We start from the raw sequence: 227,937 nt of genomic DNA, 5'->3' as shown, positions 1-227,937 counted from the left end.
GACGACGCCCGGATCCAGCAGCTCCAGCCCGTCGAAGTAGCGCTCCACCTGCGCCGGGGTGCGCTGCGTGAGCTTGGGCGTGCCGTTGGCGTTCCAGAAGGCGACGGCGTCGTCCACGTCCGGCATCGCCGGCGAGGTGATGGTGTGCGAGAGGACGAGGTGGCTGCCGGAGGGCAGGGCCTCCATGAGCCGCCGCACGATGCCGTACGACTCCTCGTCGTCCTCGATGAAGATGACCACGCCGAGCAGGATCAGGCCCACGGGACGGCTGAAGTCGAGGGTCTCGGCGGCCTGTTCGAGGATCGTGCCGACGTCGCGCAGGTCGCAGTCGAGGTAGGCCGTCCGGCCTTCGGGGGTGCTGGTGAGCAGAGCCTGCGCGTGTACGAGCACGATCGGGTCGTTGTCGACATACACGACGCGGCTGTCGGGCGCGATCCGCTGGGCGACCTCGTGCGTGTTGTCGGCGGTCGGCAGGCCCGTGCCGATGTCCAGGAACTGCCTGATCCCGAGCTCGCCCGCCAGATGTGCGACAGCGTGACCGAGGAAACGCCGGTCGGCCCGGGCGTATTCGCCGATGCCCGGGTGGAGCCTGCGGATCTGGTCGCCGGTCTCCCGGTCGACCTCGTAGTGGTCCTTGCCGCCCAGCCAGTAGTTCCACACCCGGGCGGTGTGCGTGATGCTGGTGTCGATCCTGTCCCGTACGTCCTCAGACGTGCGGTGCCCCGGTCCTTCACTGCTCAACTGTGCCCCTCTCGGAAGGACGCCACGAGTGCCACGAGTCGTGCCCCGGAGGGCAGTTGGCTCGTGCCGTCCGCACGGATGGAGCCGAGGTTAGCGCCTCGGCCGGATGTCGGCGTCCCACGCGACGACATCGGTGCGGACAGGACGGACGGACCGGGCGGACCGGTGCGGACCGGACGGCCGACAGCCCGCGCCGGCACTGCCGCCACCGGCCGATTCCCCTTCCCGCAACCCTGTCGTTACCGCAGCACTCCTGACGGACTACGCGCGTTGACCGTAGGCTGCCAGCGCTCGCGCAGTCCAGGAAGGGGAACCTCGAGATGACCGTGAAACCACAACGGCGCAGACGCCTGAGCCGGTTGACCGCCGGCGCGGCCGCACTGGCCGCAGCCGTCGGCGTGCTGTCGGCAGCCTTGCCGGCCGGTGCGGAGACCACCGACGACGCCCGCACCGGGAAGGGCCAGGGGCAGCACGCCCAAGGACGCACGGTCGACGTGCAGTTGCTCTCGTTCAACGACTTCCACGGCAACATCGAACCGCCCCCCGGTTCCTCCGGTGAGGTCTCCCGGCTGAAGCCGGACGGCTCCACGGAGAAGGTGGCAGCGGGCGGTGCCGAGTATCTGGCGACGTCCCTCCGCAAGGAACGCAAGGACAACCCCTACAGCGTCACCGCCGCGGCAGGCGACCTGGTCGGCGCGAGCCCGCTGATCTCCGGACTCTTCCACGACGAGCCCTCCATCGAGGCGTTCAACAAGATGGACCTGGACGTCGCGGGCGTCGGCAATCACGAGTTCGACGAGGGCCGCAAGGAACTCCAGCGCCTCCAGGACGGCGGCTGCCACCCCAAGGACGGCTGCTCCGAGGAGGGCAAGGTCTTCAAGGGCTCCGACTTCCCCTACCTCGCCGCGAACGTGACGGACGAGAAGACCGAGAAGCCGATCCTCAAGCCCTACACGGTGTGGAAGAAGAAGGGCGTGAAGGTCGGCTTCATCGGCGTCACGCTCGAAGGCACGCCGGACATCGTCAGCGAAGAGGGCGTCAAGGGACTGAAGTTCCACGACGAGATCAAGACCGTCAACAAGTACGCGAAGAAGCTGAACAAGATGGGCGTGAAGTCCATCGTCGCGCTCATCCACGAGGGCGGTCTTCCGGAGAAGCCCGAGTACAACTACGACTGCGACAGCCCCGGTCCGGGCGACGGCGTCTCCGGCCCGATCACCGACATCGCCAAGGGCATCACCCCGCAGGTGGACGCGCTGGTCACCGGCCACACCCACGAGGCGTACGCGTGCACGATCCCGGACCCGGCGGGCGACCCGCGCACGGTCACCTCGGCGTCCTCCTTCGGCAAGCTCTACACCGACACCACGCTCACGTACGACCGCCGCAGCGGCGACATCGTGCGTACGGGCGTGAAGAGCGCCAACCACGTGGTGAGCCGGGAGCAGGCCAAGGCCAAGGACATGACCGCGCTCATCAAGCGCTGGGGCAAGCTGGCCGACCCGATCGCGGACAAGCCGATCGGCTACATCTCCGACGACATCGAGGGCCGCGGATCGACGTCGCCCGAGTCCCCGCTCGGCGACCTGATCGGTGACGCGCAGCTGGAGTTCATGGCACCGGAGGACAAGGGCGGTGCACAGCTCGCACTGATGAACCCCGGCGGCATCCGCTCCGACCTCGTGCACAAGGAGTCGGACGGCGAGGGCGACGGCGTCGTGACGTACGGCGAAGGCTTCACGGTGCAGCCGTTCACCAACATGATGACGGCGATCGACCTCACCGGTAAGCAGCTGATCACGGCTCTGCAGCAGCAGGTCAGCGGGGCCAACGAGAAGTCGCCGAAGATCCTCCAGGTCTCCGAGGGCTTCAGCTACACGCTCGACATGACGAAGTCCGGCAAGGACCGGATCGTCACGGACTCCGTGAAGCTGGACGGCAAGGCGCTGGAGGCGGACAAGACCTACCGCGTCGCGATGAACGAGTTCCTCGCGGGCGGCGCCGACGGCTTCCCGGTCTTCAAGGACGGCAAGGACAAGCTCGTCGGCAAGTCCGATCTGGAGGCGCTGGAGGCGTACTTCGGCGAGCACTCCTCGGAGTCGGACCCGCTGAAGCCGCCGAAGGCGGACCGAATCAAGGTCGTGAAGTAGCGCCCGGAGCAACGTGAAGTAGCGCCCGGAGCAAGAAGCGGCAAGGCACGACAGCGCCCTGTCCGGTGGGTCCTCCCCGCCGGGCAGGGCGTTTCCCGTTGCCGGGACCAGCGGCGGCGGGCGGGACGGGGCGGGGGCGGGGGCGGCACCCGTTCGTACGAGGCACGGCGGCGGCCGGGCGCGGGCGCTGCCCCGACGGCTCGGGAGGCGCGGGCCGCGGCGGAGGCGGCTCCGGAGGCCCCCGGGGCGGCCACTCACCTGCCACTCACCCTCGCGGCCCCCGCGCACCCCCCTTACGCCGGGGTTTGAGCACGCCGGGGCGTGCTACCCGCGCCCCATACGCACCACTCGTCCGTGCAAGTCAGTGCCGAGCGATCCGTCCGCTCTGCCACCGACCACCATCCACACCACCCGAGGAGCCATGAGATGGCCGTATGTGAGGTCTGCGGGAACGACTACGAACACACCTTCGAAGTGCGGGCGGCAGGCGCGGTGCACACCTTCGACAGCTTCGAATGCGCCGCGCAGCGGATGGCGCCGATCTGCGAGAACTGCGGGTGCCGCATCCTGGGGCACGGTCTGCAGGCCGAAGGGCGCTTCTTCTGCTGCGCCAGCTGCGCACGCATGCAGGGGCGCATGGAGCTGGCGGACAGCGTCTGATCCGTCCGGCCGCCGCCGCGGAACAGCGGCCGCCGGCACCGAATGAAGGAGTGCGCGGGGCGCCGCCGCCACCAGGCGGCGCCCCGCGCACTGTTGCGCCGTGGCTCGCAGTCCGGCGGCGTCAGCCGACCGGGCTGCCCTTCTTGACGCCCACGATCACCACGGCCTGGTAGTAGGTCCATGCGAGAGCGTCGCAGGACTCCTTCTTCGCACCGTCGTATCCGGCGCATACGCGCTTGAGGTCCTCGTAGAAGGCGTCGTCGACCCGGCCCTTGTTGGCCTCGAAGGTGCCCTGCGCCTTGTAGTTGCGGTAGCCGAAGTCGTGCCGGATGCAGCCGTTCTCGAAGGGGAAACCGAACGGGTTGTCAGGGGACGAGGAGCAGACGTCGGTCGACCAGTCGAAGTTGTAGTCGGCCCATGCGCCCTGGTCGGCGCGGGCGGCCAGGAAGGCGCTCTGGCTTCCGGCGTCGGTCTGGGTCCAGCTCTCGAGGACCTGGGGCTTGTCGGCCGGGTCTGCGACAGCGGTTGTGGCGGTGCCGATGAGGGCGAGGAGGCTTGCGGACGTAACGACGGCGCCCGCGGCGAGTCTTCGACGCATTTCGTACCTCCGTGGGGGGAGAGGCGGTCCAGACATCGGGACTGACAAAGCATGAGCATGACAGAACAACCGCTTGCCATATAGCTGCGTGCGCAGAAGTTTTCCGTTCAACGCAACTCGCCGCTGGCACCCGTGTGGAATGTGGTACGGACGGGGCGAGGACGTACGACCGGTGCGAGCGCCGCGATGGCGAGCGCGGCCAGCGGCAGCAGCCCGAGAGCGGCCGGCAGCCCTGCAAGAGTCGCCAGCCCTCCGACGAGCGGTGAGACGAGCAGCCAGCCGAGGTTGCCCGCGAACCCGATCTGCCCCATCGCCGGCCCCGGACGGGGAAGCGCACCCGCGGCGGTGAAGGCACCGGGAAAGACCGCGCTGATCCCGGCGCCCGCGACGACGAACCCGGCCAGTGCCACCGCCGGCGTTCCGAGGAGCAGCGCAGCCGTGAGCACGGCGGCGCAGCACAGCGTGCCCGCACGGATCAGGCGTACCCAGCCGAGGCGGTTCACCAGCCGGTCGTTGAACAGCCGGGTGACGACGCTTCCGGCGCTGAAGGCCGCGTATCCGGCGGCGGCCGTCGCCGCATCGGCGCCCAGGTGACGCAGGTACACGCCGCTCCAGGACGCGGGAGCGTCCTCCACGAGCGCGGCGAGGAAGGTCATCACCGCGAGGAGGAGCACGGTGGTGGATGTGCGCCGCGCGCCCGCGGGCCTCGCCTGCCCCGGCAGCCGCTCCTCCCCCGGAACGGCCGCGGTCGCCTGCACGCCCGAGCCCGTCCTCCCCGCCTCCGCCGTCCCCGACCCCGTCCCTGCCGTCCCCGCCGTCCCCGCTTCCGGCCCCTCGTGACCCGCAGGGCTCCCGCCGTCCCCCGTGTCCGGAAGGAGCCCGCACGCGGCGACCGCGGAGACCGCGGCCAGCACGGCGGCCATGACGACGAACTGGGCGGTGAGCGAGAGACCGAGGGAGAAGCCGGCGACGCCGGCCAGGCCTCCCGCGACGGCACCGATGCTGCGGATGGCGTGCATGGAGTTGAGCACCGTACGTCCGTACTGCCGCTGCACGACGACGGCTTGGGCGTTCATCGCGACCGACGTGCATCCGTCGGCGGCGCCGAGCAGCACCAGCACCGCCATGAGCGTCCACGCCGAACCGCCCGCCGGTACGAGGGCCAGCGGCACGCACAGCGAGACCGGCGCCGACGCGCTGACCGCCCGGCTGCCCAGCCGGTGCACCGTCAGCCCGCCCGCCTGGCTGCCGGCGAGCGCCCCCAGGCCGGGCCCGGCCATCACCAGGCCCAACATGCCCGCGGAGAGCTGGAGTTCCTCCTGCACGGCGGGGACGCGGGCGGCCCAGGAGGCGAACACCGCACCGTGCACGAAGAACACGGCGGAGACGGCGGCCCGCGCCCGGCGCAGATACGGCGGCGGCGGAGAGCTGGTCGATCGCACAGGGCGGGCTCCGGTCGGACGGCGGTGCCGGCTGGCCTCCCAGTACATCAGGACGGCCCGGGGGAAGCCGGTGCACATTGCTCGACATCGCGCAACGCGCGGGACCACCGCGCACCGCCCAGGCCGCGTGAGGCCGCCCGGAAATGACCGAGGCCCCGGGAGAACCCGGGGCCTCGGTCGCCAACGTGGGGAGCCCACTTGCAGCCTGCACACGTACAACGAAGATGTCCTGCGTTCGTCACGGTTCTGCACGGTTCACCGATTTTCTGGACTTTGCCCGCCGTACGGGATACAGCACGGGACGGGCACCGCGCCCCCGCATCACGCGCGTGCGGCGGACGCGGTTCACGGGTCGCCGGCCACACCCCGAGCGCCCCGCGCCCTGACCCCCTCGCCCCGGTCCGACGGCACCACCGTGTTCACAGGCCGGACACCGGCCGACTCGGCGCCGTACCGAAAAGCACCATTTCCACATGGACCTGCGGACTTGGCTGACTTGGCCTCATGTCGCAGCAGTACATGGACACTTGTGGATTCGGTGTGCGGACTGCGCACCGTCGGCGGAGAAGATTCGCACACGCGCGCCCGGCGCATGTCTCAGCATTTGAACGTGTCATTTCGCCCCTTACCACTCCTAAGGCGCCTGTAATACGGGAGGACTTCGCTGCGGATTTTCTCAGTTACCATGAGTCACGTTGTACGCGGATCCGCTCAACAGAGCCCCCAGGCCCAGGTCAGACCGCGCAGGCGAGAGCAAGTGCAGCTGCCCGAAACTGAATTCAGCGAACCTGCACAACTGGTTCGTACGGGCGGCACATGACCCCACACATGTCCACCGGAGCCGATTGCGCCCGGTGAGGTTGGTGCGGGAATGTCCAATTGCGGTGCGGCCAGGGCCCGATGGGCACCGCCGACGCCGGAGTAACAAGTGAAGGGATCGCCACGAATTCGTGGACGTGACTACACGTGAACGAAGTTCAGCGGCCGTATGGGCGCCGGACCGGCACACGGATGAGTGGCCTGGCAGCGCGTACGCATGCTTTGATCGGGCCCTGACGCGGAAGTTGAACGAATGGTTCCCGTTGTCGGGCATCAGACGACCGCTCTACGGCCGGACGGCTTTCCCCGGGCCGGCCGCTGCTATTGAGAACACAAGAGCAAGCGAAGGGAAGCTCAACTCATGGACTTCATTGAGACCCGCGAGATTTCCGACAACGACCTGGACAACGTTTCGGGTGGTGTCCTCGGCTCGGTCGTCGGCACCGCGGTGAGCACCGCCGACTCCGTCGCCCCGGTTTCCGAGACCACCGACGCTGTGAACGGCGTTGCCTCCGGCCTGACCGGTGTCGACACCTCCCAGGTCACGGGCCTCGCCGGTCTCTGAGGCGTTGCCCGCCACCGGGCGGACGGGCCAGCAGTGCACAGCCCGTCCTGCTCGGTGCATCCGAATCCCAGTGGGGTGAACGTGAGCCCCGGAACCCCCTTGTTCCGGGGCTTACGGATGCGTCCGGGGGAAGTTGTGAAAGCCTTGCAACTTCTGTCCCCGAATTCGCGCCGCCGGCCGCCCCGGCTGTTGGCCGTGCGCACGGCCGCCCCACCGACGAAGCCGATGCCTTGAGGCGTCGCACCGAAGGAAGCGTCATGCCTGAAAGCGACGAACGCAGTTGAGGGAATAGCCCCGTGCAGTTCCGCCAGAAGGCGTTTTCCAAGCTGCAGTCCCCCGAGGAACTCGACCTGCCGGTGCGCTACGCGCGCCCGCAGGGCTGGCTCGTGCTGCTCGTGACCGTTCTCGTCATGGCGGGCGGTGGCTACTGGGCCGTCACAGGCAAGGTCTCGGGGAAGCTCGACGCGCCCGGCATCCTCACCCACGCCCAGGGCAGTTACGTGCTGCAGAGCCCGGTCTCAGGCCAGGTCGTCGAGGTGCTGGCCGAGGAAGGCCGCATGGTTCCCGCCCGTACTCCGGTGCTGAAGGTGCGAACGGACCGCGGATACCAGGCAGTTCGCACGGTGGCGGCCGGCCGCGTGACATCGCTGACGGCGAAGATCGGTTCCGTGATCACCACCGGCAAGGACGTGGCGACCGTCGAGCGCGTCGAACGCCCGGGCGAGCCGCTGATCGCCATGCTGTACGTGCCGGGCAGCAGCGGCTCCACGGTCTCCCCCGGAGCCGCCGTGGACCTCACCGTGCAGTCGGCACCGACGGACGAGTACGGCGTGCTGCGCGGCCGCGTGAAGGCGGTCGGCAGAGCGCAGACCCGTCAGCAGATCTCCAGCTTCCTCGGCAACAGCCAGCTCGGCGCCCAGTTCACCAAGGAAGGGCAGCCCGTCGCGGTCCTGGTGGAGCTGGACAAGTCGGCGACGACGAAGTCCGGTTACAGATGGTCCACCGAAAAGGGCCCGCCGTACCGGCTCGAATCGATGACGGTCACCGACGGCGCGATACACCAGCCCTCGGAGCGTCCCGTCGATTGGCTGCTCCCGTGAGCCCGCGGCAGAAGCAGCAGAAGAAGAAGCCCGCGGACAGGACGGACGACGCCGCCGCGGGCAAGAAGGGCAAGGCCGCCGAGGCGGGCAGGAAAGGCAAGACCGCCAAGGCTGCGGATACTCGGGGTACTCGGACCTCCCGCACCCGGGCTCCGGATACTCGTACTCCGCGCTCCCAGCCCCCGCGCTACCCGGGCCGGAGCGCAGGATCTCCAGGCTCAGGGTCCCCAGGCGCCGGCGCTCCGGACACCGAGGCCCCGGACACCGAGACCACCGGCGAGAACCGGCTGCCGCCCCCGGGCAGGCGCAAGCACCGCCCCGACAGCGGCAAGAGCGGCAAGTCCGGCGCACGGAGCAGCGGCAAGCACCGTACGGGCGCGGCCCGGCGCAGCACGCCGCAGCAGATACCGAAGCCGCACTACAAGGCCGTCCGCACGCCGACCGTGCTGCAGATGGAGGCCGTCGAGTGCGGCGCCGCCGCCCTGTCCATGGTCCTCGGCTACTTCGGCCGGCACGTCCCCCTCGAACAGCTGCGCATCGCCTGCGGCGTCTCCCGAGACGGCTCGCGCGCCAGCAACCTCCTGAAGGCGGCCCGCAGTTACGGCCTGACGGCCAAGGGCATGCAGATGGAACCGGCGGCCCTCGCGGAGGTGCCCGGGCCGGCCGTCCTCTTCTGGGAGTTCAACCACTACGTCGTCTACGAGGGGATGGGGCGCCGCCTCGGCAAGCGCGGGGTGCACATCAACGACCCCGACAAGGGCCGCCGTTTCGTCCCGCTGGAGGACTTCGACACCAGCTTCACGGGCGTCGTCCTCACCTTCGAGCCCGGTGAGGACTTCCGCCGCGGCGGCAAGCGCCCCGGTGCCATGAGCGCCATGCCAGCGAGGCTGCGCCGCACCACCGGGACGATGCTGGCCGCGCTGCTCGCCAGCCTCCTGCTCGTGGGTGTGGGTGCCGCGGTGCCGGCGCTGAGCCGCACGTACATCGACATGTTCCTGGTCGGGGAGCAGACGTCGCTGCTGGGCGTGCTGTTCGCCTCGATGGGCGCGATGGTGGTGCTGACCGGCGCGCTGACCGCGCTGCAGCAGGCGAATCTGCTGCGCGGGCGCATCATCTCCTCGACGCTCAGCAGCGCACGCTTCTTCCGGCATCTGCTGCGGCTGCCCGTCACCTTCTTCGCCCAGCGCAGCCCCGCCGACCTGGTGCAGCGCCTCCAGTCCAACGACACGGTGGCCGAGACGCTCTCCCGCGATCTGGCCGCGGCGGGCGTGGACGCCGTCGTCGTGATCCTCTACGCGGTGCTGCTGTGGACCTACGATCCGCAGCTGACCGTCATCGGTGTGCTGATCGCGCTGCTCAACCTGGTCGCGATGCGTGTGGTGCTCCGGCTGCGGTCCACCGGCACGCAGAAGCTGCGCGCGGACACCGCCCGGCTCACCAACACCTCTTACACCGGCCTGCAGTTGATCGAGACGATGAAGGCCACCGGCGGCGAGAACGGCTACTTCCGCCGCTGGTCGGGGCAGCACGCCACCACCCTTGACGAGCAGCAGAAGCTCGGGGTGCCCACGGCCTGGCTCGCCGTCGTGGCGCCCACGCTCGCGACCCTCAACAGCGCGATGATCCTGTGGATCGGCGGCATGCGCGCGGTGGAGGGGCACATCTCGATCGGTCTGCTGGTGGCCTTCCAGGCCCTCGTGACGCGATTCACCGCTCCCATCACAAGGCTCAACGGCGTCGCCGGACGCATCCAGGACTTCGCCGCCGACGTGGCGAGGCTGAAGGACGTCGAGAACTTCCCCGTGGACTCGCTCTATTCACGGCGCGAGCCGGTCGCTGACACCCGACGCCTCAAGGGCCATGTGTCCCTGGAGAGCATCACGTTCGGCTACAGCCCGCTCGACAAGCCGCTGCTGACGGAGTTCTCGCTGTCGGTCGGCCCCGGCCGGCAGGTCGCGCTCGTCGGGGGCTCCGGCAGCGGCAAGTCCACCGTCTCCAGGCTGATTTCGGGCCTCTACAGCCCGTGGGAGGGCGTGATCCGCATCGACGGGCAGCGCCTGGAGGACATCTCCCGCAGCGCGCTGGCCGCATCGGTCTCCTTCGTCGACCAGGACGTCTTCCTCTTCGAGGGAACCGTGCGCGACAACGTGGCGCTGTGGGACCCCTCGATACCGGACGAGGCCGTCACGACCGCACTGCGGGACGCGGCCGTCCTCGACGACTTCGCTCGGCGGCCCGGCGGCATCCACAGCCGCGTCGAGCAGGACGGCCGCAACCTCTCCGGGGGGCAGCGGCAGCGTCTGGAGATCGCCCGCGCCTTGGTGCGCCGCCCGAGCATCCTCGTACTGGACGAGGTGACCAGCGCGCTGGACGCCCAGACGGAACAGCTCATCATCGACAACCTGCGGCGGCGCGGGTGTGCGTGCGTGGTCATCGCACACCGGCTGAGCACGGTCCGGGACAGCGACGAGATCGTCATGCTGGACCACGGCAGCGTCGTCGAACGCGGGCGCCACGAGGAGCTGGTGGCCCGCGGCGGCCCGTACGCCGAACTGGTCAAGGAGCACTGACGTGGCATCAGGCGACGGCTCCGCAGGGGACCCCCGCGCGGGCGGGCAGGACACCGGCTCGTGGCAGACCGGCGGCGGTCAGTGGGACACGGGGTCGTACGGCACCGTGGGGCCGCGGGACGACTCGTACGACAGCGGCTCGTACCCGACCGTCTCCCACGACAGCGGCTCGTACCCCACCGTCTCTCACGACAGCGGCTCGTACCCCACCGTCCCCCAGGACACCGGCTCGTACCCCACCGTCTCTCACGACAGCGGCTCGTACCCCACCGTCCCCCAGGACACCGGCTCGTACCCCACCGTCCCCCACGACACCGGCCGGCACGCGGCCGTCGCCGCCGCCGCTCCGCCGCAGGACCCGGTGACCGCCGCCTTCGGCATGCTCGGCGAGGACGTCGACTGCGACGGGGTGCGGAGCGTCCCCCTCGAAGGCCCCCATGTGCTCTGGCTGGTGACGGCCGGAGCGATGGATCTCTTCGCCGTCGACGCCGTCCAGCAGGGCCACTGGCACTTCCTCGGCCGGCTCGAACCAGGCACCCTGCTCCTCGGCCCCGTCGAGGGCACTCTGCACACGCTGGTCGGCAGGCCGCTGCGCGAGTGCTCGCTGCGCCGCATCGAACTGCGCGAACTGGCACGGCCCGAGTACAGCAGCGTCTCCGCCCACTTCCAGAGCCACACCGCCTGGAACCAGCACCAGAACCCCCAGCAGCAGGCCCAGGCCCGGAATCAGGCGGACGGCATCGCCGCCCTGCCCCATACGCAGCTCGACTCCGCCTTCGCCCTCGGCATCGGACGCAGCCTCCGCGTGCTCTTCGAGGCGCCGCTCGACGGAGAGGTGACCCCGGACTCCGTCCACCCCGGCACCGGTCAGGGCCGGGACGACGACGAGATCCTGTGGATGCATGTGGACCCGCGGAGCGTCCAGTACGGAGCCGAGTTCAGCCCGGCGGCGGCGTCCCAGCTCCTCATCGACGGCACGATGTGGCAGCGCATGGTCGACCAGCAGTTCCGGCTGCTCTCCGCCCTGGACCGCTGGATCGAACGCCTCGAACGTGCTCACGAGGACCGCACGGCGGCCGGCATCGAGGCCGGCGAGACCGTGCGCGCGCAGGCGGACCAGGCGCTGCTGGCCTCCATCAACACCACCGGCAAGAGCGCCTCCGGCACCTCCTCGGCGAACGACGACGCGACACTCGCCGTGGCCCGCATGGCCGCGGACGCCGCTGGCATCGAGCTCTCACCCCCCGCTCAGGGCCGCGCCGTCAACGACCGTACGAACCCCGTCGAACGCATCGCGCTCAGCTCACGCGTCCGTACCCGCGTGGTGAAGCTGCGGGACCGCTGGTGGCGGGAGAACACCGGCCCGCTCGTGGGTCACAAGGCCGCTTCCGGGGAGCCCGTGGCGCTGCTGTGGCGCCGCGGACGGTACGAGGCGGTGGACGCGGAGGGCGGACGCACCCGGATCCGCAAGTCCCGGGCCGGCGAATTCGAGCCGCGCGCCGTGATGTTCTACCGGCCGCTGCCCGAAGAGCCCTTGAACGCCTGGCAGTTGCTGCGCTTCTGCCTCCGCGGCACCCGCATGGACCTGCGGAACCTGGCACTCGGCGGGCTCGTCGCCGTCGGCCTGGGCGCGCTGGTGCCGATCGCCACCGGTCAGGTGCTCGGTGTGTTCGTGCCGAACGCCGAGACCAGCCTCATCAAGCAGGTCTCGCTGGCGATCGTGCTCAGCAGCATCGTCTCCGCCGTCTTCATGCTGCTGCAGAACATGTCCATCCTGCGCATGGAGGGACGCGTCGAGGCGGCGCTGCAGCCCGCGGTCTGGGACCGGCTGCTGCGCCTGCCGACGAAGTTCTTCGCGGAACGCTCCACCGGCGAACTGGCCAGTGCCGCCATGGGAATCAGCACCATGCGGCGCGTGCTGTCGGGAGTCGGGCCCGTCGCGGTGCAGGCGTGCACGATCGGCGCGATGAATCTGGTGCTGCTGCTCTTCTACAGCGTTCCGCTGGCTCTCATGGCGCTCGGGCTGCTGGTCGTCATCGCCGGTGCGTTCACCGCGATGGGGGTCTGGCAACTGCGCTGGCAGAGCAAGCTGGTGGACCTCAACAACAAGCTCAACAACATGTCCTTCCAGACCCTGCGCGGTCTGCCGAAGCTGCGGGTCGCCGCCGCCGAGAGCTTCGCGTACGCGGCGTGGGCCAGGGAGTTCGCGCGCAGCCGCGAGCTGCAGCAGCGCGTCGGCCGGATCAAGAACCTCACCACGATCCTCAACTCGGTCTATCTGCCGCTCACTTCGCTGATCCTGTTCATGCTGCTGGCCGGGCCGGCCCGCGGCAGCCTGTCCTCCAGCGGCTTCCTCACCTTCAACACGGCCGTGACGATGCTGCTTACGTCGGTGACCCAGCTGACCAACTCGCTGATCTCCGCCGCCGCCGCGCTGCCGATGTTCGAGAAGGTCAAGCCGGTGCTGCACGAGCCCACCGAGGTACGCGGCGGCAGCACCCAGCCCGGTGAACTCTCCGGGTCGGTCGAGGCACGCCAGCTCTCCTTCCGCTACAGCGAGGACGGTCCTCTCACGCTCGACGACGTCTCGCTGCGCGTGGAGCCCGGCGAGTTCGTTGCGGTCGTCGGTCCGAGCGGCTGCGGCAAGTCGACACTGCTGAGGCTGCTCATCGGCTTCGAGAAGCCGGCCTCCGGCAGCGTTCTGTACGACGGCCAGGACCTCTCCGCCCTCGACCAGGCCGCGGTGCGCCGGCAGTGCGGTGTCGTACTGCAGAACGCGCAGCCGTTCGTCGGCTCGATCCTCGACTCCATCTGCGGCGCGGAGATCTACTCGCACGAGGAGGCGTGGGAGGCCGCGGAAATGGCCGGCCTCGCAGAGGACATCAAGCGGATGCCCATGGGGATGCACACCATTCTCTCGGACGGCGGCGCCGCCGTCTCCGGCGGACAGCGGCAGCGCCTGATGATCGCCCAGGCCCTCATCCGGCGACCCCGCATCCTCTACTTCGACGAGGCGACCAGCGCCCTCGACAACGAGACGCAGCGCACCGTCATCGAGAGCACCCGCAAGCTCCAGGCCACGCGGTTCGTGATCGCCCACCGGCTCTCCACCGTCATGGACGCCGACCGGGTGCTCGTGATGTCGCAGGGCCGGATCGTCCAGCAGGGGTCGCCCGCGGAGCTGCTCGCGGACACGTCGGGCGAATTCCACGAACTGGTACGCCGCCAGATCCGCTGAGGAGCACCGGCCCGGTGCAGGGCCCGCCGGCCCGCCCGCCGGCTCAGCGCTCCCGGCTGTACCGCCTCACGAGCACGCCGTTGCCGAACGTACGCACGGACTCCAGCGCGAACCGCTCCAGCCCGAAGCCGGAAGCGAACATCGGCATGCCAGAACCGAGCACCACCGGATAGGTCTTGATGATCAACTCGTCGACCTCGTCGAGCAGTTCACCCGCGAGCACCGAGCCGCCGCACAGATAGACGCCGAGGCCGCCTTCCTCCTCCTTGAGAGCGCGGACCTTCCCCCTCAGATCCTCCGAGATGATCTCCACTGCGGGGTCGGGAGACTTCTCCATGGTCCGCGAGGCGACGTACTGACGCATGTGCGCGTACGGACTCGTGACGCCCCCCTCCAGCGCCAGCTCATAGCTCGCCCGCCCCTGCACGACCGTGTCGAACTGCTTGTTCTCCAGGTCGTCGATGCCCAGCGGCTGCCGCCCGTGGGTCGGCATGGTCTCGGGGAACTCCGCCTTCAGGAACTCGAAGAACTCCTCGTCCACGTATTCGGTGAAGAAACTGCCGTCGCCGTCGGGCCGGCCGATGAACCCGTCGACCGACGCGGCGATGAAGTAGGTCAGCTTGCGCAAGATGCCCCCCTGTCAGGGCGCGGGAGCCGGGCCTGCGGCCGGCTCGGCGCCGTGTGCACGGCCGCAACTGCAGGCCGCTGCCTACAGAATCGGGGACTGCCACCCGTTCTTGACGTTCCGTGACCAAGGCGTGATCGAACGAGGGCTCTCGTGGCAGTGAAGCGACCGCTCGGACGGTGTCCCCGGCTCGGCGTCCCGTGTTGCTCGTGCATGGGAAACACGTCATTCATCGTTCTGAGGACCGCACGGCAGGACGTCCCCGTCCCCGCCGAACCCCGCACGCAGTTCGCTGAACTGACCGGCGCCTACTGGCTGGAGCCGATCTACGCCGGGCTCGCGAACGAATGGAACCGGCAGGGCAGGACCGTCCCCGGCGCACCCCGGGAACACCGGCTGGTGCGGCCGGACGGGTCCTTCGAACCCGAGGGGCCGCACACGAACGCCCAGCAGCAGACGCACGACGAGACGAGCACGCACGACGAAGGGCAGAGCCGCGAGGCGAGCCAGGCGTACGACCGGACAGACAAGGCACAGAGCCGCGACGAGGCCCGGCGGCAGGGCGAGCCGCACACCCCGGCCCTGGACGGCCCTACCGACCGCCCGGCCCTGGACCGCCCCGCCGACCGCCCGGCTCTCCTCGCCGTCGACCTGCCCGAGTGAGCCGGCCCGGTCAGCACGCGGCCGCCTGGCCCGCGGTCCGGCCGTATGCGGCCCGGGGGTAACTCGTCCGGGTCAACCCGCGGCCCCGGGCGCGACGCGCGCCCCCAGAGAAGCGTTGGCGGGCCGAGGGAGCTTGCCGTACGTCCGGCCGCCGGCCCACCGGGCCGCCCGCCGCCCGTGCGCCGTTCCCCTCCCGGTCCGTACGGCGTCCGGCCCCGTCCGCACGCCGTTCCCGGTCCCGTCCTCCTTCCGTTCCGCCCGTACCGGTGTCCAAGGAGTCCCCGATGCTGATCCGCCGCCTCGCCCTCACCGCGACCGCACTCACCTGCGCCCTGACCGTCACCCCGGAGGCGTTCGGCGACGTCCCCCACGGGGAGACGGACCACCTCACCGTCACCGTCGCCGAATCCGGCGACGCCTCCACGGAAGGCACGTTCGAGCTTTACTGCCACCCCGCGGCCGGCGACCACCCGCGTGCCGAGGAGGCCTGCGACGGGCTGGACGAGCTGACCACCTGGGGCAGGGACCCCTTCGCCCCCGTGCCCTCGGGCACCGGATGCACCATGCAGTACGGAGGTCCCGCCAGCGCCCATGTGCGCGGCCGCTGGGCCGGGCGGCCCGTGGACGCCCACTTCAACCGCGAGAACGGCTGCGAGATGAAGCGCTGGGACGCCCTCGTACCGCTGCTGCCCCGCACCGGCATGCGCGCACCTTCGTGACCCGGCCCGGGGCCCGGGGCCGGTGACCAGAGTCCGGCGAACGTCGTGGTCCCGCGGACCGGGTCCCGTCACGGCCCGCGGGCTTAGGTCGTGTCCTACGACGAAAGACCGAACCGGATACCGAAATCCGTTGCGCCGGACGTTCGTTGGAACGTAACGGAAGGTCAGCGATGTCACCGGGGAGCCGTTGCCGCCCCGTCGCGAGCGCATGAGGAGACGCCATGTCCGTCCAGCTCAATCACACGATCGTGCACGCCACCGACAAGAAGGCTTCCGCCGAGTTCCTCGCAGGTCTGCTGGGGCTCGAAGTGCAGCCGCAGTTCGGCCCGTTCCTGCCCGTCGTCGCCGACAACGACGCCACGCTCGACTTCATGGACGCCGGCGACCGCCCGGTCACGCCGCAGCACTACGCGTTCCTCGTCTCCGAGGAGGAGTTCGACGCGATCTTCGGACGCATCAAGGACGCGGGCCTGACCTACTACGCGGACCCCGCCAGGCAGCGCCCGGGCGAGATCAACCACAACGACGGCGGCCGCGGCGTCTACTGGGCCGACCCCGACGGGCACTTCCTGGAGATCCTCACCCGCCCCTACGGCAGCGGCAGTTGACCGGTCCGGTACGGACGGGCCGCTGACGGCCGGTCCGGGGCTGATGCGTCCCGGGTACGTCCGGGGCTCATCCGTCCCGGATGCGTCCGGGGCTCACGCGTCCCTGATGCGACCCGGCCACCGGTGCCCCGGCGGTCACCGCTCCCGGTCGGTCCCCGGCTCGTCAGCCCCCGGCCCGCCGTCCCCCGGCCCGTCCGTCCCCGCCGCCGGGCCGACCGTGCCGCCCAGGCCGCTCGTGTCCGGGCAGGTCGTACCGCGGGGCAGCTTGTAGGGCGCCGCCAGCCGGTACGTGCCGGGGCGAGGCGCCTCCAGCAGTGTCCAGGTGTCCGTCACCGGCTCCTCCTCGCCGGGCGGCGGCGGTCCGCCCACCCGCGGCTCGGCCTTGCGCACACAGCCCTGAAGATTGGGCCTGCCCGGCGCCGGTGCCTCGATGCGGCGGCCCCGCGCGTCGACCAGGCCTAGCCACGGCGACCACGGAATCCGTACGAGCACCGCTCCGCGCTCCCGCACCCGTACCTTCACCTGGCCCGCACCCGCGTGCTCGACGGTCGCGGGCGGGTCGGCCAGCGGCAGCGGGTCGGCGACGCGGAAGAGCCGCCAGTGCACGCCGCTCCAGATCTCCTCCAGATAGGGCTGCCCCGCACGGACGATCTCGGCCTCCTCCTTGCCCGCACCGTCCGGAGGCGAGGACGGCAGCACCACGTAGCGCACCGCCCAGCGCCGCAGCCACTCGTGGTAACTCTTCGCAGTCAGACCGCCGTTCTCGTAGAAGACGGGATTGCGGTCGAGGTCCGCCTGCCTGTTCCAGCCGCGGGCGAGATTGACGTACGGAGCGAGCGCCGACGCCTCACGGTGGCTTCGTACGGGCACGACCTCCACCCGTCCGCGCGCCGCATCGACCCGGTCCAACTGCTCCACCAGCGGGCGCAGTTCGCCTGTCCAGGCGTCGTCCGGGGTCGTCGCGAACACGTCGTAGGAGGGCTTGCCGAGCTGCCAGCCGACGGCCACCGCGAGCGCGACGATCATCGCCACGCCCCGCCGGGACCGCCAGTCGCGCACCACGAGCGGTGCCGCGGCCAGCAGGATCACCACGCCGAACAGCAGGCTGAGACGCTCCACGTTCGATCCGACCTGCGACGGGATCAGCCAGGTCAGCGCCACGCCCGCCGAGTACACCAGCGCCCCGAGCCGCACGGTGCGCCACGTACGCGGCACGAACAGAAAGGCCGACACGGCACCTGCGAGCGGGAAGAGCACCGACCACCACGGGATCGGCTGCACCCCCTGAAAGGGGAAGAAGACCGCGGAGAGGGCGACCACGACGGGCGGCGTGACGGCGAGCGAGTACGCGGCCTGGCGGCGGCGGTCGAGGAACAGCGCGGCGGCGACGACTTCGAGGAAGAGCCCGGCGACGGGGCTGCCCGTCGTCGCGAGCGCCGCGAGCACGGCGGCGGCCGCCCCCCGCGCGTACCGCCACTTGCCCGCGCTGCGCCACCAGCGCTGCGGCCAGGCCCACACCATCGCGACCGCCCCGAGCGCGAAGAGCACACCGAGGGCGAAGGTCACGCGTCCCGAGGCGGCGTTGCACGCGAAGGAGAAGGCGCCCCACAGGGCGGGGGCGAGCGGCTTGTGCAGTACGCGCCGGAGAATCAGCGCCAGCAGACCGGAGGAGAGAATTCCGGCCAGTATCAAGGTGCTGCGGACCCCCAGCCACGCCATGAGGTACGGCGAGATCACGCTGTACGAGAACGGGTGCAGCCCTCCGTACCAGGCCAGGTTGTAGGCGGAGTCCGGGTGCTCCCTGACGAACTCGGCCCACGCGTCCTGCGCCGCCAGGTCGCCGCCGCCGCTGGCGAGCAGCCACAGCCACAGCAGATGCAGGACGGTCGCGAGCAGCACGGGGGCGGCCACGGGGTGACGCAGCGGCTCGGCCGCGAGACGCCGTACCCGGGATCGCGGGCGCGGAGCGGCGGGAGCGGGGGCAGCAGCGGGGGCGGGAGCGGCCGGCGAACCGGAGCCGGCGGCGGTGCCAGGCTGCGGGTCGGGCTGCGGGTCGGGCTGCGGGTCCGGGTGGCCTGGGGGGCGATGGCCGCCGGGCTGGTCGAGGTGGCCGGGGCGGTCCGGACGGTCCGGATGGCCCGGCCGGTCCGGATGGCCGGGACGGCCGGGATGGCCCGGGTACAGCGCTTCGCGCTCGCTCGCGGGCGTGCCCGTACGGGCGTCGGTCCCGGCACGAGTGTGCTGGTCGGCGGCGGTTCGGGGCCGCGCTCCGGGGTGGGCCGTCCCGTTGCGCCCGTCGCCGGGGGCGGTGCGGGACGGGCGCGATGCGGTACGCCCGCGCTCGCGCGTGCCGCCGCGGGTCCGGGCGGCCGCGCCCTCGCGGGTGTCCTTGTCGCCGTCGCCGTCGCCGTCGGCATCGGCTTCGCGCCTCGGCCCGGGTACTGTGCCGCGCTCCGTCCCCGGGACTGACTTGTCCCCGGGCACTATGCCGGCGGCGTCGTCACCTTCCGGCATCTGCGGCTCCTGCGGTCGGCACTGCGCTCTACCCCCGTACGGCTCGCCCGCCTCACCCGCTGTGAGCCGGGCCCCTCTCACCGGGCCATGCCACCCGGATCACAGGATCCTGGTCAACTTGGCTCCGAAGCCCGGTTCGCTCATGTCGTCCTTCAGCGTGAGGGGGACCCTCACCTGGCCGGGCCCGTCGCCGACGGTCAGCGTGCCGGCCCTGTCGCCCGCCTTCCCCTCGTGCGGCAGCGGCTTGCCGCCGTCCGTGAGTCCGAGCTTCACCTTCAGCCCCGACCAACCGACCGCCGAGACGTCCCGGGAGGCGACCACCGGCGTCCTGCCGCCGAGTTGGTCGTCGACGTAACCCACGACCTCGCCCTTCTGCACGACCTTCTGCGCGCGCAGCGCGTCCTGAGCCGTGTCGATGAGCTTCTTGCTCTCGGCGAGCACCGTGTCGAGTATCGACGGCTCGTACTGCCCGAGTACCGCTCCGATGATCAACTGCTCGGTGCCGCCGACCTTCTGCTCCGCGGCGAAGAGCAGGTTGCCGCCGGCCTTCGTCGTCGTACCGGTCTTGATGCCGACGACTCCGTCGAGCGGGACGAGCTTGTTCCAGTTGGCGTGCTGCTCACCCTTGGCGTCCTTGTATCCGGGGAGCCGCACGGTGTCGCGGAAGAGGTCGATCCCCATCGCCTTCTTCGCGAGCTTCACCTGGTCGGTGGCGGTGCTCACCGTGGAGGACGTAAGACCGCTGGGATCGGTGTACTTGGTGTTCTTCATGCCCAGGTCCTCGGCGGCCGCGTTCATCTTCTTCGCGAACGCCTTCTCCGACCCGGCGTCCCAACGGGCGAGCAGACGGGCCACGTTGTTCGCAGAAGCAATCATCACGGCCTTGACGGCCTCCCGTTCGGAGAGCGTGTCGCCTTTCTTCACCTCGACCGTCGACTCGTTCTGCGCGCTCAGGCCGGCCTCGTCCTCCGCCTTCTGGTCGACGGGGATCCTCGCACCGCCCGACCCCTTCTTGACGGGGTGGTCGCGGAGGATGACGTACGCGGTCATCACCTTCGCCACGCTCGCGATCGGCACCGGCTTCTGCTTGCCGTACGAACCGAACGAACCCAGGCCCTGCACGTCGAGCGCGGCCTGCCCTTCGGAGGGCCACGGCACGGAGGGCTTCGGCCCCTGGAAGCTGTAGGTCGGCTGGGCCGACAGCGACAACTCCGGTTCCGGCAGCGGACGTACGGCCTGCGCGATGGCGAAGAGGACCATCAGCACCACCACGAGAGGCGTCCAGATCTTGACCCGGCGCACCGCCGTACGCAGCGGAGTCTCCGGCGGCGGAGGGGTGTTGGTGAGCTGGGCGAGCAGATCGAGCGGTGCCTGGTCGGGCCGCGCCTGCTGCCGCGTCAGCTCGGCCTCGGTGAGCTTCGGCGACTCGGCCTCGGGCGGCAGCTCACCCGCCGTGGGCTTGTCCCCGGGCTTCAGCGGTACGACGGGACCGGGCGGCGGCACATGCTTGGGGCGCGGAGGCGCGTCGGCGGAACGGAGGGGCACGAACTGGCTCGTGCGCTCCGACTCGGACTCCGACTCGGACCCGGACCCGGACCCGGACTCGGACTCCGACTCGGACTCGGGCTTCGATTCGGGCTCGGGCTTCCATTCGGGCTCGGGTTTGCGCTCAGGCTTCGGCTTCGACTCGGGCTCGGCCGCGGGGGACTTGGACTCCGCGGACTTCGACTCGGCGGACTTCGACTCCGCGGACTTCGACTCCGCGGACTTGGACTCGGCGGACTTGGACTCGGCGGATTTGAACTCCGTGCTCTTCGGCTCGGTCCCGGGCCCGGCCTCGTCACCGTCGCCGGTCCCGGGCTTCGCGAAGGCCGCCACCCTTGGGTCGACGGGCTTTGCGGGCTTTGCGTCTGCGTCCTTCTTGCCGGGCGCCTCGTCGCCTTTGCCGGGCCCGACGGTACGGAACGCGGTCGTCGGCTGGTCGACGCGGCCGTTCCCGCTCTTCTCCGGGGGGCTCTTCGGCCCGGCTCCGGAACCGTCCGCCCGAACCGTGCGGAACGCGGCCGTGGGCTCGTCCACCCGGTCGGCGTCCTGCCCGGCCTGCGCGTCCCGCCCGGCCGCCGCTTCGGGGCCCTCCTCGGGCTCCGCCTCGCGCGCAGCGGGCTCCTGCTCGCCAGGGCCCTCGTCCCGGCTCCCCTCCCGGCCCTCGCCGCGGTCCTCGCCGCGGTCCTCGCCGTCAGCTCCGGAGCGGTCCTCCTTCTCGGAGAGTGGCGTGGAATCTTCCGTCTCGTCCGCTTTGTTCGCTTTGCCCGCTTCCTCTTCCGTTGCCGCAGCTTCTTCGGTTCCGGTGGATTTGCCCGACCCGAAGAAGGCCGCCGTCATGCGCTCGGCCCGCCTCGCCGCCTCCTCGCTGTCGATTGCGGCCGCGGAGTCGTCCGAATCGGGCCGTACGGTCCTGAACATCGCCGTGGGGTGGTCGACCTCGCCGCCGGCCTCCGCGGAGCTCTCAGGGGCGCCTGGGACCTCTGAGCTCCCTGGGGCCGCTGAGGCTCGCGAGTCCGCCGCCCGGTCCGGCTCCTCGTCCTCCTCGGACTTCGGACGTACGGGCAGATCGCTCGCCGGGATTTGGCTTGAATCCTTCTCCCCCGCACGGGACTTACCCGCTCCGTCCTTGACGGCATCGCCGTCTTCACCGTTCCCGACGTCTCCGCCGTCTCCGGAACCCTCTGCGCTCCCGGCGTCCGGCCCGGCCTCGTCCGGCTCGTCGTCCGAGCCCGCGACCCACGCGGCGACCGCGGCCTTCAGCCTGTCGTCGCCGCGCCCGTTGCCCTCGCCCCCGCTCCCGGAGTCCACGGCTTCCGAGGCTTCCGCGGAGTCGGAGGCGTCCGCCGGACCGGGTCCGGCGTCGTTGTGGCCGGCGGCGTCCGCGGCTTCCGCTTCGCTGCCTTCACCGCTGTGCGCGGAGGCCTCGGACGGGTCGTCCGAAGCGTCGCCCGGGGCCTCGTTCCGGGCCTCGTCGGGATTCTCCGTGGGGCCGGTACGTGCGGCGTCCGGGCGCGCGCCGGACTTCCGTTCGCGCTTCCCGCCGGACTTCTTCCCAGCGGACTTCCCACGGGACTTCTTCCCGCCCGTGGACGCAACCGCCGCGCCGTCGTCCGTCGTCTCCCCCGACGACTCCCTGCGCTCCACCTTGTCGGGGGACTCGCCCGCCACCGATGCCTCCTGCTGATGAATGCTCGCCGCTCGCGTACCAGTTAACAGTGTCCTGTGCGCCGCGCCTCCCACATCGCGCGGGGGCTCCGGCAAGGTCACGGACAGGTCTCTCCGACCGTGCAGACGAGAACGACATACCTACTGGTTCCCGTCCATAACGCCCAGGCACTCTCGACAGACCATTGTGAGAGGGGTCACCCTGTCAGACATCCACGCGGGGAGGCATGGATGGGCAGGAGCCGCAGAACTATTCCGGAGGAGCTTCTGCTGCTGGCCTTGGACCCGGCCACGGGCACCACGGCACAGCCGCAGTCGCTTGACCTCGGCCTGGCCGGGGCCCAGCTCGTCGAGCTGGCTCTCGCAGGACGTATAGCCCCTGACGGGGACCGTATCGCCGTGGTACTGCCACGGCCGACCGGAGATCCAACTCTGGACTCCGCACTGGAGTTGCTGCGAAGGCGTGGCAGCCCGGTGCGCGCTGTCCACTGGATCGGCGGGCCCCGATTGGGACTTCGCCAAACCTATCTCACACACCTGGAGCGGTGCGGCATGGTGCATGCCGTATCAAGCCAGATGTGCGGGGTGTTGCCGACGACGCGCTACCAGGCGACGGAGACGACGATCAGCCGGGAGATCCGAACCCGGCTGGACGCCGCGATCCGTACCGGCGTGCCGCCGGACCCGCGGACGGCGGCGCTCGCGGCGCTGGCCCACGCGGTCGGTCTCGGCAAGCACCTCTATCCCGGCAACGAGGGGCGCTCGTGCCGCTCCCGGCTCCGGGACCTGATAAGGCACGACCCGATGGGCGGTCTCGTCGCACACGCCGTGATGGATGTGCAGAACGGCGCGGGGGCCCAGCCCCGGCGTGCGGCGGGCAACGGTGCGGCCGGTGCTCCGGCGGCGCCCCCCGCTCAGAACGGTCGTCCCGCGACAGCGGGCGCCGGCGTACCCTCCGGGCACGTCCAGCCCAGGCATGTGCCGGAGAAGGCACGGCCGAGTGTGGGCGGAATGGTCCGCGCCGGCGCACGCTGATCACAGGGTGCGCGCGAGCGCACCGGGCACCACCGGCAGCGCGGTAACGCGCCTGCCGGGCGCCGTGATTGCGCGCGGGGTGGTGGTCCGGCTGTCGAAGGGGACGGCCGGACCACCACCCCGCGCGCACGCGTGCCCATGGACGATCTGGCTGTGTGCGCCGGGCCAAGTGCGCTGGAACGGGGCGTGTTTCCGACGTTCCCCGCCCGTTCCCCGCCTGTTCCCCTCCCGCCTCCCCGCCCTCTCCGCTCGCTGCCGCGAGCCCTCCTCCGAGTCCCTTCTGCCCCGCCGTGGCCGTGGCCGTAACCGGACCGTCTGTGTGCCCGGCTCTGCACCCTCTGTTGCCATTCGCCAGCGAGATCGCTCACGGTGGTGGCAACCTGCTTGAAAGTAGTCGTACTTACGCGGAGGTGCAGCCCCTGTGGCGTCAAACGTCAACCCCACCGTCCGACGCCGCCGTCTGGGCCAGGAACTGCGTCGTCTCCGCGAGTTGAAGAACATGACGGCGGAAGAGGTCGCGGACCGCCTACTGGTCTCCCAGTCGAAGATCAGCCGTCTGGAGAACGGCCGGCGCAGCATCAGCCAGCGTGACGTGAGAGACCTCTGCGGTGTCTACGAGGTCGAGGACAACCGCGTCGTCGAATCGCTCATGCAGATGGCCAAGGAGTCGCGTCAGCAAGGCTGGTGGCACGCCTTCGGGGACATCCCCTACAGCGTCTACATCGGCCTGGAGACGGACGCCGCGTCGCTGCGCGTCTACGAACCCCAGGTCGTGCCCGGCCTGTTGCAGACGCGGGCGTACGCGGAAGCCGTATGCGTGGGCGCGCAGCCCGAGGCGTCGGCGACGGACATCGACAAGCGCGTCCAGGTACGCATGCGCCGTCAGGAGCGGATCAACGACACCCGTCATCCGCTGCGGCTGTGGGCGGTGCTGGACGAGGCGGCGCTGCGGCGCCGGGTCGGCGGCCGGCAGACCATGGTGGAGCAGCTAGAGCGGCTCAACGAGATCTCCCAACTGCCGCATGTGACGGTCCAGGTGATGCCCTTTTCGATGGGCGCGCACCCGGGGGTAAACGGGCAGTACGCGATCCTGGAGTTTCCGGACGCCTCCGACTCCTCGGTGGTCTATCTGGAGGGCGTCACGAGCGACCTCTACCTGGAGAAGTCGCACGACGTACAGAGCTACAGCGTGATGTATGAGCATTTGCGCGCCGAAGCCCTCAACCCGGACCAGACACGCGAGTTCATCGAGAATGTGGCAAAGGACTATGCCCGCGGCTGAGGGCGGGGAGCGTACACCTGCCGAAGAGCGGAGTGAAGAGCCGCTCGGAATATGCCATCCGGTCGAGTGAACGGCCCCTTCGCGTTGGGAAATCGAGGCGTACGGTCGGTCTCTGGAGTCGAACAACCGGAGCAGACATGGCAATTCAGCAGGGAACCACTACGGAATGGACCAAGTCGACATATTCGGCGAACGGTGCGTGCGTCGAAGTGAAGTCCCCGACCCGGCGTGCAGTGGCGGTACGTGACTCGAAGGTCCCGGACGGGCCGTCGCTGAGCTTCCCGCCAGGAACCTGGACCGGCTTCGTGGCCGGTCTGTGCGGCGGCGAGGGCGGCAGAACGGCCTGAAGCCCCCGTCCGCCCTGGAACAGAGCCCTCTCGACCGGTCCGCCGTCCCTGCCGAGGGGGCTCTTCCATACCCGGCCATACCCGGCCATACCAGGAACCGTCTCGCCGGCGTCATCGGTACCGTCCCGCCGGCGTCACGCCCGCGGGTAGCGGTCCAGCCAGGCCTGTGACGCCGCGCCCGGCGCGTGCAGTGCGGGCCCCTGTGTCATCTCCATGGCGAAGTCGTCGGCCAGTTCGAGCACCGTCGAGCGCCCCTCCAGCTCCGCGACCCACGCGGGCGGAAGCGCCGTCTCCCCGTGGATGGTGCCGAGCAGATTGCCGCAGACGGCTCCCGTGGAGTCGCTGTCGCCGCCGTGGTTCACGGCCAGCAGCAGCCCGTGCCGTACGTCCTCGGCCACGAGCGCGCAGTAGACACCGATGGAGAGAGCCTCCTCGGCGTTCCACCCCTCCCCCAGCGACTCCACGCGTTCCGCGGACGGCATGCCCTGCCGCATCGCGCCGAGCGCGCGCTTCAGGGCGTCCGTCGTCTCCTCGTGACCCGGCCGCGTGGCGAGCATGGCCAGTGCCTTCTGCACGGCGTGGTCGAGGCTGTCCTTGCGCGCCAGCGCGTGCACGATCGCGGAGAACGCGCCCGCCGCCAGATATCCCGTCGGATGGCCGTGCGTCTGAGCGGCGCACTCCACGGAGAGCTGGAAGACCAACTGCGGCTCCCAGCCCACCAGCAGCCCGAACGGCGCCGAGCGCATGACGGTGCCGCAGTCCTTCGACTCCGGGTTCTTGGGCATCTCCAAGGTGCCCATGCGGTCGTCGGAGAGCCCGCTGAGACAGGTCTTCCCCGGGGAGCGCTGCGCGTACATCCACTCCTGGCGGGCCAGCCAGCCGTCTTCCTTCTTGCGCTCGTCCGGGCCCCAGTCCCGCTGCGTCGCCCCCCACCTGCGGTAGGCGGCGTGCACATCGGTGGGCGGGTGCCAGGCGCCCGTGTCGCGGCGTACGTGCGCGCGGATGAGGCCGTCGGTGGTGAACAGCGTCAACTGGGTGTCGTCGGTGATGGCTCCGCGCCGCCCGTAGGCCGGCACGTAGTCCGTCACTCCGGCCTCACCGTGGGCCTGCCGGATCGCGCTCAGCGAGTCGAACTCGATGCCCGCCCCGAGCGCGTCGCCGATGGCGCCGCCCAGCAGGCAGCCTCGCACCCTGCTGCGGAAATCCTGCTGCTCGGTGCGGCCCCACATGGCATCACCGCCGGAAGCGGCCACGTCTCTCTCCCACTGGTACGACGGACGGGTAAGGGCAGCAAGGGGTGGTCGGGCCCCTGGGGGGTGTCTCCCTCACGGCACTGGGCAGGTCAGCACTCTAGAACGCCGGTTCAGTTTTCCAACAGCGGAAGGAGCTCCGGAAGGTGTCCGTCGGAACGGTGTGCGGCTTCCAGGCGCTCCGCCGGCACCCGACCGTACAGCGTCGTACGGGCACGGGCGGGACGGCCGGCGGCCTCGGCGATCGCGACGAGATCCTGGATGGAGCGGTACGAGCCGTACGAGGACCCGGCCATCCGGGAGATCGTCTCCTCCATCAGCGTGCCGCCGAGGTCGTTTGCTCCGGAACGGAGCATCTCCGCGGCGCCCTCGGTGCCGAGCTTGACCCAGCTCGTCTGGATGTTGGTGATGTACGGGTGCAGCAGCAGCCGCGCCATCGCGGTCACCGCCCGGTTGTCCCGGGTGGTGGGGCCGGGCCGGGCGATGCCCGCCAGATAGACGGGCGCGTTTGTGTGGATGAAGGGCAGCGTGACGAACTCGGTGAAGCCCTCCACCCCCTTGGCGAGCGCCTTCTGCTGGATCTCCGCGAGCTTGCGCAGATGACCGAGCCAGTGGCGGGGCTGGTCCACGTGTCCGTACATCATCGTGGAGGACGAGCGGATGCCCGACTCGTGTGCGGTCTCGATGACTTCGGCCCAGGTGCCGGCCGGGAGCTTGCCCTTGGTGAGGATCCAGCGGACCTCGTCGTCGAGGATCTCCGCGGCGGTGCCTGGGACCGAGTCGAGTCCCGCCTCGCGCGCCCGCAGCAGCCAGTCGCGGATCGAAAGTCCCGTGCGGCTCGCGCCGTTGACGACCTCCATGGGTGAGAAGGCGTGCACATGCATGTCCGGCACGCGCTCCTTCACCGCGCGTGCGATGTCGAAGTAGGCGGTGCCCGGCAGGTCCGGGTGGATGCCGCCCTGCATGCACACCTCGACCGCGCCCACGTCCCACGCCTGCTGTGCCCGGTCGGCGACCTGGCCGAGGGAGAGGGTGTAGGCGTCGGCGTCGGTGCGGCGCTGCGCGAAGGCGCAGAAACGGCAGCCCGTGTAGCAGACGTTGGTGAAGTTGATGTTGCGGGTGACGATGTACGTCACGTCGTCGCCGACGACGGCGCGGCGCAGCTCGTCGGCGGTCCGGCAGAGCGCGTCCAGGGCGGGGCCGTCGGCGTGCAGCAGCGCCAGCGCCTCGTCGTCGGTGAGGCGCGTCGAGTCGTCCGCGGCGGTGGCGAGGGCGGCGCGTACGTCCGTGTCGATCCGCTCGGGTGCCATGCCCGGCCGTGCGGCCTCGCGCAGGGAGTCCCAGTCGCCGTAGACCTCGTCGAAGTCGTCGCGCCGGTCGGCGGTGCGCCCGTCGGTGTCGATGGTGCGGTGCAGGTCGGTGCGTCCCGAGGGCGCGATGTATCCCTCGTCGGGCTCCTGCCAGGGGCGGCCCTCGACGGGGGCGTCCTCGCGGGCGAGGCCGGTCTCCGGCTCCACGAGCGCGTTCACGTGCGGCAGCAGGCGCGGGTCGAGCCAGGGTTCGCCGCGCTTGATGAACTCCGGGTAGACGGGCAGCCGTTCACGCAGCACGAAGCCGGAGGCGGCGGTGCGTTCGGCCAGGTCGTCGATCTGCGGCCAGGGACGCTCCGGGTTGACGTGGTCCTGCGTCAGCGGGGAGACGCCGCCCCAGTCGTCGATGCCGGCGTCGATGAGCATCGCGAACTCTCCCGCGCCCCCGTCGACGAGGTTCGGCGGCGCCTGGATGCGGGCCGAGGGGCCCATGATGTGCCGGGCGACGGCGATCGTCGCGGCCAGTTCCTCGAGTTCGGCGTCCGGCGCTCCGCGCATCGCCGTGTCCGGCTTGGCGCGGAAGTTCTGCATGATGAGTTCCTGGATGCCGTGGTACGCCCGCTGGACGCGGCGCAGCGCGAAGAGGGACTCGGCCCGCTCCTCGTACGTCTCGCCGATGCCGATCAACAGCCCTGTGGTGAAGGGGACGTTGGAGCGCCCGGCGTCCTCCAGTACGCGCAGCCGCACCGCCGGCTCCTTGTCGGGCGATCCGTGGTGCGGACCGCCTGGCTCGCTCCACAGCCGCTCGGCCGTGGTCTCCAGCATCATGCCCATGGACGGCGATACGGGCTTGAGGCGCTGGAAGTCGGACCAGGAGAGGACGCCCGGGTTGAGGTGCGGCAGCAGGCCCGTCTCCTCCAGGACGCGGACGGCCATGGCCCGTACGTACGACAGCGTGTCGTCGTAGCCGTGCGACTCCAGCCACTCGCGGGCCTCGGGCCACCGCTCCTCGGGCTTGTCACCGAGTGTGAACAGGGCTTCCTTGCAGCCTGTTTCGGCGCCGCGGCGGGCGATGTCCAGCACCTCGTCCGGGGAGAGGAACATCCCGTGGCCGTCGCGCCGCAGCTTGCCGGGGACCGTGACGAACGTGCAGTAGTGGCACTTGTCCCGGCACAGCCGGGTGAGCGGGATGAAGACCCCGCGCGAATAGGTGATCACTCCGGGGCGCCCCGCCGCTTCGAGTCCGCTGTCGCGCACGCGGGCGGCGGAGCGGGCCAGTTCCGCGAGGTCACCGCCGCGCGCCTGGAGCAGGACGGCGGCTTCGGCGGCGTCGAGCGTCACCCCGTCGCGGGCACGGCGCAGTGCGCGCCGCATTGCGTTGGCGGTGGGGGCTGCCTGCGCGTTCGAAGTCATGAACCGAGCATACGAGCGCGATCGGCGGTGCTCCGGAGCGGCCGTTGCGGGCTACGTCACATTGTTCCTCCGAGGATGCCGCCTTCTCTTGGGGCGGGGTGGGAGCGGGTTCCTGCTGGGCAGGGTGGAGGTGGCTGGATCGCGGTCAGGGCAGTCCGGCGTCGACCCGCCGCGGGCGTGAGCGAGCCGGTAACGATCAAGTGCTCTCAATTGTCAGTCCTCCCGGGTAGTTTCAGAATCATGACGACACCGGCGCAGAGGGCGGATGGTTCCGGGCAGGCCCGGTACACCTACCGTGTGCGTATCCCGTCCACCGCGCGGGCCGCGCTGGAAGCGGAGTGGGACCGGTGCCGGTGGGTGTGGAATGAGTGCGTGGCCAAGTCGAAGGCCGTGCGCGCTAGAAGCAGGGCCACCGGCGAGAAGCTGACGTGTGGTCCGGCTCAGCTGGACAAGATGCTGACCGAGGCCCGTGCCCGCATTCCGTGGCTGGCGGAGGGTGCGAGCGTTCCTCAGCAGCAGCTCGTACGCGATTTCGCGAAGTCCCGCGCCAGAGCCTTGAAGGACATCAAAGCCCGGTTGCCGATGCGGCAGCGGGCCGGGATGCCCCGCTGGAAGAAGAAGCGCGAGAGTGATCCGAGCCTGAACTACACCCGGCGGGGATTCCGCCTCAAGGACGGATGTCTGCACTTGGCCGGCGGGATCGTGCTGAGGGTGGTGTGGTCGCGCGATCTGCCTGAGCCGCCGTCCAGCGTGCGCGTGTACCGGGACAGCATCGGTCACTGGTGGGCGTCGTTTGTGGTCGCCGCCCAGACCGAGCATCTGCGGGAGACCGGCGCGGTGATCGGGGTCGACTGGGGCGTGAAGGAGACCGCGACCACCACGAGCGACGACTACGACCTTCCGCACCCGCAGCACGGGAGGACGGCAGCGCAGAAGCTCGCCCGCTACCAGCGGATGGTGGCCCGCAGGAAGCCGATGCGCGGGCAGGCCGCATCGAAGGGCTACCGCGCAGCGAAACTTCAGACCGCGAAGGTGCACAGGAAGGTGGCGCGGCAGCGTGCGGACACGGCCCGCAAGTGGGCCAAGAAGGTCGTACGCGACCACGATGTCCTAGCGGTGGAGGATTTCCGCCCGAAGTTCCTGGCTAAGACGACCATGGCGCGCAAGGCCGCTGATGCGGCGATCGGCGCGACGAAGCAGGCCCTGGTCGAGATGGGCCGCAAGCACGGCCGTGCCGTGCATCTGGTGCATCCCGCGCACACCACCATGGACTGTGCGCAGTGCGGAGCGAGAGCCAAGCACGCGCTACCTCTCTCAGAACGAACGTATGCCTGCACCGTGTGCGGAGCGGTATCCCCCAGGGATAAGAACTCCGCCCGCGTGATGCTGGTCCGGGCTGGTCTCGTACCCGGCTAGTGCTGATCGTGTAAGACCTGCACGCCCGCCGGGCCGCAGGCGACGTGAGCTAGGAATCCCTCTCGTCCGCGAGAGGGAGGAGTCAAATCGTCTACGGTGCTGCGGGACGTGCGGCCGGGGACCGGGGGCCGCACCGCATTCCACAACTACGGGGGAACATATGCGAGTTCGTCTACTCACCACTGCCGCGGTGCTGCTCTTCACGGTGGTGGGCGGGGGCGCCACGACGGCGCAGGCCGTGCCTGGCGGGGCGTCCGGCGGTGCCGTCGCCGCGGAGCGCGCGGGCGGTGGCGACGGCGTCCGTACGCAGGCGGCACCCGGCCGGGTCTCGGGCGGCGTCAGCAGCGGCGGGAGCAGGGGCGGCACGACGACCAGCTCATCGAGTTCGACCACGACCAGCGGCAGCAGCAGCACGAGCAGCACCGGGGGAAGCCTCGGCAGCAGCGGTAGTAGCAGCACGAGCAGCGGCGGCAGCAAGACCAGCAGCTCCGGCAGCACGGGCGGGACCGTCAGCACCAGCGGAGGGGTCAGCAAGACCAGTTCGGGCACCAGCTCGGACACCGGCTCGAAGGGCGGCTCGACCCTCGGCAGGACCACGACGACCGCCACGAGCGGTGCCTCTCACAGCAGCACCGACTCGGACGCCAAGAAGAAGAGCAGCCGCTGGTGGCTCTGGGTCGTCATACCCGTCGTCCTCATCCTGATCGTGGCGGCGGGGCTGATCATCTTCGCCGCGTCCCGGCGCCGCGCCTGACCGGCGCTCCGGAGCAGGGTTTCCGAAGGCCTTCCCGGGCCGGGTCCGCGCGTCCACCGCGGGCACGGTCCGGAGTTTTCCACAGGGGTTTCCCCGCCGTCTCCTCCGCGTACAACAGTGATCGTGGCGTCACGGAGGCGCCTCGGACTTCAGGATGCGGTGCGGGACCCGGTGCGGGCCCGCGCGTCGCGTGGCCGGACGGGACTTTGCGGACACGCCCTAGGGGGAGGCACACATGCCAGGTGTGGAGAGACGCGACATGCTCCGGCTGTCCGCGATGGCCGGCGCCACGGGCGTGCTCACTCTCGGCGGCGTCGGTTTCGCCCGTGCCGCGGACGGCTCGGAGAAGTCCAGGACGGTGAAGGGCCATCTGCCCACGGGCGCCCCCGACTTCGTGTATCTGCCGGTCGAGGTCCCGGCCGGCGTCCGCGAGATCGAGGTGGCGTACACCTACGACAAGCCGTCCGTCCCCGAGGGCACCCAGGGCAACGCCCTGGACATCGGCGTCTTCGACGAGCGGGGCACGGCGCTCGGCGGCCGGGGCTTCCGTGGCTGGTCGGGCGGCGCGCGCGACCGGTTCACGATCAGCGCGGAGGAGGCGACGCCCGGTTATCTGCCCGGTCCGGTCCGTGAGGGGACCTGGCATGTAGTCCTCGGCCCGTACACCGTCGCCCCGCAGGGCATGGAGTACGAGGTCACCGTCACCCTGCGGCACGGGGCGCCCGGCAAGACGCCGCGTCCCGTCCATCCGCCGGAGCGGGCGAGGGGCCGCGGCCGGGCCTGGTACCGGGGCGACTGCCATCTGCACACGGTGCACTCGGACGGCAAACGCACCCCCGCGGAGACCGCCGCGGCCGCCCGCGAGGCGGGGCTCGACTTCATCACCACCACCGAGCACAACACCACGTCGGGTCACGGCGCCTGGGAAGGGCTGTGGGACGAGGAGTTCCTGATCCTCTGCGGCGAGGAGGTCACCACCCGCAACGGCCATGTGCTGGCCCTCGGCACCGACCCGGGCACCTTCGTCGACTGGCGCTACAGGGCGAGGGAGGGCCACTTCGCACGCTTCGCGCGCCGCATCCACCGCGCGGGCGGCCTCGTCGTCCCGGCTCACCCCGACTGCCCGTTCGTGGGCTGCCAGTGGAAGTTCGGCTACGAGGACGCGGACGCGGTGGAGGTGTGGAACGGACCCTGGACGACCGACGACGAACTCGCGGTCGCCACCTGGGACAACATGCTTCTGGCTCCGCCGTCCGGCCGTGGCCCGCTCCCCGCCATGGGCAACAGCGACGCGCACGCCGAGCCGCAGGCGGTCGGCGTGCCGCAGACGGTGGTCCTCGCGGAGGACCTGTCGCGGCAGGCGCTGCTGGAGGGCATACGAGCGGGCCGGAGCTACATCGCGGAGTCGTCGGAGATCTCCGTGAGCCTCACGGCGAGCGGCGGGCACGGCGAACACGCGGACATCGGCGGGCGGTTGACGGTGGACCCGGACGCGGAGGTCGCCGTACGCCTGGAGGTCTCAGGCGCGCCGGCGGGCGCCGCGGCCCGGTTCCTCACCGACCAGGGCGAGATGTTCACGAGCCCGGTCTCGGGGGCACCTCTGGAATGGCGGACGACGGCCTCGCTGGCGGCGTACGTACGGGCGGAGATACGTCACCGTCCGCCCGTGGGGTCGCCCGCCGGCCTGCCGGGCGCCATGGCGGCGATGACCAACCCGGTCTGGCTCGGCGAGGGTGAGGGCTGACTCGCTGCGGCTGAGGCTCTGGGGGCCGACGGGCCGACGGACCGACGGACCGACAGCACCACGCACTGGCGTGCCGGCGTGCCGGCGTGCCGGCTGACGCCACCGTTCCACGAGTTGTCACGAACCGACGACTTGCCACCGCCCGCTGCCTGAACTCTCCCTGTTTGCCCGCGGAATGCGATCAGTCGATGTGTACGGATGTTCCTGTTACGGGTGTGCACACCAAGTGTCTGCGGCAGCATGTGGGGACCGCCGGGCGAGGAGCCGCAGGGGCGGCAGTCAGGGGGAAGGCACGTTTCGCCCCCGCCACTCAACCGAACCACCGTTCACAGCAATCCAGTTGACCAAGGACGCCGATGACCCACACACCGGTGGCGCTGATCGTATTCCTCGCCTTGGGTACCGTCGCCGTCGTTCTGGCTCTGCTCCTCGTCCGCTCACGGCAGGAGTTGAGCAGGGCGCAGCTGCACGCAGAGGCGACCGAGACGGAACTCGAGGGCGCATCACGGTACTCCGCCGACCTCGGGGCGCGACTCCAGGCGGTCGAGGCCGAACTGAGGCATCTCGTGGGCGCCCGCATACCCGAACTGGCCACCTCCCTCGCCCACTCCAACGTGCCCGTGCCGGGTCCGCTGGGGACAGCCACGCTGAGCCCCGACCTCGACCGGTCCCTCGACGCCGTGCTCACTCAGGTCAGGGAGGAGGTCACCAAGGAGCGCAAGCGCGTCGACGCCGCCGCCCAGGCAGCCATGCGCGGCGCGACCACCACCATCCAGGCGCTGCTCTACCAGCTGCAGACCCTTCTCCAGCGGATGCAGGAGAAGTACGAGGACCCGCTCGTCGCCGAGGATTTGCTGGCAGCGGACTTCCTCAATGAACAGGCCCTGCGCCGCATCCAGTCGACAGCGGTGGTGTGCGGTGCCTGGCCGGGGCTGACGCGGGAGAACTCACACCTGGCCGACGTCGTCGTCGGTGCCTCGTCCCGGCTCAGCGGCTACGAACGCGTCCAGGTCACCAACCTGCTCCGCGACCCGGTCGGCGTCGTCGCCCGCGCGGTCGAGCCGGTCGCCGTCACGCTGACGGAGCTGATGGCCAACGCGCTGCACTACTCCCACCCCGAGCTTCCCGTCGTCGTCACGCTCCAGCAGGGGAACACCGGGGTGTCGGTGATCATCGACGACGCGGGCGTCGGCATGACCTCGGAGGAACTCACCCGCGCCAAGCGGCTGATGTCCGGCGACCAGGCGATCCTCATCACGGAGCTCGGCGATCCTCCGCGCAACGGCTTCGCGGCCGTCGGTCAGCTCGTGCGCCAGTACGGCTTCAGCACCCACGCCGAGGCCTCCCCGTACGGAGGCGTGCGTGCGGTCGTGCACATACCCGGCGAGCCCCTGCTCACGCTGCTCGACGAGGCGGAGCACCCGCTGTCGGCGATGGCACCGACGGCCCCGTACGGCACGCCCGTACTGCCGGGGCGTGCCGCCACGGACGCCCGTGCGCCGGACCCGTCGACGGCCGGGGGCACAGGCCCGGCGTCCGGATCCACGGTCACGGCGGGAGCGGAGGAGCTGCCGCGCCGCCGCAGGCGGAGCCGCGCGGACGCGCCGCAGAAGGCCGGCGCCACAGCGGTCGTCGCAAGCGCTGCGGGAGACGGCGGGTCCGGCGCGGAAGCCCTGTCCGTGGATTCCGGTACGGAGGAGGGGACGCGTTCCGCCTCCGGCGTGGCCGCCGCTCCGCCCTCGACGCCCGAGGAGAGCGCGGAGCGCTGGGCCGCGTTCCAGAAGGGCACCGAATCCGGACGCGCCGCCGCCGGAACGGACACGCCGGAGACCACCGCCGGAACGGACGGTTCAGGGGGCACCGGCGACCAGGCCGCACACGCCACCCGGACCGACGGCTCGGCCGGCCCCGCACGCCCCACAGCGACGACCCCGGAAAGCCCCACGACTGCCAACTCCACGAGCAGAACGGGCGAGACCAGCGAGACCAGCGGGACCGGCACGACAAGCGAGACCGGCGAGGCCGGCGAGCCACGCACGACAAGCGAGACCGGCCAGACCGGCGGCGACGCAGGAGACGGAGACGCCGGCCCCGGTGCAGCCGAAGGGAAGCCCGCATGACCACCCCCGCCCGCCGTTCCGTCCGGGAGGACACCTCCTGGGTGCTGGCCCCGCTCCTCGAACTGCCGCATGTCGTCCACGCGGCCGTCATCTCCGGTGACGGTCTCATCGAAGGCCGTTCGCCGAATCTGGAGCGGGACTCCGCGGAGGGCGTCGCCGCGATGCTCTCCGCCCTGCAGGGAGCCGCCCGTACCACCACGGCGGCCTTCGCCGGCGAGTACGACGTCAAGCTGCGGCAGACCGTGATCGAGTCCGATCTGGGCTGGGTGTTCGCGATACCCGCGGGCGAGAACACATGCCTCGCCGTCTTCGCCGGCCCTGAGGTCAACATGGGCGTCGTCACCCACCAGATGCAGGTCCAGGTGGCCACCCTGGGCTCGAAGGCCATGAACAGTCCCACACGGAGCGACAGTCCGGCATGAGTCCGCCGCCGCGTGACCAACGACGTCTCGTGCCCGCGTATCTGGCCACGACCGGACGCGCGCGGCCCAGCCGCAACACGCTCGACCGGCTCACCGTGCTGCACGCCCCCGCCGACCCGTCGGGGGCCGGCCTCCGCCCGGAGCAGCGGCGGCTGCTGGAGCTGCTGCAGCCCGGGCCGCTGTCCCTGGCCGAGGCGGCGGCGCATCTGCGGCTGCCGGTCAGCGTGGTGAAGGTCATGGTGGCCGACCTCGTCGACGCGGGCCGTCTCTCGGCCCGCGCCCCCGTACCCGACGCCGAACTGCCCGAGCGGCAGATTCTGGAGAAAGTTCTCGATGGACTCCGCACTCTCAAGTCCTCGCGATGACGACCCCGCCGACGACCCCGCTGACGACTCCGGTGACGAAGGTGACGTACCGCCGTCCGGCCGCGGCACCGGAGAGAGCACCGGGGCGGCCCTCCCCGCGCCCGAAGTGGTCAGCCACCTCGACGGCGAGCGCACCCAGACCCTGGTGAAGCTGCTGGTGGCGGGCCCTTTCGGCGTCGGCAAGACCACTTTCATCCGTTCGCTGTCGGAGACGGAGCCGCTGCACACGGAGGAGGTGATGACCAGCGGAAGCGCGACGGTCGACGACCTCACGGGAATCCGGGAGAAGTCCACGACGACGGTGGCGATCGACTTCGGGCGTCTGACGCTTCCCGGTGATCTGGTGCTCTACATGTTCGGTACGCCCGGCCAGCGCCGTTTCTCGCCGCTGTGGCAGGACATCTCGCGGGGCGCGCTGGGGGCGCTGGTCCTCGCCGACACCCGTCGTCTGTCCGACAGCTTCGAGGTGATGGACATGATCGAGGACGCGGGACTGCGTTACGCGGTCGCCGTCAACGCCTTCCCCGACTCCCCCTCGCACCAGCCCGCCACGCTCCGCGACCATCTCGACCTGCTGCCCGGCACACCGCTCGTGCTGTGCGACGCGCGCGACCGCGACCAGGCCACTGACGCGCTGATCGGACTCGTGGGCCACGTGCTCGCCCTCACGCCCCAGGAGACAGCTTGACCGCCACGCCCGGACCAGGCACACCCGAACCGACCCCTCCCCAGCGGGTCCCGCCCGGACCGCCTCCTCCGGAAGCAGGCACGCCCGGGCCACCCCCTCCGGAACCAGGCCCGCCCGGACGCCCGCCCGGCGTCATGCCCGCGCCCAGAGCCGAACCGCAGCACGAGGTCGCGCAGTTGTACGGGCCGGAATTCGCCGCGGACCCGCAGGCCGTCTACGCCCGGCTGCGCCGCTACGGCGCGCTCGCACCCGTCGAGATCTCACCGGGCGTCATGGCGATGCTGGTCACCGACTACCGGGCGGCTCTCGATCTCCTGCACGACCCCGTCACCTGGTCCAAGGACTCGCGGATCTGGCAGGAGACCCTCCCCGAGGACTCGCCCATCCTGCCGATGCTCGGCTGGCGCCCCAACGTCATGTTCAACGACGGGGACGAGCACGCGCGTTACCGCCAGGCGATCACCGACGCCTTCGACCGCATCCCGCCGCACGAGTTGCGCGAGATGGTGGTGAGCATCTCCGACTCACTCATAGCGGAGTTCGGCGCGGACGGACAAGCCGATCTGATGGGCCAGTTCGCCCGGCTGCTGCCGCTGAAGCTCTTCAACCGCCTCTTCGGGCTGCCCGACTCCTACAGCGAACAGCTCATCCGCTCCCTGGCCGGAATGATGGAGGGCGACCCCGAGGAGGCGTCGGCGGCGAGCGAGGAGTTCCAGGGCTATATGAACGAGCTGATCACGGCCAAGAAGCAGGTACGCGGCCGGGATCTGACGTCGTGGTTCCTGGACCACCCGGTCGGGCTCAGTGACGACGAAGTCGCCCACCAGATGGTGCTGACCATGGGTGCCGGCCACGAGCCGACGACCAACCTCGTCGGCAACGCCCTGGCGCGGATGCTCACCGACGACCGCTACTACAGCACGCTGTCCGGCGGTGCCCTCACCCCACGCGACGCCATCCAGGACATCCTGCTGAACGAGCCGCCCATCACCAACTACTCGGCCCACTACCCGAAACGGGACGTCTACTTCCACGGCACATGGATCCGTACGGGGCAGCTCGTCATGGTCTCGTACGCGGCGGCCGGCGCGGCCCACGGCCGTACGGACTCGAGCGCGGGTACGGGCACGGGCGCCGGCGGCGCCGGTTCGAGTGGTTCCGGCGGCGGCGCCCATCTGGCGTGGTCGGCGGGCCCGCACTCCTGCCCCGTACCCCGCGCCGCACTGCTGATCGCGACCACCGCGATAGAGCGGCTCTGCGCATGGCTGTCCGACGTCCAGCTGACCGTTCCGCACGACCAACTCACCTACAGACCAGGGCCGTTCCACCGCGCCCTGACACACCTGCCCGCACAGTTCACGCCGATCAGCCCCGACCAGGCAGGAGCCACTCCATGGGACAGCAGGGACAGAGGACAGGACCGGGGCGGCAGGCCCGAGGAGCAGAACAGGCAGATGCCGCACCCCCGGAGCCCGTCCCCATCGACCCCGCCGGAAGGGCCATCCACGCCGAGGCCGACAGCCTCCGCGGATCCGGCCCCGCCGCCCTCGTAGAGCTTCCCGCCGGAATCCACGCCTGGTCCGTCAGCAGCTTCGGCCTTCTCAAGCAGCTGCTGACGGACGACCGCGTCTCCAAGGACCCGCGGCAGCACTGGCCGGCCTGGCAGCGCGGCGAGTTCCACGACACCTGGATACGTTCCTGGGTCGGCGTCACGAACATGTTCAGCTCGTACGGCGCAGAACACCGCCGTCTGCGGAAGCTCGTCGCACCGGCCTTCACCGGCCGCCGTACGGAGGCGATGCTGCCCCGCGTCGAGCGGATCACCGGCGAACTGCTCGACGCCATGGCGGCGTTACCGCAGGGCGAGCCCGCCGACCTGCGCAGTGCCTACGCGCATCCCCTGCCGATGGGAGTGATCTGCGAACTCTTCGGCATCCCCGAAGAGCAGCGCCCTGGCATGGCACGTCTCGTCGAGCAGATCATGGACACCTCCGCGTCGCCCGAGGAGGCGGCCCGCACGGCGGAGGAGGTGCAGAGCACTTTCGGCGCCCTCGTCTCGCTCAAGAGGGAGCAGCCCGGCGAGGACCTGACCAGCGTGCTGGTCTCCGCCCGTGACGACGAGACGGGCTCGAAGCTCTCCGAAGCCGAACTGCTCGACACGCTCCTGCTCGTCATCGGCGCCGGCCACGAGACGACCGTGAACCTGATCGGCAACGCGGTGCACGCCCTGCTCACCCACCCCGCCCAGCTCGAACTCGTCCGCAGCGGCGAGGTCTCGTGGAACGACGTCATCGAGGAGACGCTGCGCTGGGCCCCCAGCATCGCCTCACTGCCGCTGCGCTACGCCGTCGAGGACATCGGTCTCCCCGGAGGCGCGACGATCCGTCAGGGCGACGCGATCCTCGCCACGTACGCCGCCGCCGGCCGCGACCCGGGCCGGCACGGCGCCGACGCGGGGCAGTTCGACGTGCAGCGCACGGATGTGGAGCATCTGTCGTTCGGACACGGCGTGCACTTCTGTCTGGGCGCCCCCCTCGCGCGCATGGAAGCCCGTACAGCGCTCCCAGCGCTCTTCGAGCGCTTCCCGGAGCTGTGTCTCGCCGTCCCACCGGAGGAGTTGGAGCAGGTGGAGTCCTTCATCGCGCACGGCTACCGGACGCTGCCGGTGCTGCTGCACGGCCCCGGCTGACGCCACCACCCGGCTCCGGCCGGCGCCGGGTGGTGGCGCCGGCCGCAGCCGTTCCCGACGCCGTACGCCGACGTGCCTGTAGCACACCAATCGCCCCTGTTCCGTGCAAAGTTCGAAGGACTCGTAGAGGACCCGGGGCCCTGATGACGTATAGCTGACAAGCAAGGCAGACTGACCCCTGCGGAGTGGGATGAAGAGCGCAGGGGGCCATGATGGGGGCCGAGGGGCACATCGGTCGCGGGAGTGAGCAGCCGGAACAGAAGCTGTGCTTCGCCGTGCTCGGACCTGTCTGCGCCCACCGCGCCGAGCAGGAACTCCCCATGGGCTCACCGCAGCAACGCGCGTTGCTCGGCGCCCTACTGCTGCGCGGCGGCCACACCGCAACGGCCGAGGAGCTGATCGACGCCCTGTGGGGCGAGGAGCCCCCGGACCAGGCGAAGGCCACGCTGCGCACGTACGCCTCGCGCATCCGCAAGGCGCTCGGCGAGGACGCGGAGCTGATGGTCAGCGAGTCGGGCGGCTACGCGATCCGTACGGGCCGCGCCTACTCCGACGTCGTCCTGGACCTCGACACCGCCACCGCCCATGTCTCGGACGCGGAGAAGTCCGCGGCGAGCGGCGACCGTTCGGGCGCGCGCGACAGCTACGCCGCCGCGCTCGCACAGTGGAGCGGCGAACCGCTGGCCCATGTGCCGGGCCCCTTCGCCGAGCGGCAGCGCAGCCGCCTGACGGAGTGGCAGCTCTCCCTGCAGGAACACCGCATCGACCTGGACCTCCAACTCGGCGGTCACACCGAGGCGGTGAGCGAACTGACGGCCCTGACCGCGGCGCATCCGCTGCGCGAACGGCTGCGCGAGCTGCTGATGCTGGCGCTCTACCGCAGCGGCCGGCAGGCCGAGGCGCTGGCGGTCTTCGCCGATACGCGGCGACTGCTCGCCGACGAACTCGGCGTCGACCCCTGCGCCGAGCTGATAAGCCTCCACCAGCGCATCCTCGAGGCCGACGACAGCCTGGCCGTCGCTCCCGACGAGCCCTCCGGCCCCGCCACGCCCCAGCCCGCCCAGCCCGCTCAACTGCCCGCCGCCGTCGCTGACTTCACGGGGCGCGACGCGTTCGTGGCGGAGCTGAAGGACCAACTCGCCCAGGCCGAGGGCACGGTGATGGCCGTATCGGCCGTGGCGGGCATCGGCGGCGTCGGAAAGACGACCCTCGCCGTGCACGTCGCGCATGCGGCGGCCGAGTACTTCCCGGACGGCCAGCTCTACGTCGACCTCCAAGGCGCCGGCCCCACGGCCTCGGAACCCGAGACGGTGCTGGGCGCGTTCCTGCGTTCGCTGGGTGTGCAGGACGAGCTGATCCCGGACGGGGTGGCGGAACGCGCCGGGCTCTTCCGCTCACTTCTCTCGGGCCGCCGCGTGCTGACCTTTCTGGACAACGCCCGCGACGCGGCGCAGGTCCGTCCTCTCCTCGCCGGTGCGGCCGGCTGCGCGGCTCTGGTCACCAGCCGGGTCCGCATGGTCGACCTGGCCGGCGCGCACCTCATAGACCTCGACGTGATGAGCCCCGAAGAGGCGATGACGCTCTTCACCCGCATCGTGGGCAAGGAGCGCGTCACCGCGGAACGCCAGGCGGCCATGTCCGTGGTCGGCTCCTGCGGATTCCTGCCGCTGGCCATCCGTATCGCCGCCGCCCGCCTCGCGTCCCGCCGCACCTGGACGGTCGCCACGCTCGCCGAGAAGCTCGCCGACGAACGCCGGCGCCTCGACGAACTCCAGGTCGGCGACCAGGCCGTCAAGGCCACCTTCGAACTCGGCTACGGACAACTCGAAGCCGAACAGGCCCGCGGCTTCCGCCTGCTGGGCCTGGCCGACGGCCCCGACATCTCCGTACCGGCGGCGGCGGCCCTCCTGGACCGGCCCGTGCCCACGACGGAGGCCCTGCTGGAGTCGCTGGTCGACGCGTCCCTTCTGGAGTCGGCCGCGCCGGGCCGCTACCGCTTCCACGACCTCGTGCGGCTCTTCGCCCGCGCCTGCGCCGAGCGCGACGAACAACCTCCGTCCGTACGGGAAGCCGCGTTCTCCCGGCTGCTGGACTTCTACCTCGCCACCGCCTCCAAGGTCTTCGCCCTCGAACGCCCGGGTGAGCGGGCCCTGGACCACCTCATGCAGCCGCTCTCCGACGGCATCTTCTTCGACAACCGGGACGAGGCACTCGGCTGGCTCTTCTCTGAGGCCGACTGCGTGCTCTCCTGCGTGCAGCAGGCCGCGGAGCGCGGAATGCTGCGCCACGCCGCCGACCTGCTGATCGCGACCAAGGACTGCGCCGACTCCGGGGTGCACTCCCTGCGGTACGAGCGGGCCGCAAACGCCGTCCGTGACGCCGCCAGTACCGCGGACGACGCCCTGGCCGGCGCCCGGGTCCAGGCCATGCTCACGCACGCGCACATCGTGGCCGGCCGCTTCGACCAGGCGGACGAGGAAGCGCAGCGAGCCCAGCGGCTCGCCGAGACCGCCGCCGACACTCTGACCAGCTGCTGGTCCCTGAATCACCGGGGCATCATCGCCAATTGCCAGAGCCGCTACACCGACGGAGAGGCGTTCCTGCTGCGCGCGATCGACGCCTTCCGCGCGGACGGCAACCGCCCCAGCGAGGCGAGCGCCTTGAGCAACCTCTCGCACATCAACCTGGCTCTCGGGCGTACGGACCGCGCGGTGGAGCTGGCGTGGCAGGGGCTGGAGATCTACGAGAGCCTCGACCACAGGATGCGAATGGCCAATGGGCGATACGCACTTGGGCGAGCTCTGACGCGCGCCGGCCGCATCCCGGAAGGGCTCGAACAGCTGACCAAGGCCGTGGCGCTCTTCCGTGAGACCCGGCAGCCGTTGTGGGAGGGCGTTTCTCACTTCCGCATGGCGGAGGCCCACTTGGCGGCAGGGCGCCCGGCCGAGGCAGCCGGTCATGCCGAACAGGCCCTGGCGCTGCGGGGAATCGGCGGCGAGTGGATGCGGGGCAGGATGCTCACCGTGCTCGGCCGAGCGCTTGTGGCGCTGGGCCAGCGCGACCGTGGGCGGGTGTGCTGGAAGGACGCGCTGGCCGTCTTCGACGAAATGGGGGCCTCGGACGCCGAAGAGGTCCGCGGGCTGCTGACCCCCGCTCCTGCGGCGTAAACGTCCCTCGACAGGCGCACTTATCCGTCGTTCATCGATCGTTTATCGCGACTCGGCATGGTTCTTACATCGATCCGTCGCGTCGGGGGGCAGGCGGATCTGGGGGAGGCCGCACTCCGGCTATGGTGAGCGGCCCTGCGCCCGCCCGGCGACCCACGGGGGAGTCGCTGGGCGGGCCCGTTCAGAACAATCGGCCACCAATGCACAGGAGTCAGGCCATGAGCGAGACGACACAGTCCACCGTCGAGGAGTTCGAGAAGGAATTCGAGACCGCCGGCACGGACGACGACTACACCTCCACCCGGCCCGGAAAGGGCGACGGCGGCGTAGAGGTGAAGGACGACCACACACCCATCGGCCCCGAGGCCGACGGAGACGGCGGTCTGGTCACGATGGACGACCACACGCCCATCGGTGCCGAGACGGTGAAGGAAGGAAGCCCGGACAAGGACAAGTAGGCCATTGCCACGGGGGATGCAGAGGGCTTGGCGTCAGCGGCGCGGAGGGGGTGCCGCTGCCGCCGAGCCCCCTGCTTTGAGCAACGGCCCAGCGGGAATCCTGAAGTTGCCCGCCGTTCGCCGACCGCACCGACCACGAATCTCCGGAGGAGAGAAATGCCCAAAGTTCTGAGGACGCTCATCATCTGCTCGTTACTCGTAGCCGGAGCATTCTCTCCAGCAGTGGCCGCCGGGCCTTCGCACTCCGACGTGCACAGCGCACACCACGTCGACATCAACGACACCAGGGACGAGCACACACCCTGATCGTCAGGTGCCGGATACGACAGAAGGGGCGGGCCGCTCAACGGCCCGCCCCTTCTGCGTTTCCGTTTCTGCCATCTGCGTCCTGCGCGTCAGACCGACAGCCCGTCAGTCCCGTCAGTCCGTCACTTGACCGATTCGACGAGGCAGTCCGACACGTCGCCGATCCGCTCCGGATGCGCCATGCGTACGTCCACGGCCTCGGTGTCCCTGCTTCCGACCTCGACCTCCGCGAGACCCGAGTCGACGTAAGTCCCGGACTCGTCAAGGAACTTGACCTTCACCCGGTAGGTCTTGCCGTAGCTCTTCGGGTTACGGACCTCCACCACGGCCTTCGCCGCGCTGCCGCTCTGCGCCGCGCACTGCGCGACGGTCCCGGTGGCGGTCCCGTTCCTGGCGGCTCCGTTGTTCGAGCCGGTCGTACCGGTGGTGCTGTGATAGCGCCCCGAGCGCCGGTAGCCGCCGTCGCCCGAGCCGTAGTCGTCCTTGCTGCCGCTGTCATAACTGCTGCTTCCGCCGCCGTAGCTGCTTCCGCTGTCGTAACTGCTGTCGCTGCTGCTGTGGCTGCTGGAGCTCGAACTGCTGCACCCTCCGCCGCCGCTCCGGCCGCCGCCCTTGCGGGCGGGACTGAACCCGCTGATCGCCACGAGTACGACCGCCACGGCGGCGATGAGTTTGAGATGACGCGACATGGTTGAGACCCCCGATCCAGACATGAGCACTGGGGCGAATGCCCCCGTGCGGGGACGCCGCCAGGTGGCCGGGGGGTTCCCCCCGGCGTAACGTTTCGTACGGGATGACGCACCCTGCGGCGTCAGCCTGCTCCCCGACGGGAGAAGCACCCGCCGGAAGGAGCGACCGCGCGGCGCCGGGAAGCGAGGCGAACCCGATGGTCCGGAACCTGCTCGGCACCCTGCTCGCGCTCATCGGCGCGGCCGCGGCCGCGTGGAGCCCCTTCCGCGCGTGGTACGGGGCACGGCTCGGCCGCGACTACCTTGTCCGCGAGCTCTTCTCGTCCGCCGGAATCACCGGAACCCAGGCAAGCCTGTGGACAGGGCTGTTCGTGCCCATGCTCGGCGCCGCAGCGCTCACCCTTCTCGCGGTGCTCATGCGCTCCCGTCTGCTCCTGGCGCTGACGGGTCTGCTCGTACTGGGCTTCACGATCCTGTGGATGGTCCGGCAGGGGCAGGACGCGGGAACCCTCACGGCCGGAGCCGGCGGTCTCGGGGACGGCGTGGGCTACGCGATCGGCGGCGGCGCGCTCCTCCTCCTGGCCGCGCTCGTGATGCGGGGGCGCCGTCCGCGCGGACGGCGCCGCAAGGGCCGCGGCCGGGGCCGCGTGGACGACGGCTACGGCACGGCCGCAGTAGCCTCGGACGCCGGGCCCGAGGACCGGGAGTTCTCCGAAATGCCCCAGCCCTACGGCCCGTTCGGGACGACGCACGGTCCGCACGAGGCCTACCAGGCGGACGACTGGCCACCGTACGAGCGCAGCCACCACCCCTACTACTACGACGACTCGACGCCCCCGGAGGAGTGGGACCCGTGGGCGCCCCGGGACGCCGGGGCCAGGTCGTCGCCCGTCGGCCCGCCTGAGGACCGGACCGGTCAGCCGGACCAGACCGGTCAGCCCGGTCAGCCCGCGGAGCCCGCGGAGCCCGGCGAGCCGGGCGTACCGGGCGGCCAGCCGCCGCAGGGCCCGCAGCAGCAGCCTCCGCCGCCCGCCGGACCGGAGACGGAGGCGGAGACGCGTCCGGAGCAGGACGGCCACGGCCCCCGGAACACGCAGCGCATTCCGCGCCGCCCCGACCACCGCGGCGGCGGCACATCCGAGTGACCGGGTGCGCCGGCGCCGCCTCGCGGCCTCAGTGACCGGGCAGGAACAGGCAGAACGGATGCCCCGCCGGGTCGAACAGAACCCGTACGCCCTCCTCCGGCTGGAACTCCGCCACGGCCGCTCCCCCGGCGACGGCATGAGCCGAGGCGACATCGAGATCGTCGACCTCGATGTCCAGGTGGATCATCATCTGCTGATCGCCGGGGCCCGCCGGCCACACGGGCCTGACGTGCTCCGACTCGGTCTGGAACGAGAGCCCGGGCCCGCCGTCCGGGGCTTCGAGCATCACCCAGTCCGGCTCGTCCCACTTCAGGCGCCAGCCCATCAGGTGGGCGTAGAAGCCGGCCAGCGCACGCGGATCGGGTGCGCCGAGCACGATGCCCGACAGTCTTGTACGCGGTCTTGTACGCGGTCCGCCGCTCACGGCGCCTCCTCGTCCTCCGTCGTCCCAGCTCGGGCGAGCTCACATCCGACGACGAGCCCGCTCAGACCTGACGAGCCTGCCCCGTGCCCTTCGCGGCGTCCAGCGCGTAGACACAGCGGTCCTTGCTGCACGCGTATACGACACCGCGGTCGGCCACCGGCGACCCGGTGATCTCGCCGCCCGTGGCCAGCTTCCAGCGGAGCTGACCGCCCACGGCGTCGACGGTGTACAGGCAGTGGTCGGCAGAACCGAAGTGCACCCGTCCGTCCGCGACGACCGGTGCGCCCACCAGGTCACCGCCGGCGGCGAACCGCCACCGCGGTGCGCCGCTGACCGCGTCGAGCGTGTAGAGCGCGCCGCCGCTGCCCAGGTGGACGAGTCCGTCGGCGACGACGACCGGCTCCGTCGAGTGCCGGGCCTCCGTCGCGATCCGCCATCTGTCCTGGCCGGTCGCGGCGTCGAGGGCGTAGACCGTGCCGAGGTGGTCGGCCAGATACACGCCGCCGCCCGCGACCGCCGGGCCGTGCACGAAGGCAGGCGCGCTGAGGAAGACCGCGGGGGCGTCGAAGCGCCAGCGCTCCGCGCCGCTCGCGCCGTCCAGAGCATGCACGCGCGCACCGGCGCACACGTACACCACGCCGTCCTCCGCCGGGGTCAGCCGCAGCGGGACGCCGCCTGTGACTCCCGCGTCGCCGACCGGGTACGACCAGCGCTCGGCGCCCGTGCGGGCCTCCAGCGCGAACAGCCGGCCCTCGCCCCACGTGTAGACCGTGCCCTCGTGTACGGAGGGACCGCCCTCGCGCGTCTCGAACTCGGTCTGCGCACCGCCGAGTTCCCACAACTTCTCGCCGTTCGCCGCCTCCCACGCCTGTACGCCGCCGCCCCGCGTGCCCGTGACGACGGTGCCGCGGTCGGCCTGGAGCGAGAACACCCAGCCGTCGGTGGCCAGCCGCCACAGCTCGGAGCCGTCGCGGGCGTCCAGCGCGTAGAGGCTCGGACCGTCCGATGCGTGTACGCGTCCGCCCGCGACGGCCATGGACCAGGCCACCTCGCGCGTCCTGAACTGGCGGCGTCCGCTGGCGACATCGAGCGCGTGCACCTCGAAGGAGGTGACGTAGAGCAGATCGTCGGCGACGACCGGCGTGCCCCATACGTCGTTCGACATCCGGAAGCGCCACGGACGCCAGCGCTGCGGCTGCGGCGCGCCCCCGGACTCACCGGTCGCGCCGGGTGCGGAGACCACTCCGGCCGGCCCGGCGAGCGGCGGCGGCGCCTCACCGCTCGCACCGGCACCGGCCGCGGACACCGCCGCTGCGCCGGGCCCGGTCACCGGCGCGGACGCGGGTGCGGGCGCCGGCTGCGCGCCGTTCGGCGGACGCACCCAGCCCGTGGCAGGACCGGCCGCCTCCGCACGTACGTCGTCGGACCGCCGCGGCCCGGGCCCGATGGGCACCTGCGAACCGGGCAGCCGTACGGGAGCACCGTCGGCCACGTCCGCGGACGAAGGGGCGCCGTGGGCGGGCTGAGCCGGCGCCACCGGCTGAGCGGACTGGCCGCCCGGAGCCGCGTGCGCGGGATGCGAGGCGAGCGACCCCACGGCCGAGGGCCCTCCGGGACCGGCCGGGATGGCATGCCGGGGCCCGCCGCGGCGGCCGCCGCCGGCCGCGTGCGCGGGCGGTGCCTGCGTGACGGCGGGCGGCGCGGAAGCGGCAGACGGCGCCGGCTGCGCGGCGGGCCCGTCCGGAGCCCCGTCCGGGGCCGCGTCCGGGGGACCCTCCGGCGGGCCGTCCTGACGGTGCGCGGCCCGTCTGGGCGTGGGACGTGCGCCGCGCTTGCGCTCGATGAGGGCCACCGCCCCGGCGGGCAGCCACGCCGAGGCCGTACCGCTGTCGTCGCCGCCCGCGGAGAAGAGGTGCGGGGCGAGCTGTGCCTGGATGTCGGCCGGGCTGGGGCGCTCCTCGGCGGCCATCCGCATACAGGGGTCGATGAGCGGGCGCAGCTCCTCGTTCATCCCCTCCAGGTCCGGCCCGTCGCGGAGCAGCATGAAGACCGTCTCCACGGGGTTGGCGCCGTGAAAGGGCGCATGCCCGGTGGCGGCGAAGACGAGCGTCGAGGCGAGGGAGAAGATGTCGCTCGCCCCCGTGACGCTGCGCGAATCCCGCGCCTGCTCAGGGGACATGTACGCGGGCGTGCCGACGGCCACGTTCGTCATCGTCAGGCGCGTGTTCGAGACACCGGAGGCGATGCCGAAGTCGATGACGCGCGGCCCGTCCTCGACCACCAGGACGTTGGAAGGCTTGAGGTCGCGGTGCACCAGCCCCGCGCCGTGGATGGACTGGAGCGCCTCGGCGACCCCCGCCGCGAGCCAGCGGACGGCCTGCACCGGCAGGGGCCCGCACTCATTGACTATTTCCTCGAGGGAGGGCGCGGGCACGAACGCCGTCGCGAGCCACGGCACCGCCGCCCTCGGGTCGGCGTCCACGACGGCCGCGGTGTAGAAGCCGCTGACGGCGCGCGCGGCCTCGACCTCGCGCGTGAAGCGCACACGGAACAGCTGATCCTCGGCGAGCTCGGTCCGTACGGTCTTGATCGCCACACGGCGGCCGGAGGCCGAGCGCGCGAGATAGACCAGCCCCATGCCGCCGGCGCCGAGTCGGCCGAGCACCTCGAACTGGCCGATCCGTCGCGGATCGTGCTGCGTCAGCTGCTCCACCACTTACCTGCCACCTCCCCGTCGGGGCTCGATTTCCGCCCCGTGCAGCTTCTCACTGCCCTGCCGGACACGCGGTCCACAGGCTGATTCTTCCTGCCCATGGCGGTGGTTGCGAACCCGGGGGCAGCCCCTTCGGGTCTCCGCAGGCCAAACACCGAAGCGCGAGGCCACATTCCAGTCTTCCTGGTCTCCCCGCACGCCGGTGCGGGGCGTGCCCGGCGTGCGCCGCACTCCTGCCCGCCCCTCACGCCGTACCCACTGCGGGGGGCCCGCAGGTCACCGGCGCGCCCCGGCAGGGCCGCCGCGGTTCGCCACCGGCGGGTGTCTCTGCCCGTACGGCCATGCCCGGTCTGCCTCCCCTGCTTCGCCGCTTCCGGTGCCGCAGCCGATGCCGCTGCCCTTCCCGCTGCCCGTACCGCTGCACGGGCCGCGGGCTCCGCGACCGCCTGTGCACCTGCTTCGCCCCCCGGCGTGTGCGGACGGATCCGTCCGTACGGCACGCTAGCCGCGTTCGGGAGCCCGTGCAGGCCGATGATTCGAACGCGCAGTGTTCTCCCCTCCCCTCGCCTCGCTCCGCCGTCCCCCGGCCTTGCCCCGCCGCCGGCGCATCTGCCCGTGCATCCGGCCGTCCTCTACGTCTGCCCCGCCGGGCGCGTCCGGACCCACCCCGGATCCGGCCGGTGCCACCCCATTTGCATGCGGCCGAATCGCGCGCCCGTTCCCCGTCGATAAGCTGACGGCATGACAGGACAAGTTCGAACCGTCGACGGGCGAGTAGCGGGGCGCCGCGGGCAGGCGACGCGGCAGAAGCTGCTCGACTGCCTCGGCGAGATGCTCAGCTCGTCGCCGTATCGCGATGTCAAGGTCATTGATGTCGCACGGCGGGCGGGCACGTCCCCGGCGACCTTCTACCAGTACTTCCCGGACGTCGAGGGCGCCGTCCTCGAACTGGCCGAGTCCATGGCGAAGGACGGCGCCGCGCTCAGCGATCTGGTGGCCGACCGTTCCTGGGCGGGCAAGTCCGGCTGGCGCACCGCCGAGGAGCTCGTGGACGGGTTCCTCTCCTTCTGGCGCAAGAACGACGCCATCCTGCGGGTCGTCGACCTGGGCGCGGCCGAGGGCGACAAGCGGTTCTACAAGATCCGCATGAAGGTCCTGAACTCCGTCAACCAGCCGCTGACGGACTCCATCAAGGACCTCCAGGCCAAGGGCCGGGTCGACAAGGACGTCAATCCGGCGGCCACGGCCGGCGCGCTCGTGATGATGCTCGCCTCCGTGGCGAGCCATCAGAAGGGCTTCCAGACCTGGGGCGTCAAGCAGGCGGAACTGAAGCCGAATCTGGCTCTGCTGGTCCACCTCGGTGTGACCGGCCGCAAGCCCACAAGATGAACCGTTTCCCCGAGCACTTCGAAAAACGTTTCTCCCCCACCTCGCCGAAATCCCCCTGCCGGCGCCGCGGCCTCCGGGGTCTCCACGTGCGTCCCGCGCTCTCCGGCAACCGCGCACGCCCCGGCCGGCGGCCGCCTCCACGTGCTCTTCCCGTGACTCTTCCGTGACGGGAACACCACGCCACCAGCACTAAACTCTCGGTCATGCCCATGACCGACGACGGAGTTCCCGTTCACATCATCGGCGCCGGTCCCGGCGGGCTGGCCACGGCCGCGGCACTCCACGAACTCGGCATCAGCACCGTCGTACTGGAGAAGTCCCCGTCGGTCGCCGCCTCCTGGCGCGCCCACTACGACCGGCTGCGGCTGCACACCACGCGCCGCTGGTCGGCGCTGCCGGGGCTGCCGATACCCCGCTCGTACGGACGCTGGGTCGCGCGCGACGACTTCGTCCGGTATCTGGAGAGCTACGCCGAGCACCACGGCATCGAGGTGGCCACCGGCGTCGAGGTCGACTCGGTCGCACGCGACGGCGACGACTGGGTGCTGCACGCCAACGGCGGGCGCCGGCTGACCACGCCGGTCGCCGTCGTCGCGACGGGCTACAACCACACCGCGGAGCTGCCGTCCTGGCCCGGCCGGGAGAACTACGCGGGCGAACTGCTGCACGCCTCGCGCTACCGCAACCCGGAACCGTACGCGGGCAAGGACGTGCTCGTCGTCGGCGCCGGCAACACGGGGGCGGAGATAGCCGCGGATCTCGCTCAGGGCGGGGCCGCACGGGTGCGGCTCGCCGTGCGCACCGTCCCGCACATCGTCCGGCGCTCCACCCTGGGCTGGCCCGCTCAGGCCAACGGCATCCTCTGCCGCCGCCTGCCGACGCGGCTCGTGGACGCCCTGGCCGCGCGCATGGCGAAGGTCGCCGTCCCGGACCTGTCTGCCCGGGGGCTCCCGCGCCCCGACACCGGGCTGTACACGCGGGCCTGCCAGGGTGCGATCCCCGTGCAGGACGTGGGGCTGATCTCCGCCGTACGCAAGGGACGCGTGGAGCCCGTCGCGGCCGTGGAGTCCTTCGACGGTGCGAAGATCCAGCTCGCCGACGGCACGTCCGTCGCCCCCGACGCCGTCATAGCCGCGACGGGCTTCCGGCGTGGGCTGGAGGACCTGGTCGGCGGCCTCGGTGTGCTCGACGACGCCGGACGCCCGCTGGTGCACGGCCGCCGCACCCACCCGCAGGCCCCCGGGCTGTACTTCATCGGCTATACGAATCCGCTCAGCGGGATGCTGCGGGAGCTGTCGCTGGACGCGCGCCGAATCGCGAAGGCGGTGAACCGGGCCGCGGCCTGACCGGTCTCAAGCCGTGGCCTGGAGCCCCCGCGTCCAGGGGAGCATCCAGGGGGAGGATCAAGCCGCGACCAAGTTGCTGCCGTCGGCACCGCCGGGGTCGATCACCGGGGTGGCCCGCCGTCGCGGCGGAGTCCCTGCCGCCGTCGCGGCGATCAGCCACGTCGGACAGGGTCCGGCCGAACGGCCGACCGACGAGACCGACACGTGCGTCTTGATCCGCCGGACACCCACTAGCAGGCCGCCCTCGCGGATCGCGGCGCGGGCTCCGCCGCGAAAGCGGAACCGCTCGCGTCCGTTCCGTCGCGCATCTCGTGGACGGCCGGGCCGGTGGCCCCGGGTTCGATCCACGCCCGTAGCGTCAGGGTCCCGTCGTAGTCGCCCCCGTTCTCGCTGCGGAAGGCCAGCGGCCCGGCGTCCGGCAGGCCGCGCAGCCGCTCGCGCAGGGCCCGCACGTACGCCCGGTGTTCCGCGTCGGTGAGGCGGTCCGCGCCGTACACCACGAAGGGGCGGTGGGGCTCCATGCCCGTGTACCAGAAGGTGCCGTGCAACAGCGGCCACAGCACGTCGTTGACGTACCCGTGGATGCCGCGGGGAGCGAAGCCCGACTCCCGGGCACCGACCGAGGTGATCACCAGCGCGCGCCGGCCGGCCAGGCCGCCCTCGCCGTAGCGCAGGGTGCGGCCGTCGGCGCCCTTCAGCCCGAACGCGAAGCCCTGTACGAGTACGCGGTCGAACCAGCCCTTCATGATCGCCGGCGGCCCGAACCACCACATCGGGAAGTGGAAGACGAGGGTGTCGGCCCAGGCGATCTTGCGCTGTTCCTCGCGGATGTCCTCGCTCTGCTCGTCCGCGGTGTACGCGCGCTCCTGCTCCGCGCCGACGGTCAGCCGGTCGGAGTGCGTGCCCGGGGCCGCCGGCGGACGTACGTCGCCGGCGTCCAGGACCGCCTTCCAGCCCATGGCGTACAGGTCGGAGACCCGCGTCTCGTGGCCGGCGGCGGACAGCTCGCGCAGGCCCTCGCGCATGAGCGAGGCGCTGAGGGAGCGCTGTTCGGGGTGGGCGAAAATCCAGAGAACCTTCATGGCTCCGATGCTGCGGCGCCTGCCGTTCCCGTACGAGTGGCCGGATGGACAGCATGTGAAAGAATCTGGCCATGACCGCCGCAGTGAGTCCTTCCCCGTCCGCGCCGGACGCCGCCGGACCGTTCCACGGCGACGGGCGTCACCGCGTAGCCGTACTGGTGCGCCCGGGTGTCATGCCGCTCGAACTGGGGCTGGTGCACCAGATGTTCGGCGCCGCGAGGAGCCCGGGCAGCGGCCCTGCCCTCTACGAGGTGGTCACCTGCGCTCTCACGCCCGGTCCGGTCCGTACGAACGCCGACTTCACCATTCACGTCGCGCACGGCCCGGAGACCCTGGACCGGGCGGAGACGGTGATCTTCCCGGCCACCCATGAGGAGGACGGCCCGGAGGCCACGGGACGCCTCGGCGCCCCGCTCGCCCGTGCCCTCGGACGCATCCACCGCCCCGGCACGCGCATCGCCTCGATCTGCACGGGCGCGTTCGTGCTGGCCGCGGCCGGCTGGCTGGACGGCAGGCGGGCGACGACGCACTGGAAGTCGGCCGAGGACTTCCGCCGTCTCTTCCCACGGGTCGATCTCGACCCGGACGTGCTCTACACGCACGAGGGCGACCTGCTCACGGCGGCCGGCGAGGCCGCAGGCATCGACCTGTGCCTGCACATGATCCGCAGCGACCACGGTGCCGCCGTGGCGGCCGACGTCGCGCGCACCACCGTCGTGCCACCGCACCGGGAGGGCGGCCAGGCCCAGTTCATACCGCGGCCGGTCGCGGAGCCCTCGGTGCGCTCCTCCACGGGCGCCGCGCGCGCCTGGGCGCTGCGCCGTCTCCACCGTCCCCTGTCGCTGCGCGAACTGGCGGAGTGCGAGTCCATGAGCGTACGGACGTTCACGCGGCGCTTCCGCGAGGAGGCCGGGCTCACGCCCGTCCAGTGGCTGACGCGGCAACGCGTCGAGCTGGCCCGGCAGTTGCTGGAGGAGACGGACCTGCCCGTGGACTCCGTCGCAGCACGGTCGGGCTTCGGTACGGGCGCCTCGCTGCGGCAGCACATGCAGGCGGCGCTCGGTGTCTCGCCGCGCGCCTACCGCGCCACCTTCCGCGGTCAGGACGGCTAGGGGGTGTCCGGCGGATCTTCGTGGGTCAGCGAGCGGTGTCCGGTGCATGGGGCCTCCCCGGGCCGCAGGCCCAGGGGACGCATCGCAAGGCGGAGGGTCGTTCTCATACTGGGCGTATTCGGACGAGCCCGACAACGTAGCGAGGTGCGGTGCCGGGCATCGCGAGCCCGCGAGGATCCGCCGGACACCCCCTAGGGGGTGTCCGCCCCGCGCCCGGCCTCCGGCTGCCCCCGTCCCCGTATCACCAGGGCCATCAGCGCCGCCGTGCCGCACAGCGCGCCGGAGGCGATCCAGGCCACGTCGTAGCTGCCGAAGGTGTCCCGCGCCAGGCCCGTCAGGAAGGCGACGACCGAGGCGCCGACCTGGTGCGAGGCGAGGACCCAGCCGAAGACGATCGCGCCGTTCTCGCCGAAGTGCGTACGGCACAGGGCGATGGTGGGCGGGACGGTGGCGACCCAGTCGAGCCCGTAGAAGACGATGAAGAACAGCATCGAAGGCTGCACGCTCTGCGCGAAGAGCATCGGCAGGAAGAGCAGCGAGAGGCCGCGCAGGGCGTAGTAGACGGCCAGCAGCCGGCGCGCGTCGAAGCGGTCGGTGAACCAGCCGGAGGCGACCGTCCCCACCAGGTCGAAGACGCCGATGACTGCGAGCAGCGAGGCGGCGGCGGGCACGGGCATGCCGTGGTCGTGCGCCGCGGGCACGAAGTGCACGCCGACCAGCCCGTTCGTCGAGGCTCCGCACACCGCGAAGGTGCCGGCGAGCAGCCAGAAGACCTTGGTGCGGGCCGCGTCGTACAGGGTCCGCAGCGCACGCTTCGCGGCTCCCGGAGGCGCGGGCGGCGGGGTGACATAGCCGGGGCCCGCTCCGTACGGGAGCAGCCCCGCGTCCTCCGGCCGGTCCCGCAGCACGAGCAGCACCAGCGGCACCACCGCGAGCGCGGCGAGCGCCACGGTCAGCGACGCCGTACGCCAGCCCGGGCCTTCGACCAACAGCGCAACCAGCGGCAGGAAGATCAGCTGCCCGGCGGCGCCGCCGGCCGTGAGGATGCCGCTGACCAGGCCGCGGCGCTCGATGAACCAGCTGTTCGCGACCGTCGCCGCGAAGGCCAGCGCCATGGAGCCGGTGCCGAGGCCGACGAGGAAGCCCCAGCACAGGATGAGCTGCCAGGTGGCGTCCATGAAGACGGTCAGCCCGCTTCCGGCGGCGATCAGCAGCAGCGCGCCGGAGACGATGCGACGGATGCCGTAGCGCTCCATCAGCGCCGCTGAGAAGGGTGAAGTGAGCCCGTAGAGCAGGACGTTGACGGAGACGGCGGCGGAGATGGTGCTGTGTGACCAGCCGAACTCCGCATGCAGAGGATCGATGAACACGCTGGGCGTGGCCCGGAATCCGGCCGCGCCGACGAGCGCGACGAACGACACCGCGGCCACCCACCAGGCGCGGTGCACTCGCGGTGGACGGCGCCTGGGCGGTGGGGTCGCGGGTCCGGATCCGGGTCCGGATCCGGCTGCGGCTTTGGCTGTGGTCAGGGACTCCTTCAAGGGCTCGGTCTCGTGCTTGTGCACGGGCTCGCTCACGGGGTCGCTCAGGGGGTCGGTCGCGCGTTCGGTCACGGAAACAGACTCCGCCGGGGCCCGTCCGACGCACGAGTGGCCCGGAGGCCATGTTGTGCGAGGATCGGGCCATGGATGCGAGCGCCTTCACTGCGAGTGCCACGACCGCGAGTGCCACGAATGCGGCCCCCGCGACCGCGAGCGCCTTCCGCCACCCCGGGCGTCACCGGGTGGCCGTGCTCGTACGGCACGGCCTGCTGCCCATCGAACTCGGCATCCCCCACCGCGTGTTCGGCCGCTCCTGGGACGAGCACGGCGAGCCGCTGTACGAGGTCGTCACGTGCGCGGTGACGCCAGGCTCCGTCCGTACGGACGCGGACTTCACCGTCGCCGTCCAGCACGGCCCCGAGGCGCTGGCCGAGGCGGACACCGTGATCGTGCCCGCGTCGCACGAGCTGGACGAGGCGTACGCCAGCGGCCGTCTGGAACCGCCCCTCGCCGGCGCCCTGGCCCTGATCCGGCCCGGCACGCGCATCGCTTCGATCTGCACGGGAGCCTTCGTGCTGGCCGCGGCCGGACTGCTGGACGGCAGACGCGCGACGACTCACTGGTCCTCCTGCGAGCGCCTGCAGCACCTCCACCCGGACGTCGACGTCGACCCGGACGTGCTCTACGTCGCCGACGGGCACGTGCTGACCTCGGCGGGCGTCGCGTCCGGAATCGATCTGTGTCTGCACATGGTGCGTGAGGACTTCGGCGCGGAGGTCGCCAACTCCGTCGCGCGGCGCACCGTCGTACCGCCCCACCGGGACGGCGGCCAGGCCCAGTTCATCGAGCGGCCCGTGCCGCAGCCCGGTGTCCACACGACGGGCACCGCCCGCGACTGGGCGCTGCGGCACCTGGAGCGGCCGCTCGGTCTGCGTGAGCTGGCGGAGCAGGAAGCCATGAGCGTACGGACGTTCACGCGGCGGTTCCGCGAGGAGGTGGGGATGAGCCCGCAGGTGTGGCTCACGCGGCAGCGCGTCGAACGGGCACGGCATCTGCTGGAGAGCAGCGGCCTGGCCGTCGAGAAGGTCGCGCGGGACGCGGGCTTCGGCTCGGCGTCGTCGCTGAGGCTGCACTTCCAGGCCGCGTTGGGGATCTCACCCAGCGCGTACCGGCGCACCTTCCGCATCCGTGGCGACGCCCTCGACGGCGGCGACGGAAGCGGCGGCAACGCCGACCGGGCGGGCGACCGCGCCGGGGACGCCGCCGCCTGAGCCCCGGCCGTACGGACACACCCGAAGCCGCCCCGTGCCGTGCGGCGCGCGCTTACTCGGGCAGGATGCGCGCCTATCCGGGTAAGACGCCGTCCGGGCCGCCCACCGCGCCTGCCGTCAACTGCCGGGCGGGCAGGCCGGAAAGCGCTGACAGCGAACCCTGGCATCCCTTGCCGGGCCCGGACCTGTCCAGTTCGCACCAGATGCGCTTGCCGAGTCCATCAAGCTGCCAGCCCCAGCGGTCGGCGAGACCCGAAACCAGCTCCAGGCCACGGCCGTTGGTGTCGTCGCCGTCGGTGTGACGCTGCCGGGGCGGGCATGTGCTCATGTCGGCCACCTCCACGCGGACGGCTCCCGGCGCGTGGCGTCCGGGCAGCAGCAGGCGGAGCACCGACGGAGTGCCCGCATGCACAACGGCGTTGGTCACCAGCTCCGAGACCAGCAGGAGCAGCGTCTCCGCCAGCGCCTCGTCACCGCCGACACCCCAGCCGGCCAACCTCGACCTGGCCCATCTGCGTGCGCGCCCCACCTCCGCCGGGTCCGCCCCGATCTCCAACTGCACCTGAAGCACCCGCACTGCTCACACCGTCCGAACTGGCAAGCACATCGCCTCGCGTCCTCGTGAGGTCACGGACCGTGACCCCGTCGGAGAACAGCATGATTGACGCATAGTTGGGGCAACAAGCGCTTCAGGCATATTCCAGCGCAAAGGACCAGCCGTACGGCATACTGCGCGACACTGCTTGGAAGGGCGCCGACACGGGCCGCGCACGCACCGGCGGGGACGGCGGGAGGCGCGCGGCGGACGGCATGAGCACCGGAGAGTGCACGGGGCTCGGGGTACGGAGCGCATGGGCTTCATCGGGCGTCGGGCAACGGACGCTATCGCGGGCCGAGTTGGCGCAACGACGACAGGACGCCCGGACGGCGAGGGCTGATGCGGCAGAGCGTCCGCCGGGTTGAAGGGTTCAGTCCCGCTGAAGGGCCCCGGTGCGGTGGACCAGGAGAGTCAGGCCGAGAGCGGACCGGCGGCCGCCTGCCGGGTGGCGGCGGGCAGATCCGGATAGCAGTCGAAGAGGCGGCGCACGCCGAGCGCGGCCAGCACGCGGTTCACATGTGATCCGTCCTCGGCGCCCTGCGCGGGGAGAATCAGCCGCAACTGCCCGGCACAGGAACGCATCAGCCGTCTCGAAGCGATCAGAACACCCACACCGCTGGAGTCACAGAAGAGCACTTCCGAAAGATCGAGAACGAGACTGCGCCGTCCGTCGGCAACCGCGTCGTGTACGTGCTGCCGCACGGCGGGCGAGGTGACCAGATCCATCTCTCCGGAGACCCGGAGAACGGCCCACTCCCCCCGTTCCTCCTCCAACACCTTCAACGACACGTCCTCGTATCCCCTTCGCTCGACTACGCCTGCCTGGGCCCTGCGCCTAACGGAATGGTCCCTTCCCTGTTCGGCTGCCCGGCCCCCCACGGTCAAAACGAGCCAGTCACCTGAGCCTATGCGCTTGAAAGCCGTCCTCCCCCGGTATCGTCGCAGTCATACCCGCATGACCTCCTGGCAATTTCGGGTGTGATCACGGGCCGACACTTCCTGAGCAATGCCGCAACGTGACGGGATCGACACCATCAGCGATCAGCACTGGAGGCACATTGCCGCAAAGGGGCGTGTGTTGTCAGCCCCTCGCACTACATTCGAGGTGCCGGCTTGCGAGAGGATCACGGCGGGCACGGCAATGGGCACTACCCCCTCGCTCCTCCCCCTCGCTTCGCGGGGAGGTGCCCCCAGGGGGACCCCCACCCAGGCCGAAGGCTCTGGGGGAGGCACGGATTCGGCTGGGAGTCACCATGGCGAACGAGACACCACCGCGCTGGGACCGGAAGATGCAGCAGCGTCTCGCACGTGGAGAAGCCGCAGCGCTGGGCGAGTTGTACGACCGTTTCGCTTCGCTCGTGCACAGCCTGTCCCACCGTGTGCTCGACGACGAGCCGGCTGCCGACCGCGCCACGCGCGACGTGTTCGGTTACATCTGGGAGAACCCGCACGCCTATGACCCGAAGAAGGGCCCGATGCGCTCCTGGATAGCGGGAGTCACACAGGAGATCGCGGCCGGATGGCTGCGCAGACAGCACAGCGGACAAGGGCCGCAGTCGCCGGACTCCCCGGAGCGGCGTGAGCAGATCGAGGAGAAGGTCCGCGCCGCGTCGACGGCGGCACGTGCGGACTACATCGTCACGTCCATGCCCTCTTCCCTGCGCGCCGCCCTTGAACTGACGTACTTCCAGCGCCGCGACTACCGCCAGGCGGCCCGGCAGTTGGACGTCACGGAGGACGAGGCCCGGCGCCGGCTGCGGCTCGGCCTGCAGCTGCTGTCCTCGGCGGCGAGCCACCCGATGCCGGCACACTCGGGCGACCGAAGGCGTCCGCGGTGAACGGCCCGTACGAAGATTTCCCCGGCGGATCCGGCGGCGGCACCGGGGGCGGCGGCAAGGGCGGCAGCGGCAAAGGAGATACGGGGGACGGCGAGGGCGGCGGCGCCCAAGGAGGGGCGCACCGCATACCTCCACCGCGGAGCCCCGCGGAGGACTCGCCGTTCGGGCGGTACGAGCCGCCGGAGGAGGCGGAACCGCGACGGGACGCGGCCGATGCACAGGACGCACCCGAAGTCGCGGATCTGCCATGGCAGTTCGAGCGCCACGAACGCCCTGCACAGCAACCGGGACGGGCCCCGGCGCCGCCCGTACAACCCGGACAGACCGTACCGCCCGGACAGACCCCGCCCGGCGGACACTCGCTTCCCGAGGAGCAGGCCGCGCCCGGAGAGCACGCCGCGGCCGGTGAACAGCCCCTGCCCGAAGGCCAGTCGGCCGGGCATCTCGACCACCGGGTGCTGAAGTCCCTGCTCGGAGCGTGGGCGCTCGCCGCCTGCTCCGCCGAGGAGACGGCCGCCGTCGAAGGGCATCTGAGCGACTGCGGCGCGTGCGCCGAGGAGGCGTTGCGGCTGCGCGACGCCGTCGGGCTGCTGCACCCGGAGGACAGCCTGGATCTGGACCCGATGCTGCGCTCACAGGTGCTGGAGGGCTGCATGGTGCGGCGCGCGCCGCGCGTTCCGGTGCCCGAGTGGGCCGCCCCCTACGACGCGGAGGCCTCCCGTCTCGACGCCCTGCTGCGGGACATGGCGGACGCGGAGTGGTTCGCGCCCGTTCTGCTGCGCTGGTTCGACGGGCGGCAGCGCGCGGAGCGTGAGACGACGGTCGCCGGCGTCATCGCTCATCTGCTCGCCGTCGACGGCCTGGTGGCCACCGCGCTGGGACTGCCCGACCCGCTGGACGCCACCCGCGCCGAGAGCGCCACGCAGGGCGGCGGACCGTCCGGTCCCGCGCTGCGCACCGAGGAGTTCTGGCGCGCCGACTGCGACGTGCTCCGCACGCCGAACGCCCGCGGGCCGTGGCGGGAGCAGGGTCACGCCATGGTGCGTACGGCGTCGTTCGCCGGCAGCGGCGCCGCCGAACTCGACGTCCTCTACGGCGACTTCACCCTCCCCGTCCGTGACGCCCTCCTCGACCGGGCCTTCGAGTGCTGGATGCACGCCGAGGACATCGCGGACGCCATCCACTATCCGTACGCCGCACCGCAGGGCAAGCACATGCACGACATGGTCGACCTCGCGGCCCGGCTGCTGCCCGGGACGATCGCCTGGCGCCGCCGTACGGGCCTGGCAGGAGCACCGCAGCGGCTGACGACCGCGGGAGCCCCGGGCCGCGCGCTGCATCTGGAGGTGGAGGGCGACGGCGGGGGCGACTGGTACATCCCGCTGGACTCGCCCGCGGCGTCCGTGCGCCCGGACGACGCGGTGGCTCATGTGGCCCTGGACCGTTACGAGTTCTGCCAGCTCGTGGCCGGTCATGTGGCGCCGCTGGAGACTGCGGCGGGCCAGGACGGCGACCCGGAGGCCGTACGGGACGTCCTGTTCGCGGCGGCCTCGCTCTCCCGGATGTAGCCGCCTCGCGGCGCGACAGGCGGCTGCCCGGCCGTCAGGCGAAGACGACCGTACGGTGTCCGTTCAGCAGCACCCGGTGCTCGCTGTGCCACTTGACCGCCCGCGCGAGGGCCTGGCATTCGACGTCACGCCCCACGGCGACGAGCTGCTCCGGCGACGCCTCGTGGCCCACCCGCTCGACCTCCTGCTCGATGATCGGCCCCTCGTCGAGCTCCGCGGTCACATAGTGCGCCGTGGCGCCGATCAGCTTGACGCCCCGCGCGTGCGCCTGGTGGTAGGGCCGTGCGCCCTTGAAGCTCGGCAGGAACGAGTGATGGATGTTGATGATCCGGCCGGGGAGCTGCTTGCACAGGTTGTCGGAGAGGACCTGCATGTAGCGGGCCAGCACGACGAGTTCGACGTTCTCCTCCTCGATCAGGCGCAGCAGCCTCGCCTCGCTCTCCTGCTTGCTCTCCTCGCTCCCCTTCGTCACCGGGATGTGGTGGAAGGGGACGCCGTAGGAGCCGGCCAGCCCTTCGAAGTCGGTGTGGTTGGAGACCACGGCGGCGATGTCGACCGGAAGGGCACCGCTGCGGGAGCGGAAGAGCAGGTCGTTGAGGCAGTGCCCGAAGCGGCTGACCATCAGGACGACGCGCATGCGCTCCTCGGCCGGATGCATCTGCCAGTCCATCTGGAAGGAGTCGCCGATCGCCGAGAAACTCGCGCGCAGCTTGTCCACCGTCACGCCGGGGTCCGCGGAGAAGTGGACGCGCATGAAGAACAGGCCCGTGTCGTGGTCCCCGAACTGCTGGCTGTCCTCGATGTTGCAGCCCGTCATGAAGAGATAGCTCGACACGGCGTGCACGATGCCCTGTTTGTCCGGGCAGGAGAGCGTGAGGAGGTACTCCTCGCGGTCTCGGCCGGGGCGGGAGGACGTGTGGTGCGGTGCGGTGTTTCCGGCGGTGGTCCCGGCATCAGCGTGCGGCTGGCTCATGGGCCAAGCCTTGCACAGCCGGAAGGGCCCTCCCGACCGGCGTTCCTCAGACCGAATCCGGCGTTCCTCAGACCGAGTGCAGCATGATCGCCAGCACGTCGAGGGAGCGGGGCGGCTCGTCCGGGTCGTCGCCGTCGTTCGTGGCCAGCCGTACGTGTGCGTCGCGCGCCGCCCGTACCGCTTCGGACCAGCCGTGGTGCTCCATGTACGAGGCGACGGGGGCGTCGGCGCCGACCTGGTGCATTATGCGCAGCACGCGCAGCACCGCGGTGTCGACGAGCGCGGCCTCCTGCGAGTCGCGGAAGATCGTGCCGACATACTTCTCGGCGGACCAGTTGTCCAGCCAGGTGTCCTCGACGAGGCGGTACACGGCGTCGGTGACGTCGCCGTAGCCGGGCCGGCCCGTCGCCCAGCAGTCCTGCTGGAAGGAGGGGTCGGAGAGCATGTGCAGTGCCGAGCGCACGTTGCTGCGCCAGCGCCACCAGGGCATGTCATGGACGGGCATGGGGTCCATGGTGGTGGACCGGGGGGTGCGACGGGAAGCCCTCGCCGAATCTCGCTCGGAGGAGGCCCGGGGCACGGAACTCTGCTGCATGGTCCTCGACCATACGTTCCCCTGCGCGGACCTCTGACCGGGGCCCCGCGTCAGAGTTCGCCGACCTGCCGCTGCTTGAGCCCGTACTTCTGCGCCGTCGGATTCCAGAGCTTGGCCGCCTGCTTCTTTGCGGCCGTCGCCTCGCCGCTGGAGCGCGCGCCCAGGCCCGTGTGCGTGGTCGTACGCGCCTTGCCCTTGCGGCAGCCCTTCTTGCCGCCGGCCTGGTCGGCCCAGGTCGCGTAGTGGCTGTCGGCGGCGGCGGATGCCTTCCAGGCGCGTGTGAGGGAGGACTTCAGCTGGGCGCTGGCGGGGATCTCGCCCGTCTCGACCTTGCCGAGACGGGTCACCAGGCTGTTGCGCTGCCCGGCCGCGGCCCGCAGATCGCCGGCGGCCTGCTCGAGCTTCTTGCAGGACTTGATGTTCTCCACCGAACGGATCACCGAGGCGCGGCTGTTGTTGCTGTCCGCGAGGAGCTTGTCGAGCTCCTTCGCCTGCGCTTCGGCGGGATCGGGCCCCGCGGACTTCTCACTCGCGGGTGCCGCGGAGGACTTGCTCCTGGACTTCTGGTCGTCCTTTTCGCCGCCGCTCAGCGCGGCGCCCGCCACCATGCCCACACCGGCGACGACAGCGACGCCGACCCCGATCAGGATGCCGGGCGACATCCGGGAGAGCGCGCTGCGTTCGGCGTTGCGGCGGGCGGCGCGGCCCTGCGGCTCCCACTGGCCGTTCTGCCCGTTCTGGCCGCCCTGGCCCGGGCCCTGGCCGAAACCTTGGCCCTGACCTTGGCCTTGGCCGTACGGACCGGACGGGCCGCCGGGGCCTGACTGCCCGCCGGACTTGCCGAGTCCGCCGACCCCTCCGCTGCGCTGACGCGCGACCGCCTGGTCGAAGAGGGGAAGGCTCTGTGTCGCGCCCGGCTCACCGGAGCCGCCGGGCGCCGCCCCGGGCTCGGAGCGGAAGAGGCTCTCGAACCCAGCCGGCGGCTGCGGCTGCTGAGCCGGGGCGCCGTGGCCGCCCTGCCCGCCGGCGGGAGCCTCGGGCGGCAGCGGCGAACGGAGCTGTGCCGTCGACTCGGGGTCGGCTGGCGGGGGCGGCGGCCCGCCGACCTGCGGGGGCAGCATCTGCGTGGCCTCGGCGTCGGCCGCGGGCGCGACTTGCCCGGGCTGGTACTGACCGGGCAGCGGCCCTCCGCCGGTGACCGGCGGTATGTACTGCGTGGCGTCGGCCGCCGACGCGTCCGGTGCCGGGGCTCCCGCCGCGAACGGCTGCCCGGCGGGCGGCTGTTGGGGCTGCGGGTGCTGAGGCGGCTGCTGGGCCTGCGCCTGCTGCTGCGGCAACTGGCCGTTCCCGTAGTACGCCTGAGCGCCCTGCGGTTCGGGTGCCTGCGGTATGTGTGGTCCCTGCGGCACGTGGGGCGTGTGCAGCCCCGGCGTGTGCAGCCCCTCCCCGGTCTGCGCGGCAGGAAGGGGAGCGCCGGCGGCGGTCTCCGGCTGTACGGACGCAGGCGGCAGGTCCGGGGAGTGGGGAGCGGGCGGCGGCGTGGGATCGCCGCCGCCGAGTCTTCCGCCCTGCGCGGCGCCCGCCTCCTCCGTGGCCCCCGGCAGCGAGTGCTGCTGAGGCGGCATGGCGGGCGGCTGCGCGGGCATGGCCGGCGGCGCCTGCGGCGGCGGAGGGAGCGGCGGCGACTGCTCCCCGGAGGTCACGGCCGCCTGCGACTCCGGCCCCCAGGGCTCGCCCCACGGCTGTCCCGCGGCCGGCTGCCTGTGCGACTCGTCGACCTGACGCTGCTGTTCCGGGGTCCAGGGGTCGCCGTTCGCCGGCAGCACGACACCCTCGTAGAGGGGCTGGTCGCCCTGTCCACGTCCGCTGTGCGCTGTCACCGGGACTCCTCGATCGATCAACTGACTGCCGGAACCGTCGGGTCACGCTACCGGGTGGCCTGGAGGAGCGACCACGCAGCTGATGGGGCGACACCAACCCTTCACCTCGGATATGGAACAAACCAGAACACAGGCGCACTTAAGCGACCGCCGAGGCCTCCAGCCGCGCTGTGAAGTCCCGCACGACCGGCTCCTTCACAAACGGCACAAGTCGCCGCCGGAAGTCTTCGAGGTACTCGGCACCGCGGCCCGAGCGGAGAGTTTCGAGGAGTTCAATCCCGTTTGCACCGGTATGGCATGCGTGTTCAACCTCACGTTTCTCCAACTGGGCGGACGCCAGCAGGAACGTACCGATGACGCGCCGCCGCACCCGGTTGCCGGGATGACCCGCCAGTGATTCGCCGGCCTGCTCGGCCGCGTCCCGCGGCCGCCGCAGATCACGGTGGCAGTGCGCCAACTCGTCGGCGAGATAGGCCCGTCCGAAATGGGAGATCCACACCGGGTCGTCGGACGGGTCCCCCGCCGCCGCCCGCTCCATCGCCGACTGCGCCCTGCCCGCCGCCTCCAGGGACGCTCGTACGTCCCCCAGCAGCGCGTGCCCCCGCGCCTCGGCCGCACAGAACATCGCCTCGGTCCGCGGCGTGGCGTGGCCCCGTGCCCCCTCCTGCGCCGCGCGCGCCAACTGGGCCGCCTCGCGCGGGTTTCCGAGCGACGCCGTCAGATGGCTCATGCTCGCCGCCAGTACGTATCCGCCGTACGCGCGGTCGCCGGCGGCCTGCGCCAGGCGCAGCGCCTGGATGAAGTGGCGCTGGGCCAGACCGGTCTGCCCTGTGTCGACGGCCATGTAGCCGGCGAGTTCGGTGAGCCGTGCCGCTGCGGCGAACAGCGCTCGGCCCACCCCTTCCTTGTACGAGCCGACGAGCAGCCCGGAGACCACGCTGTTGAGGTAGTGCACGACGACGGGCCGCACGTGCCCGCCGCCGAAGCGGTGGTCGAGCTGGCAGAGCGAGTTGGTGGTCGCACGCACGGCCGCGACGTCGGACATGCCCACGCGTGCCCCGGCGCTCCGCGCGACCTGCCCGTCCGGTGTGGTGATCAGCCAGTCCCGGCTGGGCTCGACGAGCGTGGAGGAGGCGACGGTCGAACCGCCGAAGGAGCCCTGGCGTCCGACGTCGCTGCGCCACAGCTCGCATGCCTGCTCGACGGCTCCGGCGACCGTCGGCGCGAACTGCAGCCCGACGCCCGCGGCCTGGTTCCTGCCGTCGGCCATCCCGATCTCGTCGAGCGTGACCGTGCGCCCCAGTTTCCGGCCGAGCGCCTCGGAGATGACCGCGGGGGCGCGGCCCCGCGGCTGCTGGCCGCGCAGCCAGCGCGCCACGGATGTCTTGTCGTAGCGCAGATCCAGTCCGTGCTCCACTCCGCAGACGTTGACCCGCCGCGCGAGCCCCGCGTTGGAACAGTTGGCTTCCTGGATGAGTGCCTGCAGCTTTTCGTTGGGCTGCCGAGCGACCAGAGGCCGGGCGGTCATGTATCCCCCTCAGGACGACATTGGATGACCACTGCCCAGGACATATGCCCGTGTCTCAGTCGATACACCGTCTTCCGGACAGCGCACCGCAGTGTGGAACTACCCCTTACGCCCGGCCTCTTACGCGTGCGCCCCCCGCAGTGCCCCTGTGCGCCCTGCGGCTACCGGGGCAACGCCGAAGGCCCGCCCCCCCCCCCCGAACGCGTCGGCCTCCGGCGCCGGGCGGCGCCCGAAACCTCAGCCACAGGGCCGTTGCGCCCGATGCCGCCCCGCTGCAACCGGGCCCTTCTCCGGGCCCCCCACGAAGCGTGGGGAAAAGGGGAGGGCGACTACGACGGCGAGGGCCAGCGGCATGAAACGACCGCGACCCGCACGTTCGTCTGCTCCGCCGGGCACGGCTACCCGTCGGCGGGAAGCACCGCCTGGAGAAACGGTTCGACCACACGGCGCCAGTCGGTGGGCTGGTCGAGATGCATGAGGTGACCCGCCTCCGGCACCTCCGCGTAGATGCCGCGCGGCAGCACACGGACCATCTCCTGGGCCTCGGCCCGGCCGAGTTCGCCGTCGATGCCCCGTACGACGAGCGTCGGGCAGACCACGCGCGCCAGCTCGTCCCAGTGCGCGTCGTGCACCCACGTCTCGCGCACCTGGAGCATCTGCCGCCGGGAGAAGACCGGCCACCAGCCGTCGTCCCGCTCCGTCATCACCTCGGTGAAGAAGTCACCCCTCGACGTCTGCGGCCGCTCCAGCGCCGGATCCTCCTCGCCGAACCACCGGCGTACGTCGGCGAGGGTCGCGAACGGCACGGGCCAGGACTTGAACCACTCCTCCCACTCCCGCTGCGACTGCTCCCCGAGCGCCGCCGCCTTCATGTCGCAGATGATCAGGGCGTGTACGAGGTCGGGCCGCTTGGCGGCGAGCTGCCAGGCCGTCAGGGCACCCATGGAGTGGCCGATGAGCGCGACCGGCGCCAGGCCCAGCTGTTCGATCGCGGCCTCGGCGTCCGCGACGAACTCCTCGCGGTCGTACGGGTCCTGGTCGTCGCCGGCGACGGGCTTCTCGCTGCGTCCGTGGCCCCGCTGATCGAGGCCGACGGCCCGGTAGCGGCCCGAGAGCCAGCGCGCGGTGTCGGCCCAGTGCGCCGCACGGCCCATCAGGCCGTGCAGCAGCAGCACGCTCTTCGAACGCGTTAACGGCCTGCTCTCCTGGGCACCTGCGCCAGGCTCCGCTTCCGGGCGGCACTTGGCCACGTCGGAGAACTCCCATGCCGCGAGCCGGACTCCGTCCGAACCAGTCACGTCGAGCCGTCGCACCATCCGCTCCGGCACCCCCATTCCTTCTGACCGCTCCCCCACGCTATCGAACTTCTATTCGAACGCGCCGCAGTCCACTGGAAACCCCTACTTTCGAGTGACTGGGTTCAAGGGTTGATCGCCGGGGTCGTGGAAAGACAGCTACCGGGAGGAGGGCTGACCCTGAGAGCTCGGGGCTCTGGGTCGCCTCAAGGGGAAAAGGGGAGGCGGGGCCCCGGACGCCGAAGGCGCCGGGGCCCTTGTCATGGCCTGTGCCGCGGCGCGCGGCCTGCCGTCCGCCGGGGGGTGCGACGGCTCTGGAACCGTCGGGCCCCGCACCGGACCCGAGTCTGAAAGGCAGGGATCTGCAAGGCGGTTCGGGGGAGGACGGCTCCGGTCTGTGCGGCTTCCCGCCTCCCGCTCCGCCGGCCCGCTCAGCCCGCTCAGCGCGATCCATCGACGGCTCCCCTCCGCCCGTACATGCGTAGCCACAGCGTCGCACGGCGCATGGCCGGGCACTCGGTTTACCGTAACTTTCGTACCGGCAGGCCTCTTTGGGAAGATGTTCCGCTTTCAGTCCGGGAGCACTTGCCCGGCGCAGACTCTCTGACCTGCTGACGGGCCGTCAGGGATTCGGGGAAGGCCGGAAGGCCACAGCCCCGCCTGAGCCGGCCGAACCGGGAACCCGGAAACGGGAAGTGGGAAGCGGAAAGCCGGAACGCCGGGGTCAGCGCCGCGCGACGAACACGTGCGCAGCGATGTCGGAATCCAGCTCGGCCGCCTCGCCGCTGCTGCCGATCTGCACACCGCCGGTCGCACCGGCGTTGACGCTCACGACCGCGCCCGGCTGCACGCCCGCGCGCCGCAGCGTGTACATCAGCTGCGAGTCCATCTGGATCGGCTCGCCGATGCGGCGCACCACGACGGTCTTCGCATCGCCGCCCGCCTCCAGATCCGTGAGGCTGACCATCCCTTCGTCCAGGAACGACTCGGTCTCGGCCTCCTCGCCCAGCTCCTCCAGACCGGGGATGGGATTGCCGTACGGCGACTCCGTCGGGTGCCGGAGCAGCTCGAGGACACGGCGCTCGACCGCCTCGCTCATCACGTGCTCCCAGCGGCACGCCTCCGCGTGCACCTGCTCCCACTCCAGGCCGATCACGTCGACCAGCAGACACTCGGCCAGCCTGTGCTTGCGCATCACGCGGGTGGCGAGCCGGCGGCCCTCCTCGGTCAGCTCCAGATGCCGGTCCCCCGCCACCTTCACCAGGCCGTCCCGCTCCATGCGCGCGACGGTCTGACTCACCGTCGGTCCGCTCTGGTCGAGGCGCTCGGCGATACGGGCACGCATGGGGACGACGCCTTCTTCTTCCAGCTCCAGAATGGTGCGGAGATACATCTCCGTGGTGTCGATCAGTCCGGACATGCGTGCCCCTCGGTCAGTCGTGCATCGTGGCCCTGCTCCAATTCTGACTCATCGGTCGGACAACCGTCCCTCCCTGGACGCATTGCTCTCTTGACAGATCACTGGTCCAGACCTCTAACGTGATCACGCCGCGTCGGGCACGGACGGAACCGGCGACCGGCGGCCGGGGCCCCACCACGGCCCGGCGACGCGCACCACGAGACCCGGGGGGACCTGCGGGATGAGCGACAACACGCTGGCGAGCGACTTCTTCGACGCCGCGATATCCCTGCTCGAGCAGGTCAGGGACGCCGCCGGGGAGGACATCGCCGCCGCCGGGACGCTGCTGGCCCGCACCGTCGAGGAAGGCGGCCGGGTCTTCGCCTTCGGCGCCGGACACTCCTCGCTTCCCGCCCAGGACGTCGTATACCGCGCCGGCGGCCTCGCCGTGATGAATCTGCTGCCGGTTCCAGGCGCAGTCGGGGTCGATGTGCGCCCCGCCACGCTCGGCAGCGCCCTGGAGCGCGTGGACGGGCTCGCCTCCGCCGTGCTCGACACCGGCCCCGCTCACGAAGGCGACCTCCTGTTCGTGATCTCCCTGTCGGGCCGGAACCCGCTGCCGGTGGAGATGGCGTCGCACGCACGCGCCCTCGGGATCAAGGTCGTCGGCGTGACCTCCGTCGCCTACGCACACGGGACGACCTCGCGCCACGCCGGCGGGACCTTCCTCAAGGACCACTGCGACATCGTCCTCGACAGCCGGATACCGGTCGGAGACGCCGAGTTGAGCACCGAGGGCGTCCCGGCGCCCTTCGCTCCGGCGTCGACCGTCGTCACCAGTGCGCTGATGCAGGCCGTGGTCGCCACCGCCGCCGGGGAGCTCGTCTCCCGCGGCATCGAACCCCCGCTGCTGCGCTCGGGGAACGTCGACGGCGGGCTCGCGTGGAACGACACCGTCATGGAGCGCTACGCGGACCGCATCTTCTACCGCTGACGTGTTCCACCGCTGACGTGCTGCCGCCGGGCCTCAGTGCCGGGCGCCGCCCGGCCCGTGCGGCGCCCGGGTCAGCTGTGCCATGTCGACGGCCGCGGCGATGCGTACGGCGATGTCCTCCGCGTACGCGGCGTCCGAACGGTCGAAGGAGCGGCGGCTCGCACCCCGCAGGAAGGTGACCACGCCCAGCGTGCGGCCCCGGCTGCGCAGCACCGTGCACAGTCCGTGGACCGTCCCGTCCGGCCACTTGCGGGCCGCGGCCCAGCCCTCGATCACGGCACCGCCGGCCTGCCCGGCGGCCGCGACTCCGCCGACGCTCGCCCGTACCGAACCGCAGCGCGCGTAGGCCTGATGCGCCGGGTGCCCCTCCGCGTAACTGACGGGAATGCCCCCGAGGGTGCCCTGACCGGCCTGCCCGGCCGCCATGTGCCGCTGGAGCGACGGCACCGGGTCCGGTCCGGAGGCGGGCGTCGCCGCGACCCGTACCAGGCGCGGCTCGCTGGTCTGCCCGTCCGTGTCGAAGGCGTCGAACGCGTCGAGGCCGTGGCCGTCGCCGCTCTCGGCGTCCTCGACGGGAAGGGCGAGGTCCAGCAGGGCGTGATCGGCGAAGCCGGCGAGGGCGAAGTCGAGATGGACGGTCGCCGCCTCCATCGGCTTCTCGCACTCGGCGGCGGCACGCGCGGCACGGTGGAGCTGGTTGTCGCGGAAGCGCAGCCGGTCGGCCTCCTGCTCCATGCGCTTGGAGTCGGTCACGTCCTGGAAGAGCCACGCGACCCCCAGCGGCACCGGCGCCTCCGTCATGGGCGAGGACAGCCGGAGGAAGCCGCTGCGCCAGCACCTGCGCGCCCCGTACGCCTCGCCCTGCCCGGCTGCTCCCTGCGGACCCGCACCGGCCGCCTCCCCGGGCCCGGGCCCGCGACGGCCCGAGCGGAGCGTCACCCAGATCTCGGCCGGAGCGGAGGGCGGCCCTTCGGCCAGCACATGCTGGAGCGCGCCCTCCAGTTCCTCCACGCCCTGGTCGACGAGCTCGCCCAGCGGACGTCCGAGCATCGCGGCACGCGAGACGCGGAAGGCGCTCGCCGCCGACAGGTTCACGACGGCGGGACGCAGATCGGCGTCGACCAGGACCACGCCCCACGTGGCGTCCTCGAAGAGGCATTCGCTCAGCGCGATGGAGCGTTCCAGGTCGATCTGCGCGTGCACCTCGCTGAAGGCGCAGTAGACGCCCATCGGGCTGCCGTCCGCCGCGACGACACCGGACGCCTGGGTTCGCACGAGCAGCCGGCGGCCGTCCTTCGTCAGCAGCGCGAACTCGTGGACCTGCCGCCCCGGGGTGTGCATCGCGGAGAACAGCCGCGCCTGTACCTGCTCCGCGTCCGCCTCGCGCAGCGCCCAGCCCGCCAGGCCCTTCCGGCCGACGGCCTCCTCCGGCGTCCAGCCCAGGAGCCGCTCGGCCTCACGGTTCCAGTGGGTGACCGCGCCGTCGGCGTCGAATGCGCACAGCGCCGCGTCCATGCCGTCCAGCAGCGCGGCGAGCAGCAATTCGTCGTCGGGCCCCTGCCTGTCGTCGCCGTCCGACGACGAAGCAGCGTGGGTCCTGGATCGAGCGGACACCTGAGCACCCCCAGCCGAACGCGCCGAATTGACTGCCACTGCCGCCTGCCGCTGCGCGTACGGATCATTCAACTCGAACGTGACGCAGCGCACACGCAGTTCAGCGAAATCGTTGCCGCCCCGAAATCGCTTGCGAGGGGCTTTCGCGCTGCCTAGCGTGCTGACCACACGAGAAAGGAGGTGATCCGGTAAATGATGCTTACCCGGACGCGTGAGGTGGCTGCGGCCTAGAGCCGACGCCACAGTGTGACGCCGGTATCGCCGGCCAATCTCAATGCAGTCACCCGGCCCGCGGGCTCGTCGGACTCGTCCGACCGGCGCCGTTCGCCCTCGGCGAGCGGAGCAGCCCGCGGGCCGTCTGTGTCCGCGGGCCGTCTGTGTTCCCGGACCGCCGGAACACCCCGCAATGCCCGGAATACCAGGAATGCCAGTAACCGTCCCGGACCTCGGCGATCTCTGAGGCCCCCGGAACAGCCCTCGTTCGCAGGTTCAGGGGCAGAGCCGCTCGACACTCCAGCCCTCCACGGGCTGCCCCGGGTCGGCCGTGCGGACGTAGCGAAGCCGGTCGTGCAGCCGGTTCTCGCGCCCCTGCCAGAACTCGACCGACTCCGCCCGCACCCGGAAACCGCCCCAGCCCGGCGGCGCCGGCACGTCCTCGCCCTCGGGGTAGCGCTCCGCGAGGGCGGCGTAGAGGCGGTCGAGTTCCGCCCTGGACGCCACCGTCGACGACTGCTCGCTGGCCCACGCGCCCAGCTGCGAGCCGTGCGGGCGGGTACGGAAGTAGGCCGCGGTCTCGTCCCGTCCGATCCGCTCGGCGATGCCGGAGACGATGACCTGCCGGGCGATGGGGTGCCAGGGGAAGAGCAGCGACGTCTGCGGGTTCGCCTCCAGCTCGCGGCCCTTGCGGGAGCCGTAGTTGGTGAAGAAGACGAAGCCGCGCTCGTCGTACTGCTTCATCAGGACCGTGCGGGAGCTGGGCAGTCCGTCCGCACCGGCGGTCGAGACGATCATGGCGTTCGGCTCGTGGAGGCCGCTCGCCGCGGCGTCGGCGAACCAGCGCGCGAACTGGCCGTACGGGTCGGGCGCGAGCTCCTGCTCCGTGATGCCCTGGGCGCGGTAGCGGGCGCGCATCGCGGCGGGGTCGAGGACGGTCAGGGGGGCGTGGCGGGCGGCGTCTTCGTCAGCGTCGGGCACGCGTTCATCTTGCAACATCATCCGCCGCCGCGTCCGTGTGCCTGATCTCACCCCGTACACGGATGTCCGGAGCCGCGGGGCAGGCCCCAAAATCGTCAGCCGGGCCACTGCCGCCCGTGCGCAGAGGAGTTGCCGAGCTGCCCGTCACGGCCGTACGGGCCAGGGGTGACCACCCTTCGCACGGGGCAGGCCCCTGAAGGACGACGTCACGGTCCGCCAGCCGGTCACCGGCGGTGGAACCCTCGCGTTCCCGCCAGACCCGACAGCGGCGAACCCGGTCACGCCTCCGGCGTCCGGCGCCGACAACCTCATGAGGAGCCACCTGATGTCCGACTTCGTACCCGGGCTCGAAGGAGTCGTCGCGTTCGAGACGGAGATCGCCGAACCCGACAAGGAGGGCGGCGCGCTGCGATACCGCGGCGTGGACATCGAAGACCTCGTCGGGCACGTGTCGTTCGGGAACGTGTGGGGCCTGCTGGTCGACGGGGGATTCAACCCCGGGCTGCCGCCGGCCGAGCCGTTCCCCATACCCGTGCACTCGGGCGACATACGCGTCGACGTCCAGTCGGCACTGGCGATGCTCGCCCCCGTCTGGGGTCTGAAACCGCTGCTCGACATAGACGAGCGGCAGGCACGGGACGACCTGGCGCGCGCCGCCGTGATGGCGCTGTCGTACGTCGCGCAGTCCGCACGCGGGCCGGGCGTGCCGATGGTGCCGCAGCAGGAGATAGACAAGGCCGAGACGATCGTCGAGCGCTTCATGCGGCGCTGGCGCGGCGACCCCGACCCGAAGCACGTCGCGGCCGTCGACGCCTACTGGACCTCCGCGGCCGAACACGGCATGAACGCCTCCACCTTCACCGCCCGCGTCATCGCCTCCACCGGCGCCGACGTCTCGGCCGCGCTCTCCGGCGCGGTCGGCGCGATGTCCGGGCCGCTGCACGGCGGAGCCCCGTCCCGGGTGCTCGGTATGATCGAGGAGATCGAGCGCACGGGCGACGCCGAGGCCTTCGTGAAGCGTCAACTCGACCGCGGTGAGCGCCTGATGGGCTTCGGGCACCGCGTATACCGTGCGGAGGACCCGCGGGCACGCGTGCTGCGACGTACGGCCAAGGAGCTGGACGCGCCGCGCTACGAGGTTGCGCAGGCCCTGGAGCACGCGGCGCTGAAGGAGCTGCACGAACGCCGTCCCGACCGGGTGCTGGCGACGAACGTGGAGTTCTGGGCGGCCATCGTGCTGGACTTCGCCGAGGTGCCGGCGAGCATGTTCACCTCGATGTTCACGTGTGCGCGCACGGCCGGCTGGGCTGCGCACGTACTGGAGCAGAAGCGCACGGGGCGGCTGGTGCGGCCCTCGGCGCGGTACGTCGGTCCGGGCCCGCGCGATCCGCGCGAGGTCGACGGGTACGGGGAGGCGCTGCACTGACCCGCGCCCGGCCGGCGCCCGGCCCGGGCATTGGCCGGGGGATTCCGTACGGGAGGGGCGGCTAGGGGCCCGGCTGGCGGCGCCCGGTAGGAGGCACCCGGCTGCAGGCGCCCGGCCGCGGGCGCTTGCTCAGCCGGTCCCGTCCTCGGCGGCGGGCCCGGTGACGTAGGCGTGCAGCAGGCCGGATCCTTCCAGCATGGCCAACGCCCGCCTGTCCAGCTCCTCCTGGCGCTGCGCGACCGCCGCGCGCAGCTCGTCCGTACTGCCGGTGCGGCGCAGCCCGTCGAGTACGGCGACGACGCGCGGCAGCGGATACCGGCTCTGCCGCAGCGTGTTGACCAGCCGTGCGTCCCGGACCTCACGCGCGCCGTAGCGGCGGTAGCCGGTCGCGGGGTCGCGCCGCGGAGCCAGCAGGCCGGCGTCCTCCCACACGCGCAGCGCCGACGTCCGTACACCGACGAGGGCGGCGACCTCCCCGATGCGCAGGTCCGGGCGGGGCATCCGGTGTGCGTCCGCCTCCGGGTCCTGTGCGGCGATCGCTTCGAGCGCGCGAGCGGCCTCACGGAGGGAACAGCGCTGCTCGTGCAGCGACGCGTGGCCTTCGCCGGCCAGGGCGAGCGCCTGTGACTCCTCGCCGGCGTGCACGGCCAGCATGATCGCCTGGGCGGTGCCCGGGCCGTAACCCCGTGCCAGGGCGCGGTAGGTGAGCAGCGCGCGGCGGTGCCGCTCCGTGAACTCGCGGTAGCCGGACTCCGTGCGTGAGGCGGGCGGCAGGATGCCGGCCGCCTCGTAGTTGCGGATCTGCTGGGCCGAGACGCCGGCGGCCCGCGCGAGATCGACGGGACGCAGGCGCACCGGCCTCTCGCCCTCGCCGTTCGTCCGCCGCATGCGCCCTGTCCGCCCCATCCGCCACTCCCTCCAGTGCCGGGCACGTACCGGCTCCCAGGCCGGGCACCGGACCGTTTCCCAACCCGCCGCCTTCAGCCGTAATTTGAAGCTTATCCCCGACTGCAGTCATCGATACCGGAGCACTTGGCTCACAAAGTCTCAACAGGAGCTTCAATGAGAAACTTTAAAGCATGGATGCCGTGGAGAAAGCCACCCAGAACCCGTCTCCAGCACAGATCCGCATCGAGGGCGCGCGTCTGCACAACCTCAAGAACGTCTCCCTCGCCGTACCCAAGAACGCACTCGTCGTACTGACCGGCCTGTCCGGCTCCGGCAAGTCCACGCTGGCCTTCGACACGCTGCACAGGGAAGGCCAGCGGCAGTACCTCGAATCGCTGGGCATGGTCACGATGTTCGTGAGCAAGCCCGCCGTCGACTCGATCAGCGGCCTGTCGCCGTCGATCAGCGTCGACCAGCATCTGACGAACCGCAGCCCCCGCTCGACCGTCGGCACCGTCACCGAGGTCTTCACCTGCCTGCGGCTGCTGTGGGCCCGTATCGGCCGGCGCCCGTGCCCGGCGTGCGGCGGCGACGTCCCGCCCTCCTACGACGTGGCGGGCGGCGACGGCCTCGACGAGGAGGACGGGGACCGGGACGGGGACGGGGACGGGGACGGGGACGGGGACGGCGGATACGACGCCGGTCCCGGGTACGACTCCGGCAGCGGAGACGACGACGCCGATGCCCGGCGTAGCGTGCCGTGTCCGCACTGCGGAGCGCCGGTGCCCGAGATGGTGATGGGGAACTTCTCCTTCAACAAGCCCGCCGGCGCCTGCGCCACATGCACCGGACTGGGCACCGTCTTCCAGGCCGATGTGGAGAGCCTCCTCGACGAGGGCCGCAGCGTCGCCGGAGGCGCCGTACACGGCTGGCACCCCACCGTGGCGGAGCGCAACATCGCGGTGCTGCACGCTGCCGCGCGGCACTACGGCTTCACCTTCGAACCGGACGTTCCCGTCAAGGAGTTCGGGGACGTGCAGCGCGACCTGCTCCTGCACGGTGTCGGAAGCGCCGCGTTCCGCGCCCACTTCCCGGGCACCGAACCCCCGCCGACGGTCGCACGCGGACGGTTCGAGGGCGTCGTGACGAACATGCTGCGCCGCTACGCCGAACGCATCGACGACCCCAACTACCGTGAGAAGGCCGAGCGTTCACTCGTCAAGGACGTCTGTCCTGAGTGCGAGGGCACACGGCTGCGGCCGGAGAGCCGGGCCGTGACCGTCGGCGGGCTCACCATCCCGGCCGCCGCCCGCATGCCGCTCACCGCGCTGACGGACTGGGTCGCCGGACTCGCGGACGCCGTCACGGGGAAGGAGCGGCTCGTCACCGAACCCGTCGTGGCCGACCTGCGGGAACGACTGCGCCGGCTCGTAGACGTGGGCGTGGGCTATCTGACGCCGGAGCAGGCCACGCCGAGCCTTTCCGCCGGGGAGGCGCAACGGCTGCGCCTGGCCTCGCTGCTCGGCTCGGGACTCACGGGTGTGCTGTACGTACTGGACGAGCCCACCATCGGACTGCACGCCGCCGACACCGGACGGCTGGTCCAAGTGCTCCGCGGTCTGCGCGACTTGGGCAACACCGTCCTTGTCATCGAGCACGACCTGGAGATGCTGCGGGCAGCGGACCACGTCATCGACGTCGGGCCGGGCGCGGGCCGCGAAGGCGGACGCATCGTCGCCGAGGGAACGGCGCAGGAGGTGGCGTCGGCACCCGGATCGGTCACCGGCGACTGCCTCTCGGGACGGGTCACCATGCCCCGTCCGCCGGCCCCGCGTACCGGGGACGGCACCTCACTCGTCGTGCGCGGCGCGCGTGCCCACAACCTCAAGAACGTCACGGCGCGGCTGCCGCTCGGGAAGTTCATCGCGGTGAGCGGGCCGTCGGGGTCGGGCAAGTCGTCGCTGCTCTTCGACATCCTCGACCGGGCCGCGCGCAGGCGCTTCCACGGTGCGGGCGAACCGCCGGGCCCGTACGGGGAGATCGAGGGCTGGGAACATCTCGACAAGGTCATCACGATCGACCAGCGGCCGATCAGCCGGATGCCCAGGTCGAACCCGGCGACGTACTCCGACGCCTTCACGCCGATACGCGAAGCCTTCGCCGCGACGGCCGCGGCCCGCGAAGCCGGCCTCACGGCCGGGCACTTCTCCCCGAACATGCCGGGCGGGCGATGCGAGCGCTGCACCGGGGCCGGGGTGCTCAGCGTCCAGATGCACTTCCTGCCGGACGTGGAGGTGCGCTGTCCCGGGTGCCGCGGAAGGCGCTTTCGCGGCGAGGTGCTCGCGGCGCGCTACGGGGTGCGAGGGGCGGCGGGGGCGCAGGAGGACCGAGGGACGAGGGCGAGGGCGCAGGGGCAGGGGCACGGGAACCGAGGGAACGGCGGAGGGCACGACATCGCCGAGGTGCTGGAGATGACCGTCGAGGAGGCGCTGGACGTCTTCGCGGACGTCCCCAGGGCGGCGGCGCGGCTGCGGCGGCTGGACGAAGTCGGCCTCGGCTACCTGCGGTTGGGCCAGCCGGCGACCACGCTGTCGGGCGGTGAGGCACAGCGCGTGAAGCTCGCGAAGGAGCTCGGGCAGCGCTCGACCGGGCGGACGCTCTACCTGCTGGACGAGCCGACGACCGGCCTGCATGTGGCGGACACGGCACGGCTCCTCGGGGTGCTGCAGCAACTCGTCGACGCGGGCAACACAGTCGTCACGATCGAGCACGACCTCCACGTCATCGGGGCCGCGGACTGGGTGATCGACCTGGGCCCGGCGGGCGGTGCCGCCGGGGGCGAGATCGTCGCGGAGGGCACACCAGAGCAGGTCGCACGCGTCGCAGCCTCCCGTACGGGACCGTTCCTGCACGGTGAGGGATGAGGGATGAGGGCTGACGGCTGACGGCTGACGGCTGACGGCTGACGGCTGACGGCTGACGGCTGACAGATATCAAATATTGTCAGCCGTCAGCACAACACCCCCCACCCCTACCGAACCGCCGTCGGCTCCTGCGGCTCTCCGCCCTTGTCGGGATCGGCGAGGAACTGCCGTTCCAGCGCGAGCCGTTCCTCCTCCGTCGGATCGCTGTCGAGGGAGTCGACCAGCGCGGAACGGTCCGCGCGCGGCTCGGGCCTCAGCAGGCCGATGCCGACGTACAGCACCAGCGAGGTGAGTACCGGGAAGCCGACGGTGGCGGCCTCCGAGGCGCCCCCCGCACCCCAGTAGAGGTACGCCCACACCGCGAGCCCACCCGCCCACGAGGTGATCGCGGCGAGCGGCCCCGTCTGCTTGAACCAGGGCAGCAGCCCGAGCATCAGCGGAATGGAGATCGGCCCCATGGTCGCCGCCACGATGCTCACCACGACGGTCATGATGAAGCCGTCCGGGTCACTGAAGAGCGCCAGCGCCATGCTCGACGTCACGAAGGCGACGGTGGTGACGCGCGCGAAGAGCAGCTGGCCGCGCTGCGTCATGCGCTTGATCCGCGGTACGAGCACCGGCGCGAGGTCGCGGGTGATGACGGCGGTGATGACGTTGGAGTCGGAGGCGACCATCGCCATGGTGTGCGAGAAGAACCCGGCGAGCAGCAGTCCGATCAGGCCCGTGGGCAGCAGCTCCTGGGCGAGACGGATGTAGGACTCCTCGGGGTTGTCCAGGCCGGGCACGATGAGCGGCGCCGCGACCATCGGCACGAAGAGGACGAACGGCCAGACCAGCCACAGCGCGCTGGACAGCAGCGCGGACTTGCGGGCCCGGGAGCCGCTGGGTGCGGACATGTAGCGCTGCGCCAGGTTCCACATGCCGCCGTTGTATTCGAAGGTCTTCACCAGCAGGAACGCCAGGAGCAGGCCGGTGGTGACGTTGCCCGCCACCGGGTCGCCGTGTCCGTCCGGCAGGTCGTCGTACATCGTCCACAGGGACGAGACGCCGCCGAGGTGTGCCAGTACGGCGAAGAACATCGCGAACCCGGCCACGGCCTGGATGACGAACTGCCCGAAGTCGGTGAGGACATCGGCCCACAGGCCGCCGAAGGTCACGTAGAACATGGTGCAGACGCCGGTCAGTCCGATGCCCCAGGCCAGCGGGATGTCGGCGAAGCCCTGCAACAGCACGGCTATCGCCACCCACTTGGCCGCGATGTCGACGACCTTCAGCGCGGCGCCGCTGTAGGCGAGCACCTGCTGCGTGGGCAGGTTGTAGCGGACGGCGAGATAGGCGAGCGGCGAGTTGACGCCGTGCTTGGCGCGCAGCCGGTTCCAGCGCGGGGCGAAGAGGAACGCCCCGACGCCGATGCCGAGTCCGATCGTCAGGGCCCACCAGAAGTAGACGGTGACGCCGTGGTCGTACGCGACCGCCGCGAAGGTGACGAACATGATCGCGCTGTAGCCCGACATGTGGTGGGAGATGCCGGAGAGCCACCAGGGCACGCGGCCGCGGGCGGTGAAGAAGTCGGCCACGTTCTCGACGCGGGTCTTGGACCACACCCCGATGGCCAGCATCACGAAGAAGTACGCGCCGACCACGGCCCAGTCCAGTCCGGACATCACGACTCCTCGACGTTGGGTATGCGCCGGCAGGTTCTCCGTGCGGTGTTCACCAGTGACGCTGGCTGGCACTGGCGCTGTTCACTGACATGAACGATTGCCAGGTTTATGAATCGAGCGTCACCATAGAAGTGGCCCGGTAAGCCGTCAATACCGCGTACAAGCGCATATCCGCGGTGGCATCGAGCGATCCGGCGGCACAACACCCCTGCGACCCCATCCACGTCGGTGAATGCCGGTCGCAGGGGTGTCGGAGAGAGGGCGGCCCGGAGCAGCGGCCGCTGTCGCGCGAGCGCCTCCCGGACGATCAACTCCCACTGCGCGACCCCCTCCATCCCCGGCGGGGGGCCCAAGTCGCCCGCCCTGGCTGGATTTTCGTCTGCGGCCCTTGAAGCGCCTGGCGCCAGGGGGAAGCACCGAGGGAGACGAGAAGCAGCACCTCAAGGAGTTGGCCCGGGCGCCTTAGAGCCCTTCCCTCTCGTTCACTTGATGAACTGCTCGATCGTTCTGCCTGGACGCTACTCACGAGTTGGCCGGAAGGAGTTCTCCCTGGCGGGCCTTCGGGGGCCGATGTGGCGCTCTAGTGTCCACGGTGACCAGTCGGCGACTCTCGGTGAGTCATCTTCCCTGGCAAAGGAGTAGATGTGGAACGTCGCACCTTCCTGCGCGGAGCTGTCATCGGCACCTCGGCCGCCACCTTCGGCGGCACTCTCATGCGCGGCGCCGCCTACGCGGCCCCGGCCCAGAACGGTCCCGGCCCGTACGGAGCGCTGGGCACGGCCGACGCCAACGGCATCCAGCTGCCCAGCGGCTTCACCAGCCGGGTCGTCGCCCGGTCCTCGCAGGCCGTCTCGGGTACCTCGTACACCTGGCACAACGCCCCCGACGGCGGCGCCTGTTTCGCCGACGGCACCGGCTGGATCTACGTCTCCAACTCGGAGATCAACCCCGGCGGCGGCGCGAGCGCAGTCAAGTTCAACTCCTCGGGCAGCATCACCGGTGCGTACCGCATCCTCTCCAGCACCCGGCAGAACTGCGCGGGCGGCGCCACCCCATGGAACACCTGGCTGTCCTGTGAGGAGGTCAGCCTGGGCTACGTCTACGAGACGGACCCGTGGGGCGTGAACGCGGCCACGCGCAGGGACGCGATGGGCAAGTTCAAGCACGAGGCAGCCGCCGCCGACCCGGTGCGCAAGGTGATCTACCTGACCGAGGACGAGAGCAACGGCTGCCTCTACCGGTTCATCCCGGCGACCTGGGGCAACCTGTCCTCCGGCACCCTCCAGGTCCTGGTCGCCGGCACCGGCACCTCCGGGTCGTTCAGCTGGTCGGACGTGCCCGACCCGGACGGCTCGCCGACCGTGACGCGCGACCAGGTCTCCGGCGCCAAGCGGTTCAACGGCGGCGAGGGCTGCCACTACGCCAACGACACCGTCTGGTTCACCACCAAGGGCGACAACCGCGTATGGCAGCTCAACCTGGCGAACAGCACCTACGAGCTGGCCTACGACGACAGCCTGGTCAACCCCGGCCCCGCCCCGCTCACAGGCGTGGACAACGTCACCGGGTCCTCCTCCGGTGACCTGTTCGTCGCCGAGGACGGCGGAAACATGGAGATCTGCATCATCACCCCGGACGACGTCGTCGCGCCGTTCCTGCGCATCACCGGCCAGTCCGGCTCGGAGATCACCGGCCCCGCCTTCTCCCCCGACGGCACCCGGCTGTACTTCTCCAGCCAGCGCGGGACGAGCGGCAGTTCCTCTGGCGGCATCACCTACGAGGTCACGGGCCCGTTCCGAACCTCCCTGTGATCTCCGGCCCACCCCGTGCCCGGTGGGCGCCGGCATGCCGGCATCCACCGGGCTTGTTCGAGCCCGCCGACGGCGCCGCTATCGCGCGAGCGCCTCCCGGACGATCAACTCCCACTGCGCGACGACACGTTCGCGCCGCGCGCTGTCGTCCGTCAGCAGATTCGCCAGGCCCAGGCCGCGTGCCATGTCGAGCAGACCCTGCACCGTCTCGCGCACACCCGGTACGGACTCGTCCGCGCCGAGCAGCTCCACCGCCATCCGGTGCGTCTCCCGGCCGATACGTGTCTCCAACGCGGTGACGCGCGGGCCCAGTTGGGGCTCGTTGGAGGCCGCAACCCACAGCTGCAGCGCGGCCCGGAAGAGCGGGCCTGTGTAGAGGGACACCAGCATTCCGACGGCCGCCCTCGTATCGGACGGGCGGTCCGGGTCCCGCTCGGGCGACCGCAGCGCCTTGGAGCGCTCCTCGGCCACGTACTCCACGGCGGCCGTGAACAGGTCCTCGCGGGTGGGGAAATGGTGCTGGGCCGCGCCCCGCGAGACACCGGCGTGCTCGGCCACGACCGTGACCGTGCTCCCCGTCCAGCCGTGTTCGGCGAGGCAGGTGACGGCCGACTCCAGCAGCCGCTGCCGCGTCGCGCGGCTGCGGTCCTGCTTCGGTTCGGCACCGCGGGTGTTCACCGCACCCATGCGGGCTCCCGTCGTTCGAGGAAAGCGGTCATGCCCTCGCGGGCCTCGTCGGAGGCGAACAGCCGCGCGGACAGCTCCGCGAGGCTATCGGTGTCCCGGTCGAATGCGCGCAGCACCTCCGCCGTGACCAGCCGCTTCGACTCCGCCAGACCCTGCGGCGAGCCTCGCCGCAGGCCGTCGAGCACGGGCTCCAGCACGGCGTCCACGCCCTTCACGCCGCCCGCGCCGTCGCCCGCGTCCGCGTCCTTGCCCTCGTCAGCGGCCGCGCCCTCGCCCTCGCCCGCCGCCAGCGTCACCAGTCCGATACGGGCCGCCTCGGCGGCGCCGAACCGCTCACCGGTGAGGTAGTAGCGGGCGGCGGCACGGGCGTCGAGGCGCGGCAGAAGCGGCATCGAGATCACCGCCGGAGCCACCCCGATGCGCGCCTCGGTGAAGGCGAAGCTCGACCCCGGCCCGGCGACGGAGATGTCGCAGGCGCCGAGCAGTCCCGTACCACCGGCCCGTACGTGCCCCTCGACGCGTGCGACGACCGGCTTGGGCAGCTCCACGATCGTGCGCAGCAGGGCCGCGAGATCGCCCGGACTGCCGCTGCCCTCACGCAGATCGGCGCCCGCGCAGAAGGTGTTGCCGGTGTGGGTCAGCAGCACCGCCCGTACCCGCGGATCGGCTGCGGCCTCCTCCAGGCCCGCGTAGAGCTGGGAGACGAGGGCCTTGGAGAGCGCGTTGCGGTTGTGCGGGGAGTCGAGGGTGAGAGTGGTGATGCCCCGCTCGTGCGCGCTGCGCACCGACTGCCCCTCGGGGTGTGCCTCTTCCGCGGTTCCGGTCATTCTCGCTCGTCCTCCCGCACTGGTCCGCTGTCATCTGCCGGATATCGGATGCCGGATGTCAGATAACAGATGACAGATTTCACCAACTGTCAGCCGCCACCCGGCGCCTACGCCTTCTCCGCCTCCGCGGCGCGCAGTTCGCGCCGGAGGATCTTGCCGCTGAGGGCACGCGGCACGCCCGCCGTGAACTCCAGCCGCCGCACCTTCTTGTACGGGGAGACCCGCTCGGCCACATACGCCAGCACGTCCTCCTCGGTCAGCCGCGCCCCCGCCTCGTCCTGCTGCCGCACGACGAACGCCTTCGGCACCTCGTTGCCCTCCTCGTCCGTCACGCCGATCACCGCGGCGTCGGCGACGGCCGGGTGGGTGAGGAGCACGGCCTCCAGCTCGGCCGGGGCCACCTGGTAACCCTTGTATTTGATCAGCTCCTTGACCCGGTCGACGATGTACAGCCATCCGTCCGCGTCCACACGTCCGATGTCGCCGGTGCGCAGCCAGCCGTCGGCGTCGATCATCGCGTCGGTCTCGCCCGTACGCCCCAGATACCCCCTCATCACCTGCGGCCCGCGGAAGAGGACTTCGCCCTCCTCGCCGTCGCCGGCGTCGCGGTCGGGGTCGTCGAGGGAGACGACACGCATCTCGGTGGACGGCAGCAGCTTCCCGACCGCACCGGGCGGCGCGGACTCGTAACGGGGCACGACATGCGTGCCGGGCGAGAGTTCGGTCATCCCGTACGCCTGCTTGACCACCGGCACGTTCAGCCGCCGCCCGCAGGCCACGGCCAACTCGGCGTCCAGCGGCGCGGCCGCGCTGAGGACGAACTCCAGCGACGACAGGTCGTACTTGTCGACGTCGGGGTGCTTGGCCAGAGCGAGCACGATGGGCGGCGCGACATACAGGACGTTCACGCGGTGCGTCTCGATCGCCGCGAGGAACTGGCCGAGGTCGAAGCGCGGCAGCACCACGACGGAGGCGCCCTGGCGCAGCGGTGCGTTGATCAGCGCCGTCAGCCCGTAGATGTGGAAGAACGGCAGCACAGCCAGCAGCCGGTCTTCGGGACCGGCCGGCATCAGGGGGTTGAGCTGGGCGAGGTTGGTGGCGATGTTGCGGTGGGTGAGCATCACGCCCTTCGGCAGCGACGTGGTGCCCGAGGAGTACGGCAGGGCGGCCAGGTCCTGCGCCGGGTCGATGTCGACCTGCGGCTCAGGGGCCGTGCTGCCGCGCATGTCGAGCACGCTGCGGTGCCCTTCGGCGTGGTCGCACACGAAGATCTCCACCACGCCGCCCGCCCGCTCCGCGGCCTGCCGTGCCGTCTGCAGCAGCGGCGAGACGGTCACGATCCAGCGCGCGCCGGAGTCGCCGAGCTGCCGCGCCAGCTCCTCGGCCGTGGCCAGCGGGTGGACGGTGCTCACCGCGGCCCCGGCACGGGTCGCCCCGTAGAAGACGGCGGGGAAGGCGAGGGTGTTGGGGCTGTGCAGGGCGAGCACGTCGCCCTTGCGCAGCCCCGCCTCCGCGAGCGCGGCGGCGATGCGGCGGGTGAAGGCGTCGAGCTGTGCGTAGGTGAGCGTGGAGCCGTCGACGCCGTCGACGAGCGCCGTACGGTCGGCGTACGGGCCCGCCGAGTGGCCCAGTACGGCGTCGTGGATCGGTTCGTCCACGAGGGGGACGTCGGGGTACTCGCTGTGGAAAATCATGTGGCCCTCCCGAGCAGGGTGGTCGTCGGCGGCGGAACGGTGGCCTCGGCGGTACGGCGCGGTGCGTGCGGCGCGGTGCGTGCTGCGTGGTGCGGTGCGCGCGACGCCGTGCAGTTTCGCGCGACGTGGTGCGATGCGCGCGACGTGGTGCGATGCGCGCGGTTCGTGCGGTGCGGTCCGTGCTGCCGTCCGTTCCGCCGTCGGCGAAATGACCGGAGATGCCCCACAGTCTCCTTCGTGGCGGCCCTCCTCAGAAGCCCTTGGCGCGGCCGGGCCCGTCGGTGCCGCTCAGTACGACTTCGGCAGGCCGAGCGTCTGATGCGAGACGAAGTTGAGCACCATCTCGCGGCTGACCGGCGCGATCCGCGCCACGCGTGACGCCGTGATCATGGAGGCGATGCCGTACTCGCGGGTGAGCCCGTTGCCGCCGAGGGTCTGCACCGCCTGGTCGACGGCCTTCACACACGCCTCCCCGGCCGCGTACTTCGCCATGTTGGCCGCCTCGCCGGCCCCCATGTCGTCGCCCGCGTCGTAGAGCGCCGCGGCCTTGGCCATCATCAGCCGGGCGAGTTCCAGCTCGATGTGCGCCTGGGCGAGCGGGTGCGCGATGGCCTGGTGACTGCCGATGGGTTCCTTCCACACCTGGCGCGTACGGGCGTAGTCCAGCGCCCGGTCGATGGCGTGGCGTCCCATGCCGATGCCGAAGGCCGCAGTCATGATGCGCTCGGGGTTGAGACCGGCGAAGAGCTGGAGCAGCCCGGCGTCCTCTCCCTCACCTCCGCCGACGAGCGCGTCCGAGGGCAGCCGCACGTCGTCCAGTACGAGCTCGAACTGCTTCTCCGGCGCGGCCAGTTCCATCTCGATGGGGCTGCGCGTGAAGCCGGGAGCGTCGCGCGGGACGATGAACAGGCAGGGCTTGAGCTTGCCCGTACGGGCGTCCTCGGTGCGGCCGACGATGAGCGTGGCGTCCGCGATGTCGACGCCGGAGATGAAGACCTTGCGGCCGGTGAGCAGCCAGTCCCCGCCCTCGCGGCGTGCGGTGGTGGTGATGCGGTGGGAATTGGACCCGGCGTCGGGCTCGGTGATGCCGAACGCCATCTTGCGGCTGCCGTCCGCCAGTCCGGGCAGCCATTCGCGCTTCTGCTCCTCGGTGCCGAAGCGGGCGATGACGGTGCCGCAGATCGCCGGTGAGACGACCAGCATCAGCAGCGGGCAGCCGGCGGCTCCCAATTCCTCGAGAACGATGGCCAGTTCGCTCATGCCGCCGCCTCCGCCGCCGTACTCCTCGGGGAGGTTGACGCCGAGATAGCCGAGCGAGGCCGCTTCGGCCCACAGCTCGTCGGTGTGCTTGCCCTCGGCGACGACGCCGGTGAAGTACTCGCGTCCGAAGCGCTTGCCGAGCGCCGCCACGGCGGCTCGCAGGTCACGCTGTTCCTCGGTCTCCAGCAGGGCATTGGTCATGACGACTCCTTCGGGGCGGCGGACGGTGCTGGTTTCGGACGACGTGCTTCAGCGGGGTCTGTCTCTGCGGGGTCTGGCTCTGCGGAATCTGGCTCTGCGGAATCGGTCTCTGCGGGGACGGCCTGACCGGAGACGGACGGGCCGGATACGGTCCGGCCGGAGTCCGTGCCGTCCGCGCCGTCCTCGGTGACGACGGCGAGCAGTTCGCCCACCTCGACCTGACGGCCCGCCTCCGCGTGCAGAGCGGTGAGCGTGCCGGACACGGGCGCGACGACCTTGTGCTCCATCTTCATCGCCTCCAGCCACAGCAGCGGCTCCCCCGCCTTGACGGAGGTTCCGACGACCAGCCCGGGCACGACGCGCGCCACGGCACCCGGCATCGGCGCCAGCAGCGAACCGGGCTCGGTCGCGGTCTCCGGTTCACGGAGCCGGGGCAGCGCGGTGAAGGCGTGGCTCCCCCTGGGCCGCGAGGCCCAGGGGGAGGACGGCGGCGCGTCCACGTACACCTGCGAGCCGTCGTCCCCGTAGCGCGCCACGGCGAAGTCCCGGCGCACACCGTCGACTTCGAGTGACACGCGGTCCGGTGCCGCGTGCAGCAGGCGCAGCTTCACCCCTGGGAAGTCGCCGTCCGGGAGGAGCAGCCCGTCCCTGGTGAGGCGGTAGCGGACTTCGGTCTCGCCCTGGGAGGACTCGTCCCGGTACGTCTTCGACTGGGGGTGTGCCGGCACGTTGCGCCAGCCGCCGAGCCGCGCGGAGACCGTGCCGCCCGCGGCCCGCGCCCGCTCCGCGTCGGCCAGCGCCGCGGCCAGGGCGGCCAGCCGCCGGCTTCCCGCGAAGGCGCCCGCCCCTGCCCCTGCCCCGGCCCCGGTCCCGGCGGCGTCCGGCCCGGCGCCGTCCAGGTCCTCGGTGAGCGAGTCCAGGTTCCGGTCGTAGAAGCCGGTGTCGAGGCGGGCCTCCACGAAGTCCGGGTGGCGCAGCGACCGTACGAGCAGCTCACGGTTGGTCACCGGCCCGTGCACCTGTGCGCGCTCCAGCGCGGACGCCAGCTTGCGTACGGCCTCCCGCCGCGTGGGCGCCCACGCCACGACCTTGGCCAGCATCGGGTCGTAGTGCACGCCGATCACGTCGCCGTCCGCGACGCCGCTGTCCAGCCGGACGCCGCCTGCCCCGCGCACGCCCGCGCCCGGGACGTGCAGACGGTGCAGCGTGCCGGTCTGCGGCTGCCATCCACGGGCCGGGTCCTCCGCGTAGAGGCGGGCCTCGACGGCGTGTCCGCGGGCGGCCGGCGGACCGCCGGGCTCCAGCGGCTCGCCCTCGGCCACCTGGATCTGCAGCGCGACGAGATCCACACCGTGCACGCACTCCGTGACGGGATGCTCGACCTGGAGCCTGGTGTTCATCTCCAGGAAGTACGCGCGGGAGCCCTCTCCGCCTCCGGTGTCCCCGCTCCCGGTGTCTCCGCTCCCGGTGTCTCCGCCCCCGCCGTCGCTCCTGCCCTCGGTGACCAGGAACTCCACCGTGCCGGCACCCCGGTAGTCCACAGCACGTGCCGCGTCGGCCGCCGACTTGTGCAGCAGGTCGCGCAGTTCACCGCTCAGGCCCGGCGCGGGGGCCTCTTCGACGACCTTCTGGTGGCGCCGCTGAAGCGAGCAGTCGCGCGTGCCCAGAGTCCACACCGCACCGTGCCCGTCGGCGAGGATCTGCACCTCCACGTGGCGTCCGCGCTCGACATACGGCTCGACGAAGACCTCGCCGTCGCCGAACGCCGCTGCCGCCTCCGCACGCGCCGCGGCGATCTCCCCTTCCAGCGCGGCGAGTTCACGCACGACGCGCATGCCGCGTCCGCCGCCGCCCGCCGCGGCCTTCACCAGCAGCGGCAGATCGCTCTCGCGCGCCCCGTCCGTACGTACGGGCTCCAGCAGCGGCACTCCGGCCTCGCCCATCAGCTTCTTCGCACGCGTCTTGGACGCCATCGCCTCGATCGCCTCCGGCGGCGGGCCGATCCACACCAGTCCCGCGTCGCGCACGGCACGCGCGAACTCGGCGTTCTCGGAGAGGAATCCGTAACCCGGGTGCACCGCGTCCGCCCCGGCCGCCAGCGCCGCCGCGACGATCAGGTCGCCGCGCAGATAGGTGTCCGCGGGCGCGTCGCCGGGGAGCCGCACCGCCGCGTCCGCCTCCCGTACGTGCGGTGCACCGGCGTCGGCGTCCGAGTGCACGGCGACCGTGGCGATGCCGAGTTCCGCGCACGTACGGAAGACGCGCCGGGCGATCTCGCCGCGGTTCGCGACCAGCACCGATGTGATCATTCTCTGCTCCACTCCACACCCCTCACAGCCATCACGGCCGTCACAGCCCTCGCACCGTCGCAGCCCTCACATCCGGAAGACGCCGAAGCCGCCGCGCGCTCCCTGCACGGGCGCCGTGTGGATGGCGGACAGACACAGGCCCAGCACCGTGCGGGTGTCGCGCGGATCGATCACACCGTCGTCGTAGAGCCGTCCGGACAGGAACATCGGCAGCGACTCCGCCTCGATCTGCTGCTCGACCATCGCCCGCAGCCCGGCGTCGGCCTCCTCGTCGAACGGCTTGCCCTTCGCCGCCGCCGACTCCCGCATGACGATCGACATCACACCCGCGAGCTGCTGCGGGCCCATGACGGCGGACTTGGCGCTCGGCCAGGCGAACAGGAACCGCGGGTCGTAGGCCCGTCCGCACATGCCGTAGTGGCCGGCTCCGTAACTGGCGCCCATCAGCACCGACAGATGCGGCACCTTGGAATTCGACACGGCGTTGATCATCATCGCGCCGTGCTTGATGATGCCGCCCTGCTCGTACTCCTTGCCGACCATGTAGCCGGTGGTGTTGTGCAGGAACAGCAGCGGGATGTCGCGCTGATTGGCGAGCTGGATGAACTGCGTGGCCTTCTGCGACTCCTCGCTGAAGAGCACGCCGCGCGCGTTGGCGAGGACGCCCAGCGGATAGCCGTGCAGCTCCGCCCAGCCCGTCACGAGGCTCGTGCCGTAGCGGGGCTTGAACTCGTCGAAGTCGGAGCCGTCGACGATACGGGCCACGACCTCGCGCGGGTCGAAGGGCGTCTTCAGGTCGCCGGGGACGATGCCGAGCAGTTCGTCCTCGTCGTACTTCGGTGGCGGAACGGCAAGCGCGCCCGTACTGCCGTGCGCCTTGCGCCAGTTGAGGCGGGCGACGACGCGGCGGGCCTGGCGCAGCGCGTCCGGCTCGTCCAGGGCGAAGTAGTCGCCGAGGCCGGAGACGCGGGTGTGCATGTCTGCGCCGCCGAGCTCCTCGTCGCCGGCCTCCTCGCCCGTCGCCATCTTCACCAGAGGCGGGCCGCCGAGGAACACCTTCGACTGCTCCTTGACCATGATCACGTGGTCCGACATGCCGGGTACGTACGCGCCTCCGGCGGTCGAGTTGCCGAACACGACGGCCAGCGTGGGGATTCCGGCCTCGGAGAGCCGCGTGATGTCGCGGAAGAGCGCCCCGCCGGGGATGAAGATCTCCTTCTGGCTGGGCAGGTCCGCGCCGCCCGACTCGACGAGGCTGATGCACGGCAGTCGGTTGGCGTAGGCGATCTCGTTGGCGCGCAGGGCCTTCTTCAGCGTCCAGGGGTTGCTGGCGCCGCCCCGTACGGTCGGGTCGTTCGCCGTGATCAGGCACTCGACGCCCTCGACGACGCCGATGCCGGTCACCAGCGAGGCCCCGACCGCGTAGTCGCTGCCCCAGCCGGCCAGGGGCGACAGCTCCAGGAAGGGAGTGTCCGGGTCGAGGAGCAGCTCGATGCGTTCGCGGGCGAGCAACTTGCCGCGCCTGCGGTGGCGTTCGGTGTACTTCTCACCGCCGCCGGCGACGGACTTGGCGAGTTCCGCGTCGAGTTCGGCGATCCTCTCCAGCATCTGCTGCCGGTGTCCGGCGTACTCGCTGCCGGACACGTCCAGCGCCGAGGTCAGCGCACTCACGGGAGAATTCCTTCCGGTATGTCGATGTGGCGCGAACGCAGCCATTCGCCCAGCGCCTTGGCCTGCGGGTCGAAGCGCGCCTGCGAGGCGACGCCCTCACCGAGCAGCCCGTCGACGACGAAGTTGAGGGCGCGGAGGTTGGGGAGCACGTGGCGGGTGACGGACAGATGACGGATTTCAGGTATCAGCTGACAGATTTCATCAACTGTCAGCGCATAGACCAACCATCGCCATGCGTCCTCCCCCAGATCCCCGCGCACCCACACGCCCACGTTCGCGCTTCCGCCCTTGTCGCCGCTGCGCGCTCCCGCCACCACACCGAGCGGCACTCTCCGCGTCGGGCCGTACGTATCGGGCAGCGGTTCCGGCAGTGCGGGCTCCTCGACGGGGGCGAGCTCCTGCGTCTTCTCCGGCGCCGGGACGTCCACCTTCCCCCCACCTTCGGCGGGTGGTACCCCCAGCCCGTCCGGCAGCACCGCGACGTGCGGCACGCGGCCCGCGTCCATCCAGGCCGTCTCGAACACCCCGTACGGGGAGCCCTTTCCGGGCGGCGCCGTCACGTGGAAACCGGGGAAGCTCGCCAGCGCCAGTTCGATCGCGGCGCCGCTCACCGCCCGCCCCACGGCCTCCTCGGAGGAGTCCCGCACGGCCAGCCGCAGCATCGCGCTCGCCTCCTCCTGAACGGGCGCGTCGGCGTGGTCGGTACGGGCGAGGCTCCACGTCACCTCCGCCGGGCGCCGCCCGCCGCCCTCCCCGCCGTCCTCCCCGCCGTGCCCTGCCAGCTCCGCCTCCATCTGCCGCCGCACCAGCGCCGCCTTGGCCTCGATGTCGAGGCCGGTCAGCACGAACGTCACCTCGTTGCGCCAGCCGCCCATCCTGGTCAGCCCGACCTTGAGCCGGGGCGGTGGGGCCTCGCCACGTACGCCCTCGATCCGCACCCGGTCCGGCCCCTCCTGCGACAGGCGCACCGAGTCCAGCCGTGCGGTCACGTCCGGCCCGGCGTAGCGTGCGCCCGCCGTCTCGTACAGCAGCTGGGCGGTGACCGTGCCGGTCGTCACCGCGCCGCCGGTGCCGGGGTGCTTGGTGATGACGGCGCTTCCGTCCCGCGCGACCTCGGCGAGCGGGAAGCCGGGGCGCGTAACGTCGAGGTTCTCCTGGGCGAAGAGGGCGTAGTTGCCGCCGGTGGCCTGCGCGCCGCACTCCAGTACGTGGCCCGCGGTCACCGCTCCGGCGAGCGCGTCCCAGTCGTCCTCCGCCCAGCCGAAGTGCGCGGCCGCCGCCCCGCTCACCAGCGCGGCGTCCGTCACCCGGCCGGTCACCACGATGTCGGCGCCGGCCCGCAGGCACTCGGCGATGCCGCCGCCGCCCAGATAGGCGTTGGCCGTCAGCACGCCCTCGCCCCAGCCGCCTTTGCCGGTGCCCGCGGGACCCCGCGCCAGTACGTCGTCGCCCTCGACGTACGCGACGGCGGCCGGCACACCGGTGCGCTCGCTCAACTCCCGTACGGCATCGGCCAGTCCGGCCGGATTGAGGCCGCCCGCGTTGACGACGATCCGCACTCCGCGGTCCTTCGCGAGCCCGAGCCCCGTCTCCAGCTGCCGCAGAAAGGTCTTCGCATAGCCGCGCGAGGGGTCCTTCAGCCGGTCGCGGCCGAGGATCAGCATCGTCAGCTCGGCGAGATAGTCCCCGGTCAGTACGTCGAGTCCGCCGCCCGTGAGCATCTCCTCCATGGCGCGGAAGCGGTCCCCGTAGAAGCCTGAGCAGTTGCCGATGCGCACCACGTCCGCGGCACCGCCCGCCCCGCTCAGCGTCGAACCCGTCACCCCGTTCGCCGTCCCGCCCGTCGTCCCGCTCGCCGTCCCGCTCACCGCTGCGCCTCCTTGCGCTCGCGGCCTTCTCCCGGCGGCCCCGCGAAGGCCTGGGCGATCTCCAGCCACCGCTGTGCGTCCGCGCCTTCGGCCCGCAGACCGGCGTCCTCCCGGTGGATCCGCTGCGTCACGAGCCGGCAGAAGCCGACGGCGTCGCCGGTCACGCGCTGCGCCGCGTCCTCGGGTCCGTGCACCCACAACAGGCCGCCGGGGCCCACCAGTTCCACTCGGAAGGCTTCGGACGGCGGTTCGAGGCCGCGCACGGCGTAGGCGAAGTCCCGTGCCCGCACGCCGATCCGTACGACATGACGCAGCCGCGCCGTCGGCTCACGGGACACACCGAGGGCTTCGGCGACGTCCTCGCCGTGTGCCCAGGTCTCCATGATCCGCGCGGTCGCCATGCCCGCGGCGCTCATCGACGGCCCGTACCAGGCGATCCGGCGGCCCTGCGGCACCCCGCCCAGCACCCGCAGCAGCTCGTACCGTCCGGCGCGCCACCGCTCCAGGAGCCGGGCCGGCGGCTGTGCGGCGCCGGCCTCCGCGCCGTCGTCGACGAAGGTGTACGGCGCCTTGAGCGCGGCCTGCGAGGCCTCACGGAAGGCGGGTTCGTCCGTCGCGGCCAGCAGCGACTGCTCGTCGGTCCAGGCGAGATGGGCGATCTGGTGGGCGACCGTCCAGCGGGGCGCCGGTGTCGGCAGGGCCCACCCCTCCGGGCCGAGCCCGGCCACCAGCCCTTCCAACGCCTTGCCTTCATCCCGCAGATCCGCGAGGACGGCCTCGGTCACGCCCGCTTCGCCCGTATTGGCATCCGCACCCGAGCCGTCGGCCACCACCACGCACCTCCTCATCGAGTCCGGGACCCCATGAGCGTGACAGCGGACAGCGAAACAATCAAGCGTGCTTGTTATTCTTATGGACACAGCCCCGGACGACCGAACTCGCCGAACTCGGCTTCAGCATCCCGACTCAGGTCAACCGGACCCGGCCCGACTCTCGGGCAGCTACGCCCCGTCTTCGCGCCGACGGCCGGTAGTGGGAGGCGTGTACGCCTCAGGCTGACGCGAGGCGTAGAGCCAGTGCCGCCGCGGCCAGGACCAGCAGCACGAGCGGCGGGGCCAGACGGGCCCGGTCGTCGGCCCGCACGTGGGCGGCGACCGCGAGCAGGAAGTAGCCGACGAGAGCCGACGCGGCGGCCACACCCAAGGGCTGCCAGACGAGACCGCAGACCAGTCCGGCGGCTCCGGCGAGAAGGACGAACGCCAGGACGTTGAGCTTGCCCTCGGGTACGCCGACCTTGGCGTAGCTGCGTACGACGGACTCTTCGTGGCCGAGTTTCTTCGTCGCCGAGGCGACCAGCACGGCGGCCAGCAGGACGGAGACGACTGCTGTGGCTGTGAACACGAGCACCTCCCCGGGCACGCCCGAGCGCGAGAGCAGGACGTAGCCGGCCGACTTCTCCAATCTAAACATCTGTATACTTTCCCTGCAACCGACAGGGACCGGGGAGATCATGAGCCCGCAGCGCAGCAACCGTTCACAGCTCATGGAGGGCACGCTGCGCTGCCTGGAGCGGCTGCCACCCGAGCAGATCACTGCGCGGGCGATCGCCGACGAGTCGGGAGCCAACCTCGCGTCGATCGCCTACCACTTCGGCTCGAAGGACGCCCTGGTGACTGAGGCGGCGATCGCGGGCCTCGACCGATGGCTCGCCGAAGTCGCAGCAGCTCTCGGAGACTTGGCCGACCGGACGCCCGAGGAGCGGTACCGTGCCGCGTCCGAGGCCGTCACGGGCACCCGGGACAGCCATACGGGCCTCGCCAGGCACTACGTCACCGCCCTTGCCAGAGCGCAGCACGACGACCAGATCAGGGACACCCTGGCTGAGGGATTCCGACGTACGCGACCCGATGTCGCCGCGCTGCTGGGGCTCGGCGACGACGAGGAGGGCCGGGACGCGGCGGGCCTGGCGCTGGGCCTCTTCCACGGACTGCTGATGCAGACCCTGCTCGCGCCCGACCTCGCGATCGAGGGTGAGCGGATGCACCGCGCCCAGATCCGCCTGCGCGGGGCGCTGCCAGAGGCCTGACGGCCACATCAGGGCGGAGGGCCCGGCGAGGCGGGGGCCTGGCTGCCAACGGGGGGCCTACTCGTCGGCCTTGGTGTCGTAGTCGATCTTCTCGCCTTCGGCGGAGCTGACCCTGCCGCCGCCGTCCAGTCCCTCCGCCAGCACCTCCGCCAGATGCCGGCTGCGGTGACCGCCGAGCTGCTCCAGCTGGGTGCGGCACGAGTAGCCGTCGGCCAGCAGCTCCGCGCCCGGACCCGCCTGCCGTACGGCGGGGAGCAGTTGGTCCTCGGCGCAGGCCACCGACACCTCGTAGTGGCCCTTCTCGAAGCCGAAGTTGCCCGCGAGGCCGCAGCAGCCCTTGCTCAACTCGCCCGTCAGCCCGGCCCGTTCGCGCAGCCGCCGGTCCTCCGCGTCGCCGATCACGGCGTGCTGGTGGCAGTGGGTCTGGCCCGCGACGGGACGGTCGACGCGTGGCGGCTCCCAGTCCGGGGCGTACTCCTCCAGCGTCTGCGCGAACGTCCGTACGGCATTGGCAAGTCGCCGCGCACGCGGGTCGTCGCCCAGCAACTCCGGTACGTCGGTCCGCAGCGCGGCCGCGCACGGCGGCTCCAGCACAGTGACCGGCAGCCCCGCGTCCAGGGCCGGTTCGATGCGGTCCAGGGTGCGGCGCATCACCTCACGTGCCTGGTCGAGCTGGCCCGTTGAGACGTACGTGAGGCCGCAGCACACCTGCTTCTCCGGGACGGTGACCCGCAGGCCGGCTTCCTCCAGCACCCGCACGGCGGCCGAACCGGCCTCCGGCGAGAGGTAGTTGGTGAAGGTGTCCGGCCACAGCACGACCCGCTCGCCGCCGCCACCGGCACCCCCGCCGCCACCGCTGCCGCCGCCCGCACCATTCCCCGTTCGGGACGCCACGCGCGCCCTCCTGCGCCACCACCGTGTGAACGGCTCGCGCGGCAGCGCGGGGATGTCCCGTTCCGGTGCGATGCCGCCGAGCCGCTTCGCCACGGCCGCCAACGGGCGTAGCCGGGCTGCCGCGTTGAGCAGCGGCACCATCCGGCTCGCCGCGGCCAGCCGGAGCCACTGCGGCAGCCGCCCCATCGAGAGGTGCGCCATCGGCCGGCGCCTGCCCTTGTAGTGGTGGTGCATGAACTCGGCCTTGTACGTGGCCATGTCGACGCCCACGGGGCAGTCGCTGCGGCAGCCCTTGCACGACAGACACAGATCGAGGGCTTCGCGCACCTCCTCCGACTGCCAGCCGTCGGTGACCACTTCACCCGCGAGCATCTCGTGCAGCAGCCGCGCACGTCCGCGCGTGCAGTGCTGCTCCTCGCCCGTCGCACGGAACGACGGGCACATCACGCTCGAACCGGCGTCCGTGTTGCGGCACTTGGCGACGCCCACGCACCGCCGCACCGCCGCCGAAAAGTCGCCGCCGTCGTGCGGGTAGCCGAACTCCACATCGACGGGCTCGCGCGGCAGCGGCGCGAAGCGCAGGTTCTCGTCGATGCGCGCGGGCCGCACCAGCATTCCCGGGTTGAGCCCGCCGTCCGGGTCCCACATGTCCTTGAAGCGCCCGAAGAGGCCGACCATCTCCTCCCCGTACATCCTCGGCAGCAGTTCGGCACGCGCCTGCCCGTCGCCGTGTTCGCCGGAGAGGGAACCGCCGTGCGCGACGACGGTGTCGGCCAGGTCCGCCGAGAACTCGCGGAAGCGCAGGATGCCCGCCTCGCTCATCAGGTCGAAGTCGATGCGTACGTGGATGCAGCCGTCGCCGAAGTGCCCGTACGGCAGTCCGTGCAGCCCGTGTTCGCGCAGCAGCGCCCTGAAGTCCCGCAGATACGCGCCGAGTCGGGGCGGCGGCACCGCGCAGTCCTCCCAGCCGGGCCACGCCTCCTTGCTCACCTCCGGCCCGGACCCCCCGGACGAACTGCCGGGCAGGCGCGTCGCCGTGCCGGAGGCGTCCTCGCGGATGCGCCACAGCGCGCGCTGCTCCGCCGCCCGTACGACGAGCTGGTGGTCGGTGGTGCCGTCAGCGGCGGCGGCACGGCACAGCTCCTCGGCCCGTGAGCGCGCGTGTGCCTCGTCGTCACCTCCGACCTCGACGAACAGCCACGCACCGCCGCGCGGCAGTCCGGCCCTCGCGGCGGCCGAGACGAGGTCGTTCGCCATGCCCTCGACGGTCAGCGGCCCGTGCGGGAGGAGCCCCGCCGCGGCCTCCGCCGCCGCGCTCTCGTCCGCGTAACCGAGCACGGCCAGCACGCGCGCCCCCGGCACCGGCACAAGCCCGACCCGTGCCCGCGTCAGCACCCCCAGCGTCCCCTCGCTGCCGGTGAAGACGCGGGCCCAGTCCTCGCCCTTCTCGGGCAGCAGTTCGTCCAGGGCGTAACCGGAGATGCGGCGCGGCAGTTCGGGGAAGCCGGTGCGCAGCCGCGACAGCTCCTGCCGCACCAGCGCACGCGCTTCCTCGCGCAGCGCGGACGGCACGCCTTCGCCGCCCGGGGCGAGCGTCATCCGCTGCCCGCCGTAGCCGGTGACCTCCAGCTCCCGTACGTTGTCGGCCGTCGTGCCCCAGGCGACGGAGTGCGAGCCGCAGGAATTGTTGCCGATCATCCCGCCGAGGGTGCAGCGGCTGTGCGTGGACGGGTCGGGCCCGAACGTCAGCCCGTGCGGCGCTGCGGCGTCACGCAGCCGGTCGAGGATCACGCCCGGCTGTACGAGCGCGGTGCGCGTCTCCGGGTCGACGGACTCGATGCGGTCCATGTGCCGGGTGAAGTCGAGCACCACTCCGGTCCCGGTGGCCTGCCCCGCGATGGACGTACCGGCGCCGCGCGCCAGCACGGGCACACCCCGCTCGCGGCAGACGGCCAGCACCGCCTCGACGTCGTCCGCGTCGCGGGGTGCGACCACGCCCAGCGGTACACGCCGGTAGTTCGAGGCGTCCATGGTGAACAGCGAGCGCGTGCCGGTGCCGAACTCGACCTCTCCGCCCCGCAAAGCCTGCCGCAGCGCGCCTTCGACCTCGCGGGCCCGTTCGGCCTCGCGCGCCCGCTCCCGCTCGCCTGACTGTCCGTCCGCCGCAACCCGCGCCTGTGCATGTGCCATGCCACCAGCGTGCACGGTGATCGCGCCCGAGGGGCACCCTCCCCCACCGACGGGTCCGGGTTCAGCGCCCGTCGGCGTCCCGGCAGAGCTCGGCCGGGATTCCCCGGGTCTCGATCACGACGCCGCCGGAGGGGCGCCCGCCGGAGAAGGCGGCGGCGTTGAGGCAGAAGTGCACCCACATGTTGAACTGGATCTCCTTGGCCACCCGCAGCCGGCTGTAGAGCACGGCGGCCATCCGGTCCCCGGCCCGCGACCACGCCTGGGTCTGGAACTCGAGTGCGCCGTCCTCGGTGCCGCGCACGCTGAACTGGATCTGCCCCGCCTCCAGATGGCCCCGCAGGGTGCCGAGCCTGAAGGAGGTCGCATCGCGGTGGACCACGCGTACGGGCCCGTCCCAGGGGCCCGGCATCTGCACCCGGTATTCGTCGCCGACGCGCAGTTCCCCCTTCTCTCCGCGGGTCTTGACGAAGACCGCGACGGTCCACGGAGCGGCCCGGTTCAGGTTCCCGGCCACGGTGGCGGCCAGTTCCCCGGCGCTCATCCGCGCCCCCACGATGCGGACCCTGAAGCGGCGGTGGAACATCGGCCCGACGCCGTCGGAGAGCAGCTTGCTCTGCTCGTCGACGGCCTCAGGCGGCAGCGGCGGCGGCAGGTCGCCCGCGTCGCCGCGCGTTTCGCTCCGGTGGAGGGCCGTGATGCGCCAGAAGTACTGCCAGGAGACCAGAAGAATCCCGGCAGGAAGCCGCAGCAGGGTCCCGGCCCGCCGCCTGAGAGTCACGCCGTCGGGCGAGGCTCTGCGTAGTGCGGTCATGCGGCTTATGACACCATATGAGCGATTCGGACACATCCGAGGAGAGACTGCCGCCGGGCGGCGAGGGAGGTCGTCATGCAGACCGGACGCCTGCTGCGGATGCTCGGTCTCCGCAGCAGGCACCTGGAAGCCGCGTCCCTGGGCTCGATCGCGCTCTGCGTCCTGCTGTGGTCGCGGGCCGCGAGTGTGGACCAGGACGAACGCGGCAACGCGGAACGGCGAGCACTCTTCGTCTCCATGTGGGCTCCGATGCTGTGGCTGATGAGCCAGTCACTGCGGGAGTTCGACTGACCCCGAAGGCCCGGCCCGAATGATCCGTGAGCGACGCCTGCGCCGTGAGCGTGCGGTCACGGCACTGCGCGCCCTGCGCGGCCTCGGCGTCAACTACCCCGAGCAGCCGGCGGACCCCGCCCCCGCCTCGGGCTGGCACTTCGACACGCTCGTGCAGCCGCTGCCCGCGGAGCCGCCCGGGGCGCCGGCCGCCGGAGGCCCGTGGGAGACCGCGTGCCGTCTCGTGCGTGACTACCAGTTCGCCGACCCCCGCATCCTGCGCGGTCTCTACGACGCCGGAGAACCGCTGCGGGGACGGAACATGCTCCTCGAAGGCCGCTTCTGCGGGCTGCGCTTCGACATGGGCGTACGCGTCACCTCCGTCACGGACCTCACACGCGGCTCGGACGACGGCGCACGCCGCGTCTGGGGCTGGAGCTACCGCACCCTGCACGGCCATCTGGAGGAGGGCGAACTCACCTACGAGGTCGTGAAGCATCTGGCCACGGGCCGCGTGGACTTCGTCATCACCGGCTACTCCCGCCGGGCCCCGATCCGCAATCCCCTGGTCCGGCACGGCTTTCTGCTCTTCGGACGTCTCACTCAGCGCCGCTTCTACCGCGGCAGCGGACGGCGGCTGCGCACGCTTCTGCTGGACGAACTGGACGGGGCTCCGCCGTCGCTGCCCGAACCCCACCCGTACGGCGACGGCGTCGTGATCGCCCCGGGCCGCGGAGGCCCCGGGTCCGGCCGGGGCATCCGGAGCCGGAGCCGGAGCACCCGGGGATGACGGACAGACGGGGAGAACAGGGAGAACGGGACGCGCGGGACGGACGAGTGGCGAGTGCCTCCCGGGCCTGCCCGGAGGCTGCGGCACCCACGTGGTTGAACGCGCCGTGAACGGAGACCCGCCCCGGTGCATCTCGCAGCGCTGCACGGGATGAAGGCGCCGGCAGTTGAGAACACAGCTCCGTCGCCGGCCCCCTTCGCGGAGGTACATGCCTTCCGTGAAGGGGGACTCCTTCAGACCCCGCCCGAGCAGGGCGTTCGTCTCACCCGCTGGACCGCCTGCCGTGCCATGTGAAGGAACGCACTAGGCTGCACGTGTGGCTGATCTCCAGATTCCCGCTGACATCAAGCCCGCCGACGGTCGATTCGGCTCGGGCCCGTCCAAGGTGCGTACGGAGGCGCTGAACGCGCTGGCTGCCACCGGCACATCGTTTCTCGGCACCTCACACCGCCAGGCCCCGGTGAAGAACCTGGTCGGCCGGGTGCGTGAGGGCGTGAAGGAGCTGTTCCAGCTGCCGGAGGGCTACGAGGTGGTCCTCGGCAACGGCGGAACGACCGCCTTCTGGGACATCGCGACGCACGGGCTGATCGAGTCCAGGTCGCAGCACCTCTCCTTCGGCGAGTTCTCCAGCAAGTTCGCAAAGGCCTCCAAGCAGGCACCGTGGCTGAGCGATCCCACGGTGATCGAGTCGGAGCCCGGCACCCACCCCGCGCCGCGGGCCGAAGCCGGCGCCGACGTCTACGCCTTCACCCACAACGAGACCTCCACCGGCGTCGCCATGCCCATCCGGCGTGTGGCGGGTGCCGACGACGGCGCCCTGGTGCTCGTCGACGCCACGTCCGGCGCGGGCGGTCTCCCGGTCGACGTGCGCGAGAGCGACGTCTACTACTTCGCCCCCCAGAAGTCCTTCGCGTCCGAAGGCGGCCTGTGGATCGCCGTCTTCTCGCCGGCCGCCATCGAGCGGGCGGAGCGCATCGCGTCCTCCGACCGGCACATCCCGGCGTTCTTCGACCTGAAGACCGCGATCGACAACTCCCGCAAGAACCAGACGTACAACACCCCCGCCGTCTCCACTCTCTTCCTGCTGAACGACCAGCTGGAGTGGATCAACGGCCAGGGCGGCCTGGACTGGGCGGTGCGCCGCACCGCGACGTCCTCGCGGACGCTGTACGGGTGGGCCGAGGACGCCAAGTTCGCCTCGCCCTTCGTCTCCGACCCGGCACAGCGCTCACAGGTGGTCGGCACGATCGACTTCGGCGACGACGTCGACGCCGCGGCCGTCGCCAAGGTGCTGCGCGCCAACGGCGTGGTCGACACCGAGCCCTACCGGAAGCTGGGGCGCAACCAGCTCCGCGTGGCGATGTTCCCCGCGGTCGAGCCCTCCGACGTCGAGGCGCTCACACGCTGCGTGGACTACGTCATCGAGAACCAGTAAGCGGCAACGCACACAGGTGTGAGGCGGGCCCGGGCGTCGTGAGAACGCCCGGGCCCGCCTCGCTCGCGCCGAGGGCCTCCCGTTCGGCAGACCCTCGCCTCAGTCCGAGAGCCGCTGGAACTTCCGTACGGCGAGCGGGAGGAAGACCGCCGTGATGGCCAGCGGCGACACCACGGCCATCAGTGCCGAGTGCTGCTCGATCCAGCTGCTCCCCACCGGCAACGGGTTCCCGTACAGCTCGCGAACGGCGTTCGAGGTGGCGGAGACCGGGTTCCACATGGCGACGGCGCCCAGCCAGTCCGGCATCGCCGAGGGCGGCGTGAAGACGCTGGAGATCATCCCGAACGGGAAGGCCACGGCGAAGAGATTGCCCGCCACCTCCTGGTTCGGGGCGATCAGGCCGAGCCAGACCCCGACCCAGATGAGTGAGAAGCGCAGCAGGATGAGCAGCGCGAACGCGTACAGCGTCGCGAGCAGCCCGCCGTCCGAGCGCCAGCCCACGACGAGCGCGATCCCCGCCATCACCAGCAGGTCGAGCGCGGCATGCAGTACGTCGGAGACGCCGCGCCCGGTGACGACCGCCGAGGACGACATCGGCATCGAGCGGAAGCGGTCGGTGACGCCGCGCTCCTTGTCGATGACGACGCTCATCGCGGTGTTCATGAAGCCGAAGGCCATCGTCATCGCGAACATGCCGGGCATCGCGTAGTCCTTGTAGTCCACGCCCTCGCCGACGTCCATGGCGCTGCCGAAGACGAAGACGAAGAGCAGGACGGAGACGATCGGGAAGCCCAACTGCCAGGCGATGACCGAGGGTTGCTTGACGAGGTGGGTCAGGTCCCGCCGTACGACCGTCCAGCAGTCGGCCAGCGCCCAGTGCAGTCGCCGTTCCCTGCCGGACCCGTGCGCGGGCGGCGTCGGGGGACCGCCCGGGCCGAGGCCGGCTGCGGCGGATGGCGCGACCGCGGTTCCGCCGGCGGTTCCGGTGTCGGTTCCGGTGACGTTGCTGCTCATGCTGCGGCCTCCTGCTTCTCACGGGTCAGCGTCAGGAAGACCTCGTCCAGCGTGGGCCGGCGCAGACCGATGTCCTCGACGGTGATGCCGGCCTCCTGCAGGCTGCGCGCGACCTCCGTCAGCGCGGTCACTCCCTCCCCGGCGGGCACGGACGCATGGACGCGCCCGGTCGCGTCCTCCGTCTCCGGCTCGCTGCCTTCGGCCGCGACCCCGGCCACGGCCTTCACGATGTCCGGGATGTCGGCGGCCTCGCGGGCCATCACCTCGATGCGGTCCCCGCCGATCGCCCTTTTCAGGGCCGCCGGCGTGGGCGTCTCGCCGCCGAAGGCGGGCGAGGAGTCCGTGACGTTCCGGCCGCGGTCGATGACCGCGATACGGTCCGCCAGCTTGTCGGCCTCGTCCAGATAGTGCGTGGTCAGCAGCACGGTCGTGCCGGTCTCCGTCAGCGACCGCACCGCCTGCCACACCTCGCTGCGCCCTCGCGGGTCCAGGCCGGTCGTCGGCTCGTCCAGGAAGAGCACCTCGGGCGCGAGAATCATGCTGGACGCGAGATCGAGGCGGCGGCGCATGCCGCCGCTGAAGTTCTTGGGCTGCTGCCCGGCGGCGTCGCTCAGGCCGAACTGTTCGAGCAGTTCGCCCGCCCGTAGCCGCGCCCGCGCGCGGCCGAGGTGGAACAGCCGCCCGAACATCTCCAGGTTCTGCCGGGCGGTCATGATCTCGTCGACTGCCGGGTGCTGCCCGGTGAGGCCGATGCTGCGGCGCACCTTGCGGGGCTCACTCGTCACATCGTGGCCGCCGACGCGGGCGCTGCCGCCGTCGGCCCTGGTCAGGGTGCACAGGATGCGTACCGCTGTCGTCTTGCCCGCGCCGTTCGGGCCGAGCAGGCCGAAGACGGTGCCGCGCGGCACCGCCAGGTCCAGGCCGTCCAGCGCGCGCTTGTCGCCGTAGTTCTTGCGCAGCCCCTGGGCGACGACGGAGAACTCCCGGCCGCCGGCTGACGGGGCTTCCCCCGGTGTGGTTCTCACAGCTGCTCCCCCCTTGCTTCCGGGCAGTGTGCGCTGCCGTGCAGAAAAATTGGGTACGGTGTACTCATAAAGAACAGCGTACAGCGCACGCAGATTTGCGCAACCGGCTTAGGATGGCGGCCACCATGCCGAACCCCATGACCGTGCCGACGACGGCACACACCGAGCCACGGACCCCGTCGACGCACTCGGGCACCCGCCCATGACCACGGAGTACAGCGGCACCGGCGATCTCAACCGCACCCTCGAACTGCTCTGGCGCGGAAAGGAACAGCCCAGCCGCGGTCCGAAGCCGGGCCTGACCCTGGAGCGGATCGTCGTCACCGCCGTCGAACTCGCCAACCGGGAGGGCCTGCCGGCGCTGTCCATGCGCAGGGTGGCCGCGCAGCTGGGCGTGGGCACCATGACCCTGTACCGCTACGTGCCCGGCAAGGGCGAGCTGCTCGACCTGATGCTCGACCACGTCAACGGCCCCGGAGAGGACCTGGACGAGCATCGCGGCAAGGACTGGCGCACCACCGTGGAGTTCATCGCGCAGGGCTCATGGGCCCTGTACACGGGCAATCCCTGGCTGCTCCAGGTCAGTCAGGTGCGTCCCGTCCTCGGGCCGAGATCCCTTGCGGGTGTCGAGTTCGCGCTGTCCGCGCTGGAGGACGTGCCGCTGACGGGCCAGGAGAAGATCGGCCTGCTCACCGCGCTCGACGCCTACATGGTGGGCGCGGCGCGCACGCACGTACTCCAGCAGCAGGCCGCGGCCCACACCGGGCTCTCGGACGAGGAGTTCTGGACCGCACAACTGCCCTACCTGGAGCGGGCCATGGAGACCGGCCACTACCCTCGTCTCGCCGCGCTGGAGGAGGACTCCTTCTCGATGAGCGGCGAGGACGTGATGTGGTACGGGCTGCGCTCGCTGCTGGACGGCTTCCAGACGCTCATCGACGGCAGGAGGAGCTGACCGTGATCCGCAGCCGCGTCCTGCAGGCTCAGCCCTGACCGAGATCCGCTGCCGGCTGCTGCCGGTTCCTGCGGCTCAGCCCCGCCGCCGGAAGAGCCGCCGCAGCAACGTCCACAGCACCACGGCGACCGCGACCGCCGCGCCTCCGAGGACGACCTTCTTCTCGCTGAGCCGCCCCTCGTCACCGCCGCTCGCGGCGCCGCCGCCGTCCGTGCCGCCGTCCGCCTGCCGTTGACCCGCGGGGACGCTCTCCGGGAGCAGTTCCCCGTCCAGCTCCAGCGGATCGACCGGGCTGCCCTTGCCCTCCGAGCCGCACATCAGCGTGCGCCCGTCCGCGGTGAACGTCACCGACTCGCCCTGCCCCGCCACGGGAACGCTGACGGGGGTGTCGAGGGCCTCGGGCTTCCCGTCCCGCCAGCGGAACATCTCGCCGCCGAAGTAGCCGCGCAGCACCAGCCGCGTCCCGTCCGGCGAGAAGGCGCCGTCCGTCGCCCAGACCTCCGTACGGGCGATGCGGCGGAAGGTGTTCACGCCTGCCGGCGTGAGGCGCTCGGGACCGGCGTACACGCCGCCCTTCTTGTTCTGGCTCTTGCTCGCGATGTAGACCCGGCCGGTCTTCGGATGGACCATCAGCGACTCGGCGTCGCGCGGTCCGTCGGCATAGCGGACCGTGTAGCGGGTCGGCGTCACGGTGACGTCGCGCAGCTTCTCCGGCTCGTCGAAGCGGTAGATCCACACCTCGTTCCAGCCGCCGTTCAGATTGTCGCCGATGTCGCCGACGTACACCTGGCCGCCGGGGCCGGTCGAGACGGCCTCCAGGTCGCGGGGGTCGATGCCCTTGAGGGTGACGGTGGCGACGGTCCTGCCCGTTGAGGAGTCCACCGCGTAGATGTACGGGCCGTCGTCCGAGTCGTTGTGCGTCCAGTAGACGCCCTTGTGCGTACGGCTGGCCGCCAGCCCGCTCGACTCGGTGATCCGGGGGTCCTTGATACGGAAGGAGCTCTCCCCCTCCTGACCGCCGGCGGGTGCGGCAGCGGCCCCCGTCGCACCTGCCGTCACGGAACCCAGCGCGAGCAGACCCGCCGCTCCCCCGACCCCCACAGCCGCGACGGCGCGGCGCCAAAGCACAGACATGGGCCCAGTCTCCCGCACGGCGGTCCCCCGCAGGCGCCCGGCGCCTGCTTCCGGCCGGCTGCGTCCGGTGCTTGCTTCGAGCCCACTCCAACGGCTTGGCTCTACGCACATGGAGTACACGCAGCTCGGCCGCACCGGCCTCAAGGTCAGCCGGATCGTCCTCGGGACGATGAACTTCGGACCGCAGACCGACGAGGCCGGAAGTCACACGATCATGGACGCCGCGCAGGCCGCCGGCGTCAACTTCTTCGACACCGCCAACGTGTACGGCTGGGGCCCCGACAAGGGCCGCACCGAGGAGATCATCGGCACCTGGTTCGCCAAGGGCGGCGGCCGCCGCGAGAAGACCGTGCTCGCCACCAAGGTGTTCGGGAGCATGGCCGCCGAGGGCGACCGCACTCCCAACCAGGACCGGCTCTCCGCGCTCAACATCCGCCGCGCCGTCGACGCGAGTCTCAAGCGGCTGCAGACCGACCACATCGACCTCTACCAGTTCCACCACGTGGACCGCAGGACGCCCTGGGAGGAGATCTGGCAGGCCATCGAGGTCCTGATCCAGCAGGGCAAGATCATCTACGCGGGCTCGTCCAACCACGCCGGCTGGCACATCGCGCAGGCCAACGAGACGGCTGCCCGGCGCGGCACGTACGGCCTCGTCAGCGAGCAGTGCCTCTACAACCTCGCCGAACGCCGCGCCGAGATGGACGTGATCCCGGCGGCGCAGGAGTACGGCCTGGGCGTCATCCCCTGGTCGCCGCTGCACGGCGGCCTGCTGGGCGGCGCGATCCGCAAGGAGACGGCGGGCGGCGCCGCACGCAGCACCTCGGGACGTTCGGCGGACGCCCTGGCGAACAGCAAGGTCCGCGAGCAGATCCAGCGCTACGAGGACCTGCTCGCCGGGAACGGCCTCGACCCGGGCGAGACGGCCCTCGCGTGGCTGCTCACACGCCCCGGCGTCACGGGTCCGATCGTCGGCCCCCGCACCCCTGAGCAGCTGGAGTCGGCTCTGCGCGCAGTGGAACTGAAGCTCGACGACGGCCTGCTGGCCTCGCTCGACGAGATCTTCCCGGGCCCGGGGCCGACGCCGGAGGCCTTCGCCTGGTAGCAGCCACGGCCAGGCACTGCCTGGTCCCGGCTTCACCGGGACCAGGCAGTGCCTTCGAGTGCGAAGTCTTCAGCCTCCGACGGCGGCCGCGACGGCCACCACGATGAGCATCAGCACGAGCGCACCGCTGACGATGCGCGTCCTCGTCTTGGTATTCACGCCCCCAACGGTAACGAAGGCGCTCACCCTCCCAGCGGCCAGGCCGCGATCTGCTCGTAACGGGGCTGCTCGCCCTCCACCCCACTGTCCGGCAGGTTGCTGCGTACGAGCGCCAGCCCGTCGGCGGTCCAGGGCTCACCCTCGAACTCGTCCAGGGCCGCCGTGAACGGGCGCAGATCCGGACCCTGCGAACGGGCCCGCGCCAGCGTCAGATGGGCACGGAAGTGATGGAGCTCGTCCGTGCCGAGGCCCGTGCGGCGCCCCGCAGCGGCGGTGGCGGCGGCCAGCCGCCACAGCGCGTGCGCCTCCCCGCCGGTACCGGCCCGCTTCCCTTCGTGCCCTTCGCGCCCTTCGCGCCCTTCGCTCTGTTCACTGTCCTCACTGTCTTCGCCCGCTTCGTCGCCGCCCGGGGGCGCGCCCCTGACGCCGGCCCACAGTGAGCGGTCGCCGAACCGCCCGCCGCCCGCGATCCGCAGCCGCATCGGGTGCCCGCGCCGGGCCGCGCGCGAGAGGCGTTCGCACAGCTCGTCGAGCTTCGCGTCGCTCACCTCGCCGTAGAAGGCGAGGGTGATGTGCCAGTTGGCACGGTCGGACCAGCGCAACCGTCCGGTGGCGTCCAGGGAACGCAACTCCGCGACCTTGTCGGAGAGTTGACCGGCGCCGTCGAGCACGCGGGCCGGCGGCAGCAGAGCCGTGAAGAGTCTCATGGCCCCAGCATGCCGCCGCACAGCGCGCCGCCGCACAGCAAGTCCGGCCCGCACCACAGTGCGCCCCGCGGTGCCCGCCGCCGCCCTAGAGGAACCTGCGGAAGGGCCGTACGGCGGCCTCCTGGAGCCGCTGCGCGGCTGCCCTGCGGCGCCAGCGCTTCGCCGACATGGGCGTACTCACCGCGAGGTCTTCTGAGAAGTGCTCGTCCAGCGTCGCCGTGAAGGACTCGTCCAGCACGGCGAGCATCACTTCCTCGTCGTGGTCGAGCGAACGGCGGTTGAGGTTGGTCGAGCCGACCAGCGAGACCGCGCCGTCCATCGTGATGATCTTGGAGTGCAGCATCGTCGGCTGGTACTGCCAGATCCGCACGCCGGCCGCCATCAGCCCCGCGTAGTACCGCTGCCCGGCGACCTGGCACACCCGCTTGTCGGTGTACGGGCCGGGCAGCAGGATGTCGATCTCCACGCCGCGCCGGGCGGTCGCGCACAGCAGCTCGATGAAGTAGTCGTCGGGCGCGAAGTAGGCGGTGGTCAGGCGGACGCGGCTGGTGGCCGACTCCAGTACGACCCGGAGCAGGGTCTGCATGTCCTGCCATCCGAAACTCGCCGAGCCCCGCACCACCTGCACCACGGACCCGCCCGCGGCCTCGTGCTCGACGAACCGGTCGCTGCCGTCGAAGAGTTCACGGCCGCACTCGGCCCAGTTCTGCGCGAACGCCGCGGTGATGCCGTCGACGGCCGGTCCGCGCACCTGGACGTGCGTGTCCCGCCACTCGCCCTCGTGCCGCGCGTCGCCGCACCACTCCTCGGCTATGCCGACTCCGCCGGTGAACGCCACGCGCTCGTCCACGACCAGTACCTTGCGGTGGCAGCGGTGGTTCTGCTTCACCGGGGAGATCCACAGCGGCTTGCGGAACCACACGACGTTGACGCCCGCCCGGGACATGCCGTCCAGCAGGTCCTGCTCGATGAGCCTGCTGCCGAAGCCGTCCAGCAGCAGCCGCACCCGTACTCCTTGCCGGGCACGGTCGGACAGGGCGCCGGCGAAGTCGCGGGCGATCTCCCCGCGCCAGTACACGAACGTCATCATGTCGACCGTGTGTTCGGCCGACCGGATGGCCTCCAGCATGGCGGGGAAGATCTCGTCGCCGTTGCGCAGTACGCGCAGCTCGTTGCCCCCGGTCGCGGCCACGCCGATCAGGCGCTCCAGTCGTCTGCGTACGTAATGGGCGTGCTCGCCGTCGCCCGGGGGCGTCCGGGGTGAGGGGACTTCCTCCGTCTGCTTCCCAACGGACGCCCGCACGGGCCCAGTCGCACTCATGCCCGGACCATACGGTCTGCCTCCTATGCGGCAGAAGTCACCCGCTCCCGCTCCTTTTCGGCAACCGCCGGCTCCCGCGGTACGAACGTCACGTGCCGGTGCCCGCGCCGCAGATCCACCCGGAGCCGCAGCCCGCCGGCGCGTGCCAGCACCAGGCCGACGACGACGGCGACGACCGCCGAGATGACACCGCCGGAGAGGAAGCCGATCCGGGCGCCGAAGGTGTCGGTGACCCAGCCCATGAGCGGCCCGCCGATGGGCGTTCCGCCCATGAAGACCATCATGTAGAGGCTCATCACGCGGCCCCTCATCGCCGGGTCCGAGGCCATCTGCACGCTCGCGTTGGCGGTGACGTTGAAGGTCAGACCCATGATCCCGATCGGTGCCATCAGCGCGGCGAAGAGCCAGAAGGACGGGGTGAGCGCCGCCGCGATCTCCAGCACGCCGAAGAGCAGCGCCGCGCCCGCCATCAGCCGCATACGGGACGTGCCACGCCGCGCGGAGAGCAGCGCCCCCGCCACGGAGCCCACGGCCATCAGGGTGTTGAGCAGCCCGTATGTGCCGGCGCCCTCCTCGAAAACCTTGTCCGTGAACGCCGTGAGCCAGATCGGGAAGTTGAAGCCGAAGGTGCCGATGAAGCCGACGAGGACGATGGGCCACATCAGCTCGGGGTGGCTGCGCACATAGCTCAGCCCTTCCCTCAGCTGACCCTTGCTCCGCGGGGCGCGCTCGACGCTGTGCAGCTCACTCGTGCGCACCAGCAGCAGCCCCGCGAGCGGGGCGATGAAGGACAGGCCGTTGAAGAGGAAGGCCCAGCCGCTGCCGACGGCCGAGATCATCACGCCGGCGATCGCGGGCCCGACGAGGCGGGCGCTCTGGAAGTTCGCGGAGTTGAGCGAGACCGCGTTGCCGATCTGCTCGGGGCCGACCATCTCGGAGACGAAGGTCTGACGGGTCGGATTGTCGAGCACCGTCGCCAGGCCGAGCACGAAGGCAAGCACGTAGACGTGCACGACGTGGACGTTGCCGCTCAGCGTCAGGGCGGCCAGGGCCAGGCCCGTGAGCCCCATGACGGACTGCGTGATCAGCAGCAGCCTTCGCTTGTCGCAGCGGTCGGCGACGACGCCGCCCCAGAGGCCGAAGAGCAGCAGCGGCAGGAACTGCAGGGCCGTGGTGATGCCCACGGCGGTCGCGGACCCGGTGAGGCTGAGCACCAGCCAGTCCTGGGCGATGCGCTGCATCCAGGTGCCGGTGTTGGACACGGCCTGGCCCATCGCGAAGAGCCGGTAGTTGCGTATTCGCAGGGACGAGAACATCGACGGCTTCGAAGCCGGGCGCCCCTCGGTCTCCTGCGCGTTGTCGCGCCCGTGGGCGTTCCCTTGGGCGCTCCCCGTGGCGTTGCCGGTGCCGCTCCCCAGGTCGTTTCCCGGGGCGTCCGGCCGGCTGTCCGCCGAGTCGTTCGGTGAGTGGTCGTTCAGTGGCTTGTCATCGGGTGCGGGTGCGGAATCTGTTCCGTGGCCCGTCCTCAATCCCCTTCGCCTCCTCGCTCGTACGCGTCCGTCCGTCTCCGTCTTGCAGTGCTGCTCCTTACGAGTGAGCCGCCGGCCCGCACGGGGCCGGGCCGGTCATGAGTGCGCCAGCTTCTCCAGTACGGGGGCCGCCGCGCGCAGCCGCTCCCACTCGTCATCGTCGAGCCGGGCCACGAGCTCGGCCAGCCAGGCGTTCCGCTTCTCGCGGCTGGCGGCGAGCATCGACTCGGCGCGCTCGGTCTGCGTGACCGTCTTCTGGCGCCGGTCGTCGGGGTGCGGCTCCAGCCGGACCAGGCCCTTCGCCTCCAGCATCGCGACGATGCGGGTCATCGACGGGGGCTGCACGTGCTCCTTGCGGGCCAGCTCGCCGGGTGTCGCGGAACCGCAGCGGGCGAGGGTGCCGAGCACGGACATCTCCGTCGGGCTCAGCGACTCGTCCACGCGCTGGTGCTTCAGGCGCCGCGAGAGCCGCATGACGGCGGTGCGCAGCGAGTTCACCGCGGCCATGTCGAGGTCGCTCACGGGGCCTGCGCCGCCGGTGCGGCGCTCGGATGTCTCCGGCATGTCGTTAGCGTAACTCATTACCTGAGCTAAAGAAAAGCTCGAAGCGAGGTCACGCCCTGTATGTCGAATCACACATACGAGTGACTTCGCACGGAAATCTGAGGCATCACCCCCGGCCCGCCCGGGACCGTGGACGCATGACTTCGATGACCTCGAAGGTGCTCAGCCTGCGGATGGACAGCGACCTGTTCGACCGGCTGCACGCCCACGCCGCCAAGCGCGGAATGAGCGTCCAGGACTACGTGGTCCGTGCGCTCGTGCGCGACGATTTCGACGAACGCCTCCAGACATCCGTCGAGGAGACCGAGCGGTTCTACGCCTCGGCCGCCTCGCGCGGCAGCCTGCGGTCACCGGCCCGCCGCCCCGGCAGCCCTCGATAGGCTGTTCCCCTGCCCGCCGGGGCGAGAGGGAGGCGCCGGCACTGCGAGCACGAGAGGGAGCTGCGGCCATGGGCCTCATGAACCGGTGGACCGACGGCCAGCGCGAGGCGCCCGAGCCGCTGGAGGGCCCGGTGAGGGGCACCGTCCTGGTCGGCACCGGCGTCTGGTTCCTCCTCTTCCTCGCCCAGCTCCCCTTCTACGGCTGGTATGAGGACCACGGACACACCTGGTTCATCTGGACCTGCGCCGCCGGCGCCGGGCTCGGCCTGCTCGGCTTCTGGTACGTAAAGGTGCGCGAGCGCGCCATCCGGCGTGACGCCGAGGACTCCGCCTGACGGCACCCGCCTCGGCGCCCGTCCTCGGCACCCGCCTCCGCCCGCGGGATCTCGCGCACCCCTCGCGTGCGTCCCGCAGACCTCCCCTTGACTTCAACCGAGCTTGAAGTATGAGCCTGAGCGTGACAGCACCGTCCACGCCAGCACGCACCCGGAGGCAGCCGGCCATGACCGTACGCACCACGGACCGCCCCGACCCAACACGCCAGGACTCCCGCATCGCCTTCTTCAGCAGGTGGAGCCTGGCAGGGCCCGAGGATCAGTCCGCCGCTCTCGACGCGATCGCCGCCGTCTGGGAGCGCGAGCCCTGGCCCGCGCCCGGGCTCCTCGCCTATCACCTCGGCACGGGCGAGGACGGCCGCACCCTGCTGCACCACTCGCAGTGGGCGAGCGACGAGGCCTACGAGACCTACGCCCACGATCACCGCCGGGCCCGCACCGACGAGATCGACGCCGCCGTACCGGGCATCGAACGCCTCGGCATCGGCCGCTTCCACCACTACCGCAGCGGCGGGCTGGACGGCGACGCCCGCGCCCCGGGATGCGTCGTCATCGTGGATGTCGAGTTCGACGGCCCGGACCCCGTCCGGCAACGTGCCTGGGTGGACGCGGTGTTCGAAGCTCTGGAGAGCGACCCGGAACCCCCGCCCGGCGGCATCTCGGCCCACTTCCACCTCTCCACGGACGGCACGCGCGTACTGAACTACGCCGAATGGGAGAGCGCCCAGGCCCACATCGACGCCCTGCAGTCGCCCGGGCGGGGAGTCGGCGGCCCCACGGAGCAGTGGAAGCGGGTGCAGCAGTACCCGGGCCTCAAGCGCAGCACCGTCGACCGCTTCCGGCCGGCGTTCGGACTCGTCCCGGGATGATCCTGCAACTCCCGTTCACAGCACGGTCATGCGTATGATCCCTCAGCAGGGCATATGCCCATCAGCCCGCTGAGTCGGCGGTGCGCCAAGGGTCACCCTGAGAGCGGGATTGGGGCAGGAATGGGCGAGGCGGAGAATCCGCATGCCGAGCTGGAGCAACTTCGCAGGGCCATGGAGACGCGCCCGGTCATCGACCAGGCACACGGTGTCCTGATGGCGGCCTACCGCTGCACTCCCGGCGACGCGTGGGGCGTGCTCGTCACCGTCTCCCAGCACACCAACATCAAGCTGCACCAGGTGGCCACCGCACTTGTGGAGTCCACGCAGGGCAGCCCGCTGCCCGAGCCGCTGAGCTCAGCACTCCGCGCCGCACTGCAGACCCCCGCACCGGACCAGACAGGGCAAGGCGCGTAAAACGCCCGTAACGTCGAATGCATGACGGAGCGGACGGGCACCGCCACCGGGACATCCCGTGGAGACGCCCCCGGGCGCGGCCTGAGCGCCGAGGAAGTCGAGGAGCGGACCGCACGCGGCGAGATCAACGATGTGCCCGTTCACACCAGCCGCTCCCTCACGGACATCGTCCGGGCCAACGTCTTCACGCGCTTCAACGCCATCATCGGCGTCCTCTTCGTGATCATCCTCGTCGTCGGGCCGGTGCAGGACAGCCTCTTCGGCTTCGTGATCCTCGCGAACACCCTCATCGGCATCGTCCAGGAGCTGCGCGCCAAGCGGACCCTGGACAACCTCGCCGTCATCGGTGAGGTGCGGCCCGTCGTCAGACGTGACGGGAGAAGCCTCTCCCTGTCCACCTCGCAGATCGTGCTCGACGACCTCATCGAACTCCGTCCCGGGGACAAGTGCGTCGTGGACGGCGAGGTCACCGAGGCCGACGGCCTGGAGATCGACGAGTCGCTGCTGACCGGCGAGGCCGACGCCGTCGCCAAGCAGCCCGGCGACCGGGTCATGTCCGGCAGCTTCGTCGTCGCGGGCAGCGGCACGTTCACGGCGACGCGGGTGGGACGTGCCGCGTACGCCGCGCAGCTCGCCGAGGAGGCCTCCCGCTTCACGCTCGTACACTCCGAGCTGCGCAGCGGCATCGACGACCTGCTGAAGTACATCACCTGGGTGATCGTCCCGACCGGGGCGGGCCTCGTGCTCAGCCAGCTCTTCGTCGAGCGGGACGACGTCGAGGGCGCGATCCGCCGCATGGTCGGCGGCATCGCGCCGATGGTGCCGGAGGGCCTGGTGCTGCTGACGTCGATCGCCTTCGCCATCGGCGTCGTACGGCTGGGGCGCAAGCAGTGCCTCGTGCAGGAGCTGCCCGCGATCGAGGGCCTGGCACGGGTGGACGTGGTCTGCCTCGACAAGACCGGCACCCTGACCGAGGGCGGGATGGACGTCGCGGAGGTGCGCGTCCTCCAGAACGGACACGGGCCGGTGGACGGTGCGTACGTCGAGCGGGTGCTCGGGGCTCTCGGCTCCGCCGACCCGCGGCCGAACGCGAGCATGCAGGCGATCGTCGACGCCTACTCCCCCGACGGCCGGAACGGCACGCCGGCGTGGCGGACGGCGCAGACGCTGCCCTTCTCCTCCGCCCGCAAGTACAGCGGTGCGACCTTCGTCGAGCAGGACGGCACCTGCCGCACCTGGCTGCTGGGCGCCCCCGACGTCCTGCTTCCCGGCGGCCACCCCGCCCGTACGGACGTCGACGAACTCAGCCGCGAGGGGCTGCGCGTCCTGCTGCTGGCAGGCACCGACCACATGCCGGACTCCTCCCCTGCCTCCGACGGGGAGACCCCGGCTGCCCCCGGCGGGGAGACCCCGGCTGCCGTCGACGAGGTCACGCCCGCCGCCCTCGTCGTACTGGAGCAGCGGCTGCGGCCCGACGCGGGCGACACGCTCCACTACTTCGCCGAACAGGACGTCGCCGCGAAGGTCCTCTCCGGCGACAACGCGGTCTCCGTCGGCGCCGTCGCCGGGAAGCTGCGGCTGCAGGGCGCCCAGAACCCCGTCGACGCGGCCCGGCTGCCCGAGGACGCCGCCGGGATGGTGCGCGCGCTGGAGAGCGGCACCGTCTTCGGGCGTGTCTCGCCGCGGCAGAAGCAGACGATGGTCGGCTCACTCCAGGAACACGGTCACCACGTCGCGATGACGGGGGACGGAGTCAACGACGTGCTGGCGCTGAAGAACGCCGACATCGGCGTCGCCATGGGCAGCGGCTCCGAGGCGACGCGGGCCGTCGCCCAGATCGTGCTGCTCGACAACAGCTTCGCCGGCCTCCCCTCCGTCGTGGCCGAGGGCCGCCGCGTGATCGGCAATATCGAGCGCGTCGCGCACCTCTTCCTCACCAAGACCGTCTACGCCGTGCTGCTGGCCCTGCTGGTGATCGCCTGGCAGGTGCCGTATCCGTTCCTGCCCCGCCATCTGACGCTCCTGTCCTCCCTGACCATCGGCATCCCCGCCTTCTTCCTCGCCCTCGCGCCCAACAAGGAGCGCGCGCAACCGCACTTCGTACGCAGGGTCATGCGGTACGCCGTGCCGGCCGGGCTCATCGCGGGGGCGGCGACCTTCGCCGTGTTTCTGCTGGCCCGTCAGCACTACACGGGCCGCGGGGCGCTGGCCGCGGAGACCAGCGTGGCGACGCTGACGCTCTTCCTGATCACGATGTGGGTGCTCGCCATCGTCGCCCGCCCCTACAGCTGGTGGCGGGTCGCACTGGTGCTCACGATGGGGCTGGCCTTCGTGGTCGTGCTCGTCATGCCCGTCCTGCAGCGCTTCTTCGCGCTGAAGCTGGTCGGCACGGCGATGCCGTGGACCGGGGTGGCCGTCGCGGTCGTGGCGGCGGTGGCTCTGGAGATCACCTGGCGCTGGGTGACCCGGCCGCGGAAGCCCGGGCGGGAGGAGCGGCGGGAGGCCCGGCGGGAGGAGCGGAAGGCCCGGCAGCGGGAAGGCGCTCGCTAAGGGTGTCTCAAAGTAGCGTCGTTCCGGCCGCAGGCCGGGGGGCCGCGGCGTCTGGTGCCTGCGGTCGCAAGGCGGAGGGTGGGGGTACCACCCGGGCCGACAGGCCCAGGGGGAGGGCTGCGCCGACGACCGACAACGCTGGGGGCACGCCCCCTCGCTGCGCTGGGGGACCCCCACCCAGACGGAGTCTGGGGGAGGGACTTTGAGACACCCCCTAGGCCCGTCCGGCAAACCGGCCGGGCGTGGTTTCCCCGCCGGAGCCGCGCGTTGCTCCCGCGAGGGGACCCGGAAGGCCCCGGGGAGCAACGCGCAGGACATGTCCGCGAGTTGGCGTCGTCCGCACCTGGGCCTTCGGCCCGGGGAAGCCGCGCCGACGAGGTAACGCAACCTGCGACCCCCGGCCGGAGGCCCGGTGCGTACGTCCCAGGCCCACGGCCCGCAACCCGTCGTCCCGGCGGTAGCCGGGGAACAAGGCCGAGGCGCCGCCAGACCCGAAGGGCCCAGGAGTCGAGGGCGCCCGGGCGCCACCCCGGGAACACCCGCTCCAATGACCGGCAACGCAGCGCGGGACATCGGCAGGGCCCGGGAGCACGCCCCTGACCTCACGGCCTGGGGTCCCTCCCCGCGAAGGGGGAGGGACTTCGCGGCCACGCCTCAGAACGCGTACCAGCGCGCGGTCGCGTCGTCGTGCCGCAGCGAGGCGACGCGGCGGGCGAACTCGCGGCCCGCCGACGGGTTCCCGGGCGCGTGCTGCGCCACCCACGCACAGGCCGCCGTCTCCCGGGCGCCGCGCAGCACCCGGCAGCCCGCCCACTCCCGTACGTCGAAGCCGTAGGCCCGTACGAAGGCGGAGTAGGCCGCCTCTTCCAGCCCGTAGCGGTCCAGGCTCAGCGCGAGCACCACCAGGTCGTGCTCGCGCAGGTCCTCGGAGAAGGTCTCCAGGTCCAGCAGCAGCGGACCGTCCGGGCCGATGTGTACGTTGCGCGGCAGTGCGTCCCCGTGCAGCGGCCCCGGGGGCAGCACGGGGGCGAGCTCGGCGACCGCCGCGGCGAAGTCGTCGCGCCTCGCCCGCAGATACGCCGCGTCAGACGGCGGCACCGCGTCCCCGGCCAGCCGCAGCCAGCGCTCCACACCGCCGAGCAGGTCGCGGCCCGGCAGCTCGAACGGCGGGGCGGGCAGGGCGTGCACGAGACGCAGCAGCCCGGCGAGATCCACGGGCTCGGCCGCCCGTACGGGCTCGGGCAGGCGCTGCCAGAAGGTGAGGGGATGCCCGTCGACGACGGTGACGCCGGTCCGCGCCGCCCGTACGGCCGGCACCTGCCGCTCCTCCAGCCAGGCGGCGACGCGCAGTTCGCGTTCGGCACGGTCCAGGTGCGACGGTCCGCGCCCGATGCGTACGACCACGGGCTCCGGGCCGGCCAGTGCGAAGACGGCGTTCTCGCCGAGCGCCAGCAGCTCCGCGTGCTCGGCCCGCTCACCGGCGGACGCGAGCAGCGCCCGCGCCCGTGCCTGCGTGAACGGCTGCGCTTCGGCCGGTTCGCGCCCCTCGGCCCCATCGCGCGACTCGGCCCCATCGCGCCCCTCGGCCGATTCGCGCGACTCGGCCCGTTCGCATGCTTCGGCCCGTTCGCGTCCCGGTTCCGTGCCGCCACCACCCATCCGGGCAGCGTAGGCGGCGTCCCGGGCCGCGGCCTATTCGTCCACTGCGGCTACCTCGTCGGGCGGACCGATCGAGCCGTACACGGGGCGTCCCGACCATTCGTAGGTGTGGATGGCGATTCCGGTGCCGGTGGTCGTGGAGTCCGTCAGCGTCATCGCAGTCGGCAGCGCGCCGTCCGCGAACAGCCGCATGCCGTTGCCGATGACGACCGGGTAGACCAGCAGCCGGAACACATCGATGAGGTCGTGCGCCATCAGGGAACGGGCGAGGACGCCGCTGCCGTGGATCTGCAGCTCACCGCCTTCGTGCTGCTTCTTCAGATCCGCGACCTGCTCGGGGACGTTCCCGCTGAGCAGGGTCGTGTTGTGCCACTCCGCGGTCTTGAGCGTCGTGGAGGCCACGTACTTCGGGAGGGTGTTGAGCTTCGTGGCCACCGGGTCGTCGGGGTCGGTCACGCCCGGCCAGTACGCGGCGAAGATCTCGTACGTGCGCCGGCCCAGCAGGAAGGCACCGGCCCCCATGAAGGTCTTCGAGATGAAGGCGCCCATGTCGGCGTCGACGTAGGGGACGACCCAGCCGCCCTGCCCGAAGCCGCCGCTGGGGTCCTCCGAGGGACCGCCGGGCGCCTGCATGACGCCGTCCAGGGATACGAACGTGGTGAGCGTGAGAGAGGTCATGCCGATTGGACCGGCGCGGAGCACGTAATTCATCGGGCCCCGCGTGCGCCCGGTGCCCGCGCTCAGTCGAACCAGCGCGCCCTCTCCAGCTCGGCCACCCGCACCGGGTCCTCCAGCAGCGCGGCCACCTCGAAGCGGCGTGCCCAGCGGCCCGCCGCCCAGGCCAGGCCGGCCGCCACGCCTTCCAGCGTCGCGGCGTGCAGCACACCGTCCGGGGTGCGGCGCCACTCCACATCGGTGCCGTCGACGACCAGTTCGTCGTGTTCGCGGTACGAGCGCGGCGCCTCCGGGAGCAGCACACGCACCGCCTCGGGCACGCCCCGCTCCGTACCCTCGCCGGACGCGGCCGTGTCGATGCGGCCCGCGACGGTCTCGCTCAGCCGCGGGACCTCCAGCACCGCCGCCAGTCCCACGGCGTGCACTGGCGCCACCGGCAGCAGCGCCCGGCCGTCCGCCAGCGGCACCAGATCCGGCGCGTCCGCGATCACGGCCTCGCCCCTCGGGGTGACCTCGACCGAACCGGTTCCCGCCCGTACGGTGCGCAACTCATCGGGGAGCGTGACCTCTTCCGGGTCCATCTGGGCCAACAGGCCGTACAGGCCGTGCAGTTGGGCGTGGCCTGCCTCCGACTCCGGTTCGGCGAGCCGTCCCAGCAGCTCCGCCGCGCCCCCCGGCTCCTCCAGCAGCGCCGCCGCGGACGTACGGATGCCGAGCGCCCGCAGCACCTGGACGTCGCCGAAGGCGGTGTCGGCCTCCTCGTAGAGCCCGTCCAGCAGCGGATCGCCGCCGGCCGCGCGCAGACCCGCGGGGCGGCGGCCGTCCAGCACGGGATGTCCGCGCAGCCACCACGCGGTGTACGGGCGGACCGTCTCCGTGACGCCGCCGGGCAGCAGCACCCGCACCGGCGCGGTCAGCGCGTCACGCAGCGGGGGCTTTGCGAGCATCGCCAGCGCCTCGGGCCAGCAGTCGTCGTCGACGAGGTCCAGATCGCGCACCGCCACCAGCTCCGAGGCGACGGGCGGCACCGCCACCTCGGACTCCGGAAGCTGGTCGAGGACGTCCTCGCACCACACATCGACCGCGTCCAGCAGACCCGCGTCGTCGGGTTCGGCGAAGTCGCCCTCGCGGGGCTCCAGTTCGTCCGGGTCGAGCACCAGGTCAGTGGCCCGAACGAGCGCGAAGTCCGCCTGCACACCCACCGCGGTCAGCGGCTGCTCGCCCCACTGCTCCGCCAACTCGGCATCGCAGGCAGCGAGTTCACCATCGCGGATGACGCTCTCGAAGGCGCTGCCGGGGAAGACCAGTTCGCCCGCCGGTGCGAGCTCCCCGTCCTCGTCGGGCAGCGCGAGCGCACCGAGCCACGGCTCGTCACCGGGCCCGAGACCCGCGTCGCGCACGAGCCCCAGTACGACCTCGGCCAACTCCTCGGCGTCCAGGGGGCCTTCGCCCTCGCCGGCGAGGCCGCCGTCCCATGCCGCCTCGCCGTCGTCCAGCGACGCCGCGACCGCGGCCCGTACCTGCGGAGTCGTCAGAACGGCACGCGGCGTGGCGCCCGTCGCACCGAGCTTCTCCAGCAGCGGGTGCACGGCCTCGTGCGCGACTTTCAGACCGAGCCGCGCCAGCCGTCCCGCCCGCTCCGACTCCATCGACGAGTCCGGCAACGGCAGCAGCACCTGCCGCGGCCCGATGGTCGTCCTGCCTCCGGCGGGGCCCTCACCGGCCAGCGGCACCGGAAGACCGGTGAGCCGGTCCGGGTCCACGCCGGCGAGCGAGTCGTACAGCCTCCGCCACCACTCCGGGGGCCGCTCCACACCCGCGAGGCGGTCGATGACCTCGCCGAGCGGCACCCTCGCGACATCCAGCGCCCGCAGCTCCGCCCGCCGCTCCATTCCGGCGGGCAGCAGGCTCGGGAACAGCTCCGCGAGCACCACGACCGTTCCGGCGCCGGCACCCTCCGCGATCTCCGCGTCCCGCGGCCGCAGTACGACCGGGTCCCCGTCCTCGTCCTTGCCGGCACCGGCGAGGAACGGCACGGCCGGAAGCTTCGAAAGCAGCAACTGCCGCAGCTGACCGTCGAGTTCGCCCTTCCCCAGCGGCCCGGGCACCAGATCGACGACGTCCGGCGACACCGGCCGCCACTCGCGCAGCAGCCGCACATACGCGTCCGCGGCACGCTCCAGCAGGAAGTCGGTCAGCGGGCCGGGCGCAACGTGCCGCCGCGTCGGCTCCAGCGGGAAGCTCGCGATCAACAGCGCGGGCATGCCCAGCGGTTCGTCTGTCGGCGTCGGCGCGTGTACGCACGGGGCCGTGGGAGGCCGTACGGGGCTGCCGTCCTCCATCGGCACCGCCCACGTCACGGACCAGGCGGGACGCATCCGTTCCTCGACGGGACGGTCCTCCAGCAGCGCGGCCTCCGCCACTCCGCTGTCCTGCGCCACGCACCAGCGCCGCACAGCTCCGTCGTCCCGCCGTACCTCCACGAATGGTCCGTCCGCGTGCCTCGTCAGCCGCCTGACGCCCGCGCCGGTCTCCACGACGACCTCGTCCAGACCGGGCAGGGTCAGCAGCAGCGCATCGTCCACGTCGGCGAGCAGCCGCTCCGCCAACTCCCGTGCGTTCGCGTCCCGCAGGGGCAGCATCACCGCGGTGTCGTAACCCTCGGGCGGCCGCTCCCCGGCCTTCTCCGGCAACGGCAGCCGCAGCAGCGGCACATGGCCCTCCCGGCGGTCCAACTCCTCCCCGAGCGCGGGCTCGTCGCGCGCGGCGTCCCGCACCATCTCGCGCGCCTCGGCCAGCGACCACCGCACGCCGGCGCCCGTGGCGCCGACGACGGAGGGCTCGTCGCTGACCGCCAGCACCGCGGAGAAGCCCACGCCGAACCGGCCGACGGCGGCGGCGTCTTCGTCGCCGCGCTTCGCCGAGGCACGCAGCGTCGACAGCGACTCGACTCCGCTCGCGTCCAGCGGTGCGCCGCTGTTGGCGACGGTGAGCGCACCGTCGCGGAGGGTGAGCCTGAGGCGTCCCTGGGTGCCGGCCCGGGCGGCGGCGTCCGAGGCGTTCTGCGCCAGCTCGATCACGAGGCGGTCCCGGTAGCCGCCGAGCGCCAACTCCTGCTCGGCGTTGGCGTCCTCACGGAACCGCGCGGGCGAGGCGGTCCACGCGTCCAGCACGCCACGCCGCAGCCGCGCCGTCCCGAACGCTTCCCCTACGCCTTCGGCGTGGGGAGACCCCAAACCCTCCGGCGGTTCTGCCTGCCCCATGGCTGTCTCCTTCATCGCACACGGCCACCCTCGGCACCCTCACCCCGTCCGGTGGACGGTACGGCATCCGCCTGGCGGCTTGTGCTTCCCCGTGTACGCCTCCGGTGCGTTGCTCGTGCCGGGTGCGTGTCGTTCCGGTGGCGGCTCCGGTGCGTTGCTCGTGCCGGGTGCGTGCCGTTCCGGCGGCGGCTCCGGTGCGTTGCTCGTGCCGGGTGCGTGCCGTTCCGGCGGCGGCTCCGGGAAGGCATGATTTTCCTCCCTGTACCGGTACGGGCCGTTGTATTGCCTCTCATGTGCCGGTCCGCAAATCCTGCTTGAGTTTCCCGGAACCACCCCCTCCACGTCCCGCCCCCTCCCGTCCGTCGGCGTCTTTCCCCGGTGTGGCCTCTGCCAAGTGCCTTCTTGCTTCCTGTCGGGCCTGGTGCGCCCCGGTCGGCAGGAGTCCAACAGACCCCTGTTGAGGGGTGGTTGATGGTCACGGGTCCAATCGCCGCCGCGAGCGGACCCGTACGGGAGGGGAGTGCCGATTGGTAGTGGCCACGATGGGGGAGCCGCTGGACCGGCGGGAGGGGGTGGGACGCCTTGGGGCCTCCCCGCCGAAGGTAGGGGAAGTGCGTGTCCGGACGCTTGCCCGTGATTTGTCGACCGGTACTGGCGAGGCTCAAGGAATGGGCTGCCGGGGCCAGGGAGGTAAATCATGGGTCCGGACATGTGCGCCGGAGCGGCACGCCCCCGGCACACACCACGTACCGAAGGCGCACCGCGACCCGGCAAGGCGCCAGCCGGAGGCGCACAACGGCACCGTCAGGAAAGCTCGTCCGCCCGCGTCTCGTCGATCACCGGAGGCGGCGGCTGCGGAGGCTTCGGCATGACCGCCGCCTCCGAGTGGCCCCCGCATCCGTACGACAGGGACACCACATGCCCGTCCGCCGGGCTGTACTCGTTCGCACAGACCCCGAACGCCTGACGCAGCGACCCGGCCAGCGGCATCAGGAAGCCGCACGTCACGCAGCTCGCCGGCGCGGACTGGGCCATCGGCGTCGCTGCCCCGTAGTCCTCGTCCCAGCGGTCCGCCGCCATGTCCAGCCCGTAGCGCGAGAGCACGCGCGGGCGGCCCATGCCCAGCTCCTCCGCGACCTCCGTGATCGTGCCGCGGTCCGGCGGCGGGACGACCTCGCTCGGCGAACCCGGTTCGAGGTCGGCGTCCACCTCCGCGGCGACCTCTTCGATCTCCTCCGTCGCGCCCGGGACCTCCACGGCCGCACCGGCACCGGCACCGGCACCAGCACCGGCCCCCACGCCGGCACCCGCGCCGGCCCCCGCAGCACGGGCGTCCCCGAGGACGCCCCCCGGTTCCAGCCGGAGGTCGTCCGCCTCAGTCGGCAGCAGGTCGCCAGGGCCGAGGTCGCCGGGGCGGAGCCGCTCGCTCCACGGGACCCACTCGGGCGCCAGCAGCGCGTCGGGACCCGGCAGCAGGACGGTTTCGTCGAGGGTGACCGCTTTCGCCCGCGATGCCCGGGTGAGCGTCGCGGCCCATCGCCAGCCGCGGTAGGCGGATTCCAGACACTCGAAGAAGTGGGTGACGACGCGGTCCCCGTCGGCCACGGCCTCGATGTGATCGCCGACCTGCCCGGGCCCGGCCGCGGCCTCCACGGCCTCACGCGCGAGTGCGACGGCTTCGGCGCAGAGCCGGTCGGGCACGGGGGCGCGGCGGGTACGGCCGCTTCGCGTCGCGGCAGTCATGCAGCACTCACAAGAATCGTCTCTCCTACGCCATAGCGCCGGTATCGGCGTGCACTCCCGTACGGCGGCCGCGTAGGGGAAGCGGCTTGCGGACGGAGCGGAACAGGGGAGCCGCTGCGAAACGTCCGCGCCCCGCTCGGGGCCGTGCGGAGCGCACCGCCGCCAACGCTACCCCACGGATTCGGCGCTCCACCCCGGAGGGATTCCGTACGCCCGCTGCCCGCGCCGCGGGCGCCGTCGTTCCCGCACTCCGCGCCGCTGCGCGCGAGCAGACCCGCGGCCCCGCGCACGCGCAGACCGCGGGCAAATAAGACCCGCCCCCCTGCACGAACTGTCCGTCCGGCGTGGACTGTCCGCATCCGTCACCGTCCGTGGGGCAAACTGAAGCTCGTGGCTGCAGAGCCTGGGCGCGGACGTCGTCTGCTTCGCGGGGCCGCGCGTGCCGTACGACGGCCACCCGCGGCGGTCGCCCGTCGGCTCCGCCGCATCACGCACGCCGAGGGTGCGGGCGAGTCCGGTCTCGGCAAGCTCATCGAGCTGCACGCCGTCAACTCCGCGGGCGACATGCTGATCACGGTCGCTCTCGCCTCGACCATCTTCTTCTCCGTCCCCACGGGCGAGGCGCGCGGCCGTGTCGCGCTGTATCTCCTGGTCACCATGGCCCCGTTCGTGCTTCTCGCCCCGGTGGTCGGCCCGTTGCTGGACAGGTTGCCGCACGGGCGGCGTGCCGCGATGGCCGCCTCGATGCTCGCCCGTGCGCTGCTCGCGCTGGCGATGTCGGGTGCGGTGGCTTCGGGGGGTCTGGAGCTGTATCCGGCGGCGCTGGCGGTGCTGGTGTCGTCGAAGGCGTACGGGGTGGTGCGGTCGGCGGTGGTGCCGAGGCTGCTGCCGCCGACGTTCTCGCTGGTGAAGGCGAATTCGCGGGTCACGCTCGCCGGGCTGGTCGCGACGGGCGCGGCGGCGCCGCTCGGTGTGGGGCTGCATCAGTTCGGTCCGGCGCTGCCGCTGTACGGGGCCTTCGCCGTCTTCATCGTGGGCACGTTCCTGTCGTTCTCGCTGCCCGGGAAGGTCGACTCGGCGAAGGGTGAGAGGAAGGCGCGGCTCGCCCCGGTACGGGCCGCGGACGACCTGGACTCCCCTGGCCTGGACTCCCCGGCCGGCCCGTACGAGCACGACGGCGCCCGTGGCGAGAAGCGTCCCGGACTGCGCACCGTGGGTGCCTCCGTGCGCGGCGCGCTCATCGCCAACTCCGCCCTGCGCGGCCTGTCCGGCTTCCTCACCTTCTTCCTCGCCTTCCTGCTGCGCGACCAGCCGTTGACGGGGCTCTCGGGCGCCCTCTCCCTGGGCCTTGTGGCCGTCGCCGCGGGCGGCGGCAACGCGCTGGGTACGGCGATCGGCGCGTGGCTGAGGGCCAGAGGCCCGGAGGTGATCATCGCGGGTGTGCTGGCGTTCGCGCTGGCCGCGGTCGTCACGGCCGCGGCGGTCTACGGCACGGTCACGGTCGCCGTCGTCGCACTGACCGCGGGGATCTCCCAGGCCCTCGGCAAGCTGTCGCTGGACGCGCTGATCCAGCGGGACATGCCGGAGGAGGTCCGTACGTCCGCGTTCGCGCGCTCGGAGACGCTGATGCAGATGTCGTGGGTCGTGGGCGGCGGGCTGGGCATCTCGCTGCCGCTGATCGCGCCGCTGGGGATGGGCGTCGGCGCGGTCGTGATCGCCGCGGGCGCGGTGTTCTCGGTACGGAGCCTGCTCCGCGCCGCCAGGCACGGCACCCCGCATCCACGCGTGGCCTGACACCCGCACCACCCCGCGGCCACGCACCGCACCGCAACCGCGCCGCACCGCAACCGCCTCATACCGCCCCGCGCGCCGTACCGCTCCCCGCACGCCGGTAACCTGCGGCCATGCGCCGAGCGCGGATCCTGGTCGTCACCGCCGTCACCGCCGAGAGGGACGCGGTGACGTCGCGGCTGGAGCGGGGCGGGACCCCTGGGGACGTCGAGGTGGTCGCCGCCGGCGTCGGCCCCGCCGCCGCGGCCGCCGCCACGGCGAGCGCCCTCACCTCCGCCGCCTCGGCCGGTACTCCCTTCGCGCTGGCCGTCTCGGCGGGCATCGCCGGCGGCTTCGGGCAGCCCCTCGGCGGCGTGGTCGTCGCCTCGTCGATCGTCGCCGCGGACCTCGGCGCCGTCACCCCGGAGGGCTTCGCCTCCGTCGCCGAACTCGGATTCGGCACGGCCGAGCACCGTCCGCCCCCCGCTCTCGTACGGGACGTGGCCGAGGCGGCGGACGCCGCGTCCGGACCGGTGCTCACGGTCTCGACGGTGACCGGAACGGAGGCGCGCGCCCAGGAGTTGGCGGCCCGTCACCCCGGCGTCGTCGCGGAGGCGATGGAGGGCTTCGGCGTCGCGGAGGCGGCTGCGGCGCACGGCGTGCCGGTGCTGGAGCTGCGTACCGTCTCCAACCCCGTCGGCCCGCGCGACCGCGCCGCGTGGCGGATCCCAGGCGCGCTGGCCGCTCTCGGGACCGGCTGCGCGGCGATGCTTCCGGTGCTGCGAGCATGGGAGCCATGAGCACCGACGGCCCGGGCGATGCCGGCAACGCCACCTCTGCGCTGAGCATCGCCTTCTCACCGTGCCCGAACGACACGTTCGTCTTCGACGCCTGGGCTCACGGCCGGGTGCCGGGGGCGCCACCGGTCGACGTCACGTTCGCGGACATCGACGTCACCAACGGCATGGCGGAGCGCGGCGAGGGCGACATCCTGAAGGTCTCGTACGCGATGCTTCCGTGGGTGCTCGACGAGTACGCGCTGCTGCCCTGCGGGGGCGCCCTCGGCCGCGGCTGCGGCCCGCTCGTCCTCACCAGGGAACCGGCGGAGCCGGGCTCGCTGCGGGGCGGGACGGTCGCGGTGCCGAGTGAGCGCTCCACCGCGTATCTGCTCTTCCGGCTCTGGGCGGCCGAGGCGGTGTCTCCCCGGGGGCCGGGCGGCGTCGGCGAGGTGGTCGTGCTGCCGTTCCACGAGATCATGCCGGCCGTACGCGCAGGCGAGGTCGACGCCGGGCTGGTGATCCACGAGGCGCGCTTCACGTATCAGGAGTACGGGCTGCACAAGCTCGCCGACATGGGCGAGCACTGGGAGCACACGACCGGCCTGCCGATCCCGCTCGGCGCCATCATCGCCCGCCGTTCGCTGGGCCTGGAGACGCTGACGGGGCTCGCGGAGGCGGCACGCGAGTCGGTGCGCATGGCGTGGGACGACCCGGAGGCGTCACGCCCGTATGTGCTGGAGCACGCGCAGGAGATGGAACCGGCCGTCGTGGACCAGCACATCGGGCTCTACGTCAACGAGTTCACCGCGGACCTCGGCGAGGACGGCATCGCGGCGGTACGCGGGCTGCTGACCCGTGCCGCCGCGGAAGGCCTGGTGCCCGCCCTGCCCGACGACGCGCTCCTCTTCCCGCCGCCGCCCGGCCGCCCCGGCGGTTAGGTCCTGTCCGGCGGGCCTGCGTCCAACGGGGCTGGAAGCGGGAGACCGCTCAGACGTCGAGCTGGTCGGCGACCGCCCGCAGCATGCCGGCGATCTTGTGGCCGTGCTGCCTGTCCGGGTAACGGCCCCGTTCGAGGCCCTGTGCGACGCCGTCGAGGAGCGTGGTCAGGTCCTGGACGATGGAGGCCAGTTCGTCGGGCTTGCGACGCTGCGCCGCCGCGACCGAGGGAGCCGGGTCCAGCACGCTCACCGAGAGGGCCTGGTCGCCGCGCTGCCCGGCGACGACGCCGAACTCGACCTTCTGGCCGGGCTTCAGGGCGTCCACGCCGCTGGGCAACACGGAGGAATGCACGAAGACATCGCCGCCGTCGTCGCGGGAGAGGAAGCCGAAGCCCTTCTCGCTGTTGAACCACTTGACCTTGCCGGTAGGCACGTCTGTCCTCGTCCTCGTACTGCCGGGCAGCCTCGGCTGCGTCCTGAAAGCTGTGATCTCGTCCTGAACCTGGCTCCGAAGAGCAAGTTGAGCGGGCCGAATGACCCGCTCATCACCAAGGCTAATCCCCCGGTGCCCGGTGGCTGGGTGCACTCCCCCAGCTGACGCCGGGGGTGCCCCCACCGGGCCGCAAGGCCCGGAGGGAGCCGCCGAGCGGTTCCTCCATGCAGTTGCCCACCGATCTACCCTGGGCGTGTGAACACTGAAACGTCCCACCCCGGTGATCTTCTCGTACGATCAGGCGGGGTCGTCTTCCTCATCGGCGGCCTGGCCACTGTGGTCACGGTGGCCCCGCTCTTCCTCGGCACCGAGCCCTTCCCCGCGCCCGCCTACTTCGTGTGCATGCTGATGGGCGTGGGCTTCCTGCTGGCCGCTGCCGGGCTGGTGAGGTCGGCAAGGGTTCACCCGTCGTCGCAAGACCCTTCCCCTGCCCCGCGGGAAGACCCCGGACTTCGAGAGCAGTAGCCGGCGAACCAGCCGGGGAAGTCGGCGAGCCCTCCGGTCAGTACGACATCTGCACCGGCCTCGCGCAATTCCTCCGCACTGCAGGGTCCCGTCGGCACCGCCACGGAGAGCGCGCCGGCGGTGCGGGCTCCGCGCACGTCGCCGGTGTGGTCACCGACGTACACGCTCGCGCCGAACTCGCGCAGCGCCTCCGCCTTGGCCTCCGCCCACAACCAGCCGGCCACCGCGTCGGGTTCGATGCCGAGATGTTCCAGGTGCAGCTTGGCGTTCGGCTCGTGCTTGGCGGTGACGACGACGGCACGGCCGCCCGACTCCCGTACGGCCGCGACGGCTTGGCGGGCGCCCGGCATCGCGGGGGACGGCGCGATCGCGTACCGCGGATACAGCTCGCGGTAGCGCACGGCGGCCTCCTCGACCTGCTCGTCGGTGAACCAGTGCGCCAACTCCTGTTCCAGCGGCGGCCCGAGACGGGTCACGGTCAGGGGCGCGTCGATGTACGTGCCGGTCTCGGCGGACAGCGCCTCGTAGGCCGCTCTGATGCCGGGGCGGGTGTCGACGATCGTCATGTCGAGGTCGAAGCCGACGGTGGGCACGGGAGCGGCCTCACTTGCGGCGCCCGGGACCGGGAGCACATGCGGAAACGGCCGCCCCATGGGGCGCGAGGACGGTGAATGCGGAGCCATTGAGAACATTCTGCCTTGTCGCACGCCGTATGGTTAGGTGTGCCTAACTTGATGTGCCTGACCTGACTTGATCGCCGTCCCGCGAGGAACAGATGCCAGTCGCCGCCCCGATCGCGCACCCGCGCCGCGTGGCGGTCGGCAGGCGCTCGGCGCTCCTGTTCGCCGCGTGCGGGGCGCTGTTCGCCGCGGTTCTGCTGAGTCTCGCGCTCGGCGCCCGGCCGATCGCGGCGTCCGTCGTCGCGGACGTTCTGCTGTACGGCGGCCACAGCGAGGCAGCCGAGGTGATACGGACTCTGCGCGTCCCACGCACCGTCGTCGGTCTGATGGCCGGTGCGGCCCTCGGCCTCGCCGGGGCAGTGATGCAGGGCCTCACGCGCAATCCGATCGCCGAGCCCGGCATCCTCGGCGTCGGCCAGGGCGCCGCGACCGGCGTGGTGTGCGCCATCGCCTTCGCGGGTGTGCATTCGCCCACGGGCTACGTCTGGTTCGCGTTCCTGGGTGCGGGCCTCGCGGGGGTCGCCGTGTACGCGGTCGCCTCGCACGGCCGGGGCGGCGCGAGTCCGGTGAAGCTCGCGCTGGCGGGAGCGGCGGTCAACGCCCTGCTGGTGGCGGTGGTTTCGACCGTACTGACGAGCAGAGCGGCGACGCTGGACGAGTTCCGCTTCTGGCAGGTCGGTTCGCTCGCGGGCCGCGACACCGAACTGGCCGTGCGTATCTGGCCGTTCCTCGTCGTGGGCCTTGTGCTCGTGATGTCGGTCGCCCGGGGCCTGGACGCGCTGGCCCTGGGGGACGACCTGGCGAAGGGCCTCGGCCAGAAGGTGGCGGTCGTACGGATCGTGGGAGGGCTCGGCGCGACCGCGCTGACGGGCGCGGGCGTTGCCGCTGCCGGCCCCGTCGCCTTCGTCGGTCTCGCCGTCCCGCATCTCGCCCGTGCTCTCGTGGGCGCCGGCCACCGGTGGCTGCTGCCGATGTCGGCGCTGCTGGGTCCCGTGATGCTGCTGGTCGCCGACACCGCCGGACGTCTGGTGATGCCACCGGGCGAGGTCCCGGCCGGTGTGATGACGGCGCTGCTCGGCGTTCCGTTTCTGATAGCCCTGCTCCGCACGCGGGCGGTGCCCGCATGACGGCGGCGACGGATCAAGACCGTGCTCTGCCGGGCGCACGCCGGGCAACACCTGCCGGGTACGCGAGCATACGCACGGCACGGCTGTCGTTCCTGGTGCACCGTCGTGCGGCCCTGGTCGCGCTCTCGCTGGCCGTGGTCCTCTTCGCCGCCGTCGTGGGCAACCTGACCCTCGGCGAGACGGCCGTGTCGCCCGTCGAGGTCGTCAAGGTGCTCTTCGGGCAGCCCTCCCCGGACCAACTGGTCGTCGGGACGCTGCGGTTGCCGCGGCTCGTCGTCGGTCTGACGGTGGGGGCCGCGCTGGGAGTGGCCGGGGCGCTGATCCAGACGGTGGCCCGTAATCCGCTGGCCAGCCCCGAGATCATCGGGGTGACGCACGGTGCGTCGGCGCTGACGGTGGCCTCGATGACGTACGGCATCACCTCCTACGCCGTACTGCCGTATCTCTCCGTCGCCGGCGGGCTGCTGGCGGCCTTCCTCGTCTACGTCTTCGCCTGGCGCGGCTCCCTGCACGCCGGCCGCTTCGTGCTGATCGGCATCGGCTTCTCCATCGCGTTGAGTTCGCTCACGCAGCTCTTCCTCACCAAGGGCGACCAACTCGTCGCCCAGCAGGCGAAGGTGTGGATGACCGGTTCGCTCAACGGCCGTGGATGGGAGCAGGCCGCCCCGCTCGGCGTGGCCGTGGCGCTCACGCTCCCCCTCGTCCTGTGGGCCGCCCGCGCGCAGCGCGAGGTCTCCCTCGACGACCACACCGCCACCGCGCTCGGTGTGCGGCTCGGCCGCAACCGTCTCGGGCTGGTGCTGACGGGCGTCGTCCTCGCCTCGGTCGCCACGGGCGCCGCCGGCCCTGTGAGCTTCGTGGCACTGCTGTCCCCGCAGATCGCACGGCGAGCCGCCCGCACGGCTCAACTTCCGCTGCTCTCCTCGGCGTTGCTCGGTGCCCTCATCGTCACGCTCGGGGATCTGCTGGCGCGCAGGCTGTTCGCTCCGGTGGAGCTGCCGGTCGGGGTGCTGACGGCGGCCGTCGGGGCGCCGTATCTGATCTGGCTCATCGCCGGGCCGTCGTCCCCCGGCGTACGTACCGGGAGGAAGTCATGAGCGACGCACCCACGGCCGCTCCGGCCGGCGCGGAGCACCGGCACGGCGCCCGCCCGGCAGGCTCGCGCCTCGCCGCCCGTGGGCTGACCCTCGCGTACGAGGACCGTACGGTCGTCGAAGACTTCGGCCTCGACATCCAGGACGGCGCCGTCACCGTCGTCGTCGGCCCCAACGCCTGCGGCAAGTCGACCGTCCTGCGCGCCCTGGGGCGCCTCCTGCGGCCACGTGCGGGATCGGTCCTGCTGGACGGCGAGCAGCTTGCCCGCATCCCCACCCGGAAGATCGCCCAGGCCGTCGGGCTGCTGCCGCAGTCGCCCCTCGCACCGGAGGCCATCACCGTCGCCGATCTCGTCTCACGCGGCCGTCAGCCCCATCAGCGCTGGTGGCAGCAGTGGTCGGAAGCCGACGAGCGTGCCGTCACGGACGCGATGGAACGTACGGACGTCGCGGCGCTGGCCGAACGAGCAGTCGACGAACTCTCCGGCGGGCAACGTCAGCGCGTATGGATCGCGATGGCGCTCGCCCAGGAGACGGATCTGCTGCTGCTGGACGAGCCCACGACCTACCTCGACATCGCCCACCAGGTCGAAGTGCTCGATCTCGTACGCCAGTTGAACCGCGAGCGCGGCCGAACGGTCGTGATGGTGCTGCACGACCTCAATCAGGCCGCGCGTTACGCGGACCACTTGGTGGCCATGAAAGCGGGCCGGATCACTGTGCAGGGCCCGCCCTCCCGGATCGTCGACGCCGCCATGGTGCGCGACGTCTTCGGCCTGGAGGCCGTGATCGTTCCCGACCCGGTGACAGGTTCGCCCCTGGTCGTCCCGGGCGCCCCCGGTCCCGCCCCCCACTCCACGGACAGCCCCTCCGGCGACTCCGCCGGCTGTCCCGTCCTTCCCGACACGTCACGAAAGGCCGACCGATGAACCTTGGCCGCGTCCTCTCCCCCGCCGTCCTCGCGCTCTCCGGTGCGCTCGTGCTGACCGCCTGCGGCTCGGACTCCTCCGGCAGCACGGGCAGCGCGCAGAAGAACAAGGGCACGCACCCCGTCACCACGCACAAGGGCACCGTGTCCGTGCCCCACGACCCGAAGCGTGTCGTCGTACTGGACACCGCGGAGCTGGACTCCGCACTCACGCTGGGCGTGAAGCCAGTGGGAGCGACCAAGGCGGACGTCGGCAAGTCGTTCCTCAACTACCTGCCGGAGAAGCAGACCCAGGGGATCGAGAACGTCGGCACCATCGGCGATCCCAACCTGGAGAAGGTCGCCGCGCTCAAGCCGGATCTGATCCTCACCAGCGCGGTGCGCGACGCGAAGAACTACGACAAGCTCAAGGCCATCGCCCCCACCGTGATGACCGAAAGCACCGGCTACCCGTGGAAGAAGAACTTCCTGGTGCACGCCGACGCACTCGGCAAGAAGGCCGAGGCGAAGCAGGCCGTCGCCGAGTACGAGGCGCACGCCAGGAAGGTCACGAAGTCCCTCGGCGGCCGGGACGAGGCCGAGTCCCTCAAGACCAACATCGTCCGGTTCGTCGAGGGCGCCGACACCCGCATCTACGGCGAGAAGAGCTACATCGCGACCGTCCTGAAGGACGTCGGCCTGGGCCGTCCTCCCGTGGTGAAGGAGGCCACCGACTACGGCGGTCTCGCTCTCGACGTCAGCCCGGAGAAGCTCGACAAGGCCGACGCCGACGTCGTCTTCCACTCCTCCTACGGCGCCCCCGAGAAGTCGGGCGAGGAGAAGGCGCTCAAGAGCCCGCTGTGGAAGGGCATGAAGGCCGCCGAGGACGACCGGGTCTTCCGCGTCGACGACGAGCTGTGGATCCAGGGCATCGGCTACACCGCCGCGCACGAGATCCTGGACGAGATCCAGCGCAGCCTGGCGAAGTGACGCGCCCGTACGACACCCCCTAGAGCTTCGTACGCTCCGCGGAGCGCGGATCCCGCACCGGCGTACCGCTGTTGAGGACTCCGGCCAGGGCATTGGCGCGCCAGTGCTTGGTGGAGTCGTACAGCGGTGCGCCGGTGTCGACCGTGGAGATCAGCACGCCCGTACGGCCGCGTCGCAGCCGCCCGGTGGTGACGCCGTCGGCGCGGACGAAGAACGAGCCCCAACAGCTCTGCCGGGCCGAGGAGTTGGGACAGCTGATCCAGACGTGATTCGCGGCCGCGGCCGCCGTCATCGACGCGGGCATCGTGATGCCGGGATACGTGTCCGAGGTGTTGAGGTGCAGCACGTCCTCGCCGATCGCGGCCCGGATCGCCCGGACCTTCCCGGGAGTCATGTTCGCCGCGTGGTACGAGTGCAGGACGAGCTGCACGCCCTGGCGCACGTACTCGCGGTACAGCTCGGGAAAGCGGAAGTCGTAGCAGATCAGCGCGCCGCAGCGGACTCCCTTGACGGTGAAGACGGTCGAGTGGTCGCCCGGGGTGTAGTGCGCCAGGTCGCCGGTGGTTCCCTCCGGGTCGCCACCGCAGAAGCGCTTGTCGTAACGGTCGGCGATGGCGCTGGTGTCGTCGATGACGTACAGGCTGTTGTGCGGCTTGTGCCCTCCCCCTCGGCCCTGACGGGCCTGGGGGGACCCCCAGGTCAGCGGGTGCGTCGAGCCGAGCACGGCCCACATCCGCAGCTGCCCCGCGAGTTCCATGACGCGCAGCGTGAGCGCTTCGAGCAGGCCCCAGTCGAATCCCTCGTACGACGGGAAGTCTGTGCCCGCGTAGCCGGACAGGGCTGCCTCGGGGAAGTGCGCGATGTCCGCGCCCCGCTCCTTCGCGGTCCTCATCTGCCGCATGACGTAACGGCAGTTGCGCTCGATGTCGGCATCCACCGGAAACTAGTGCCCCTCCCGGCAAGGTTTGCCCCGTCGCGCCGCCCTGCACGCGCCCTCGCTGCGTTGGCCAAAAGCCCTGGTAGCTCCGCTACAAGGACTTCCGGCCGCCTTGCGATCGCACGCACCGGACGACGCTCCTTGACGGGCAAACATTGCCGGTCACTGCACTAGCACGTCGCCACCGTCAGCCTGGCCATGGCGCCAGCGTGGCACGCGGACCCGGCCCCGGGCACCGGAATTTCCAGGCTCCGGGCGGCCTCAGACCCTGGGCCGCCGGGCGCGCCAGACGAGGAAGAGCGCGCTGGCGACCGCGGCCACGCGCAGCGCCACCGGACCCGCGTCCGTGAGGGCCCGGCCCAGTGCCTCGCCGCCCTCGGCGAGGGGCTCGCCCCACCGCCCGTCGGCGCGTCCCCACAGCCACACCAGCGTGCCGGCCGCGACGAGCCCCGGCATGCCCGCAGCGGCCCACTTGGCCTCCGTACGGCTCAGACGCGGCGACCACCACGCGGCCAGCCAGCCCACGCCGAGCGGGATGAGCGAACCGACGGCGGCGCCCGCCACCAGCAGCACCGCCGCCACCCACTCCACGACGCCGCCGGCACGGGGACCGGCCGCCACCAGGCGCCCGCGCCCCGGCCACAGCCGGCGCCCGCCGCCCGCCACGGGTTCGGCATCGGCGTCCGCATCCGCATCCGCGTCGGCGGCCTCGTCGTCCAGGGCCTTGCGGGCCGCCGGCACGGGGACCTTCGGCCGGCGGGGTCCGCTCTGGGGGGCGTCGCCCTCCTCGCCGCCGCCGGGAGGGGGCTTGAGCAGTTCGGGCAGCTCGATGCCGCCGACGAAGCCGGGCACCGGCTCGCCGAAGGTGCGGCTGCCGCCGCCGTCCCCGTACGGACTGGGGTCGACCCGCCACCAGTCCGGGTCGGACTCCTCGGGGCCCAGCTCGTCCATCCCGGCCAGGTGGGGCGCGGACGCGCCGTACGAGGCCGTGGGCGCCGCGGGTGCCGAGGGCCCCGACGGACCCTTGCGGCCCTTGCCGAGCGACACCTTCGGGCCATCACCGCCGCGGTCCTCGCCGCCGAACGAACCGCCCGGCGAACTCCGCTCCGAGCCGCCGGACGAACCACCCGACGAGCCGCCCGACGAGCCGCGCGCGGCGACGACTTCCTCCGGCCGCCCCAGCCGCGTGAGGATCTTCTTCACGGCGGCCTTGCTCTCGGCGCCGCCCTCCTCGGCCCGCAGCCGGTCGATCTCACCCCGCAGACCGCTCACCAGGCGTGCCCGTTCCGCGGCCGTCATCGGCGTTCTGTGGGCCAGGTCGCCGATCCGGCTCAGATAGTCGAATACGAGCTTGTCGCTCTCGATCCCCACCAATTCCCCAACGACTGCCAGGCCCTGCCCGGGACCTGTCCCTTGGCGCCTGCCCTGCGTCTGCCAGGCTCGCCCACGACGGTACCCTGCGCCGCCCGCGCTAACGTGGGTTGGATGAGCCCCGAGCACAGAGGCGGCAGCACCGCCGCACCCCGCACGCTCGCCGACGATCTGCGCGCCCGTGACGACGCGGCGCTCGCCGAGCTGCTCCGCGCCCGCCCGGACCTGCTCTCGCCCGTACCGAACGACCTCACCCAGCTCGCCACCCGCGCCGGCACCCGGGCTTCCGTCGTACGGGCCGTGGAGCGGCTGGACCGCTTCGCGCTGCAGACCGCGGAGGCCATCGCCGTGGCCCCGGACCCGTGCCCGTACGCCACCCTCGAAACCCTCCTCGCGGGCGAGGACCTGGGCACGGGCGACGACGCATACACGCCAGGCGGTCCGGGCACGGGCGACGATCCGGCCCGGCACGTCGCCGCCGAACTGCCGCGCGCGCTGCGCACCCTGCGCGGCCAGGCCCTGCTGTGGGGCGGCGACGACCGGCTCCATCTCGTCCGCACCGTAAGGGAGTTGCTCAGCCCTTCCCCCTCGGCGCCGTCACCTACCGGCCTCGGCCCGACGCTCGCGGAGGCCACGTCGGGGATGTCGCCGGGCCGGCTGCAGGACATCCTCGCGAACGCCGGACTGCCCGCGACCCACGACCCGGTGAGCGCCCTGGCCTCGCTCACCTCGCTCTTCGCGGACGCCGGCCGCACCGGGGCCCTCCTGGAGAACGCGCCTCCCGAGTCGCTGGCGATGCTGGAGAAGCTGCGCTGGGGCCCGCCGTACGGCTCGGTGCAGACCGACTCGCCCTCGCCGCCGGTGACTTGGCTGCTCGACCGGGGCCTGCTGGTGAGGACCGCGCCCCGCACGGTCGTACTCCCCCGCGAGGTCGCCCTCCGTCTGCGGCAGGGGCGCGCACACCGCGAAGTCGAGCCGCTGCCCCCGGAGCCCGCCGTCCGGCGCGAGTATCCGCAGGAGACCGTGGACGAGACGGCCGCGGGACAGGCCCTCGCCGCCCTCGGCACCCTGGAGGACCTGCTGTCCGACTGGGAGACCGACCCGCCGTCCGTGCTCCGCTCGGGCGGCCTCGGCGTACGGGACCTCAAGCGCACCGCCACCGTGCTCGACCTGCCGGAGCCGACGGCCGCCTTCTGGATCGAACTCGCCTACGCGGCGGGCCTGCTGGCCTCCGACAGCGAACCTGACGAGGCATACGCGCCCACCCCCGCATACGACGAGTGGCTGCGCCGTCCCGCACACGAGCGCTGGGCCCACGTCGTCCTGCGCTGGTACACCGGCACCCGGGTGCCGGGCCTGGTCGGCACGCGCGACGCCAAGGGGCGCGGCCTCACCGCGCTCGGACAGGGCCTGGACCGCGGCCTCACCGCCGACATGCGCCGCCGCACCCTGGAGCTGCTCACGTCCCTCGACGCCGGTTCGGCACCCACGCAGCACTCCGTGCTGGAACGGCTGCGCTGGGAGCGCCCGCTGCGCGGCGCGGGAAACGCCGCCGGCGAGACCCCCGGCGACCTGCGGACACAGCTTGCCGAAGTGGCCCTGCACGAGGCCGAGTTGCTCGGACTGACCGGGCGCGGCGCGCTCGCCTCGTACGCACGTGAACTGCTGGGGCCCGGGCCGGGGGCACCCCCAGCGGTCGCTGGGGGTGCCCCCAGCACCGCGGGCGAGTTGGAGACCGCCGCGGCGCGGGCGGGCGACAGGCTCGCGCCGCTCCTCCCCGAGCCGCTCGACCACATCCTGCTCCAGGCCGATCTGACGGCGGTGGCGCCCGGCCCGCTGGAGCGGCCGCTCGCCGCCATGCTGGGCGTGCTCGCCGACGTCGAGTCCAAGGGCGGAGCCACCGTCTACCGCTTCACGCCCGCCTCCGTACGGCGGGCCCTGGACGCCGGACGGACCGCGAGCGACATCCACGCCTTCCTCGCCGCACACTCGCGAACTCCCGTGCCGCAGCCGCTGAGTTACCTCGTCGACGACGTCGCCCGCAGACACGGCAGGCTGCGCGTCGGTGCCGCCTCCTCGTACGTACGCTGCGACGACGACGCGCTTCTGACCGAGATCACGGCGGACAAGCGCTCCGCACCGATGCGGCTGCGGCTGCTCGCGCCCACGGTGCTCGCCTCGCCGCTGCCGCCGGACCAACTGCTCGCGAAACTGCGGGAGATGGGATACGCACCGGCTGCCGAATCCGCCGAGGGCGACGTGCTGATCGCCCGCGCGGACGCCCACCGCTCACCGCCGCGCACGGCGCCGGAGCCGGTGCCCGACGGCCCTCCGGTGCCGGACACGGCGCTGCTCACCGCCGCCGTACGGGCGATCAGGGCCGGCGACCACGCGGCGACGGCGGAGCACAAGGCGTCCAGGGCGTCCGGGCGGGTGCCGAAGCCGCCGGCCGCTGCGGGCGGCGGCCCGCCCCGTACGACCTCGGCGGACACGATCGCCACGATGCGGTCGGCGGTCGCGTCGGGTGACGCGCTGTGGATCGGCTACGTCAACGCGGACGGTGCCGCCAGCCAGCGTGTGATCGCCCCGGTGCGGGTGGAGGGCGGATTCGTGACGGCGTACGACCACACAGCGGACGAGATCCGCACGTACCCGCTGCACCGCATCACTGGCGTCGCCGAACTCGCCGAGTCCTGACTCGGCCCGCGCACATGGAGGGCTAGCGCCGCTGCTGCCTGCGCAGCGCTCCCGCCGTGGCCCCGGTGCGCTCCCGCAGCAGGACGCGCAGCGTGCTCGCGTGCTCATAGCCCACCCTGCGCGCGACCGCCTCCAGCGAGAGGCCCGTGGTCCGCAGCAGATGGGTGGCCTGTTCGATCCGCAGGTCCTGGACGAAGCGCACCGGCGAGGTGCCGAGCGTCCGGCGCACGGCCCGCTGAAGGGTGCGTTCACTGACGCCCAGCCCGTGCGCGGCCTGTTTGATGCCGACCGGCTCCGCCAGGTGCTGCCGCGCCCACCGTTCGAACGCCGCCACGGTCGGATCGCTCTGAGCGAGGGCGCTGGGAATCGTGTACGCGGACTGCGAGGGCCGCTCGTCCACGACCAGATAGCGGGCCACGAGGTCGGCCAGCACCGGGCTGGTCATACGGACGACCGCCAGCGCGAGGTCGACGTGGCCGAAGGCGGCGCCCGCCGTCGTCACCCCCCGGGAGGTCGTCACCATGCTCGTCTCCTCCAGCCCGACCGCCGGATAGCGCTCCCGGAAGACCGGCGCGAGCCACCAACTCGTCGTCGCCCGGCGCCCGTCGAGCACCCCGGACTCGGCCAGCAGGAAGGTCCCGGTGCAGGCCGACGCGACGGGGACGTCCCTCTCGCGCGTCTCGCGGACCAGCCGGCGCGCGGCGGCCGACTCCGGCCCCGAGACATGGGCGAGCAGCGCCCCGGGCCGTCGTTCGGCGAGCGCGGGCACGAGCAGCAGGCCCGCACCTTCGAGGGCGGGACGTCCTGCCCCCGCGACCGGAGTGGTCGTCACCGTGTGCCCGGCCGCGGTACGGACCCGGCGGCGGAAGCCGACCGTGGTCACCTTCCGGACGGGCGGCGGCTGGGGCAGCTCGCCGCGCATGGCTTCGGCCGCGGCCAGCACATCCAGGATCGAGGCCAGCCCGGAGTCGAAGACCCCGTCGTAGGCGAGTACGGCGATGTCCATGTCGGAAACGGTATCGGAAGCGTCGTAAGCGACACTACGCAAGACCGTCCCACGGCCGTAGGTTCGCTGTGTACGACAGCCACTGACCGGGAGCACACACCATGGCGCAGTCCACCGCCCGGCCGCCCGCCGGCCACAGCACCACGCGCTCGCGCACCCACACCTGGGAGGCCCCGACCACCTACCTGGACGCGGGCGACCGCTCCGGCATCGAACTGGTCCGCCTCGGCCTGGACGGGCAGCTGCCCGCGGCGCCGATCTGCGGCACCCTCGGCTTCAGGCTGGTCGAGGCCGACGAGGGCCGCGCGGTCTTCGAGGGCGAGCCCGGGGAGCATCTGTTCAACCCGATGGGGACCGTGCACGGCGGATTCCTGGCCACCCTCCTGGACTCCGCTCTCGGTACGGCGGTCATGACCACCCTGCCGGCGGGACGCGCCTACACCACGGTCCAGCTCGCGGTGAACATGGTGCGCCCGGTCTTCGGTGACACACCGGCGCTGCGCTGCGAGGGCACCGTCCTCCACTCGGGCCGTACGACGGCGACGGCCGAGGCCCGGGTGACCGGCACCGCGGACGGCAGGCTGTACGCACACGGCACCACCACCTGCCTGGTCTTCGAACCGCCCCGGGCGGGCTGACGCACAGGAGACCGGCACAGGGGAGACGCAGCACGGGCGGAGAGGGAGCAGATGAGCAGCGGCACGGCAGCGACGACAGTGGTCAATCTCAAGGGGCACCGCGACGACCCCGCCTATGCCGACGTGGTCTACGTCGGCCGTCCAATGCACCGCGGCGGATGGCATCTTGAGGGCTCGCCGCTGGCGAGCCCCTTCCGCCCGGGCCGCGACGGCTCCCGCGAGGAGGTCCTGGAGCAGTACCGCGAACACCTTCTTGGCCGCCCGGACCTCCTCGCACTCCTGCCCGAGCTGCGCGGCCGCCGGCTGGGGTGCTGGTGCGTTCCGGAGCCCTGCCACGCGCAGGTGATCGCGGAACTCGCGGACGCGGAATGAGCGGGGAGCGGGGAGGGGGCTCCGGGCAGGCCCTCCGTCGGGCGGGGCCTGCCGGCGGCGCCAGGGCGCGGACCGCCGGGCCGCGCGGCCGGCCGGCGGACGTGCCGGAGGCCCCGGTCCGGGGTTCCGGACCGGGGCCTCCGGTTCAGCCTCGCGGCGTCGGCTTCGGCGGGGGTTCGGCGAGGTTCGGCCGCGCGGCGTCGGCGGCGATCGGCCGGCGTCAGCCGCGGCTCGCGCCCGCCGGCCACACGACGTCGACGGCGAGCCCGGCGCTCCGCGCACCGGTGACGACGTCGGCCGTCGTACCGGCCTTCTCCTCTGAGCCCGGCTGACCGTCCCAGATGGCGACCAGCCGGTCCGCGCGCTCCAGCAGCACCGCGTTCGCCGCCTCGTAGGCCTTGCGGTCGGCGTTCGCGTACGGCAGCACCAGCACCTCGTCGGCCGCCGCGGTGAGCCGGTCGTAGGTCTCGGCATGTTCCGGTTTCACCGTGGCCTGCCGGTAGTCGCGGCTGGGCAGCACCGCGACCAGCCGTCCGCCCGCCGCGAGCACCGACTCCGCGAAGAGCGAGTCCGCTCCGGCCGCCACACACGACAGCCCCACGAGCCCGGAGGGCTCGAACATGCGCAGCAGCCGCTCAAGTTCCGCCCGTACCAGCGGCACCGTCTCCTCGGACAGCTCCATGTGCCCGGTTACCGCAACTTTCGTCGCCATCCCGGTCGCTCTCCTTCGTCAGTTCCGTTTCAACGCGCCCTCGGATACGGTCACGCATCTCATACGGACCACTACACCTTGTGAGCGGACGTATAACCGTATAGGCGCTTGGACTTCAGGCGTGGCCACACGCACGGCAGGCGCCCGTGTGGCCCCTCACCCCTTGAGTCACCCCTGAGTCACACCTTGAGTCACTCCAAGAGGCGGCAGACCGAGACCGCTGTCGCAGACCAAGAGGTCGCATCCCGGGCCCACCGACCCACCCGTCCCATCAGTAGGCTGCGCCTATCCGTCTGCCGGAGGTGGCACATGGACGTCCGGCAGCTGGCCTACTTCCTGGCCGTCGTCCGGCACCAGCATTTCGGCCGCGCCGCCGAGCAGCTCCGTATCGCGCAGCCGTCGCTCTCGCAGGCGATCAGAACGCTGGAGCGCGAACTCGGCGTGCCGCTGTTCCACCGTGTCGGCCGCGGCATCGTGCTGAGCGACGCGGGTTCGCAGTTGGTCGAGCCGGCACGTCAGGTGCTGCGGGACGTGGACTCGGCCAAGGCCGCCGTGCAGTCCGTACGGGGCCTGCAAAGAGGGCGCATCGAGCTGGTGTCCATGCCCAGTCCGGGGATGGAGCCGCTGGCCACGATCATGAGTGACTTCACCAGCACTCACCCCGCCGTCTCGGTGGCCGTGGAAGCCGCGTTCACGCCGGAAGAGGTCATTCACTCGGTCAAGACGGGGCGGGCGGAACTTGGTCTGCTGGGGGCGGCCGCCACGCCCTCGACCGGAGGGCTGAAGGTCCTGCACGTGGAAGACCAGCCCCTGGTGCTGATTTCGCCCCCCGACGGCGGCAAGTGGGCACCCGGGCACGAGCAGCGCGCGCAGGAACAGCACGAGCCGGTGACGCGGCCGGTGACGCGGCCTGCCGGGACCATCCGGCGCGAGCAGCTCGACGCGATGCGGCTGGTCGTCAGCAAGCCCGGGAGTCTCATGCGTCAACTCGTCGACGACGTGCTCTCCAGCGGCGTGAACGCCCGGATCGTGGTCGAGGCCGAGCACCGCACATCGATCCTGCCCATGGTCCTGGCCGGCGTGGGTCACGCCGTGATGCCTTCGAGCTGGACCCGGCTGGCCGTGAGGGCGGGTGCCCTCGTACGCCACATCGAGCCGGTCTCGCTGCTCCGGATCGTCTTCGTGGCCCGTACGACGGCGCTGACACCGGCGGCTCAGGCCTTCGCCGAGTGCGTGGAGAGGTACACCGCACAGCTGCCCGACGGCATCCGTGATCATGAGGCGTAACTCATAGGCAGGGCCTATCACCGGGATCAACAGCCCGTCTTGGACGCGGCGGTGAGTCACGCGGTTCACTCCCCGTGAGCCACGCGACGCCGACAGGCTGGAGGATCACCAGTGACCGCTGAGCAAACCTTCCGGATCGCCGCCGTCCCCGCGGACGGTGTCGGCATCGAGGTCGTCGAGTCCGGACGAGCCGTACTGGACGCACTCGCGGCCCGCTCGAACGGCCGCTTCGCTTTCGACTGGAGCGAGTTCCCGTGGGGCTCGGCCTACTACGCCGAGCACGGGAAGATGATGGCCGACGACGGTCTCGAACAGCTCAAGGAGTTCGACGCCATCTACTTCGGGGCCGTGGGGTGGCCGACCGTCCCCGACCACGTGAGCCTCTGGGGACTGCGCCTGAGGATCTGCCAGAACTTCGACCAGTGGGCCAATGTGCGTCCGGTCGAATTCCTGCCGGGCATATCGAGTTCGCTGCGCACCGCTGACCGCGACGACCTCGACTGGGTGGTCGTACGCGAGAACTCCGAGGGGGAGTACGCCGGTCTCGGGGGGCGCAACTTCGCCGGCCGCGGCGCCGGCGCGGAAGTGGCCGTCCAGTCGGCGCTGTTCACGGAGACCGGGTGCGAGCGCATCATGCGCTTCGCCTTCGACCTCGCGCGGACCCGCGCACGCAAGAAGGTCTCCAGCGTCACCAAGAGCAACGCCCAGCAGTACGGCATGGTGCTGTGGGACGAAGTCTTCGAGAAGGTCGCCGCGGACTACCCCGACGTCGAGACCGAAAGCGTCCTGGTCGACGCCATGGCCGCCAAGTTCGTCCTTCGTCCCGAGGATCTGTCGGTGGTCGTCGCCTCCAACCTGCACGCCGACATCCTCTCCGACCTCGGCAGCGCCATCACCGGAAGCCTGGGGCTCGCGGCGAGCGCGAACCTGAATCCCGAGCGGCGCTTCCCCTCGATGTTCGAGCCGGTGCACGGCTCGGCTCCGGACATCGCAGGTCAGGGGCTCTGCAACCCCGTCGGGGCGATCGGCAGCGCGGCCCTCATGCTTGAGCACTTCGGTCTCGGCGACGAGGCGAAGACCGTCCGCCGCGCGATCGAGGCGACCACGGGCAGCGGGATCCGTACCCGCGACGTGGGCGGCACCGCGACCTCCGGCGAGGTCACGGACGCCGTCATCGGCCATCTGGACAACGGCTGACCGCCCATTCCGAAGAGGTCCGCGAACTGGCAGTCTCACCACGGCCAGAATTCAGCAGCCGACCGGCCGACCGGCCGGCCAGCCGACCAGTCGGCCGGCACCGGGGCGGGGCCCGCCCGCAGCCCGTTGCCGCGTCACGAAAATTCCTGGGGGATCCGAGCTCATAGGAGATGACATGGCCATCACCGGCGATCAGCCGAAACCCGGCAGCAAACCAGAGCGTGTCGACGTCGAGAAGGCACTGCTGGGCGGGTCCACCTACCGCGGTCTCGCCGAGCAGAAACTGTCCCCGGCAGAGGAGCGGTTCGAGAAGGCACGGCGTACGACCGGATTCGTACTGGCGCCGCTGGCCACGATCATCGTGTTCCTGCTGCCGCTGGACATTCCGCAGACCCAGCACAATGTCGCGGCCGTTCTGGCGGGGGTGATCGTCGCCTGGGTGACCGAGCCGATCCCCATTCCGGTGTCGGGGCTCATCGGCGCCTCGTTGCTGGTGCTGCTCGGTGTCGGCGGCGACGAGGGCGCGGACGGTGTGCTGGCGCCGTTCGGTTCGGGGACGGTCTTCACCTTCATAGGCGCCTTCATCCTCGCCCAGTCCATGCTCATACACGGCCTGGCCAGGCGGTTCGCCTTCCGCATCCTGTCGATACCCGGCGTCGCCCGCAGCTCCTTCCGCATCGTCATCGCGTTCGGCCTCATCACCTGCCTCGTCTCCGCGTGGATCTCCAACACCGCCACCGTCGCGATGCTCATGCCGACAGCCGTCGGAATCCTCGGCGTGATCGGCAATCTCGTCCAGGACAAGCACGAGGCCGACGGCACCATGCACCGCTTCGACCCGACCCGGATGCGAGTCGGCTTCGCGATGATGCTGATGCTGGCCTACGGCGCCAGCGTCGGCGGTCTGCTCACCCCCGTCGGCAGCCCGCCCAACCTCATCGGACGCGAGCTGATCGAGAAGGCCACCGACAAGCCCATCCCCTTCGGGACGTGGATGGCCATGGCGTTCCCGATCTGCGCCCTGATGTTCGTGGGGCTGGCCGTCGTGCTGCTCCTGCTCAACCGCCCCGAAATCCGGCACCTCACCGGCGTCGAGGACTACGTCCAGCGGGAGCGTGCCGCGCTCGGCCCGATGAGCCGCGCCGAGAAGAACACGCTGATCGCCTTCGGGGTGACGGTCGTCCTGTGGGTCTTCCCGGCCGTGGTCGGCCTGGTCGCCGGAACCGGCTCCACCGCCTACGAGACCGCGTCGAACAACCTGGACGAAGGCGTCGCCGCGGTGCTCGGTGCGGCCCTGCTCTTCGTACTCCCCACCGACTGGAAGATGCGCGAGTTCACGCTGCGCTGGGGCGACGCCGCGAGGATCGACTGGGGCACGATCGTGCTGTTCGGCTCCGGCGTGGTGTTCGGCACGCTGCTGGAGGAGACGGGACTGGCGGAGACCATCGGCAAGGGCGCGTTCGGCGCCCTGAACATCGGCAGCGCGGTCGCCATCACGGTCTTCGCCGCCCTGCTCGCGATCGTGGTCTCCGAGACGACCTCGAACACCGCGTCCGCGGCGGTCGTGGTCCCGATCGTCATCCCGCTGGCCGTGGCCGCCGGGGTCGACCCGCTGACGCCGGCGCTCGCGGCCACGTTCGCCGCGTCGTTCGGCTTCATGCTCCCGGTGTCCACGCCGCAGAACGCCATCGTCTACGGATCCGGCACCGTGCCGATCACCAGGATGATCCGCTCGGGCTTCTCCTTCGACATCATCGGCGCACTGCTCATCATCATCCTGCTGCCCGTCCTGGCCTCGGTTCTGCTGTAGGCGGACGCGGGGCCGGCAGCACGCACGAGACACGTACGAGACAACGCACGCGAACACTACGAGCCAGAACGCGAGCGCCGCCTGCCCCGCCCGCCCGCGGCACCGGTTGCGGACGGGCGGGTGCGGGCGCTCGTGTGTGGGCATGCGCGCCCCCTCCACGGCAGCTCCACAGCCCGCAAACGGACCCATGCGGCACACTGGACGTTTGACCCGGAGCACCTGCACCGCACCGCGAGACGGAGGAAACACGCGTGAACGGTGGCCCCCTGATCGTCCAGAGCGACAAGACGCTGCTGCTGGAGGTCGATCACGAACAGGCCGACGAGTGCCGCCGCGCCATCGCTCCCTTCGCCGAGCTGGAGCGGGCACCCGAGCACATCCACACCTACCGGCTCACGCCGCTCGGCCTGTGGAACGCGCGTGCCGCCGGGCACGACGCCGAGCAGGTCGTGGACGCACTCGTCGCACACGCCCGCTACCCCGTGCCGCACGCCCTCCTCGTCGACGTCGCCGAGACGATGGCCCGCTACGGGCGGCTGCGGCTGCTCAAACACCCCACGCACGGCCTGGTCCTGGAGACCAGCGACCGCCCGGTGCTGGAGGAAGTGCTGCGGTCGAAGAAGATCCAGCCGCTCACCGGTGAGCGCATCGACGCCGACACCGTCGTCGTACACCCCTCCGAGCGCGGCCAGATCAAGCAGGTGCTGCTGAAGCTGGGCTGGCCCGCCGAGGATCTGGCCGGTTACGTGGACGGCGAGGCGCACCCCATCGGCCTGGAAGAGGACGAGTGGTCGATGCGCCCGTACCAGCAGCATGCCGTCGAGGGCTTCTGGCACGGCGGCTCCGGAGTCGTCGTGCTGCCCTGCGGCGCCGGCAAGACGCTGGTGGGCGCCGGGGCGATGGCGCAGGCGCAGGCGACGACGCTGATCCTGGTCACCAACACCGTCGCGGCCCGCCAGTGGAAGTCGGAGCTGGTACGGCGTACATCGCTGACCGAGGACGAGATCGGCGAGTACAGCGGCACCCGCAAGGAGATCCGGCCGGTGACGATCGCCACGTACCAGGTGGTGACGGTGAAGCGGAAGGGCATCTACCCGCACCTGGAGCTGTTCGACTCCCGCGACTGGGGGCTGATCATCTACGACGAGGTGCATCTGCTGCCCGCGCCGGTCTTCAAGTTCACCGCGGACCTCCAGGCCCGCCGCCGTCTCGGTCTGACCGCGACGCTCGTACGGGAGGACGGCCGCGAGTCCGACGTCTTCTCGCTCATCGGGCCCAAGCGTTTCGACGCCCCGTGGAAGGAGATCGAGTCGCAGGGCTACATCGCGCCTGCCGACTGCGTGGAGGTGCGCGTCAGTCTCACCGACTCGGAACGGCTCGCGTACGCGACGGCCGAGACGGACGAGAAGTACCGCTTCTGCGCCACCACCGACAGCAAACGGCGCGTGACGGAGGCGCTGGTGAGGCGGCACGAGGGCGAACAGACCCTGGTGATCGGCCAGTACATCGACCAGCTCGACGAACTGGGCGAACACATCGGTGCGCCCGTCATCAAGGGCGACACCAGCAACAAGCAGCGCGAGAAGCTCTTCAACGCCTTCCGCGAGGGGGAGTTGAGCACGCTCGTCGTCTCCAAGGTCGCCAACTTCTCCGTCGACCTGCCCGAGGCGACCGTCGCCATCCAGGTGTCCGGCACCTTCGGCTCACGGCAGGAGGAGGCACAGCGGCTGGGGCGCATTCTGCGCCCGAAGGCCGACGGCCACGAGGCGCGCTTCTACTCGGTCGTCGCCCGCGACACCATCGACCAGGACTTCGCCGCCCACAGGCAGCGGTTCCTGGCCGAGCAGGGCTACGCCTACCGCATCGTCGACTCCCAGGACCTGCTCACGGCCCAGCCGGAGGCCGCGCCCGACAGCGACACCGAGTAGCAGCGGACGGCTGCCGCCGCCAGCAGTCCCAGCGTCAGCAGCGCGTAGGGCGAGGCGAGCGGCTGCATCCACCACTGGAGCCTCAGGTCGTCGGCCCCGTGCTTCGGTACGAGCCACAGCGTGCGCGCCGTGAAGACCGCCGCCACGGCCAGTACGAGACCCTGGCCCGCTCCGAGGCGCGCCCGCTCCGCCGCGAGCAGCACGAGCAGCGGCACGCACCACACCCAGTGGTGCGACCAGCTGATCGGGGAGACGAGCAGCGCGGTGAACGCGCTGACCATGACCGACCAGGCGGGCTGGCCGTGCCGTACATGCACATGGCGGGCCAGCGTCAGCCCCGCCACCACGACGGCCGCCGCGGGCAGCACCCACAGCAGACCGGGCTCGGCGGTGTGCGCGAGCCGCGCGGCCGCGCCCTGCAGGGACTGGTTGTCGACGATCCACGCCTTGCCGACCCGGGCCGTCTCGAAGAGCCGCCGCGTGAAGAACTCCCAGCTGGCGGACGGCAGTACGAGTCCTCCCGCCGCGACCGTGCCCGCGAAGCCCGCGAGCGCCGTGAGCCCGGCCCGTACCCGCCCCGTCAGCAGAAGATGGACCGCGAAGACCGCCGGCGTGAGCTTGATGCCCGATGCGATGCCGATGGCGAGGCCCTTGGCGCGCGCGCCGTCGGGACGTCCCAGGTCCCACATGACGAGGCAGGCGAGCAGCAGATTGATCTGCCCGAAGACGAGCGTCTGGAAGACGGGCTCCAGCCACAGCGCTGCGGCGGTCGCGGCGAGCACCACGGCGGGACGGCTCCACCCGCGGCCGCGCCGCCCGTGCGGCCCCGCCGCGCCGGGGAGGCCGTCCGCCATGCGCAGGGAGAGGTGGACGAGGAGGGCGAGAAGAGCGGCGTTGCCGGCGAGGAAGAGGACCTTGGCGACCGCCGGGGAGAGCCACACGGTCGGCACGAACAGCAGGGCTGCGAACGGCGGATACGTCGCAGGGAGATCCCATTCGGTGACGGTGAAGCCGTAGAGGTCGCTCCCGTTCACGACGGCTTCGCCCTCCGCCCGGTAGACCAGAAGATCCGCCATGGGGAAGCGCTCCACCAGGCACAGCACCGCCAGCGCGGTCAGCGACAGCACGAGCAGTGCGGCGGCCGCCCGCTCCCCCCTGTTTCCGCGAGTCACCTGCGCCGCCTCTCCGCTACGGTCCGTCGGTCCTTCGGTCCCTTGCCCCTGCGATTGTGCTCGCCCGTGCCGGCGGGAAATCCATTGGCCCCGTGCGCTCCGGCGGAACTAGGCTTCCGCGTCTGCCGCCTCCCGGTCCGGGGAGGACTCCCGACCGCTCGGAAACCGGTCGGCCTTCCGTCACTTACGAAGCGTCCCTGCGAAGGGCCCTTACGAGGCGCCCTCACGAAGGGCCTTCAAGGTGTCCTTACGAAGCGCATCCCACCCGGAGGCAAACCCGTGTCCGCCCCTGCCCATTCCGTCCCCGGTCACGCCCGCAACCCCCTCGACGACGAACGGGCCCATCTGGCGGCCTCCCGCGCCGCGCTGCGCGCCATGCGCGAGGAAGCGGAGTCCCTGGACATCACCGACGTCGCCGCCAACTGGGTCAACGCCGAGGTGCTGCGTGCCGGTCTCGACGCGCGCATCAGATCCCTCGCCGACCTCGCCCACGCCCCGCTCTTCTTCGGCCGGCTCGACTACGAAGCGGCCCGGACGCCCGCCCGTACCTTCTACATCGGCCGCCGCCACGTCCACGACGCGGAGGGCGATCCGATGGTGATCGACTGGCGGGCGCCGGTCTCGCAGCCCTTCTACCGGGCGTCGAAGAAGGACCCTCAGGAAGTCGCGCTGCGCCGCCGGTTCGGCTTCGCGGGCGGCGAGCTGACGGCGTACGAGGACGAGCACCTCACCGACACCGACACCGACACCGGCGGGGCGGAGGCGGGGGTGCCGCCCGCGGCGCCAGGCCCAGGGGGAGCATCCCGGCTGCTCCAGGCGGAGATCGAACGCCCCCGCGTCGGTCCGATGCGGGACATCGTCGCGACGATCCAGCCCGAGCAGGACGAGATCGTACGGGCCGGGATCGAGGGCTCCCTGTGCGTGCAGGGCGCGCCGGGCACCGGCAAGACGGCCGTGGGCCTGCACCGCGTCGCGTATCTCCTCTACACGCACCGGGAGCGGCTCTCCCGCACCGGCACGCTCGTCGTCGGCCCCAACTCCTCCTTCCTGCACTACATCGCGCAGGTGCTGCCGGCGCTCGGCGAGCTGTCGGTGCGGCAGACGACGGTCGCCGGTCTGGTCGCCCACGTCCCCGTACGGGGCGAGGACGGGCCGGAGGCCGCCCGTATCAAGGGCGACGCACGCATGGCGCGGGTGCTGCGCCGCGCGCTGCGCTCCGGCGTGAGCATGCCGCAGGAGCCGTGCGTGGTGGTGCGGGGCTCGCGCCGCTGGCGGGTTCCGGCGCATGAACTGGCAGAGCTGATCGAGGAGTTGCTGGCCCGCGACATGCGGTACGGATCGGCGCGGGAGGCCCTGCCGCAGCGCATCGCGCACGCGGTGCTGGTGCGCATGGAGCAGGCGGGCGAGGCCCCGGACGACCGGGTGCAGGACGCGGTGGCGCGGAACGCGGCGGTGAAGGCCGTGGTGAAGTCGTGCTGGCCGGCGCGGGACCCGGCGAAGCTGGTGCTGCGGCTGCTGTCCGATCCCGCGTTCCTCGCGGAGCACGCCGAGGGCGTTCTCACGGAGGAGGAGCAGCGGGCGGTGCTGTGGGCGAAGCCGGCGCGCGGTGCCGGGTCGGCGCCCTGGACCGCGGCCGACGCCGTACTCGTCGACGAGGCCCGCGACTTGGTCAGCCGCACGCCCTCGCTGGGACATGTCGTCCTCGACGAGGCACAGGACCTCTCCCCCATGGAGTACAGGGCGGTCGGCCGCCGCTGCTCGACGGGCTCCGTGACCGTGCTCGGCGACATCGCTCAGGGCACGACACCGTGGGCGACGGCGAGTTGGGAGGAGGCGCTGCACCATCTGGGCAAACCGGCAGCCGCCGTAGAGGAGTTGACGCTCGGCTTCCGTGTGCCGCGTCAGGTCATCGCGTACGCGTCCAGGCTGCTGCCGCAGATCGCACCGGATCTCCGTGCGGCCACGTCGGTCCGCGAGTCGCCGGGCGACTTCTCGGTGTGTGCCTGCCCGCAGGGGGAGTTGGACGCCGCGGTCGTCGAAGCGTGCCGTGCGGCGCTGCGGCGCGAGGGCTCGGTCGGCCTGATCGCGGCGGACGTCCGGGTGCCCGCGCTGGCCCGCGCCCTGGAGGCCGCGGGCCTGTCCCATCTCGCGCCCGGCACGGAGACGAGCGAGGGCTCCCGGCTCACGCTGGTCCCGGCGACGCTCGCCAAGGGCCTGGAGTACGACCACGTCGTACTGGACGAGCCCGCCGCGATCGCCGCCGCCGAACCCGGCACCCGCACGGGTCTGCGCCGCCTGTACGTCTGCCTCACGCGGGCGGTCTCCGGCCTCGCGGTGCTGCATGCGGCACCGCTGCCGGAACCCCTGGCATCCTGAGAACCCGAGAGCGGAGGCAGCCGTGTTGCAGGAGTTCCAGGCGGGGACGCTGGTCGCCGCCACGCTGACCACGGGTCTGAGCGCGGGCCTGTACTACGGCTTCGCCTGTGCGGTCATGCCGGGGCTGGCGCGGTCCGCGGACCGTACGTTCGTCGAGACGATGCAGCGCATCAACACGGCGATCATCAACGGCTGGTTCATGCTTCTCTTCCTCGGGTCGCTGGTGCTGACGGCCGCGGCCGCGGCACTGCAGTTCGCCGGCGGCGCGGGTACGGGGGCGGCGTGGACGGTGGCGGCGCTCGTCCTGTATTCGGCCGTGCTCGTGATCACGATGCGCTTCAACGTGCCGCTCAACAACCGGCTCGACGCCGGGGAGCTGCCCGGGAGCGATGCCGGACTCGCGGCGCTGCGGGCCGGGTTCGAGCGGTCGTGGGTCCGCTGGAACGCGTTCCGCGCGGCGGTCAACACGGCGGCGTTCGGCTGCCTGACGTGGGCCCTGGTGCTGCAGGGCTGACGTCGCGAAAGCATCACGCATCCGGGCCGGGGCTCGGCACGGCCTACGATCGGGCGCATGAAGGTCGCGGTGATCGGTGGCAGCGGACATGTCGGCTCCTTCCTCGTCCCACGTCTGGTCGAGGAGGGCCACGACGTCGTCGTGGTCAGCCGGGGACAGCGGAAGCCGTACCGTCCGCACGGCGCGTGGCGGCGCGTGACGACGGTGGAGACCGACCGCGAAGCGGCGGAGGCCGACGGCTCGTTCGGGCCCTCGATCGCCGGGCTGGGCGCGGACGTCGTCATCGACATGATCTGCTTCCGCGAGGAGAGCGCACGTCACCTGGTCGAGGCGCTCGCCGGGCGCGTACAGCACTTCCTGCACTGCGGGACGATCTGGGTGTACGGACCGAGCGGGCAGGTCCCCGCCGTCGAGTCCGAGCCGAGGCGGCCCTTGGAGGAGTACGGCCGGGGCAAGGCGGCGATCGAGGCGTATCTGCTGGACCAGGCACGCCGGAACGGCTTTCCCGCGACGCTCGTTCACCCGGGCCACATCACGGGGCCCGGCTGGGTGCCAATCAATCCGGCCGGGAACCTCGACCCGGCCGTCTTCCAGGCCCTGGCCGACGGGGCGGAGGTCAAGCTCCCGAACTTCGGGATGGAGACCCTCCACCACGTCCACGCCGACGACGTCGCGCAGGTCTTCACGGCGGCGATGGCGAACCGTTCGGCGGCGGTCGGGGAGAGCTTCCACGCCGTCGCGCCCACGGCGGTGACCCTGCGCGGTTACGCGGAGGCCGTCGCCGGATGGTTCGGGCGGGAGCCGCGGCTGGAGTTCCTGCCGTGGGAGCAGTGGCGCACCACGGTCGACGAGGGGGACGCCGAGGCGACGTACAGCCACATCGCGCACAGCCCCAACCGGAGCATGGAGAAGGCGATCAGGCTGCTCGGCCACCGGCCGCGCTTCACCGCGCTCGAAGCTGTCGAGGAGGCCGTGGACGCGCTCGTCGCGGACGGCCGCATCGAGCGCCGCGACTGACGGGGCCGTGGCAGGCAGCGCCGTGTCACGACTGGTCCCGCCAGGTGTCAGTTCCCTGCCGTCACCGGTCAGCCGAGAGCCGTCAGGCGTCAGGCGTCAGTTGTCAGGCGTCAGCGGTCAGGGCGTCAGGCGTCAGTTGTCTGCCTCAGCGCTCAGCCGTCAGCCGTCCGCGTGCTGTCGTGCCGCCAGGGCGTGCACCGTTTCGCGGGTCGCGGGATAGAGCGCGAGGTAGTGCTCGTAGAGCTCGTCGTAGACACGGCCGCGCGCGGGGTCGGGAAGGACCGTCGAGGTCACCGGATTCCAGTCGCCGATGTCCTCGCGCCTGGCCTGGCCCGTGCCGACGGCCGCCAGGAAGGCGTCGCCGTACGCCGCGCCGACGGTGTGGCGCGGCACCGACTGCTCAAGGCCCGTCACGTCCGAGACGATCTGCGTCCACAGCTCCCGCGCACCGCCGCCGACCGCCACCAGCCGCCGCAGGTCGCCGCCCGCCTCCCGCATCGCCGCGAGGTTGTGCCGTACGCCGAAGGCCGTGGCCTCCAGGGCGGCGCGGTAGAGGTGGGCGCGGCCGTGCCGGAGCGTCAGCCCCGCCACCACACCGCGCGCGTCGGGGTCGAAGAGCGGTGAGCGTTCGCCCGCGAAGTACGGGAGCATCAGCAGCCCTTCGGCGCCCGGCGGCAGCGCGGCCGCCTCCTCGGTGAGCGTGCCGTACCCGGTGCCGGTCAGGTCGCGGAGCCAGGCCGTGACCGCACCGGAGGTGGCCATGCCGCCCGCGAGGCAGTTGGTGCCCTCGAAGGCACCGGCAGTGGACCAGAGCCTTACGTCGGACACGGGCGCTGCGACGACGTTGACCAGGAACATCGTCGTCCCGTACATCAGCATCAGATCGCCGGGCCGGGTCGCGCCCACCGCGGCCGACTCCGCCCAGGCGTCGACCGTGCCCGCGACGACGGGGGTGCCGGCCGGGATGCCGGTCGCGGCGGCCGCGGCGGCGGTCACCTCGCCCACCACCTGTCCCGGCCACACCAGTTCGGGCCACTCCAGGCCCGGCGCCACGTCCTCGCACCACTCCTCGATCCATCCGCCGTCCCGCATCCCGTAGAGCGGGTCGCACTGGCTGGCGGAGTGATGGTCGAGTACGTATGCGCCGGTGAGGCGGCGCACGAGGAACGAACTGGCCATGTACCAGCGGCGCATGCGCCCGTACACCTCGGGTTCGCGCTGCCGCACCCAGGCGAACTTGGGGCCGAGTGCCTGACTGGTCAGCGCGGATCCGCAGCGCCGCATGATCTCGTCCTGGCCGTAGCGGGCGGTCAGTTCGGACACCTGGTCGCCCGCCCGGGTGTCGACGCCGTAGAGGATCGCCGGGCGCAGCGGCTCGTCGCCGTCCCCGGCGGGCAGCAGGCACGGCCCGATTCCGCTGACGCCGACGCCCGCGAGGTGCTCCCCGGCCGGTGCGCCGGCGAGGAGTTCGGCCGCCAGCTCGGTGAAGTCCCGCCACCACACGTCCTCCGCGTCGTGCTCGACATGGCCGGGCCGCGGACTGGAGGTGCCGTGCTCGCGCACGGCCTGGGCGACGAACTGCCCGTCGTCGCGCGTGAGTACGCCCTTGGAGCTGGCGGTGCCGATGTCGATCCCGAGCAGAAGAGTCATCAGGCGGCGTCTCCGAACCCGTCGTATGTGATGCCGAGTTGACCGCACACGGCGCGCAGTTCGGCGACGTGGTCGCCGGGCACCGCATGGATGTGGTTGGCGCCGAACCTGGAGAGGAACTCCTCCGCCTCGCAGCCGAGCGACGCGAAGGCGTGCGGCCACTCCCAGGTGGAGGCGCGCATCATGCGCTCGTTGGTCTCGTCGTCGTAGTGCTCGAAGGCGCCGTGCATGACGTGCATACGGTACGCGCCGTCCAGCCTTGTCAGCCGCGCGAAGGTCATCTCACCCGGTGCGGCGAGGTGTTGGACGGACGCGCCGCCTGCCGGGAAGTAGAAGACCTCCGGGTGGAGGCTGACGTGCCGCAGGTTCTCGGCGGGGTCGTCGGAGCGTGCCGCGTACCAGGTGGCGTGCTGGCCGGAGTTGCACAGGTCCCAGACGTCCTTGTCCGCGTGGTAGTGGCGTACGTCGGCGAAGAGCACCGGGTCGCCGGTGAGCAGCTTCAGGATCTGCATGGTCAGCGCCGCGTCCATGTCGGCCTCGGTGGAGGTGACATGGGTTTCCTTGGGGCCCTCCCAGTCGTACGGGTCGTTGAGGAAGGCCTCGGCGATGTCCATCGTGCAGAAGTTCGCGGTCAGTTCGGGCTGGCCCTTGATGCCGGAGAAGTCCAGCTTCCATTCGTCGATGAGCTCGCGCATCGCGTAGTACGTGCGGATCTGCCGCTCCAGGAGGTGCGGGGTGAGCCGGTCGCCGTCGTAGTGGACGGCGGCGACGCGCCGCTCCAGCCATTCGCGGGCCGCGGTGACGCGCCCGGCCTCCGCGTTCTCGCTGCGCCGTACGACCTCCCACTGGTCGATCTCCTCGACGTCCACGCCGAAGGTCTTCATCCACTGGTCGGTGTTGGCGGTGGCGGTGTACATCCCCATCGGCCGCCCGCCGATCCGGCCGAAGGTGGAACCGCGCAGCCCGGTCACGGCGGCGGCCGCCCGTACGTGCGTGAGTATCCGCTCGCGCACGGCGGGGTCGCCGAGATCCCCCCAGGCGCGTGCGTGCGTACGTCCGAGTTGGTCGAGGGCGCCGCCGCCGGCCAGCATCCCCACCATGCCGGGGAATTGGGGATCGATGTTGGCGACGAGCAGCAGCGGCCCGGAGGTCGCATCCGCGGCGAGCGCGGTGAAGTGCGGGAAGGTCCACACGGAGTGGTGGAGGATCGTGATGTCGGGATGCCGGTCGGCCACCCAGCGCGCCTGCGATACGGCGGTGGTGTTGCTGGTGACCTGCTCCGGCGCGACGAAGACCTCGTGCCCCGACTCCCGCAGCATGCCCGCGAGGGAGGCCGCGGCCCGCTCGACGTGGTCGTGGATGTCGCGCTGCACGTAGTCGCGGCCGTCGGAGACCGGGAGCAGACCGATGCGTGCCATGAGGGTTCCTCCAAGGGGGTGTGCCGTATCGGTTGTCGTGTGCCGTACCGGCTGGGGGAAGGGCGAAGTCCGGGGCGCGCGCCGTCACTTCATGCCGGACGTCTTCACGGACTCGACGATCTGCCGCTGGAAGCCGAAGAAGAGCACGAGCATGGGAGCCGCGGCGACGGCTGCCCCGGCGAGGACGTAGTTCCAACTGGAGGCGTACTGCGACTCGAACGACGTGATCGCCAGCTGCACGACCGTCAGATCCGGGTTGTTGGTGGCGACCAGCGGCCACAGGAAGGAGTTCCAGTTGGCGAGGAAGAAGAAGATCGCCAGCGCGGAGAGGACCGGCCGCGACAGCGGCAGCACCACCGACCAGTACACCCGCCAGTGCCCGCAGCCGTCGACGATCGCCGCTTCCTCCAGCTCACGCGGCAGCTGGAGATAGAACTGCCGGAGCAGGAAGATCCCGAACGCGTTGAAGATCGCGGGGACGATCAGCCCCGCGTAGGTGTCCAGCAGGCCCAGCTGACGTACGACCAGGAACAGCGGGATCAGCACCACAGGTGCGGTGATCAGCAGCGTGGAGAAGATCACGCCGAAGACCGCGTCGCGGCCTGGGAAGCGCAGCCGCGCCAGCGCGTACGCCGCCATCGAGTGCAGCAGCAGCGCCACGACGGTGACCACGGCGGAGACGAAGAAGCTGTTCAGCAGGTAGCGGGCGAAGGGCACTTCTGTGAAGACGTGTACGAAGTTGCCGAAGGTGACGTCGTCCGGTATCAGCTTGCCGTCGTTGACCTGCTCCCGCGGCTTGAGCGAAGCCGAGATCATCCACAGCACCGGGAAGAAGGCGGCGGCGGCCAGCACGACGGACAGCAGGGTCAGTCCGATACGGGCGCTCCGCCCGGCGTCCCGCTCGTGTGCGCCCTTGACCGTGGTGGCCGCGGCCTCACTCGCCATCGGAAACCCTCCCGCGCTGCGCTCGGCCGCCCGGCACGCCCCGACCGACCCTGCCGAAGTCCACGCGGCGCACCGCCGCACCCGCGGCGGCACCGGCCGGAACCAACGGCTCCGCATCGGCATGGACCGCGGCCACGGCCCGTACCGGCACGACACGAGCCGCCATACCGTCCGCCGCGACAAGCAGCCCCGCCTCACCCGCCATCGGAAACCCTCCCGCCCTTCGCGAACTTGAAGATCACCGCGGAGCAGAGCAGCATCGCCAGCACCAGGACGGTGCCCATGGCCGCGGCATAGCCGTACTCACCGAAGATGAACGCCTGTTGGTAGATGTAGAAGATCGCCAGCGAGGTGCTGTTGGCCGGGCCGCCGTCGGTGAGCACGAAGATCAGCTCGAAGCCCCCGGTGATCGCCGCGACCGTCGACATCAGCAGCACGAAGAAGCTGGTGGGTCTCAGCAGCGGCCAGGTGATGGTGCGGAACCGGGTCCACGGACCGGCTCCGTCGATCTTCGCGGCCTCGTAGTACTCCCGGGGTATCTCCTGCAGCCCCGCAAGGAAAATGATCATGTAGTAGCCCATCATCACCCACACGAAGACCGCGATGACGGAGTAGAGAGCGAGGGAGGGGTCGCCCAGCCAGGACTCCCCCTCGAAACCCACCCCGCGCAGGGACTGGTTCACCACACCGACCTGGTCGTCGAGCATGAACTTCCACAGCAGACCGACGACGACGAGGCTGATGACGTGCGGCAGGAAGAACAGCGTGCGGAAGATCCCGACGCCCGGAATCCGCTGCTGCACCAGCAGCCCCAGCCCGAGACTGACCACGAACAGCGCCGGGACGAGCACAAGCACATAGATGCCGGTGGTCTGCATCGAGTCCCAGAAGAGCGGATCGTCCATCATCCGCCGGTAGTTGCCGAGTCCGATGTACTCGTACGAGCCGAAGCCGCTGACCTGGAAGAAGCTCAGCACGACCGACAGGATCATCGGCAGCCCCACGAAGACCAGCAGCCCGAGGGCGTCCGGCGCCAGGAAGAGCCCGGCCGCGATCCACTCGCGGTGCCGCCGGCTGATCCTCCGCTTCGCAGGCTCCGTCCGCGGGGCGGGCGCCGCCGCCTCCCTCGTGGCGAGGTTCGTCATATCAGGCTCGCCCCCTTGTAGCTCTTGATGTAGGCCTCGACGGACTGCGCGGCACGTGCCGCCTCGCCCTCGACGCCGCGGCCGGCGAGCATGGCGCCCTGGATCGCGTCGGACATCGCCTTGTAGACGACGGGGGGATAGCGCGGCTCGGGACGGCCGCCGGGAAAGACCTCGTCCTTCATGTACTTCATCGCCCAGTCGTCATAGCCGCCCCGCTCGGTGCCGCGCCGCAGTGCGGACGTGCGCGGAGCGATGTCCCGCTTGGCCTTGATGCACCAGCCGGTGATCCGGTCGATGCACTCGTCCTCCATCGTCCCGAGCGCCCAGCCGCAGAACTCGGCCGCGGCCTCCGGGTCGCGGCCCTTGGCGTTCGCGCAGAACGACCAGCCGCCGAGCGCGGTTGTGTACTCGCCGCCCGGCGGCAACGGGTGCTTGAACATTCCGTACTCGATCTCGGGCGCGAACGCCTTGAGGCTCGCGATCTCCCAGATCCCGCTGTGCCACATGCCGGCCCGGCCCGTCTTGAAGCCGGAGACCATGTCGTCCCCGGCGGGCGCCGTGGCGGGGGAGATGCCCGTACGCACCGCGTCCTGCCACAGCTGGAGGGCCTGGCGCACGGCCTTGGAGTCGGCGGTCACGTTGCCCTGCTTGTCGAGGACGTCGCCGCCGCCCTGCCACATCCACGAGTACCAGAGGAAGTTCTGCAGATAGCCCGGTGCGGTCTTCAGGACGAGTCCGGCCCGGGTCCTGGTGGTCAACTTGTCGCCAGCGTCGAGCAGTTGGTCCCATGTACGGGGGATGTCGCCCTCCGACAGACCGGCCTTCTCCCACGCCGCGACGTCGTAGAAGACGACCAGCGGCTCGACCTCCATGGGCAGTGCGTAGACCTTGCCGTCGACCATCCGGCTGGCGAGCGTGTCCGGGTGGTAGTCCTTGATCGCCCTCCTGTCCATGTGCGGCGTCAGGTCCGTGAGGACGCCCCCGTTGTAGTAGCGCAGGAAGTCGCCGGGGCTGGCGAGGAAGATGTCCGGGCCGGCGCCTGCGGCGAACGCGGTGGGCAGCTTCGAGCCGTTCTGGTATCTCGGCGGCGGCATGAACAGCAGCTCGATCTTGGTCTTGTGCGAGTCGTTCCACTTCCCGACCAGGTCGGTGAACCACTTGCTCTGCGCGTTCAGTGCGGGGTCGTCGGAGCGATACGGCGCGTAGAAGTTCCAGAACGAGAGCGTGCCGCCCGAGGCCCCGGCCGAACCGCAGCCGGTCAGCAGCGCGGGCGCGCCGACGGCCGCCGCGCCGCCCGCGGCGAGCACTCCGCGCCGGGTGATGCCGCGCTCCGGCGGCCGGGCGGAAGGCCGCGCTCGCGCCCCGGTCACCTCGGCCCTCTCCGTCTCCGTCTCGGTCTCCGTCTCCATCGCCGACACCCCTCAATCCACTTCGAGTTCGAGGAGAGAGGGCGTGCGCGGCCGTCCGGACGAGGCCGGCGCGTCCAGGTAGAACAGCGCGGTCGAGGCGATGTCGTCGCTGGTCGGCCGGTACCGGTGCGGCAGCCCGTTGCCGTTGCCGGGCCCGATGCCGAGGGACTGCACCGTCACGCGCAGGTCCTCGGAGAAGCGCACGGGGTCGGCAACGTGCCACCGGTACATCCCGAACCGCTGCTGGCTGGCGTAGAGCCCGTCGGGCCGCAGGATCTGGTTCAGCCCGAGGTAGGGCGTGGTGTACGCGGTGTAGCCCTGCCCCGCGACGTCGAAGTTCCAGGCACCGCCGAAGTAGTCCTCGGTGCCGGTGCCGCAGATCGTGGGGAAGCCGGTGTCCCGTCCGTCCCCGTCGAGGTAGAACTTCACCTCGCCCTCGCCCCACCAGCCGGGGCTGTTGGTCGCCCAGGCCAGATACGTACCGACGTACTGCCCGCGTCCTTCGACGCCCTCCAGCAGGGTGTGCGTCTCTCCGTACGGGACGGGCCTGCTGCGGCGCCAATGGGCGTGCAGGAAGCAGGAGTCGGCGGGGACGGCGCCCAACTCGTAGTCGATCTGGTAGTAGAGGGTGACCGTCTCGGCGGAGAGGTTCTCCAGCGTGAAGCGCGCGTGGTCGTGAAAGGGCATCGGCCAGTACGAGTTGAAGCCGCCGTTCGGGTTCGCGGCGACCGGCTGCGAGGAGACCTGGCTGAAGACGTTCCAGCCGTTGCAGAAGAAGTCGCCGAGCGGCACCTCGACCGCCGCCTCCTCCGATCCGTCCCAGTACGCCCGCAGCAGCGTGCCGCGCCAGGCGCGGTGCGGCGCGGTCGTGCACCAGATGTGCCGTACGGTGCCGGGCCCGGCGACGGATGCCAGTTCGGCCGTCTCCCCCGGGGCGATCTCGATGCTCGGCGAGATCTTCCAGCCCCGGCCCAGCTCACCGGCGGCCTGTGCGCCGGTACCCTCGGTGGCCCTGCCGCCCGCGCCCTTGGCCCCGGTGACGTTCTCGGGACTGACGGAGCGGGTGATCTTGTCCGTACGCCTGGCCAGCTCGTCGAGCATGAACACTCCGTGGTTGAGAGTCCGGCGGGATCGATGAATGCGGTGCGGATGAATCCGGTGTCGATGGATACGGGCGGGTTCGAGAGAGAAGGTCGGCTGAAATCGATTTCTCAACCCTGGTCGCGATGCGCGGACCACCTGAAAGGGGAGGGCGACGGCGACCGCGGCCTGGCAGTGATCTTCAACAGGTCCGCTTCGACGGCCTGTTGAAATCCATTTCACGCGAACGTAAAGTTCACTGCAGAACGTGTCAAGAGGTTGGGCACAGCGGCTCCCCGCAGCCGGTGCGCAGCGTACGAAGGAGACCCGGTGGCAACCATCAGCGATGTGGCACGGACCGCCGGGGTCTCCCCCGCGACCGTCTCCCGGGTCTTCAACGGCGGCCGGGTCACCGCGGAACGAGCCGAGCGGGTCCGCAAGGCGGCCGCCGACCTCGGCTTCTCACCGAACCGGGTCGCGCGCTCGCTGCGCATGCAGCGCGCCAGCGTCATCGGCCTGCTCATCCCCGACATCGAGAACCCGTTCTTCACCTCGCTCGCCCGCGGCGTCGAGGACGCCGCCCAGCGCACCAACCTCTCCGTGGTGCTCTGCAACACGGACGAGGACGTGGAGAAGGAGCGCCGTTACCTCGACATCGCCGTGGCCGAGCAGATGGCCGGCGTGATCGTGGCCGCCGCCTCCCGCAAGCGCACCGACCTCTCCGCGCTCGCCGCCCGCGGCATGCCCGTGGTCGCCGTCGACCGGCGCCCGCGCGCGGCCGAGGTGGACGCGGTGATGGTCGACAACCAGCACGGCGGCGAGGACGCCACCGCCCACCTCCTCGAACGCGGCTACGAGCGGGTCGCCTGCATCACCGGCCCCGCCGGCGCCTCCACATCCGAGGACCGCCTCGCCGGCTACCGCGCCGCGATGCACGAGGCCGGAGTCCCCGACGACTGGACCCGGGCGCACACCCGGCACGCCGACTTCCGCGTCGACGGGGGCTACGCGGCCATGCGCGAGCTGCTCTCCCTCCGTACGCCCCCGGACGCCGTCTTCGTCGCCAACAACCTGATGACGGTCGGCGCCCTCAAGGCCCTGCGCGAATCGGGCATCGAGCCACCGGAGTTCGGCATTCTCTCGTTCGGCGACGTCCCCTGGGCGTCCCTGGTCAGGCCGCCGCTCACCACCGTCCAGCTGCCCTCGTACGACCTGGGCGCCTCGGCAGCGGCACTGCTGCAGGACCGGCTGGCGGGGTCCGGCAAGCCACTGCAGACGGTGGTTCTGCGCACGGTGCTCCAGCCACGCGAAAGCACGGACGGGCCCGGCGCACGGTGATCCCCCGCGTTACCGCCGGTGACATCCGGTGATACTCGCGTGACGACTGGTGATCGGCGCCGGTGACCGGCCGGTGCCATCCGCTCGGCGAGCGAGTGTCAGTGGGCGGTGGGAGTCTGATTCGAGTCAGGACCTCCGAAGGGATTCACCATGATCACCACTGACTTTTCCGTGGGCTCCCCGTGCTGGCTCGACCTCGGCGTGCGGGATTCCGCCGCTGCGAAGACCTTCTACGGCGGGGTGTTCGGCTGGACTTTCCAGCCGTTCGGATCGGGCGAGGAGGAGTTCGGCTTCTTCAGGTCCGACGGGAGGACCGTCGCCGCGCTCGGCCCGCTCGACGAGGACGCCCGCTCGGCCTGGATGATCTACTTCAGCACCCCCGAGGTGGATGCCGCCGCCGCGAAGGTCCGCGAGAGCGGAGGCACGGTGCGGGTCGACCCGTTCGACGTCAACGACCAAGGCCGCATGGCGCAGTTCACCGATCCGCAGGGCGCCCAGTTCGGCGCCTGGCAGCCGGGCAAGACGGCCGGCCTGGAGATGGTGGACGAGCCCGGCTCGCTGATGTGGGTCGAGCTGTACACGAGCGATTCGGCCCGGGCGAAGGAGTTCTACAAAGGGCTGTACGGCTGGGACTTCTCGGACATGCCGATGCCTGGTGACGAGTCCGGCACGTACACGATCATCGGCCCTTCCTCCGCACCGCAGGAGCGGATGCACGGCGGCCTGATGCAGGTCCCCACCGAGGTCCTCTCCACGGCCGGCGGCAGCCCGTTCTGGCATCCGGTCTTCCACACCACGGACTGCGACGCGACCATCGCCAAGGTCACCGAACTCGGCGGCAGCGTGGTCATGGGCCCGGAGGACGCCGAAGGCGTCGGCCGCATGGCAGTCTGCCTGGACCCGTTCGGCGCGGACTTCGTCGTCCTGAAGCCGTCGATGTAGGCGCTGGCCCCGGAGCCTGTGGGAGGCGCACCCCTGAGGGCGCCTCCCACAGGCTCCGTCACCGTAATCGGAGTGGTTACGGCTACCGCCAGGGCTACGGTGTGTGCATGGCAGACCCACGGGGATCCCTGCGCCGCCTCGTCGCCGCAGCCGATCACATCAGGGACCTGACTCAGTGACGACGTCTTCCACCGACGGGCGCAGCCAGGATGCACTGTGCCGCGGGCCCCGGGTGCATGTCCGGCACCCGGGTTCGGAGGACTATGACGAGCTCACCGCGCTGACCGGCCGGAGCGCCGGGCTTCACCAGCCGTGGGTGCCACGGCGGGAGACGACGCCTGAGGCGTTCGCGGACTACCTGGCCCGGGTCGCGCAGCCCACCCACGAAGGGTTCGTGGTCTGCCTGCGCGCGACGGGAGAGATCGTCGGCGCCGTCAACATCAACAACATCGTGCGCGGCTCCCTGCAGAGCGGCGCTCTGGGCTACGTCGCCTACGCGTCGACCACGGGCCACGGTTACATGACGGAGGGCCTGGGGCTCGTGATCCGTTACGCCTTCGAGGAGTTGGGGCTGCACCGGCTCGAAGCCAACATCCAGCCCGGGAACATCCGCTCGTCCAGGCTCGTCGAGCGCCTGGGGTTCCGGCACGAAGGGCACTCGCCCGCCTTCCAGTTCATCGACGGCGAGTGGCGCGGCCACGACCGGTGGGCGATCACCGCACCGCTGTGATCCCGGGCCCGAGCAGCCGACGGGCTGCCGCCGAAGGACCGGAGGTGCACAATCGCCCCCATGGCGACAAACGACGACTCCGGAGCCAGGTCCGCCGAACCCACCGAACCCACCGGCCCTGCCTACCCCGCTCATGACTCCGACCGGAAGACCCGCGACCGCCTGCTCTCACGCTGGAACGCTCTCCTCGTCAGCGCCCGCGACGGCCGCACCGAACCGGACCCGGACCCCTACGGCCGGAACCTGATCGGACGCTGGTCCGAGCCGCAGCGCTGCTATCACACCGTCCATCACCTGCTGGACGTGCTCAACCGCGTCGACGAACTCGCCCCGCACACCAGCGGGGCCGACATCGACGCGGTCCTGCTGGCCGTGTGGTTCCACGACGCCGTCTACCGCCCGGACCGCAGCGAGAACGAGGAACGCAGCGCCGCACTCGCCGAACGCGCCCTGCCCGAGGCGGGAGTTCGACAGGCCCGTACGGACGAAGTCGCCCGCCTGGTGCGGCTGACCGTCAGTCACGACCCGGCGCCGGGCGACGTCAACGGCGAGCTGCTGTGCGACGCCGACCTCGCGGTGCTGGCCGGCTCACCCGGCGAGTACGCGCAGTACGCGGCGGCCGTTCGTCAGGAGTACGGCTTCGTGCCGGACGGCCCCTTCCGCAAGGGCCGGGCCGAGGTGCTGCGTCAACTCCTCGGTCTGCCACGCCTGTTCCGTACCTCGTACGGCCAGGAGCGCTGGGAACATGTGGCGCGCCGGAACCTGGAGACGGAGATGGAGTTGCTCGTCACAGGCGATTGACGCATGACCGACTTGCGACCGGCCGACGTTGCTAGCACCCTGAACTGCCGGCTTGGCCCGGTCACAGCCGATCCCCCCACGGCCGAGACGTCCAGATCTCCCCAACACCAAGAGGCCACTCACAGAGGATCGCAGGCCACGTGGTCACTTCTTCCACCACCACCGGCAAGGACGCCCACTCTCCCGACCCGTCGTTCGACGACGTCTTCTGCGAGCTGCTGCACCGGCTCTACCGGCGGGCCGCCATGCTCGCCGGATCGCGGCAGTCGGCGGAGGACGCCGTGCACGAGGTCTACCTCAAACTCGCCGCCCGGCCCGAGAACTTCCTCGCGCATCCCGAGCCGTACGCGTACGCCTTCTCGTCACTGCTCAGCGTCGTACGGGACAGCTGGCGCAGAGAGCGGCGGCAAGTGCTCGTCGCGGACGTCGAGTTCACCGGCGAGGGCGGCGGCGGCCTTCCGGACGGTGGCGGGGGTGCGCCGCCGCCGGGTGCGCACTGGGACGACGGCGGTCTGGAGCGGCGGGCCTCGGAGCTCGAAACGGTCCGCCTGCTGCGGAAGTTGACCGTACGGCAGGCGGGTGTCGTCGTACTCGTGGACCTGGACGGCTACACCATCGACCAGGCCGCGAAGATCCTCGGTCTGCATCGCGGGACGGTGGCCATCACACGGCGACGGGCGCTGGACAAGCTGCGGGGGGCGCTGCGCCAACTGCCGGGTCACTCAAGCCGTTCGGAGCGCACGGACCATACGGGCCGTTCGGACCGTTCGGACCGTTCGGACCGCTCGGGAGGGGAACGGCATGCGTGCTGAGCGACGCGAGGAGACGGCCACCGCCCTCCGCGAGCAACTGCAGGCCGCCGACGCGGTGATCGATGCGCCGGACGGTCTGTGGGAGCGCGTGCGTGCGCCGCGCGAGGACGTCACCCCGGCGACGTCACGGGACCTCCCGCGCGGCCGCCGCCGTCCGCTGCCCGTGACGGTGATCGCGGTGGCCGCCGCGACGGTCGTGTTCGTCATCTGCGGTACGTGGTGGCTGATTTCGCCGTCCGCGGTGCCCGGAGCCGTCCAGGGCTCCTCGGCAGACTCGTCCAGGGGCTCGGAGGCGGCGGAGCGCTCGCGCCCCGTCACGCTGCGGGTGCACAACGTCGAGAAGGCGTGCCAGGAGCTGCGCACGCTGGAGTGCGCACTGCGGGTCGCGAACAGCCCGTACGAGCTCTACGCGGATCCCGGCAACTCGGCGGGACGGGTCTGGCACGGAGACAGGCTCACCGCGACCTGTGTGGTCACGGACGGGCAGATGGTGACGGACGAGAAGGGCGTCTCCTCCACTCGCTGGTACCGGGTCGAGAGAGCCCGCGAAGGCGGCGACGGCAAGCGGTTCGAGGGCTGGCTGCCGGGTGTGCGTACTCGCAACACGACCGAGGTGCGGCTCTGTTCCGACCCGGAGAAGCCCCGGTCGTACGGCAATTGACGCCGTCGGCGCCGACGCCGGTGCCGGAACATGGGCGCCGGAACGCCGGTGCCGGGACGGGACCGGGGGGGGAGGACGGGGGGAAGAGGACAGGGACGTCGCGACCCCCGTGCCGGTGCGGCGCGGTGTCGGGACGCCGGGCGGGTGACTGAGCGGCCCGCAGGCCACGCCCGCCACCGCCGGCGCCCCGGCACTCCCCCGAGTGCGCGCGGCCACGGAGACCGCGCTGTCCGTCCTGCCCCGTCGGAGCAGGACATCAGGTACACGTACGGGGACGCCCTCCCGTATGACACTTGTCAGTGAGACCTGCGTCACAATCCCGCCTCGCGCGCACGGCCGCGCGGGCGCACCATTGACACATGGAACTGATCGACGCCTTCGAGACGGCCTTCAAGGAATGGGACCGGCTCGTCCACGAAGTCGGGGAGCAGCAGTGGGACGACCCCACGCCGTGCAGCGACTGGAACGTACGGGACCTGGTCAACCACCTGGTCGGCGAACACCTTTGGGCGCCGCATCTGCTGAACGGCGAGACGCTCGCCGAGGTCGGCGACCGCTACGACGGCGACGTGGTCGGCGACGCCCCGGTCGCGGTGTGGGAGCAGGCGGGCAGCGGCTCGCGCTCCGCGTTCCACCGGAAGGGGGCGCTCCGCGGCGACGTGCACGTCACCGGCGGGAAGACGCCGGCCACGGAGTACGGCTGGCAGATGACGACCGACCTCACGGTGCACGGCTGGGATCTGGCCCAGGGCATCGGCGTACCGTCGCGGATGCATGACGAGCTTGCGGACACGGTCTACGACCACATCGCGCCGCAGGCCGGGAGCTGGCACGAGGCCGGGATCTTCGATCCCCCGGTGCCCGTGCCCGACGACGCGGTACCGCAGGACCGGCTGGTGGCACTCCTCGGCCGCACCCCTGAGCACAGCCCCTGAGCACCGCCCCTGAGCACCGCCCCTGAGCACACCGAAAGCGGCACCGGCACGCGTTGGTACGGGCGGTGCCTGACAGCGCGGAATGCGGGTCGCCGCCCCGTGGTTGAGGCGTGTGATGCCAGCCGAAACAGCGGGTCCCTCCGCAGCGCCGCACGCCGGGCCGCCGGCCGGGCCGCACGCCGGAGGAACCGACACCGGGGAGCGCGCCGGCGTCGTCCCCCGCCCCGCCCGGTCACGCGACCGCATGCCACCGTCCGTCTACGTTCTCGGCCTGGCGGTCTTCGCGCTCGGCACATCCGAGTTCATGCTCTCGGGACTTCTCCAGCCGCTCGCCCGCGATCTGGACGTCTCCATTCCGCGGGCCGGGCTGCTCGTGTCCGCCTTCGCGGTCGGAATGGTCGTGGGCGCACCGCTGCTCGCGGCCGCCACGCTGCGGCTGCCGCGCCGCGTGACCCTGATCGCGCTGCTGGCCGTGTTCGGGCTGGGTCAGGTGGCAGGTGCGCTCGCGCCCACGTACGGGTTGCTCTTCGCCTCCCGGGTGATCAGCGCCCTCGCCTGCGCGGGCTTCTGGGCGGTGGGCGCGGCGGTGGCGATGTCGCTGGTGCCCGTGAACGCGCGGGCCCGCGCCATGGCCGTCATGATCGGCGGCCTGAGCACCGCCAACATCGTGGGCGTGCCCGCCGGTTCACTGCTGGGCCAGCACGCGGGGTGGCGGTCGGCATTCTGGGCGGTGGCGGTCATGTCGGCGGTCGCGCTGGCCGGGGTGATCGCGCTCGTGCCGCGTACGGAACCGGCGAAGGGCGCGGACCGGCCACGGCTCCGCCGCGAGATGCGGATCTACGCCGACAAGCTGGTGTGGCTCAACGTCGTCACGATCGCCCTCAACGCCGCCGCCGTCTTCGCCGTCTTCTCGTATCTCGGCCCGCTGCTGACCGAGGTTTCCGGCATGGCGGAGCACCGGCTCCCGAGGGTCCTGGCGCTCTTCGGACTCGGCGGGCTCATAGGCACCGCGATCGGCGGACGCATCTCGGACGGGCACCTGTTCGGCACGATGTACGGGGGCATCGCGGCGTCGACGGCCGCACTGGCCCTGCTGGCGCTGCTGGCCCGCATCCCGGCGGCGGCGGTGGGGCTCTCGCTGCTGCTGGGCGTCACGGCGTTCATGACCGCCCCCGCGCTGAACGCCCGCATGTTCAATCTCGGCGATGCCGCGCCGACGCTCGCGGGAGCCACCACGACGTCGTCCTTCAACATCGGCAACACCATGGGCCCTTGGCTGGGCGGCCTGGTCATCAGCGCGGGATGGGGGTACCAGGCCGTGGCATGGACGGGCGCGGCGCTCGCGGCGGGTGCCGTCGTCACGACGGCTCTCGCCTCGCTCACACAGCGGCGGGCCCGTCGCCGGCCCGCTGTCGTCCGGCCTGCGACGGCCCGCGCCTCTTCGGGCGCCGCAGACCCGCGTCCGTGAGGCGCCGCACCAGCTCCTTGCTGCCGACCTCGACCGCTCCGGCCGAGACGGCCGCCTCGTAGCGGGCGCTCGGCACGTCGTAGTGGTCGCGGTCGAAAGCGCGGCGCGGGCAGCCGATCGCGGCGGCGAAGGCGTGGAGTTCCTCGTAGGAGACGTCGCTGACCAGGTGCGACCACACGAGACCGTTGCCCGGCCAGACGGGCGGATCGATGTAGACGGTCACCGCGCCTCCGCCTTCCCATGGCCGGCGGGCCGCCCCGTCAGAGCCACTTGTTCAGCGCTCCCACGCGGCAGACGGACGTCGTGGTCTCGCTGCAGACCCAGTGCGGGTCCTCGCCCAGCGCGGGTTCGACCTCCAGCGCATGCGGATCGGAGCCGAGACACACGGGACACAGCGGCCAGCGCCCGTACCGGTCGAGCAGGGCGTCCTGCACATCCTGGGCGACCAGGCCGCTCACGAAGCCCATCCCCTCGGGCCACTGCTCCACCCACCACCTCCGGTGCGCGACCGCCTCCTCGACGAGCGAGACCACATCCGCCTCCGCGACCTTGCCCGCCTCGAGGTCGGCGAGTACGAGAGCCCGGGCCGTGTGCAGTGTCTGCTCAAGCTGGTCCATGACTCCATTGCACCAAAGTGGTGACGGGCAGCGCCGTGGTCTCGGCCACCCCGCAGGACCGGCGGGGATCGCGAAAAGATCCCGGTAAGGAACCATGACGGACCCATGTGCGCACCTCTTGACGTGGGCACGGCGGGAAAATATCTTCCACCGATGACCACGTATCTGAAGGAAAGTTTCGCCAGAAACGGCCGCACGCGTCCCAGACCCGGCGGCGGCACCCCCACCGGAAGCACACCCCACGGAGGTTCGTCCCCCATCACCGGTCCCCGCGGCGCAGCCGCCGCACCCCAGCCCGCCGCGCGTCCGGCGCCCGGCGGACGGCCCGGGCCCCCCGGGCCCGGCGCACTCGCCGCCAAGGTGCGCACCATGGCACCGTCCATGACGCGTTCCATGCAGCGCGTCGCCGAGACCGTCGCGAGTGACCCCGCCGGGTGCGCCCAGCTCACGGTCACCGGCCTCGCCGAACGCACCGGCACCAGCGAGGCCACGGTCGTACGCACCTCCCGTCTGCTCGGCTACCCCGGGTACCGCGACCTGCGCCTCGCGCTCGCCGGCCTCGCCGCCCAACAGGAGTCCGGCGCGGCCCCGTCCGTCACGGCCGACATCGCGGTGGACGACCCGATCGCGGACGTCGTGGCCAAACTGGCGCACGACGAGCGGCAGACACTCGCCGACACCGCCGCCGGCCTCGACACCGTGCAGCTGGAGGCCGCAGTCACCGCCGTTGCCGGTGCACGCCGCGTCGACGTGTACGGCGTGGGGGCATCGGGCCTCGTCGGCAAGGACCTAACGCAGAAGCTGCTGCGCATCGGCCATGTCGCGCACGCGGAGGCCGATCCTCACCTGGCCGTCACCACCGCGGTGCAACTCGGCGCCGGTGACGTGGCGATAGCCATCACTCATTCGGGTCGTACGGTCGACGTCATCGAACCGCTCCGGGTGGCCTTCGACCACGGGGCGACGACGATCGCCATCACGGGGCGTTCGGACGGCGAGATCGCGCAGTACGCCGATCACGTACTGACCACGTCGACAGCGCGCGAGAGCGAACTGCGCCCGGCGGCGATGTCGAGCCGTACGAGCCAACTGCTCGTCGTTGACTGTTTGTTCATCGGCGTGGCGCAACGTACGTACGAGAGCGCGGCCCCCGCGCTCTCCGCCTCCTACGAGGCACTCGCACACCGGCACTCACCGCGCCCGCGCTGAGCCCGCCCGCTCCAGTCCCGGATCCCGGCCCGGGCTGGTTGTCGGTGCGGCAGACGCGTACGTGCACGGTCAGCCGACGGCGCAGCCGTCCGGACTCGCACCGGAGTGCGAGTCCGTGCCCCTGTCCCTGCCCGAAAGGCGTCCATGTCCGCAAGGCGTCCGTGTCCGAAACGCGTCCGTGTCCGTTATCCGAGCCGGACCACGCGTCCGTGCCGAACCGCGTCCGTGTCCGTGTCCGCGTCCGTTGCCCGAGCCCGAGTACTCATCTGAAACGGCATCCGCATCCGCGTCCGCGCGAGCCAGAGAGAGCCCCACCTCCCCATGACCTCCACCGCCGACACTCCCCCCTCCTACAGCAAGCTGCGCGCGCAGCTGGAGACGCTGACCACGGAGGCGTTCCGAAGCGAACTGTCCGAAATCGATCAGCTGCCCACCCTGGAGATCGCCCGGATCATGCAGGGTGAGGACGCCACCGTGCCCGGTGCCGTGGGCGAGCAGCTTCCGCAGATCGCCGCCGCCATCGACGCCACCGCCGAACGGATGGCGCGCGGCGGCCGTCTCGTCTACGCGGGCGCCGGCACCGCGGGCCGGATGGGCGTGCTGGACGCCAGCGAGTGCCCGCCCACCTTCAACACCGATCCGTCCGACGTGCTCGGCCTCATCGCGGGCGGCCCGGGCGCGATGAGCAGGTCCGTCGAGGGGGCCGAGGACAGCAAGGAGCTGGCCGCCGCCGACCTCGACGCCCTGCAGCTGACGTCCGACGACACGGTGGTCGGCATCTCCGCATCCGGGCGCACCCCGTACGCGGTCGGCGCCGTCGAGCACGCGCGCCACACCCACGGTGCGCTCACCGTCGGCTTCTCCTGCAACGCGAACTCGCCGCTCGGGGACGCGGCCGACCTGCGTATCGAGGTCGTGGTGGGCCCGGAGCTGCTCACCGGCTCGACCCGCCTGAAGGCCGGAACGGCGCAGAAGCTCGTCCTGAACATGCTGTCGACGATCACCATGATCCGGCTGGGCAAGACCTACGGGAACCTGATGGTCGACCTGCGCGCCTCGAACGAGAAGCTGCGCGCGCGTTCACGCCGCATCGTCGCCCTCGCGACGGGTGCCGGGGACGAGACGATCGAGGCCGCTCTCACCCAAGCGGGCGACGAGGTCAAGAACGCCATTCTGATCATTCTCGCGGGCGTCGACGGCCGCAGGGCGGCCCGTTTGCTCGAGGAGGCCGACGGTCATCTGCGAGCCGCGCTCCGCGCGGCGACCGGCGAGGGCTGACAGTGGATCCCAAGCGGCTGGCCGCCGCCGCCTGCGGTTAGCCAGTGCCGGGAGGCGCACTGGCTCGACCGCGCCACTTTCCGGGTCCCCCGGACCGCCAGAGAGCGACCGCGCCCATGAGCACAGACAAGAACCGCCAGATCGCCGAGGCTCTGCTCCCCCTCGTGGGGGGTTCGCAGAACGTCGTCTCCGTCACCCACTGCATGACCCGGATGCGGCTCGGCCTGGCCGACCGCTCACTGGTCCAGGACGCCGCGCTCCGCGCGCTGCCGGACGTGGTGGGCGTCGTCGAGGACGACGACACGTACCAGATCGTGCTCGGCCCGGGGAAGGTCGCCCGGGTCACCACCGAACTCCAGGCCATCGCCCGGCAGGACTCGGCTGCCGGCACGGCGCGCGGTACGGCGGCCGGTACGGCGGCTGCGACTGCCGACGTGCCGCCCGCCGCGGCGGCGGCCGCGACGGCCGACGGCCCGTCCACGTCCCCGTCCCCGGTCACCGCCGGGGAGCTGGCCGAGCGGGGCGACGCCATCCGTGCCGCGCACAGACGTAAGAACGCCACACCGGTGAAGCAGATGCTGCGCCGGGTCGCCAACATCTTCGTCCCCCTGATCCCGGCGCTCATCGGCTGCGGCATCGTCGCCGGCATCAACGGCATCCTGACGAACCTGGTCAGCAGCGGCAGCGCCCCGTGGGCATCCGGCATGGTCCCGGCGCTGACGGCGATCTCCACCGGGTTCATGTCGCTCATCGCAGTGTTCGTCGGCATCAACACCGCCGCGGAGTTCGGCGGCACGCCCGTCCTCGGCGGCGCGGCGGCGGCCGTGATCGTCTTCGCCGGGGTCTCGAAGGTCTCCGCGTTCGGGGAGAAGCTCGCACCCGGGCAGGGCGGCGTGCTGGGCGCGCTGTTCGCGGCGCTGCTCGCGGTGTACGTGGAGAGGTGGTGCCGGCGCCGGGTGCCGGAGGCCGTCGACGTACTGGTCACGCCCACCGTCACGGTGCTCGTCTCCGGCCTCGTCACGCTCTTCGGCCTGATGTACGTGTGCGGGCTCGTCTCCACCGGCATCGGCCACTTCGCCGACTGGCTGCTCCTGCACGGCGGAGGCGTCGCCGGCTTCGTCCTCGGCGGTCTCTTCCTGCCGCTGGTGATGCTCGGCCTGCACCAGGCGCTCATCCCCATCCACACCACCCTCATCGAGCAGGACGGCTTCACGGTTCTGCTTCCCGTCCTCGCGATGGCCGGGGCCGGCCAGGTCGGTGCGGCGATCGCCGTCTACGTCAGGCTGCGCCGCAACACCTCGATCCGTAAGACCATCAAGTCGGCACTTCCGGCCGGGGTGATGGGCATCGGCGAGCCGCTGATCTACGGCGTCTCGCTGCCGCTCGGCCGTCCCTTCATCACCGCCTGCGTCGGAGGGGCCGTCGGCGGCGGTGCCGTCGGGCTCTTCCACCAGCTCGGCACGTCGGTCGGCTCCACCGCGATCGGCCCGTCGGGCTGGGCTCTCTTCCCGCTGCTGAAGGGCAATCAGGGGCTCGGCGCCGTGGCCGCCGTCTACGCACTGGGGATGGGCACGGGATATCTGGCGGGCTTCCTCGTGACGTACTTCTTCGGCTTCAGCAAGCAGATGCTGACGGAACTGAACGCCGGCCCCGATGCGGAGACCGCCTCGGCGCCGAGCCGCGTGGTCGCCGCGGGTGCGCCCGTACGGCGGGAGGCGGGCGCCGCCATGAGCGCGACCGGCACGCGGGACGAGGACGACGACGGTGACAGCGGCGGCATCGAGGACGACGGCGGCGGCAGCGGTCACGGCGGAGGCGGCGGAGAGCCGAAGCAGCCGGCCGGCGTCTGACCCGGAGCCCGACCCGGAGCCCGAGCCTTCGGAGCCGGCGGAGCCGGCCGTCAAACGAACACCCCGGCGCGGGCCGCGGCGAGCGCAGCTTCCGCGGCCCGCACCGCCGTCTCGGCGTCGACGGGCTCCCCCGAGATGAACAGCCGGTAGTACAGCGGGGCGACCGCCGCCCGTACCGTCTCCTCCCCGTCCGTCCCCTCGGGCAGCTCCCCGCGCTCCACGGCACGTACGACGACGGATGCCGCCCCGCGGTGCCGGCCGGCCAGAAAGCCGTGGAGGGCGCGGGCGGTCACCTCGTCGTGGACCGCGGCCGAGACGAGGGCACGCGAGACGGCACCGGCCTCCGGGTCGCTGAAGTGCGTGACCACGAGCGAGGTGAGTTCCCGAAGGTCACCGCGGACGTCGCCGGTGTCGGGCACGGGCCACGGTTCACCGGAGGCGAGATCGAGGGCGTCGGCGGCGAGCCCGGCTGCGTTTCGCCAGCGGCGGTAGACGGTGGCCCTGTGCACGCCCGCCCGTGCCGCCACGCCCTCGATCGTCAGACCGCCGTAGCCCCGGTCGGCGATCTCGGCGAGCGTCGCCTCCCGCACGGCCTCACGCGTCCGGGCCGTACGGCCGCCGGGGCGCGTACGACCCGGCTCGGGACCCGCAGCGGCGCTCAAGAGCCATCCCCGTAATCGCGTTGCATGGCCGGAACCCCCTGTGTCACGCTCACCACCTTAACGCAACACTGTCGCGTTTGTAGCCGCCGACATTCACTGCACGGCATCCTTCGGACGGGCAGGTACAAGTACGCGAAGAACGGGGTGGACCGGCGTGACGAAGACGCTGATCGTAGAAGAGACCGAGATCGCGGCGGGCGGCGGCGACCCGGCAGCGGGCCCGTACGGCATCACGGCAGGACCGGACGGCGCGCTCTGGTTCACCCTCGTACACGCGGGCGTGATCGGCCGACTGGAGCTGCCCGCACGGAAGTTCAGCTTCTACCCGTTGGAGGCCCCCGACAGCGGCCCGACCGTCATCACTCAAGGGCCGGACGGCGCGCTGTGGTTCTGCCGTACGAAGGACCACCGCATCGGCCGCATCGGCACCGACGGCCTCACGCGCGAATTCGCCCTGCCCGCACCGGAGTCGAGCCCCTACGGGATCACCGCCGGGCCGGACGGCGCACTGTGGTTCACCGAGCCCGCGGCGGACCGGATCGGCCGCATCACCACGTCCGGGGAGACGGCCCACTTCCCGCTGCCCGTACGGGGCGGATACCCGTCGGCCATCACGGCGGGGGCGGACGGCGCGCTGTGGTTCACGCTGAACCAGGCCGATGCCGTCGCCCGTATCACCACGGCGGGCGAGATCACGTCCTTCCCGCTGCCGACGGCAGGGGCCGCGCCGGTGGGCATCGCCGCCGACCCCCATGACGGCGCGGTGTGGTTCGCGGAGATCGGCGCGGGCGCGGTCGGCCGCATCACCGCCTCCGGCGACATCACCGAATTCCCGCTCCCCGACCCGGCCTCCCGTCCGCACGCCGTGGCCGTCGACGCCGCCGGCGCGTGCTGGATCACGGAATGGGGCACGGGCCGCATCGGCCGCATGACACCCGACGGCACCCTCACGGAAGCGGCCCTGCACACCCCGCACGCCGAGCCGCACGGCCTGACCCCCGGCCCGGACGGCGCGATCTGGACGGCCCTGGAATCGGGAGCGCTGGCCCGCGTCACGGAGCGCTGACCTCACGCGCCGGAGGCGCCCCGCCGGCGGACTTGCGGAGGAACGCCACCAAGTCCTCCACGCTGTAGCCGAGTTCCCCGCCCCGTTCCGCGGCCATGAGGAGGAACTGGCCGACGATTTCCGCCCCCCACCCGTCCGTACCGTCGTTGCACCACTCCCACATCTTCTCGATTCCGAGATCGGTCATCGGCAAGCCGTGCTCCGACCTGACCTCGGCGCACAGCTCGGCGACCGCGTCCAGGAGCCTGGCCCCGGGCCGCTCGCACTTCAGCCCGAAGTACGGCCCGAAGCCCGCGGCGACGCAGCCTTCCGGAGGACTCGCCCGGAGAGCGGCGAAACGTGGGTCGTCCAGCGGGGGCACTTCCACCGGAGGACAGTGGATGAGATTGAAGCGGTGCCATCCCGGCGATGGGGGAGGAACCGGCCGTTCGTGCGGCAGACCCGCGGCCTCGTATGCGCGTTCGCGGGCCTCTTCATACGTAGGACCGTGCACGGTCGTCGAGTTGGAGCCGTCATCCACGACGGCGGGCCGGCCTCCCGATTCGTCGCAGGCCTCGAACTGAACGAGTTCGCCATGCCGTCACCCTCGCAGAGGGCACTGACAACGACCGGTGACCGGCTGGTCACATCCGTTCAAAGCTTCAGCAGCCGCTCCGTCGCCTGCTTGTACCGGCGCAGGGCCAGGCGCAGTTGCTCCGTTCCCGCTTCGGAGTCCGGGCCGGCCGGGCCGGTCGCGCCGCCCGGGCCGGCCGAGCCGTCCAGGCCGTCCGCGTTCTGCCACGGCTCGCGGTTCTGCCACGGCTCGCGCAGTGCGCGCCGCCGCCGGGCCAGGGCCTGTTCGAGGTGGCGTGCGGCTTCGTCGAAGACGTCGTCCGCCTGCTCGACCGCGCGACGCGGCCCCTCCACGAAGCCGCTGACGGCGTGGTGCAGGCGAGCGGTGAGGCGGTCGCGCTCGTCCCGGTCCAGGAACGGGGTGGCGCCGGCCTCCTCCACGTGCTCCCGGCGGGCGGCAGGTGGCGTCTGCCGCCGCTGTGCCGCCGTCGGCGGTACGAGGCCGTGGCCCGGCCCGGTGCCGGTCGCCGCCGGGTCGGCCGGTGCTCCCGGCGGAGCGGGCGGCACCGCGGGCGGGTTGGCGGCGGCCGGGGTGCCCTCCCGCGAACCGGGATCGGCGGAGTCGCGGTGGGCCGTCTCGCGTGGCGTCACGACGCCTCCCGTCCGTTCGTGGGACGGCGAGCGGTGAACAGCCCCCGGGCCGTGCCGTCGTGGGTCAGCGGGCGGGCGGTCTGCGGCGCCCGTCCGGTCCACCCGGCTCGCCACCCGGACCGCCCGGGCTTCGGCTCGGGCTGCTCCGTGGCCAGCACGTCGAAGAACGCGCGGGCTTCGAGCATGGCCACCCGCATGTCCTCCGTACCGGCGGCGTCCTCCGCGGCAGGCGTGCCGGGCGCACCAGGCGTATCAGCCGTACCGGGCGCACCGGCCGTCCGGGACGGAGCCGTCGTGCCCGCCATACCGGCCGTGCCCGCCGTGCCCCCCGTGCCCGCCGTCGCGACTGCCCACAGCCGCCGGTAGCCCTCGATGTGGTGAGGGTGGTGCACGGAGAGCGCGTCGATGTGCTCGCCATGGCGTTCCGGACCTGGGAAGCCGCGCGCCTGAGCCAGGCCGCCCAGCAGTTGGTGCACCTCGGCGAGAGCCTGCCGCGGCGATTCGACGAAGCGTTCCTGCGCCGCCGTCCAGCGGCTCAGGTACTGCTCGCGCACCTGCGGCGGAAGCGGATGCGGCCTGATGGAGCCGTATGTGCGTACCCGCGCGGAGAGTTCACGCTCCGCGGCCTTGGTGTCGCCGTTGTGGCGGACGAGCACCCTCTCGTACTCGGGCCCGAAGCGGCGCTTGAGGCCCGGGCCGCCGCGCTTGCCGACACCGGTGAAGAGCGCACCGGCCACAACGACGGCAACGGCCGCTATCAGAACAATCATCACAACTGATGACACTGTGCCCACCCCGAGTTTTCTTCTCGTAGCGGATAGTTCGCCTCCGGGTAGCCGCGCCGTCCGTCCGCAAACGCCGGGACGACGGCCACGGCGGAGCGGATCATGGGTGCATGAGCGGCGACACGGAACCGGGATCCGGCAGCACGGGGATGCGCGAACGCAGGACCGTCACGCGCCCCGTGGCGTTCTGGCTGGTGGCCGCCGCCTTCACGGTGACGATGCTGGGGACGACGCTGCCGACCCCGCTGTACGTCGTCTACCAGCGGGAGCTCGACTTCTCCACCCTCATGGTCACCGTCGTCTTCGCGACGTACGCGGCGGGGGTGCTGGCCGCGCTGCTGCTGGTCGGCCATGTGTCGGACGAAGTCGGCCGCCGCCGGACGCTGTTGCCGGGGCTCGTGCTGTCGATGCTCAGCGCCGTCGTCTTCCTCGCCGCGCACAATCTGGAACTGCTCTTCGTCGGGCGGCTGCTGTCCGGCCTGTCCGCGGGCATCTTCACGGGCACGGCGACCGCCGCCCTCGTCGACCTGGCCGACGGCAACAGGAACTCCGGCCGGGGCAGCCTGGTCGCCACGGTGGTGCAGATGGGCGGCCTGGGCAGCGGCCCGCTGCTGGCCGGCGTGCTCGCCGAAGTCGCACCGGCGCCGCTTCGTCTCCCGTACGCGGTCGACCTGGCGCTGCTCCTGCTGGTGGCTGCCGGGTTGTGGTTCATGCCGGAACCTGTCGGAGGCACCGTGCGGCGTCCCAGGATGCGAGTGACGAAACCGGGGGTTCCGCAGGGGATGCGCGGCACTTTCGTACGGGCGGGCATCGCCGGGTTCGCGGGCTTCGCGGTGCTGGGGCTCTTCACGGCCGTGTCTCCGTCGTTCCTCGGCCAGTTGCTGGGCATGGACAGCTTCGCGCTCACGGGCGTTGTGATCTTCGGCGTGTTCGCGGCGTCCGCCGTGGGGCAGATCGTGCTGGTACCGCGGTTCGGCGAGGCGTCACTGCCGCTCGGGTGTGCGGGACTCGTCGCGGGGATGTGCCTGCTGACGGCCGGGTTCACAGTGCGGTCGTTCGAACTGCTCGTGACCGGAGGCGTGATCGCGGGAGTCGGTCAGGGCATGAGCTTCCGCGCCGGACTCGCGGCCGTCAACGCCGAGGCTCCCGTCGCGCGGCGTGCCGACGTGGCCTCGACGTACTTCGTCGTGCTCTACGTGGCGCTGTCCCTGCCCGTGATCGGCGTGGGGGTGGCCGCCGATCTGTTCGGGCTCCGCGCGGCGGGAATCGCCTTCAGCCTGATCGTCGCCGCGCTCGCCGGTTCCGTGCTGGCGGCGCTGCTGCGCGCGGGGCGGGCGCCCCGCGCGACATGACGGCCCGCGCCACATGACGGCCCGCATTGACGTGACGGCCGACGCGACATGACGGCCGGCGCGACGCGACCGCCCGCGCCGCACGACGCCCGCGCCTCATCACGAAGGCGCGGCTGGCGCGTGCTCCTCCAGTCCGACGTCCGTCTGCCGCGACTCCTTCGAGTACAGGAAGGCGACGAGCGAGACCGCCGCCGTCGCCGCCATGAAGACCGCGACGAGCCAGGGGTCGCCGTCCGCGTACCCCAGCAGCGCCGCCGCGATGAACGGCGAGAAGCCGGCGAGCGCCGCACCCGTCTCGCGCGACGCCGCGAACCCGGTGTAGCGCACCCGCGCCCCGAACAGCTCGGCGTAGAAGACCGGTTGGACGGCGATCATCGGCGCCAGACCCAGCGAGGTCGCCACGATCATCGCCAGCCAGATGACCACGGGGACACCCGTGTCCAGCAGCAGGAAGAACGGGTACGCGAACAGCCCCGTGAAGACGACGCTGAACAGGTTCAGCGGCCTGCGCCCGATCCTGTCCGACAGCGCGCCGTACACCGGCTGCAGCGCGATCACGACGAGCCCGAACGAGATCACCCCGGTCAGCGCGACCCACTTGGGCTGCTCGACCTGAACGGTCAGATACGAGACGGAGAAGGTCGCATAGATGTACACCACCGAGGTGTCGCAGATGTGCGCGCCGATCCCCACCAGGAAGCTGCGCGGATAGCGCCGCAGCGCCTCACGGACCGGGAGCTTCACGACGCTCTTGTTCTCCTTCATCCGCCGGAAGACGGGGGATTCGGCGACGCGCAGCCGCAGATAGAGCGAGACCCCGATCAGTACGAAGCTGAAGAGGAACGGCAGCCGCCATCCCCAGCTCTGCTGGCTCGCCTGCGGCAGCATCCCGACGAACAGGAAGACGACCATCCCGAGCACGAGCCCCGCCTGCACGCCCATCTGTGCGAACGACGCGTAGAAACCGCGCCGTTCGGCCGGGGCGTGCTCGGCGAGCAGCGTCGAAGCACCGCCGAACTCGGCGCCCGCGCCCAGCCCTTGGCACACCCGCATCAGCGTGAGCAGCACGGGAGCCATGACGCCGATCGACTCGTACGTCGGCAGGAGGCCGATCAGGCCCGTCGAGAGCCCCATCACCAGCGTCGTCAGTACGAGCGTGGCCCGCCTGCCGATGCGGTCGCCGAGGGCGCCGAAGAAGAAGCCGCCCACCGGACGGAAGACGAAGCCGACGCCGAAGGTCGCGAGGCCGATCAGCGTGCCGGCCGCCGGGTCGTCCTGGACGAAGAACAGGTCGTTGAAGACCAGCACGACCGCCGTGCCGTAGATGAAGAAGTCGTACCACTCGAGCGCCGTACCGACGACGGACGCGGTGACCACGCGCCGCAGCTCACGGTCCGTCCGCATGCTCCTGGGCGGGGCCGTGGCCCCGGTCTCCGCCGCGTCGGCCTCGCCCGCGGGTGCCGCGCCCGCGTCGGCTGCGCCCGTGGGCGCCGGGTTCTCCGGGTCGGGGGTGGGGGTCGTGATCCTGGTGGGTGGTGGTTCCTCGGACATCGCCGTCTCGATTCATCCGTCCCTGCCGCCTTGGCCGCCCGGGTCCGGACTCCGGCCCACCTTCACCATCGTTTTGCCTGACGGAACTCTGTTCCGGAAACCGACCCCGGGGTTCCGGAATGCTGCCACAGCCCTCCGGGGCTGTGAACCCGCGCGGCAGCAGCAGACGGGCACCCCTGGACCGGCCGCACCCGGGGCACACCTGGACCGGGCCCCCGCAACGGTCCCGCTGCTTAGACTGGGCCGATGGCCAGCGAGCGGCACCGTACTGCGGCGGACAAGACACTCGACGTGCTGGAGGCGCTGGCCGGACACCGCAGCATCGCGGAGATCTCTGAGGTCACAGCGCTGCCCAAGCCCACCGTCCACCGGATCCTGCAGACCCTCGTCGAACGCGGCTTCGCCCGCCCCCTCGGCCGCGGCAGCTACGCGACCGGACCCCGCGTCCTCACGCTCGTCGGCGCCCACCAGCGCGAGGGCGACCTGCCCGACCAGGCGCGCCCCGTCCTGGAGGCACTGCGCGAAGAGACGGACTGGACGGTCCACTTCGCCCTGCTCAGCGGCGACGAGGCGGTCTACGCGGCCAAGCTGGAGGCCGACAAGCCCTACCGGCTCGCCTCACGCATCGGCATGAGCCTCGCGCTGCACTCCACATCGGTGGGCAAGTCCGTACTCGCGACGCTGCCCGACGAGTCGGTCCTCGCCCTCCTCAAGCGCACCGGCATGCCCGCGCACACGGAACACACCCACACCGACCCGGCGAAGCTGCTCGGCGAACTCACCGCCGTACGGGAACGCGGATACGCCGAGGACCGCGAGGAGAACGAGTACGGCGTCGTCGCCGTCGGGGCGCCCGTCCTGGACCACTCGGGGCTGGCCGTCGGCGGCATGAGCGCGGTCACCCTGAGCAGCTTCTCGGGCGAGGCGTCCCTGGCCCGGTGCGGGAGAGCCGTCGCCGCCGCGGCACAGCGCTTCTCGCTGACCCTGGGCGCGCCGGCGCCCGGCTGCCTGGAACGGCGTTGATGGGCGGAGGTTTGTGGGGCAGGCTGTGCAGCGTGCCCGTCCGCCACTCCCGGCCGGACGGACGCCGAGCCGAAGTGAGTCGGAGCTGGTGCCGTGACGGGCAAGCTTGCCGGGAGGGGACCAGGGTGAGGAGGGGCATGGTGGCACGCCGCGTACGCAGCACGGGGCCGCGTCTGCCCGGCATTCTTCTCGCCGTCCTGCTCGCCCTGTTCGGCTCCGCCGCCGTGGCGCAGCAGCCGGACGCGCACGACGGCCCCGCACACGGCCCGTCCGCCGGCAGCACATACCACCAGGGCCCGCCGCAGCAGCTGCACGGCGCGATCGCGCACCCCGCGCACGCCGCCACGCACGCACCTCTCCCGCTGCTTCCCGCCGTCGAACAGAACGGCCGCGCGGCGGAGCACGGTTCCGTACTGCCGGAGCGCCCGCAGCTCTCCGCCGCGCATCTCACGCACCGCTCGCCGCTCCACGGACGCGCTCCGCCGGCCGGCACAGGCATCTGAGACCCGACATCGGCACCCGGCGCCCGTCGTCCGACGCGCGCCCGTAAGTGCCGTCACCTTCACCACCGCTGCCCTTCGACGGGTGCCGGTGTGCCTGTGTAGGAGGCAGCCCCATGACTCGCGCCAACAGGGTGCGGGCGGTGATCGCGCTTGCCGTGATGGCCCTCGCCGCGGTCCTCGCCATGACCAAGGAACCCCGCCTCGGCATCGACCTGCGCGGCGGAACACAGATCGTCCTGGAGACCCGTGACTCCAAGTCGGCGAAAGCGACGCCGTCCGCCACGGACGACACGATGGAAGTGCTGCGCCAGCGCGTGGACGCACTCGGAGTCGCCGAGCCCAACCTCGTGCGCTCCGGAGACAACCGCATCATCGTCGAACTCCCCGGCCTGACCGACCCCAAGGAGGCCACCGAGGTCCTCGGCCGCACCGCCCAGCTCACCTTCCACCCCGTCGAGGGCGCCCCGGAGCCCGGGGAACGGGCCGGCGAGGGAGGCGCCGGGAAGGACGAGTCCGGCCGTCCCATCAAGCTCGGAGACTCCGCCATGACGGGTGTCGAGGTGCAGTCGGCCAAGGCCGGCCTCGACCAGCAGCGCGGCTCCGGCTGGTTCGTCGACCTCGGCTTCCGCGACAAGGGAGCGAAGGAATGGAAGGACCTGACGGGCAAGGCGGCCTGCTCCCCCGCCGGGGACCCGCAGCGCCGCGTGGCGATCGTCCTGGACGAGAAGGTCATCTCGTCGCCGCAGGTCGACCCGTCCGTCTCCTGCAATCAGGGCATCGGAGGCGGGAACACCCAGATCACCGGGGACTTCAGCGAGAAGGAGGCCAAGGAACTGGCCACCCTCATCGAGGGCGGCGCCCTGCCCGTCCCGGTCGAGGTGATCGAACGTCACACCGTCGGACCGACGCTGGGCGCCGAGGCGATCGAGGCGAGCGGGTGGGCGGCCGTGATCGGTGTCGCACTCACGTCGGCCTTCGTGGTGTTCGTCTACCGGCTGTTCGGCGCGCTCACGGCCGTGGGCCTGCTGTGCTACGGGCTGATCGCGTACGCCGCGCTGCTCGCGTTCGGAGCGACGCTGACGCTGCCGGGGCTCGCCGGCTTCGTACTGGCCATCGGCATGGCCGTCGACGCGAACGTCCTCGTCTTCGAACGAGGGCGGGAGGAGTACGAACGCAGCGGGCGGGCCAAGAGCCTGCGCACCGCCTCGGCGAAGGGCTTCCGCGGCGCGTTCAGCGCGATCATCGACTCCAACGTCACCACGCTCCTTGCGGCCCTGCTGCTCTTCACGCTCGCCTCGGGGCCGGTGCGCGGCTTCGGCGTCACGCTCTCCATCGGCGTGCTCGCCTCGATGGTCAGTGCGCTGGTCGTCACGAGGGTGCTGGTGGATTTCGCCGCGGGCCGGCGCGCCGTACGCGCCCGTCCGCGGATCTCGGGACTCGCCGGGCTGGGACGCGTACGTACGCGGCTGACGCAACGGAATCCGGACTGGATGCGGTACGGGAGGCGCTGGCTCGCGGTCTCGTCCGCGGCGGTGCTCCTCGCGGTGGCCGGAATCGTGCTGCGCGGGCTGGACTTCGGCGTCGAGTTCACCGGGGGGCGGCTGGTGGAGTACTCCACGAGCCAGGCCGTCGACCCCGAAGCCGCACGCACGGCGCTCTCCGACGCGGGGCTGCCGGACGCCGTCGTCCAGAGCTCCGGCGGGGGCGAAGGCGCCGGCAAGGAGATCACGGTGCGCTCCGAGCAGCTCACGGACGACCAGGAGCAGACGGTCCGCTCCACGCTGGCCGGCCTCGGCGGCGACGCCGACCAGGTACGCGACGAACTGTTCGGACCGAGCCTCGGCGACGAACTGCGGCAGAACGCCCTGATCGCGCTGGCGGTCGCGCTCGGCGCGCAGCTGCTCTACCTGGCGTTCCGGTTCCGGTGGACGTTCAGCAGCTCGACGGTGCTGTCACTCGCGCACGACACGGTCATCCTCGTCGGGGCCTTCGCGTGGCTGGGCAGGCCCGTCGACGGGGTCTTCCTGGCGGCTCTGCTGACCGTCATCGGCTACTCGGTGAACGACTCCGTCGTCATCTTCGACAGAGTCCGCTCCGAGGAGCAGGGGCGGCACCGGCAGGCCCCGAGTGAACGGAAGAGGCCGTTCCGGGACGTGGTCAACAGAGCGGTCGTGCAGACGGTGCCGCGCACCCTCAACACCGGCATGGGCGCTCTGTTCATCATCGCCGCGCTCGCGGTGCTGGGCGGCGACTCGCTCGGCGACTTCGCGCTGGCCCTGCTGATCGGCATCGTGGTGGGCTCGTACTCCTCGCTCTTCGTCGGCGCCCCGCTCGCCGTCGAATTCGAGAACCGCAGCACGCACACGCCGCCCCGCACCGGCGGCCGCAAGTCCGGGCCTGGCAGCGCCCGGTCGAAGGCCCGCCGCTCCCCGCACGACAACGGAGCGCGTGTGTAGTCCGGTTGGCGAGGCACATGTGCGATGAGCCGCACGTGCGGCGAGTCGCACGTGCGGCAGGCACACGTGCGGCAGGCACACGTACCGCAGGGCACACGTGCCCAGCGCACGCCGAGGGCGGCACCCCTTCCGGGATGCCGCCCTCGGTACCGATCCATGCCGTGAGGTGGTGCCCCTCGGCAAGCCGGACTCCGACCGCTGCGCGGTCAGAAGTCCATGCCACCGCCCATGCCACCGGTCGGGTCGCCGCCGCCGGCGGCCGCCTTCTCCGGCTTGTCGGCGATGACGGCCTCCGTCGTGAGGAAGAGCGCCGCGATGGAGGCGGCGTTCTGCAGCGCGGAACGGGTCACCTTCGCCGGGTCGTTGATGCCCTCGGCGAGCATGTCGACGTACTCGCCGGTGGCGGCGTTGAGGCCGTGACCGGGCTTCAGGTTGCGCACCTTCTCCGTCACGACGCCGCCCTCGAGACCGGCGTTGATCGCGATCTGCTTGAGCGGTGCCTCCAGCGCGAGCTTCACGGCCTGCGCGCCGGTCGCCTCGTCGCCTTCCAGGTCCAGCTTCTCGAAGACGCTGGACGCCTGGAGCAGAGCCACGCCACCACCGGCGACGATGCCCTCCTCGACGGCGGCCTTGGCGTTGCGCACCGCGTCCTCGATGCGGTGCTTGCGCTCCTTCAGCTCGACCTCGGTGGCGGCACCGGCCTTGATGACGGCCACGCCGCCGGCCAGCTTCGCCAGACGCTCCTGGAGCTTCTCGCGGTCGTAGTCCGAGTCGGAGTTCTCGATCTCGGCGCGGATCTGCGAGACACGGCCGGCGACCTGCTCGCTGTCGCCCGCGCCGTCCACGATGGTCGTCTCGTCCTTGGTGATGACGACCTTGCGGGCGCGGCCCAGCAGATCCAGACCGGCGTTCTCCAGCTTGAGGCCGACCTCCTCGGAGATGACCGTGCCACCGGTGAGGATGGCGATGTCGCCGAGCATGGCCTTGCGGCGGTCGCCGAAGCCGGGAGCCTTGACCGCGACGGACTTGAAGGTGCCGCGGATCTTGTTGACGACGAGCGTGGAGAGCGCCTCGCCCTCGACGTCCTCGGAGATGATCAGCAGCGGCTTGCCCGACTGCATGACCTTCTCCAGCAGCGGCAGCAGGTCCTTCACGCTGCCGATCTTGGAGTTGACGATGAGGATGTACGGGTCCTCGAGCTCCGCCTCCATGCGCTCCATGTCGGTGGCGAAGTACGCGGAGATGTAGCCCTTGTCGAAGCGCATGCCCTCGGTGAGCTCGAGTTCGAGCCCGAAGGTCTGCGACTCCTCGACGGTGATGACGCCTTCCTTGCCGACCTTGTCCATCGCCTCGGCGATCAGCTCGCCGATCTGCGGGTCGCCGGCGGAGATGGAGGCCGTGGAGGCGATCTGCTCCTTGGTCTCCACGTCCTTGGCCTGCTCCAGCAGGGCGGCGGAGACGGCCTCGGTGGCCCGCTCGATACCGCGCTTGAGGGCCATCGGGTTGGCGCCTGCGGCTACGTTGCGCAGGCCCTCCTTGACGAGTGCCTGCGCGAGGACGGTCGCGGTCGTCGTGCCGTCACCGGCGACGTCGTCCGTCTTCTTGGCGACCTCCTTGACCAGCTCCGCGCCGATCTTCTCGTAGGAGTCCTCGAGCTCGATCTCCTTGGCGATGGAGACGCCGTCGTTGGTGATCGTGGGCGCGCCCCACTTCTTCTCCAGCACGACGTTCCGGCCCTTGGGGCCGAGCGTGACCTTGACGGCGTCGGCGAGCTGGTTCATCCCGCGCTCGAGGCCGCGCCGCGCCTCCTCGTCGAACGCGATGATCTTGGCCATGTGAAGTGGTCCCTCCCGGACTGGGGATCCCCCTGCACAACCAGGGGACGGGTATACCGGACCGCGCTGGCGCCCGCGACGGACGGCGCGCAAGCCGTGTGGTTCCTTGCTCCACCCGGCGAACGAGCCTCACCGACCCGGTCCTTGACTGTCACTCTCACTCGTAGAGTGCTAACGCAATGATTAGCACTCGGCCCCTGCGAGTGCAAGCGCCCCCAGGACATCACACCGGCCCGCGACCGACGCAAGCTGCGCGGTACGGGACGGGGCCGCGGACGGCGGACGGCGCGCTGCGGACGGGCGCCGCGGACCACGGACCGGGACTGCGCGGACAGCACACAGCGGACAGCACAGAAGGGCCGTACTCCTCTGTGGAGTACGGCCCTTCGTACGGCTGTTGTTACGGCTGTTGCAGCTCTGCGCAGTGTTGCGGGTGCTCAGGCAGTCACACGGACCATGTCCGCCTGCGGCCCCTTCTGACCCTGCGAGATCTCGAACTCGACCCGCTGTCCTTCGTCCAGGGTGCGGTAGCCGTCCATCTGAATCGCGCTGTAGTGGACGAATACGTCTGCACCACCGTCGACCGCGATGAAGCCGTATCCCTTCTCCGCGTTGAACCACTTGACGGTGCCCTGAGCCATCCCTAACTCCCCTATTACTGGCCCTTGCACGAGCCCGCACTTCACGAACCCGGGTCAGACCTCACCTCCGGCACGGCTCCGCAGACATACGGATACGTAAGCCGGAACGCGTCGACCGCGGCTGAATGTATCTGTACGGACGCCCTCTGCAACAGGTCACGAAGACGAGAATTCTGAGCAACGATCGAGGGCGCAAAAGCCCGCAATCTCCGAGGAAGCAGGGCAAGCAAGGCCGGGCAAAGCGACGCCAACACGACAATTGCCGCACCGATTCCGTGCACAACTTGTCGCGTTCTCATGGACGTCCGGCACGTGCCGGACGAGTCAATGGGGTGGGATTCCTCGCAACCCTATCGCGTCCCCACACGCGGAACCGCCCCCTCCGTTTCGTTCATGTGTTCCCGGAGGAGGCGGTTCGACCGTAGAGGGATCAGCGACGAGCGCAAGGGGCCTTCACGGACCTCTCACGAGACCTCAGCAGGGCTGAGACCTCGGCGACCTCAGCATCCGCCCGCGACCGCGGGAATGATGGAGACGCCTGCGCCGTCCGGCGTGGGCGTCTCCAGGCCCTGCTCGAAGCGGACGTCGTCGTCGTTCACGTAGACGTTGACGAAGCGGCGCAGCTTGCCCGAGTCGTCCAGCACGCGCGCACCGATGCCGGTGTGGTTCTTCTCCAGGTCGGCCAGCACCTCGGAGAGGTTCGCGCCCTCGGCGCTCACCTCCGCCTGCCCGCCGGTGTAGGTGCGCAGGATGGTCGGGATACGGACGTTCACGCTCATGATGCGAGACCAGCCTCTCGGAACGAGTCCAGGTTGGGGCGGATGACGGCGGACGGACCGGTGGTGGGAGCCACCGCGTCCAGGGTCTTCAGGCCGTCGCCCGTGTTGAGGACGACGGTGGTGAGGGACGGGTCGAGCCGGCCCTCCTCGATCAGCTTCCTCGTGACGCCGACGGTGACGCCGCCCGCGGTCTCGGCGAAGATCCCCTCGGTGCGCGCCAGCAGCTTGATCGCGTCGACGATCTGCGGGTCGTCGACATCCTCCACCGCGCCGCCCGTACGGCGCGCGATGTCCAGCACGTACGGACCGTCGGCGGGATTGCCGATGGCCAGCGACTTGGCGATGGTCTCGGGGCGGACCGGGCGTACGACGTCGTGCCCGTCCTTGAAGGCGCGGGAGACCGGGGAGCAGCCCTCCGCCTGGGCACCGAAGATCTTGTACGGCCTGTCCTCGACCAGGCCGAGGGCGATCAGCTCCTTCAGACCCTTGTCGATCTTCGTGAGCTGGGAGCCGGAGGCGATCGGGACGACGAGCTGGTCCGGCAGCCGCCAGCCCAGCTGTTCGCAGATCTCGTACGCGAGGGTCTTCGAGCCCTCGGCGTAGTACGGGCGGAGGTTGACGTTGACGAAGCCCCAGCCCTCGCCGGCGGGGTCGCCGATCAGCTCCGAGCAGAAGCGGTTCACGTCGTCGTAGTTGCCCTCGATGCCGACGAGTTCGCCGCCGTAGACGGCCGCCATGACGACCTTGCCCTGCTCCAGGTCGTGCGGGATGAACACGCACGAGCGCAGACCGGCGCGGGCGGCCGCGGCACCGACGGCGCCCGCGAGGTTGCCCGTGGAGGAGCAGGAGAGCGTGGTGAAGCCGAAGGCGCGGGCGGCCTCGACGGCGATGGCGACGACGCGGTCCTTGAAGGAGTGCGTCGGGTTGCCCGAGTCGTCCTTGATGTGCAGCGAGCCGGTGACACCGAGTTCGCGGGCGAGCCGGTCGGCCTGGACGAGCTTGGTGAAACCGGGGTTGGTGTTGGGCTTCGCGGCGACGTCGGCCGGGACCGGCAGCAGCGGCGCGTACCGCCAGATGCTGTCCGGACCTGCCTCGATGCGCTCACGCAGCTTCGCGGGGCCGCCGCCGGGGAACTCGTATGCGATCTCCAGCGGCCCGAAACACGCCTCACAGGCGAAGACCGGGCCGAGCGGTGCGCGCTCGCCGCACTCGCGGCAGGTGAGCGCGGCAGCGGGGCCGAGTGCGGCGCCGGCTCCGCCGGCAGGGGGGTCGACGGTCGTGCCGGCGGCGGCTTGAGCAGCTTGAACAGCCATGTTTCGGCGAGGCCCTCTCTCCTCATCTTCCTCGGGACGTATCTCGCCACGAGACGGAATTGGCACCTTCCCGAGCCGGGAGCCTCGCGATGTCACGTCGCTTCGTGCGAGACCGGCCGGAGGGTTGCCGGGGCTTCAACGGGCCGTTCCCTCTGCCCCTCTGGATGAGCGGTGTGAAGTTGTGAGCGGGGCGGTGGCCGCCGCCGGGCCGGACCCGGCATGCGATCGCCTTCCGCGTTGTTCAAGACTGTAACCGACAGGCCTGCGCATTGAGACAGGCGTCCGTACCGCGAGATGGATCACAGGGAGTGGCCGAGTGCTGGAGGAAGTCGAGCAGTGGCTGGGGCGCCGGTCCTTCTCGTGCACCGACCGTCCCATGACGGAGCTGCTCGCGGCGAAGCGGGCCGCGGGGTCCCGGATCAGCGTCGTACTGCCCGCGCTGAACGAGGAGCGGACCATCGGCGGGATCGTCTCGGTGATCCGGCGCGAGCTGATGGCGGGCTCCCCCGCCGCGCTCGTGGACGAGCTGGTGGTGCTGGACTCCGGCTCCACCGACCGTACGGCCCCGGTCGCCGCCGCGGCGGGCGCGCGGGTCGTGCACCGCGACGAGGTGCTCCCGCGGCTGCCCGCGCTGCCCGGCAAGGGCGAGGTGCTGTGGCGTTCGCTGCTGGTGACGAGCGGCGACATCGTCTGCTTCGCCGACGCCGACCTGGAGGACTTCTCCGCCGACTTCGTCTCCGGCGTCGTCGGACCGCTGCTCACCGATCCGCAGCTGCGGCTGGTCAAGGCGATGTACGACCGGCCGCTGGGCGACGATCCGGCCGGCGGCGGCCGCGTCACGGAACTCGTCGCGCGGCCGCTGCTGAACCTGCACTGGCCGCGGCTCGCGGGCTTCGTGCAGCCGCTCGGCGGCGAGTACGCGGCGCGCCGCACGCTGCTGGAGCAGCTCCCCTTCCCCGTCGGTTACGGCGTCGAACTGGGGCTGCTCATCGACTCGTTGCACACCGCGGGGCTCGACGCGCTCGCCCAGGTCGACGTCGGCGTACGGCGGCACCGGCACCAGGACGGGCAGGCGCTGGGCCGCATGGCCGCGGCGATCCACCACACGGCACAGCTGCGCATGGCACGCGGCAGCCGCCTCGTACGTCCGACGCTGACGCAGTTCGAACGGGACGCGGGCGGGGCGGGGCGTGCGGGCGGTGCGGGCGGTGCGGGCGGTGCGGGGCGCGCCGCGGGCTCCGGGGGGTTCGCGCCGCGCAGCCACGCCGTCGACACGGTGGAACGGCCTCCGATGCGGGAGATCGCGGAGTACGCGGCCCGCCGGGCGGCGTAGCGGGGCGCGTGAGGCGCGCGAAGCGCGCCGGGGTTGTGGCCTGTTCCGCGCACGGCCGCGCTGGTGGAGCCGGCCCGTTCCGGCCCGCACCCAGCCGGCCGGGCCACGTGGCCCGGAACCCGTCCGCACGGGCGCGCTGTGCGCCCCCGCACCGACAACTCCCGCCTCCCGCCCCAGCCTTGGTACGCCCAGTGGGCGGTAGGGACCCTGACGCCGCACAGCGGGAGCACGGGCGAGCCCCGGCCGACCGCCTTGCCCGTCGTACCTGCCCGTCGTACGTCACCCGGGGACCCGGTCCCGGGCCATCTCGGGCCGGGCGCCCCGGCCACGGGCACGCACGGCAGGCCCACGGACGCGCCGGGCGCCCCCACACCGACAACTCCCGCCTCCCGCCCCAGCCTTGACGCGGCCCCACGCCCAGACCGCTGCACGGCGGGTGGCCCAGAACGACGGGATGCGGCGGAACCCGCACAGGGGCCCCGGCGGCAGCGGGGGGCAGGGAGCACGGACGCCGGCCCGGAGGGGCGCGGCCCGCACGCAGGCCCCGGCAGGCCAGGCGCCCCGGCACCGGCCCAACGCGGGACGGGTCCCCTGCGCGCCGCGAGGCGCCAAGCGCGAGGCGCGTCACGTTTGCGTGGATCCGGGCGCGGCTAAGCTCGGGCCATGGTCGTCGAACGCGCATCGCAGGCCCTGGCGGACGTACTGGTCGCGTCGAACAGAGGCCCCGTCTCCTACTCCGTCGCCGACGACGGCTCGCTCTCCGCGAAGCGCGGCGGCGGCGGTCTCGTCTCGGGGCTCTCGGCCATCGCCACGGAAGGCTCAGGCGGCTCCGGCGGCGACGCCGTGTGGGTCTGCGCGGCCCTCGGCGACGGCGACCGCGAGGCCGTGCGCCGCTCCGGCGGCAAGCTCGACCGGGCCGACACCGGCGGACAGTCCGTACGGATGCTGGACATCCCCGCCGGCACCTTCGCCGACGCCTACAACGGCATCGCCAACTCCGTGCTCTGGTTCGTCCACCACATGCTCTACCAGACGCCGCTGGAGCCGTCCTTCGGCGCGGAGTTCGAACAGCAGTGGGCGTCGTACGAGGAGTACAACGCGGCATTCGCGGACGCCCTGGCCGACGAGGCCGCCGACGGCGCGACGGTGCTCGTGCAGGACTACCACCTGACGCTGGTGCCCGGACTGCTCCGCGAACGCCGCCCCGACCTGCACATCGGGCACTTCTCGCACACGCCGTGGGCGCCGCCGGACTACTACCGGATGCTGCCCGACGCCGTCGCGGAACAGGTGCTGCGCGGGGTGCTGGGCGCCGACCGTGCCGCCTTCCTCACCCACCGCTGGGCGCGCGGCTTCGCGGACTGCTGCGTCGCGGTGCTGGGCGCCGCCGTCGCGGAGGACGAGACGACGGGCGAGCTGGAGGTCACCTGCGACGGCCGTACGACCCGTCTTGGAGTGCACGGACTGGGCGCCGACGCGGAGTTCCTGCGGGAGCGCGCCGGGAGGGCCGACGTCGACGAGCGGATCGCCATACTCCGCGAGCAGGTCGGCAGCGACGGGGACGGCCGGCCGCGCCGGGCGATCGTACGGGTCGACCGCACCGAACTGTCCAAGAACATCGTGCGCGGGCTGCACGCCTACGGCCGCCTGCTCGCGGACCGTCCCGAGTGGCGCGAGCGCGTCGTGCACCTCGCGCTCGCCTACCCCTCCCGGCAGGACCTGGCGGTCTACCGGGACTACATGAGCGAGGTCTCGCGCGTCGCCGATGAGATCAACTCCACGTACGGGACCGCGGGTTGGACACCAGTCGTGCTCTTCCTCAAGGACGACTTCGCACGCTCGCTGGCGGCGTACCGGCTGGCGGACGTGGCGCTGGTCAACCCGATCCGGGACGGCATGAACCTCGTCGCAAAGGAGGTCCCGGTCGTCTCCGACGACGGCTGCGCGCTGGTCCTCTCGCGCGAGGCGGGCGCGTACGCGGAGCTGGGCGAGGACTCCCTCGTGGTCAATCCGTACGACATCGCGGGCACCGCACGCGCCCTGCACGAGGCGCTGACGATGGAGCACGCCCGACGGGCGGAGCGCACCAAGCGGCTGGCCGCGGCGGCGACGGCGCTGCCACCGACCCGCTGGTTCCTCGACCAGCTGCACGCGCTGCGGAACGCGTAGCGGGCGTCCGGCAGAAGGCGTCCGCGGGCGGGACGGCCGATGCGGCGGCGGACCCGCCCTAGCCGCTCCGTTCCGCGAGCAGGTCGGCCAGGCCGCCGAGCAGCCGCACCAGACCGGCCGGGCCGTCCACGACGAGGTCCGCGCGGCCGGCGATCTCGGGTACGGACTCACCGGTGTCGCCGCCGCCGCTGCACACCAGCAGGCCGGGCACGCCTTCGCCGCGGAGCTTCTCCACGGCGGCGAAGGCCGCCAGGTCGCCCAGGTCGTCGCCCCCGTACAGCACGGCTCCGGCGCCGACTTCCCGCAGGTGCTCGGTCAGCGCGGCGCCCTTGTCGACGCCGGGTGCGCGCAACTCCAGGACCATGCGGCCCGGTTCGACGACGAGTCCGTGCCGTTCGGCCAGCGCGTGCAGCGGGGAACGAAGCAGCTCGAAGGCGGCCGCCGGGTCGTCCGTACGGCGGGTGTGCACTGCGAGGGCCCGCCCCTTGTCCTCCGTCCAGGTGCCGGGCGGGGCGCCCAACTCGGCGAGGAGGCCGGGCAGTTCGGCCCGTACGGCGGCGACGCCGGGAGGCGGCGGTGCGGCGCTCAGGGTGCCGGTGGCGGCGTCCCAGCGCTCGGCGCCGTACGCGCCGAGCACGGTGAGGTGTTCCAGCCCTTCGGCGCCCGCGAGGCCGCCGTTGCGGACGGCCGCCTCGGCCGGGCGGCCGGTGACGACTGCCACCGCGCACAGGCGCGGGGCGAGGCGGGAGAGCACCGGCACGGCGTCGGGGTGTGCGCGAGCGTCGTCGGGGTCGGCGACGATGGGAGCGAGGGTGCCGTCGAAGTCGAGGGCCACGACTGCGCGCCGGGGCTCCGAGACGATCGCGGCGAGCCCTTCACGGCCCGCGTCGGTACGGGGTGTGGGTACGGCGGCCATGCCGCGACCCTACCGGCCGACGGGCGGCAGTCGGCGCGGCTCGATGCGCTCCTCGACGGCCGTGCCTCCCCCAGAGCCTTCGGCCTGGGAGGTACCCCCAGCGACGACGGTGTAGGCGCCCTTGCCCGGTATCTCAGTGACGGCCTCGGCCAGCCGGGTTCCGCGGTAGACCAGGCCCACTCCGTCGTCGGTGCAGTGGGCGGTGGGCAGGGTGCCGTCGGCGACGAGCCGGTGCATGAGGGGGCGGCGGCCCGGGTCGCTGTCGTAGTGCACGCCGTTGCCGTACGGGAGGAAGCCCAACGCGTCGGTGAGCGGGCGCAGTTCGGGGCCGAAGGAGTCGGTGGCGCCGCCCTGGAACCAGCAGATCGAGCCGGCGCTGACGCCGCTGAGTACCACGCCCTCCTCCCAGGCGCGGCGCAGGACGGTGTCGAGCCCGTGCAGCCGCCAGAGGGCGAGGAGGTTCGCCACCGAGCCGCCCATGACCCATACGACGTCCTGGTCGAGGACCGTGCCTTCCACGTCCTCGACGTTGGGCATGGGGAAGAGGTTCAGCGGTGTCAGGTCGAACCCGGCCGCGCGTGCGGCCTCGGCCATGCGCGCGGCGAAGTGCTCGGCGTCGCCGATCGCCGTGCCGACGTACATCAGACGGGGACGGCGGCCGTGCGCCCCAGAGAGCTCGACCGCGTGGTGCACCAGCGCGTCGAAGAGCACCCGCTGGCGGGTGCCGGTCAGATGCCCGCCGGAGGTGGCCAGGATGGTCGGCTCGGGAGCGGTCATGCGGCCGATCCTAAGGCGGGTCCGCAAAGTGGCGTCGTCCTCCCCCTGGGCCTTCGGCCCGGGAGGTGCCCCCACTAGGGCGGAGGCCGGGGAGCCTGGTGCGTGTGATCGCAAGGCGGAGGGGGGTACCCACCCGGGCCGCCAGGCCCAGGGACGAGAGCGCTGGGGGCACTCCCCCACGCTGCGCTGGGGGACCCCCACCCAGACGGAGTCTGGGGGAGGGACCTAGCGGACCCCGCCCCAGACGCGTGCGTCTGTGGGCCCGGGCGCCCGACTCCCGTCAGCGGCGGGCCCGTTGGGCGTCGCGGCGGCGGCGGAGCCGGTTGACCGTCACAGGGTCGTGGGCGAGGGCGCGGGGGTCGTCCAGGAGGGCGTTGAGGAGCTGGTAATAGCGCGTCGGCGACATGTCCAGCTGCTCGCGTATCGCCCGTTCCTTCATGCCGGGCCCGGACCAGCCGCGGCGCTCCACGGCGAGCACGGAAAGGTCGCGCTCGGAGAGCCCGTACGGCGCGCCCGCTTCCGGGACTCCGGGCGCTGCCGGTACCTCCGGCGCGCCCGCTTCCGCAGGGTCCCGGCCTGCCCGCCCCTCCGGCGTCTCCCGCCCCGCCGGTCCGTCGTCGCCGGTGTCGCGGACCTCGTCGCTCATCCGTCCAAAGTACCGCCCGCCTACGACGGCCGGCCTCCGCCGCCGAGAGGCGAGAACCACTCAGCGCACCCGTGCCTCGGAGTCCTGCGCCTCCGCGCGGCGCTGGATCGCGCCGAGCACGCCCGCCGGGTGGGCGCCCTCGGAGACCGCCCTGCCGATGCTCTTCTTGATGTCCGCGCTCACCTTCGCCCAGGAGACCTTGCCCACCGGGTAGAACTCGGCGCTCACCAGCTCGTCCTGGAAACGCCGCAGCGGCTTGTGCTCGGCGTGCCCGCGCATCCGGTCGTTCGCGGACGTCGTCACCGGAAGCAGGTCGTAGCGGTCGGCGAACGCGTAGTGGTTCTTCTCGCTGAAGAGGAAGTCGAGGAAGAGGCCCGTCTCTTCGCGTCTGCCGTTCTGCTTGAACGCCATCACCCAGTCCGCCACGCCGAGCGTGCCGTCCGAGGGCCCGTCGGCGCCGGGCACCACGGCGGTGCCGTACTTCACGCCGCGGCGCCGCACTTCCTCCAGCAGCGTCGGATGGCCGTTGAGCATGCCGACGTCGCCGCGGACGAAGGCGTCGAAGAGCTCCTGGCGGTCGGTGCCGCCCGGATCGCGGTTGGTCAGCTTCCGCCGTACGAGCCTGTCCCGCAGCCAGTTGAAGGTCTTGATGTTCGCCGCGGCGTCGATCGTGTAGTTGCCGACCTTGTCGGTGTACGAGCCGCCGCCGCTGAGGAGCCACATCAGCGTCTCGGCCGGCGCCTCCTCCGGTCCGAGCGGCAGCCCGTACGGGATCTTCACGCCCGCCGCCTTCAACCGGGCTGCGGCGCGCGCCAGTTGCTCCCATGTCCCGGGCGGTGCGCCCGGGTCGAGCCCGGCACGGGCGAAGAGGGTCTTGTTGTAGAAGAGCAGGCGCGTGCTTGCGACGAACGGCATCCCGTACTGCACCCGTCTCACCTCGCCCGCCCCTGCGAGCGGCGGAAGGAAGTCGGCCTGTACGGGTATGGAGAGCACCTCGCGGGCGCTGTAGAGCCTGCCCTGCGCGGCGAAGTCGGCGTACGCGCCGATCTGCGCTATGTCCGGCGGGCGCCCCGCCGCGACCATCGCCGCGACCTTCCTGTCGACGTCCTTCCAGCCGATGACCTCCACATCGACGGCGATGCCGGGATGCCTGCCCTGGAAAGCACGCACGAGGGAGTCCCAGTACGCCTGGGAGCCGTTGCCACGTCCGGGACCGCCGTAGTCGGCCGCGACCACCGTGAGTGCGGCGCTCTGCGTTCCCGTCCCGATGCCGCAGCCCGCGACCGTGAAGGCGCCGACGGCGGTCGCACCCGTCGCACCCGCGGCCGCTGCCAGCCCGAGGAATCTGCGACGCTCCACAGCCTCCACCCCTCGACTCTCCCCCTCGCTGCACCGGGTGGGGGTCCCCCCCCCAGCGCAGCGTGGGGGCGCACCCCCAGGGGTAACGTCCCGGGCCGCGAGGCCCAGGGGGAGCACGGCGCGTGCCGTGCCCCCGTCCCACCCCCGCGTCCGGACCCTCCGGACGTGTACAGGACAGGAGTGTCCACCGGGCGGCGCCGAAGGTCTAGGCCAACGACCGAATCGCTTTCGCGACAGGCCCTCCCGTTTCATCCGGTACATGCAACGAAGAGCGCGGACGCGGCAGTTTTCCGTACCAGATCAGGACACTCCGGCACCCCCGTCACCTCGGAAAACTCAAACAGATGGCAGAAGTGGACTAGACCTGTTGCGGGGTGACACGGGAGACTGATCCCCGTGAGCACCAGTCCCCGGAAACCGGAATACGTCATCGCCCTCGACGTGGGCGGCACCGGCATGAAGGCCGCCCTCATCGGCCCCGGAAACGCGGGCAGCGAACTGCTGCACGAGGCCCGCCGCGACACCGGCCGCGACGGCGGCCCGGAGGCGGTCGTCGAGGGAATCCTCGATTTCGCGGCGCAGTTGCGCACGTACGGCGTCGAGAAGTTCGGCACCGAGCCGCTGGCCGCCGGCGTCGCCGTGCCGGGCATGATCGACGAGGCCACGGGCACCGCCGTCTACGCCGCCAACCTCGGCTGGCGCGACGTACCGCTGCGCGCGCTGCTGGCCCAACGGCTCGACGGCATCCCCGTCGCGCTCGGGCACGACGTGCGTACGGGCGGACTCGCCGAGGGCCGCATCGGCGCCGGCCGTGGCGCCGGGAGATTCTTCTTCATCGCCCTGGGCACGGGCATCGCCGGCGCGATCGGTACGGAGGACGGCGGGGTCGAGCCCGGAGCCCACGGCAGCGCGGGCGAGATCGGCCACGTCGTCGTACGGCCCGACGGGCCGCGGTGCGGATGCGGACAGTACGGCTGCCTGGAGGCGCTCGCCTCGGCTTCCGCTGTGGGACGCGCCTGGGCCGCCGCGAGCGGCGACGCCGCGGCCACGGCGGCCGACGCCGCCAGAGCGGTCGAGTCCGGTGACGACCGCGCGATCGCCATCTGGCGGGACGCGGTCGACGCCCTCGCCGCGGGGCTCGTCACCGCCGTCACGCTCCTCGACCCGCGCACGGTGATCGTCGGCGGCGGGCTGGCCGAGGCCGGCGACATCCTCTTCGTACCGCTGCGGGAGGCGGTACGCGCACGCGTCACCTTCCAGCATCTCCCCATGATCGTCCCGGCGGCCCTCGGGGACGCCGCGGGCTCCCTCGGCGCGGGGCTTCTCGCCCGAGATCTACTCTCCGCGGAGGTTCCGAGCCGATGAGCCCGACGAGCCCGAACAGCGAGCGCACCGTACTGACCGGTGCCCGGCTGGTACTGCCGGACGGCGTGGCCGAGGACGCCGCGCTGACCGTCGAGGGACGGCTGATCGCCGGGCACTCACGGGATGGGAACGCCGGGGATCCAACGGGGAGTTCACGTGCCCTCGACCTGAGCGGCCACTGGATCGTGCCCGGCTTCGTCGACATGCACGTACACGGCGGCGGCGGCGCGTCATTCTCCGCGGGAACGGCCGAGGAGGCGCTGAAGGTCATCTCCACCCACCGGCGGCACGGCACCACGACCATGGTCGCCTCGACGGTGACGGGCGAACTCGGCGACCTTGCCCAACAGGCCGCCGCGCTCAGCGAGTTGGTCGAGCAGGGCGATCTCGCGGGCATCCACTTCGAGGGCCCGTTCATCTCCCCGCAGCGCTGCGGCGCACACGACCCCGAGCTGCTGCGCGACCCCGACCCCACCGAGGTGCGCAAGCTCGTCGACGCCGCACGCGGCACGGCGCGGATGATGACGATCGCGCCCGAACTCCCCGGCGGCCTGGACTCGGTGAGGATGCTCGCGGACAGCGGCGTCATCGCCGCGATCGGCCACACCGACTCGTCGTACGAGGCGACGGCGGAAGCGGTCGAGGCGGGCGCGAGCGTCGCCACCCACCTCTTCAACGCCATGCCCGCACTCGGCCACCGCGCGCCGGGGCCCGTCGCGGCGCTGCTGGAGGACGACCGGATCACCGTCGAGCTGATCAACGACGGCACCCATCTCCATCCCGCCGTACTGGAGTTGGCCTTCCACCGCGCCGGCGCCGGCCGCGTCGCCTTCATCACCGACGCGATGGGCGCCGCCGGCATGGGCGACGGGCGCTACCCCCTCGGCCCGCTGGAGGTGGAGGTGCGCGACGGGGTCGCACGGCTCACCGAGGGCGGCTCGATCGCCGGCTCGACGCTCACCCTCGACGAGGCGTTCCGCCGCGCCGTGACGGTCGACGGGCTGCCGGTGGAGGACGCGGTGCGCGCCCTGTCGGCGAACCCCGCGCGGCTGCTGGGCGTGGCCGACCGTACGGGCTCGCTCGAAGCGGGCAAGTACGCCGACCTGGTGGTACTGGACTCCGCGTTCGAGGTGGCGGGCGTGATGCGGCGGGGCGAGTGGACGGTACGGCCTGACGTGGGGTGACGACGAGTACGTCCGACGCACGGCACGGGGCCGCCGCTCGGTCCGCAGGGGTCGCGACACCGTAGATCAAATGGCATGATCGCTCGGGCGGTTGCCGTCACACCCCTATGCGCGCGTCCCCGCCCCGTCCCCCTGGAGTGGTCTCCCGTGATCCTTACGGTCACGCTCAACACCGCCCTCGACCTGACCTACCGGGTGCCGCGTCTCGACGTGCACGGCTCCCACCAGGTGCGGGAAGTGGTGCAACGTCCGGGCGGCAAGGGCCTCAACGTGGCGCGTGTGCTCGCCGCTCTCGGCCACGAAACGGTCGTCACCGGCTTCGCCGGCGGCCTCACGGGCTCGGAGCTGCGCGAACTCCTCGCAGGAGAACGGAACATCACGGACGAACTGGTGACGACCGCGGGCAGCACGCGGCGCACCGTCGGTGTCGTCGACGAATCGGGCGGCGCCTCGACCCAGTTCAACGAGCCGGGTCCGCACATCTCGCCCGAGGAGTGGTCGGCGTTCCAGCAGGTGTACGCGCGGCTGCTGCGGGACGGGGGCGGCAGTGGCGGTGGCAGTGGCGGCGCCGAAGCCGTTGCGCTGTGCGGGAGCCTGCCGCCCGGGATGCCCGTGGGCGCGTACGCGCAGCTGACCAAGGAGGCGCACGCCGCCGGAGTGCCCGTCGTGCTCGACACGAGCGGCGAACCGCTGCGCCGCGGCCTCGCCGCACGCCCCGACCTCGTCAAGCCCAACGCCGAGGAGCTCGCGGGGATCACCGGCACGACCGAGCCGCTGCGCGCGGCGCGGGCGGCACAGCGGCGCGGGGCGCGGTCGGTGGCCGCCTCACTCGGGCCGGAGGGCATGCTGCTGGTCACCCCGGACGGCATGTGGCAGGCGGGTCCGCCCCGCTCGCTCACCGGCAATCCCACCGGAGCGGGGGATTCGGCGGTGGCGGGGCTGCTGTCCGGGCTGGTCGAAAGCGTGCCGTGGCGGGAGATGCTGGCGCGTGCGGTCGCGCTGTCGGCGGCGACCGTACGGGCGCCCACAGCCGGGGAGTTCGACGAAGAGCTCCACGCGGACCTGCTGTCACAGGTGACGGTCGAGGAGAGCAGCGAACCCGCTCCGGGGTGATCCAGCGGGATGACCCTCCGGGGCGACCTGACCTGACCTCACACGGACTTCTGGTTCCGCGGCGTACGGCGTCAGTCGAGCTTGCCCGCCTTGAGCCAGACCTGGTCGAGGTTGAACTCGCAGTCGTTGCCGTCCTCGCAGGAGATCTTGAACGTGTTGGAGCCCTGCTTCAGATCGACGTAGGCGTAGGTCCGGGTCCAGCCCTTCTCCCAGTCGCCCTCCTCGGCTCCGCCGAAGTTGGACATGTTCAGCGGCTGCGTACCCGGCTTCCCGTTGACGGACAGCGTCGAATTCGCGTCCTTGCCCGGTACGCCGTAGCGCACGTAGAGGGTGTAGAGACCGGCCTTCGGCACATTGCCGGCCGTCCAGGTCGCGGAGGCACCCGTGGTGTTCATGGAGCCGACGTACGAGCCGTCGCTGCTGGCGGCGCCCGGGACGTCGCTTTCCGCCGCCGCCCCGCCCGCGAGCTGGAAGGTGGCGGCGTCCTTCTTATTGCCGATGGGCTTGCCCTTGCGCGGCTTCTCAGCACCGGGCTTCTGCTGCCCGCCCTTGCCGCCCGCTCCCGCGGAGGCGGCACCGCTGTTGTCGGCCTGGCTCTGGCCGGAGGAGTTGAAGTAGATCGCCGCGCCTATGCCGATGACGACGGCGGCGACGACGGCCAGCGCGCCGACCAGCAGGCCGTTGCGGCTCCGCCCGCCGCCGGAACCACCGTGCCCCGGGCCGCGGCCGTAGCCGCCGCCGTTGCCGCCGTGGTGCTGCGGAGCGCCGCCGGGCATCGTCTCCGGCGCCGCATAGTGCGCGTTGGGCTGCTGCCCGAAGGCGGCGGTCTGCTGTGTGCCGGGGCCGTACTGGCTGCCGTATCCGCCGTACTGGCGCTCGCCGACCGCACGGACCTGGTTGTACGAGCGCCTGGGGCCGCCGCTCTGAGGTGCCGGAGAGCCCTCACCGCCCTCCTGGCGGTAGAGGTAGGCGAACGGGTCGTCGCCTTCCGGCGTCGCTCCGGTGCCGTCGTTCTCGGCGGTCATCCCCTGTCACTCCCAACTGCGTCACGTATCCGGCCGAGCCTACCTCTCCCGGGTGAGGGCCACGCCAACGCTGAATGATCGCGCAATGGACGGCAGGGGAGAACTCACCGGGCTCCACGGCCGGCCGTGCGGGGCCCGTCCGGGCCGCGACCGCACCGCCCGACGCCCTGGGGAAGTGTCCGGCTAACCGGCCCGGCGCTGGCCCTTCGAGCGGGACCGCTTCTCCACGTACATCCGCTGGTCGGCCGACTGCAGGACTTCCTCGGCGGTCATTCCGCAGCCCGCCCAGCCGATCCCGAAGCTGGCTCCCACGCGCACCGCGCGGCCGTCGACGCGGATGGGCGGGATGATCGCGTTCCGCAGGCGGACCGCCAGGTCCTGCGCCTCCGCGGGGCCGACCCCGTCCGTGAGCACCACGAACTCGTCGCCGCCCATGCGGGCCACGGTGTCGTTGTCCCGCACGCCGGCGGAGAGTCTGCGGGCGACCTCGACGAGGACGGCGTCGCCGCAGTTGTGCCCGAAGCGGTCGTTGATCGACTTGAAGCCGTCGAGGTCGCAGAAGAGGACGGCGAGACCTTTCTCACCCTGCATCGTGCCGGTCGGCGGCACCGCGTGCGTGTGGTGCGGGTCGTACATGCCCGTGGACGCGAGGACTCCGGAGCCCGCGTCCTCGAACTGGAATCCCGGGCCGAACCCGTTGCCGTCCCCCGGCCCGCCCGGCTCCGCGTGCAGCACACCGGAGATCGTGGGCGCCGCGCGGGCACAGAGCCGCCCGTTGAGACGGGCGCGCAGCTCGGCGCTGTTGGGCAGGCCGGTGAGGGAGTCGTGGCTCGCGCGGTGGGCCAGCTGCAGCTCGTGCCGCTTGCGGTCCTCGATGTCCTCGACGTGGGTCAACAGGAAGCGCGGCCCGTCGGCGGTGTCGGCGACCACGGAGTTGCGCAGCGAGACCCATACGTACGAGCCGTCGCGCCGGGCCAGGCGCAGCTCGGCCTGACCGCCCTCCGCGGACGTACGAAGCAAGGTCCCGATGTCCTCGGGATGGACGATGTCGGAGAAGGAGTAGCGCCGCATGGCGGAGGCGGGCCGGCCAAGCAGCCTGCACAGCGCGTCGTTGATGCGTATCAGCCGGCCGTGCTGGTCGCCGCCCATCTCCGCGACGGCCATCCCGCTCGGCGCGTACTCGAAGGCCTGCCGGAAGCTCTCCTCGCTCGCGCGCAGCGCCGACTGCTCCCGTTCCAGACGTACGAGCGCGCGCTGCATGTTGGAGCGCAGCCGGGCGTTGCTGAGGGCGATCGCGGCCTGCGACGAATACAACTGGAGGGCTTCGCGCCCCCAGGCGCCGGGACGCCGCCCGTTGCGCGGCTTGTCGACGGTGAGCACGCCCAGCAGTTCGCTGTCGGAGGCGTACAGCGGCGCGAAGAGCCGGTCCATGGGGTGCCAGTCGTCGGGCGCCTGCGGCGCGGGCCCCGCGGTGTGCCACTGGGGGACGTCGTCGTCGTCGAGGACCCAGCCCTCCGTGTAGGGGATGAACCGCAGGTTGCCCCACGCCTCCCCCATCGACAGCCGGCGGTCCCACGAGGCGCGCGATCCGGCCCGGCCCGCCATCATCGCCTCGGCGCCCTGACTGCCGGCGACGGCTGCGACGACGAGGTCGCCCTCGGGACGTACGAGATTGACGGCAGCGATCTCAAAGCCGAGGCCCTCGACCACGCCGTCGGCGACGGTCTGCAGGGTGTCGGCGAGGCTGCGGGCGGTGCTCAGCTGCGCCACGACGAGGTGCAGCTGGCGCAGGCTGGCAAGGCGGACGTAGGGCTCCGACTCGGTTTCCATCGCCCTCCCCCTGAGCCTCGTCCGTCAACTCCAGGTGTTCGCGGGACGTCATTGTCCGACTGCCACGGCCACTGAATCACAGCGAGCTGTGCGCCAGGTACACAGGGTCAACAATTATTGCCCGCTGTGACTCAAGTCACAACAGAGTGCAGCCCGTTGACTCCTCTCCGTGTGAGCTTGGCACACGCGCCCCGCCTCGGCCGACGCTCTCGACCGAATGACCGGTCATGAGACAGTACGGCCTTACCGGAGCGTAGAGCCTCGAATGCGCCCCATTTCACGCCCCCGATTTGCGGCGGGCGCGCGCCCCAACACCCGCCCCCGCAGCGGACTTTGACGTGCCGGCAGCCTGCCGCCCTGGTCACAGCTCCGTCACCTCGCACCCTCTTCGTCTGCACACAAGAACCACAATCCGGTCACGGGTCCGGCAGAAAGGCGCAATCCCGATCATGGGTCCCAGGTCCTGGTCCTGGGGCCCGATGCGGGAGGCGCGTACCAGCGGTTAGCGTTTTTGACGTGTCACACGCAGTGCAGCAGCAGACGAGCCCGGCGCCGGACCACCCGATGCCCCATGCTGATGGGGTGAGCGAGGACGAGTTCCGGGCGGCCATGGCGAGACTCGCGGCCGGTGTGGTGCTGGTGACGGCGTACGACCCCGATGACGGCCCGGAGGGCGCGGACGTCGGCATGACCGCCACCGCCTTCATGTCCGTCTCCCTCGAACCGCCGCTGACCATGGTCAGCGTCCGCGACGGGTCGCGCATGGACGAACTGCTGGAACGGCAGCCCTTCTGGGCCGCCTCCCTGCTCACGGAGCACCAGCGCCAGACGGCGGGCCGCTTCGCCATGAAGGGGCGCCTCAGCGACCGGCTCCTCTTCCGCGACCTCCCGCACATCCGGGGGGAGGCCTCCGGTGCGCCGCTGGTGGAGGGGGCCCTGGCGACGGTCGAGTGCCGGACCGAGCAGCGCGTACGGGCGGGCGATCACACCCTCGTCATCGGGCAGGTGCTGGCCGCGGGGCTTCCGCACGCTCCGGACAGCGGGCCGCTCACGTACTACCGGGGGCGGTACCACTCGCTGGCGAAGGGCGCTTCCTGACCGGTCGGCTTCCTGGCCGGTCGGCCTTCTTGGCCCGGCCTGGCCCGGTCCGCATCGGGACGGAGGGCGCCGCCCGGGGTCTCCGGGCAGCCGGGCCCCGACGGCCCGCCGCGCTCACCAGTCGCGTCCCGAGCGCCCACGCTTGAGGTCGCCGCGCTGTTTCTTGTGACGGAGCCGCCGCTCGTTCACGCCGCGCGGCACCTTCTTCTTGCGGCGCGGGCGCGGCGGCGGCGCCGTCGCCTCCGCGAGCAGCGCGGCCATGCGGGTGGCGGCGGCCTCGCGGTTGCGCCACTGGGAGCGGTGCTCACTCGCCCGTACGACCACGACGCCGGGGCCGACGAGCCTGCCCGTGCCCGCGAGCCGCTCCAGGGCACGCTCCTTCCACACCTCGGGCAGTGCGTCGGTGGCCCCCAGGTCGAAGCGCAGCTCGACCTGGGTGTCGCTGGTGTTGACGTGCTGCCCGCCCGGCCCCGAAGAGCGCGTGAAACGCCACACCAGTTCGGCTTCCGGCAGGGAAACCGAACCGCGGATGACATAAGGGGACGCAGAAGGGGACGGAGACATGTCTTCCATGGTCGCTCCCCGGCCACATCCGGGTCACGGCCTTTTTCCACCGGGCACCTGGAACCCGGCCATGGACGGGTTGCGTTGTGCAGGGGTAGGAACGAGCTCCACCGAGCGAATTCCATCGATCCGCTACCGACCGATTCCACACGGGATCTCACCAACGGAAGGCATCCCCATGGCTGTAAGCCTGTCCAAAGGCGGCAACGTCTCGCTCACCAAGGAGGCACCGGGCCTGACCGCCGTCACGGTCGGCCTCGGCTGGGACGTCCGCACCACCACGGGCACCGACTTCGACCTGGACGCGAGCGCCATCGCGGTCAACCCGACCGGGAAGGTCTACTCCGACCAGCACTTCGTCTTCTTCAACAACAAGGCGACACCGGACCAGAGCATCCTGCACACCGGTGACAACATCACCGGTGAGGGCGAGGGCGACGACGAGCAGATCAAGATCAACCTCGCCGGGCTGCCCGGCGACGTCGACAAGATCGTCTTCCCGGTCTCGATCTACGACGCCGAGAGCCGCAGCCAGAACTTCGGCCAGGTGCGTAACGCCTTCATCCGCATCGTCAACCAGGCCGACGAGGCCGAGATCGCCCGCTACGACCTGAGCGAGGACGCCGCCACCGAGACCGCCATGGTCTTCGGTGAGCTGTACCGCAGCGGCGCGGAGTGGAAGTTCCGCGCCGTCGGCCAGGGCTACGCCTCCGGCCTGGTGGGCATCGCGCAGGACTTCGGGGTCAACGTCTGACGTGTCTCCGTGACCGGCGCGCGTTCACGCGTGCGGAACGAGGGCGGTGCTCGCCCACGCGGGAGGAGCACCGCCTTCGTCGTGTCCGCGGGTGTGCCGCCGCGAGGGCCGGCGGCGCCATGGCCGGGGCCGGGGCAGCGAACAGGCCGAGGGCGCCGGGTACGCGCCGTGACACGATCGCCCCGTGCTCGACATCGGCTACTCCCTCTCCCGGCGCTTCCCCGACCCCCCGCAGACGGACTACCGCACCGCGGACGTACGGGCCCTGCGTCACGACTTGTTCAGCGGGGACGTCTATCTCGCCGACACGGAGACGGATCGCGAACTGTCCACAGCCTGGGGATGGTTGCCCGTTCTCGACTTCGCGTGGGCGCTGTGCGACACCGTGGAGATGATCGACGCCGACCGGCACGGCAGCCGCGCCGCGGGCCCGCAGCACGCGGAGGTGGACTTCACCGAGAGCACCGAACGGATGCGCTTCGAGCGGCGGTTCGGCTGGGTGGACATCACCGCCGACTGGTCCGGGCGGGGCGAGCCGCCGCTGACCTGCCGGCACGCGGTGCTGCGCCGTGAGGCCCGCGACTTCCTCCACGATCTCCTCGCGGATCTGACCGACATGCACGAAGGGCTGGCAGACAACCCGGCGGTGTGGACGCTGCGGGCCCGCTTTCCCCGCGTCTGAGGGCCCGCGACCCAAGGGCGTGTCTCCCGGACCTGCGCCGTTCCGCAGAGTCCGGGCCATGGCAGACGGGGGCCGTCCACTGGGCGACAAGGCCTGCTCGGCGCCGTCATCACCTGGCTACGCGCTTTGACAGTCGCGCCCTAGAAGCGGTCGAGCCGGCAGCCCGCCAGCACCGGCTCCACGGCGCCGTCGACCAACTCCCGCGCGACCAGGCGGCCCACGGTCGGGGCAAGCGTGACGGCGGAGTGCAGCACCGCCACGTAGAGGCCGGGCACCTCGACGACCGGGCCGACGATCGGCTCACCGTCGGCCGGCATGGGGCGACGGCCGACCCGGGCGCTGAGCAGTTCGACGTCCGCGGCGCCGCGGAAGGTGGACCGGACGGCGGCGAGAGTCCGTTCCGGCGAGTCTGCGGCGGCGAGCAGCCGGTCCGCGGCGACCTGCCGGAGATCGAAGTCCCGGTTGTTGACCACGGTGCGGACCAGACCGGCCGGAGCGCGGAACCGGAAGAGCGTCGCCGGCGACGGGTCGACCGGGACGCGTATGCCGAGCGGCGCGCCCAGCGCGGCCGTGGCCACCCCTGCCGCGAGCACCACAGTCGCACCGGAGAGCACTCCTGCGGCCGTCTCGACCCCGACGACCCGACCCGCGGCATCCCGGCGGACCGCGGTGACCGGGGTGTCCGGACGGACCCGGGCGCCGTGGGCGCGGGCACCCGCGACCAGCCGTTCGGTCACGCCCACCGGGTCGACGGCGCCGTCACCGGGTGCCCAGACGGCCCACTTCGGGGGCTGCCGCAGGGCGGGCTCGAGCGTCGCCGCGGTGGCCGCGTCCACGATCTCCTGCCCGGGCCCCGCCTCCGGCGCGCCGTCCGCCGCACCCCAGGACAGAGAGCCGGACCAGGTCACCGGGAGCCCCGGCAGCTCGGCCTCGAGCCGGCGGTACTCCTCCGTCGCGGTCGCCCGCAGCACGGCTGCCGGACCGGTGCGTACGCCGGACGTTCCGACCCAGGCGAACGAGTCCGCCGTCACACCGGCGCCCGGCCGCCCGGCGTCGACGAGGGTCACGACGGCACCGGCCCGGGCGGCGTGATAGGCCACCGAGGCTCCGACGATGCCGGCGCCGACGACCACCAGGTCGCTGCTCACCGCATGCTCAGCACGTTGACGACGTTCCCGTCCCCGTCGGGGGTCGCGGGCGAAGAAGCGGCGCACGCGAGCGTCACGTCGTCGACTCCGACGGACACAGACGGCAGCACGGAAGCGGACTCGCCATGGCTCATCAGGCTGAACTCGACCCCGGGCCAGGCGGGATCGGCCAGGCTCACGATCCGGCCGAGATCGATCACCGGCTCCCAACCGAGCACGCACCGACAGAACTTGAGGCTCTCCGCCGGCGCCCCGCTGGGCAGGTCCGTCATGATGCGTCGCACGCTCACCCGCAAGACTGTGCCGGAGGGTGGACCCCGGCGACAAGCGAGAAACCGGCTTGGGCGGCCACGCGGCATACCGCTCCGCCTCGGGGTGCGGGGCCGCGGCGGCGTTGCCTTGGGCGCCGTCATCACCTGGCTACGCGCTTTGAGAGACGCGCCCCAGGCCTCGGCGTCCGCGGGAGCCCGGATGCGGGTCAGCCGCCCACCCGTACCCCGAGCTCGGCGGCGAACGCCGGTGCCAGATCCATCAGTTGGGCCGAGCTGATCGTCGCACCCCCCAACTGCCCGATGCCCGCCGCGATGTCCAGCTCCGCTGCGTCCCGCAGATCCACGTCGGTGAGCTCGGCCGAGGAGAAGTCGACGCCGCGCAGCACGCAGCCGGGAAACGCGACCCGTTCGAGCGTGGCCCCGCCGAAGTCGGGCTCCACGAGCACGCAGTTCTCGAAGGTGACGTCCAGCAGCCGGCTCTGACGGAGATTGAGAAAATCGATCTTCCCTCCGTGCACCAGCACCCTGGACAGCCGCGCGCCGTGCACCTGCACGCCGCCCAGCCGGGCGTCCCGCAGTTCCAGGTCCCGCAGCTCGACGCCTGCCAGATCCGTGCCGGCCCCCGTCACGCCCTCGAGCACGCTGTCGAGCAGCCGCGTACGTTCCCAACGCGCCTCGTCCAGCGAGCAGTTGCGGATGCGGCACTCCAGGAAGCGTGCTCCCGAGGCGTCGGTGCCGCCCAGATCGGCGCCCTCGAACCCCACCCCGTCGTAGTCCCCGTCCGGGACCGGCCCGGACTCCTGCGCCCGCAGCTCCGGGAGGTCCACCTCCGGCCTGCGCGGGGCCTTGAGTGCGCGCAGCGCCTTGCCCGTCGTCGTCCTCGTCCTCGTCATCACGACATCGTGCACCGGGACACCGACAACTGCCCCCGCACCACCCCTTGGGCGGCGGTCGCGGGCGACCCGGTGTCCCGGCTTCCGCGTCGCCCGCGGCCCCGTCCTGTGCTGGTCGGTGGTTGTCCGGACGGTCCGTCCGGCGGTGCCCGGCGGTTCGTCCGGCGGCGGTCGCCGTTCGGGCCCCCGTCGGGCCGTGGCTGCTAGCCCTTCGCGTACTCGGAGGCCATCTGGCCGGCGAAGTCGTACATGACGACCGCCTCGTCGCCGACGACCCATGCGTCATGGCCGGGCGGGCATACGAACACGTCGCCGGGCCCGACCTCGGTCTCGGTGCCGTCGTCCATCTTGACCCGCATTCGGCCCTGGACCATGAATCCGTTGTGGTGGACCTGGCAGGATTCCGTCCCCGCTATCGGACGCAGCGACTCCGTCCAGCGCCAGCCGGGTTCGAATGTGGCAACCGCGAAATCCAGTCCGGTGAGGTGAAGGGCTTCGATGTGCCCGCGCGGGAAGTCGCGCCGTTCGTCCGCCTTGTCGACCGTCTTGACTTCGATCATGAGGTTTCCCTCCAATCATCCCCCGCTCATTCCATGGTGCGACGAGGGAAGCGGAAGCGGCGAACACACTGGGGAAAGAATTGAGAGGCCCGCCGAAGCCGCTAAAACGGCGGCCCCCGGGATTCCGTTCCCTGGGGGCCGCCGGCGGGTGAGCGGACACTCACCCGTTGGCGAGCACCTTGAGCCGTGCGTACGAGCCGTTGAAGCGGTTGTGGTCGCCGACCGTCTTCCCCGTCGACGTGTACTGCCAGAACGTGTGGAACGGCCAGCCCCCCGGCAGGGTGCCGACCGACTTGCCCCAGCTCGGGATCCACAGCGGGTTCGTCTTGCTGAACTTTGTCGAGTTGCCGGTGCAGGTCTTCCACCAGGTGGCGGAGGTGTAGATGACCGCGTCGCGCCCGGTCCGCACCTTGTATGTGCGCACGAAGTCGCTGATCCAGTCGACCATCCCCTTGTGGGACTTGCCGTAGCAGGCCGAGCCGTACGGGTTGTACTCCACGTCGAGCGCGCCCGGCAGCGTCTTCCCGTCCCGCGACCAGCCGCCGCCGTGCGAGGCGAAGTAGTTGGCCTGCGCGGCGCCACTGGAGTTCGAGGGAAGGGCGAAGTGGTAGGCGCCCCGGATCATGCCGCTCTTGTACGAGCCGTTGTACTGCTGGGCGAAGTGGGGGTTGCGGTAGGTCGTGCCCTCCGTCGCCTTGACGTACGCGAACCGCGAGCCGGCCTTCTTGAGCGTGGACCACGGCACGTTGCCGTTGTGGCTGGAGACGTCGACGCCCTCGACGGACGCGGTCAGGGTCCGCGAGGACGACGACGTCGCCGTCGGCGTACGTCCTTCGTGAGCCTGGAGGGTGGAGCCCATCCAGTCCTTCTCCGGGTGAGCCGGCCGCTCGTCGTCGCCCTCCGCCTCGGCGATTCCGGGGAGTACGAACAGCAGAGCGAGGGCGGTGAGGAGTACGGCGGGGGTCCTCACCGTGCCGGGGACAGCACGGCGCGACGGGCCGGACCTGGGCAGGGGCATGCGTGCCTCCGTAGATGTCGATGAGTCGCGCAAGCAGAAGCTTCGAATGTAACGGGAGAAAAACGTATTAATTGGACGCCTCGCCGTAGTGGGGCCCTCGGAGGCGCCGGAGGCCGCGGGCCCACTGACCGCCCGTCAGCCCGTCAGCCCGGCAGCCCGGCCGGCCCTGCTCACGTACGGTCAGGAGACCGCGGCAGCCCCGCGGTCTCCGCGCCGCGGTGCAGGACGTCGCGCAGCATGGCGGGGGTCAGCGTGCGCGTGAACATGTTCCGTTGGCTCGGGTGGTAGCCGCCGACCAGCCGCAGCTCCCCGTGGTCCTGCCCCCGTACGTCCGTCAGAAGGGCCTCGGTGCCGTGCCCGAACGCCGGACGCGGACGCGGCAGTCGCCAGCCCGCGTCGGCGAGGACCGGCATCAGCGCCTGCCATGCGAACCCGCCGAGCACCACGACCGTGCGCAGCGTGGGCCGGAGCAGCTCCAGTTCGCGGGCGAGCCAGGGACGGCAGGTGTCGCGCTCGGCGGTGGTGGGCCGGTTGCCGGGAGGCGCGCAGTGCACGGGCATGGTGATCCGTACGCCGTAGAGCTCCAGGCCGTCGCCGCGGTGCGTCGCACCGGGCTGGGAGGCGAGGCCGACATCGTGCAGCGCGGCGAAGAGCGCGTCGCCGGAGGGGTCACCGGTGAACACCCGCCCGGTTCGGTTGCCGCCGTGGGCGGCCGGTGCCAGTCCGACGATCGCGAGCGCGGCGTCCGCGGGGCCGAACCCCGGGACCGGCCGGGCCCAGTACTCCCAGTCGAGGAAGGCCTTCCGTTTCGTACGGGCCGCTTCCTCGCGCCAGGCGACCAGCCGCGGGCAGGCACGGCACGTGGAGACGGCTTCGTCGAGCGCGGCAGGGGTGGCTGTGCGCGGGGCCGTGGCCGCGGGGAAGCCGGGGTCGTCCTCGGGCTGCGTGGACGGTGACATCCGGGGTCTGTCTCCTCTGCTCGTCTCGGCGCTTCTCCGCTCGACTCGGCGCGAGCTCATCTTCGCGCCCGCTCGTCTTCGCGCCCGCTCGTCTTCGCGCCCGCTCGTCTTCGCGCCCGCTTCGGACGGCCTTCGCCTGCCCTTCGGCTCTCCTTCGGGCGGGGGTCGGCGTGGATCCAGGTGGCGCTGGCAGACTCGGTCCCATGCGAATGCTCTCGTCGGACGCTCACCCACGGGAACACCCCGGACGTCGCGCCGCCGTGCCGCCGCCGATCGCCGGACTCCGGTGACCACGGCCACCCCGCTGGTGACCTTCGGCCACGGCACCGCCACCCGGGACCAGCTCGCCGCCCTCCTCGTCGGCGCGGGCGTCGCCGCCGTCGTCGACGTGCGTACGGCACCGGGCAGCCGGCGCAACCCCGACGCCCGCCGCGAGCAACTGGCCGAGTGGATGCCCCGAGCCGGGCTGGAGTACCGGTGGGAGAAGCGGCTCGGCGGCTTCCGCAAGGCGGCGCCCGACTCGCCCGATGTCTTCTGGGAGCACGAGCAGTTCCGCGGATACGCGGGCTGGACCCGTGATCCCGGATTCCTCTGCGCCGTGGACGAACTGCTGCTGCAGACGGCGAAGGTGGAACGCACGGCCGTGATGTGCGCGGAGTCCCTGTGGTGGCGCTGCCACCGGCGGATCATCGCCGACTTCGCCGTGCTGGCGCGGGACACACCCGTACTTCACCTGGCGCACGACGGCCGGCTCACCCCGCACCCGCCCGCGCCCGGCGCGCGGCTGCGCGACGACGGACTGCTCGTCTACGACAGGTTGTGAGTCCCCCGCCGCCGGCTGGCCGGCCGACTCGGCGGGTGGCGTACGGGAAACGCCCCAGAGGCGTGGAGGCACGGGAGCACGGAGGCCCTGGGCCCGCATGCCTGGAGCAGGGCGGACGCCACCCGTCCGACGCGGAAGGGCCGCCGAGCGGTAACTCGGCGGCCCCATGTGGAACATGAGCAGCCGCTTGGCTGGAGGCAGACCCTCGCGGAGATCGCTGGCAACGGTCCGCGCGGGTGCCGCATTTCCACACAGGGAGATCACCCATGCCCACTGCTTCCAGCGTATCGGCCGCCCCAGGCTCGTACGTCACCTCCATCGCCTCCACGCACGAGGAGATACGGGCCGCCCAGCGGCTGCGCTACCGCGTCTTCCGCGAAGAGAAGGGCGCCCGGCTGCGTACTCCGGTGCCCGGGCACGACGTGGACGCCTTCGACGACATCACGGACCACCTCGTCGTCACCGATGGGGCGACGGGCGAAATCGTCGGCACATACCGGCTGTTGCCCCCCGGGCGGAGCCGGCGCCTGTACTCGGACGGCGAGTTCGACCTGCGCGGGCTGCCCGTACAGGTGCGGTCCTCGATGGTCGAGGCGGGACGCGCCTGCGTGCATCCCGATCACCGTTCCGGCGCGGTCATCAGCGCCATGTGGGGCGGACTCGCCCGCTATCTGCTGCTGTCCGGGCACCGCTACCTGGCGGGCTGCGCGTCCGTACCGCTTGCCGACGGCGGCCAGTCCGCGGCCGACGCCTGGCTGCTCGGCACGACCAGGCACGCCGCTCCGCCCGAGCTGCGTGTGCACCCGCACGAGCCGTGGCTGCCGAACGGCACCCTTGCGGCGAACGCGAGTTACGCCGCCCTGCCGCCGCTGCTGCGCGGCTATCTGCGGGTCGGCGCCTGGATGTGCGGTGCACCCGCGCACGACAGGGACTTCGGTGACGCGGACTTCTTCGTACTGCTCGACATGGAGCGGATGAACGACCGCTACCGGCGCTACTTCCTGGGCGAGACCCGGTGAACGCCTGGGCCGCCGCCTCGCCTTGCACGCCGCCGCCGTCCGTGCCGCGCGGCGCGGCGGCCCGCTCGCCGGGGGGCACCGTGCTCCGCCGGTACGCGGCGCTCGCCGCCGCGGTATCCCGTGCCGTGGCCGCCGGAGAGCGGATCGCCGAGCCGCACGCGCTCCAGCGGCACGCCCGCGCCGTACTCGACGCGCTCGGCGTCGGCCTGGACGCCGAGGGTCCACTGCGGGTGCCGGGCACGGCCCCCGGAACGCTCGTCGTCGCCAACCACACCTCGTGGCTCGACGTCGTGGCACTGCTGGCGGTCGAACCGGTACCGCTGATCGCCAAGCTGGAGGTGGCGGCGTGGCCGGTGGTCGGCGAGCTGGCCCGCCGTACGGGCACCTGGTTCATCGACAGGGAGGCGTTCCGCGAACTTCCCTGTGTCGTACGGGACTTGGCGGCCCGCCTGCGGGACGGGGAGACCGTGGCGGTGTTCCCCCAGGCCACCACGTGGTGCACGGCGCCGGGTGGCCCGTTCCGCCGGGCCACCTTCCAGGCGGCGCTGGACGCGGGAGCGCCGGTGCGGCCAGTCGCGGTCGACTTCACGAGGGAGGGGACTTCCAGCACGGCCGCCGCCTACGTCGGGGGTGACACCTTCGCGTCCTCGCTGCGGCGGGTCGCCGCAACGGACGCGCTCACCACGCGGGTCCGGGTGTGCGCGCCGCTGTGGCCGTACGGGCACGACCGCCGCTCGCTCGCCGCGGCCGCGCACGGGGCGGTGACCGCGTCGTGCAGGGGGCGCACCGGGTTCCTGGCTCACGAGCCGGGGGTCCTCTGTTCGCAGTGAGGCATCCGCTTCCGGAGTGAACCCGCCCGCCACCGCGGCGAGTTCAGGCCGGGCGACGGGCTGGAGGGATGCAGGTGCACCGTACCGGCAGATGTGGATCACTTTGACGAAGGCGGCCAACTGCCGGTCGGGGCCTGGTTATCGTGCAAGTCTCATCCCGGTCCCCCGTGGGCGGACCGACGTTGGAAATGCACGTCCGAAGGAGCCACCGTGCTTGCAGCACACACAGCATCGCCGTTATCAGATCCGGGCATCGTTCCCGATCCGTATCCCGTCTACGGCCGTCTGGCGGAGCATGAGCCGGTTCACTGGTGCGAGGGCCTGAACGCCTGGGCGGTGATGCGGTATTGGGACTGCGCGGCCGCCCTGAAGGATTCCCGGCTCAAGGCCGAGCGAATGGAGGAGATCCTTCATGTGAAGTTCCCGGACCGGCCGCTGCCGCCGGACAGCATTTACCACCGGTTCACGAAGAACGTCATGATGTACACGGACCCTCCTCTCCACGATGCGCTGAGAAGGTCCACCCGGCCGGGATTCACCGGCGCCGCACATGAGCACTACAGCCGGGTCATCGAGCGCGTGGCGTACGAACTGGTCGACTCGATTCCCGGCGGAACGCCGGAGATCGACGCCGTTTCCGCGCTCGCCGCGAAACTCCCGGTGAATGCCGCGGTCCGCGCATTCGGGGTTCCGGAAGAGGACCTGGAGTTCGTGACACCTCGGGTGGACACCCTCATGACGTACTGGTCAGGCCCGCAAGCTCAGCCGGTGGAGCTCGATCTCCTGCTTGAGCACCTTACGGATCTGCACACGTACTCGCAGGAACTCCTCGAGGGAAGACGTGGCGCAGTCGTGCCGGGGACGGTGATCGCACGTCTCGCGGCCGGACAGGCGGACGGCGCCGAAGCGACGATGCAGCAGACCGTGCACCAACTCGTCCTGCTTTTCATCGCGCTCTTCGCCCCTACCACTCCCGGTTCCGCCAGCAGCGGAATGCTTTCGTTCGCGGAGAATCCGGCTCAGATCGAACGCTTCCTGGCCGACCGCGCGTGCGCGGACAACGTGGCCGACGAGGTCGTCCGCTACAACGCGTCGAATCAGTTCACATGGCGGGTCGCGTCGACGCCGGTCGAGATCAACGGCGTGAAGATCGAGGAAGGACAGAACCTGGCCCTTTTCCTCGGCGCCGCGAACCGCGATCCAAGCATGTTCGAGCGTCCTGACGCATTCGATCTCGACCGGCAGAACAGCGGCAAGCATCTCTCGTTCGGGCTCGGTGTGCACTCCTGCCTCGGCAGGCAGATCGCCGCCCTGGAAATCAAATGGTTCTTCGCCGCGCTGTTCGCACGCTTTCCGCGGATACGCCTGGCGGGCGAGCCCGAATGGAACTCCAACCTGGAGTTCCGGTCCCTGAAGGCGCTGCCGCTGAGCCTCAACTGACGAAACGTCCCTGCAAGTTGGCGCGAAGCGGCGCCGTCCGCCCCGTGGCCGTGACCTCCCCGCCCGTACGACACGGGCCGGGCGCGGGCCGCGGCCGGCTCAAGCCCTCCCACCTCACCTGCCGCCGCGCGAGCAGGGAGGCAAGGGAGGGCGACGTCTCATCGGCTGGGGCAGCTGCGCCAAGCAGACCGAGCAGGCGACCAACGCGTGCCTGGAGAAGAAGGACGTCGTCGGCTGGTCGGTGGAGTATCTGCCCGCCTCGGAACTGACGCCCGGTGACAACTCCTCCTGTTCGTATCTCCTGTTCGTACGGGCAGGAGGAGATGCCGTGACCGGCCACGCTGAGGCCGGCCGCTCGGGCTCACGCAACCGAAGGCTCGTCCGCCATGATGCGTTCCAGGGTGCGCAGGCCCATCCGGCCCATCGCCGGGTTGCTCTCCACGTAGTACCAGGCAACGCCCATCGCCTGCTCGAAGGCCCACGCCTTGCCGCGCTCCCACTCCAGCTCGTCGCACCCGAGGTCTGCGCGGAGCGCCTGCCTCGGGCCGGCCTCCAGCAGATGCCAGGCACCCACGAGATCCAACGCCGGGTCGGCCGGCCCCAGACCGCCGACGTCGATGACTCCGGCCAGACGCCCGTGGGAGACAAGGACGTTGCCTGGGATGAGGTCGCCGTGGGTCATCACGTCCTCCGAGACGCGCGGCAGCTCGCGCATGACCTTCCACATCCGGCGGAGCCGCGGAACGTCCACGTCCAGCAGCTGTTCGGTGTGCCCGAAGCAGATCCGCATCCACTCTTCGTGGTCACGCAGATCGCCGCCGCGCCCCTCTCCGCTGAACGAGCGCCCGCACGTACCGATCGAGCGCACACCGCGGACGAACTCGGCGACGTCGTGCGCGAACGCGACCGACTCGCCCGGGTCCTCGTCCGTGGCCGCAGCGCCGGGCAGCCAGGTCTGCACCGACCACGGCAGCGGGTAGCCCGCGCCCGGCTCACCCAGCGCTACCGGCTCGGGCGTGGGGAACGGCGTACGGCCTGCCAGCTCCCGGGCTGCCTCCGCCTCGGACTCCAGCGACCGACGTGCCGAGGCGCTGTCGTCCCCCCGCAGCGGGAACCGGGCCGCGAACCGGTCGCCGATGCGGAAGATGGCGTTGACCGTCCCCTGCGAAGCGACGCGGCGGACCGGCAGCCCCCGCCACTCGGGGAACTGACCGTCCACCAACTCCCGTACGGTCTCGGCCGGCACACTCAACTGGTCCGGATGCATGTCCACGCGGGAAGCGTCGCGGGCCCCGATCTTCGACCGCAACCGGTTATCGGGCGGCCTCGGGACCGAATGTGCCCTTCTCGGCGACGCCGAAGGCGGCGACCTTACGGACGGCGATGATCGCGACCGTCAGCAGGATGCTGCCCCACGAGAGATCGCCAGAGAGGCGGATCAGGCCGGCCGCCATGAGGAAGTCCAGCAGCAGCCGCAGGGCGCTACGGATCGTGCGCGTGGTCGCGTAGGCCGCCAGGAAGGACACGACGCCGGCGGCGGTGATCAGCAGCGCGGATGCCTCGATCGCAGCGTTCACCCGACGGCGCCTTGCGCCCGCCCGGACCCGGCTCCTGCGTCCTGCTGTGGTTCTCCTTCCGCCTCGCGTTCGATCTCGGCACGCTCATGGGCGATCTCACGGCCCAGGAAGTAGTTGAGCGCCGTCCGGATGGCTGCGATCGCGGCGAGCTGTCCGATCTCGGTGAAGCTGGGCGCCACGGCGGTACGCAGCACATCGCCCGCCAGCTGGAATTCGAGCCCCAGCACGAGAAACCTGCCCAGTCTCAGCCGGATCCGGTTGAAGCCCTTCGTGTGTCCCCTGCCACGCACCACGGCCGCGATGAAGCGGGCGAACGCCCAGCCCGCCCCCACAAAGATGATCAACGCGCCTGCGGTCTCCACCAGACGTACGAGGACGCCGATCGCCTCACGCAAACCCGACTCCGGCAAGACCTCCCACGACAGGAACATGCCTGGCGGATACCCGCCCACCGGAGCCCGGTCCACCAAGCGCCTGCCAGGCCCTTCCAATGGCAGACACCCGGCTCCCATGACACCGGCCTCGGATCAGTGGCTGGTGGCTCCGTTCCAGTCGACGAGCTGGACGATGACCCCGTTCGGGTCGGTGACCTGGAAGGCGCGCTCTCCCCAGGGCTCCTCGCGCAGCGGCATCGTGATGGCGACTCCCTCGGCGGTCAGGCGGGCAAGTTCGGCCTCCAGGTCGTCGACGACGAAGGCGAGGATCACACCGTCGGCGTGGTCGTCGCGCTGGTCCTCAGGGAGCGAGGCCAGACCGCGCCGCAGATAGACGACGTTCATGCCGGCATCGGCGCGGGTCAGTGACGCGAAGCCGTCGGCGGCCATCTCCTCATGGAATCCGAAATGGCCGGTGAGGAAGGCGCTGGACGCCGCCACATCGTCGACGTTCAGGGATACGGCGCAAGCGGTGATCGGCACAAGCACTCCTTGACCAGAGGCAGCCACTACTACTTCGTACAATGTACAGCGTACACGGTACGGGAATATCTCATGGGTGAGGATGTCCATGTGGCTATCGACAGAAGCGGTGCCGGCGCTCCGGCCCGAACCCTGCAGCTGCTGTGGCGCGTTCCTGCCGACGCCCCGCGACGCGGCCCGCAGCAGCGGCTGAGCATCGATGCGGTCGTCGCGGTCGCGATGCGCCTGGCGGACGAGGAGGGGCTGGACGCGCTGACCATGCGCCGTGTCGCGCAACAGCTGGGGGTAGCGCCGATGACGCTGTACACCTACGTGCCGGGCAAGGCCGAGCTACTGGACCTCATGCTGGATGCCGCCTACTCCCAGATGCCCCGGACCGACACCTCCGGCCGGCCATGGCGGGCCCGGCTGTCCTCCGTGGCCGAAGAGAACAAGGCGCTCTTCGAGACGCACCCGTGGACCCCGGCGATCTCCACCGGCCGGCCGCCGCTGGGGCCGGGGATGATGGCCAAGTACGAGCACGAACTGTCGGCGCTGGAAGGACGCGGCCTCGACGATGTCGAGATGGACGCTGCGTTGACTTACCTGCTCACATTCGTTCGTGCGTACGCCCGCTCCACGGCGGAGGCCCACGCAACCCAGCAGGAGAGCAAGATGGACGACGAGCAGTGGTGGGCCGCCAACGCTCCCTTGCTCGAAAAGGTCCTCGATCCGCGTGCCTACCCCATCGCCGTCCGCGTGGGCACGGCAGCGGGCACCGCCCACGGCGCCGCCTACAGCCCCGAGCATGCCTACGAGTTCGGGCTCGGCCGCGTCCTCGACGGGTTGGCCGTCCTGATCGACAGCCGCAGCGACGGGACCAACACCAAGTCACAGCAGTAGGCCCTCGGCTACTGGCTGTCACACCCAATCCGCAGGTGACCTCAGACTTGCCATTCCTATCGATAATCAATAGATTCCTATTGCTATTCGACCAAGGGAGCGACGATGGGGAAGCTGACAGTGCTTGCGCTGCGCGCCGTGATGGTGGCGCTGCTCGCCGGATCGCTGTTCGTCCAGACGATGATGGTGGCGATGCTGGCGGGCGCCATGGAGGAGAGCGTTCTTGCGGACCACCACCGCACTCCCGTCCTCGTGATCACGGTCCTGCTCGTCGTCACGGTCCAGGTCGTCCTGTTCGGCGTGTGGCGGCTGGTGACGATGGTGCGGCGCGGAACCGTCTTCTCCCACGCCGCGTTCCGCTACGTCCACCTCGTGATCGGGGCGTTCGTGGCGGCCGCGCTCCTGGTGTTCGCGCTCGGAGTGGTCCTGGCGCCGGGCGAGGCCGTGCCCCCGGGTGTCGTGGCCCTGCTGGGCGGGGTTTCCCTGGCGGTCTTCGGGGTCGCGCTCATCGTGCTCGTGCTGCGGATGCTGCTCGCGCAGGCCCTCGCACGCGACGTCGAAGCATCGCGGCTCGGGGCCGAGCTGGCAGAGGTGATCTGATGCCGATCGCCGTCGACATCGACGTGATGCTGGCGAAGCGGAAGATGTCCGTGGGCGAACTGGCGGACCGGGTGGGGATCACACCCGCCAACCTGGCAGTGCTCAAGAACGGCCGCGCCAAGGCGGTGCGCTTCACCACGCTCGCCGCGCTCTGCGAGGTGCTCGAGTGTCAGCCCGGAGACCTGCTGCGCTGGGAGCCCGAGGACCTCGGGGACGGGCACCGGGCCGCGCCCGAATCCGGAGAATCCGTCCCAGCTGGATCCTCGCCGCGGTGACCGCAGCCGGCCGGTGCCTGCCGTGCACCGATGACGGACCCCACAAGGAACAGGGCACACCATGACGACAGCCGACCTCTCCTACCGTCTCAGGGCCGCGGACAGCACCGACGTACTGGTGGTCGGGGCCGGCCTGGCCGGATTGAACACCGCCACGCTCCTCGCCCGACAAGGCCACGACGTGCTCCTGGTCGAACGCCGGACCGATCTCGCAACCGCGATCCGCACCACAGGAATCTTCGTACGGAAGACACTCGACGACTTCCCACTGCCCCCCGACTGCCTCGGACCACCGATCCGGCGCGTGGTCCTCTACCCCCCTGGCCTGCGCCGCCCGGTCAGCCTCACCAGCCCCCGCGACGAGTACCGGGTGGGCGACATGGCGCCGCTCTACGAAGCGTCGGCAGCCGCCGCGGCCGCCGCCGGCGTACGCATGACACTGGGCACGCGCTACGCCGGCCGACAGGGCGACACCTTCCACCTGGCTGGTCGCGACAAGCCGACCCTGGTCCGGGCCCGCTTCGTCGTCGGCGCGGACGGAGCCCGCTCAAGAGTCGCCCGTGACCTCGCTCTCGACCGTAACCACCACATGATCGTCGGCGCGGAAGAGGTCTTCGAACTGCCCGGAAGCGACGAGCCACCGACCTTCCACTGCGTACTCGACCCCTCGCTGGCCCCCGGATACCTGGCCTGGGTGGTCAACGACGGGCAGCACGCCCATGTCGGCGTCGCGGGCTATGCCGACCGCTATCCAGCCGGTCTTCGCCGGGCCGTGGAGCGGTTCAGCGCCTCAGCGCCCGGGCTGACCGGTGTCGAACGTCCAGAAGCGGTGGAGCGGCGCGGAGGCCCCATACCCGTCGGCGGCCTGCTGCGCCGGATCAGCTGCGCCGACGGGCTTCTCGTGGGGGACGCGGCAGGCGCGGTCTCCCCACTCACCGCCGGCGGCCTGGACCCGTGCCTGCGGCAGTCGGAACTCGCGGCAGACGTGCTCAACGACGCGCTGCGCACCGGGAAATCAGACTCGATGACCAACTACGACGGAGCCGCACTCCGCACCCAGTTCCGCGGACGACTCATGCTGCGCCGCGGATTGGCCCAGGTACGGACGCCGGCCACAGCGGCAGCGGCGTTCACCCTGCTACGCACACCGTTCGGCCGGGCCGCAGCGAGCCGAGTCCTCTTCGGCGACAGGTCCTTCCCCGACCCCACACCCAGGTGAACTCACCACGGGCCGTTCCAAGACCGGTCCGCTTGTGGGGTGATGGGCCGCGTGCCGGCATGCGGAGCAGTTCGCCGCCGGCTCATGGGTCGCCCAGCCGTAGACATGACCGTGCGGGCCCAAGTCGCGTGCGGGCCCAAGTCGCGTAGCTGGAGCGGTACTTGACGGGCGGACATGTCGCAGGAGACATCGGGGGCGGCATCTACGCCACCGGGGCACGGTCATCCTCAACGGGGTCCCGGATGTGATCGAAGCCGCCCGCGGCAAACCGACAGCCGGGGAGCGCACTCAGGACCGGAGCCGGGTGTCCGAGATGGGGGACCATCCCCGCGGGCGCGGGGAGGACAGCTCCCCAGATACGCCCTTGTCCCGCTTCCTCGAACACAGATGTGGCCAGCTGAGCTACACGTCCGGCCCATCGGCCAACGCCGCTGCCTCGTCCTGCCGGGCCCGGGCTTCCTCATGCCGCCCCAGCTTCGCCAGTACGGTTCCGAGACGATTCAGCACCGTGGCGAGGTGGGGGCGGAAGCGGTCCGGCTCGGCTCGGGTCAACTCCCGGAAGATCTCCACGGCTTCGCGGGCGGGGGCGAGGGCGTCCTTAGTACGGCCAAGATCCGACAGTCCACTGGCCAGATCGCTCAGGCACCCGCCCAGAGCATCGGCGTTCTCCGGGTTGGCCGCCGCCGACTCGCGCAAAATGTCCGCAGCTTCCCGTATCACCGCTACACCGTCGGCTTTACGCCCCTGCGCCATCAGCAACTTCATGAGGCTGTGCAACGCATCCATCAGCTTCTGCTGAAAGCGTTCTGGCTCTTCCGCGGCCAACTCCCGGTAGACGTCAGCAGCCTCCTGGGCGGGCGCCACGGCCTCCTCCGAGCGCTCCCTCATCCTCAGGGATCCGCTGAGCATGACCAGCGACGCAGCGAGGTGTGGGCGTTCCTGCGGTGCGTCCTCGACCAGTCCCCGGTAGATCCGTACAGCTAGCCGAGCGCTCTCCTCGGCCTTTTCGAAGTTCTCGCTTCCGAGGGCGGCGAGGCCGAGGATATAGGCCGGCCGTCCGAGGCGCTGAAGATCGTATTCCGGGTCGGCTTCCGTCAGCTCCTTGTGAAAGTCAACGGCTTCCTGAGCGGGCGCCACCGCCTCCTCGAAGCGCCCCGATCCCGTGAGCGCGACGCCGAGGGTCTCAAGTGACGCTGCGAGGAGTGCGCCGTTCTCTGATGCGGATTCAGCCAGCTTTCGATGGAGAGTCACCGCTTCCTGGGCAGGCGCCACAGCCTCCCCCTTCCGCCCCAACTCCGACAGCGCATTGCCGACGGCATGCAGAGATTCCGCGAGACTGCGCTCGTGTATTTCTGGTTCGACTTCGGCCAGTTGGCGAAAGAGATGCACGGCTTCTTCGACTATTTCCAAAGCTTCGTCATAGCGATCCAGCGTGGTGAGATGGATGCCGCCGAGGATGTACAGGGATCCGGCAAGAGCAGAACGGGACTCCGCATCTCCGGTCCGATACGACTCCCGATAGACGTCGACGGCCTCCTGGGCGGACGCCACCGCTTCCTCAAAGCGGTCCAGTCCGAACAGGGCGAGGCTGCGATTCTTCAACACCGCGGCGAGGTGCGGGAGTTCCTCCGGCGCATCGTCGACCAGTCCTCGGTATATGTTCATGGCAACCTCAGCGCACGCTTCGGCACTCTCGAAGCGCCCTAGGGCTGTTGAGGCGGTGCCTAGACTCTCAGCCGATTTGGCGAGTCTTCGGAGGTCGTAATCCGGCACAAGCTCGCCCAGTTCCCTGTCGATGATGACGGCTTCCTGGGCTGCTTCTGCTGCCTCCTCGAAGCGTCCCACCTTCGTCATTACAGAGCTGAGGGATTTCAGTGAGTCGGCGAGCGTGGGGTGATGCTCTCCAAGTTCGGCCTCTGCCACCTGCCGGTGGAGCGCGACGGCTTCCTGAGCAGGTGCCACGGCTTCCTCGAAGCGCCCCGCTCTCGTCAGTACGGTGCAGAGGGCACGCAGCGAGTCGGCGAGGGTGGAGCGGTGCTTGTCTGCTTCGGCCCCGGTCGATCTGCCAAGGATCGCGACGGCCTCTTTCATACGTGCCACTGCTTCCTCGGTACGCCCCACTGCCGCCAAGTCGACACCGAGGTTCCTCAAGGCTCCGGCGAAAGCAGGAAGGAACTCAGCTGATGCCGCTTCTGTCAGACCGTGGAAGAGCGCAACAGCTTGCTCAGCAGTCTCCAGAGCTTCCTCGTGGCGTCCCAGTTCCGCCAGATGAGCGCCACGGTTGCTGAGCAGGTTGGCGAGCAGCGGGCGGTACTTCTCCGGGTCGGTCTCAGCCAGTTGACGGTAGAGATCCACAGCCTCTTCGGTTGCTGCCAAGCCTTCTTCGACGCGCCCCAGTGCCGACAGATGCATCCCGCCGAGGCCGTTCAGCGACTGCGCGAGAGCCGCGCGGGAGTCCGCGGATCCGGTCCTGGCAAGTTCCCGGCGAATGCCGACAGCTTCCTGGGCGGACACCGCGCCCTCCTCCAAGAAGCCGACGCGGCGGCGCCGCAGCGCCAGATTCTCCAGCTTGGAGGCTCGCTCCGCCCGCGTAAGGCTCTCGGAATCGTCGAGCGTGCGTTCCGCCACGACGAGGCCCGCTCGCGCCAGTGCGGCGGATTCATATGGGAGGGCACCAGAGATGCGGTCGAGCACCTCGGGCGGGGCATCGGTCTCGGACAGAACGTCGGCCAAGATCTCGCCGAGCGCGCCGGCAGTTTCGATCACGACTGTGATCGCGGGTTGGTACAGGTCGGCGAGCCGGCGAAGCAGCCAGTTCTTCAAGAGGGCGGCGGCGTGGGGGTGGTGGGCGGCGGCACGGGTGAGCACGGTCAGAGCACGAAGGGCCTGGGCGGGGTCGACATGATCACGGAGCGCGTCGGCCAGTTCGGGGGCGCGGTGGAGGTGCGTGGTGATGTGGCGCTCTGCCAGCAGGTCCGGCTGGAGGCCTCCGGTACTGCCCGTCGCCGGCCCGGGATAGAGGTGACTGAGCCAGCGTGCGGTCTTGCGCCGCAGGCTGCCATGGACCTCCGAACCGAGCCCGGGGACGGTTCGCAGCAGCTCCGCGGCATTGTGCTCGTCATCAGCGCCCAGCAGACTCACGACGGCGATACACCGCTGTATCTCGACAGTTCCCAGCCCTTGCGGTCCCGTGAGGTCGGCGATCCGCGCACTGTCGTACCAATAGCGCGTCTCGTGCCTCAGCAGCTCGTCCAGTAGGGCTTCATCGATGCCTACATCGACGGCCACTCGCGACGCGGTGGAGTCGTCCTCTTCCTCAGTGCGCAGAAGGGCGACGAGGGCCGCTGCGTGCAACACCAGCATCGGCACCGAGGGCCCGCCGCCCTGCACATTCACGTCGACAACCTCTGCCGGACCAAGGTTCAGATATTGGGCGAACTGTGGCACGGCCTTGGCGACCAGCTCAAAAGCGCTCAACTCGGCGCCCGGGTCTGTCTCCAGGGAGAGGGTCAGCGCGCGAGCGACCGTGCGTCCGACCGTCGGGGTGGCGGCCCCCAGCCGCTCCCACCATTCGCCCTCGCCCCGCGCCAGCATCAACACGCGCAGCCTCGATGTGCTGTTGCTCGCTGCCGCGGAAGCCAGCAGTTCCCGCAGTTGGGAACGGGTCTCGGCGTAGTCCACGATCAGCAGGACCGGGCCCCGCAACGCCGTTTCCACAGCCGCCACCACCGTGGCCTCATCACCCTTGCCCACCCACGGGCAGGTCCAGCCCCGTTCGTGCAGCTGCTCGGCCAGACGCATCGCCAGACGTGTCTTGCCCACGCCGCCCGGGCCCGTCACCAACGCCAGCCGAACTCCGGCGGCGTCGTCGTCGCACCATGTGTGCAGGCGCCGCAACTCCGCAGAGCGTCCCACGAAGTCCACCACACTATTGGCGGGGTTCAGGGCGCCGATCACGTCGCCCGCGACACTGTCCGTCGGGCGCTCGTCTACCACCGGATCCGATACGGCGTTCAACTGTTCGCTCGCAGCCCGCCGTTCGCCGCGTCGCGCGTACACGTGACCGAAGAGAGCGGGAACGGCGAAGCCCGCGCCGCCCGCGATCGCACCTCCCCACACGCCTGCGATCCACTCACCGACAGCGCTGCCCACCGCGGCCAGCACCGCTGCAAGCGCTCCGACGAGCATCCACCTTCTTCCCTCACGCATTCCCCCAGCATCCACGCACCCGTGCGTCACTGACAGGCCGTCATGCAAACAGACCTTCGGCGTCCTGAGTCGACCCGGTGCCTGGTGACGTCCCGTACCACTGAGCGAACGGCTCGCCCCTGACGCACAGAAAGCAGACGACGAGGGAGGCTGCCGATCATGGAAGTGCGGTTCACCGCCATACGCACGTCGAGCCCGATGCCGCCCTGGAGCGCAGGTTCCAGCAAGTCCTGGTGGGGGAGCAATCGGTGTCTTCGAAGATGCCGCATCCGCTTCCGGGGCCTGCAGTGGCAGTCGTCCTGCCAAGGCTGCCATCGGAACGGACTTCGTGGTCGAGGAAACCGGACGGCAGAGAGCAACGCCGCCACTCGTCTACTCGCTTACAACCGCAACACCGGTGAGTGGCTCGGCGCCTTCGTCGATACCGAGATCCCTGTGCAGCTCCGCGAAGAAGCACTGTCCTCGCTGGCAGCGTCCAAGGGAATCCACTTAAGTGACATCGAACTTCGGGACCCGCCGGAGATCGAGATTCCAGACCAGCCCTGATCCACGGTGCGGTGCGCCGTCCCACGGAAGGCGCATCGCGGCTCTGCCGTGGTTCGGGGCGGCTTTCTTCGATCTTCACCTGATGAGGACGTCGATGGTTTTTCCGCCTTGCGGTTCACGACGCACTGTGACCTCGTGAGCGAGGTGGCGCACCAAAGGCCAGCCAAAGCCGCCGGGGCGCTCAAGGTCCGGGTCTGTACGAGTGAACTGTGAGTGAGGAAGGACCGGACTGGGGTCGGTCACCTGAATGTGCAGGTTTCCCGCTGACCCGCTCAGCCGGAAGCCGCTGAGCCCGCCCGCGTGCCGGTACGCGTTGGTCACCAACTCGGATACCACGATGAGCACGTTGTCGACGGTCTCCGGAGTGGCTGGAGGGCTCAGAGCGGAGAGGTAACCGCGAACGATGTTGCGCGCCTGACCACTGCTTCGGGGATACATGCTGGAAACGGGACGCTGGTGAGGTTCCGCGCTGAGCTCATCAATCATCACGCTCACCTCAGGCTCGTTGGTGGACAGTTCGTGCACATGCTTGTGCCCTCGCCACGACCGGACTAACGCACGGATTCTGCAACTCTCGATTCCGCACACTGCTGCACAAGAAGACGACTGCCGGCACCATCCGGCGCGGCTGACAGTCATCGGAATCGCCCAGAGGACGGGGCGTCACGCCGGCAGCACGAACGCCTGCTTTGCCGCAGGCCAGGGAACGTATCAGCGCGCAACTGACACCGGCCCGTGCGTGTTTGACCGTGCGGCGGGAAAGCGGAAGTGCCTCGGGAGGTGCTTCCACATGACGGCAGACTCGATGCCCCTCCGGTGCACGACCTGCAACGGTTCCGGTGACGGCCAGACCGTCATGAACGGCCGCGGCAGCTACGTCGAGGCGTGCCGGCTGTGCAAGGGGTCGGGACGAATGACCAGAGGCGGCAAGCCCACCGGCGACTCTCTGAACGCTGAACAAGCCGGCGGGTACGACGGCCACTCCTAAGACGGTGTCTTATGTGGTGAGGTGGATGTATCGCTTGTGGCAGCAAAGGGCCGCGGCGAGGCCGAGGAATGCCAGGTAGTTGCGGGAGTTGCGTTCGTGGCGGTGGTTGAGTCGGCGCCAACCTCTGATTCAGAACCCCCAGTTGCCCATCCCCCGCCCGGGGTGGGACGCAGGCCGCCCCGATTCGGGGCGGCCTGTGCCATGTCTCGAAGCGTCGACATTCGAGGGACCGACGCAAAACAGCGCGTCGCATCCACGGCGTGGGACCATCCGGGCGCAGGACACATACGGGCCCGCCGGTGGAGGTGATCGCGGATGCGGATCGAGGACAAGGTCGCCATCGTGACCGGCGCTGCCGTGGGCAGCGGCCAGGCCATCGCCGAACGGCTCGCCGACGAGGGCGCGGCCGTGGCACTGGTCGACATCGCGGCGCGGGAGGGCGAGGAGACACTGCGCCGCATCCGTGACCGGGGCGGGAAAGCGGCGTTCCGCCAGGCCGATCTGACCGATGCCGCCGAGGTCGGGGCCGCAGTGGACTTCACCGTTGAGACATTCGGCGGCGTCGACATCCTGGTCAACAATGCGGGCGGCGGCGGCCACATCCCGCCGCACTTCCCCGACGCGACCCCGGCGCAGTGGGGCGCCCTCCTCGACCTGAACCTGCGCATGCCCCTGCTCGCCACCCAGTTGGTCCTAGGCACTATGAGCAGGCGCGGCAGCGGAGCCGTCGTCAACATCGGCTCCACGGCAGGGCTGGGCACCAGCCACCACCGGTCCGTGGAATACGCCGCAGCCAAGGCAGGCCTGATCCGGGCCAGCACCTCGCTCGTACACCTGCGGCGCACACACTCCGTACGCGTCAACTGCGTCGTACCCGACTGGATCGAAACGGACCGTGCGCGGCGGGAGTTGGCCGCCATGAGCGAGCAAGAGCGGGCGGCGCAGCCGCCGCTCGTGCCGCTGAGGGAACTGTGCGACCACGTCGTGGCGCTCATCGCGGACGACGCCGCGGCCGGCAGAGCGATCGTGCTCGATCGCGGCCATCCGCCGCGCGTACTCAACGACGATCCGGACCAGGGCCGAGGCGAGGGCTAAGACGGTGTCCTAGGAGGTGAGACGGATGTATCGCTTGTAGCAGCACAGGGCTGCGGCGAGACCGAGAAAGGCCAGGTAGTTGCGGGAGTTGCGCTCGTAGCGGGGGCTGAGCCTGCGGTAACCCGACAGCCACGGCATGGTGCGCTCGATGACCCATCGGCGTCGTCCCAGGCGTTCGCTGGACTCGATGCCCTTGCGGGCGATGCGTACTCCGATGCGTTTGCCGCGTAACCATCGCCGCAGGCGAGGGATGTCGTACGCCTTGTCGGCATGCAGGCGCTGGGGCTTGAAGTACCGGCTGCGGTGGGGGTCGTGTCTCGTTTGGTGACCCGTCACCATGGGCTTCAACGCTTCGCTGTCATGGACGTTGGCGGCGCTGATCCCGACGACCCAGTGGCAGTCCGTTCGCGTCCGACAGGATGTACATCTTGGAACCCGGCTTGCCCCGGTCCACGGGCGACGGACCTGTGTATTCGCCCCCTTTTTGGCCCGTACATGTGCAGAGTCGAGGACGACTCGGGAGACGTCGATCAGGTCGGCGTCATCGAGGAAGTGCAGGATCTCCTCACGCAGCCGGCCCCACACCCCGGCCCGTGACCAGATCACAAAGCGGCGGTGGGCGGTGGACTTCGATATCCCGAAGCACGGCGGCAGCGCGCGCCAGGCGCGGCCGCTGACGAGCACGTAGATGATGGCCGCGAACACCGTCTCATCAGGTGTGTCCTGGGTTCCGCCGCCCTGCGGTCGCACCTTGGACGGCGGGATCAGCGGCTCCGCGATCTCCCACAGCCCGTCCGGAACAATCCAACTCCATGTACCCCGGCCCATGTTGAGCCCGACCGCTTCACCACATAGGACACCGTCTAAGAGCTCGTCTCATTTGGGCTTGATGGTCCGTCGGTAGCCTGCGGCTGTGGGGATCGTGGAGCGCATGGTGCCGGATGAGTTGTGGGAGCTGTTCCAGCGAGTGGTGCCCGCCGCGCCTTCACGGCCGCAGGGTGGCGGGCGGCTTCGGCATGGGGACCGAGAGGGTCTTGCGGCGATCATCTTCGTGGCTACGTCGGGGTGCACCTGGCGGCAGTTGCCTCTGTCTTTCGGCCCGTCGGGGCCGACGGCTCACCGCCGTTTCACCGAGTGGTCCGAAGCTCGAGTGTGGGCGAAGCTCCACCGCGTGGTGCTGGACGAGCTGGGTGGACGCGGAGAGCTGGACTGGACGCGTTGCGCGATCGATTCAGTGAACATGAGGGCTCTCAAAGGGGGGCACTGACAGGTCCGAATCCTGTCGACCGGGGCAAGAACGGGTCGAAGATCCACTTGATCACCGACCGCTCTGGTCTGCCCCTGTCCATCGGCATCTCCGGTGCCAACACCCACAACAGCCAGGCCCTGATACCCCTGGTCAAGGGGATACCGCCGATCCGATCCCGCTGCGGCCGTCGCCGACGCCGGCCCGGCAAGCTGCACGGCGACAAGGGCTACGACTACCGCCACCTGCGGCGCTGGTTACGAACTCGCGGTATCACCCACCGCATTGCCCGCAAGGGCGTCGAGACTTCGCAGCGGCTGGGCCGTCACCGATGGACCATCGAGCGAACCATGGCCTGGCTCGCCGGCTCCCGCCGCCTCCACAGACGATACGAGCGCAAGGCCGACCACTTCCTCGCGTTCACGAGCATCGCCTGCACTCTCATTTGCTACCGCAGACTCACAAGATGAGGGGGGCTCTCAGGAGCTCGTCTCATCGGGGTGACGAGTTCGGTCCGTGGCACATTCGTGGTGGGGCGCATTGGGCATGCGTAGGGCGAGGAGGGCGATGTCGTCGTGGCCGTCGCCGGGGTGCTGGTCGGCGAGGGTCCGGCAGAGTTCGTCCAGCGGCAGGTGGGTGCTGCGTTCAGCGATCGCGGCGAGGGAGGCCAGGCCCACGTCGATGGACTGGCCGGGCCGTTCGACCAGCCCGTCGGTGAAGAAGATCACCTTGGCGCCTTCGGGCAGGGAGCGGGTGCTGTCGAAGCGTGGGCGGCTGGGATCGACGCCGAGTGGAAGGCCGGGCTCGGTGTGCAGGTACTCGGCCGCGCCGAAGGGGGTGAGCAGCAGGGGCGGGAGGTGGCCTGCGCTGCTCCACCGCAGGCGCCAGCCGTCGCTGCTCGGCTCGATGCAGGCCACGCATGCGGTGGTGACGGGGTTCTCGTTGATCGCGTGCAGCGTTCGGTCGAGTGTGGCCAGCACCGAGCCGGGCGCTGCGGGCTGGTCGTAGAGCAAGGCGCGCAGCATGTTGCGGATCTGGGCCATCGCGGCGGCGGCTTGCAGGCTGTGCCCGGCGACGTCGCCGATCACGGCACCGACGGCGCCGCCGGGCAGCGGGAGGGCGTCGTACCAGTCACCGCCCAGCTGCTCGGCGGCGGGCCGGTAGACGACGGCCGCCTGGAGGGGGGCCAAGTCCGGCAGCGTCGGCAGCAGCAGCCGCTGGAAGGCGAGCCATCGGGACGTGACGTCCCGCAGGGATACGACACGCAGCGCAGCACCGTTCGCGGTGGTCGCGCTGACGCGCATCTCGACAACTCTGACGCCGCCCCCGGGCTGCGTCAGCTCCACGTCTGTCGACTGGCCGGCCACGATCGGGAAACCGAACGGGGCGTCCAGCAGATCCTGGGCGGGGCGGCCGAAGAGCTCCGTTGCGGCTGGGTTGCACAGCCGGACGATCCCCTGGTCGTCCACGGCGATGATCCCGTCAGCGGACGCGGAGATGACCACGTCGATGAGGTCGCCTCCCAGCCCGCCGGCCCCGGCTCCGGGGTCGTCTCTCGTCATGAGGGTGTGCGGCGCTCAGATGTCATCGCCGATGACGCCCGGCCACGGTGGCGCGTCCAAGCCGACGGCTTCCATTTCATCGAGGGTGGCGACCGGGGCGCCGATGTGCATGCCGCCGGAGTCGATGGTGATCTGGCGCACGGCCTCGTCGTGGGCGGAGCCGCGGTTTTGCACGACGGCTACGGTGCGCCTGATCATCCCGGCGTTCTGGAAGTACCGCAGTGCGATGGTGACGTCAGTGAGGCTGGCCAGTTCACGCGCGATCGAAGGTGTCTGCACAGGTGTAAAGCGGCTGGTGGGGGCGGAGGTGAACAGCGTGGTGATGCGGTGCTCGCGGACGACCGCACCCAGCGCGATCACCAGGTCCAGCAGCGCCCTCGGTGTGGCGATGCGTTCCAGCGCGGACAGCGTGTCGATGACCAGGCGCTCGGGCTGGAAATCCTCCACGGCTCGCCTGATCCGGATGAAGTAGTCCTCCAAGGAGGCCACTTCCGGGTAGTCGCACACCACCTGCAACTGGCCGCCTTCTTCCATGGCCTCCAGGTCGATCCCCCAGCCTGCGGCGTTGCGTCTCATCTGCTCGCGGGTCTCGTCGAAGGTGAACCCCAGGCAGCGCTCCCCCGCTGCGACACCGGCCTCCAGAAACTTCAGACTGGTCAGCGTCTTGCCGGACCCGGAGGGCCCGGACAGCAGCACGACAGCGTCCCGGTAGAACCCGCCACCGCACATCCGGTCCAGTCCGGAATTGCCGGAGGACACGCGGGTACTGGAGGCCGGCGCGGACGGCATACCGAGGAAAGCGAGGGGGATGACGACAAACCCTTCGCGCGGGTCGATGGTGAACAGCCATTCCCCCGTGCGGTGCGGCGCACCGCGGAGCTTGACGATCTCGACGGTCCGGCGCCGGCGCTCCTGGAACAGCACATTACGCAGGACGATCACGTTGTCGACGACGAACTCCTCGACTCTGTACCGGGATACGCCGTCGTACTCACTGTTCCGCTCGGCTGTGATGATCGAGGTGACCCCGAGCGAGGTCAGTGCGGAAGCGAGCCTGTAGCTCTCCCGGCGGACGATCCCGGTGTCGGTGAACCGGGCGAACACGGCCCCCAGCGAGTCCAGTACCACACGGGAGGCGTCGATCCGCCGGACCGCGTGCTCGATGCGGGACGTCAGCGCGCCGAAATCGTAGGCTCCGATGACGGCGGCTTCCTCGTCCTTGCTCTCGGCGGCGTCGACGAACGCCCACTTCCCCTCGGCTTCCCACTGCTCGATCGGAAAGCCCAGCGAGGTGAAGTTGCGGCGGATCGCATCCGGCGTCTCCTCGAAGGTGACGAACACCCCCGGCTGACCGTTCTCCGCGATCCCGCGGGCGAGGAACTCCCCGGCAAAGATCGTCTTACCGCTGCCGGTCGTGCCGGTGACCAGGGTCGGCCTGCCTGCCGGCAGCCCGCCGATCGCCACCTGGTCGAACCCGTTGATCCCAGTGGGAACCCGCTCGATCGCGTCGCCGTCAGTCATCGCCGGCCTCCTTCTCCATCCGGGCGTCCTGCGGCTCATCCGGCAGGCCCAGTGCGGACGCGACCCTTGGCGGATCGGACAGGTCCCCGATCACCCGCAGCTGCGGCAGCGGCAGCAGCCTGACCACAGTCGGCGTGGCCAGGATCCGCTGCTCCTCCGCCAGCCCAGGCCGCGCCACCACGTCCACTACTTCCACCTCGTAGCCGCCCGGCAGCCGCGCCTCGGCCAAGGCACGCAGATTCGACTCGGCGGCGCTGGACCGCTCCGACTGCCCAGCCACGTACAGGCAGAACGCGTAACCCGCCGTCACCTGTCCGACCTCCCCGATCGCCCGGAACACGCCCCCGCCCGGTCACCACAACCCACGACACGGCCCCACCCCGACTGGCCTCCCGTGACGTCCATCCAGGCACCTGCCCTTCCAGTCCGGGTAGCCCTCGGGAGCTCACCAGAAAGACACCTCGCGCAACCCGACGTAGACGCGCCAGCGCCTGCCGAGCCTCACAGCCCTCTGCCGTCCTCTCGACATGACGGAGGCGCCACGAGAACCGACCGCAGGCGGGCAGCACTGCCTCACAACGTCACACCGCATGCCGCCAGGCGCGAGCCCGGGGGGCCGAACGGGTTCCGCGGAAGGCGCTCATGCCGCGCTCGACTACACCATGCGCTCTTAATCCCCACAGCCGCAGGCTGCCGACCGGCCATCAAGCCCAAATGAGACGAGCTCTAAGAAGGTGGACTACAAATCCGGATGCGGTGCGAGCCTCGGCACTTCTTCATCAGCCCTCAGTGGAACGTGGGCAACACCTCCTGATGCCCCTTCCGCGTCCGTCATCTCACCCGCCGGCGACAGAGCGTACTGATCCAGCGCGGGACATCGCGTCGTCGGAGGCGGCCACCCCGGCTGCTCATCGAACCGGGGTGGCCTCGCCGATCTGCAAGCCCGGGCGTGCAGACAGCGTGCAGCGCTTGCTGCCACGATCCGGTGGCGTATGCCCCCCAGCGTCGCTCCGGGGTTCCGCTGGGACATGAGATCCCTGACTGGTGCCTTGCTGCTGGCTGGATGCGCATCACCTGCCCCAACTGGCTTGGCACGCCGCCGGGATGAGACGAATGAGTGCTCGGAAGAGGGGGCACAGGGATGTCGTGTCTCGTCGTGGGACAGCCACGGCAGTTCGCACGACCTGGTCTCGGTCGTGCGCGGCCCAGGCCGATGTCAGCATTCGGCGCGCTCCCTGCCACAAGAGCGTGCGCCCAGTAGAAGAAGGCCACCCAGGGCCGGGTCGGACCGGGGTGGCCATGAGGGTCTGCAGATTCGGGCTGCAGACGCCACGCCACACGTGTTGCCGACGCTTCGCCATGTATTCCAGGCGGTAACGGATGCGAGGCAACGCGCCTTCACCCGGAGTGAGTTTTCAGAGCGGGCAGTTCGGCGAGGAGCGCCTGATCAGCACTGTGGAGCGGGTTGGACCTCTTCACGGGAGGTGCACGCTGGCCGAAATACGC

Annotated in this window: 192 protein-coding genes, 3 pseudogenes and 1 riboswitch (2 of these 196 cut by a window edge); of the genes and pseudogenes, 100 read left to right on the top strand and 95 right to left on the bottom strand. The window is 71.3% G+C overall.

Annotation, left to right across the window (positions count from 1 at the left end):
• A protein-coding gene (locus tag ACSMXX_RS18815) for an SAM-dependent methyltransferase (protein WP_473179854.1) crosses the window boundary here: on the bottom strand, positions 1-741 show its 5' portion. Its footprint begins 81 nt before the window's first position; the window shows 741 of its 822 coding nt (coding positions 1-741); the start codon lies at positions 739-741; its stop codon lies beyond the left edge, outside the window.
• Positions 742-1,061: 320 nt separating this feature from the next.
• On the opposite strand from ACSMXX_RS18815, the gene ACSMXX_RS18810 reads away from it, so the two are divergent.
• Together ACSMXX_RS18810 and ACSMXX_RS18805 are read left to right on the top strand one after the other, a co-directional pair.
• On the top strand, positions 1,062-2,891 hold the full coding sequence (locus tag ACSMXX_RS18810; protein ID WP_473179853.1) for a bifunctional metallophosphatase/5'-nucleotidase: 1,830 nt from the start codon (positions 1,062-1,064) through the stop codon (positions 2,889-2,891).
• Positions 2,892-3,317: 426 nt separating this feature from the next.
• On the top strand, positions 3,318-3,551 hold the full coding sequence (locus ACSMXX_RS18805; protein WP_473179852.1) for a hypothetical protein: 234 nt from the start codon (positions 3,318-3,320) through the stop codon (positions 3,549-3,551).
• A gap of 121 nt (positions 3,552-3,672) precedes the next feature.
• Here ACSMXX_RS18805 and ACSMXX_RS18800 read toward each other — a convergent pair whose 3' ends face one another.
• Together ACSMXX_RS18800 and ACSMXX_RS18795 are read right to left on the bottom strand one after the other, a co-directional pair.
• Complete coding sequence (locus ACSMXX_RS18800) at positions 3,673-4,149, bottom strand: phospholipase (RefSeq protein WP_473179851.1); 477 nt, start codon at positions 4,147-4,149, stop codon at positions 3,673-3,675.
• Positions 4,150-4,256: 107 nt separating this feature from the next.
• Complete coding sequence (locus ACSMXX_RS18795) at positions 4,257-5,591, bottom strand: MFS transporter (RefSeq protein WP_473179850.1); 1,335 nt, start codon at positions 5,589-5,591, stop codon at positions 4,257-4,259.
• Between the two features lie 1,180 nt (positions 5,592-6,771).
• Between ACSMXX_RS18795 and ACSMXX_RS18790 the strand changes: the two genes are divergently transcribed.
• From ACSMXX_RS18790 to ACSMXX_RS18775, 4 genes are all read left to right on the top strand, one after another.
• Positions 6,772-6,975, top strand: a complete 204-nt coding sequence (locus ACSMXX_RS18790; protein ID WP_028436646.1) for a hypothetical protein — start codon at positions 6,772-6,774, stop codon at positions 6,973-6,975.
• 296 nt (positions 6,976-7,271) lie between these two features.
• Positions 7,272-8,075: a hypothetical protein gene (locus ACSMXX_RS18785; RefSeq protein WP_473179849.1), complete on the top strand. Its 804-nt coding sequence runs from the start codon at positions 7,272-7,274 to the stop codon at positions 8,073-8,075.
• Positions 8,076-8,479: 404 nt separating this feature from the next.
• Positions 8,480-10,645, top strand: coding sequence for an NHLP family bacteriocin export ABC transporter peptidase/permease/ATPase subunit (locus ACSMXX_RS18780; protein WP_473184857.1), 2,166 nt, complete (start codon positions 8,480-8,482; stop codon positions 10,643-10,645).
• Positions 10,646-11,024: 379 nt separating this feature from the next.
• Positions 11,025-13,883, top strand: coding sequence for an NHLP bacteriocin export ABC transporter permease/ATPase subunit (locus tag ACSMXX_RS18775; RefSeq protein WP_473184856.1), 2,859 nt, complete (start codon positions 11,025-11,027; stop codon positions 13,881-13,883).
• A gap of 43 nt (positions 13,884-13,926) precedes the next feature.
• On the opposite strand, the gene ACSMXX_RS18770 is transcribed toward ACSMXX_RS18775, so the two are convergent.
• Positions 13,927-14,511, bottom strand: a complete 585-nt coding sequence (locus tag ACSMXX_RS18770) for a dihydrofolate reductase family protein (RefSeq protein ID WP_473179848.1) — start codon at positions 14,509-14,511, stop codon at positions 13,927-13,929.
• A 210-nt stretch (positions 14,512-14,721) separates the two neighbouring features.
• On the opposite strand from ACSMXX_RS18770, the gene ACSMXX_RS18765 reads away from it, so the two are divergent.
• From ACSMXX_RS18765 to ACSMXX_RS18755, 3 genes are all read left to right on the top strand, one after another.
• A complete protein-coding gene (locus tag ACSMXX_RS18765; RefSeq protein ID WP_473179847.1) occupies positions 14,722-15,171 on the top strand; it encodes a hypothetical protein in 450 nt (149 codons plus the stop codon).
• A 284-nt stretch (positions 15,172-15,455) separates the two neighbouring features.
• Positions 15,456-15,890 carry an SSI family serine proteinase inhibitor gene (locus ACSMXX_RS18760; RefSeq protein ID WP_473179846.1) on the top strand — a complete coding sequence of 145 codons (435 nt, stop codon included), beginning with the start codon at positions 15,456-15,458 and terminating at the stop codon, positions 15,888-15,890.
• 221 nt (positions 15,891-16,111) lie between these two features.
• Positions 16,112-16,498 (top strand): VOC family protein, encoded by a 387-nt coding sequence (locus ACSMXX_RS18755; protein ID WP_473179845.1) that lies wholly within the window; start codon positions 16,112-16,114, stop codon positions 16,496-16,498.
• Positions 16,499-16,633: 135 nt separating this feature from the next.
• On the opposite strand, the gene ACSMXX_RS18750 is transcribed toward ACSMXX_RS18755, so the two are convergent.
• Together ACSMXX_RS18750 and ACSMXX_RS18745 are read right to left on the bottom strand one after the other, a co-directional pair.
• The gene (locus tag ACSMXX_RS18750; RefSeq protein ID WP_473179844.1) at positions 16,634-19,012 is read right to left on the bottom strand and encodes an MFS transporter; all 2,379 of its coding nucleotides are present in this window, start codon (positions 19,010-19,012) and stop codon (positions 16,634-16,636) included.
• Between the two features lie 99 nt (positions 19,013-19,111).
• On the bottom strand, positions 19,112-20,062 hold the full coding sequence (locus ACSMXX_RS18745; protein ID WP_473184855.1) for a D-alanyl-D-alanine carboxypeptidase family protein: 951 nt from the start codon (positions 20,060-20,062) through the stop codon (positions 19,112-19,114).
• A gap of 193 nt (positions 20,063-20,255) precedes the next feature.
• Between ACSMXX_RS18745 and ACSMXX_RS18740 the strand changes: the two genes are divergently transcribed.
• From ACSMXX_RS18740 to ACSMXX_RS18725, 4 genes are all read left to right on the top strand, one after another.
• Complete coding sequence (locus ACSMXX_RS18740) at positions 20,256-22,241, top strand: pentapeptide repeat-containing protein (protein ID WP_473184854.1); 1,986 nt, start codon at positions 20,256-20,258, stop codon at positions 22,239-22,241.
• A 212-nt stretch (positions 22,242-22,453) separates the two neighbouring features.
• Positions 22,454-23,257 (top strand): GOLPH3/VPS74 family protein, encoded by an 804-nt coding sequence (locus ACSMXX_RS18735; RefSeq protein ID WP_473179843.1) that lies wholly within the window; start codon positions 22,454-22,456, stop codon positions 23,255-23,257.
• 421 nt (positions 23,258-23,678) lie between these two features.
• A complete protein-coding gene (locus ACSMXX_RS18730; protein ID WP_473179842.1) occupies positions 23,679-24,539 on the top strand; it encodes a helix-turn-helix domain-containing protein in 861 nt (286 codons plus the stop codon).
• 137 nt (positions 24,540-24,676) lie between these two features.
• On the top strand, positions 24,677-24,886 hold the full coding sequence (locus ACSMXX_RS18725; protein ID WP_473179841.1) for a DUF397 domain-containing protein: 210 nt from the start codon (positions 24,677-24,679) through the stop codon (positions 24,884-24,886).
• Positions 24,887-25,020: 134 nt separating this feature from the next.
• Here ACSMXX_RS18725 and ACSMXX_RS18720 read toward each other — a convergent pair whose 3' ends face one another.
• Positions 25,021-26,115, bottom strand: a complete 1,095-nt coding sequence (locus tag ACSMXX_RS18720) for an ADP-ribosylglycohydrolase family protein (RefSeq protein ID WP_473184853.1) — start codon at positions 26,113-26,115, stop codon at positions 25,021-25,023.
• Between the two features lie 134 nt (positions 26,116-26,249).
• Positions 26,250-28,859: a bifunctional FO biosynthesis protein CofGH gene (locus ACSMXX_RS18715; protein ID WP_473179840.1), complete on the bottom strand. Its 2,610-nt coding sequence runs from the start codon at positions 28,857-28,859 to the stop codon at positions 26,250-26,252.
• Positions 28,860-29,099: 240 nt separating this feature from the next.
• Here ACSMXX_RS18715 and ACSMXX_RS18710 point away from each other — a divergent pair.
• From ACSMXX_RS18710 to ACSMXX_RS18655, 12 genes and pseudogenes are all read left to right on the top strand, one after another.
• Positions 29,100-30,306, top strand: a pseudogene (locus ACSMXX_RS18710) (RNA-guided endonuclease InsQ/TnpB family protein); the annotation flags it as partial.
• Positions 30,307-30,435: 129 nt separating this feature from the next.
• The gene (locus ACSMXX_RS18705) at positions 30,436-31,029 is read left to right on the top strand and encodes a hypothetical protein (RefSeq protein ID WP_473185052.1); all 594 of its coding nucleotides are present in this window, start codon (positions 30,436-30,438) and stop codon (positions 31,027-31,029) included.
• Between the two features lie 259 nt (positions 31,030-31,288).
• On the top strand, positions 31,289-32,773 hold the full coding sequence (locus ACSMXX_RS18700) for a CehA/McbA family metallohydrolase (protein ID WP_473184852.1): 1,485 nt from the start codon (positions 31,289-31,291) through the stop codon (positions 32,771-32,773).
• Between the two features lie 356 nt (positions 32,774-33,129).
• Positions 33,130-34,893: an ATP-binding protein gene (locus ACSMXX_RS18695; protein ID WP_473179839.1), complete on the top strand. Its 1,764-nt coding sequence runs from the start codon at positions 33,130-33,132 to the stop codon at positions 34,891-34,893.
• Positions 34,890-35,315, top strand: a complete 426-nt coding sequence (locus ACSMXX_RS18690) for a roadblock/LC7 domain-containing protein (RefSeq protein WP_473179838.1) — start codon at positions 34,890-34,892, stop codon at positions 35,313-35,315. The genes ACSMXX_RS18695 and ACSMXX_RS18690 overlap by 4 nt, the downstream gene beginning before the upstream one ends.
• Entirely contained in the window at positions 35,312-35,680 is a 369-nt protein-coding gene (locus ACSMXX_RS18685; protein WP_473179837.1) for a DUF742 domain-containing protein, read from the top strand. The genes ACSMXX_RS18690 and ACSMXX_RS18685 overlap by 4 nt, the downstream gene beginning before the upstream one ends.
• A complete protein-coding gene (locus tag ACSMXX_RS18680; RefSeq protein WP_473179836.1) occupies positions 35,649-36,368 on the top strand; it encodes a GTP-binding protein in 720 nt (239 codons plus the stop codon). Before ACSMXX_RS18685 ends, ACSMXX_RS18680 begins: the two co-directional genes overlap by 32 nt.
• Before the next feature lie 134 nt (positions 36,369-36,502).
• Entirely contained in the window at positions 36,503-37,921 is a 1,419-nt protein-coding gene (locus ACSMXX_RS18675) for a cytochrome P450 (RefSeq protein WP_473179835.1), read from the top strand.
• Positions 37,849-39,057 (top strand): cytochrome P450 family protein, encoded by a 1,209-nt coding sequence (locus ACSMXX_RS18670; protein WP_473184851.1) that lies wholly within the window; start codon positions 37,849-37,851, stop codon positions 39,055-39,057. The genes ACSMXX_RS18675 and ACSMXX_RS18670 overlap by 73 nt, the downstream gene beginning before the upstream one ends.
• A 212-nt stretch (positions 39,058-39,269) precedes the next feature.
• Positions 39,270-42,224 carry an SARP-family global regulator AfsR gene (gene afsR, locus ACSMXX_RS18665; RefSeq protein ID WP_473184850.1) on the top strand — a complete coding sequence of 985 codons (2,955 nt, stop codon included), beginning with the start codon at positions 39,270-39,272 and terminating at the stop codon, positions 42,222-42,224.
• Positions 42,225-42,442: 218 nt separating this feature from the next.
• Positions 42,443-42,682: a hypothetical protein gene (locus ACSMXX_RS18660; protein ID WP_473179834.1), complete on the top strand. Its 240-nt coding sequence runs from the start codon at positions 42,443-42,445 to the stop codon at positions 42,680-42,682.
• A 156-nt stretch (positions 42,683-42,838) separates the two neighbouring features.
• Complete coding sequence (locus tag ACSMXX_RS18655; protein WP_473179833.1) at positions 42,839-42,988, top strand: hypothetical protein; 150 nt, start codon at positions 42,839-42,841, stop codon at positions 42,986-42,988.
• Between the two features lie 122 nt (positions 42,989-43,110).
• On the opposite strand, the gene ACSMXX_RS18650 is transcribed toward ACSMXX_RS18655, so the two are convergent.
• Positions 43,111-43,677: a hypothetical protein gene (locus tag ACSMXX_RS18650; RefSeq protein WP_473179832.1), complete on the bottom strand. Its 567-nt coding sequence runs from the start codon at positions 43,675-43,677 to the stop codon at positions 43,111-43,113.
• A gap of 197 nt (positions 43,678-43,874) precedes the next feature.
• On the opposite strand from ACSMXX_RS18650, the gene ACSMXX_RS18645 reads away from it, so the two are divergent.
• Positions 43,875-44,822 carry a hypothetical protein gene (locus ACSMXX_RS18645; protein WP_473179831.1) on the top strand — a complete coding sequence of 316 codons (948 nt, stop codon included), beginning with the start codon at positions 43,875-43,877 and terminating at the stop codon, positions 44,820-44,822.
• Positions 44,823-44,850: 28 nt separating this feature from the next.
• On the opposite strand, the gene ACSMXX_RS18640 is transcribed toward ACSMXX_RS18645, so the two are convergent.
• Positions 44,851-45,246: a VOC family protein gene (locus tag ACSMXX_RS18640; RefSeq protein WP_473179830.1), complete on the bottom strand. Its 396-nt coding sequence runs from the start codon at positions 45,244-45,246 to the stop codon at positions 44,851-44,853.
• Between the two features lie 61 nt (positions 45,247-45,307).
• A complete protein-coding gene (afsK, locus tag ACSMXX_RS18635) occupies positions 45,308-47,962 on the bottom strand; it encodes a protein serine/threonine kinase AfsK (protein WP_473179829.1) in 2,655 nt (884 codons plus the stop codon).
• A gap of 738 nt (positions 47,963-48,700) precedes the next feature.
• Here afsK and ACSMXX_RS18630 point away from each other — a divergent pair.
• Positions 48,701-49,348: a TetR/AcrR family transcriptional regulator gene (locus tag ACSMXX_RS18630; protein ID WP_473179828.1), complete on the top strand. Its 648-nt coding sequence runs from the start codon at positions 48,701-48,703 to the stop codon at positions 49,346-49,348.
• 209 nt (positions 49,349-49,557) lie between these two features.
• Positions 49,558-50,694 carry a flavin-containing monooxygenase gene (locus ACSMXX_RS18625; RefSeq protein ID WP_473184849.1) on the top strand — a complete coding sequence of 379 codons (1,137 nt, stop codon included), beginning with the start codon at positions 49,558-49,560 and terminating at the stop codon, positions 50,692-50,694.
• 230 nt (positions 50,695-50,924) lie between these two features.
• On the opposite strand, the gene ACSMXX_RS18620 is transcribed toward ACSMXX_RS18625, so the two are convergent.
• On the bottom strand, positions 50,925-51,776 hold the full coding sequence (locus ACSMXX_RS18620; protein WP_473179827.1) for an NAD(P)H-dependent oxidoreductase: 852 nt from the start codon (positions 51,774-51,776) through the stop codon (positions 50,925-50,927).
• 71 nt (positions 51,777-51,847) lie between these two features.
• Between ACSMXX_RS18620 and ACSMXX_RS18615 the strand changes: the two genes are divergently transcribed.
• Positions 51,848-52,888 carry a GlxA family transcriptional regulator gene (locus tag ACSMXX_RS18615; protein WP_473179826.1) on the top strand — a complete coding sequence of 347 codons (1,041 nt, stop codon included), beginning with the start codon at positions 51,848-51,850 and terminating at the stop codon, positions 52,886-52,888.
• A gap of 191 nt (positions 52,889-53,079) precedes the next feature.
• On the opposite strand, the gene ACSMXX_RS18610 is transcribed toward ACSMXX_RS18615, so the two are convergent.
• Positions 53,080-54,417, bottom strand: coding sequence for an MFS transporter (locus ACSMXX_RS18610; protein ID WP_473184848.1), 1,338 nt, complete (start codon positions 54,415-54,417; stop codon positions 53,080-53,082).
• 155 nt (positions 54,418-54,572) lie between these two features.
• Between ACSMXX_RS18610 and ACSMXX_RS18605 the strand changes: the two genes are divergently transcribed.
• Complete coding sequence (locus ACSMXX_RS18605) at positions 54,573-55,700, top strand: GlxA family transcriptional regulator (RefSeq protein ID WP_473179825.1); 1,128 nt, start codon at positions 54,573-54,575, stop codon at positions 55,698-55,700.
• Between the two features lie 73 nt (positions 55,701-55,773).
• Here the strand turns inward: ACSMXX_RS18605 and ACSMXX_RS18600 are convergent, their stop codons facing one another.
• On the bottom strand, positions 55,774-56,277 hold the full coding sequence (locus ACSMXX_RS18600) for an ATP-binding protein (protein ID WP_473179824.1): 504 nt from the start codon (positions 56,275-56,277) through the stop codon (positions 55,774-55,776).
• Positions 56,278-56,709: 432 nt separating this feature from the next.
• Entirely contained in the window at positions 56,710-57,087 is a 378-nt protein-coding gene (locus tag ACSMXX_RS18595; protein WP_473179823.1) for an STAS domain-containing protein, read from the bottom strand.
• Positions 57,088-57,551: 464 nt separating this feature from the next.
• On the opposite strand from ACSMXX_RS18595, the gene ACSMXX_RS18590 reads away from it, so the two are divergent.
• Positions 57,552-58,136, top strand: coding sequence for a sigma-70 family RNA polymerase sigma factor (locus tag ACSMXX_RS18590; protein ID WP_473179822.1), 585 nt, complete (start codon positions 57,552-57,554; stop codon positions 58,134-58,136).
• Positions 58,133-59,704: a zf-HC2 domain-containing protein gene (locus ACSMXX_RS18585; RefSeq protein ID WP_473179821.1), complete on the top strand. Its 1,572-nt coding sequence runs from the start codon at positions 58,133-58,135 to the stop codon at positions 59,702-59,704. The genes ACSMXX_RS18590 and ACSMXX_RS18585 overlap by 4 nt, the downstream gene beginning before the upstream one ends.
• A 34-nt stretch (positions 59,705-59,738) precedes the next feature.
• On the opposite strand, the gene purU is transcribed toward ACSMXX_RS18585, so the two are convergent.
• The 6 genes from purU to ACSMXX_RS18555 all read right to left on the bottom strand — a co-directional run bounded on the left by purU (position 59,739) and on the right by ACSMXX_RS18555 (position 67,395).
• Positions 59,739-60,677 carry a formyltetrahydrofolate deformylase gene (gene purU / locus ACSMXX_RS18580; RefSeq protein WP_473179820.1) on the bottom strand — a complete coding sequence of 313 codons (939 nt, stop codon included), beginning with the start codon at positions 60,675-60,677 and terminating at the stop codon, positions 59,739-59,741.
• Positions 60,678-60,744: 67 nt separating this feature from the next.
• Positions 60,745-61,191: an SCO4402 family protein gene (locus ACSMXX_RS18575; protein WP_473179819.1), complete on the bottom strand. Its 447-nt coding sequence runs from the start codon at positions 61,189-61,191 to the stop codon at positions 60,745-60,747.
• A 131-nt stretch (positions 61,192-61,322) separates the two neighbouring features.
• Positions 61,323-63,152: a hypothetical protein gene (locus tag ACSMXX_RS18570; RefSeq protein ID WP_473179818.1), complete on the bottom strand. Its 1,830-nt coding sequence runs from the start codon at positions 63,150-63,152 to the stop codon at positions 61,323-61,325.
• A gap of 139 nt (positions 63,153-63,291) precedes the next feature.
• Entirely contained in the window at positions 63,292-64,680 is a 1,389-nt protein-coding gene (locus ACSMXX_RS18565; protein WP_473179817.1) for a transcriptional regulator, read from the bottom strand.
• 398 nt (positions 64,681-65,078) lie between these two features.
• On the bottom strand, positions 65,079-65,996 hold the full coding sequence (locus ACSMXX_RS18560) for an alpha/beta fold hydrolase (RefSeq protein ID WP_473184847.1): 918 nt from the start codon (positions 65,994-65,996) through the stop codon (positions 65,079-65,081).
• Between the two features lie 703 nt (positions 65,997-66,699).
• Complete coding sequence (locus ACSMXX_RS18555; protein ID WP_473179816.1) at positions 66,700-67,395, bottom strand: iron-dependent transcriptional repressor DtxR; 696 nt, start codon at positions 67,393-67,395, stop codon at positions 66,700-66,702.
• Positions 67,396-67,615: 220 nt separating this feature from the next.
• Here ACSMXX_RS18555 and ACSMXX_RS18550 point away from each other — a divergent pair, with 220 nt between their 5' ends.
• On the top strand, positions 67,616-68,368 hold the full coding sequence (locus tag ACSMXX_RS18550; RefSeq protein WP_473179815.1) for an SIS domain-containing protein: 753 nt from the start codon (positions 67,616-67,618) through the stop codon (positions 68,366-68,368).
• Positions 68,369-68,401: 33 nt separating this feature from the next.
• Here ACSMXX_RS18550 and ACSMXX_RS18545 read toward each other — a convergent pair whose 3' ends face one another.
• Both ACSMXX_RS18545 and pdxH read right to left on the bottom strand, forming a co-directional pair.
• Complete coding sequence (locus tag ACSMXX_RS18545; RefSeq protein WP_473179814.1) at positions 68,402-69,982, bottom strand: PAS domain-containing protein; 1,581 nt, start codon at positions 69,980-69,982, stop codon at positions 68,402-68,404.
• Positions 69,983-70,471: 489 nt separating this feature from the next.
• Positions 70,472-71,113, bottom strand: coding sequence for a pyridoxamine 5'-phosphate oxidase (gene pdxH, locus ACSMXX_RS18540; RefSeq protein WP_473184846.1), 642 nt, complete (start codon positions 71,111-71,113; stop codon positions 70,472-70,474).
• Between the two features lie 388 nt (positions 71,114-71,501).
• On the opposite strand from pdxH, the gene ACSMXX_RS18535 reads away from it, so the two are divergent.
• Positions 71,502-72,602, top strand: a complete 1,101-nt coding sequence (locus tag ACSMXX_RS18535) for a citrate synthase 2 (RefSeq protein ID WP_473179813.1) — start codon at positions 71,502-71,504, stop codon at positions 72,600-72,602.
• 129 nt (positions 72,603-72,731) lie between these two features.
• Here the strand turns inward: ACSMXX_RS18535 and ACSMXX_RS18530 are convergent, their stop codons facing one another.
• A complete protein-coding gene (locus ACSMXX_RS18530; RefSeq protein WP_473179812.1) occupies positions 72,732-73,508 on the bottom strand; it encodes a MerR family transcriptional regulator in 777 nt (258 codons plus the stop codon).
• A gap of 173 nt (positions 73,509-73,681) precedes the next feature.
• Here ACSMXX_RS18530 and ACSMXX_RS18525 point away from each other — a divergent pair, with 173 nt between their 5' ends.
• Positions 73,682-76,414 carry an excinuclease ABC subunit UvrA gene (locus ACSMXX_RS18525; protein WP_473179811.1) on the top strand — a complete coding sequence of 911 codons (2,733 nt, stop codon included), beginning with the start codon at positions 73,682-73,684 and terminating at the stop codon, positions 76,412-76,414.
• Between the two features lie 107 nt (positions 76,415-76,521).
• Here the strand turns inward: ACSMXX_RS18525 and ACSMXX_RS18520 are convergent, their stop codons facing one another.
• Entirely contained in the window at positions 76,522-78,078 is a 1,557-nt protein-coding gene (locus tag ACSMXX_RS18520; RefSeq protein WP_473179810.1) for a sodium:solute symporter family protein, read from the bottom strand.
• A 644-nt stretch (positions 78,079-78,722) separates the two neighbouring features.
• Here ACSMXX_RS18520 and ACSMXX_RS18515 point away from each other — a divergent pair.
• A complete protein-coding gene (locus tag ACSMXX_RS18515) occupies positions 78,723-79,889 on the top strand; it encodes an alkaline phosphatase PhoX (protein WP_473179809.1) in 1,167 nt (388 codons plus the stop codon).
• 78 nt (positions 79,890-79,967) lie between these two features.
• Here ACSMXX_RS18515 and ACSMXX_RS18510 read toward each other — a convergent pair whose 3' ends face one another.
• The 9 genes from ACSMXX_RS18510 to ACSMXX_RS18470 form a co-directional block, all read right to left on the bottom strand.
• On the bottom strand, positions 79,968-80,576 hold the full coding sequence (locus tag ACSMXX_RS18510) for a TetR/AcrR family transcriptional regulator (protein ID WP_473179808.1): 609 nt from the start codon (positions 80,574-80,576) through the stop codon (positions 79,968-79,970).
• Positions 80,564-81,403: an enoyl-CoA hydratase family protein gene (locus tag ACSMXX_RS18505; RefSeq protein WP_473179807.1), complete on the bottom strand. Its 840-nt coding sequence runs from the start codon at positions 81,401-81,403 to the stop codon at positions 80,564-80,566. The genes ACSMXX_RS18510 and ACSMXX_RS18505 overlap by 13 nt, the downstream gene beginning before the upstream one ends.
• 107 nt (positions 81,404-81,510) lie before the next feature.
• Positions 81,511-83,097: a 4-coumarate--CoA ligase family protein gene (locus ACSMXX_RS18500; RefSeq protein ID WP_473179806.1), complete on the bottom strand. Its 1,587-nt coding sequence runs from the start codon at positions 83,095-83,097 to the stop codon at positions 81,511-81,513.
• 288 nt (positions 83,098-83,385) lie between these two features.
• A complete protein-coding gene (locus tag ACSMXX_RS18495; protein WP_473179805.1) occupies positions 83,386-84,558 on the bottom strand; it encodes an acyl-CoA dehydrogenase family protein in 1,173 nt (390 codons plus the stop codon).
• Positions 84,555-86,867, bottom strand: coding sequence for an acetyl/propionyl/methylcrotonyl-CoA carboxylase subunit alpha (locus tag ACSMXX_RS18490; protein ID WP_473179804.1), 2,313 nt, complete (start codon positions 86,865-86,867; stop codon positions 84,555-84,557). The genes ACSMXX_RS18495 and ACSMXX_RS18490 overlap by 4 nt, the downstream gene beginning before the upstream one ends.
• A 66-nt stretch (positions 86,868-86,933) precedes the next feature.
• Positions 86,934-88,583 carry an acyl-CoA carboxylase subunit beta gene (locus tag ACSMXX_RS18485; RefSeq protein ID WP_473179803.1) on the bottom strand — a complete coding sequence of 550 codons (1,650 nt, stop codon included), beginning with the start codon at positions 88,581-88,583 and terminating at the stop codon, positions 86,934-86,936.
• Complete coding sequence (locus tag ACSMXX_RS18480; protein WP_473184845.1) at positions 88,535-90,268, bottom strand: acyclic terpene utilization AtuA family protein; 1,734 nt, start codon at positions 90,266-90,268, stop codon at positions 88,535-88,537. The genes ACSMXX_RS18485 and ACSMXX_RS18480 overlap by 49 nt, the downstream gene beginning before the upstream one ends.
• Positions 90,269-90,402: 134 nt before the next feature.
• Positions 90,403-91,236: a TIGR03084 family metal-binding protein gene (locus ACSMXX_RS18475; protein ID WP_473184844.1), complete on the bottom strand. Its 834-nt coding sequence runs from the start codon at positions 91,234-91,236 to the stop codon at positions 90,403-90,405.
• Positions 91,237-91,456: 220 nt separating this feature from the next.
• Entirely contained in the window at positions 91,457-91,876 is a 420-nt protein-coding gene (locus ACSMXX_RS18470) for a DoxX family protein (protein WP_473179802.1), read from the bottom strand.
• Between the two features lie 40 nt (positions 91,877-91,916).
• Here ACSMXX_RS18470 and ACSMXX_RS18465 point away from each other — a divergent pair, with 40 nt between their 5' ends.
• On the top strand, positions 91,917-92,492 hold the full coding sequence (locus ACSMXX_RS18465; protein WP_473179801.1) for a TetR/AcrR family transcriptional regulator: 576 nt from the start codon (positions 91,917-91,919) through the stop codon (positions 92,490-92,492).
• A gap of 57 nt (positions 92,493-92,549) precedes the next feature.
• Here the strand turns inward: ACSMXX_RS18465 and ACSMXX_RS18460 are convergent, their stop codons facing one another.
• Together ACSMXX_RS18460 and ACSMXX_RS18455 are read right to left on the bottom strand one after the other, a co-directional pair.
• Positions 92,550-95,576: an FAD-binding and (Fe-S)-binding domain-containing protein gene (locus ACSMXX_RS18460; protein ID WP_473179800.1), complete on the bottom strand. Its 3,027-nt coding sequence runs from the start codon at positions 95,574-95,576 to the stop codon at positions 92,550-92,552.
• A 61-nt stretch (positions 95,577-95,637) separates the two neighbouring features.
• A complete protein-coding gene (locus ACSMXX_RS18455) occupies positions 95,638-96,387 on the bottom strand; it encodes a DUF1990 family protein (RefSeq protein ID WP_473179799.1) in 750 nt (249 codons plus the stop codon).
• Positions 96,388-96,462: 75 nt separating this feature from the next.
• Here ACSMXX_RS18455 and ACSMXX_RS18450 point away from each other — a divergent pair, with 75 nt between their 5' ends.
• The 3 genes from ACSMXX_RS18450 (at position 96,463) to serC (ending at position 98,882) form a co-directional block, all read left to right on the top strand.
• Complete coding sequence (locus ACSMXX_RS18450) at positions 96,463-96,678, top strand: hypothetical protein (RefSeq protein WP_473179798.1); 216 nt, start codon at positions 96,463-96,465, stop codon at positions 96,676-96,678.
• 19 nt (positions 96,679-96,697) lie between these two features.
• Positions 96,698-97,447: a DUF1990 family protein gene (locus tag ACSMXX_RS18445; RefSeq protein WP_473179797.1), complete on the top strand. Its 750-nt coding sequence runs from the start codon at positions 96,698-96,700 to the stop codon at positions 97,445-97,447.
• A gap of 316 nt (positions 97,448-97,763) precedes the next feature.
• Positions 97,764-98,882, top strand: coding sequence for a phosphoserine transaminase (gene serC / locus ACSMXX_RS18440; RefSeq protein WP_473179796.1), 1,119 nt, complete (start codon positions 97,764-97,766; stop codon positions 98,880-98,882).
• Between the two features lie 99 nt (positions 98,883-98,981).
• Here serC and ACSMXX_RS18435 read toward each other — a convergent pair whose 3' ends face one another.
• Complete coding sequence (locus ACSMXX_RS18435; protein ID WP_473179795.1) at positions 98,982-99,896, bottom strand: ABC transporter permease; 915 nt, start codon at positions 99,894-99,896, stop codon at positions 98,982-98,984.
• Positions 99,893-100,921 (bottom strand): ATP-binding cassette domain-containing protein, encoded by a 1,029-nt coding sequence (locus ACSMXX_RS18430; RefSeq protein ID WP_473179794.1) that lies wholly within the window; start codon positions 100,919-100,921, stop codon positions 99,893-99,895. The genes ACSMXX_RS18435 and ACSMXX_RS18430 overlap by 4 nt, the downstream gene beginning before the upstream one ends.
• 202 nt (positions 100,922-101,123) lie before the next feature.
• On the opposite strand from ACSMXX_RS18430, the gene ACSMXX_RS18425 reads away from it, so the two are divergent.
• Positions 101,124-101,876: a TetR/AcrR family transcriptional regulator gene (locus tag ACSMXX_RS18425; RefSeq protein ID WP_473179793.1), complete on the top strand. Its 753-nt coding sequence runs from the start codon at positions 101,124-101,126 to the stop codon at positions 101,874-101,876.
• Positions 101,877-101,951: 75 nt separating this feature from the next.
• Here ACSMXX_RS18425 and ACSMXX_RS18420 read toward each other — a convergent pair whose 3' ends face one another.
• The gene (locus ACSMXX_RS18420; RefSeq protein ID WP_473179792.1) at positions 101,952-103,010 is read right to left on the bottom strand and encodes a YncE family protein; all 1,059 of its coding nucleotides are present in this window, start codon (positions 103,008-103,010) and stop codon (positions 101,952-101,954) included.
• A 109-nt stretch (positions 103,011-103,119) separates the two neighbouring features.
• On the opposite strand from ACSMXX_RS18420, the gene ACSMXX_RS18415 reads away from it, so the two are divergent.
• On the top strand, positions 103,120-104,115 hold the full coding sequence (locus tag ACSMXX_RS18415) for an aldo/keto reductase (protein WP_473179791.1): 996 nt from the start codon (positions 103,120-103,122) through the stop codon (positions 104,113-104,115).
• Between the two features lie 182 nt (positions 104,116-104,297).
• Here ACSMXX_RS18415 and ACSMXX_RS18410 read toward each other — a convergent pair whose 3' ends face one another.
• The 4 genes from ACSMXX_RS18410 to ACSMXX_RS18395 form a co-directional block, all read right to left on the bottom strand.
• A complete protein-coding gene (locus tag ACSMXX_RS18410; protein WP_473179790.1) occupies positions 104,298-104,981 on the bottom strand; it encodes a 2'-5' RNA ligase family protein in 684 nt (227 codons plus the stop codon).
• Between the two features lie 85 nt (positions 104,982-105,066).
• Positions 105,067-106,302, bottom strand: a complete 1,236-nt coding sequence (locus tag ACSMXX_RS18405) for a phospholipase D-like domain-containing protein (RefSeq protein WP_473179789.1) — start codon at positions 106,300-106,302, stop codon at positions 105,067-105,069.
• A 23-nt stretch (positions 106,303-106,325) separates the two neighbouring features.
• Positions 106,326-107,831, bottom strand: a complete 1,506-nt coding sequence (locus ACSMXX_RS18400) for an MFS transporter (protein WP_473179788.1) — start codon at positions 107,829-107,831, stop codon at positions 106,326-106,328.
• Between the two features lie 96 nt (positions 107,832-107,927).
• Entirely contained in the window at positions 107,928-108,395 is a 468-nt protein-coding gene (locus ACSMXX_RS18395) for a MarR family winged helix-turn-helix transcriptional regulator (protein WP_473179787.1), read from the bottom strand.
• Positions 108,396-108,541: 146 nt separating this feature from the next.
• On the opposite strand from ACSMXX_RS18395, the gene ACSMXX_RS18390 reads away from it, so the two are divergent.
• From ACSMXX_RS18390 to ACSMXX_RS18370, 5 genes are all read left to right on the top strand, one after another.
• Positions 108,542-108,775, top strand: a complete 234-nt coding sequence (locus ACSMXX_RS18390; protein WP_473184843.1) for a ribbon-helix-helix protein, CopG family — start codon at positions 108,542-108,544, stop codon at positions 108,773-108,775.
• A gap of 77 nt (positions 108,776-108,852) precedes the next feature.
• The gene (locus ACSMXX_RS18385; protein ID WP_473184842.1) at positions 108,853-109,110 is read left to right on the top strand and encodes a DUF2530 domain-containing protein; all 258 of its coding nucleotides are present in this window, start codon (positions 108,853-108,855) and stop codon (positions 109,108-109,110) included.
• A gap of 167 nt (positions 109,111-109,277) precedes the next feature.
• Complete coding sequence (locus tag ACSMXX_RS18380; protein ID WP_473179786.1) at positions 109,278-109,979, top strand: antibiotic biosynthesis monooxygenase; 702 nt, start codon at positions 109,278-109,280, stop codon at positions 109,977-109,979.
• 120 nt (positions 109,980-110,099) lie between these two features.
• Entirely contained in the window at positions 110,100-110,393 is a 294-nt protein-coding gene (locus ACSMXX_RS18375) for an ANTAR domain-containing protein (protein ID WP_473179785.1), read from the top strand.
• A gap of 21 nt (positions 110,394-110,414) precedes the next feature.
• Complete coding sequence (locus ACSMXX_RS18370; protein WP_473179784.1) at positions 110,415-112,943, top strand: HAD-IC family P-type ATPase; 2,529 nt, start codon at positions 110,415-110,417, stop codon at positions 112,941-112,943.
• A gap of 654 nt (positions 112,944-113,597) precedes the next feature.
• Here the strand turns inward: ACSMXX_RS18370 and ACSMXX_RS18365 are convergent.
• From ACSMXX_RS18365 to ACSMXX_RS18350, 4 genes are all read right to left on the bottom strand, one after another.
• A complete protein-coding gene (locus tag ACSMXX_RS18365) occupies positions 113,598-114,602 on the bottom strand; it encodes a phosphotransferase enzyme family protein (protein WP_473179783.1) in 1,005 nt (334 codons plus the stop codon).
• A gap of 33 nt (positions 114,603-114,635) precedes the next feature.
• Complete coding sequence (locus ACSMXX_RS18360) at positions 114,636-115,280, bottom strand: dihydrofolate reductase family protein (RefSeq protein ID WP_473179782.1); 645 nt, start codon at positions 115,278-115,280, stop codon at positions 114,636-114,638.
• A 62-nt stretch (positions 115,281-115,342) separates the two neighbouring features.
• Complete coding sequence (locus ACSMXX_RS18355; RefSeq protein WP_473179781.1) at positions 115,343-118,540, bottom strand: sacsin N-terminal ATP-binding-like domain-containing protein; 3,198 nt, start codon at positions 118,538-118,540, stop codon at positions 115,343-115,345.
• Between the two features lie 804 nt (positions 118,541-119,344).
• Complete coding sequence (locus tag ACSMXX_RS18350) at positions 119,345-120,283, bottom strand: DUF3027 domain-containing protein (protein ID WP_473179780.1); 939 nt, start codon at positions 120,281-120,283, stop codon at positions 119,345-119,347.
• 390 nt (positions 120,284-120,673) lie between these two features.
• On the opposite strand from ACSMXX_RS18350, the gene ACSMXX_RS18345 reads away from it, so the two are divergent.
• The 3 genes from ACSMXX_RS18345 (at position 120,674) to ACSMXX_RS18335 (ending at position 123,770) form a co-directional block, all read left to right on the top strand.
• Entirely contained in the window at positions 120,674-122,077 is a 1,404-nt protein-coding gene (locus tag ACSMXX_RS18345) for an MFS transporter (RefSeq protein ID WP_473179779.1), read from the top strand.
• A gap of 110 nt (positions 122,078-122,187) precedes the next feature.
• Positions 122,188-122,853, top strand: a complete 666-nt coding sequence (locus ACSMXX_RS18340) for a futalosine hydrolase (protein WP_473179778.1) — start codon at positions 122,188-122,190, stop codon at positions 122,851-122,853.
• Positions 122,850-123,770: a 1,4-dihydroxy-6-naphthoate synthase gene (locus ACSMXX_RS18335; protein WP_473179777.1), complete on the top strand. Its 921-nt coding sequence runs from the start codon at positions 122,850-122,852 to the stop codon at positions 123,768-123,770. Before ACSMXX_RS18340 ends, ACSMXX_RS18335 begins: the two co-directional genes overlap by 4 nt.
• 49 nt (positions 123,771-123,819) lie before the next feature.
• Here ACSMXX_RS18335 and ACSMXX_RS18330 read toward each other — a convergent pair whose 3' ends face one another.
• Positions 123,820-124,203, bottom strand: a complete 384-nt coding sequence (locus tag ACSMXX_RS18330; protein ID WP_028436716.1) for a cold-shock protein — start codon at positions 124,201-124,203, stop codon at positions 123,820-123,822.
• Positions 124,204-124,458: 255 nt separating this feature from the next.
• Here ACSMXX_RS18330 and ACSMXX_RS18325 point away from each other — a divergent pair, with 255 nt between their 5' ends.
• Positions 124,459-124,728 carry a hypothetical protein gene (locus ACSMXX_RS18325; RefSeq protein WP_473179776.1) on the top strand — a complete coding sequence of 90 codons (270 nt, stop codon included), beginning with the start codon at positions 124,459-124,461 and terminating at the stop codon, positions 124,726-124,728.
• Here the strand turns inward: ACSMXX_RS18325 and ACSMXX_RS18320 are convergent.
• A complete protein-coding gene (locus ACSMXX_RS18320) occupies positions 124,665-125,381 on the bottom strand; it encodes an HAD family hydrolase (RefSeq protein WP_473184841.1) in 717 nt (238 codons plus the stop codon). The two genes, ACSMXX_RS18325 and ACSMXX_RS18320, sit on opposite strands and share 64 nt — an antisense overlap.
• 122 nt (positions 125,382-125,503) lie before the next feature.
• Here ACSMXX_RS18320 and ACSMXX_RS18315 point away from each other — a divergent pair, with 122 nt between their 5' ends.
• The 4 genes from ACSMXX_RS18315 to ACSMXX_RS18300 are packed head-to-tail and all read left to right on the top strand — an operon-like array spanning position 125,504 to position 129,526.
• On the top strand, positions 125,504-126,535 hold the full coding sequence (locus tag ACSMXX_RS18315; protein WP_473179775.1) for a FecCD family ABC transporter permease: 1,032 nt from the start codon (positions 125,504-125,506) through the stop codon (positions 126,533-126,535).
• Positions 126,532-127,632: a FecCD family ABC transporter permease gene (locus ACSMXX_RS18310; protein ID WP_473179774.1), complete on the top strand. Its 1,101-nt coding sequence runs from the start codon at positions 126,532-126,534 to the stop codon at positions 127,630-127,632. Before ACSMXX_RS18315 ends, ACSMXX_RS18310 begins: the two co-directional genes overlap by 4 nt.
• Positions 127,629-128,558, top strand: a complete 930-nt coding sequence (locus ACSMXX_RS18305; RefSeq protein ID WP_473179773.1) for an ABC transporter ATP-binding protein — start codon at positions 127,629-127,631, stop codon at positions 128,556-128,558. Before ACSMXX_RS18310 ends, ACSMXX_RS18305 begins: the two co-directional genes overlap by 4 nt.
• Positions 128,555-129,526, top strand: a complete 972-nt coding sequence (locus tag ACSMXX_RS18300; protein ID WP_473179772.1) for an ABC transporter substrate-binding protein — start codon at positions 128,555-128,557, stop codon at positions 129,524-129,526. Before ACSMXX_RS18305 ends, ACSMXX_RS18300 begins: the two co-directional genes overlap by 4 nt.
• Before the next feature lie 19 nt (positions 129,527-129,545).
• On the opposite strand, the gene ACSMXX_RS18295 is transcribed toward ACSMXX_RS18300, so the two are convergent.
• Positions 129,546-130,463 carry a carbon-nitrogen hydrolase family protein gene (locus ACSMXX_RS18295; protein ID WP_473179771.1) on the bottom strand — a complete coding sequence of 306 codons (918 nt, stop codon included), beginning with the start codon at positions 130,461-130,463 and terminating at the stop codon, positions 129,546-129,548.
• Between the two features lie 261 nt (positions 130,464-130,724).
• Positions 130,725-131,834 carry a hypothetical protein gene (locus tag ACSMXX_RS18290; RefSeq protein ID WP_473179770.1) on the bottom strand — a complete coding sequence of 370 codons (1,110 nt, stop codon included), beginning with the start codon at positions 131,832-131,834 and terminating at the stop codon, positions 130,725-130,727.
• 114 nt (positions 131,835-131,948) lie between these two features.
• On the opposite strand from ACSMXX_RS18290, the gene ACSMXX_RS18285 reads away from it, so the two are divergent.
• Positions 131,949-134,531 (top strand): helicase-associated domain-containing protein, encoded by a 2,583-nt coding sequence (locus ACSMXX_RS18285; protein ID WP_473179769.1) that lies wholly within the window; start codon positions 131,949-131,951, stop codon positions 134,529-134,531.
• A gap of 22 nt (positions 134,532-134,553) precedes the next feature.
• On the opposite strand, the gene ACSMXX_RS18280 is transcribed toward ACSMXX_RS18285, so the two are convergent.
• The gene (locus ACSMXX_RS18280) at positions 134,554-135,537 is read right to left on the bottom strand and encodes a GlxA family transcriptional regulator (protein ID WP_473179768.1); all 984 of its coding nucleotides are present in this window, start codon (positions 135,535-135,537) and stop codon (positions 134,554-134,556) included.
• A 101-nt stretch (positions 135,538-135,638) separates the two neighbouring features.
• Here ACSMXX_RS18280 and ACSMXX_RS18275 point away from each other — a divergent pair, with 101 nt between their 5' ends.
• On the top strand, positions 135,639-136,175 hold the full coding sequence (locus ACSMXX_RS18275; RefSeq protein ID WP_473179767.1) for a PaaI family thioesterase: 537 nt from the start codon (positions 135,639-135,641) through the stop codon (positions 136,173-136,175).
• Positions 136,176-136,226: 51 nt separating this feature from the next.
• Complete coding sequence (locus ACSMXX_RS18270; RefSeq protein ID WP_473179766.1) at positions 136,227-136,547, top strand: DUF4326 domain-containing protein; 321 nt, start codon at positions 136,227-136,229, stop codon at positions 136,545-136,547.
• Positions 136,548-136,767: 220 nt separating this feature from the next.
• Here the strand turns inward: ACSMXX_RS18270 and ACSMXX_RS18265 are convergent, their stop codons facing one another.
• Positions 136,768-137,259, bottom strand: coding sequence for a hypothetical protein (locus ACSMXX_RS18265; protein ID WP_473179765.1), 492 nt, complete (start codon positions 137,257-137,259; stop codon positions 136,768-136,770).
• A 309-nt stretch (positions 137,260-137,568) separates the two neighbouring features.
• Between ACSMXX_RS18265 and ACSMXX_RS18260 the strand changes: the two genes are divergently transcribed.
• From ACSMXX_RS18260 to ACSMXX_RS18245, 4 genes are all read left to right on the top strand, one after another.
• Positions 137,569-138,546 (top strand): LysR family transcriptional regulator, encoded by a 978-nt coding sequence (locus tag ACSMXX_RS18260; protein ID WP_473179764.1) that lies wholly within the window; start codon positions 137,569-137,571, stop codon positions 138,544-138,546.
• A 111-nt stretch (positions 138,547-138,657) separates the two neighbouring features.
• On the top strand, positions 138,658-139,743 hold the full coding sequence (locus ACSMXX_RS18255) for a tartrate dehydrogenase (RefSeq protein ID WP_473179763.1): 1,086 nt from the start codon (positions 138,658-138,660) through the stop codon (positions 139,741-139,743).
• A gap of 175 nt (positions 139,744-139,918) precedes the next feature.
• On the top strand, positions 139,919-141,553 hold the full coding sequence (locus ACSMXX_RS18250; RefSeq protein ID WP_473179762.1) for an SLC13 family permease: 1,635 nt from the start codon (positions 139,919-139,921) through the stop codon (positions 141,551-141,553).
• Between the two features lie 251 nt (positions 141,554-141,804).
• The gene (locus ACSMXX_RS18245; protein WP_473179761.1) at positions 141,805-143,481 is read left to right on the top strand and encodes a DNA repair helicase XPB; all 1,677 of its coding nucleotides are present in this window, start codon (positions 141,805-141,807) and stop codon (positions 143,479-143,481) included.
• On the opposite strand, the gene ACSMXX_RS18240 is transcribed toward ACSMXX_RS18245, so the two are convergent.
• A complete protein-coding gene (locus ACSMXX_RS18240; protein WP_473184840.1) occupies positions 143,409-144,614 on the bottom strand; it encodes a glycosyltransferase 87 family protein in 1,206 nt (401 codons plus the stop codon). The two genes, ACSMXX_RS18245 and ACSMXX_RS18240, sit on opposite strands and share 73 nt — an antisense overlap.
• Before the next feature lie 318 nt (positions 144,615-144,932).
• On the opposite strand from ACSMXX_RS18240, the gene ACSMXX_RS18235 reads away from it, so the two are divergent.
• The 3 genes from ACSMXX_RS18235 to ACSMXX_RS18225 are packed head-to-tail and all read left to right on the top strand — an operon-like array spanning position 144,933 to position 148,560.
• On the top strand, positions 144,933-147,029 hold the full coding sequence (locus ACSMXX_RS18235; protein WP_473179760.1) for a HelD family protein: 2,097 nt from the start codon (positions 144,933-144,935) through the stop codon (positions 147,027-147,029).
• A gap of 22 nt (positions 147,030-147,051) precedes the next feature.
• On the top strand, positions 147,052-147,543 hold the full coding sequence (locus tag ACSMXX_RS18230) for an anthrone oxygenase family protein (RefSeq protein WP_473179759.1): 492 nt from the start codon (positions 147,052-147,054) through the stop codon (positions 147,541-147,543).
• A 57-nt stretch (positions 147,544-147,600) separates the two neighbouring features.
• Complete coding sequence (locus tag ACSMXX_RS18225; protein WP_473179758.1) at positions 147,601-148,560, top strand: NAD-dependent epimerase/dehydratase family protein; 960 nt, start codon at positions 147,601-147,603, stop codon at positions 148,558-148,560.
• Positions 148,561-148,719: 159 nt separating this feature from the next.
• On the opposite strand, the gene ACSMXX_RS18220 is transcribed toward ACSMXX_RS18225, so the two are convergent.
• The 6 genes from ACSMXX_RS18220 to ACSMXX_RS18195 all read right to left on the bottom strand — a co-directional run bounded on the left by ACSMXX_RS18220 (position 148,720) and on the right by ACSMXX_RS18195 (position 156,228).
• Entirely contained in the window at positions 148,720-150,210 is a 1,491-nt protein-coding gene (locus ACSMXX_RS18220; protein ID WP_473179757.1) for an FGGY-family carbohydrate kinase, read from the bottom strand.
• Positions 150,210-151,628, bottom strand: coding sequence for an L-fucose/L-arabinose isomerase family protein (locus ACSMXX_RS18215; RefSeq protein WP_473179756.1), 1,419 nt, complete (start codon positions 151,626-151,628; stop codon positions 150,210-150,212). The genes ACSMXX_RS18220 and ACSMXX_RS18215 overlap by 1 nt, the downstream gene beginning before the upstream one ends.
• A gap of 84 nt (positions 151,629-151,712) precedes the next feature.
• Positions 151,713-152,573: a carbohydrate ABC transporter permease gene (locus ACSMXX_RS18210; RefSeq protein ID WP_473179755.1), complete on the bottom strand. Its 861-nt coding sequence runs from the start codon at positions 152,571-152,573 to the stop codon at positions 151,713-151,715.
• A 194-nt stretch (positions 152,574-152,767) separates the two neighbouring features.
• Entirely contained in the window at positions 152,768-153,718 is a 951-nt protein-coding gene (locus ACSMXX_RS18205) for a carbohydrate ABC transporter permease (protein WP_473179754.1), read from the bottom strand.
• Entirely contained in the window at positions 153,715-155,127 is a 1,413-nt protein-coding gene (locus tag ACSMXX_RS18200; protein WP_473179753.1) for an ABC transporter substrate-binding protein, read from the bottom strand. Before ACSMXX_RS18200 ends, ACSMXX_RS18205 begins: the two co-directional genes overlap by 4 nt.
• Before the next feature lie 12 nt (positions 155,128-155,139).
• Complete coding sequence (locus tag ACSMXX_RS18195; RefSeq protein WP_473179752.1) at positions 155,140-156,228, bottom strand: glycoside hydrolase family 172 protein; 1,089 nt, start codon at positions 156,226-156,228, stop codon at positions 155,140-155,142.
• A 309-nt stretch (positions 156,229-156,537) separates the two neighbouring features.
• Here ACSMXX_RS18195 and ACSMXX_RS18190 point away from each other — a divergent pair, with 309 nt between their 5' ends.
• The 8 genes from ACSMXX_RS18190 to ACSMXX_RS18155 all read left to right on the top strand — a co-directional run bounded on the left by ACSMXX_RS18190 (position 156,538) and on the right by ACSMXX_RS18155 (position 163,894).
• Positions 156,538-157,545, top strand: a complete 1,008-nt coding sequence (locus ACSMXX_RS18190; protein ID WP_473179751.1) for a LacI family DNA-binding transcriptional regulator — start codon at positions 156,538-156,540, stop codon at positions 157,543-157,545.
• A 150-nt stretch (positions 157,546-157,695) separates the two neighbouring features.
• Positions 157,696-158,487 (top strand): VOC family protein, encoded by a 792-nt coding sequence (locus tag ACSMXX_RS18185; protein ID WP_473179750.1) that lies wholly within the window; start codon positions 157,696-157,698, stop codon positions 158,485-158,487.
• Between the two features lie 175 nt (positions 158,488-158,662).
• A complete protein-coding gene (locus ACSMXX_RS18180) occupies positions 158,663-159,217 on the top strand; it encodes a GNAT family N-acetyltransferase (RefSeq protein WP_473179749.1) in 555 nt (184 codons plus the stop codon).
• A gap of 60 nt (positions 159,218-159,277) precedes the next feature.
• Positions 159,278-160,018: an HD domain-containing protein gene (locus ACSMXX_RS18175; RefSeq protein ID WP_473179748.1), complete on the top strand. Its 741-nt coding sequence runs from the start codon at positions 159,278-159,280 to the stop codon at positions 160,016-160,018.
• A 140-nt stretch (positions 160,019-160,158) separates the two neighbouring features.
• Positions 160,159-160,830 carry an RNA polymerase sigma factor gene (locus tag ACSMXX_RS18170; protein WP_473179747.1) on the top strand — a complete coding sequence of 224 codons (672 nt, stop codon included), beginning with the start codon at positions 160,159-160,161 and terminating at the stop codon, positions 160,828-160,830.
• Positions 160,820-161,491: a hypothetical protein gene (locus ACSMXX_RS18165; RefSeq protein WP_473179746.1), complete on the top strand. Its 672-nt coding sequence runs from the start codon at positions 160,820-160,822 to the stop codon at positions 161,489-161,491. Before ACSMXX_RS18170 ends, ACSMXX_RS18165 begins: the two co-directional genes overlap by 11 nt.
• Before the next feature lie 359 nt (positions 161,492-161,850).
• Positions 161,851-162,426 carry a TIGR03086 family metal-binding protein gene (locus ACSMXX_RS18160; RefSeq protein ID WP_473179745.1) on the top strand — a complete coding sequence of 192 codons (576 nt, stop codon included), beginning with the start codon at positions 161,851-161,853 and terminating at the stop codon, positions 162,424-162,426.
• 244 nt (positions 162,427-162,670) lie between these two features.
• Entirely contained in the window at positions 162,671-163,894 is a 1,224-nt protein-coding gene (locus ACSMXX_RS18155) for a Cmx/CmrA family chloramphenicol efflux MFS transporter (RefSeq protein WP_473184839.1), read from the top strand.
• Here the strand turns inward: ACSMXX_RS18155 and ACSMXX_RS18150 are convergent.
• Both ACSMXX_RS18150 and ACSMXX_RS18145 read right to left on the bottom strand, forming a co-directional pair.
• Positions 163,806-164,117 (bottom strand): DUF4031 domain-containing protein, encoded by a 312-nt coding sequence (locus ACSMXX_RS18150; protein WP_473179744.1) that lies wholly within the window; start codon positions 164,115-164,117, stop codon positions 163,806-163,808. The genes ACSMXX_RS18155 and ACSMXX_RS18150 overlap by 89 nt on opposite strands.
• Before the next feature lie 37 nt (positions 164,118-164,154).
• The gene (locus tag ACSMXX_RS18145) at positions 164,155-164,511 is read right to left on the bottom strand and encodes a hypothetical protein (protein ID WP_473179743.1); all 357 of its coding nucleotides are present in this window, start codon (positions 164,509-164,511) and stop codon (positions 164,155-164,157) included.
• A gap of 153 nt (positions 164,512-164,664) precedes the next feature.
• Between ACSMXX_RS18145 and ACSMXX_RS18140 the strand changes: the two genes are divergently transcribed.
• The 3 genes from ACSMXX_RS18140 to ACSMXX_RS18130 all read left to right on the top strand — a co-directional run bounded on the left by ACSMXX_RS18140 (position 164,665) and on the right by ACSMXX_RS18130 (position 168,848).
• A complete protein-coding gene (locus ACSMXX_RS18140; RefSeq protein ID WP_473179742.1) occupies positions 164,665-165,720 on the top strand; it encodes a MurR/RpiR family transcriptional regulator in 1,056 nt (351 codons plus the stop codon).
• Between the two features lie 321 nt (positions 165,721-166,041).
• Positions 166,042-166,998 carry an N-acetylmuramic acid 6-phosphate etherase gene (gene murQ / locus ACSMXX_RS18135; protein WP_473179741.1) on the top strand — a complete coding sequence of 319 codons (957 nt, stop codon included), beginning with the start codon at positions 166,042-166,044 and terminating at the stop codon, positions 166,996-166,998.
• A 116-nt stretch (positions 166,999-167,114) separates the two neighbouring features.
• A complete protein-coding gene (locus tag ACSMXX_RS18130) occupies positions 167,115-168,848 on the top strand; it encodes a PTS transporter subunit EIIC (protein WP_473179740.1) in 1,734 nt (577 codons plus the stop codon).
• A 50-nt stretch (positions 168,849-168,898) separates the two neighbouring features.
• On the opposite strand, the gene ACSMXX_RS18125 is transcribed toward ACSMXX_RS18130, so the two are convergent.
• Positions 168,899-169,510 (bottom strand): TetR/AcrR family transcriptional regulator, encoded by a 612-nt coding sequence (locus ACSMXX_RS18125; protein ID WP_473179739.1) that lies wholly within the window; start codon positions 169,508-169,510, stop codon positions 168,899-168,901.
• A gap of 154 nt (positions 169,511-169,664) precedes the next feature.
• Here ACSMXX_RS18125 and ACSMXX_RS18120 point away from each other — a divergent pair, with 154 nt between their 5' ends.
• Entirely contained in the window at positions 169,665-170,576 is a 912-nt protein-coding gene (locus ACSMXX_RS18120; RefSeq protein ID WP_473179738.1) for a Vgb family protein, read from the top strand.
• Here ACSMXX_RS18120 and ACSMXX_RS18115 read toward each other — a convergent pair.
• The 3 genes from ACSMXX_RS18115 to ACSMXX_RS18105 all read right to left on the bottom strand — a co-directional run bounded on the left by ACSMXX_RS18115 (position 170,563) and on the right by ACSMXX_RS18105 (position 172,549).
• On the bottom strand, positions 170,563-170,943 hold the full coding sequence (locus ACSMXX_RS18115) for an amidase (RefSeq protein ID WP_473179737.1): 381 nt from the start codon (positions 170,941-170,943) through the stop codon (positions 170,563-170,565). The genes ACSMXX_RS18120 and ACSMXX_RS18115 overlap by 14 nt on opposite strands.
• Before the next feature lie 266 nt (positions 170,944-171,209).
• Complete coding sequence (locus ACSMXX_RS18110; RefSeq protein ID WP_473179736.1) at positions 171,210-171,779, bottom strand: hypothetical protein; 570 nt, start codon at positions 171,777-171,779, stop codon at positions 171,210-171,212.
• Positions 171,776-172,549: a hypothetical protein gene (locus tag ACSMXX_RS18105; protein ID WP_473179735.1), complete on the bottom strand. Its 774-nt coding sequence runs from the start codon at positions 172,547-172,549 to the stop codon at positions 171,776-171,778. Before ACSMXX_RS18105 ends, ACSMXX_RS18110 begins: the two co-directional genes overlap by 4 nt.
• A gap of 125 nt (positions 172,550-172,674) precedes the next feature.
• On the opposite strand from ACSMXX_RS18105, the gene ACSMXX_RS18100 reads away from it, so the two are divergent.
• Entirely contained in the window at positions 172,675-173,916 is a 1,242-nt protein-coding gene (locus ACSMXX_RS18100) for an MFS transporter (protein ID WP_473179734.1), read from the top strand.
• 99 nt (positions 173,917-174,015) lie between these two features.
• On the opposite strand, the gene ACSMXX_RS18095 is transcribed toward ACSMXX_RS18100, so the two are convergent.
• Entirely contained in the window at positions 174,016-175,467 is a 1,452-nt protein-coding gene (locus tag ACSMXX_RS18095) for an MFS transporter (protein ID WP_473179733.1), read from the bottom strand.
• 246 nt (positions 175,468-175,713) lie between these two features.
• On the opposite strand from ACSMXX_RS18095, the gene ACSMXX_RS18090 reads away from it, so the two are divergent.
• From ACSMXX_RS18090 to secD, 3 genes are all read left to right on the top strand, one after another.
• On the top strand, positions 175,714-176,490 hold the full coding sequence (locus tag ACSMXX_RS18090) for an IclR family transcriptional regulator (RefSeq protein WP_473179732.1): 777 nt from the start codon (positions 175,714-175,716) through the stop codon (positions 176,488-176,490).
• Positions 176,491-176,627: 137 nt separating this feature from the next.
• A complete protein-coding gene (locus ACSMXX_RS18085) occupies positions 176,628-176,993 on the top strand; it encodes a hypothetical protein (RefSeq protein ID WP_473179731.1) in 366 nt (121 codons plus the stop codon).
• A 113-nt stretch (positions 176,994-177,106) separates the two neighbouring features.
• Complete coding sequence (gene secD / locus ACSMXX_RS18080) at positions 177,107-179,449, top strand: protein translocase subunit SecD (protein ID WP_473179730.1); 2,343 nt, start codon at positions 177,107-177,109, stop codon at positions 179,447-179,449.
• Between the two features lie 206 nt (positions 179,450-179,655).
• Here secD and groL read toward each other — a convergent pair whose 3' ends face one another.
• The 4 genes from groL to thrC all read right to left on the bottom strand — a co-directional run bounded on the left by groL (position 179,656) and on the right by thrC (position 184,017).
• A complete protein-coding gene (groL, locus tag ACSMXX_RS18075) occupies positions 179,656-181,284 on the bottom strand; it encodes a chaperonin GroEL (RefSeq protein WP_473179729.1) in 1,629 nt (542 codons plus the stop codon).
• A 437-nt stretch (positions 181,285-181,721) separates the two neighbouring features.
• A complete protein-coding gene (locus tag ACSMXX_RS18070) occupies positions 181,722-181,925 on the bottom strand; it encodes a cold-shock protein (protein WP_028429801.1) in 204 nt (67 codons plus the stop codon).
• A 500-nt stretch (positions 181,926-182,425) separates the two neighbouring features.
• Positions 182,426-182,704 carry a MoaD/ThiS family protein gene (locus ACSMXX_RS18065; RefSeq protein ID WP_473179728.1) on the bottom strand — a complete coding sequence of 93 codons (279 nt, stop codon included), beginning with the start codon at positions 182,702-182,704 and terminating at the stop codon, positions 182,426-182,428.
• Entirely contained in the window at positions 182,701-184,017 is a 1,317-nt protein-coding gene (gene thrC, locus ACSMXX_RS18060) for a threonine synthase (RefSeq protein ID WP_473179727.1), read from the bottom strand. The genes ACSMXX_RS18065 and thrC overlap by 4 nt, the downstream gene beginning before the upstream one ends.
• Before the next feature lie 19 nt (positions 184,018-184,036).
• A riboswitch (SAM riboswitch) is annotated at positions 184,037-184,188 on the bottom strand.
• 145 nt (positions 184,189-184,333) lie between these two features.
• On the opposite strand from thrC, the gene ACSMXX_RS18055 reads away from it, so the two are divergent.
• Together ACSMXX_RS18055 and ACSMXX_RS18050 are read left to right on the top strand one after the other, a co-directional pair.
• A complete protein-coding gene (locus tag ACSMXX_RS18055; RefSeq protein ID WP_473179726.1) occupies positions 184,334-185,350 on the top strand; it encodes a glucosyl-3-phosphoglycerate synthase in 1,017 nt (338 codons plus the stop codon).
• A 663-nt stretch (positions 185,351-186,013) separates the two neighbouring features.
• Positions 186,014-187,519, top strand: coding sequence for an alpha,alpha-trehalose-phosphate synthase (UDP-forming) (locus ACSMXX_RS18050; RefSeq protein WP_473179725.1), 1,506 nt, complete (start codon positions 186,014-186,016; stop codon positions 187,517-187,519).
• Between the two features lie 58 nt (positions 187,520-187,577).
• Here ACSMXX_RS18050 and otsB read toward each other — a convergent pair whose 3' ends face one another.
• From otsB to ACSMXX_RS18030, 4 genes are all read right to left on the bottom strand, one after another.
• Complete coding sequence (gene otsB, locus ACSMXX_RS18045; RefSeq protein ID WP_473179724.1) at positions 187,578-188,435, bottom strand: trehalose-phosphatase; 858 nt, start codon at positions 188,433-188,435, stop codon at positions 187,578-187,580.
• A gap of 9 nt (positions 188,436-188,444) precedes the next feature.
• Complete coding sequence (locus ACSMXX_RS18040) at positions 188,445-189,212, bottom strand: Type 1 glutamine amidotransferase-like domain-containing protein (protein ID WP_473179723.1); 768 nt, start codon at positions 189,210-189,212, stop codon at positions 188,445-188,447.
• 280 nt (positions 189,213-189,492) lie between these two features.
• Positions 189,493-189,858: a DUF3263 domain-containing protein gene (locus ACSMXX_RS18035; protein WP_473179722.1), complete on the bottom strand. Its 366-nt coding sequence runs from the start codon at positions 189,856-189,858 to the stop codon at positions 189,493-189,495.
• A gap of 60 nt (positions 189,859-189,918) precedes the next feature.
• Entirely contained in the window at positions 189,919-191,217 is a 1,299-nt protein-coding gene (locus ACSMXX_RS18030) for an extracellular solute-binding protein (protein ID WP_473179721.1), read from the bottom strand.
• 456 nt (positions 191,218-191,673) lie between these two features.
• Here ACSMXX_RS18030 and ACSMXX_RS18025 point away from each other — a divergent pair, with 456 nt between their 5' ends.
• The 3 genes from ACSMXX_RS18025 (at position 191,674) to ACSMXX_RS18015 (ending at position 194,879) form a co-directional block, all read left to right on the top strand.
• Complete coding sequence (locus tag ACSMXX_RS18025) at positions 191,674-192,582, top strand: ROK family protein (protein ID WP_473184838.1); 909 nt, start codon at positions 191,674-191,676, stop codon at positions 192,580-192,582.
• Positions 192,579-193,766, top strand: a complete 1,188-nt coding sequence (nagA, locus tag ACSMXX_RS18020; RefSeq protein ID WP_473179720.1) for an N-acetylglucosamine-6-phosphate deacetylase — start codon at positions 192,579-192,581, stop codon at positions 193,764-193,766. Before ACSMXX_RS18025 ends, nagA begins: the two co-directional genes overlap by 4 nt.
• Before the next feature lie 147 nt (positions 193,767-193,913).
• Positions 193,914-194,879, top strand: coding sequence for a 1-phosphofructokinase family hexose kinase (locus ACSMXX_RS18015; RefSeq protein ID WP_473179719.1), 966 nt, complete (start codon positions 193,914-193,916; stop codon positions 194,877-194,879).
• A gap of 71 nt (positions 194,880-194,950) precedes the next feature.
• Here ACSMXX_RS18015 and ACSMXX_RS18010 read toward each other — a convergent pair whose 3' ends face one another.
• The gene (locus ACSMXX_RS18010; RefSeq protein ID WP_473179718.1) at positions 194,951-195,904 is read right to left on the bottom strand and encodes a carbohydrate-binding protein; all 954 of its coding nucleotides are present in this window, start codon (positions 195,902-195,904) and stop codon (positions 194,951-194,953) included.
• Between the two features lie 183 nt (positions 195,905-196,087).
• Positions 196,088-197,734: a diguanylate cyclase CdgB gene (gene cdgB, locus ACSMXX_RS18005; protein ID WP_473179717.1), complete on the bottom strand. Its 1,647-nt coding sequence runs from the start codon at positions 197,732-197,734 to the stop codon at positions 196,088-196,090.
• A gap of 564 nt (positions 197,735-198,298) precedes the next feature.
• Between cdgB and ACSMXX_RS18000 the strand changes: the two genes are divergently transcribed.
• A complete protein-coding gene (locus ACSMXX_RS18000) occupies positions 198,299-198,832 on the top strand; it encodes a flavin reductase family protein (RefSeq protein ID WP_473184837.1) in 534 nt (177 codons plus the stop codon).
• Positions 198,833-198,946: 114 nt separating this feature from the next.
• On the opposite strand, the gene arfB is transcribed toward ACSMXX_RS18000, so the two are convergent.
• Entirely contained in the window at positions 198,947-199,405 is a 459-nt protein-coding gene (arfB, locus tag ACSMXX_RS17995) for an alternative ribosome rescue aminoacyl-tRNA hydrolase ArfB (protein WP_473179716.1), read from the bottom strand.
• A gap of 169 nt (positions 199,406-199,574) precedes the next feature.
• On the opposite strand from arfB, the gene ACSMXX_RS17990 reads away from it, so the two are divergent.
• Entirely contained in the window at positions 199,575-200,150 is a 576-nt protein-coding gene (locus ACSMXX_RS17990) for a TerD family protein (protein ID WP_473179715.1), read from the top strand.
• A 184-nt stretch (positions 200,151-200,334) separates the two neighbouring features.
• Positions 200,335-200,832: a hypothetical protein gene (locus ACSMXX_RS17985; RefSeq protein WP_473179714.1), complete on the top strand. Its 498-nt coding sequence runs from the start codon at positions 200,335-200,337 to the stop codon at positions 200,830-200,832.
• 140 nt (positions 200,833-200,972) lie between these two features.
• On the opposite strand, the gene ACSMXX_RS17980 is transcribed toward ACSMXX_RS17985, so the two are convergent.
• The 6 genes from ACSMXX_RS17980 to ACSMXX_RS17955 all read right to left on the bottom strand — a co-directional run bounded on the left by ACSMXX_RS17980 (position 200,973) and on the right by ACSMXX_RS17955 (position 205,682).
• The gene (locus tag ACSMXX_RS17980; protein WP_473179713.1) at positions 200,973-201,980 is read right to left on the bottom strand and encodes an NAD(P)/FAD-dependent oxidoreductase; all 1,008 of its coding nucleotides are present in this window, start codon (positions 201,978-201,980) and stop codon (positions 200,973-200,975) included.
• Entirely contained in the window at positions 201,977-202,270 is a 294-nt protein-coding gene (locus ACSMXX_RS17975) for a VOC family protein (RefSeq protein WP_473179712.1), read from the bottom strand. The genes ACSMXX_RS17980 and ACSMXX_RS17975 overlap by 4 nt, the downstream gene beginning before the upstream one ends.
• 188 nt (positions 202,271-202,458) lie before the next feature.
• Positions 202,459-203,145, bottom strand: a complete 687-nt coding sequence (locus ACSMXX_RS17970) for a pentapeptide repeat-containing protein (RefSeq protein ID WP_473179711.1) — start codon at positions 203,143-203,145, stop codon at positions 202,459-202,461.
• A 203-nt stretch (positions 203,146-203,348) separates the two neighbouring features.
• Positions 203,349-203,705, bottom strand: coding sequence for a cupin domain-containing protein (locus ACSMXX_RS17965; protein WP_473179710.1), 357 nt, complete (start codon positions 203,703-203,705; stop codon positions 203,349-203,351).
• Positions 203,706-203,865: 160 nt separating this feature from the next.
• Complete coding sequence (locus ACSMXX_RS17960) at positions 203,866-204,723, bottom strand: lysozyme (RefSeq protein ID WP_473179709.1); 858 nt, start codon at positions 204,721-204,723, stop codon at positions 203,866-203,868.
• A 170-nt stretch (positions 204,724-204,893) separates the two neighbouring features.
• Positions 204,894-205,682, bottom strand: a complete 789-nt coding sequence (locus tag ACSMXX_RS17955; RefSeq protein ID WP_473179708.1) for a uracil-DNA glycosylase — start codon at positions 205,680-205,682, stop codon at positions 204,894-204,896.
• A 286-nt stretch (positions 205,683-205,968) separates the two neighbouring features.
• Between ACSMXX_RS17955 and ACSMXX_RS17950 the strand changes: the two genes are divergently transcribed.
• The 4 genes from ACSMXX_RS17950 (at position 205,969) to txtE (ending at position 209,794) form a co-directional block, all read left to right on the top strand.
• Entirely contained in the window at positions 205,969-206,505 is a 537-nt protein-coding gene (locus ACSMXX_RS17950) for a DUF488 domain-containing protein (protein WP_473179707.1), read from the top strand.
• A 266-nt stretch (positions 206,506-206,771) separates the two neighbouring features.
• Positions 206,772-207,524, top strand: a complete 753-nt coding sequence (locus tag ACSMXX_RS17945; RefSeq protein ID WP_473179706.1) for a GNAT family N-acetyltransferase — start codon at positions 206,772-206,774, stop codon at positions 207,522-207,524.
• An 80-nt stretch (positions 207,525-207,604) separates the two neighbouring features.
• Entirely contained in the window at positions 207,605-208,354 is a 750-nt protein-coding gene (locus ACSMXX_RS17940; RefSeq protein WP_473179705.1) for a lysophospholipid acyltransferase family protein, read from the top strand.
• A 210-nt stretch (positions 208,355-208,564) separates the two neighbouring features.
• Positions 208,565-209,794, top strand: coding sequence for a 4-nitrotryptophan synthase (txtE, locus tag ACSMXX_RS17935; RefSeq protein WP_473179704.1), 1,230 nt, complete (start codon positions 208,565-208,567; stop codon positions 209,792-209,794).
• Positions 209,795-210,155: 361 nt separating this feature from the next.
• Here the strand turns inward: txtE and ACSMXX_RS17930 are convergent, their stop codons facing one another.
• The 4 genes from ACSMXX_RS17930 to ACSMXX_RS17915 all read right to left on the bottom strand — a co-directional run bounded on the left by ACSMXX_RS17930 (position 210,156) and on the right by ACSMXX_RS17915 (position 212,288).
• Entirely contained in the window at positions 210,156-211,067 is a 912-nt protein-coding gene (locus ACSMXX_RS17930) for an aminoglycoside phosphotransferase family protein (RefSeq protein WP_473179703.1), read from the bottom strand.
• 40 nt (positions 211,068-211,107) lie between these two features.
• Positions 211,108-211,371: a hypothetical protein gene (locus ACSMXX_RS17925; protein WP_473179702.1), complete on the bottom strand. Its 264-nt coding sequence runs from the start codon at positions 211,369-211,371 to the stop codon at positions 211,108-211,110.
• On the bottom strand, positions 211,368-211,802 hold the full coding sequence (locus ACSMXX_RS17920; protein ID WP_473179701.1) for a DUF1622 domain-containing protein: 435 nt from the start codon (positions 211,800-211,802) through the stop codon (positions 211,368-211,370). The genes ACSMXX_RS17925 and ACSMXX_RS17920 overlap by 4 nt, the downstream gene beginning before the upstream one ends.
• Positions 211,803-211,898: 96 nt before the next feature.
• Positions 211,899-212,288: a VOC family protein gene (locus ACSMXX_RS17915; RefSeq protein WP_473179700.1), complete on the bottom strand. Its 390-nt coding sequence runs from the start codon at positions 212,286-212,288 to the stop codon at positions 211,899-211,901.
• Between the two features lie 90 nt (positions 212,289-212,378).
• Between ACSMXX_RS17915 and ACSMXX_RS17910 the strand changes: the two genes are divergently transcribed.
• The 4 genes from ACSMXX_RS17910 to ACSMXX_RS17895 all read left to right on the top strand — a co-directional run bounded on the left by ACSMXX_RS17910 (position 212,379) and on the right by ACSMXX_RS17895 (position 215,264).
• Positions 212,379-213,170, top strand: a complete 792-nt coding sequence (locus ACSMXX_RS17910; RefSeq protein WP_473179699.1) for a TetR/AcrR family transcriptional regulator — start codon at positions 212,379-212,381, stop codon at positions 213,168-213,170.
• Between the two features lie 105 nt (positions 213,171-213,275).
• Positions 213,276-213,770 carry a DUF2975 domain-containing protein gene (locus ACSMXX_RS17905; protein ID WP_473179698.1) on the top strand — a complete coding sequence of 165 codons (495 nt, stop codon included), beginning with the start codon at positions 213,276-213,278 and terminating at the stop codon, positions 213,768-213,770.
• Positions 213,770-214,045, top strand: coding sequence for a helix-turn-helix domain-containing protein (locus ACSMXX_RS17900; RefSeq protein ID WP_473179697.1), 276 nt, complete (start codon positions 213,770-213,772; stop codon positions 214,043-214,045). Before ACSMXX_RS17905 ends, ACSMXX_RS17900 begins: the two co-directional genes overlap by 1 nt.
• 61 nt (positions 214,046-214,106) lie before the next feature.
• A complete protein-coding gene (locus ACSMXX_RS17895) occupies positions 214,107-215,264 on the top strand; it encodes an FAD-dependent oxidoreductase (RefSeq protein ID WP_473179696.1) in 1,158 nt (385 codons plus the stop codon).
• Positions 215,265-215,666: 402 nt separating this feature from the next.
• Here ACSMXX_RS17895 and ACSMXX_RS17890 read toward each other — a convergent pair whose 3' ends face one another.
• The 3 genes and pseudogenes from ACSMXX_RS17890 to ACSMXX_RS17880 form a co-directional block, all read right to left on the bottom strand.
• Entirely contained in the window at positions 215,667-219,452 is a 3,786-nt protein-coding gene (locus tag ACSMXX_RS17890) for a tetratricopeptide repeat protein (protein WP_473179695.1), read from the bottom strand.
• 642 nt (positions 219,453-220,094) lie between these two features.
• A complete protein-coding gene (locus ACSMXX_RS17885) occupies positions 220,095-220,505 on the bottom strand; it encodes an ATP-binding protein (RefSeq protein WP_473179694.1) in 411 nt (136 codons plus the stop codon).
• Between the two features lie 511 nt (positions 220,506-221,016).
• A pseudogene (locus tag ACSMXX_RS17880) lies at positions 221,017-221,136 on the bottom strand (IS5/IS1182 family transposase); the annotation flags it as partial.
• Positions 221,137-221,322: 186 nt separating this feature from the next.
• Between ACSMXX_RS17880 and ACSMXX_RS17875 the strand changes: the two are divergent.
• On the top strand, positions 221,323-222,102 hold the full coding sequence (locus tag ACSMXX_RS17875) for an SDR family NAD(P)-dependent oxidoreductase (RefSeq protein ID WP_473179693.1): 780 nt from the start codon (positions 221,323-221,325) through the stop codon (positions 222,100-222,102).
• Between the two features lie 9 nt (positions 222,103-222,111).
• Here the strand turns inward: ACSMXX_RS17875 and ACSMXX_RS17870 are convergent, their stop codons facing one another.
• The gene (locus ACSMXX_RS17870; RefSeq protein WP_473179692.1) at positions 222,112-222,930 is read right to left on the bottom strand and encodes an IS5 family transposase; all 819 of its coding nucleotides are present in this window, start codon (positions 222,928-222,930) and stop codon (positions 222,112-222,114) included.
• Positions 222,931-223,033: 103 nt separating this feature from the next.
• Between ACSMXX_RS17870 and ACSMXX_RS17865 the strand changes: the two genes are divergently transcribed.
• A protein-coding gene (locus tag ACSMXX_RS17865) for an IS5 family transposase (RefSeq protein WP_473184836.1) occupies positions 223,034-223,818 on the top strand; the annotation gives its coding sequence in 2 pieces (ribosomal slippage) (positions 223,034-223,367 and positions 223,367-223,818; 786 coding nt in all).
• Between the two features lie 9 nt (positions 223,819-223,827).
• Here the strand turns inward: ACSMXX_RS17865 and ACSMXX_RS17860 are convergent.
• From ACSMXX_RS17860 to ACSMXX_RS17850, 3 genes are read right to left on the bottom strand one after another with little or no spacing between them, the layout of a single operon-like run.
• On the bottom strand, positions 223,828-224,910 hold the full coding sequence (locus ACSMXX_RS17860; protein WP_473179691.1) for a PP2C family protein-serine/threonine phosphatase: 1,083 nt from the start codon (positions 224,908-224,910) through the stop codon (positions 223,828-223,830).
• A 15-nt stretch (positions 224,911-224,925) separates the two neighbouring features.
• A complete protein-coding gene (kaiC, locus tag ACSMXX_RS17855; RefSeq protein WP_473179690.1) occupies positions 224,926-226,431 on the bottom strand; it encodes a circadian clock protein KaiC in 1,506 nt (501 codons plus the stop codon).
• Complete coding sequence (locus ACSMXX_RS17850; RefSeq protein ID WP_473179689.1) at positions 226,424-226,741, bottom strand: circadian clock KaiB family protein; 318 nt, start codon at positions 226,739-226,741, stop codon at positions 226,424-226,426. The genes kaiC and ACSMXX_RS17850 overlap by 8 nt, the downstream gene beginning before the upstream one ends.
• Before the next feature lie 1,188 nt (positions 226,742-227,929).
• Between ACSMXX_RS17850 and ACSMXX_RS17845 the strand changes: the two are divergent.
• A pseudogene (locus ACSMXX_RS17845) lies at positions 227,930-227,937 on the top strand (transposase) (its annotated part continues 297 nt past the right edge of the window); the annotation flags it as partial.

This window comes from Streptomyces sp. DSM 116795 (assembly GCF_055792905.1).
The sequence above is the reverse complement of the archived record's forward strand: the minus strand, read 5'-3'. Positions and strand labels throughout refer to the sequence as shown.

What these genes read in the sequence shown, in the direction of transcription:
- ACSMXX_RS18010 (WP_473179718.1), bottom strand. Translation starts at nt 195,904, where the DNA reads ATGACCGCCGAGAACGACGGCACCGGAGCGACGCCGGAAGGCGACGAC.
- ACSMXX_RS18620 (WP_473179827.1), bottom strand. Translation starts at nt 51,776, where the DNA reads ATGAAGGTTCTCTGGATTTTCGCCCACCCCGAACAGCGCTCCCTCAGC.
- ACSMXX_RS18695 (WP_473179839.1), top strand. Translation starts at nt 33,130, where the DNA reads ATGACCCACACACCGGTGGCGCTGATCGTATTCCTCGCCTTGGGTACC.
- purU (WP_473179820.1), bottom strand. Translation starts at nt 60,677, where the DNA reads ATGAGCCAGCCGCACGCTGATGCCGGGACCACCGCCGGAAACACCGCA.
- ACSMXX_RS18225 (WP_473179758.1), top strand. Translation starts at nt 147,601, where the DNA reads ATGAAGGTCGCGGTGATCGGTGGCAGCGGACATGTCGGCTCCTTCCTC.
- cdgB (WP_473179717.1), bottom strand. Translation starts at nt 197,734, where the DNA reads ATGGAAACCGAGTCGGAGCCCTACGTCCGCCTTGCCAGCCTGCGCCAG.
- ACSMXX_RS18650 (WP_473179832.1), bottom strand. Translation starts at nt 43,677, where the DNA reads ATGTCGCGTCATCTCAAACTCATCGCCGCCGTGGCGGTCGTACTCGTG.
- ACSMXX_RS18175 (WP_473179748.1), top strand. Translation starts at nt 159,278, where the DNA reads ATGGCGACAAACGACGACTCCGGAGCCAGGTCCGCCGAACCCACCGAA.
- otsB (WP_473179724.1), bottom strand. Translation starts at nt 188,435, where the DNA reads ATGGCCGCCGTACCCACACCCCGTACCGACGCGGGCCGTGAAGGGCTC.
- ACSMXX_RS17960 (WP_473179709.1), bottom strand. Translation starts at nt 204,723, where the DNA reads ATGCCCCTGCCCAGGTCCGGCCCGTCGCGCCGTGCTGTCCCCGGCACG.
- ACSMXX_RS18465 (WP_473179801.1), top strand. Translation starts at nt 91,917, where the DNA reads ATGAGCCCGCAGCGCAGCAACCGTTCACAGCTCATGGAGGGCACGCTG.
- ACSMXX_RS18590 (WP_473179822.1), top strand. Translation starts at nt 57,552, where the DNA reads ATGGCGAACGAGACACCACCGCGCTGGGACCGGAAGATGCAGCAGCGT.
- ACSMXX_RS17895 (WP_473179696.1), top strand. Translation starts at nt 214,107, where the DNA reads ATGACGACAGCCGACCTCTCCTACCGTCTCAGGGCCGCGGACAGCACC.
- ACSMXX_RS18105 (WP_473179735.1), bottom strand. Translation starts at nt 172,549, where the DNA reads ATGATTGTTCTGATAGCGGCCGTTGCCGTCGTTGTGGCCGGTGCGCTC.
- ACSMXX_RS18645 (WP_473179831.1), top strand. Translation starts at nt 43,875, where the DNA reads ATGGTCCGGAACCTGCTCGGCACCCTGCTCGCGCTCATCGGCGCGGCC.
- ACSMXX_RS18375 (WP_473179785.1), top strand. Translation starts at nt 110,100, where the DNA reads ATGGGCGAGGCGGAGAATCCGCATGCCGAGCTGGAGCAACTTCGCAGG.
- ACSMXX_RS18195 (WP_473179752.1), bottom strand. Translation starts at nt 156,228, where the DNA reads ATGCTCGACGAGCTGGCCAGGCGTACGGACAAGATCACCCGCTCCGTC.
- ACSMXX_RS17890 (WP_473179695.1), bottom strand. Translation starts at nt 219,452, where the DNA reads ATGCTCGTCGGAGCGCTTGCAGCGGTGCTGGCCGCGGTGGGCAGCGCT.
- ACSMXX_RS18655 (WP_473179833.1), top strand. Translation starts at nt 42,839, where the DNA reads ATGCCCAAAGTTCTGAGGACGCTCATCATCTGCTCGTTACTCGTAGCC.
- ACSMXX_RS18390 (WP_473184843.1), top strand. Translation starts at nt 108,542, where the DNA reads ATGACCTCGAAGGTGCTCAGCCTGCGGATGGACAGCGACCTGTTCGAC.
- secD (WP_473179730.1), top strand. Translation starts at nt 177,107, where the DNA reads ATGACTCGCGCCAACAGGGTGCGGGCGGTGATCGCGCTTGCCGTGATG.
- ACSMXX_RS17945 (WP_473179706.1), top strand. Translation starts at nt 206,772, where the DNA reads ATGCCCACTGCTTCCAGCGTATCGGCCGCCCCAGGCTCGTACGTCACC.
- ACSMXX_RS18675 (WP_473179835.1), top strand. Translation starts at nt 36,503, where the DNA reads ATGCCCGCGCCCAGAGCCGAACCGCAGCACGAGGTCGCGCAGTTGTAC.
- ACSMXX_RS18205 (WP_473179754.1), bottom strand. Translation starts at nt 153,718, where the DNA reads ATGACGAACCTCGCCACGAGGGAGGCGGCGGCGCCCGCCCCGCGGACG.
- ACSMXX_RS18130 (WP_473179740.1), top strand. Translation starts at nt 167,115, where the DNA reads ATGAGCACAGACAAGAACCGCCAGATCGCCGAGGCTCTGCTCCCCCTC.
- ACSMXX_RS18420 (WP_473179792.1), bottom strand. Translation starts at nt 103,010, where the DNA reads ATGTCTGTGCTTTGGCGCCGCGCCGTCGCGGCTGTGGGGGTCGGGGGA.
- ACSMXX_RS18200 (WP_473179753.1), bottom strand. Translation starts at nt 155,127, where the DNA reads ATGGAGACGGAGACCGAGACGGAGACGGAGAGGGCCGAGGTGACCGGG.
- ACSMXX_RS18495 (WP_473179805.1), bottom strand. Translation starts at nt 84,558, where the DNA reads ATGACCAATGCCCTGCTGGAGACCGAGGAACAGCGTGACCTGCGAGCC.
- ACSMXX_RS18385 (WP_473184842.1), top strand. Translation starts at nt 108,853, where the DNA reads ATGAACCGGTGGACCGACGGCCAGCGCGAGGCGCCCGAGCCGCTGGAG.
- ACSMXX_RS18755 (WP_473179845.1), top strand. Translation starts at nt 16,112, where the DNA reads ATGTCCGTCCAGCTCAATCACACGATCGTGCACGCCACCGACAAGAAG.
- ACSMXX_RS18700 (WP_473184852.1), top strand. Translation starts at nt 31,289, where the DNA reads ATGCTCCGGCTGTCCGCGATGGCCGGCGCCACGGGCGTGCTCACTCTC.
- ACSMXX_RS17955 (WP_473179708.1), bottom strand. Translation starts at nt 205,682, where the DNA reads ATGTCACCGTCCACGCAGCCCGAGGACGACCCCGGCTTCCCCGCGGCC.
- ACSMXX_RS18300 (WP_473179772.1), top strand. Translation starts at nt 128,555, where the DNA reads ATGAACCTTGGCCGCGTCCTCTCCCCCGCCGTCCTCGCGCTCTCCGGT.
- afsR (WP_473184850.1), top strand. Translation starts at nt 39,270, where the DNA reads ATGGGGGCCGAGGGGCACATCGGTCGCGGGAGTGAGCAGCCGGAACAG.
- ACSMXX_RS17870 (WP_473179692.1), bottom strand. Translation starts at nt 222,930, where the DNA reads ATGGGCCGGGGTACATGGAGTTGGATTGTTCCGGACGGGCTGTGGGAG.
- ACSMXX_RS18305 (WP_473179773.1), top strand. Translation starts at nt 127,629, where the DNA reads ATGAGCGACGCACCCACGGCCGCTCCGGCCGGCGCGGAGCACCGGCAC.
- ACSMXX_RS18260 (WP_473179764.1), top strand. Translation starts at nt 137,569, where the DNA reads ATGGACGTCCGGCAGCTGGCCTACTTCCTGGCCGTCGTCCGGCACCAG.
- ACSMXX_RS18160 (WP_473179745.1), top strand. Translation starts at nt 161,851, where the DNA reads ATGGAACTGATCGACGCCTTCGAGACGGCCTTCAAGGAATGGGACCGG.
- ACSMXX_RS18035 (WP_473179722.1), bottom strand. Translation starts at nt 189,858, where the DNA reads ATGAGCGACGAGGTCCGCGACACCGGCGACGACGGACCGGCGGGGCGG.
- ACSMXX_RS18095 (WP_473179733.1), bottom strand. Translation starts at nt 175,467, where the DNA reads ATGTCCGAGGAACCACCACCCACCAGGATCACGACCCCCACCCCCGAC.
- ACSMXX_RS18510 (WP_473179808.1), bottom strand. Translation starts at nt 80,576, where the DNA reads ATGGGTGCGGTGAACACCCGCGGTGCCGAACCGAAGCAGGACCGCAGC.
- ACSMXX_RS18220 (WP_473179757.1), bottom strand. Translation starts at nt 150,210, where the DNA reads ATGACTCTTCTGCTCGGGATCGACATCGGCACCGCCAGCTCCAAGGGC.
- ACSMXX_RS18370 (WP_473179784.1), top strand. Translation starts at nt 110,415, where the DNA reads ATGACGGAGCGGACGGGCACCGCCACCGGGACATCCCGTGGAGACGCC.
- ACSMXX_RS18165 (WP_473179746.1), top strand. Translation starts at nt 160,820, where the DNA reads ATGCGTGCTGAGCGACGCGAGGAGACGGCCACCGCCCTCCGCGAGCAA.
- kaiC (WP_473179690.1), bottom strand. Translation starts at nt 226,431, where the DNA reads ATGACTGACGGCGACGCGATCGAGCGGGTTCCCACTGGGATCAACGGG.
- ACSMXX_RS18380 (WP_473179786.1), top strand. Translation starts at nt 109,278, where the DNA reads ATGACCGTACGCACCACGGACCGCCCCGACCCAACACGCCAGGACTCC.
- ACSMXX_RS18790 (WP_028436646.1), top strand. Translation starts at nt 6,772, where the DNA reads ATGGACTTCATTGAGACCCGCGAGATTTCCGACAACGACCTGGACAAC.
- murQ (WP_473179741.1), top strand. Translation starts at nt 166,042, where the DNA reads ATGACCTCCACCGCCGACACTCCCCCCTCCTACAGCAAGCTGCGCGCG.
- ACSMXX_RS18750 (WP_473179844.1), bottom strand. Translation starts at nt 19,012, where the DNA reads ATGCCGGAAGGTGACGACGCCGCCGGCATAGTGCCCGGGGACAAGTCA.
- ACSMXX_RS18085 (WP_473179731.1), top strand. Translation starts at nt 176,628, where the DNA reads ATGGTGGCACGCCGCGTACGCAGCACGGGGCCGCGTCTGCCCGGCATT.
- thrC (WP_473179727.1), bottom strand. Translation starts at nt 184,017, where the DNA reads ATGGCTGTTCAAGCTGCTCAAGCCGCCGCCGGCACGACCGTCGACCCC.
- ACSMXX_RS18340 (WP_473179778.1), top strand. Translation starts at nt 122,188, where the DNA reads ATGCGCCGAGCGCGGATCCTGGTCGTCACCGCCGTCACCGCCGAGAGG.
- ACSMXX_RS18500 (WP_473179806.1), bottom strand. Translation starts at nt 83,097, where the DNA reads ATGATTTTCCACAGCGAGTACCCCGACGTCCCCCTCGTGGACGAACCG.
- ACSMXX_RS18715 (WP_473179840.1), bottom strand. Translation starts at nt 28,859, where the DNA reads ATGACTTCGAACGCGCAGGCAGCCCCCACCGCCAACGCAATGCGGCGC.
- ACSMXX_RS18560 (WP_473184847.1), bottom strand. Translation starts at nt 65,996, where the DNA reads ATGGTGCGACGGCTCGACGTGACTGGTTCGGACGGAGTCCGGCTCGCG.
- groL (WP_473179729.1), bottom strand. Translation starts at nt 181,284, where the DNA reads ATGGCCAAGATCATCGCGTTCGACGAGGAGGCGCGGCGCGGCCTCGAG.
- pdxH (WP_473184846.1), bottom strand. Translation starts at nt 71,113, where the DNA reads ATGCGCGCCCGCTACCGCGCCCAGGGCATCACGGAGCAGGAGCTCGCG.
- ACSMXX_RS18425 (WP_473179793.1), top strand. Translation starts at nt 101,124, where the DNA reads ATGACCACGGAGTACAGCGGCACCGGCGATCTCAACCGCACCCTCGAA.
- ACSMXX_RS18705 (WP_473185052.1), top strand. Translation starts at nt 30,436, where the DNA reads ATGCGAGTTCGTCTACTCACCACTGCCGCGGTGCTGCTCTTCACGGTG.
- ACSMXX_RS18485 (WP_473179803.1), bottom strand. Translation starts at nt 88,583, where the DNA reads ATGGCTGCGTTCGCGCCACATCGACATACCGGAAGGAATTCTCCCGTG.
- ACSMXX_RS18310 (WP_473179774.1), top strand. Translation starts at nt 126,532, where the DNA reads ATGACGGCGGCGACGGATCAAGACCGTGCTCTGCCGGGCGCACGCCGG.
- ACSMXX_RS18395 (WP_473179787.1), bottom strand. Translation starts at nt 108,395, where the DNA reads ATGCCGGAGACATCCGAGCGCCGCACCGGCGGCGCAGGCCCCGTGAGC.
- ACSMXX_RS18185 (WP_473179750.1), top strand. Translation starts at nt 157,696, where the DNA reads ATGATCACCACTGACTTTTCCGTGGGCTCCCCGTGCTGGCTCGACCTC.
- ACSMXX_RS18410 (WP_473179790.1), bottom strand. Translation starts at nt 104,981, where the DNA reads ATGAGACTCTTCACGGCTCTGCTGCCGCCGGCCCGCGTGCTCGACGGC.
- ACSMXX_RS18615 (WP_473179826.1), top strand. Translation starts at nt 51,848, where the DNA reads ATGACCGCCGCAGTGAGTCCTTCCCCGTCCGCGCCGGACGCCGCCGGA.
- ACSMXX_RS18445 (WP_473179797.1), top strand. Translation starts at nt 96,698, where the DNA reads ATGATCCGTGAGCGACGCCTGCGCCGTGAGCGTGCGGTCACGGCACTG.
- ACSMXX_RS18100 (WP_473179734.1), top strand. Translation starts at nt 172,675, where the DNA reads ATGAGCGGCGACACGGAACCGGGATCCGGCAGCACGGGGATGCGCGAA.
- ACSMXX_RS18265 (WP_473179765.1), bottom strand. Translation starts at nt 137,259, where the DNA reads ATGGCGACGAAAGTTGCGGTAACCGGGCACATGGAGCTGTCCGAGGAG.
- ACSMXX_RS17970 (WP_473179711.1), bottom strand. Translation starts at nt 203,145, where the DNA reads ATGACGAGGACGAGGACGACGACGGGCAAGGCGCTGCGCGCACTCAAG.
- arfB (WP_473179716.1), bottom strand. Translation starts at nt 199,405, where the DNA reads ATGGAAGACATGTCTCCGTCCCCTTCTGCGTCCCCTTATGTCATCCGC.
- ACSMXX_RS18800 (WP_473179851.1), bottom strand. Translation starts at nt 4,149, where the DNA reads ATGCGTCGAAGACTCGCCGCGGGCGCCGTCGTTACGTCCGCAAGCCTC.
- ACSMXX_RS18455 (WP_473179799.1), bottom strand. Translation starts at nt 96,387, where the DNA reads ATGACCGCACTACGCAGAGCCTCGCCCGACGGCGTGACTCTCAGGCGG.
- ACSMXX_RS18530 (WP_473179812.1), bottom strand. Translation starts at nt 73,508, where the DNA reads ATGGGGCGGACAGGGCGCATGCGGCGGACGAACGGCGAGGGCGAGAGG.
- ACSMXX_RS18250 (WP_473179762.1), top strand. Translation starts at nt 139,919, where the DNA reads ATGGCCATCACCGGCGATCAGCCGAAACCCGGCAGCAAACCAGAGCGT.
- ACSMXX_RS18140 (WP_473179742.1), top strand. Translation starts at nt 164,665, where the DNA reads ATGACCACGTATCTGAAGGAAAGTTTCGCCAGAAACGGCCGCACGCGT.
- ACSMXX_RS18775 (WP_473184856.1), top strand. Translation starts at nt 11,025, where the DNA reads ATGCTCGGCGAGGACGTCGACTGCGACGGGGTGCGGAGCGTCCCCCTC.
- ACSMXX_RS18660 (WP_473179834.1), top strand. Translation starts at nt 42,443, where the DNA reads ATGAGCGAGACGACACAGTCCACCGTCGAGGAGTTCGAGAAGGAATTC.
- ACSMXX_RS18070 (WP_028429801.1), bottom strand. Translation starts at nt 181,925, where the DNA reads ATGGCTCAGGGCACCGTCAAGTGGTTCAACGCGGAGAAGGGATACGGC.
- ACSMXX_RS17920 (WP_473179701.1), bottom strand. Translation starts at nt 211,802, where the DNA reads ATGTTCCTGTCGTGGGAGGTCTTGCCGGAGTCGGGTTTGCGTGAGGCG.
- ACSMXX_RS18090 (WP_473179732.1), top strand. Translation starts at nt 175,714, where the DNA reads ATGGCCAGCGAGCGGCACCGTACTGCGGCGGACAAGACACTCGACGTG.
- ACSMXX_RS18805 (WP_473179852.1), top strand. Translation starts at nt 3,318, where the DNA reads ATGGCCGTATGTGAGGTCTGCGGGAACGACTACGAACACACCTTCGAA.
- ACSMXX_RS17885 (WP_473179694.1), bottom strand. Translation starts at nt 220,505, where the DNA reads ATGATTGATGAGCTCAGCGCGGAACCTCACCAGCGTCCCGTTTCCAGC.
- ACSMXX_RS18215 (WP_473179756.1), bottom strand. Translation starts at nt 151,628, where the DNA reads ATGGCACGCATCGGTCTGCTCCCGGTCTCCGACGGCCGCGACTACGTG.
- ACSMXX_RS18690 (WP_473179838.1), top strand. Translation starts at nt 34,890, where the DNA reads ATGACCACCCCCGCCCGCCGTTCCGTCCGGGAGGACACCTCCTGGGTG.
- ACSMXX_RS18565 (WP_473179817.1), bottom strand. Translation starts at nt 64,680, where the DNA reads ATGACCGCCCGGCCTCTGGTCGCTCGGCAGCCCAACGAAAAGCTGCAG.
- ACSMXX_RS18335 (WP_473179777.1), top strand. Translation starts at nt 122,850, where the DNA reads ATGAGCACCGACGGCCCGGGCGATGCCGGCAACGCCACCTCTGCGCTG.
- ACSMXX_RS18555 (WP_473179816.1), bottom strand. Translation starts at nt 67,395, where the DNA reads ATGTCCGGACTGATCGACACCACGGAGATGTATCTCCGCACCATTCTG.
- ACSMXX_RS18350 (WP_473179780.1), bottom strand. Translation starts at nt 120,283, where the DNA reads ATGACTGCCGCGACGCGAAGCGGCCGTACCCGCCGCGCCCCCGTGCCC.
- ACSMXX_RS18415 (WP_473179791.1), top strand. Translation starts at nt 103,120, where the DNA reads ATGGAGTACACGCAGCTCGGCCGCACCGGCCTCAAGGTCAGCCGGATC.
- ACSMXX_RS18025 (WP_473184838.1), top strand. Translation starts at nt 191,674, where the DNA reads ATGAAGGCCGCCCTCATCGGCCCCGGAAACGCGGGCAGCGAACTGCTG.
- ACSMXX_RS18520 (WP_473179810.1), bottom strand. Translation starts at nt 78,078, where the DNA reads ATGTCCGGACTGGACTGGGCCGTGGTCGGCGCGTACTTCTTCGTGATG.
- ACSMXX_RS18605 (WP_473179825.1), top strand. Translation starts at nt 54,573, where the DNA reads ATGGATGCGAGCGCCTTCACTGCGAGTGCCACGACCGCGAGTGCCACG.
- ACSMXX_RS18050 (WP_473179725.1), top strand. Translation starts at nt 186,014, where the DNA reads ATGGTCGTCGAACGCGCATCGCAGGCCCTGGCGGACGTACTGGTCGCG.
- ACSMXX_RS18155 (WP_473184839.1), top strand. Translation starts at nt 162,671, where the DNA reads ATGCCACCGTCCGTCTACGTTCTCGGCCTGGCGGTCTTCGCGCTCGGC.
- ACSMXX_RS17965 (WP_473179710.1), bottom strand. Translation starts at nt 203,705, where the DNA reads ATGATCGAAGTCAAGACGGTCGACAAGGCGGACGAACGGCGCGACTTC.
- ACSMXX_RS18765 (WP_473179847.1), top strand. Translation starts at nt 14,722, where the DNA reads ATGGGAAACACGTCATTCATCGTTCTGAGGACCGCACGGCAGGACGTC.
- ACSMXX_RS18285 (WP_473179769.1), top strand. Translation starts at nt 131,949, where the DNA reads ATGAGCCCCGAGCACAGAGGCGGCAGCACCGCCGCACCCCGCACGCTC.
- ACSMXX_RS18280 (WP_473179768.1), bottom strand. Translation starts at nt 135,537, where the DNA reads ATGGACATCGCCGTACTCGCCTACGACGGGGTCTTCGACTCCGGGCTG.
- ACSMXX_RS18275 (WP_473179767.1), top strand. Translation starts at nt 135,639, where the DNA reads ATGGCGCAGTCCACCGCCCGGCCGCCCGCCGGCCACAGCACCACGCGC.
- ACSMXX_RS18760 (WP_473179846.1), top strand. Translation starts at nt 15,456, where the DNA reads ATGCTGATCCGCCGCCTCGCCCTCACCGCGACCGCACTCACCTGCGCC.
- ACSMXX_RS18685 (WP_473179837.1), top strand. Translation starts at nt 35,312, where the DNA reads ATGAGTCCGCCGCCGCGTGACCAACGACGTCTCGTGCCCGCGTATCTG.
- ACSMXX_RS18625 (WP_473184849.1), top strand. Translation starts at nt 49,558, where the DNA reads ATGACCGACGACGGAGTTCCCGTTCACATCATCGGCGCCGGTCCCGGC.
- ACSMXX_RS17990 (WP_473179715.1), top strand. Translation starts at nt 199,575, where the DNA reads ATGGCTGTAAGCCTGTCCAAAGGCGGCAACGTCTCGCTCACCAAGGAG.
- ACSMXX_RS18745 (WP_473184855.1), bottom strand. Translation starts at nt 20,062, where the DNA reads ATGACCGCGTACGTCATCCTCCGCGACCACCCCGTCAAGAAGGGGTCG.
- ACSMXX_RS18320 (WP_473184841.1), bottom strand. Translation starts at nt 125,381, where the DNA reads ATGGGGCGGCCGTTTCCGCATGTGCTCCCGGTCCCGGGCGCCGCAAGT.
- ACSMXX_RS17900 (WP_473179697.1), top strand. Translation starts at nt 213,770, where the DNA reads ATGCCGATCGCCGTCGACATCGACGTGATGCTGGCGAAGCGGAAGATG.
- ACSMXX_RS18315 (WP_473179775.1), top strand. Translation starts at nt 125,504, where the DNA reads ATGCCAGTCGCCGCCCCGATCGCGCACCCGCGCCGCGTGGCGGTCGGC.
- ACSMXX_RS18550 (WP_473179815.1), top strand. Translation starts at nt 67,616, where the DNA reads ATGAGCGACAACACGCTGGCGAGCGACTTCTTCGACGCCGCGATATCC.
- ACSMXX_RS18470 (WP_473179802.1), bottom strand. Translation starts at nt 91,876, where the DNA reads ATGTTTAGATTGGAGAAGTCGGCCGGCTACGTCCTGCTCTCGCGCTCG.
- ACSMXX_RS18525 (WP_473179811.1), top strand. Translation starts at nt 73,682, where the DNA reads ATGGATGCCGTGGAGAAAGCCACCCAGAACCCGTCTCCAGCACAGATC.
- ACSMXX_RS17860 (WP_473179691.1), bottom strand. Translation starts at nt 224,910, where the DNA reads ATGACGAGAGACGACCCCGGAGCCGGGGCCGGCGGGCTGGGAGGCGAC.
- ACSMXX_RS18740 (WP_473184854.1), top strand. Translation starts at nt 20,256, where the DNA reads ATGGCGAAGAGGACCATCAGCACCACCACGAGAGGCGTCCAGATCTTG.
- ACSMXX_RS18435 (WP_473179795.1), bottom strand. Translation starts at nt 99,896, where the DNA reads ATGAGCAGCAACGTCACCGGAACCGACACCGGAACCGCCGGCGGAACC.
- ACSMXX_RS18000 (WP_473184837.1), top strand. Translation starts at nt 198,299, where the DNA reads ATGCCCCATGCTGATGGGGTGAGCGAGGACGAGTTCCGGGCGGCCATG.
- ACSMXX_RS18575 (WP_473179819.1), bottom strand. Translation starts at nt 61,191, where the DNA reads ATGGACCCCATGCCCGTCCATGACATGCCCTGGTGGCGCTGGCGCAGC.
- ACSMXX_RS18450 (WP_473179798.1), top strand. Translation starts at nt 96,463, where the DNA reads ATGCAGACCGGACGCCTGCTGCGGATGCTCGGTCTCCGCAGCAGGCAC.
- ACSMXX_RS18040 (WP_473179723.1), bottom strand. Translation starts at nt 189,212, where the DNA reads ATGACCGCTCCCGAGCCGACCATCCTGGCCACCTCCGGCGGGCATCTG.
- ACSMXX_RS18270 (WP_473179766.1), top strand. Translation starts at nt 136,227, where the DNA reads ATGAGCAGCGGCACGGCAGCGACGACAGTGGTCAATCTCAAGGGGCAC.
- ACSMXX_RS18145 (WP_473179743.1), bottom strand. Translation starts at nt 164,511, where the DNA reads ATGGACCAGCTTGAGCAGACACTGCACACGGCCCGGGCTCTCGTACTC.
- ACSMXX_RS18505 (WP_473179807.1), bottom strand. Translation starts at nt 81,403, where the DNA reads ATGACCGGAACCGCGGAAGAGGCACACCCCGAGGGGCAGTCGGTGCGC.
- ACSMXX_RS18405 (WP_473179789.1), bottom strand. Translation starts at nt 106,302, where the DNA reads ATGAGTGCGACTGGGCCCGTGCGGGCGTCCGTTGGGAAGCAGACGGAG.
- ACSMXX_RS18210 (WP_473179755.1), bottom strand. Translation starts at nt 152,573, where the DNA reads ATGGCGAGTGAGGCCGCGGCCACCACGGTCAAGGGCGCACACGAGCGG.
- ACSMXX_RS18065 (WP_473179728.1), bottom strand. Translation starts at nt 182,704, where the DNA reads ATGAGCGTGAACGTCCGTATCCCGACCATCCTGCGCACCTACACCGGC.
- ACSMXX_RS18365 (WP_473179783.1), bottom strand. Translation starts at nt 114,602, where the DNA reads ATGGGTGGTGGCGGCACGGAACCGGGACGCGAACGGGCCGAAGCATGC.
- ACSMXX_RS18460 (WP_473179800.1), bottom strand. Translation starts at nt 95,576, where the DNA reads ATGGCACATGCACAGGCGCGGGTTGCGGCGGACGGACAGTCAGGCGAG.
- ACSMXX_RS17875 (WP_473179693.1), top strand. Translation starts at nt 221,323, where the DNA reads ATGCGGATCGAGGACAAGGTCGCCATCGTGACCGGCGCTGCCGTGGGC.
- ACSMXX_RS18735 (WP_473179843.1), top strand. Translation starts at nt 22,454, where the DNA reads ATGGGCAGGAGCCGCAGAACTATTCCGGAGGAGCTTCTGCTGCTGGCC.
- ACSMXX_RS18810 (WP_473179853.1), top strand. Translation starts at nt 1,062, where the DNA reads ATGACCGTGAAACCACAACGGCGCAGACGCCTGAGCCGGTTGACCGCC.
- ACSMXX_RS18725 (WP_473179841.1), top strand. Translation starts at nt 24,677, where the DNA reads ATGGCAATTCAGCAGGGAACCACTACGGAATGGACCAAGTCGACATAT.
- ACSMXX_RS18360 (WP_473179782.1), bottom strand. Translation starts at nt 115,280, where the DNA reads ATGACCTCTCTCACGCTCACCACGTTCGTATCCCTGGACGGCGTCATG.
- ACSMXX_RS18490 (WP_473179804.1), bottom strand. Translation starts at nt 86,867, where the DNA reads ATGATCACATCGGTGCTGGTCGCGAACCGCGGCGAGATCGCCCGGCGC.
- ACSMXX_RS18535 (WP_473179813.1), top strand. Translation starts at nt 71,502, where the DNA reads ATGTCCGACTTCGTACCCGGGCTCGAAGGAGTCGTCGCGTTCGAGACG.
- ACSMXX_RS18720 (WP_473184853.1), bottom strand. Translation starts at nt 26,115, where the DNA reads ATGTGGGGCCGCACCGAGCAGCAGGATTTCCGCAGCAGGGTGCGAGGC.
- ACSMXX_RS18480 (WP_473184845.1), bottom strand. Translation starts at nt 90,268, where the DNA reads ATGGAGGAGATGCTCACGGGCGGCGGACTCGACGTACTGACCGGGGAC.
- ACSMXX_RS18680 (WP_473179836.1), top strand. Translation starts at nt 35,649, where the DNA reads ATGGACTCCGCACTCTCAAGTCCTCGCGATGACGACCCCGCCGACGAC.
- ACSMXX_RS17905 (WP_473179698.1), top strand. Translation starts at nt 213,276, where the DNA reads ATGGGGAAGCTGACAGTGCTTGCGCTGCGCGCCGTGATGGTGGCGCTG.
- ACSMXX_RS18355 (WP_473179781.1), bottom strand. Translation starts at nt 118,540, where the DNA reads ATGGGGCAGGCAGAACCGCCGGAGGGTTTGGGGTCTCCCCACGCCGAA.
- ACSMXX_RS18630 (WP_473179828.1), top strand. Translation starts at nt 48,701, where the DNA reads ATGACAGGACAAGTTCGAACCGTCGACGGGCGAGTAGCGGGGCGCCGC.
- nagA (WP_473179720.1), top strand. Translation starts at nt 192,579, where the DNA reads ATGAGCCCGACGAGCCCGAACAGCGAGCGCACCGTACTGACCGGTGCC.